This window comes from Pseudomonas sp. G166, assembly GCF_037027455.2.
Classification (GTDB): domain Bacteria; phylum Pseudomonadota; class Gammaproteobacteria; order Pseudomonadales; family Pseudomonadaceae; genus Aquipseudomonas.
The window spans coordinates 1,601,245-1,830,990 of sequence record NZ_CP146985.1; the positions used below are offsets into that span (position 1 = coordinate 1,601,245).

Annotated in this window: 204 protein-coding genes, 1 tRNA gene and 1 pseudogene (2 of these 206 cut by a window edge); 142 read left to right on the top strand and 64 right to left on the bottom strand. The window is 60.4% G+C overall.

Annotated features, from left to right (window positions below):
- The 7 genes from dapA to SGN16_RS07250 form a co-directional block, all read left to right on the top strand.
- Positions 1-831, top strand: the 3' portion of a protein-coding gene (gene dapA / locus SGN16_RS07220; protein ID WP_210643303.1) for a 4-hydroxy-tetrahydrodipicolinate synthase. Its footprint begins 48 nt before the window's first position; the window shows 831 of its 879 coding nt (coding positions 49-879); its start codon lies off the left edge, out of view; the stop codon is at positions 829-831.
- Between the two features lie 17 nt (positions 832-848).
- Positions 849-1,964 (top strand): outer membrane protein assembly factor BamC, encoded by a 1,116-nt coding sequence (gene bamC / locus SGN16_RS07225; RefSeq protein WP_210643304.1) that lies wholly within the window; start codon positions 849-851, stop codon positions 1,962-1,964.
- A gap of 4 nt (positions 1,965-1,968) precedes the next feature.
- Positions 1,969-2,727 (top strand): MBL fold metallo-hydrolase, encoded by a 759-nt coding sequence (locus SGN16_RS07230; RefSeq protein ID WP_210643305.1) that lies wholly within the window; start codon positions 1,969-1,971, stop codon positions 2,725-2,727.
- A gap of 27 nt (positions 2,728-2,754) precedes the next feature.
- Positions 2,755-3,468, top strand: coding sequence for a phosphoribosylaminoimidazolesuccinocarboxamide synthase (purC, locus tag SGN16_RS07235; protein ID WP_016963914.1), 714 nt, complete (start codon positions 2,755-2,757; stop codon positions 3,466-3,468).
- Between the two features lie 83 nt (positions 3,469-3,551).
- Positions 3,552-3,641 (top strand) — tRNA-Ser (locus tag SGN16_RS07240).
- A gap of 445 nt (positions 3,642-4,086) precedes the next feature.
- Positions 4,087-5,721, top strand: a complete 1,635-nt coding sequence (locus SGN16_RS07245; RefSeq protein ID WP_210643306.1) for a methyl-accepting chemotaxis protein — start codon at positions 4,087-4,089, stop codon at positions 5,719-5,721.
- 13 nt (positions 5,722-5,734) lie between these two features.
- Positions 5,735-6,505, top strand: coding sequence for a phytanoyl-CoA dioxygenase family protein (locus SGN16_RS07250; protein ID WP_335943613.1), 771 nt, complete (start codon positions 5,735-5,737; stop codon positions 6,503-6,505).
- Positions 6,506-6,546: 41 nt separating this feature from the next.
- Here the strand turns inward: SGN16_RS07250 and SGN16_RS07255 are convergent, their stop codons facing one another.
- From SGN16_RS07255 to SGN16_RS07265, 3 genes are all read right to left on the bottom strand, one after another.
- A complete protein-coding gene (locus SGN16_RS07255; RefSeq protein ID WP_210643308.1) occupies positions 6,547-6,918 on the bottom strand; it encodes a cupin domain-containing protein in 372 nt (123 codons plus the stop codon).
- Positions 6,919-7,019: 101 nt separating this feature from the next.
- On the bottom strand, positions 7,020-7,826 hold the full coding sequence (locus SGN16_RS07260; RefSeq protein ID WP_210643309.1) for an AraC family transcriptional regulator: 807 nt from the start codon (positions 7,824-7,826) through the stop codon (positions 7,020-7,022).
- Positions 7,827-7,941: 115 nt separating this feature from the next.
- A complete protein-coding gene (locus SGN16_RS07265; protein WP_210643310.1) occupies positions 7,942-8,133 on the bottom strand; it encodes a DUF1508 domain-containing protein in 192 nt (63 codons plus the stop codon).
- Positions 8,134-8,299: 166 nt separating this feature from the next.
- Here SGN16_RS07265 and SGN16_RS07270 point away from each other — a divergent pair, with 166 nt between their 5' ends.
- Both SGN16_RS07270 and SGN16_RS07275 read left to right on the top strand, forming a co-directional pair.
- Entirely contained in the window at positions 8,300-9,223 is a 924-nt protein-coding gene (locus SGN16_RS07270) for a LysR family transcriptional regulator (RefSeq protein ID WP_210643311.1), read from the top strand.
- A gap of 104 nt (positions 9,224-9,327) precedes the next feature.
- Entirely contained in the window at positions 9,328-9,693 is a 366-nt protein-coding gene (locus SGN16_RS07275) for a 5-carboxymethyl-2-hydroxymuconate Delta-isomerase (RefSeq protein WP_210643312.1), read from the top strand.
- A 3-nt stretch (positions 9,694-9,696) separates the two neighbouring features.
- On the opposite strand, the gene SGN16_RS07280 is transcribed toward SGN16_RS07275, so the two are convergent.
- Positions 9,697-10,629, bottom strand: a complete 933-nt coding sequence (locus tag SGN16_RS07280) for a LysR family transcriptional regulator (protein WP_335943614.1) — start codon at positions 10,627-10,629, stop codon at positions 9,697-9,699.
- A 516-nt stretch (positions 10,630-11,145) separates the two neighbouring features.
- Between SGN16_RS07280 and SGN16_RS07285 the strand changes: the two genes are divergently transcribed.
- The 6 genes from SGN16_RS07285 (at position 11,146) to SGN16_RS07310 (ending at position 17,657) form a co-directional block, all read left to right on the top strand.
- Entirely contained in the window at positions 11,146-12,528 is a 1,383-nt protein-coding gene (locus tag SGN16_RS07285) for a glutamine synthetase family protein (RefSeq protein WP_335943615.1), read from the top strand.
- 153 nt (positions 12,529-12,681) lie between these two features.
- Positions 12,682-14,331, top strand: a complete 1,650-nt coding sequence (locus SGN16_RS07290) for a phosphoethanolamine--lipid A transferase (protein WP_335943616.1) — start codon at positions 12,682-12,684, stop codon at positions 14,329-14,331.
- A 70-nt stretch (positions 14,332-14,401) separates the two neighbouring features.
- Positions 14,402-15,043: a class I SAM-dependent methyltransferase gene (locus SGN16_RS07295; RefSeq protein ID WP_210643316.1), complete on the top strand. Its 642-nt coding sequence runs from the start codon at positions 14,402-14,404 to the stop codon at positions 15,041-15,043.
- 133 nt (positions 15,044-15,176) lie between these two features.
- Positions 15,177-16,310, top strand: coding sequence for a ribonuclease D (gene rnd, locus SGN16_RS07300; protein ID WP_210643317.1), 1,134 nt, complete (start codon positions 15,177-15,179; stop codon positions 16,308-16,310).
- Positions 16,307-16,600, top strand: a complete 294-nt coding sequence (locus tag SGN16_RS07305) for a YcgL domain-containing protein (protein WP_210643318.1) — start codon at positions 16,307-16,309, stop codon at positions 16,598-16,600. Before rnd ends, SGN16_RS07305 begins: the two co-directional genes overlap by 4 nt.
- 124 nt (positions 16,601-16,724) lie before the next feature.
- Positions 16,725-17,657, top strand: a complete 933-nt coding sequence (locus SGN16_RS07310; RefSeq protein WP_210643319.1) for a D-2-hydroxyacid dehydrogenase — start codon at positions 16,725-16,727, stop codon at positions 17,655-17,657.
- A 114-nt stretch (positions 17,658-17,771) separates the two neighbouring features.
- Here the strand turns inward: SGN16_RS07310 and SGN16_RS07315 are convergent, their stop codons facing one another.
- A complete protein-coding gene (locus SGN16_RS07315) occupies positions 17,772-18,365 on the bottom strand; it encodes a nitroreductase family protein (protein WP_210643320.1) in 594 nt (197 codons plus the stop codon).
- Between the two features lie 160 nt (positions 18,366-18,525).
- Here SGN16_RS07315 and SGN16_RS07320 point away from each other — a divergent pair, with 160 nt between their 5' ends.
- Both SGN16_RS07320 and SGN16_RS07325 read left to right on the top strand, forming a co-directional pair.
- A complete protein-coding gene (locus tag SGN16_RS07320; protein WP_210643321.1) occupies positions 18,526-18,975 on the top strand; it encodes a YcgN family cysteine cluster protein in 450 nt (149 codons plus the stop codon).
- A 32-nt stretch (positions 18,976-19,007) separates the two neighbouring features.
- Complete coding sequence (locus SGN16_RS07325) at positions 19,008-20,237, top strand: hypothetical protein (RefSeq protein WP_210643322.1); 1,230 nt, start codon at positions 19,008-19,010, stop codon at positions 20,235-20,237.
- A gap of 123 nt (positions 20,238-20,360) precedes the next feature.
- Here the strand turns inward: SGN16_RS07325 and SGN16_RS07330 are convergent, their stop codons facing one another.
- Both SGN16_RS07330 and SGN16_RS07335 read right to left on the bottom strand, forming a co-directional pair.
- On the bottom strand, positions 20,361-20,738 hold the full coding sequence (locus SGN16_RS07330; protein ID WP_210643323.1) for a DUF2892 domain-containing protein: 378 nt from the start codon (positions 20,736-20,738) through the stop codon (positions 20,361-20,363).
- A 77-nt stretch (positions 20,739-20,815) separates the two neighbouring features.
- Positions 20,816-21,286: an RNA methyltransferase gene (locus tag SGN16_RS07335; RefSeq protein ID WP_003198862.1), complete on the bottom strand. Its 471-nt coding sequence runs from the start codon at positions 21,284-21,286 to the stop codon at positions 20,816-20,818.
- Between the two features lie 184 nt (positions 21,287-21,470).
- Here SGN16_RS07335 and SGN16_RS07340 point away from each other — a divergent pair, with 184 nt between their 5' ends.
- Entirely contained in the window at positions 21,471-21,803 is a 333-nt protein-coding gene (locus tag SGN16_RS07340; protein WP_210643324.1) for a DUF2790 domain-containing protein, read from the top strand.
- Between the two features lie 77 nt (positions 21,804-21,880).
- Here the strand turns inward: SGN16_RS07340 and SGN16_RS07345 are convergent, their stop codons facing one another.
- The 4 genes from SGN16_RS07345 to SGN16_RS07360 all read right to left on the bottom strand — a co-directional run bounded on the left by SGN16_RS07345 (position 21,881) and on the right by SGN16_RS07360 (position 25,704).
- Entirely contained in the window at positions 21,881-23,986 is a 2,106-nt protein-coding gene (locus tag SGN16_RS07345) for a copper-translocating P-type ATPase (protein ID WP_335943673.1), read from the bottom strand.
- Positions 23,987-24,042: 56 nt separating this feature from the next.
- Entirely contained in the window at positions 24,043-24,294 is a 252-nt protein-coding gene (locus SGN16_RS07350; protein ID WP_335943617.1) for a DUF2933 domain-containing protein, read from the bottom strand.
- 300 nt (positions 24,295-24,594) lie between these two features.
- Positions 24,595-24,969 carry a YajD family HNH nuclease gene (locus tag SGN16_RS07355; RefSeq protein ID WP_335943618.1) on the bottom strand — a complete coding sequence of 125 codons (375 nt, stop codon included), beginning with the start codon at positions 24,967-24,969 and terminating at the stop codon, positions 24,595-24,597.
- A 48-nt stretch (positions 24,970-25,017) separates the two neighbouring features.
- Complete coding sequence (locus SGN16_RS07360; RefSeq protein ID WP_335943619.1) at positions 25,018-25,704, bottom strand: hypothetical protein; 687 nt, start codon at positions 25,702-25,704, stop codon at positions 25,018-25,020.
- Positions 25,705-25,779: 75 nt separating this feature from the next.
- Here SGN16_RS07360 and SGN16_RS07365 point away from each other — a divergent pair, with 75 nt between their 5' ends.
- A complete protein-coding gene (locus SGN16_RS07365) occupies positions 25,780-26,067 on the top strand; it encodes a hypothetical protein (protein WP_210643329.1) in 288 nt (95 codons plus the stop codon).
- A 56-nt stretch (positions 26,068-26,123) separates the two neighbouring features.
- On the opposite strand, the gene SGN16_RS07370 is transcribed toward SGN16_RS07365, so the two are convergent.
- The gene (locus tag SGN16_RS07370; protein ID WP_335943620.1) at positions 26,124-26,597 is read right to left on the bottom strand and encodes a cyclic nucleotide-binding domain-containing protein; all 474 of its coding nucleotides are present in this window, start codon (positions 26,595-26,597) and stop codon (positions 26,124-26,126) included.
- Positions 26,598-26,750: 153 nt separating this feature from the next.
- Positions 26,751-28,805 (bottom strand): S9 family peptidase, encoded by a 2,055-nt coding sequence (locus SGN16_RS07375; RefSeq protein WP_210643331.1) that lies wholly within the window; start codon positions 28,803-28,805, stop codon positions 26,751-26,753.
- Positions 28,806-28,903: 98 nt separating this feature from the next.
- Between SGN16_RS07375 and SGN16_RS07380 the strand changes: the two genes are divergently transcribed.
- The 7 genes from SGN16_RS07380 (at position 28,904) to SGN16_RS07410 (ending at position 34,919) form a co-directional block, all read left to right on the top strand.
- The gene (locus tag SGN16_RS07380; RefSeq protein ID WP_210643332.1) at positions 28,904-29,401 is read left to right on the top strand and encodes an MFS transporter; all 498 of its coding nucleotides are present in this window, start codon (positions 28,904-28,906) and stop codon (positions 29,399-29,401) included.
- A 32-nt stretch (positions 29,402-29,433) separates the two neighbouring features.
- A complete protein-coding gene (locus tag SGN16_RS07385; RefSeq protein ID WP_210643333.1) occupies positions 29,434-30,210 on the top strand; it encodes a class II glutamine amidotransferase in 777 nt (258 codons plus the stop codon).
- Between the two features lie 12 nt (positions 30,211-30,222).
- A complete protein-coding gene (locus SGN16_RS07390; RefSeq protein WP_210643334.1) occupies positions 30,223-30,765 on the top strand; it encodes a DUF2937 family protein in 543 nt (180 codons plus the stop codon).
- A gap of 439 nt (positions 30,766-31,204) precedes the next feature.
- Positions 31,205-32,491 carry an MFS transporter gene (locus SGN16_RS07395; protein ID WP_335943621.1) on the top strand — a complete coding sequence of 429 codons (1,287 nt, stop codon included), beginning with the start codon at positions 31,205-31,207 and terminating at the stop codon, positions 32,489-32,491.
- 63 nt (positions 32,492-32,554) lie between these two features.
- Positions 32,555-33,307 (top strand): 5-oxoprolinase subunit PxpA, encoded by a 753-nt coding sequence (locus SGN16_RS07400; protein ID WP_335943622.1) that lies wholly within the window; start codon positions 32,555-32,557, stop codon positions 33,305-33,307.
- Positions 33,304-34,008: a 5-oxoprolinase subunit PxpB gene (pxpB, locus tag SGN16_RS07405; protein WP_210643337.1), complete on the top strand. Its 705-nt coding sequence runs from the start codon at positions 33,304-33,306 to the stop codon at positions 34,006-34,008. The genes SGN16_RS07400 and pxpB overlap by 4 nt, the downstream gene beginning before the upstream one ends.
- A complete protein-coding gene (locus SGN16_RS07410) occupies positions 34,005-34,919 on the top strand; it encodes a biotin-dependent carboxyltransferase family protein (protein ID WP_335943623.1) in 915 nt (304 codons plus the stop codon). Before pxpB ends, SGN16_RS07410 begins: the two co-directional genes overlap by 4 nt.
- Before the next feature lie 110 nt (positions 34,920-35,029).
- On the opposite strand, the gene SGN16_RS07415 is transcribed toward SGN16_RS07410, so the two are convergent.
- The 3 genes from SGN16_RS07415 to SGN16_RS07425 form a co-directional block, all read right to left on the bottom strand.
- Positions 35,030-36,208 (bottom strand): VWA domain-containing protein, encoded by a 1,179-nt coding sequence (locus tag SGN16_RS07415; protein ID WP_210643339.1) that lies wholly within the window; start codon positions 36,206-36,208, stop codon positions 35,030-35,032.
- Between the two features lie 34 nt (positions 36,209-36,242).
- The gene (locus SGN16_RS07420) at positions 36,243-37,088 is read right to left on the bottom strand and encodes a MoxR family ATPase (protein ID WP_003184225.1); all 846 of its coding nucleotides are present in this window, start codon (positions 37,086-37,088) and stop codon (positions 36,243-36,245) included.
- A gap of 206 nt (positions 37,089-37,294) precedes the next feature.
- Positions 37,295-38,371, bottom strand: coding sequence for a DUF748 domain-containing protein (locus tag SGN16_RS07425; RefSeq protein WP_210643340.1), 1,077 nt, complete (start codon positions 38,369-38,371; stop codon positions 37,295-37,297).
- A gap of 130 nt (positions 38,372-38,501) precedes the next feature.
- Here SGN16_RS07425 and cysK point away from each other — a divergent pair, with 130 nt between their 5' ends.
- The 3 genes from cysK (at position 38,502) to SGN16_RS07440 (ending at position 41,873) form a co-directional block, all read left to right on the top strand.
- Positions 38,502-39,476 carry a cysteine synthase A gene (gene cysK, locus SGN16_RS07430; protein ID WP_210643341.1) on the top strand — a complete coding sequence of 325 codons (975 nt, stop codon included), beginning with the start codon at positions 38,502-38,504 and terminating at the stop codon, positions 39,474-39,476.
- A gap of 257 nt (positions 39,477-39,733) precedes the next feature.
- Positions 39,734-40,672 (top strand): aspartyl/asparaginyl beta-hydroxylase domain-containing protein, encoded by a 939-nt coding sequence (locus tag SGN16_RS07435; protein ID WP_210643342.1) that lies wholly within the window; start codon positions 39,734-39,736, stop codon positions 40,670-40,672.
- Positions 40,673-41,009: 337 nt separating this feature from the next.
- On the top strand, positions 41,010-41,873 hold the full coding sequence (locus SGN16_RS07440; protein ID WP_335943624.1) for a DMT family transporter: 864 nt from the start codon (positions 41,010-41,012) through the stop codon (positions 41,871-41,873).
- 121 nt (positions 41,874-41,994) lie between these two features.
- Here SGN16_RS07440 and SGN16_RS07445 read toward each other — a convergent pair whose 3' ends face one another.
- Entirely contained in the window at positions 41,995-42,903 is a 909-nt protein-coding gene (locus SGN16_RS07445; protein ID WP_210643344.1) for a DMT family transporter, read from the bottom strand.
- Positions 42,904-43,032: 129 nt separating this feature from the next.
- Between SGN16_RS07445 and aceK the strand changes: the two genes are divergently transcribed.
- From aceK to SGN16_RS07485, 8 genes are all read left to right on the top strand, one after another.
- Positions 43,033-44,754, top strand: a complete 1,722-nt coding sequence (gene aceK, locus SGN16_RS07450; protein ID WP_210643345.1) for a bifunctional isocitrate dehydrogenase kinase/phosphatase — start codon at positions 43,033-43,035, stop codon at positions 44,752-44,754.
- 214 nt (positions 44,755-44,968) lie between these two features.
- The gene (gene hrpA, locus SGN16_RS07455) at positions 44,969-48,880 is read left to right on the top strand and encodes an ATP-dependent RNA helicase HrpA (protein ID WP_210643346.1); all 3,912 of its coding nucleotides are present in this window, start codon (positions 44,969-44,971) and stop codon (positions 48,878-48,880) included.
- A 340-nt stretch (positions 48,881-49,220) separates the two neighbouring features.
- A complete protein-coding gene (locus SGN16_RS07460; RefSeq protein WP_335943625.1) occupies positions 49,221-50,342 on the top strand; it encodes a beta-ketoacyl-ACP synthase III in 1,122 nt (373 codons plus the stop codon).
- An 85-nt stretch (positions 50,343-50,427) separates the two neighbouring features.
- Positions 50,428-51,039, top strand: a complete 612-nt coding sequence (locus SGN16_RS07465) for an RNA polymerase sigma factor (protein WP_210643348.1) — start codon at positions 50,428-50,430, stop codon at positions 51,037-51,039.
- Entirely contained in the window at positions 51,033-51,269 is a 237-nt protein-coding gene (locus SGN16_RS07470; RefSeq protein WP_210643349.1) for a zf-HC2 domain-containing protein, read from the top strand. The genes SGN16_RS07465 and SGN16_RS07470 overlap by 7 nt, the downstream gene beginning before the upstream one ends.
- A gap of 288 nt (positions 51,270-51,557) precedes the next feature.
- Positions 51,558-52,868 carry a porin gene (locus SGN16_RS07475; RefSeq protein WP_210643350.1) on the top strand — a complete coding sequence of 437 codons (1,311 nt, stop codon included), beginning with the start codon at positions 51,558-51,560 and terminating at the stop codon, positions 52,866-52,868.
- Between the two features lie 295 nt (positions 52,869-53,163).
- The gene (locus SGN16_RS07480; RefSeq protein WP_335943626.1) at positions 53,164-54,306 is read left to right on the top strand and encodes an RHS repeat-associated core domain-containing protein; all 1,143 of its coding nucleotides are present in this window, start codon (positions 53,164-53,166) and stop codon (positions 54,304-54,306) included.
- 142 nt (positions 54,307-54,448) lie between these two features.
- The gene (locus SGN16_RS07485; RefSeq protein ID WP_335943627.1) at positions 54,449-55,573 is read left to right on the top strand and encodes a GNAT family N-acetyltransferase; all 1,125 of its coding nucleotides are present in this window, start codon (positions 54,449-54,451) and stop codon (positions 55,571-55,573) included.
- Between the two features lie 16 nt (positions 55,574-55,589).
- Here the strand turns inward: SGN16_RS07485 and aqpZ are convergent, their stop codons facing one another.
- From aqpZ to SGN16_RS07510, 5 genes are all read right to left on the bottom strand, one after another.
- Positions 55,590-56,279 carry an aquaporin Z gene (gene aqpZ, locus SGN16_RS07490; protein WP_335943628.1) on the bottom strand — a complete coding sequence of 230 codons (690 nt, stop codon included), beginning with the start codon at positions 56,277-56,279 and terminating at the stop codon, positions 55,590-55,592.
- A gap of 262 nt (positions 56,280-56,541) precedes the next feature.
- On the bottom strand, positions 56,542-58,374 hold the full coding sequence (locus SGN16_RS07495; RefSeq protein ID WP_210643353.1) for an ABC transporter ATP-binding protein: 1,833 nt from the start codon (positions 58,372-58,374) through the stop codon (positions 56,542-56,544).
- 84 nt (positions 58,375-58,458) lie between these two features.
- On the bottom strand, positions 58,459-59,016 hold the full coding sequence (locus SGN16_RS07500) for a peptidylprolyl isomerase (protein ID WP_210643354.1): 558 nt from the start codon (positions 59,014-59,016) through the stop codon (positions 58,459-58,461).
- A 4-nt stretch (positions 59,017-59,020) separates the two neighbouring features.
- On the bottom strand, positions 59,021-59,824 hold the full coding sequence (locus SGN16_RS07505; protein WP_335943629.1) for an alpha/beta hydrolase: 804 nt from the start codon (positions 59,822-59,824) through the stop codon (positions 59,021-59,023).
- A 14-nt stretch (positions 59,825-59,838) separates the two neighbouring features.
- On the bottom strand, positions 59,839-60,762 hold the full coding sequence (locus SGN16_RS07510; RefSeq protein ID WP_135844230.1) for a LysR family transcriptional regulator: 924 nt from the start codon (positions 60,760-60,762) through the stop codon (positions 59,839-59,841).
- A 50-nt stretch (positions 60,763-60,812) separates the two neighbouring features.
- Between SGN16_RS07510 and SGN16_RS07515 the strand changes: the two genes are divergently transcribed.
- From SGN16_RS07515 to SGN16_RS07530, 4 genes are all read left to right on the top strand, one after another.
- Positions 60,813-61,127 (top strand): 3-phosphoglycerate kinase, encoded by a 315-nt coding sequence (locus SGN16_RS07515; protein ID WP_135844231.1) that lies wholly within the window; start codon positions 60,813-60,815, stop codon positions 61,125-61,127.
- 152 nt (positions 61,128-61,279) lie between these two features.
- Complete coding sequence (locus SGN16_RS07520) at positions 61,280-61,879, top strand: FMN-dependent NADH-azoreductase (RefSeq protein WP_335943630.1); 600 nt, start codon at positions 61,280-61,282, stop codon at positions 61,877-61,879.
- A gap of 299 nt (positions 61,880-62,178) precedes the next feature.
- Positions 62,179-64,047 carry an ATP-binding protein gene (locus tag SGN16_RS07525; protein ID WP_335943631.1) on the top strand — a complete coding sequence of 623 codons (1,869 nt, stop codon included), beginning with the start codon at positions 62,179-62,181 and terminating at the stop codon, positions 64,045-64,047.
- Between the two features lie 144 nt (positions 64,048-64,191).
- The gene (locus SGN16_RS07530) at positions 64,192-65,058 is read left to right on the top strand and encodes a carboxylate/amino acid/amine transporter (protein WP_210643358.1); all 867 of its coding nucleotides are present in this window, start codon (positions 64,192-64,194) and stop codon (positions 65,056-65,058) included.
- 110 nt (positions 65,059-65,168) lie between these two features.
- On the opposite strand, the gene SGN16_RS07535 is transcribed toward SGN16_RS07530, so the two are convergent.
- The gene (locus tag SGN16_RS07535; protein ID WP_335943633.1) at positions 65,169-66,467 is read right to left on the bottom strand and encodes a mechanosensitive ion channel family protein; all 1,299 of its coding nucleotides are present in this window, start codon (positions 66,465-66,467) and stop codon (positions 65,169-65,171) included.
- 194 nt (positions 66,468-66,661) lie between these two features.
- Here SGN16_RS07535 and SGN16_RS07540 point away from each other — a divergent pair, with 194 nt between their 5' ends.
- Entirely contained in the window at positions 66,662-68,008 is a 1,347-nt protein-coding gene (locus SGN16_RS07540) for a DEAD/DEAH box helicase (protein WP_210643360.1), read from the top strand.
- Between the two features lie 146 nt (positions 68,009-68,154).
- Here SGN16_RS07540 and SGN16_RS07545 read toward each other — a convergent pair whose 3' ends face one another.
- Positions 68,155-68,427 (bottom strand): hypothetical protein, encoded by a 273-nt coding sequence (locus SGN16_RS07545; protein WP_210643361.1) that lies wholly within the window; start codon positions 68,425-68,427, stop codon positions 68,155-68,157.
- A 385-nt stretch (positions 68,428-68,812) separates the two neighbouring features.
- On the opposite strand from SGN16_RS07545, the gene SGN16_RS07550 reads away from it, so the two are divergent.
- Entirely contained in the window at positions 68,813-71,317 is a 2,505-nt protein-coding gene (locus SGN16_RS07550) for an exo-alpha-sialidase (protein WP_335943634.1), read from the top strand.
- Between the two features lie 355 nt (positions 71,318-71,672).
- Complete coding sequence (locus tag SGN16_RS07555) at positions 71,673-72,380, top strand: DUF1493 family protein (RefSeq protein WP_335943635.1); 708 nt, start codon at positions 71,673-71,675, stop codon at positions 72,378-72,380.
- 84 nt (positions 72,381-72,464) lie between these two features.
- On the opposite strand, the gene SGN16_RS07560 is transcribed toward SGN16_RS07555, so the two are convergent.
- Positions 72,465-73,196, bottom strand: coding sequence for a thioredoxin family protein (locus SGN16_RS07560; protein ID WP_335943636.1), 732 nt, complete (start codon positions 73,194-73,196; stop codon positions 72,465-72,467).
- 184 nt (positions 73,197-73,380) lie between these two features.
- On the opposite strand from SGN16_RS07560, the gene SGN16_RS07565 reads away from it, so the two are divergent.
- Positions 73,381-73,773: a transcriptional regulator gene (locus SGN16_RS07565; RefSeq protein ID WP_210643381.1), complete on the top strand. Its 393-nt coding sequence runs from the start codon at positions 73,381-73,383 to the stop codon at positions 73,771-73,773.
- A gap of 142 nt (positions 73,774-73,915) precedes the next feature.
- Here SGN16_RS07565 and SGN16_RS07570 read toward each other — a convergent pair whose 3' ends face one another.
- The 3 genes from SGN16_RS07570 to SGN16_RS07580 form a co-directional block, all read right to left on the bottom strand.
- Positions 73,916-74,782 carry a DUF6279 family lipoprotein gene (locus SGN16_RS07570; protein ID WP_335943637.1) on the bottom strand — a complete coding sequence of 289 codons (867 nt, stop codon included), beginning with the start codon at positions 74,780-74,782 and terminating at the stop codon, positions 73,916-73,918.
- Between the two features lie 80 nt (positions 74,783-74,862).
- Positions 74,863-75,579: a TorF family putative porin gene (locus tag SGN16_RS07575; RefSeq protein WP_335943638.1), complete on the bottom strand. Its 717-nt coding sequence runs from the start codon at positions 75,577-75,579 to the stop codon at positions 74,863-74,865.
- A 188-nt stretch (positions 75,580-75,767) separates the two neighbouring features.
- Positions 75,768-75,956 (bottom strand): hypothetical protein, encoded by a 189-nt coding sequence (locus tag SGN16_RS07580; protein ID WP_172436054.1) that lies wholly within the window; start codon positions 75,954-75,956, stop codon positions 75,768-75,770.
- A 338-nt stretch (positions 75,957-76,294) separates the two neighbouring features.
- Between SGN16_RS07580 and SGN16_RS07585 the strand changes: the two genes are divergently transcribed.
- Together SGN16_RS07585 and SGN16_RS07590 are read left to right on the top strand one after the other, a co-directional pair.
- Positions 76,295-77,131: a S1-like domain-containing RNA-binding protein gene (locus SGN16_RS07585; protein WP_335943639.1), complete on the top strand. Its 837-nt coding sequence runs from the start codon at positions 76,295-76,297 to the stop codon at positions 77,129-77,131.
- Between the two features lie 444 nt (positions 77,132-77,575).
- Positions 77,576-79,021, top strand: a complete 1,446-nt coding sequence (locus SGN16_RS07590) for an NCS1 family nucleobase:cation symporter-1 (RefSeq protein WP_335943640.1) — start codon at positions 77,576-77,578, stop codon at positions 79,019-79,021.
- Here the strand turns inward: SGN16_RS07590 and SGN16_RS07595 are convergent, their stop codons facing one another.
- The gene (locus SGN16_RS07595) at positions 79,022-80,194 is read right to left on the bottom strand and encodes an MFS transporter (protein WP_335943641.1); all 1,173 of its coding nucleotides are present in this window, start codon (positions 80,192-80,194) and stop codon (positions 79,022-79,024) included.
- 103 nt (positions 80,195-80,297) lie between these two features.
- Between SGN16_RS07595 and SGN16_RS07600 the strand changes: the two genes are divergently transcribed.
- Complete coding sequence (locus tag SGN16_RS07600) at positions 80,298-81,191, top strand: LysR substrate-binding domain-containing protein (protein WP_335943642.1); 894 nt, start codon at positions 80,298-80,300, stop codon at positions 81,189-81,191.
- Between the two features lie 139 nt (positions 81,192-81,330).
- Positions 81,331-81,459: a PA1414 family protein gene (locus SGN16_RS07605; protein WP_003198971.1), complete on the top strand. Its 129-nt coding sequence runs from the start codon at positions 81,331-81,333 to the stop codon at positions 81,457-81,459.
- A 278-nt stretch (positions 81,460-81,737) separates the two neighbouring features.
- Here the strand turns inward: SGN16_RS07605 and SGN16_RS07610 are convergent, their stop codons facing one another.
- From SGN16_RS07610 to speB, 4 genes are all read right to left on the bottom strand, one after another.
- Entirely contained in the window at positions 81,738-83,126 is a 1,389-nt protein-coding gene (locus tag SGN16_RS07610; RefSeq protein ID WP_335943644.1) for a sodium:solute symporter, read from the bottom strand.
- Positions 83,127-83,261: 135 nt separating this feature from the next.
- Complete coding sequence (locus tag SGN16_RS07615) at positions 83,262-84,764, bottom strand: cytosine permease (RefSeq protein ID WP_210643388.1); 1,503 nt, start codon at positions 84,762-84,764, stop codon at positions 83,262-83,264.
- 54 nt (positions 84,765-84,818) lie between these two features.
- Positions 84,819-85,226 carry a nuclear transport factor 2 family protein gene (locus SGN16_RS07620; RefSeq protein ID WP_210643389.1) on the bottom strand — a complete coding sequence of 136 codons (408 nt, stop codon included), beginning with the start codon at positions 85,224-85,226 and terminating at the stop codon, positions 84,819-84,821.
- 9 nt (positions 85,227-85,235) lie between these two features.
- Complete coding sequence (gene speB, locus SGN16_RS07625) at positions 85,236-86,186, bottom strand: agmatinase (RefSeq protein ID WP_003198979.1); 951 nt, start codon at positions 86,184-86,186, stop codon at positions 85,236-85,238.
- A 289-nt stretch (positions 86,187-86,475) separates the two neighbouring features.
- Between speB and SGN16_RS07630 the strand changes: the two genes are divergently transcribed.
- Positions 86,476-87,369 carry a LysR family transcriptional regulator gene (locus SGN16_RS07630; RefSeq protein ID WP_135844254.1) on the top strand — a complete coding sequence of 298 codons (894 nt, stop codon included), beginning with the start codon at positions 86,476-86,478 and terminating at the stop codon, positions 87,367-87,369.
- Between the two features lie 2 nt (positions 87,370-87,371).
- On the top strand, positions 87,372-87,968 hold the full coding sequence (locus SGN16_RS07635) for a DTW domain-containing protein (protein ID WP_335943645.1): 597 nt from the start codon (positions 87,372-87,374) through the stop codon (positions 87,966-87,968).
- A gap of 149 nt (positions 87,969-88,117) precedes the next feature.
- Here SGN16_RS07635 and SGN16_RS07640 read toward each other — a convergent pair whose 3' ends face one another.
- The 3 genes from SGN16_RS07640 to SGN16_RS07650 form a co-directional block, all read right to left on the bottom strand.
- The gene (locus SGN16_RS07640) at positions 88,118-89,482 is read right to left on the bottom strand and encodes an HlyD family type I secretion periplasmic adaptor subunit (protein WP_335943646.1); all 1,365 of its coding nucleotides are present in this window, start codon (positions 89,480-89,482) and stop codon (positions 88,118-88,120) included.
- Positions 89,483-89,659: 177 nt separating this feature from the next.
- The gene (locus tag SGN16_RS07645; protein WP_210643392.1) at positions 89,660-91,819 is read right to left on the bottom strand and encodes a type I secretion system permease/ATPase; all 2,160 of its coding nucleotides are present in this window, start codon (positions 91,817-91,819) and stop codon (positions 89,660-89,662) included.
- Between the two features lie 27 nt (positions 91,820-91,846).
- Positions 91,847-93,205, bottom strand: a complete 1,359-nt coding sequence (locus tag SGN16_RS07650; protein WP_210643393.1) for a TolC family outer membrane protein — start codon at positions 93,203-93,205, stop codon at positions 91,847-91,849.
- Positions 93,206-93,656: 451 nt separating this feature from the next.
- Here SGN16_RS07650 and SGN16_RS07655 point away from each other — a divergent pair, with 451 nt between their 5' ends.
- Positions 93,657-100,748 (top strand): retention module-containing protein, encoded by a 7,092-nt coding sequence (locus tag SGN16_RS07655; RefSeq protein ID WP_335943647.1) that lies wholly within the window; start codon positions 93,657-93,659, stop codon positions 100,746-100,748.
- A gap of 304 nt (positions 100,749-101,052) precedes the next feature.
- Here the strand turns inward: SGN16_RS07655 and SGN16_RS07660 are convergent, their stop codons facing one another.
- Positions 101,053-101,448 carry a YbaN family protein gene (locus SGN16_RS07660; RefSeq protein ID WP_210643395.1) on the bottom strand — a complete coding sequence of 132 codons (396 nt, stop codon included), beginning with the start codon at positions 101,446-101,448 and terminating at the stop codon, positions 101,053-101,055.
- Between the two features lie 8 nt (positions 101,449-101,456).
- Entirely contained in the window at positions 101,457-102,044 is a 588-nt protein-coding gene (locus SGN16_RS07665; RefSeq protein WP_210643396.1) for a YecA family protein, read from the bottom strand.
- A gap of 439 nt (positions 102,045-102,483) precedes the next feature.
- Here SGN16_RS07665 and recQ point away from each other — a divergent pair, with 439 nt between their 5' ends.
- The 3 genes from recQ (at position 102,484) to SGN16_RS07680 (ending at position 107,268) form a co-directional block, all read left to right on the top strand.
- Positions 102,484-104,610: a DNA helicase RecQ gene (gene recQ / locus SGN16_RS07670; RefSeq protein WP_335943648.1), complete on the top strand. Its 2,127-nt coding sequence runs from the start codon at positions 102,484-102,486 to the stop codon at positions 104,608-104,610.
- 118 nt (positions 104,611-104,728) lie between these two features.
- On the top strand, positions 104,729-105,163 hold the full coding sequence (locus SGN16_RS07675) for a MarR family transcriptional regulator (protein ID WP_003199001.1): 435 nt from the start codon (positions 104,729-104,731) through the stop codon (positions 105,161-105,163).
- Positions 105,164-105,282: 119 nt separating this feature from the next.
- Complete coding sequence (locus SGN16_RS07680; protein ID WP_335943649.1) at positions 105,283-107,268, top strand: FimV/HubP family polar landmark protein; 1,986 nt, start codon at positions 105,283-105,285, stop codon at positions 107,266-107,268.
- Positions 107,269-107,352: 84 nt separating this feature from the next.
- Here the strand turns inward: SGN16_RS07680 and SGN16_RS07685 are convergent, their stop codons facing one another.
- Positions 107,353-109,554 carry a patatin-like phospholipase family protein gene (locus tag SGN16_RS07685; RefSeq protein WP_210643399.1) on the bottom strand — a complete coding sequence of 734 codons (2,202 nt, stop codon included), beginning with the start codon at positions 109,552-109,554 and terminating at the stop codon, positions 107,353-107,355.
- Positions 109,555-109,625: 71 nt separating this feature from the next.
- Here SGN16_RS07685 and SGN16_RS07690 point away from each other — a divergent pair, with 71 nt between their 5' ends.
- Positions 109,626-109,913, top strand: coding sequence for a SelT/SelW/SelH family protein (locus tag SGN16_RS07690; protein ID WP_210643400.1), 288 nt, complete (start codon positions 109,626-109,628; stop codon positions 109,911-109,913).
- Here the strand turns inward: SGN16_RS07690 and SGN16_RS07695 are convergent.
- A complete protein-coding gene (locus SGN16_RS07695; protein ID WP_210643401.1) occupies positions 109,907-110,797 on the bottom strand; it encodes a DMT family transporter in 891 nt (296 codons plus the stop codon). The genes SGN16_RS07690 and SGN16_RS07695 overlap by 7 nt on opposite strands.
- Positions 110,798-110,889: 92 nt before the next feature.
- A complete protein-coding gene (locus SGN16_RS07700; protein ID WP_335943650.1) occupies positions 110,890-111,639 on the bottom strand; it encodes an AraC family transcriptional regulator in 750 nt (249 codons plus the stop codon).
- 135 nt (positions 111,640-111,774) lie between these two features.
- Here SGN16_RS07700 and SGN16_RS07705 point away from each other — a divergent pair, with 135 nt between their 5' ends.
- On the top strand, positions 111,775-112,590 hold the full coding sequence (locus SGN16_RS07705) for a UDP-2,3-diacylglucosamine diphosphatase (protein ID WP_135844269.1): 816 nt from the start codon (positions 111,775-111,777) through the stop codon (positions 112,588-112,590).
- 50 nt (positions 112,591-112,640) lie between these two features.
- On the opposite strand, the gene SGN16_RS07710 is transcribed toward SGN16_RS07705, so the two are convergent.
- Complete coding sequence (locus SGN16_RS07710) at positions 112,641-113,228, bottom strand: HD domain-containing protein (RefSeq protein WP_210643403.1); 588 nt, start codon at positions 113,226-113,228, stop codon at positions 112,641-112,643.
- 11 nt (positions 113,229-113,239) lie between these two features.
- Positions 113,240-113,551: a DUF962 domain-containing protein gene (locus SGN16_RS07715; protein WP_210643404.1), complete on the bottom strand. Its 312-nt coding sequence runs from the start codon at positions 113,549-113,551 to the stop codon at positions 113,240-113,242.
- Positions 113,552-113,849: 298 nt separating this feature from the next.
- Here SGN16_RS07715 and SGN16_RS07720 point away from each other — a divergent pair.
- Positions 113,850-114,900: pseudogene (locus tag SGN16_RS07720) on the top strand (AraC family transcriptional regulator).
- Here SGN16_RS07720 and SGN16_RS07725 read toward each other — a convergent pair.
- Complete coding sequence (locus SGN16_RS07725) at positions 114,857-116,311, bottom strand: TrkH family potassium uptake protein (protein ID WP_335943651.1); 1,455 nt, start codon at positions 116,309-116,311, stop codon at positions 114,857-114,859. The pseudogene SGN16_RS07720 and the gene SGN16_RS07725 overlap by 44 nt on opposite strands.
- A gap of 172 nt (positions 116,312-116,483) precedes the next feature.
- On the opposite strand from SGN16_RS07725, the gene SGN16_RS07730 reads away from it, so the two are divergent.
- On the top strand, positions 116,484-117,047 hold the full coding sequence (locus SGN16_RS07730; RefSeq protein WP_335943652.1) for an NAD(P)H nitroreductase: 564 nt from the start codon (positions 116,484-116,486) through the stop codon (positions 117,045-117,047).
- Between the two features lie 105 nt (positions 117,048-117,152).
- On the opposite strand, the gene SGN16_RS07735 is transcribed toward SGN16_RS07730, so the two are convergent.
- The 3 genes from SGN16_RS07735 to phhA all read right to left on the bottom strand — a co-directional run bounded on the left by SGN16_RS07735 (position 117,153) and on the right by phhA (position 119,587).
- Positions 117,153-118,346 carry an amino acid aminotransferase gene (locus SGN16_RS07735; RefSeq protein WP_335943653.1) on the bottom strand — a complete coding sequence of 398 codons (1,194 nt, stop codon included), beginning with the start codon at positions 118,344-118,346 and terminating at the stop codon, positions 117,153-117,155.
- Entirely contained in the window at positions 118,346-118,702 is a 357-nt protein-coding gene (locus tag SGN16_RS07740; protein WP_003184087.1) for a 4a-hydroxytetrahydrobiopterin dehydratase, read from the bottom strand. Before SGN16_RS07740 ends, SGN16_RS07735 begins: the two co-directional genes overlap by 1 nt.
- Before the next feature lie 99 nt (positions 118,703-118,801).
- Positions 118,802-119,587 carry a phenylalanine 4-monooxygenase gene (gene phhA, locus SGN16_RS07745; protein WP_210643409.1) on the bottom strand — a complete coding sequence of 262 codons (786 nt, stop codon included), beginning with the start codon at positions 119,585-119,587 and terminating at the stop codon, positions 118,802-118,804.
- Between the two features lie 310 nt (positions 119,588-119,897).
- On the opposite strand from phhA, the gene SGN16_RS07750 reads away from it, so the two are divergent.
- From SGN16_RS07750 to flhB, 44 genes are all read left to right on the top strand, one after another.
- Entirely contained in the window at positions 119,898-121,457 is a 1,560-nt protein-coding gene (locus SGN16_RS07750; protein WP_210643410.1) for a sigma-54-dependent transcriptional regulator, read from the top strand.
- A gap of 186 nt (positions 121,458-121,643) precedes the next feature.
- A complete protein-coding gene (locus SGN16_RS07755) occupies positions 121,644-122,762 on the top strand; it encodes a DegT/DnrJ/EryC1/StrS family aminotransferase (RefSeq protein ID WP_210643411.1) in 1,119 nt (372 codons plus the stop codon).
- Entirely contained in the window at positions 122,759-123,517 is a 759-nt protein-coding gene (locus SGN16_RS07760) for a WbqC family protein (RefSeq protein ID WP_335943654.1), read from the top strand. The genes SGN16_RS07755 and SGN16_RS07760 overlap by 4 nt, the downstream gene beginning before the upstream one ends.
- Positions 123,510-124,490: a hypothetical protein gene (locus SGN16_RS07765; RefSeq protein ID WP_335943655.1), complete on the top strand. Its 981-nt coding sequence runs from the start codon at positions 123,510-123,512 to the stop codon at positions 124,488-124,490. The genes SGN16_RS07760 and SGN16_RS07765 overlap by 8 nt, the downstream gene beginning before the upstream one ends.
- Positions 124,487-125,044, top strand: a complete 558-nt coding sequence (locus SGN16_RS07770) for a GNAT family protein (RefSeq protein WP_210643414.1) — start codon at positions 124,487-124,489, stop codon at positions 125,042-125,044. The genes SGN16_RS07765 and SGN16_RS07770 overlap by 4 nt, the downstream gene beginning before the upstream one ends.
- Positions 125,041-125,820, top strand: coding sequence for a phytanoyl-CoA dioxygenase family protein (locus SGN16_RS07775; RefSeq protein WP_335943656.1), 780 nt, complete (start codon positions 125,041-125,043; stop codon positions 125,818-125,820). Before SGN16_RS07770 ends, SGN16_RS07775 begins: the two co-directional genes overlap by 4 nt.
- A 4-nt stretch (positions 125,821-125,824) precedes the next feature.
- On the top strand, positions 125,825-126,577 hold the full coding sequence (locus SGN16_RS07780; RefSeq protein WP_335943657.1) for a class I SAM-dependent methyltransferase: 753 nt from the start codon (positions 125,825-125,827) through the stop codon (positions 126,575-126,577).
- On the top strand, positions 126,574-130,080 hold the full coding sequence (locus tag SGN16_RS07785; RefSeq protein ID WP_335943658.1) for a glycosyltransferase family 2 protein: 3,507 nt from the start codon (positions 126,574-126,576) through the stop codon (positions 130,078-130,080). Before SGN16_RS07780 ends, SGN16_RS07785 begins: the two co-directional genes overlap by 4 nt.
- Before the next feature lie 270 nt (positions 130,081-130,350).
- Positions 130,351-131,088, top strand: a complete 738-nt coding sequence (locus SGN16_RS07790; protein ID WP_123342203.1) for a flagellar basal body rod protein FlgF — start codon at positions 130,351-130,353, stop codon at positions 131,086-131,088.
- 49 nt (positions 131,089-131,137) lie between these two features.
- Positions 131,138-131,923: a flagellar basal-body rod protein FlgG gene (gene flgG, locus SGN16_RS07795; protein ID WP_003199045.1), complete on the top strand. Its 786-nt coding sequence runs from the start codon at positions 131,138-131,140 to the stop codon at positions 131,921-131,923.
- 51 nt (positions 131,924-131,974) lie between these two features.
- Entirely contained in the window at positions 131,975-132,670 is a 696-nt protein-coding gene (gene flgH / locus SGN16_RS07800; protein WP_210643419.1) for a flagellar basal body L-ring protein FlgH, read from the top strand.
- A 45-nt stretch (positions 132,671-132,715) separates the two neighbouring features.
- Complete coding sequence (locus SGN16_RS07805) at positions 132,716-133,786, top strand: flagellar basal body P-ring protein FlgI (RefSeq protein WP_210645138.1); 1,071 nt, start codon at positions 132,716-132,718, stop codon at positions 133,784-133,786.
- A 10-nt stretch (positions 133,787-133,796) separates the two neighbouring features.
- Positions 133,797-135,101, top strand: a complete 1,305-nt coding sequence (gene flgJ / locus SGN16_RS07810) for a flagellar assembly peptidoglycan hydrolase FlgJ (protein WP_210643420.1) — start codon at positions 133,797-133,799, stop codon at positions 135,099-135,101.
- 10 nt (positions 135,102-135,111) lie between these two features.
- Positions 135,112-137,178 (top strand): flagellar hook-associated protein FlgK, encoded by a 2,067-nt coding sequence (flgK, locus tag SGN16_RS07815; RefSeq protein WP_210643421.1) that lies wholly within the window; start codon positions 135,112-135,114, stop codon positions 137,176-137,178.
- A 13-nt stretch (positions 137,179-137,191) separates the two neighbouring features.
- Positions 137,192-138,757, top strand: coding sequence for a flagellar hook-associated protein 3 (locus SGN16_RS07820; RefSeq protein WP_335943659.1), 1,566 nt, complete (start codon positions 137,192-137,194; stop codon positions 138,755-138,757).
- Between the two features lie 110 nt (positions 138,758-138,867).
- Positions 138,868-142,449, top strand: coding sequence for a glycosyltransferase (locus tag SGN16_RS07825; protein ID WP_335943674.1), 3,582 nt, complete (start codon positions 138,868-138,870; stop codon positions 142,447-142,449).
- Between the two features lie 63 nt (positions 142,450-142,512).
- Positions 142,513-145,407, top strand: coding sequence for a TIGR00180 family glycosyltransferase (locus SGN16_RS07830; RefSeq protein WP_335943660.1), 2,895 nt, complete (start codon positions 142,513-142,515; stop codon positions 145,405-145,407).
- Between the two features lie 330 nt (positions 145,408-145,737).
- Positions 145,738-146,664, top strand: coding sequence for a ketoacyl-ACP synthase III (locus SGN16_RS07835; protein ID WP_210645142.1), 927 nt, complete (start codon positions 145,738-145,740; stop codon positions 146,662-146,664).
- 281 nt (positions 146,665-146,945) lie between these two features.
- Entirely contained in the window at positions 146,946-147,794 is an 849-nt protein-coding gene (locus SGN16_RS07840; protein ID WP_210645143.1) for a flagellin domain-containing protein, read from the top strand.
- A 72-nt stretch (positions 147,795-147,866) separates the two neighbouring features.
- Complete coding sequence (locus SGN16_RS07845) at positions 147,867-148,244, top strand: flagellar protein FlaG (protein ID WP_210643424.1); 378 nt, start codon at positions 147,867-147,869, stop codon at positions 148,242-148,244.
- An 82-nt stretch (positions 148,245-148,326) separates the two neighbouring features.
- The gene (gene fliD, locus SGN16_RS07850; RefSeq protein ID WP_210643425.1) at positions 148,327-149,757 is read left to right on the top strand and encodes a flagellar filament capping protein FliD; all 1,431 of its coding nucleotides are present in this window, start codon (positions 148,327-148,329) and stop codon (positions 149,755-149,757) included.
- A gap of 130 nt (positions 149,758-149,887) precedes the next feature.
- Positions 149,888-150,283 carry a flagellar export chaperone FliS gene (gene fliS / locus SGN16_RS07855; RefSeq protein ID WP_210643426.1) on the top strand — a complete coding sequence of 132 codons (396 nt, stop codon included), beginning with the start codon at positions 149,888-149,890 and terminating at the stop codon, positions 150,281-150,283.
- Positions 150,284-150,293: 10 nt separating this feature from the next.
- A complete protein-coding gene (locus SGN16_RS07860) occupies positions 150,294-150,590 on the top strand; it encodes a flagellar protein FliT (protein WP_210643427.1) in 297 nt (98 codons plus the stop codon).
- Between the two features lie 169 nt (positions 150,591-150,759).
- Entirely contained in the window at positions 150,760-152,235 is a 1,476-nt protein-coding gene (locus tag SGN16_RS07865) for a sigma-54 dependent transcriptional regulator (protein ID WP_135844288.1), read from the top strand.
- A gap of 127 nt (positions 152,236-152,362) precedes the next feature.
- On the top strand, positions 152,363-153,553 hold the full coding sequence (locus SGN16_RS07870) for an ATP-binding protein (protein WP_335943675.1): 1,191 nt from the start codon (positions 152,363-152,365) through the stop codon (positions 153,551-153,553).
- Between the two features lie 5 nt (positions 153,554-153,558).
- Positions 153,559-154,947 (top strand): sigma-54 dependent transcriptional regulator, encoded by a 1,389-nt coding sequence (locus SGN16_RS07875; protein ID WP_335943661.1) that lies wholly within the window; start codon positions 153,559-153,561, stop codon positions 154,945-154,947.
- A 227-nt stretch (positions 154,948-155,174) separates the two neighbouring features.
- Entirely contained in the window at positions 155,175-155,501 is a 327-nt protein-coding gene (fliE, locus tag SGN16_RS07880) for a flagellar hook-basal body complex protein FliE (RefSeq protein WP_210643429.1), read from the top strand.
- A gap of 15 nt (positions 155,502-155,516) precedes the next feature.
- Positions 155,517-157,301: a flagellar basal-body MS-ring/collar protein FliF gene (gene fliF, locus SGN16_RS07885; protein ID WP_210643430.1), complete on the top strand. Its 1,785-nt coding sequence runs from the start codon at positions 155,517-155,519 to the stop codon at positions 157,299-157,301.
- Positions 157,294-158,313 carry a flagellar motor switch protein FliG gene (gene fliG, locus SGN16_RS07890; RefSeq protein WP_003184041.1) on the top strand — a complete coding sequence of 340 codons (1,020 nt, stop codon included), beginning with the start codon at positions 157,294-157,296 and terminating at the stop codon, positions 158,311-158,313. Before fliF ends, fliG begins: the two co-directional genes overlap by 8 nt.
- Positions 158,314-158,320: 7 nt before the next feature.
- Positions 158,321-159,166: a flagellar assembly protein FliH gene (gene fliH / locus SGN16_RS07895; protein ID WP_335943662.1), complete on the top strand. Its 846-nt coding sequence runs from the start codon at positions 158,321-158,323 to the stop codon at positions 159,164-159,166.
- Complete coding sequence (fliI, locus tag SGN16_RS07900) at positions 159,156-160,514, top strand: flagellar protein export ATPase FliI (RefSeq protein ID WP_210643432.1); 1,359 nt, start codon at positions 159,156-159,158, stop codon at positions 160,512-160,514. The genes fliH and fliI overlap by 11 nt, the downstream gene beginning before the upstream one ends.
- 6 nt (positions 160,515-160,520) lie before the next feature.
- Positions 160,521-160,970 (top strand): flagellar export protein FliJ, encoded by a 450-nt coding sequence (gene fliJ, locus SGN16_RS07905; RefSeq protein WP_335943663.1) that lies wholly within the window; start codon positions 160,521-160,523, stop codon positions 160,968-160,970.
- A 103-nt stretch (positions 160,971-161,073) separates the two neighbouring features.
- Positions 161,074-161,379 (top strand): STAS domain-containing protein, encoded by a 306-nt coding sequence (locus SGN16_RS07910; protein ID WP_210643434.1) that lies wholly within the window; start codon positions 161,074-161,076, stop codon positions 161,377-161,379.
- Positions 161,380-161,384: 5 nt separating this feature from the next.
- On the top strand, positions 161,385-163,088 hold the full coding sequence (locus SGN16_RS07915; RefSeq protein WP_210643435.1) for a fused response regulator/phosphatase: 1,704 nt from the start codon (positions 161,385-161,387) through the stop codon (positions 163,086-163,088).
- Positions 163,089-163,119: 31 nt separating this feature from the next.
- Entirely contained in the window at positions 163,120-163,464 is a 345-nt protein-coding gene (locus SGN16_RS07920) for an Hpt domain-containing protein (protein ID WP_025212505.1), read from the top strand.
- A gap of 88 nt (positions 163,465-163,552) precedes the next feature.
- Positions 163,553-164,926: a flagellar hook-length control protein FliK gene (locus SGN16_RS07925; protein WP_335943664.1), complete on the top strand. Its 1,374-nt coding sequence runs from the start codon at positions 163,553-163,555 to the stop codon at positions 164,924-164,926.
- A gap of 222 nt (positions 164,927-165,148) precedes the next feature.
- Entirely contained in the window at positions 165,149-165,652 is a 504-nt protein-coding gene (gene fliL / locus SGN16_RS07930; RefSeq protein ID WP_335943665.1) for a flagellar basal body-associated protein FliL, read from the top strand.
- A 9-nt stretch (positions 165,653-165,661) separates the two neighbouring features.
- On the top strand, positions 165,662-166,630 hold the full coding sequence (fliM, locus tag SGN16_RS07935; protein WP_003184019.1) for a flagellar motor switch protein FliM: 969 nt from the start codon (positions 165,662-165,664) through the stop codon (positions 166,628-166,630).
- Between the two features lie 72 nt (positions 166,631-166,702).
- Entirely contained in the window at positions 166,703-167,161 is a 459-nt protein-coding gene (fliN, locus tag SGN16_RS07940; protein WP_003199107.1) for a flagellar motor switch protein FliN, read from the top strand.
- Positions 167,162-167,599 (top strand): flagellar biosynthetic protein FliO, encoded by a 438-nt coding sequence (gene fliO / locus SGN16_RS07945; RefSeq protein ID WP_210643438.1) that lies wholly within the window; start codon positions 167,162-167,164, stop codon positions 167,597-167,599.
- Entirely contained in the window at positions 167,599-168,348 is a 750-nt protein-coding gene (fliP, locus tag SGN16_RS07950; protein WP_210643439.1) for a flagellar type III secretion system pore protein FliP, read from the top strand. The genes fliO and fliP overlap by 1 nt, the downstream gene beginning before the upstream one ends.
- A 23-nt stretch (positions 168,349-168,371) precedes the next feature.
- Complete coding sequence (gene fliQ, locus SGN16_RS07955) at positions 168,372-168,641, top strand: flagellar biosynthesis protein FliQ (protein WP_003184009.1); 270 nt, start codon at positions 168,372-168,374, stop codon at positions 168,639-168,641.
- 10 nt (positions 168,642-168,651) lie between these two features.
- A complete protein-coding gene (gene fliR, locus SGN16_RS07960; protein WP_210645147.1) occupies positions 168,652-169,428 on the top strand; it encodes a flagellar biosynthetic protein FliR in 777 nt (258 codons plus the stop codon).
- A 3-nt stretch (positions 169,429-169,431) separates the two neighbouring features.
- A complete protein-coding gene (gene flhB, locus SGN16_RS07965; RefSeq protein WP_210643440.1) occupies positions 169,432-170,568 on the top strand; it encodes a flagellar biosynthesis protein FlhB in 1,137 nt (378 codons plus the stop codon).
- Positions 170,569-170,632: 64 nt separating this feature from the next.
- Here flhB and SGN16_RS07970 read toward each other — a convergent pair whose 3' ends face one another.
- Complete coding sequence (locus SGN16_RS07970) at positions 170,633-171,736, bottom strand: RHS repeat-associated core domain-containing protein (protein WP_335943666.1); 1,104 nt, start codon at positions 171,734-171,736, stop codon at positions 170,633-170,635.
- 188 nt (positions 171,737-171,924) lie between these two features.
- Entirely contained in the window at positions 171,925-172,968 is a 1,044-nt protein-coding gene (locus SGN16_RS07975) for an RHS repeat-associated core domain-containing protein (protein WP_339102069.1), read from the bottom strand.
- A 482-nt stretch (positions 172,969-173,450) separates the two neighbouring features.
- On the opposite strand from SGN16_RS07975, the gene flhA reads away from it, so the two are divergent.
- The 14 genes from flhA (at position 173,451) to SGN16_RS08045 (ending at position 187,841) form a co-directional block, all read left to right on the top strand.
- Positions 173,451-175,580, top strand: coding sequence for a flagellar biosynthesis protein FlhA (gene flhA, locus SGN16_RS07980; protein ID WP_210643441.1), 2,130 nt, complete (start codon positions 173,451-173,453; stop codon positions 175,578-175,580).
- 11 nt (positions 175,581-175,591) lie between these two features.
- Positions 175,592-176,941 (top strand): flagellar biosynthesis protein FlhF, encoded by a 1,350-nt coding sequence (gene flhF / locus SGN16_RS07985; protein ID WP_339102070.1) that lies wholly within the window; start codon positions 175,592-175,594, stop codon positions 176,939-176,941.
- Positions 176,942-177,057: 116 nt separating this feature from the next.
- A complete protein-coding gene (fleN, locus tag SGN16_RS07990) occupies positions 177,058-177,888 on the top strand; it encodes a flagellar synthesis regulator FleN (protein ID WP_003184001.1) in 831 nt (276 codons plus the stop codon).
- The gene (gene fliA, locus SGN16_RS07995; protein WP_014337177.1) at positions 177,885-178,628 is read left to right on the top strand and encodes an RNA polymerase sigma factor FliA; all 744 of its coding nucleotides are present in this window, start codon (positions 177,885-177,887) and stop codon (positions 178,626-178,628) included. Before fleN ends, fliA begins: the two co-directional genes overlap by 4 nt.
- Before the next feature lie 166 nt (positions 178,629-178,794).
- A complete protein-coding gene (locus tag SGN16_RS08000; protein ID WP_003183998.1) occupies positions 178,795-179,166 on the top strand; it encodes a chemotaxis response regulator CheY in 372 nt (123 codons plus the stop codon).
- Positions 179,167-179,184: 18 nt separating this feature from the next.
- Entirely contained in the window at positions 179,185-179,970 is a 786-nt protein-coding gene (locus SGN16_RS08005) for a protein phosphatase CheZ (protein WP_057448511.1), read from the top strand.
- 30 nt (positions 179,971-180,000) lie between these two features.
- Positions 180,001-182,262: a chemotaxis protein CheA gene (locus SGN16_RS08010; protein ID WP_339102071.1), complete on the top strand. Its 2,262-nt coding sequence runs from the start codon at positions 180,001-180,003 to the stop codon at positions 182,260-182,262.
- A gap of 48 nt (positions 182,263-182,310) precedes the next feature.
- Entirely contained in the window at positions 182,311-183,441 is a 1,131-nt protein-coding gene (locus SGN16_RS08015; RefSeq protein ID WP_210643444.1) for a chemotaxis response regulator protein-glutamate methylesterase, read from the top strand.
- On the top strand, positions 183,441-184,181 hold the full coding sequence (locus SGN16_RS08020) for a flagellar motor protein (protein ID WP_025212520.1): 741 nt from the start codon (positions 183,441-183,443) through the stop codon (positions 184,179-184,181). The genes SGN16_RS08015 and SGN16_RS08020 overlap by 1 nt, the downstream gene beginning before the upstream one ends.
- 15 nt (positions 184,182-184,196) lie before the next feature.
- Positions 184,197-185,081 (top strand): flagellar motor protein MotD, encoded by an 885-nt coding sequence (motD, locus tag SGN16_RS08025; RefSeq protein ID WP_210643445.1) that lies wholly within the window; start codon positions 184,197-184,199, stop codon positions 185,079-185,081.
- Between the two features lie 49 nt (positions 185,082-185,130).
- Positions 185,131-185,922: a ParA family protein gene (locus tag SGN16_RS08030; RefSeq protein ID WP_135844314.1), complete on the top strand. Its 792-nt coding sequence runs from the start codon at positions 185,131-185,133 to the stop codon at positions 185,920-185,922.
- 95 nt (positions 185,923-186,017) lie between these two features.
- On the top strand, positions 186,018-186,890 hold the full coding sequence (locus SGN16_RS08035) for a CheW domain-containing protein (RefSeq protein ID WP_339102072.1): 873 nt from the start codon (positions 186,018-186,020) through the stop codon (positions 186,888-186,890).
- Positions 186,891-186,962: 72 nt separating this feature from the next.
- Positions 186,963-187,448, top strand: a complete 486-nt coding sequence (locus SGN16_RS08040) for a chemotaxis protein CheW (protein WP_003183968.1) — start codon at positions 186,963-186,965, stop codon at positions 187,446-187,448.
- Positions 187,449-187,841, top strand: a complete 393-nt coding sequence (locus SGN16_RS08045) for a DUF2802 domain-containing protein (RefSeq protein WP_210643447.1) — start codon at positions 187,449-187,451, stop codon at positions 187,839-187,841. It begins immediately after the preceding gene.
- 213 nt (positions 187,842-188,054) lie between these two features.
- On the opposite strand, the gene SGN16_RS08050 is transcribed toward SGN16_RS08045, so the two are convergent.
- Together SGN16_RS08050 and SGN16_RS08055 are read right to left on the bottom strand one after the other, a co-directional pair.
- Positions 188,055-188,384: an EscU/YscU/HrcU family type III secretion system export apparatus switch protein gene (locus SGN16_RS08050; protein ID WP_003199146.1), complete on the bottom strand. Its 330-nt coding sequence runs from the start codon at positions 188,382-188,384 to the stop codon at positions 188,055-188,057.
- Positions 188,381-189,949 (bottom strand): flagellar hook-length control protein FliK, encoded by a 1,569-nt coding sequence (locus tag SGN16_RS08055; RefSeq protein ID WP_335945618.1) that lies wholly within the window; start codon positions 189,947-189,949, stop codon positions 188,381-188,383. Before SGN16_RS08055 ends, SGN16_RS08050 begins: the two co-directional genes overlap by 4 nt.
- 199 nt (positions 189,950-190,148) lie before the next feature.
- Here SGN16_RS08055 and ccmA point away from each other — a divergent pair, with 199 nt between their 5' ends.
- From ccmA to SGN16_RS08115, 12 genes are all read left to right on the top strand, one after another.
- Positions 190,149-190,784 carry a cytochrome c biogenesis heme-transporting ATPase CcmA gene (gene ccmA, locus SGN16_RS08060; protein ID WP_210643449.1) on the top strand — a complete coding sequence of 212 codons (636 nt, stop codon included), beginning with the start codon at positions 190,149-190,151 and terminating at the stop codon, positions 190,782-190,784.
- Positions 190,781-191,449, top strand: a complete 669-nt coding sequence (ccmB, locus tag SGN16_RS08065; RefSeq protein WP_024778686.1) for a heme exporter protein CcmB — start codon at positions 190,781-190,783, stop codon at positions 191,447-191,449. Before ccmA ends, ccmB begins: the two co-directional genes overlap by 4 nt.
- 94 nt (positions 191,450-191,543) lie before the next feature.
- Entirely contained in the window at positions 191,544-192,299 is a 756-nt protein-coding gene (locus tag SGN16_RS08070; RefSeq protein WP_335945619.1) for a heme ABC transporter permease, read from the top strand.
- The gene (gene ccmD, locus SGN16_RS08075) at positions 192,296-192,472 is read left to right on the top strand and encodes a heme exporter protein CcmD (protein ID WP_025212528.1); all 177 of its coding nucleotides are present in this window, start codon (positions 192,296-192,298) and stop codon (positions 192,470-192,472) included. The genes SGN16_RS08070 and ccmD overlap by 4 nt, the downstream gene beginning before the upstream one ends.
- Entirely contained in the window at positions 192,469-192,924 is a 456-nt protein-coding gene (gene ccmE, locus SGN16_RS08080) for a cytochrome c maturation protein CcmE (RefSeq protein WP_024778689.1), read from the top strand. The genes ccmD and ccmE overlap by 4 nt, the downstream gene beginning before the upstream one ends.
- A 3-nt stretch (positions 192,925-192,927) precedes the next feature.
- The gene (locus SGN16_RS08085; protein ID WP_210643451.1) at positions 192,928-194,916 is read left to right on the top strand and encodes a heme lyase CcmF/NrfE family subunit; all 1,989 of its coding nucleotides are present in this window, start codon (positions 192,928-192,930) and stop codon (positions 194,914-194,916) included.
- Positions 194,913-195,449, top strand: a complete 537-nt coding sequence (locus SGN16_RS08090) for a DsbE family thiol:disulfide interchange protein (RefSeq protein WP_210643452.1) — start codon at positions 194,913-194,915, stop codon at positions 195,447-195,449. Before SGN16_RS08085 ends, SGN16_RS08090 begins: the two co-directional genes overlap by 4 nt.
- The gene (locus tag SGN16_RS08095; protein ID WP_210643453.1) at positions 195,446-195,919 is read left to right on the top strand and encodes a cytochrome c-type biogenesis protein; all 474 of its coding nucleotides are present in this window, start codon (positions 195,446-195,448) and stop codon (positions 195,917-195,919) included. The genes SGN16_RS08090 and SGN16_RS08095 overlap by 4 nt, the downstream gene beginning before the upstream one ends.
- Positions 195,912-197,114 carry a c-type cytochrome biogenesis protein CcmI gene (ccmI, locus tag SGN16_RS08100; RefSeq protein WP_210643454.1) on the top strand — a complete coding sequence of 401 codons (1,203 nt, stop codon included), beginning with the start codon at positions 195,912-195,914 and terminating at the stop codon, positions 197,112-197,114. The genes SGN16_RS08095 and ccmI overlap by 8 nt, the downstream gene beginning before the upstream one ends.
- Positions 197,115-197,128: 14 nt before the next feature.
- Positions 197,129-197,536 (top strand): hypothetical protein, encoded by a 408-nt coding sequence (locus tag SGN16_RS08105; protein ID WP_335945620.1) that lies wholly within the window; start codon positions 197,129-197,131, stop codon positions 197,534-197,536.
- A gap of 189 nt (positions 197,537-197,725) precedes the next feature.
- On the top strand, positions 197,726-198,601 hold the full coding sequence (speE, locus tag SGN16_RS08110; protein ID WP_335945621.1) for a polyamine aminopropyltransferase: 876 nt from the start codon (positions 197,726-197,728) through the stop codon (positions 198,599-198,601).
- A gap of 383 nt (positions 198,602-198,984) precedes the next feature.
- Positions 198,985-201,078 carry an LTA synthase family protein gene (locus SGN16_RS08115; RefSeq protein ID WP_335945622.1) on the top strand — a complete coding sequence of 698 codons (2,094 nt, stop codon included), beginning with the start codon at positions 198,985-198,987 and terminating at the stop codon, positions 201,076-201,078.
- A gap of 62 nt (positions 201,079-201,140) precedes the next feature.
- On the opposite strand, the gene SGN16_RS08120 is transcribed toward SGN16_RS08115, so the two are convergent.
- A complete protein-coding gene (locus tag SGN16_RS08120) occupies positions 201,141-201,293 on the bottom strand; it encodes a DUF3309 family protein (protein WP_003183939.1) in 153 nt (50 codons plus the stop codon).
- A gap of 297 nt (positions 201,294-201,590) precedes the next feature.
- Between SGN16_RS08120 and SGN16_RS08125 the strand changes: the two genes are divergently transcribed.
- From SGN16_RS08125 to csrA, 3 genes are all read left to right on the top strand, one after another.
- Complete coding sequence (locus tag SGN16_RS08125) at positions 201,591-202,406, top strand: SDR family oxidoreductase (protein WP_210643458.1); 816 nt, start codon at positions 201,591-201,593, stop codon at positions 202,404-202,406.
- Between the two features lie 57 nt (positions 202,407-202,463).
- On the top strand, positions 202,464-202,796 hold the full coding sequence (locus SGN16_RS08130) for a YnfA family protein (protein WP_210643459.1): 333 nt from the start codon (positions 202,464-202,466) through the stop codon (positions 202,794-202,796).
- Between the two features lie 148 nt (positions 202,797-202,944).
- Positions 202,945-203,145, top strand: coding sequence for a carbon storage regulator CsrA (gene csrA / locus SGN16_RS08135; RefSeq protein WP_210643460.1), 201 nt, complete (start codon positions 202,945-202,947; stop codon positions 203,143-203,145).
- Here the strand turns inward: csrA and SGN16_RS08140 are convergent.
- From SGN16_RS08140 to mnmC, 5 genes are all read right to left on the bottom strand, one after another.
- Positions 203,134-203,361: a YheU family protein gene (locus tag SGN16_RS08140; RefSeq protein ID WP_003199186.1), complete on the bottom strand. Its 228-nt coding sequence runs from the start codon at positions 203,359-203,361 to the stop codon at positions 203,134-203,136. The two genes, csrA and SGN16_RS08140, sit on opposite strands and share 12 nt — an antisense overlap.
- 232 nt (positions 203,362-203,593) lie before the next feature.
- A complete protein-coding gene (locus SGN16_RS08145) occupies positions 203,594-204,781 on the bottom strand; it encodes an osmoprotectant NAGGN system M42 family peptidase (protein WP_210645149.1) in 1,188 nt (395 codons plus the stop codon).
- Between the two features lie 141 nt (positions 204,782-204,922).
- Entirely contained in the window at positions 204,923-206,668 is a 1,746-nt protein-coding gene (gene ngg / locus SGN16_RS08150) for an N-acetylglutaminylglutamine synthetase (protein WP_210643461.1), read from the bottom strand.
- Between the two features lie 3 nt (positions 206,669-206,671).
- Positions 206,672-208,444, bottom strand: coding sequence for an N-acetylglutaminylglutamine amidotransferase (locus tag SGN16_RS08155; protein ID WP_210643462.1), 1,773 nt, complete (start codon positions 208,442-208,444; stop codon positions 206,672-206,674).
- Positions 208,445-208,731: 287 nt separating this feature from the next.
- Positions 208,732-210,714 (bottom strand): bifunctional tRNA (5-methylaminomethyl-2-thiouridine)(34)-methyltransferase MnmD/FAD-dependent 5-carboxymethylaminomethyl-2-thiouridine(34) oxidoreductase MnmC, encoded by a 1,983-nt coding sequence (gene mnmC, locus SGN16_RS08160; protein WP_335945623.1) that lies wholly within the window; start codon positions 210,712-210,714, stop codon positions 208,732-208,734.
- Positions 210,715-210,865: 151 nt separating this feature from the next.
- Between mnmC and pap the strand changes: the two genes are divergently transcribed.
- Together pap and SGN16_RS08170 are read left to right on the top strand one after the other, a co-directional pair.
- Positions 210,866-212,395 carry a polyphosphate:AMP phosphotransferase gene (gene pap, locus SGN16_RS08165; protein WP_210643464.1) on the top strand — a complete coding sequence of 510 codons (1,530 nt, stop codon included), beginning with the start codon at positions 210,866-210,868 and terminating at the stop codon, positions 212,393-212,395.
- Positions 212,396-212,490: 95 nt separating this feature from the next.
- Positions 212,491-213,675, top strand: a complete 1,185-nt coding sequence (locus tag SGN16_RS08170) for a thiolase family protein (RefSeq protein WP_210643465.1) — start codon at positions 212,491-212,493, stop codon at positions 213,673-213,675.
- 90 nt (positions 213,676-213,765) lie between these two features.
- Here the strand turns inward: SGN16_RS08170 and SGN16_RS08175 are convergent, their stop codons facing one another.
- Positions 213,766-213,963 (bottom strand): DUF6316 family protein, encoded by a 198-nt coding sequence (locus tag SGN16_RS08175; RefSeq protein ID WP_135844339.1) that lies wholly within the window; start codon positions 213,961-213,963, stop codon positions 213,766-213,768.
- A 191-nt stretch (positions 213,964-214,154) separates the two neighbouring features.
- On the opposite strand from SGN16_RS08175, the gene SGN16_RS08180 reads away from it, so the two are divergent.
- On the top strand, positions 214,155-215,117 hold the full coding sequence (locus tag SGN16_RS08180; RefSeq protein WP_210645151.1) for a DMT family transporter: 963 nt from the start codon (positions 214,155-214,157) through the stop codon (positions 215,115-215,117).
- Positions 215,118-215,249: 132 nt separating this feature from the next.
- On the opposite strand, the gene SGN16_RS08185 is transcribed toward SGN16_RS08180, so the two are convergent.
- On the bottom strand, positions 215,250-216,644 hold the full coding sequence (locus SGN16_RS08185; RefSeq protein WP_210643466.1) for a class II fumarate hydratase: 1,395 nt from the start codon (positions 216,642-216,644) through the stop codon (positions 215,250-215,252).
- A 191-nt stretch (positions 216,645-216,835) separates the two neighbouring features.
- On the opposite strand from SGN16_RS08185, the gene SGN16_RS08190 reads away from it, so the two are divergent.
- The 7 genes from SGN16_RS08190 to SGN16_RS08220 all read left to right on the top strand — a co-directional run bounded on the left by SGN16_RS08190 (position 216,836) and on the right by SGN16_RS08220 (position 224,762).
- On the top strand, positions 216,836-217,363 hold the full coding sequence (locus tag SGN16_RS08190; RefSeq protein WP_210643467.1) for a DUF2059 domain-containing protein: 528 nt from the start codon (positions 216,836-216,838) through the stop codon (positions 217,361-217,363).
- Positions 217,364-217,375: 12 nt separating this feature from the next.
- Positions 217,376-217,675, top strand: coding sequence for a BolA family protein (locus SGN16_RS08195; protein ID WP_210643468.1), 300 nt, complete (start codon positions 217,376-217,378; stop codon positions 217,673-217,675).
- A gap of 187 nt (positions 217,676-217,862) precedes the next feature.
- Entirely contained in the window at positions 217,863-218,804 is a 942-nt protein-coding gene (locus tag SGN16_RS08200) for a rhodanese-related sulfurtransferase (protein WP_210643469.1), read from the top strand.
- A 3-nt stretch (positions 218,805-218,807) separates the two neighbouring features.
- Entirely contained in the window at positions 218,808-219,443 is a 636-nt protein-coding gene (locus SGN16_RS08205; protein WP_210643470.1) for a DsbA family protein, read from the top strand.
- The gene (locus SGN16_RS08210; protein ID WP_335945624.1) at positions 219,436-221,262 is read left to right on the top strand and encodes an ABC transporter ATP-binding protein; all 1,827 of its coding nucleotides are present in this window, start codon (positions 219,436-219,438) and stop codon (positions 221,260-221,262) included. The genes SGN16_RS08205 and SGN16_RS08210 overlap by 8 nt, the downstream gene beginning before the upstream one ends.
- A 191-nt stretch (positions 221,263-221,453) precedes the next feature.
- Positions 221,454-223,913 carry an EAL domain-containing protein gene (locus SGN16_RS08215; RefSeq protein ID WP_210643472.1) on the top strand — a complete coding sequence of 820 codons (2,460 nt, stop codon included), beginning with the start codon at positions 221,454-221,456 and terminating at the stop codon, positions 223,911-223,913.
- A 45-nt stretch (positions 223,914-223,958) separates the two neighbouring features.
- Positions 223,959-224,762, top strand: a complete 804-nt coding sequence (locus SGN16_RS08220; protein ID WP_210643473.1) for an iron-containing redox enzyme family protein — start codon at positions 223,959-223,961, stop codon at positions 224,760-224,762.
- Between the two features lie 275 nt (positions 224,763-225,037).
- Here SGN16_RS08220 and SGN16_RS08225 read toward each other — a convergent pair whose 3' ends face one another.
- The 5 genes from SGN16_RS08225 to SGN16_RS08245 all read right to left on the bottom strand — a co-directional run.
- Positions 225,038-225,964, bottom strand: a complete 927-nt coding sequence (locus tag SGN16_RS08225; RefSeq protein ID WP_210643474.1) for a GGDEF domain-containing protein — start codon at positions 225,962-225,964, stop codon at positions 225,038-225,040.
- Positions 225,965-226,327: 363 nt separating this feature from the next.
- Positions 226,328-227,068 (bottom strand): YciK family oxidoreductase, encoded by a 741-nt coding sequence (locus SGN16_RS08230; protein WP_210643475.1) that lies wholly within the window; start codon positions 227,066-227,068, stop codon positions 226,328-226,330.
- A gap of 209 nt (positions 227,069-227,277) precedes the next feature.
- Entirely contained in the window at positions 227,278-227,949 is a 672-nt protein-coding gene (gene mupP / locus SGN16_RS08235; protein ID WP_210643476.1) for an N-acetylmuramic acid 6-phosphate phosphatase MupP, read from the bottom strand.
- Positions 227,950-227,953: 4 nt separating this feature from the next.
- Positions 227,954-228,652 carry a bifunctional 2-polyprenyl-6-hydroxyphenol methylase/3-demethylubiquinol 3-O-methyltransferase UbiG gene (gene ubiG / locus SGN16_RS08240; protein WP_210643477.1) on the bottom strand — a complete coding sequence of 233 codons (699 nt, stop codon included), beginning with the start codon at positions 228,650-228,652 and terminating at the stop codon, positions 227,954-227,956.
- A 60-nt stretch (positions 228,653-228,712) separates the two neighbouring features.
- Positions 228,713-229,746 carry the 3' portion of a TRZ/ATZ family hydrolase gene (locus SGN16_RS08245; RefSeq protein ID WP_335945625.1) on the bottom strand. Its footprint extends 298 nt past the window's final position, so only the last 1,034 of its 1,332 coding nucleotides appear in the window; the start codon falls outside the window, past its right edge — the gene reads right to left on this strand; its stop codon occupies positions 228,713-228,715.

Here is a 229,746-nt window from a genome sequence, read left to right on the forward strand (position 1 = left end):
GGGCGTCTTGACTGGGCCAGCCTCAGCAAACTCGTGGACTTCCACCTTAACAACGGCACCCATGCCATTGTCGCCGTCGGTACCACCGGCGAGTCGGCAACCCTCGATGTCAACGAGCATATCGAAGTCATCCGTGCCGTGGTCAAGCAGGTCGCCGGCAAGATTCCTGTTATCGCCGGTACCGGTGCCAACTCGACCCGCGAAGCCGTCGAGCTGACCCGCAACGCCAAGGAAGCCGGCGCCGATGCCTGCCTGCTGGTCGTGCCGTACTACAACAGACCGACCCAGGAAGGCTTGTACCAGCACTTCAAGCATATTGCCGAAGCGGTCGATATCCCGCAGATCCTCTATAACGTTCCCGGCCGCACCTCCTGCGACATGCAGGCCGAGACCGTGATTCGCCTCTCCACCGTCCCGAACATCATCGGCATCAAGGAAGCCACCGGCGACCTGACCCGCGCCAAAGCCATCCTCGATGGCGTGAGCAAGGATTTCATCGTCCTTTCCGGCGATGATCCGACCGCGGTCGAGCTGATCCTGATGGGCGGCAAGGGCAATATTTCCGTCACCGCCAACGTCGCGCCGCGCGAAATGGCCGACCTGTGCGAGGCCGCGCTCAAGGGCGATGCCGAAACCGCAAGGGCACTCAACGAAAAACTGATGCCGCTGCACAAAAACCTGTTTCTCGAAGCCAACCCGATCCCGGTGAAGTGGGCCTTGGTTGAAATGGGCTTGATGCACGAAGGCATCCGCCTGCCACTGACCTGGCTGAGCACTCCTTGTCACGAACCGCTGCGGCAGGCCATGCGCCAGTCCGGCGTCCTGGTTTAATTGAGGAAGTACAACGCATGAAGCGAATGGCCGGACTTTCCGCACTTGCCTTGATTATCTCCAGCACCAGCGGCTGCGGATGGATCTGGGGGCCGGAAGGTTATTTCCGCGACCGGGGTAGCGATTACCTGCAGGCGCAACAGACTGCACCGATGCAACTGCCACCTGATGTCAGCGTCGCCAAACGCCTGGATCCGCTGCTGCCGATCCCGCGCAACGTGGCCGACGACAGCGTCAAGGGCGAATACGTTGTCCCACGTCCGCAGCCGCTGTCGGCCATGGCCGATGCCAGCGACTACACCCTGCAGAAGAGTGGCGATTCGAGCTGGGTCATGGCCCAGCATCCACCGGCCGAAGTCTGGCCCGTGGCAATCCAGTTCTTCCAGGACAACGGTTTCCGCCTGGACGAACAACGTCCGCAGACGGGTGAGTTCACCACCACCTGGCAACGTTCCGATGAGCTGTCCGCTGCCATGGCCAAGCGCATGAGCGCCGCCGGCGTCGCTGCCGACAGCGAAAGCCGCGTGCGGGTGCGTATCGAGCCGGGCGTGCAGCGCAATACCAGTGAAGTCTATGTGGTCAGCGCCCAGCGTCCTGCCGGTAGCACCGCTGACGTGGCGTTTACCAACCGTTCGGTCAATACCGGCCTCGACGCTGCGCTGGTGGACGACATGCTCGCCAGCATGAGTCGTACCGCCGAGCAGGGTGGTTCGGTCTCGATGCTGGCGTCCAAGGAGTTCGATGCGCCGAGCCGTGTCAGCCTGAGCGAAGATGGCAGCGGCAACCCGGTGCTCAACGTCGGCTCCGACCTGGACCGTGCCTGGTCGAGTGTTGGCCGTGCACTGGAGCAGGGCGAATGGCGGGTTGAAGACATCAACCGCAGCCTGGGCCTGTACTACATCAACCTCGCCGAGAAGGCCGAGAAGAAAGACGAGAAGCCTGGCTTCTTCAGCGGTCTGTTCGGCGGCAAGCCGGACAAGGAAGAAGTTGAAGCGCGCGCCGAGCGTTATCAGGTTCGCTTGAGCAAGGTGGGCGACAACGTTCAGGTGACCGTCGAGAAGAACATCAACACCGTGGCGCCGGCCGATGTGGCCCGCAAGGTGTTGGGCGTGATTCAGGACAACCTGGGCTGATCCGATGCGTTTTGCCGTTCTCGGCAGCGGTAGCCAGGGCAACGGCACGCTGGTAGCCAGCGCCGGCACGTATGTGCTGGTCGATTGTGGTTTCTCCCTGCGGGAAACCGAGAAGCGCCTGTTGCGCCTGGGTGTGCATCCGGCGCAACTGAGCGCGATACTGGTGACCCACGAACATGCCGATCACGTGCATGGCGTGGGTTTGCTGTCTCGGCGCTACAATCTGCCGGTCTACCTCAGTCGCGGAACGCTGGGTGGCCTGCGCAAGCCCATCGAGCCCGCTGGTTTCGTGGCCGGGGGCGAGCAACTGCGCATTGGTGCCCTGGATATCAGTGTGGTCAGCGTGGCGCACGATGCCCGGGAGCCGACGCAATATGTGTTCTGCGACGGCGAGCGGCGTTTCGGCTTGCTCACCGACCTGGGGTCATATTGCGAGCGGGTGATGGACAGCTATCGGGACCTCGATGCGTTGATGATCGAGTCCAACCACTGCCGCGACATGCTGGCGCGCGGTTACTACCCGTACTTCCTCAAGCAGCGGGTAGGCGGGGAGCGCGGACATTTGAACAACCATCAGGCGGCGTTCCTGGTGGCCGAGTTGGGCTGGCAAGGCCTGCAACACCTGGTCCTGGCCCATCTGAGCAGCAAGAACAACCTGCCGCAGCTGGCCCGGCAATGTTTCGTCGACACCCTAGGGTGCGACCCGGACTGGCTGCAACTGGCCGATCAAGATTCAGGGCTCGACTGGCGACATATCGCCTAGCCCACTACTTAGCAAGCGGAGCCCATCATGGAAAAACGTGAAGAACTCTACCGCGGCAAAGCCAAATCGGTTTACAAGACCGACGACGCTGACCGCTTGATCCTGCTGTTTCGCAACGACACCTCGGCGTTCGACGGCAAGCGCATCGAACAGCTCGACCGCAAGGGCATGGTGAACAACAAGTTCAATGCCTTCATCATGCAGAAACTCGAAGCCGCCGGCGTGCCGACCCAGTTCGACAAGCTGCTGGGCGACAACGAATGCCTGGTCAAGAAACTGGACATGATCCCGGTCGAATGCGTCGTGCGTAACTACGCCGCCGGTAGCCTGGTCAAGCGCCTGGGCGTGGAAGAGGGCATGAAGCTCAACCCCTACACCTTCGAGCTGTTCCTGAAGGACGACGCCAAGGGCGACCCGTTCATCAACGAATCCCATGTCGTGGCGTTCGGTTGGGGCACCGCCGAGCAACTGGCTCGCATGAAGGAGTTGTCCCTCAAGGTCAACGAAGTGCTGAGCAAGCTGTTCGACGACGCCGGCCTGCTGTTGGTGGACTTCAAGCTTGAATTCGGTGTGTTCAGCGACGGTTCCATTGTCCTGGGCGACGAATTCAGCCCGGATGGCTGCCGCCTCTGGGACAAGGCCACCAAGAAGAAGATGGACAAGGACCGCTTCCGCCAGGGCCTTGGTGATGTCATCGAAGCCTACGAAGAAGTCGCCCAGCGTCTGGGTGTACCGCTGTAATCGACGCAAGCATCTGATAGCACGGAAAAAATTTCGCTCGGGGGTTCGCTTCCGACAAATGTGCTGGTATGATGCGCGCCACTGGAGAGATGCCGGAGTGGCCGAACGGGACGGATTCGAAATCCGTTGTACTGGCGACAGTACCTAGGGTTCAAATCCCTATCTCTCCGCCATTATTGAATACGACTAAGCCCCTGAAATGGTTGAACATTTCAGGGGCTTTTTCGTTTCTGCGTTTTGGTTCAGGACAGTTTTGGGCCAAAAAGACTCGTTATGCTGCCGTCCGAGCCTGCTCTGTGGATGCGTTTGATAGGTTGACTGTCGACTTGGAAAAGGGGCGGGAGACTTAGACGCGAGATAGCTTGGACCACTGAGTCACCTGGGATATCTCATCGTACCGTGGTGGGGGCTGTCAGAAATTACTCTCGGACACCGAGCTTGTCCGGCGCCCTTTTCAAGGCGATATCTGTCCCCCGCAAACGTTTTTCCCACGACAAAAAATCTGTTCGTGCGGCCCTCCCAGCCCCAGTACTTCATTGTGACAACTAGACTAATGGTCTATAGCTCAAGTCATGCTTGCCGATAGGTAAGGCAATCCAATCAAAGGAGTGTCCCCCCATGCCGCGGTTCTTTGCCGATCTTGGCTTCCGCTGGAAAATCACCCTGCCAATTGCTTTCCTGGCGCTGTTGCTAGTGCTGATGGGGTGGTCGGGCATGCGTGGCATCGATCAGGTGACGCAGTCGAGCACACAGCTGACCAAGCGTAATTTGCCGGCCATCAGCCTGTTGCTCAATGCCGATCGCGATCTCTACCAGGCTTTTGTGGCCGAGCGCAGCCTGCTCGGTGGCAATGCGGGGGGGCATCTGGAGGCTCTGCGTGCCAGCCATAGGGACAACCTGAAGCAGGCTTATGATCGTGTGCAGAAATATGCCTCGATGCAGCCGGGGGCCGAGGCGCTTGCGCTGGTTAGTCAGTTCAATGACCGCTTTGCCCAGTGGTCGCAGGTATCGCGGCAGGTCGTCGAGCTGGCCGCGAGCAATCCGCAAGCGGCAAGCACCCTGAGTTTTGGTGATGGTGAAGGTAAGTTCGATACCATGCGCGATGCCATCGACAAGCTTGGCGAGCTGGAGGATGAAGCAGCGCTTCGCGAGGGGCAGGCAGCGATCGATCATGGTCAGGCCGTGGGGGTGCAACAAGGTGGCATTCTGTTGGTGGGGCTGCTCGGTTGCATCCTGCTGATTGTTGCCCTGCCAATGGTTGTGCTGCGTCCAATGCGTCGGTTGCTGCACCGGGTTGAGCAAATTGCCGAAGGTGGCGGTGACCTGAAGGGGCGGCTCGAGGTGCGTTCGGCTGATGAGTTGGGGCAGCTTAGCGGTGCCTTCAACCGCTTTCTCGACAAGCTGCAGCCGCTGATTGCCGAGGTGGGCCGGGTGACCGGGGAGGTCGATGCCGCGGCGCGTAACATGGCCAACATGGCGGCTACCAACGACAAACTGATCAGCAGCGAGCATGCGGCGCTCGATCAGGTCAGTACGGCCGCGACCCAGATGAGCGCCGCCGTGCATGAGGTGGCCCACAGCGCGCTGAATGCTTCGGACGCCGCGCAGCAAGCCACCAGTCAGTCCCGCGATGGCGCCGAGGTTGTCAGCAGCACCATCGAGTCGATCCGCCAACTGGCCCAGGAAGTGGAAAGCGCTTCTGGCACCATCGAGGCATTGGCCCAGGAGACCTCCAGCATTGGCGCGGTACTCGAGGTCATTCGAGGCATCGCCGAACAAACCAATCTGCTGGCGCTGAACGCCGCCATCGAGGCTGCGCGGGCCGGCGAGCAAGGCCGCGGGTTCGCGGTCGTGGCCGACGAAGTCCGGGCGCTGGCGGCGCGTACCCAGGACTCGACCAAAGACATCCAGGTTCGCATCGAGCGTCTGCAAGCCGGTGTCGCCAAGGCCGTACAAGCCATGCACGTTGGTAGCACCAAGGCCCGCGACAGTGTCGAGCGCGCCGCGGGCGTCGATCAGGTACTCAGCGGCACTGGTGGGTCAATACGACGGATCAACGACATGGCCGCGCAGATTGCCAGCGCGTGCGAAGAGCAAAGTAGTGTCACCGAGGAGATAGCTCGCAACATCTCCGACATCCGTGACTTGTCCAACGAAGCGGCGGAGAACTCCGCCCAGAGCATGCAGGCCAGTCGGCAGCTTTCCAGCCTGTCGATGAGTCTGGCTGAGCTGACTGGCCGCTTCCGGGTCTGAGGCAGGGGCGAGCGTGGGCACTTGCGAATCTTTGGCGGCGCTCACCAAGGACCGCCAGCAAGCCTTGCATCAGGACGGTTTTGTCCTTTTGCCCGCAGTGTTGAACAGCGCGCAGATCATCGATCTGCGCCGTGCAGTCGATCAACTCAAACCCCAACACTGGGACTACAGCGGCGTCATTGACCACTACAAATGTGTCTTCAATCGCGATCCGTTCTGGCTGCCATTTCTGGATATGAGCGGGGTGATCGAGTTGGCGGAGGCGGCTTTGGGGGAGGACTGCCATATCATCGGCCAGACGGCCTGGCGCTGCCATCCTGGGTTTGTCGGGGCCCCCTTGCACCTGGACTATCTGGTGATGGAATTGCCGCCAGATCTGCTGATCGATCCAGCGTTTGAGTTGCCGATGCAGATTTGCACCGCGCAGTTTTACCTTGATGACATCGATGCCGACTTGAGTCCTACGTGCGTCATCCCTGGCAGCCATCGGGCGGGGCGGGCGCCAATGACGGGCGAGACACAGTGGCGGGGGCGATCCGCCCAACCGGTGTTGTGTCGGGCTGGCGATGTGCTGATGCTGCGCAGCGAGTTATGGCATGCCGGCAGCGACAACCGGACCGCCGACCGCACGCGCTACCTGCTGCAGGTGCACTATGGCCGGCGGATGGTCGCGCAGAAGTTCTCGCCTTACCTGCACTGGCAATTCAATCCGGTCGTGCTGGCTGCAGCGACACCTCGCCAACGACGCCTTTTGGGTGATCACCAGGAAGCTGAATACGATTGAGTTCCTGGCGTATTCAACGGGGCAAGGATGGGGAAGTAGTCTCAGATCCAGACGTCATTGACTGCCGTTCGCTCATTGGTTTGCTCGCCGGTATTGATGACGCCACGAGGTTCGATCAGCAGCAGCTTCACTTCCCGGGCGGCGAAGGGCTTGTGCTCGATGCCCTTTTTGACGACGTACATCTCGCCGGGGCCAATCGTCACCGCACCGTCACGAAAGTCGATCCGCAGTTCGCCTTCGAGCACGATAAACGTTTCATCGGTGTCGGCGTGGCTGTGCCAGACGAAGTCACCTTCGAGCCGGGCGATCTTGAATTGGTAGTCGTTCATTTCAGCCACGACTTTCGGCGTCCATTGTTCCTGGAACAGGGCGTACTTTTGAGCGAAGTTGATGGGCGAGTATTGAATGGTCATCGGGGCATGCTCGTGTTGTGAGGGGATAAGCGCCACCTTACTGTCCTGGTCGGAGGCGGTATTGCATGATCGTGCAGCTTTTGCAGCGCCAGGCTTGGGCTTCAGCGGAGCATTTTCAGCCAGCGTGCCGGTGAGATACCGAACGCCTGGGTATGCAGCCGGGTCATGTGGCTCTGATCGAAGAAGCCACTGGCCAGCGCGGCATCGCTCAACGGCATGCCGTGGAATATCAGGCGACGGGCCTCATTCAAGCGACGCTGGGTGATGTAGCGATAGGGGCTGGTGCCGTACAGCGCACGAAAGTCCCGGGACAGGCTCCACCGGTCCCGACCGCTTGCCTGGACCAAGTCATCCAGGGTAATGGCCTGGTCAAGGGCATCATGGATGAACAGGCGTGCACGTTCCGCCGCCGGGTAATCGAGCAAGCGCCGCCCGCGCCGGTCGCCCGCGGCGATATCGAGTGCCTGGGCCACGTCGTAGATGGCGTCCTCTTCCTCCAGCGGGTCGAGGCGATGATCCATGCTGTTCAACAACCTGCGGGTGGCGATATTGAGGCGAGGGTCGCTCGATAACCCACCTTCGATAAAGGGTAGCGGTCTGCCGCCCAGCACTTGCTGGATCAATGACGGTTCAATGTAGAACATCCGGTAACGAAAGCCATCGCTCGTCCCCGCCTCACCATCATGAACCTCATCCGGGTGCAGGACGATGGTTCCACCGGGCTGGCTATGACGCTTGCTGTGCCGGTAATTGAAACTCTGGACACCGGAAAGCGTGACCCCGATGGCGTAGGTGTCATGCCGGTGGGTGGTGTAGCCATGGCCACTGAAATAGGCTTCGATGCGTTCCAGCTTCCTGGACTCAGGCGCCCGCACCAGCCAGTCGCGATTGTGGTTGGATTGAATCATTGGGACTGGCCTCTCGCTTTTGTTTGTACACGATACCTTTCTGGCGGGCCCGGGTTGAGGCCGCAGAAAGCTGCTCACACCGGAGCAGCTTACGGGTCGATACCGCGCGGGCTGTCTAGATTTCCTTCACGGGCGTCTCGCCCTGAACATTTTTGATCAGGCCGATGACGTGAAGGCAGTCAGCCTTGTTCACATAGGATTCGCCGCTGGCGATCGTTTCGTGGTTGCCCGCTCTCAAACGCCAGCGCCATTGGCCTTTTCCGCTGCTTGGGGTGCCTCGGGTCTGCCTGTAGATTTCAAAATACATCGGTTCGCTCCATGCGATTAACTCATTCAAGACATGCATTGCACATGTCGTTTCAAGCCTAGCCAAGCCGTTCGTTTTCGCTATCGCAAATACGTTTCCAATGGTTATGAGATATTGCCAACAATTACAGCCCTTTGCTCTAACTGACTCGTAACGGGAGCCATGGATGAACCGCAACGAATTGCGCAAGGCCGATATCAATCTGATGGTGGTTTTCGAGACGCTGATGCTTGAGCGCAACGTGACTCGGGCAGCGGAAAAGCTGTTCCTGGGCCAGCCGACCATCAGCTCGGCCCTCAATCGATTGCGTACGCTGTTCAACGACCCGCTGTTTATTCGCGTCGGCCATCGCATGGAACCGACGGCTCGAGCCGAGGAGATCATCCAGCATCTGTCGCCGGCGCTGGACTCGCTGTCGGTGGCGCTGAGCCTGACCCATGATTTCGATCCCTCCAGCAGCACCATGACGTTTCGCATCGGTCTGTCGGATGACGTCGAGTTTGGCCTGTTGCCGCCGCTGTTGAGCAGTCTGCGCGAGGAAGCGCCGCACATCGTATTCGTGGTCCAGCACGTCGATTACTGGCGTATCCCCGATTTGCTCGCGAGTGGTGACATAACCGTGGGTATCAGCCAGACCCGTGGGCTACCGGCCAACGCCAAGCGCAAACTGCTACGCCACATCCGGCCCAGCGTTTTGCGAGCCGATGCATCGGACACGCCACTGACGCTCGACGAATATTGCTCGCGACCGCATGTGCTGGTGTCCCACACCGCCAACGTCTCCGGTTTCGTTGACGAATGGTTGGCCGAGATCGGTCGTCAGCGCCAAGTCGTGTTGTCCGTGCCGCAGTACAGTGCGTTGCCGGCGCTGCTGGCCGGTACTGACCTGCTCGCCAGCCTGCCGGACTATACCGCCGTCGCCATGGCCGCTTCCGGCCAATTGTTCAGCGAACCCTTTCCTTTCAAGACCCCGACCCTGGATTTGTCCATGGTCTGGCTGAGCCATGTCGACAGCGATCCGGCCGAACGCTGGTTGCGCTCCCGGCTGGAGGCGTTCATGGGCGAGGGTGGCGTTTCGGGGCGCCCCTGACAGCGCAAAGCGGCGAAACAAATCCTGCGTAAAAAGAAGAAAGTCGAGGTATGGTTGCGACGGTTGAAACCACTTGGTCATATTTTCGAATGGGAGTCGAACACATGCCTCACCTGCACATGGAGTACACCGCCAACCTGCCCGAGCTAAACGCCGATGCTGCACTGATGCGCCTGAACAATGCGCTGGTGGCCTCCGGTCAATTCGCCGCCGAGTTGGATATCAAGAGCCGGGCCGTGAAGCACGAGACTTTCCGGGTGGGTACGAGTCTGGGCGAGCGTGGTTTCGTACACGTGAAACTGGCCTTGCTGAGTGGCCGCTCGCCGGAAATCAAGAAACAACTGTCCGCTAGTCTGCTGGCGATAATCCAGGATTTGGGGCCATGGCCGGCCGGGGTCAGCGTGCAACTGTGCGTGGAGATCCTCGACATCGACCGAGAGTCGTATGCCAAGGCCTTGATCGGTCAATGACGATCAGGCTCGGCTTGTGGCGCAGGTCTTGATGATCTGTTCGCGTAGCCAGGCGTTGGCGCCGTCCTGATCGAGGGCCAGGCTCCATTGCATGTTCAAAGTAAACCCCGGCAGGCCCTTGGGCACTTCGTGGTAATTGAAGATCGCCTCGTTGGCCAGCAATTTCTGGATACGGCGGGGTAGGGTCAGGATGAAGTCTGTGCCGGTAATCATCTTCAAGGCTGCACTGTAGCTGTTGGCGCGCGCGGCAAGCTGGCGTTGATGTGCCTGCTGTGACAACCAGCCATCCACCATGTTGGTGGGCGAGTTCCAGGGCGTCGGGAAAACGTGCCGGCGCCCCAGGAACGCCTGAAGGCTCAGTTGCGGATCCAGCGGCGTCGCCCGTTTATCCACCACACAAACCAGGTCCTCCTCCAGCAACTGTCGGGATTTGAAATCGGCATGGGTGCTGTGAAAGTTCGGACCGAAGCAGATCACCAGGTCCAGTGTGCCGTCACGCAGTTCTTGGGCAGGAATGTCGGCTTCGAGCCTGTGCACGTTCACTACCACTGGCAGGTCAGCGTAATCGAAGCCTTGCAGCAGGGGCGGCAGGATCAGGTGCTCAAAGTACTCCGGTGCGCAAATATTGAAAGTGACGGCTTGCCGGCGCGGATCAAACGTCGGCGCACCGGCGTGACACGAGTTGATGCTTTGCAGGATGGCGCGCACATGATCGTACATGCCCCGGGCTTTATAGGTGGGTCGCATGCCGGCACGGGTGTTGATAAACAGCTCGTCTTCGAAGCAGGTTCGCAGTTTCTTGAGGCAGTAACTGACCGTTGACTGACTGACACACAATGCCTCGGATACATCGGTGACGCTGCTTTGCTCATACACGGCGCTAAACACCATGAGGTCCTGCATATCGAGCTTTCTGAGGGAGTTACTGTTCAGCATCCGTTCTGTCTCGCTGTGCTCCTTGCGCGGATCTTGCGCAATCAGCTGTCGATCCTAACGGAACGATCGTCCCAAGAAAATGCCATCGAGGCTGTTTCACGGTCGGGAGTGGGACAGATAATGTTGTGAACACGACGGGTCGACTAACGCTTGGCTTGTTTGCCATTGTTTAGCCTGGTTTGATCCAAGCTCCATCAAATCAGTGTTTATCGACCCTTGGTGCCGTGGGACGCTTCCAGGGTGTATTTCCTGTGATGCGTTTATGGACGGTTGGCCCGCGGCATTCCACTACTCGTCATCCGCCGTGGTCGGCTCGGTCGGCCGATTCACGCCTGCCGTTACCCCCTCACTGTGCGCGCTGCCCTCTGAACTGGCTTTTTGGGCGCTCTGGCATTGTCGCCATGCACGTCCTCCGGATGCTCGTATCTGCTGTTGATCATCAACGGTGTTCGCTGATGGCGAACACGTACTGACGGCGCCTCATCGCCCGTCCGACACGTCAATGCGAGCCTTCCCATGAGCCTTTCCAGTTTTTCTTTCGCGCCCGTGCAACAAGCCCAAGCATTCCTGGCGCAACACCCGGACATCGAGCTGTTCGAACTGTTTATTCTCGACAACAATGGCGTGCCTAGGGGCAAGTTGTTGCATCGGGACGAATTGCTGGCGGTGTTCGAAAGCGGTCGACCATTGCCCAGTACGATTCTGGGCTTGACCCTCAATGGCGATGATGTGGAAAACTCCGGACTGGTGTGGGATGTCGGTGACATCGATTGCCGGGCCTATCCCATCAGTGGCAGTTTGCAGCGTATGCCGTGGCGGCTGATTCCCACGGCTGCCGTGCAGGTCAGCATGCATCCTCAAGAGGGCATGCCGGCGACGATCGCCGATCCGCGTTATCTGCTCAGCCGGGTGATCGAGGCCTTGCAGGCGGACGGTTATTACCCGGTGATGGCGGCGGAGCTGGAGTTTTATCTGCTGGACGAACAACGTGACAGCCAGGGCCGACCGCAACCGGCGCGAGACGCTGACGGCGGCAGGCCACGCGCCACCCAGGTCTACGGCTTGCGTGAACTGGAGCAGATCGAACCCTTCCTGGCGGACCTTTATGCGGCGTGCAAGCTGCAGGGCATACCGGCCCGCACAGCTATTTCCGAATACGCGCCGGGCCAGGTGGAGATCACCCTTGAACACCGCACCGATGCCCTGCAGGCCATGGACGAAGCGGTGCGCTACAAGCGCTTGGTCAAGGGCGTGGCGCATAAGCACGGCATGGTGGCGTGTTTCATGGCCAAGCCCTTCGATCACCTTGCGGGCTCCGGCATGCACATGCACGTCAGCCTCGCCGACCGCGATGGCCACAACCTGTTTGCCAGCGAAGCGGCTGATGGCACGCCGTTACTGCGCCAGGCGGTAGGCGGGATGCTCGACACCTTGCTCGATTCGCTGCTGATGTTCTGTCCCAACGCCAATTCCTATCGTCGATTCCAGAGCAACAGCTACGCGCCGCTGGCGGCGACCTGGGGGGTGGACAACCGCACCGTGAGCCTGCGAGTTCCCGGCGGCCCGGCTTTCTCACGGCATATCGAACATCGCATTTGTGGCGCCGATGCCAACCCGTATCTGGCTGCCGCCGCGATACTGGCCGGCATCCATCGTGGTATCCGTGAACAGTGCGATCCCGGGACGCCGGTCGAAGGCAACGGTTACGCCCAGGCGACTGAGTTATTGCCCACTGATTGGCTCACCACCCTGCGCGCCCTTGAGACGTCGACCTGGGCGCGGGACGCCTTCGGCGACGAATTCCTCGGTGTTTACTTGGCGGTCAAGCGCGCCGAGTACCGTCAGTTCATGGGGGAAGTGGGTGAGCAGGATTGGCGCTGGTATTTGAATCAGGCCTGACGGCCGCTTAAAAAATTATTTAATGGCAACTTTTTCACGAAAAATTGATGGTGGACTACCTAAAGTTTGTGGTGCCGTAGGGGGAACGAATTTTTCACATTCTTTTCGGCACTTCTTTTTAAAAGAGTAACTTTCAGGAAACCGTCAACCATCATGCTGACTATTAAAGCCGTGCGCCCGGAGTGGGTGACGCTGGTCGCCAGTGCCTTTCTATTAGTGGGTTTCAACGTAATTCTCTGGCAACACCTGCTCACGATCACGGCGGCTGACGGTCGAGGCACGTTGTTGTGCGTGGCGTTTGGCGTGATGATTTTCGCTGCGTTCAATCTGGTGTTGACGCTGCTGGCGTTCCGTCCGGTGCTCAAGCCATTGTTGATGTTACTGTTCCTGATCAGCGCTGGCGTGGCTTATTTCATGGCGCAATATGGCGTACTGATCGACGCCGGCATGTTGCGCAATTTCGCTGAAACCAATGCCACGGAAGTCCGCGACCTATTGTCGCTGAAGTTATTTGCCTACCTCGGTCTATTGGGTGTATTGCCGTCCTGGTTGTTATACAAGACACCGATCAACTATCGCCGCTGGCCCAAAGAGCTATTAAGTAAGTTGATTTTCGGTGTGGCGTCGGCCGCCGTCATTGGCGTGGTCGCCCTGGCCAACTACCAGGGGTTGTCTTCGCTGTTTCGCAATCACCACGAGTTGCACTTGATGGTCGTGCCGAGCAACTACATCGGCGCTTCGATCGGCTATTTGCGTGAACAGGTAGCGTCTGCCAAGCAACCGTTCCTCCCGCTGGGTGAGGATGCGAGTCGCAACCCCGTTTGGCAAACCCACGCCCGTAAGTCCCTGACCGTACTGGTGGTGGGGGAGAGCGCCCGTGCCGAGAACTTCGGCATCCTCGGTTATAAACGCGATACCACCCCGACGTTGGACAAAGAGGCCGGCCTGATCGCGTTCACCGACGTGCATTCCTGCGGCACTGAAACCGCTGTGTCGGTGCCATGCATGTTTTCCAACATGGGGCGCAAGAACTACGACGCCAGCAAGGCCAAGAATGAAGAAGGGCTGCTGGATGTGCTCAAGCGCGCCGGGTTGGAGGTGATCTGGCGTGACAACCAGTCCGGCTGTAAGGGCACCTGCGACCGGGTCATCGTGCAGGATGTGAGCAATCTGAAGGACCCAACCCTGTGCGCGAGCAGCGAATGCCGCGACGAAATCCTGCTCCAGGGTTTGCAGCATTTCATCGATACCCTCGACAAGGACACGGTGTTGGTCCTGCATCAGATGGGTAGCCACGGGCCGGAGTATTTCAAGCGCTATCCCAAGGAGTATGAGCATTTCACCCCGGTGTGCGAAAGCAACGCGCTGAACAATTGCAGCCGCGAGAGCATCGTCAACGGCTACGACAACACCCTGGTGTACACCGATCATGTGCTCTCGACCCTGATCGACTTGCTGCGGGCCAATCAGGACAAAGTCGATACGGCCATGTTGTACCTGTCGGACCATGGCGAATCCTTGGGCGAATACAACCTGTTCCTCCATGGCACGCCGTACATGCTTGCCCCAGAGCAACAGAAACATGTGGCGATGCTGGCCTGGTTCTCCGACAGCTATCAGAAGGCGTTCTCGGTCGATACCCATTGCCTGCAACTGAGTCGGCAAAAGCCCTTGAGCCAGGACAACCTGTTTCACTCGATGCTCGGGCTGCTGGAAGTCAACAGCAAGGTTTACAACCAGGACCTGGACCTGTTTGCCAGTTGTCGCGGTGCGGTGATAGACGGAGTGTTGGCGCGGGAATGACTGCCTACACCTTTTTTTCACGCATGGCCGTTTAACCTGTCATCCACCCTTTTCCCCAAGAGCCGTTCGTATGTCCGGGTTACCCCCATCCAATGTCGAGCTTGAGTTCGCCAGGCATCACGACCAGGAGCATGCGCAGGTCTGCTGTCAGCCGACGCCTCGTCGGCTGCGCTTTACGTTCTGGCGTGACGAGCAAATGGTGCGTAACGCCCTGAAAGTGGCCGGCGAGCCGGGGTTGGTGCTCGATGTTGCATGTGGGGCGGGACGGTTCTGGCCGGTGCTGGCCGAGCACGCCAACCGGGTGATCCTGGCGGCGGACCCTTCGCCGGACATGCTTGAGCATGCGCTCACCCACCATGGCGGCGCGTTGCTCAAGCGGGTCAAGACGTTCCCGAGTTCGGCGTTTACCATCGGGCTGTCGGCCAACGCGGTCGATTGTATTTTTTGTCTGCAACTGTTTCGGCACGTCAACGCCAGCGAGCATCGCCTGGCGCTGCTGCGCGAATTTCATCGGGTCAGTCGCGACACGGTGATCGTGTCGGTCCAGATCGAAAGGCGCCTTAAAATCGGCCATCCTCCGCAAAGTAGTCTGGTCGGCAAGTCTGACGTCGAAGCCGAGTTTCGTCAGGCCGGTTTTACGGTGCTGTGGTATCAGGATTTCTTGCCCGGTTTTGCGATGACGCGGGTTTATGTATTGCGTAAGGCCGGTTAAGTCCTGATGTAAGCCCAGATGTAGGACTATTCTTGTCTTTGCGCAGGCTATTTCTCTCAGGCTCCTGCTCTATGGATGCTCGCAATCGCCGGCGGCGATATATACTGCGCGCCATTCTTCAAGGGAGAGCCGTGTGGCCATCGATATTCACTGGATTCGCGACAACGATAGCCTCGGTCAGTTTTGCGCCGAATGGCAGCAGTTGCCATTCGTCGCCCTCGACACCGAATTCATGCGGGTCGACACCTTTTATCCGATTGCCGGTTTGCTGCAGATCGGCGACGGCAAACGTGCCTACCTGATCGACCCCTTGACCATCGACAACTGGCAACCTCTGGCCGCGCTGCTGGAGAATCCGGCGGTGCTCAAAGTGCTGCACGCCTGCAGTGAAGACCTTGAAGTGTTGTTGCGCCTGACGGGCAGCCTGCCCGCGCCGCTGTTCGATACCCAACTGGCCGCTGCCTACCTGAACCTGGGCTTCTCCATGGGCTATTCGCGGTTGGTGCAGGAAGTGCTGGGGATCGAATTGCCCAAGGGCGAGACTCGCTCCGACTGGTTGCAGCGGCCCCTGTCCGAAACGCAGATCAGCTACGCGGCTGAAGATGCGGTGCATCTAGCGGAAGTTTTCGTACAACTGCGCCCGAAGCTTTCCGACGAAAAATACAGCTGGGTCTTGGAGGATGGCGCCGAACTGGTGGCCAACCTGCGTCGCGAAGTCGACCCCTATGAGGTGTACCGCGAGGCCAAGCTGGCTTGGAAGCTGTCCCGTGCCCAACTGGCCGTGCTGCGGGAACTGTGTGCCTGGCGCGAGCGCGAGGCGCGCGCCCGTGACGTGCCGCGCAATCGCATCATCCGCGAGCATTCGCTATGGCCCCTGGCCCGCACGCAGCCGGATAACCTCGGCGCCTTGGCGAAAATCGAAGATATGCACCCGCGCACCGTGCGCCAGGATGGTGAGTTTCTACTGGACCTGATCCAGCGTGCCGCCAGCGTGTCGCCCGAGCAATGGCCGCCAGCGGTGGCCGAGCCGTTGCCCATCGAGGCCTCGACACTGGTCAAGCGCCTCAAGGCGCTGGGGCAGGCTGAAGCCGAGCGCCTGGAGATTGCCCCTGAGCTGATGCTACGCAAGAAAACCCTCGAAGCGCTGATCAAGAGCGGCTTCCCCGAGGGCCCTTACCAATTGCCCGATTCGCTGCGTGGCTGGCGCCGCGAATTGATGGGCCAGGCGCTGCTGGACAGCCTGGCCACTGCCGGAGAACAGCCTTGAAACGTATCTGCTCCATCTACCGAAGCTCGAAGAAAAACGAGATGTACCTGTATGTGCTCAAGAGCGATGCCTTGAAGCGTGTGCCGGAGCCCCTGATGGCTGCCTTTGGCAAGGCGATCCATGCCTTCGACCTGGTGCTGAGCCCCGAGCGGGAACTGTCCCGGGAAGACATCGGCAAAGTGCTGGAAAACCTCGACACCCAGGGTTATCACCTGCAAATGCCACCGCCTGAAGACGAGTACATCGAACATTTGCCCGAAGAGTTGCTGCGCCGCAACGACCCGGTCTGAGGATTCCCCGGGGCCCCCGTCCTGGGGGCTCTTGAAACACTGGAATGGTTTATTGGCGATGACCGCCTGGATGGAGCGACACTCTGTCGGCGGTTCTCTGCATTGTTTTTGAAAGGTTTGATTCATGCGCGTTCTGATTGCCGAACACGACCACCCGGTGTACGCCCAGCTTTTGCGTCAGGCTGCACCCGATCTCGAAGTCCTGACCAGCGGCGACTCCGCCGAACTGTCGCGACTGGCCACCGACTGCCCGGTCTGGCTTGGCCAGCCGGATCTGCTGGCCACCCTGTTACGCCAAGGCCATCGTCCTCTCTGGCTGCAATCGACCTGGGCGGGCATTACGCCGCTGCTGGCCGAGGGCTTGACGCGCAATTACCGCCTGACCCGTGCGGTGGGCATTTTCGGCCAGGTGATGGCCGAGTACGTGCTGACCTACATGCTCGGCCATGAGCGCGAGGTGTTGGCGCGGCTGGTCAGCCAGGTCGAGCGCAAGTGGGACAACCGCCAGGGGCAAGGCTTGGCCGGGCGCAAGGTGTTGATCGTCGGGACCGGCGATATTGGCCAGCGCGTGGCGCAGTTCCTTGTGCCGTTTGGCGTGCAGCTGTATGGCATTGCCAGTGAAGCCCGGGAGTTGGCGCCTTTCATCGAGGTCGGGGCGCTGACGGATCTGCCGCGTCTGGTTGGCGAGGTGGATTACGTTATCAACCTGCTGCCCAACACGCCCAATACCCATGATGTATACGACGCGGCGTTGTTCAAGCAATTCAAGCCAACCGGACTGTTCATCAATGTCGGGCGCGGCGTGGCAGTGGTGGATGCGGATCTGGTGCAAGCCTTGAAAGAAGGGCATCTGGCCGGCGCAGTGATCGACGTTTGCCGCCAGGAACCGCTGCCGCAGCGTCATCCATTCTGGACCGCCTGGGGCTTGCTGTTGACCGGTCATAGTTCGGCCCCGACATCACCGACGATGATGGTGCAGTTGTTCCTGGAAAACCTGCGGGCTTATCAGGCTGGCGAAGCACTGCGCGGGGAAGTGGATTTCACCCGGGGCTACTGAACCCGACCCAGTGTGAACCATTGTGGGAGCGAGCCTGCTCGCGATAGCGGTGGGTCAGTCGACGCCAATGTTGGCTGACCCGGCGCCATCGCGAGCAAGCTCGTTCCCACATGTTTAGAGGCTGAAATCGCCTTCCGCCACCAGCTCGCTCAACGGCCGGCGCGGGCTTGGAGTTTCGCGGGCCTGGAGGTACTCGGCCAGTGTCGATTTGTCCCCCAGCTTGCCGATCGCCACGGCCGCGTGCAGGGCATAGCCTTGCGGGATCTTCAGTTCTTTGCGGGTCAGTTCCTGGTCGAAACCGGCCATGCCGTGGGTGTGCCAGCCGCTGAGGCTGGCTTGCAGCGCCAGGTGGCCCCAGGCCGCGCCCGTGTCGAAGGTATGGGACTGCGCGGGGGTTTCTTCGGTGGCGCCGGGCACGGCGAAGGTGGTTTTCGAAACAATGATCACCAATGCCGAGGCGTGTTGGGCCCAGCCGCGGTTGAATTCATTGAGCAGGCCCAAAAAGCGCTCCCAGTTCGGTGTGTCGCGGCGCGCATACAGGAAGCGCCACGGCTGCGAGTTATAGGCCGACGGTGCCCAGCGTGCGGCTTCGAAAAAGCCCAGCAGGGTTTCTTCGGCAATGCTCTCGCCGGTGAAGGCGCGGGGCGACCAGCGTTCGATGAACTGCGGGTGGATAGCGTAATCGGCAATGCGGGGATTGGCGCTCATGGGTTTACCTTGACGGGGTCGGGAAAGTGGATGAAGCAACCTACGTCCCGGCGTCCGGCCTGACAAGCCCCCACTTACCGACAGTCGCCAACGCTTGGCCTGAAGAGGCCCCGGCACTAGACTGTCGGCCTTTTCACCACCTGATGTTGATGCTCGAGCCATGGCCGCCAAAGTCGAACCGTTCTGGATACGCAAAACCCTCGATCAGCTCGATCCGCAGGAGTGGGAATCACTGTGCGACGGCTGTGGCCTGTGCTGCCTGCAGAAGCTCGAAGACGAAGACGACAACAGCGTCTATTACACGCGCATCGCCTGCAAATTGCTGGACCTGAAAACCTGCCAGTGCACCGACTATCCCAACCGTCGCGACTTTGTCCCCGACTGCATCCAGCTCACGCCGGGCAAAGCCGATGAGTTCAAGTGGCTGCCACCGACCTGTGGCTATCGGCTGGTCAGCGAGGGCAAGGACTTGCCGTTGTGGCACCACCTGGTCTGCGGCGACCGCGATGCCGTGCACCACGAACGTATTTCCCAGTCCGGGCGTATGCTGGCCGAAGGCAGCGTGCCCGAAGAGGATTGGGAAGATCATCTGATTTTTCGCGCCGGCTGAGTGACCAGGCGAAGCACTACCAGGGAGAACCCATGGCTGCAGGATTGAAACGAATGCTGGCGGCCGGGCTGCTGGTGATGTGCGGGCCACTGTGGGCGGCGCAGAAAGTTGACCTGGATTATCACGTGCATCTGTTGCCGCAGAGCGATCAGGCTGAAGTACGCCTGACCTTGGCCCGGGGTTCGGCGGTGCGCAGCCTGGATTTCGACCTCGGCAACGGCAGCCGCTACAGCGACTTCAAGGCTGACGGTCTATGGCAGCTCACGCCGGGCAAAGACGCGCGAGGCGTATGGCGCCCGGCTGCCGACAAGGCGAGCCTGAGCTACCGCGTGCGCATCAGCCAGGCCCGTAAGGCGGGCACTTTCGAGGCCCGCATGACCCCAGGCTGGGCCTTGCTGCGCGGTGACGACCTGGTGCCGTCGGCCAAGCTCGATCAGCAGGATGGCGTCGAACTGGTTGCCCGTCTGGAAGTTGAATTGCCTGCTGGCTGGAAAAGCATCGAAACGCCCTGGCCACGCATCGGCAAGCAACGCTTTCGCATCGACAACCCCTCGCGGCTGTTCGACCGTCCCACGGGCTGGATGCTCGCCGGCAAACTGGGCAGCCGTCGTACACGCCTGGGCGAGACCGAAGTCACGGTGGCCTCGCCCCGAGGCCAGGGCATGCGCCGGATGGATGTGCTGACGCTGCTGACTTTTGTCTGGCCGCAGGTACAAGCGCTGGTGCCGCGTCATCCTGCCAAGCTGCTGATTGTCGGTGCGGGCGATCCGATGTGGCGTGGTGCGCAGGCCGGGCATGACTCGATTTATCTGCACAGCCGTGCGCCTCTGGTCAGCGAACGGGGCGGTAGCCCGTTGTTGCGCGAATTGGTGCAGGCGCTGGCGCGTGTCAACGACCATGATCGTAGCGACTGGATCAGCGAGGGGTTGACCGAGTACTACGCCATCGAACTGCTGCGCCGTGCCGGCGGCATGAGTGATGAGCGCTATCAGGTCCTCAATGATCGGCTCGCCCGCGACAGCAAGGGGGTCACCACCTTGCGCGGCGAGCAGGTCGGCCCTGCGGTGGTAGCCAAGGCGGTATTGCTGCTACAGGAGCTGGACCGCGAGATCCGCTTGAAAACCCGTAACAAGCGTTCGCTGGATGATGTGTTGCAAGGGGCGATGCGCCTGGAAACGATCGACACCAAGGAGTTTGTGCAGCTCAGTGAAAGCATCCTGGAGGGGAGCTCTACTGTGCTGGATACTCGGTTACTTCAGTGACACCGTCATCGCGAGCAAGCTCGCTTCCACATTGATCGATGTCGTACACAAATAGTGTGTGCACCAAAGATCCAGTGTGGGAGCGAGCTGGCTCGCGATGAGCCATCAGCAGCGCTACAAGAATCAAAGCCCAACCTTCGGCGAATCCAACGAATCATTCCCCGTCACCGTAGCCGTACCGGTCGCCGCCTCGGCATTGGCCTTCAGGCGGCTCAGCTCATCACCGGCCTGCTCGATGCGGGCGCGGGCGCTGTTCAGATGCTGACGATTCTTTTCCAGCAGAGCCTTGGCCGAACAATGCCCGGTGATACCCCGTGCCAGGGCCATGCCGCCGAAAGCCAGTTGAGCCAGACCGATCACACCGCCACGGCGCAAGCCCTTGCCCATCATCAGTACACCGCCAGCCAGTGAGCCAATGCGCTCCCAGCCATGCACGTTTTGTGGCGGATGAGATTGGAAAGGGGTGGTCTCAATCGGCTCGAACGGGTTGTTATCGCTCATGATCTGTCTCCAGTGTGGGGATTGGTATAAAACTGACTGCCCGAGCGATTCCCTTGTTCAATCCAATTGTGCACCGATCAGCGGAATTGCGGCCCCGAACGAGTGTTGTTGCCTTTGGCCATTCGGTCGTACAGCACGACGTTGACTGTGGCGGCCAGGTTCATGCAGCCGGTGGTGGGGATGTACACCACGTCCTCGCACCAATCGCGAATGTCTTTATCCAGCGAACCGTCCTCGGGGCCGAAGATGTACAACGCCCGGTCCGGGTGCGTGTATTCGGGCAAGGGACGAGCGCCCTCCACCAGTTCCACGGCCACCGGTACGCAACCCAGGGGCAGGATCTTCTTCAGGTCGTCGATGCCAATCAGCGGGATGTCGTAGTGGACTTTCTTGGTGTCGGTGACGAAGTCGGCGGCACGCTCGTAACGCTTGCCGGTGTAGAACACCGACGCCACGCCGTAGCAGCCGGCGGCACGCATGACCGAACCGACGTTTTCCGGTGACTTGGGGTTGAACAGACCGATGCAGCTATAGCGTTTGTTGGCCACGGACAGAGTGCCTTTGGGAAAAGGCGCGATTATACGGGGAATGGGGCTACGTGTTCAGTTTGTGAGTGGGGGCTGATGGTCGGTTACCTCTTCACGAACCTGACCAATCGGTAACGTCCCCGCCAGCGTCGTGAAAGGCGCCAGTCGTTATGGTTTGCCTGACAAATGACTGCCGGAGTTGCTCATGAAGACCCTTGATGCCTTGCTCGCCGTTTCGATCCTGTCCCTTTCTTCCCTTGCCTTGGCGGAAGGAGGAGGTGACCGGGTTTATGGCCGGATGATCCAGAACAATCAACAAGCCATGGCGCAATACGCCGCCGAAAACGGCAAAGCCGTCGCCGAAATCGTTCATTACGAATACGGCATGAAACTCGATGTAAAAAAAGTGGTGAGCGTCACACCGGCCAATAAAGGCTGTGGTGTCGGACCGTCGCGCATGACTTACGAAGACTCGAACGGCAAGCTCAATACCGTGGAATATAGGCTCCTGGGTGATAACTGTCCGAATGGCGGCTGATTACCGTCTCGTTTGTTCTCCTTTGGTTTTGAGACGGTCAGGCGCCCTGGTGGCGCCTGTTTTTTATGTGCGCCGGATTATTGCGCTGGCGTGTTACGCAACCTCAAGGCATTGAACACCACCGATGCCGAACTCACGCTCATGGCGATAGCGGCAATCATGGGCGAGAGCAAGTGACCGGTCAGGGGATACAGCAGGCCGGCAGCCAACGGAATACCCATCGAGTTGTAGAGGAAGGCAAAGCCGAGGTTCTGGCGCATGTTTCTAACGGTTGCCACCGAAAGGGTGCGGGCCCGCAAGATCCCCATCAAATCGCCTTTTACCAAGGTCAGTTGGGCGCTGTTCATTGCGACATCCGTGCCTGTCCCCATGGCAATGCCTACGTCCGCCCGAGCCAAGGCGGGTGCGTCGTTTATTCCGTCACCCGCCATCGCGACCTGGCGGCCATCGCGCTGCAGGTCCGCCACCAGGCGCTCCTTGTCCTCGGGTTTGACTTCGCCATGGACCTCTTCAATGCCCATCTCCCTGGCCACGGCGCGTGCAGTGGTGAGGCCGTCGCCGGTGGCCATGATGATTTTTATGTCGTGAGCCTTGAGCCGGTTGACCGCTTCCCTGGAGGTCGGCTTGACCGGGTCCGAGACGGCCAGCAGCCCGGCCAGCACGCCGTCGACCGCCATGTAGATAATGCTGATGCCTTGGGCGCGTAGCTGTTCGGCCTGTTGTTGCAATGGGCTGACGTTGATACGGGCGGCGTCCATCAGGGCGGTATTGCCCAAGTGGACCCGCTTGCCGTCCACCAGGCCACTGACACCGATGCCACTGCCGGATTCAAATGACGCAGGCTTGATCAGTTCAAGGTGCTCGGATCGTGCGTGATCGACGATGGCGTGGGCCAGGGGATGTTCGCTGCCTTGGTCGAGGCTGGCGGCCAACAGCAGCACCTGGCGGTCATCGAAGCCCTGGGTGGCTTTCACGCTGTGAAAGGCCGGGCGCCCTTCGGTCAGGGTGCCGGTCTTATCGACGATCAGCGTGTCGATCTTGCACAAGTTCTCGATGGCGCTGGCGTCCCGGAAAAGCACGCCCAGGCTGGCGGCCTTGCCGGTGGACACCATGATCGACATGGGGGTTGCGAGCCCCAACGCACAGGGGCAGGCAATGATCAGCACGGCGACGGCATTGATCAGCCCGAAGACCCAGCCAGGTTCGGGACCTAGCAGTCCCCAGCCGAAAAAGGTCAGTACGGCGATGGCAATCACCCCCATGACGAAATAACCAGCGATCACGTCGGCCATGCGCTGCATAGGGGCTTTCGAGCGCTGGGCCCGGGCGACCATCTGAACAATCTGCGCCAGGACGGTCTCGGCGCCGACCTTCTGCGCCGTCATCACCAAGCTGCCATGGGTGTTGATCGTGGCACCGATCAGGCTGTCCCCGGCGCGTTTGATCACCGGAACCGGCTCGCCGGTGAGCATCGACTCGTCAACGGCACTTTCCCCTTCGAGCACCGTACCATCGACCGGGACCTTCTCACCGGGCCTGATCCTCAGGTGGTCACCCTGATGGACGTGGGTCAGGGGGATGTCTTGTTCCTGGCCATCGGAATTGATCCGGCGCGCGGTTTTGGGCGACAGCCCCAGCAGCGACTTGATGGCGGCCGACGTCTGCGAGCGAGCTTTGAGCTCCAGCATCTGCCCCAGCAACGTGAGGGAGATGATCACCGCGGCGGCTTCAAAGTAGACGCCGATTCGCCCCTCTTGCATGAATGTGGCGGGAAATCCTCCAGGCCAAAACGTGGCTGCGACACTGTAGAGATAGGCCGCCGCGGTGCCCAGGCCAATCAGGGTCCACATGTTCGGGCTACGCTGGTGAACGGACGCCACTCCCCGCACAAAAAACGGCCAGCCTGCCCACAGGACCACGGGCGTCGCCAGGAAAAACTCGACGAGATTTTGCGTTTCACCGTGAAACAGCGACAAGGCGTGCCCCGCCATGGCAAGCACGGTGACGATCACCGTCAACGGCAGGGACCACCAGAAGCGGCGGGTGAAGTCCTTGAGTTCTGGATTGTCCTCTTCTTCCAGTGCGGGCATCACCGGCTCCAGCGTCATGCCGCACTTGGGGCAGGTGCCGGGGCTGGGCTGGCGTATTTCCGGGTGCATGGGACAGGTGTATTCGGTCGTCATGTCGCCGCTGAGCGCTGCAGCGCTGTGGTGAAGGTGCACGGGAGTGTCGGACATGGTTAGGGGCCTTCCTGATCCCTGCGGTTGACGGGTGGTTCGCCATGTCGTCCATGACTGCCATGGCCGTGTCCGAAGACATGCATCAAGGGACACATCAGGAGAATCAGGTACGGCCAATTCCCCGCGATGTGGCTGAAGTGTTCTCGCGCCAGATAGAAGAGGCCGATGGCCAACAACATGATCAATACAATGCCGGTCTTGTTCCGCCAGAAGGGCGTTGTGCCAGCAGATGGGGGTTGATGAGTGTTCATGGTATCGCTCCTTCAGGCCGGGCGAGCCGCCACCCATAGCCACAGCATAGGCAGGGCGTGCTTTGGCAGATTGATATTCATCAACCGTGGCTTACTTCGCCTGTAAATGAGGGAAGTAACGGGCATGCTAAAGGTGCGGAGCTGTCAGCGACCTGACGGGGACATTGCAGATTTGTCAGCGGGGCCCATGAAAGCGGCACAGGCAGCCGCTGCACAGTGGAGTAGGCCACTTGTGGCGAGGGATTTTACCTGTGGCGCAAACGTTGCTGCGCAAGTAAAACCGCTCGCCGCAATGGCTGACTATTCGTCTTTCTTCATCAGCCCGGCCAGCGCAGCGAAGGGGTTGTGGGTCGCCTTGGCGATTTTCGGGGTGCTCAGGGAGCCGTCGCCGAAGTATTGCTGGTCGGTGTAGCGCGAGTGTTCGTTGTCGTGGCAGTACAGGCACAGCAGTTCCCAGTTGGAACCGTCCTGCGGGTTGTTGTCGTGGTTGTGGTCGCGGTGGTGAACGGTCAACTCGCTCAGGCGCTTGCCGGAAAACTCACGGGCGCAGCGACCGCAGACATGGGGGTACATTTTCAGGGCTTTGTCGCGGTAGCCCATTTCCCGGTCACGCTGGGCATCGGCGAGGATGCGGTCCAGCTTGGCGGTGTTGGATGGAGGCATTGACGAACTCATGGGTTCACCTTTGTAGAAAAGACTGATGACGGTTGGACAGAGTTTAGCTCAGCCCTTGAGTTTCTCGGCAATCCAGATGGTGTGGCGGGTGCCTTTGTTGCCATGGGCGAACACCTGCACCTCTTCGGCCTTGAAACCGGCTTTCTTCAACTTGTCGGAAAACTGCCGGTCAGCGCTGGCTGACCACACCGCCAGCACGCCCTTGGGCCGCAGGGCCTTGGCACATGCGGCCAGGCCACCGGTCGAATACAGCCAACTGTTGGCTTTCTGGGTCAGGCCTTCGGGGCCGTTGTCGACATCCAGCATGATCGCATCGAAACCCTGGGGTTCGGCTTGCAGCACTTTGGCCACGTCTTCCAGGCGGATCACGGTGCGCGGGTCCGACAGCGGCCGCCCGGCCTTTTCACCGAGGGGGCCGCGGTTCCACTCCACCACGCCTGGTACCAGTTCGGCCACCACCACTTCGGCAGTTTTGCCCAGGTGTTTGAGGGCCGAGGCGAGGGTAAACCCCATGCCCAAGCCACCGATCAGCACGCGCGAGCCAGGGCGACCGGCGACCTTGCGGCAGGGAATTTCTGCCAGGGCGTCTTCGGAACCATGCATGCGGGTGTTCATCAACTGCCCGCCGTCACCGCCCTGGATCTTGATGACGAAGTCTTCGCCGTACTCGAACAGGCACAGGGCACCGCCGTTGTCAGGAATGGGGGTGGTGTCGAGCAGAGCGAAACGTTTCATGGAAATCTCATGGGAAGGGGCAAACCGGCGCGGTAAGGACTAGCCTGAAGGTAGACAATAGCCACGGAGCCATTGATGAAGTGCATCATTCTAACGGCCATTGCCCTGGCGGCGCTCTCGATAAGTTGGGCGCAGGCCCAGCAGCCGACGATTCCGGTAAATCCACCGAGTATCCCCGGTTCGCCTGGCACCGCCACGCCCATGCCGTACCCGCCGGTTACGCCCAACGGCATACCCAAGCCCGCCGCTGGAAGTAGCGGGCCGCCGTTGCTGCCACCGATCGAAATGCCCAAGCCGCCCAAGGATCAGCCGATACCGGGCATGGAGCAGCAACCGCCGAGGGCCAAGTCGCCGGGGGGGTAGACCTGAAATCCTTTGGATGACGAAAGCCTGTGTTCCCACAGGGTCAAAGGTTGCTGTCAGACCTGCTGCGACAGCAACTGCCCATCGGCCATGCGCAGGCGTTTGGACAGGGAGACGGCCAGGGCGCGGATGATTTTGGCGGCGATCTTCGGTGCGTCGTTGAGCATTTTTTCCAGAGAGTCCTTGCCCAGGTTCAGCAACTGACAATCACTGGCGGCGATGCAACTGGCCGAGCGCCGCTCGCCATCGAGCACGGCCATCTCGCCGAATGCCCGGCCGCTGCGCAGCGTGGCGATGGTCACGGGTTGGCCATCGGGGCCGATTTTCTGTACGGCCACCTGTCCGGTGTGAATGATGCACATGAAACTGCCGGCATCGCCCTCGCGGAAAATCGCCTCGCCTTGGGCAATGGCGCTGATACTGAAATATCCCGATGCTGCAGCAAAGTCGACGGGCAGCAACTGGTCGAACAGGCCGCAGTCCATCAACCAGTCGCGGATTTCGTTGTTCAATAGGGTCGGTTCTGACATGTCGTCACGGTCTTTTTCTTGTGTCTGTTGCGGTTTCGGGTTGGCCTGGATGTAAGAAGATCCCTTGTGGGAGCGAGCTTGCTCCCACATTTTATTGTGGTTGCATCAGAGCCTTGCGCATGCAGCTAAGACCCGGCCATTGCACAGAGTTCCTCAACCCAACCCCAAAACCTTCAAAACAAATGCATATTCGAGCGCTACGTCACGCAATCCCTGGTAACGCCCGCTCATCCCGCCGTGGCCAGCGCCCAGTTCGGTCTTGAGCAGCAAGGGGTTGTCATCGGTCTTGGTGGCGCGCAATTTCGCCACCCACTTGGCCGCTTCCCAATACTGCACGCGGCTGTCGTTGTAACCGGCGATCACCAACAGCGCCGGATACGCCTGGGCGCTGACGTTTTCGTACGGCGCGTAGGCCCGGATCCGATCATAAACGTCTGGCTCCTCGGGATTACCCCATTCGTCGTATTCGGTGACGGTCAATGGCAGGTCCGGGTCGAGCATGGTGTTGAGCACATCGACGAACGGCACTTCGGCAATCGCAACCTTGAACAGCTCCGGGCGTTGATTGAGCACCGCGCCGATCAGCAAGCCGCCGGCACTGCCACCGCTGATCGCCAGTTGCTCGGCGGTGGTGAAACCGTTGGCGATCAAATGCTCGGCGCAGGCGATGAAGTCGCTGAAGGTGTTGTGCTTGTGTTCCTGCTTGCCGGCACGGTACCAGGCTTCGCCCAGCTCACCGCCGCCGCGCACGTGGGCGATGGCAAACGCCACGCCACGGTCGAGCAGGCTCAGCCGCGAATGGGAAAACCAGGGGTCGAGGCTTTCGCCATAGGCGCCATAGCCGTACAAATACAGCGGTACCGGTTGGCCGAGGGCTTCACGTTTGACCACCAGGCTGATGGGCACCTGCGTACCGTCCGGCGCCGTCGCCCAAAGCCGTTGGCTGACGTAGGCATCGGCGTCGAACGGGCCCAGTACCGGGGTTTGCTTGAGGACCACCTGTTCGCCGCTGGCCAGGTCCAGTTGGCGGATCTGCGCCGGGCGGTTCAGGGCTTCGTAGCGCAGGCGGATACGGTCGCTGACGAACTCCAGACTGTTCTGCACGTGCAGGCTGTAGGCCGCGTCCGGCAATTGCACGCGATACGCTGGCAGATCCTGTGGGTGAACCTCGATGATCGGCAGGCCGCCTTCACGCAGACTCAGGGTCATGGCCCCGGCGTTCAGACTCAGGCCGTCGATCATCACCGTGTCGCTGTGGGGGATCAGGTTCTGCCAGTCGGCTTCGGTCGGTACCACGCCCGTGTCGGCGGCCTGGTACAAGGCAAAGTTGATCCCGTCGCGATTGCTGCGGATCAGCCAGCTCCATTGGCCGTCGAGCAGGCCGTGGTCGACGTCGTATTCATGGTTTTCCAGGCGTGGCGCCAGGCAGGTGAAGGGCTGTTGCGGCTGCGTGGCGTCGAGCACCCAGACTTCGCTGGTGGTCTTGCTGCCCAGGGACAGGATCAACTGCCGCTCGGAGCTTGAACGGTAGCAATGCAGGAAGAAGCGCCCGTCCGTTTCATGGAACACCTCTTCAGCGGCGGTGCCATCCAGGCGATAGCGCCAGAGCTTGTGGGGGCGATGGGTCTCGTCCAGCTCGCCGAAAAACAGCGTCAGGCTGTCGTTGGCCCAGGTCATGCTGCCGTCGCACTGTTCGAAGGACAGTTCGCTGACCCTGTCGTTGGACAATTCCTTCACGAACAGCGTGTAGATCTCTTCGCCCGTGGTGTCCAGGCTATAGGCCAGACGCTGGTGGTCGGGGCTGATACTGAAGGCGCCGAGGGAGAAGAAGCCGCCGCCAGCCAACGCATTCGGGTCCAGCAGCAGCTGTTCGCGGCTTTCATCCACGCTCAGGCTGTCATCGGCCGGGCGCGGGCAGCGGTAGTGGCGCGGGTATTCGTCACCGGCCGTGGTGCGGGTGTAATACAGGTACGGACCCCAGGGCGAGGGCAGCGACAGATCGGTCTCGAGGATCCGGCCCTTGATTTCCTGGAACAGGGTTTCGCGCAGCCCAGCCTGATCGGCGAGTTGCGCCTCTTGGTAGCTGTTTTCCGCCTTGAGGTAGTCGAGCACGGCGTCGGTGTCGCGCTCCTGCAGCCAGGCGTACGGGTCAACGCCGGCGTCCCTGTGGGCAATCGGGGCATTGGTAACGTGGGCAGATAGGGACATGTAAGGCTCTCGAACGTTGTACGAAAAGCTCGGCAGATGCCGGGGCAGCCTGACGAGCGAAAAGCCGTTACTATAAGCGTCTATTTGCCTGCCTTGCCATGGACACCATGACCGAGAACGACTATCTGATTGCCTGGGGCCTCTATGCCTTCGCCGCCGTGGGCTGCCTGTTGGTATGGATGCGCATGACCCGCTGGATGTGGCGCTGGCTGCGTGAGCCGCTGCGGTTGCTGATGGCGGTGTTGCTGTTCAGCCCTACCATCGTTGATCCGGTGAAGGAAAAGGTCGCCCCGGCCCTGGCCATTGTTGCCCTGGACGTGCTGTTCAAAGTCGGCAACAACGTCTGGCGTGCGGCTTCCGATCTGCTCATGTACGGCATGATCGCCTTCGGTCTCTACTTGGTTTTCGTGCTGATCCGCTTCCCCATCGAGCGTGCCGCCAAGGCTCGCAAGGAGCGGGCGGCCGCGGCAAAAGCCGCCGCTGCCGCCGATGAGCCCGAGGATGAGCCACCGTTCGGCGTGGCTGGTGATGACCGCTACGGTCGCCCGCCAGTGCCGAGCAACCCCCAGCGTTCGCGTATAGAACCACGTCTGTAGCCAGGCCTGCCCTTTGAAGCGAGAGTTCGAGCATGTGTGAGTTATTGGGCATGAGCGCCAATGTGCCGACCGACATCGTGTTCAGCTTCACCGGACTGATGCAGCGTGGCGGCAAGACCGGGCCGCACCGCGACGGCTGGGGCATCGCCTTCTATGAGGGCCGTGGCCTGCGACTGTTCCAGGACCCGGCGGCCAGCAGCGAGTCGGAAGTGGCGAACCTGGTACAGCGCTATCCGATCAAGAGCGAAGTGGTGATCGGGCACATCCGCCAGGCCAACGTCGGCAAGGTTTGCCTGTCCAACACGCACCCGTTCGTGCGTGAGTTGTGGGGGCGCAACTGGTGTTTTGCCCACAATGGCCAACTCGCCGATTTCCAGCCTGAAGTCAGTTTCTACCGGCCAGTGGGCGATACCGACAGCGAAGCGGCGTTCTGCGATCTGCTCAACCGCGTGCGCCAGGCTTTTCCGGAACCGGTGGAGGTCGAGCAATTGCTGCCGTCCTTGATCCAGGCCTGCGCCGAATACCGCAGCAAGGGCGTGTTCAACTGTTTGCTGAGCGACGGGGACTGGCTGTTCTGCTACTGCTCGACCAAACTGGCCCAGATCACCCGACGCGCCCCGTTCGGTCCGGCGCGGCTCAAGGACGTGGACGTGATTGTCGATTTCCAGGCCGAAACCACGCCCAACGACGTGGTCACGGTCATCGCCACCGAACCCTTGACCGAAAACGAAACCTGGACCCGCTACGAACCGGGCCAATGGAGCCTGTGGCGGCGCGGTGAATGCGTCAGCCATGGCCAGACCGAATAAGGACGTCACGTTATGTTGCTCAGTTATCTACGGTTGGTGTTGTTCGCAGTGGGCCTGCTGGTTGGGGTCCAGGTGCCGGGTTTCATCAGTGATTACGCCAAGCGGGTCGAGGCGCACTTGATCGAAGCGCAGGCCGGCCTGCAGGGTTTCCAGGGCACCGCCAACCAGTTCTTCAAGGGCGACATGCAAGCCTTGGTGGCCCATTACCGCGCCAGCGAAGACCCGATCTTTCGCAGCGATGCCGATAGCCTGAACACCCTGCTGGTGCGCCAACAGGCTTTGGACAAGCAATTCCAGGCGATGCAAGGCCCGTGGTACATCCGCTTGCTGCAAGTGGCGCTGGCCGCCGATCCGGATATTCGCAAGGAAACCTGGAACGGCTACAGCTACCAGATCCTGCTGACCCCCGAGGCGATGATCTGGGGCATCAGCGGCGCCTTGTTGCTGTCGTTCGGCCTGGAATGCCTGTTCCGCCTGATCGACTGGGTGGTGTTGGGCGGCAAGCGCCTGCGCCAGAGCCGGCCGATTGAAGAGCGGGATTTGCGCGGGCTCTGACTACACGATTGCTCAATGGGCTTTTGTGGCGAGGGAGTGGCCGCCGCGTCTTCAACGCTACGCTGTCGCGCGGGGAGCTGGAACGACGTCCACAGATATCTGTTTTTTGATCGTTCCCACGCTCTGCGTGGAAATGCATCCCGTGACGCTCTGCGTCACCTTCCAGAAGCGGAACGCGGAGCGTCCCTGGCGACATTCCCACGCAGGAGCGTAGGAACGATCGATACACCTCGGGTCGAAGGGCTTTTTGGGGCGAGCGGATAAATCCCTCGCCACAACAGTGTTCAGTCAGACCGTCCGATGTATCCAATCAACTTTTTCTTATGACCCAACCGGTGTTTTATTCGTTGGACGCCACCGCGTGCGCGCTCAAGAATCTGGACACCGGTCTCCACGTGCATCGTCGAGGCTTAGAACAATAAAACCGTGGAGAACCACCATGAGTGCACCCGACACGCTCGGCGTCCCCAAACCCCAGGCCCGTTCCGGCCCGTTCGATTGGTACCGCAACATCAACCAGCAGGAACGTCGCACCTTCTGGAGCTGCAAGATCGGCTACGCCCTGGATGGCATGGACACCCAGATGCTCAGCTTCGTGGTGCCGACCCTGATCGCGATGTGGGGCATTACCACCGGACAGGCAGGGCTGATTCATACCAGCACCCTGATCGCTTCGGCCATTGGCGGCTGGGTGGCAGGCATTCTTTCCGACCGCATCGGTCGAGTGCGCACGTTGCAACTGACCGTGCTGTGGTTCGCCTTCTTCACCTTCCTGTGCGGCTTTGCCCAGAATTACGAACAACTGTTGATCGCCCGCACGCTGATGGGCTTTGGCTTCGGCGGCGAGTGGACCGCTGGCGCAGTGTTGATGGGCGAAGTGATCCGCGCCAAGGACCGCGGCAAGGCCGTGGGCATGGTGCAGTCGGGTTGGGCGCTGGGTTGGGGGATGACGGCGATTCTGTATGCGCTGCTGTTCTCGGTATTGCCGCCGGAAGATGCCTGGCGCGCCTTGTTTATCCTTGGCATTGTCCCAGCGGTGTTCGTGATATTCGTCCGGCGCCTGGTCAAGGATCCGGAAGTCTATAGCCAGGCCAAGGCCCGGCAAACACCGAGCAATCCCGCGAAGTTCTACGAGATATTCGCCCCCGGCATACTCTTCACCACCCTTCGTGCCTCATTGCTGACCACCGGTGCCCTGGGCGGCTACTACGCCATCACCTCTTGGTTGCCGACTTTCCTGAAAAATGAGCGAGGCTTGAGCGTGTTGAGCACCGGTGGATATCTGGCAATGGTAATCGTCGGTTCCTACGTCGGTTATGTCATCAGTGCGTATCTGTCGGACATCCTGGGTCGGAAAAAGAACTTCGTCCTGTACGCAGTCGGTTCATTCACCATTGTGCTGCTGTATACCCAGTTGCATGTAAGCAATAACGTAATGCTCTGGCTGGGCTTTCCCCTGGGCTTCTTCGCCTCGGGCATGTTCAGCGGCATGGGCTCGTTCCTCACCGAGCTGTTCCCGACACGCATTCGCGGTTCGGGCCAGGGTTTTTGCTACAACATAGGTCGGGCGTTGGCGGCAACGTTCCCGCTATTGATCGGCTTGCTGAGCCAGAAAGTGCCGTTGAGTGTGGGTATCGGCGCATTTGCGGCGGTGTCCTATGGCGTGGTGATACTGGCGGCGCTAAGCCTGCCGGAAACCCAAGGCAAGCAGTTGGAAGCTGAGTAACTGATAACCTGCGGGCACATGTCCCACAGTTAAACGAAGAAAGAACCTACAGGAGCGTTCACCGTGAGCCGCCTGCTATTGAACTGCGACATCGGCGAGAGCTTCGGCAACTGGGCCATGGGTCTGGACGCCGAGGTGATGCCCTTCATCGATTGCGCCAACATCGCCTGCGGCTTTCACGCCGGCGACCCGAGCATCATGCGCAAGACCGTCAGCCTGGCCCTGAGTCACGGCGTGCGGATCGGCGCGCACCCGGCCTATCAGGACCTGGCGGGCTTCGGCCGCCGCTCCATGGCCTATGGCGCCCAGGAACTGCAGGATTTGCTGCACTACCAGATCGGCGCCCTCGACGGTATTTGCCGGGCCCAGGGTGGGCGGGTCAGCTACGTCAAACCCCATGGCGCGATGTACAACGACATGATGGCCAATCCGGCGCAACTGCGTGCAGTGATCCAGGCGGTTGCCGCCTATGATCGGGCGCTGCCGCTGATGCTCATGGCGACCCGGGACAATAGCGCCGCGCAAGCCCTGGGCGACGAATATGGCCTGACCCTGTGGTTCGAAGCGTTTGCCGATCGCGCCTACGACAGCGCCGGTCGTCTTGTATCGCGGCAAGCGCCGGGTGCTGTGCATCATGATCCCGAGGTCATCATCGGGCAGGCCCTGACCATTGCCCGTGGCGATGCGTTGACCGCCAGCGACGGCAGCGCTCTGAACCTGAAGGCCAATACCTTGTGCGTGCACGGTGACAACGCCAGTTCAGTGGCGGCCGTACAACGTATCCGCGAAGCTCTGGACCGGCAGAGTGCACCATGAAACCACGCTTGGAAGTGGTGGCAGTGGACTGCTTGATGGTGCGCCTGTTCGATGAAATCGCCGAGGCCAACATGCCGTGGATGCTTGCTGCCAGTGCGCGGCTCAAAGCGGTATTCGCCGAGCATCTGATCGATCTGGTGCCGTCCTACACCACGTTGATGGTGCATTACGATATGTTGGCGCTGACGCCGGTCCAGGCCCGGGACTTGATCGGTGAGGCGCTGAATAATCTTTCACCAGATGCCCGCTCTACCGGCCAATGCCACGTGCTGCCGGTGTGGTACGACTCCGGTGTCGGGCCCGAACTAGACCTGCTGGCGAGCCGCAGCGGCTTGACGGTCGCCCAGGTGATCCGTCGCCATAGCGAGCGCGAATATCAAGTGTTCGCCCTGGGCTTCGCCCCTGGATTCGCCTTCATGGGGCTGGTGGACGAAGCACTGGCGGCACCGCGCCTCGATACGCCACGCAAGCGCGTGGCGGCGGGCAGCGTCGGCATTGCCGAGCGCCAGACTGCGGCGTACCCGGTGGTGTCGCCCGGTGGCTGGAACCTGATCGGGCGTACCCCGGCCAAACTGTTCGACCGCGCGCGTGACGGCTACAGCCTGATGCAGCCTGGTGACACGGTGCGTTTCGCCGCCGTGGATCACGCCGAATTCATCGCCCTGGGCGGCGACGATACACCGCTGGAGGCCCAGGCATGAGCCGCTTATTGATCGAGGCCAGCACACCGTTGTGCCTGTTGCAGGACACCGGGCGTTTCGGCGTCAGGCATTTGGGCGTGACCCAGGGCGGCGCGGCGGATTGGCTGTCGATGGCCTGGGCCAATTGGATGTTGGGCAACGACCCGAACGCGGCGGTGGTGGAAATTACCCTCGGCGGTTTCACGGTGGTGGCCGAAGACGATTGCGTGCTGGCCCTGGCCGGGGCGGATCTGGGAGCGCGGGTGGACGAGCAGCCGATAGCGTCGTGGCGCTTTTTTAGCCTGCGCCAAGGTCAGACCCTGGTATTCACCCAACCGGTGCTCGGCGCCCGGGCGTACCTCGCGGCCCCCGGCGGGTTCGAAGCGCCGGCGGTGCTGGGCAGTCGTTCGACGGTGGTGCGTGAAGAGCTTGGCGGCCTGGATGGACTGGGGCGGCCGTTGAAACGCGGTGCGCACCTGAGCTATTGCGGCTTGGCGACACCTCGACCGATGCCGCGCACACTTGTTCCGGATTTTCAGCAGGACTCGCCGCTGGATCTGATCCTCGGTGCGCAGAATGGCGCGTTCAGCGGGCAGAGCCTGTTTGATGCGTTCAACACCGCCTGGACCCTGGACAGCCGCGCCGATCGCATGGGCATTCGGTTGCTCGGCACGGCCCTGCAATACCAGGGGCCGGCGATGATTTCCGAGGGTATCCCCCTGGGTGCTGTGCAGGTGCCGCCAGACGGCCAGCCGATCGTGTTGCTCAACGACCGGCAAACCATTGGCGGCTATCCACGCCTGGGTGCGTTGACGCCGTTGGCCCTGGCCCGGCTGGCGCAACGCCTGCCGGGGACGCAGGTGCGATTGAGGCCAGTGGTGCAGGAGGTTGCGCATCGGCAGCAGGTGGAGTGTTTGCGTAGTTTTCTCTAGCGCTAAAAGCATCGCGAGCAAGCTCGCTCCCACAAGGGATCTCATGTGTGACGAAGATCCAGTGTGGGAGCGAACTTGCTCGCGATGACGCCCGAATGGGCAACCAAGATCTACTTGGAAAGAAACCGCATCCCTTCCTCCAACCCCTGCAAGGTCAGCGGATACATCCGTTCTTCCACCAATTCCCGCACGATATTGGTCGAGGCGGTATAACCCCAGGTGTCCTTGGGGTAAGGATTGATCCAGATGAGCTTCTTGTACTTCTCCATGAAGCGCTGCATCCAGACGTAACCGGCTTCTTCGTTCCAATGTTCGACGCTGCCGCCGGCCTGGGTGATTTCATAAGGCGCCATGGCCGCGTCACCGATGAAGATCACTTTGTAGTCGGCACCGTACTTGTGCAGCAGGTCCAGGGTCGAAGTGCGCTCCGAGGTGCGGCGCAGGTTGTTCTTCCATACCGACTCGTACACGAAGTTGTGGAAGTAGAAATACTCCAGGTGCTTGAACTCGGTCTTGCAGGCCGAGAACAATTCTTCGCAGATTTTCACGTGGGCATCCATTGAACCGCCGATGTCGAACAGCAGCAACAGCTTCACGGTGTTGCGTCGCTCCGGGCGCATCTGGATGTTCAACAGGCCGGCGTCCCGGGCGGTGTGGTCGATGGTACCGTCGATGTCCAGTTCTTCGGCCGCGCCCTGGCGGGCGAACTTGCGCAGGCGGCGCAGGGCGATCTTGATGTTACGGGTGCCCAGTTCCACCTGGTCGTCGAGGTTCTTGTATTCGCGCTGGTCCCAGACCTTCACCGCTTTGCCCTGGCGCTTGCCGGCGTCGCCGACGCGGATGCCTTCGGGGTTGAAACCACCGGAACCGAACGGGCTGGTGCCACCAGTGCCGATCCACTTGTTGCCGCCGGCATGGCGTTCCTTCTGTTCTTCCAGGCGCTTCTTGAATTCTTCGATCAACTTGTCCAGTCCACCCAGGGACTGGATCTGCGCCCGCTCTTCGTCGCTCAGCGAGCGCTCGAATTCCTTGCGCAACCAGTCTTCGGGAATCAATGCCTGGAGATGATCGTCGAGTTTTTCCAGGCCATTGAAGTAAGCGGCGAACGCCCGGTCGAACTTGTCGAAATGCCGTTCGTCCTTCACCAGGATCGCCCGGGCCAGGTAATAGAACTCGTCCATGTCGGCGAAGATCACCCGCTGTTTCAGGGCGTTGATCAGGTCCAGCAGTTCACGCACCGACACGGGCACCTTGGCGGCGCGCATTTCATTGAACAGGTTAAGCAGCATGGCAATCGCCCTCGCTCTTGTTAAACGAAGAGGATCAGCGAGTGCCGCGACGGCTCATGAACGCCAGGCGCTCAAGCAATTGCACGTCCTGTTCGTTCTTGACCAGGGCGCCGGCCAGGGGCGGGATGGCCTTGGTCGGATCCCGCTCGCGCAGCACCGCTTCGCCAATGTTGTCGGCCATCAGCAGCTTGAGCCAGTCCACCAGTTCGGAGGTGGAAGGCTTTTTCTTCAGGCCCGGTACCTTACGCACGTCGAAGAACACGTCCAGCGCTTCGCTGACCAGGTCTTTCTTGATATCCGGGTAATGCACATCGACGATTTTCTGCAGGGTGACACGGTCGGGGAAGGCGATGTAGTGGAAGAAGCAGCGGCGCAGGAACGCGTCCGGCAGCTCTTTTTCGTTGTTGGAGGTAATGATGATGATCGGCCGCTGCTTGGCCTTGATGGTTTCGTCGGTCTCGTAGACGTAGAACTCCATCTTGTCGAGTTCTTGCAGCAGGTCATTGGGGAACTCGATGTCGGCCTTGTCGATCTCGTCGATCAACAGGATGACCCGCTCCTCGGACTCGAACGCTTCCCAGAGCTTGCCTTTCTTCAGGTAGTTGCGCACGTCGTGGACCTTGTCCACGCCCAACTGCGAGTCCCGCAGGCGGCTGACCGCGTCGTACTCGTACAGGCCCTGGTGAGCCTTGGTGGTGGACTTGATGTGCCAGGTAATCAGGCGCGCGCCGAAGGACTCAGCCAGTTGTTCGGCCAGCATGGTCTTGCCGGTGCCCGGTTCACCCTTGACCAGCAATGGTCGCTCCAGGGTGATGGCGGCGTTCACGGCCAGCTTCAAGTCATCGGTGGCCACGTAGGCGCTGGTGCCTTCGAACTTCATTCTGCAATTCCTCGAACGGTGTCGCCGGCCTGACGAGGCGGGGCGCGGGAAATAAATGTCGTGCCCGACTATAACGCGACGCCCCGCCGACTGTGAACGCAGACGCTGTATTCAGTCTCTGAATGGAGCGTCACATGTTGACTCGGTCTCGGCGCATTTCTAAGAGGCACGCTCCACTCCCTCGCCACAAATAAGCCGCAAACACCTTAGTCGGTCGAAGGCGGCGGTTGTTCGTAGCGAGCATTGAAGGCCTGGACGAAACCGTTGCGCAGGATTTGCAGGAAGGCTTCGAAGGCGCTGATGTCCTGCTGGTGAACATTTCCGCTGAGTTCCACCCGGGTGGCGAACTGGTTCTTGCGTTGGTTCTTGAGGGCGGTTTCGCCTGTGCCGACCAGCGCTTCCCAGACTGAACGGAAGATGTTTTTGTTCTTGTTTTCCACGTCCTGCTGCCAGTCGAACACATCGACATCGCGCAGCAATGGCTTGATGTAGCCGCTGAGCTTGGCGTTGTCGGCTTCAGCTTCGATCACCAGGTCGCCATGGCCAGCATTGAAATCGAATTTGCCATAGGCGGCGGCGAAGTCGTTCAGACGCTTGAGTTCGATGTTCTTGGCCCGAAGGCGGAAGTCGAAATCCTCGAAGTTGCTCAACGGGTCGAAGGTGGCCTGCATCTCCAGGGGCGCGTGTTCGGCCACCAGGGCCTTGCCCTCGAAACGGGCATCGCGCTTGCCTTTGGTGTCGACCACGTTGGTCAGGTTATAGAAGCTGGCGTTGACGTCGGTGGCCCGCAGATTGACCGGCGGCTTGGAGTTGAAATTGCGAAAGGTGACCTTGCCATCCCTGATCCGCACTTCGTTGAGGGTGATGGGCAGCAATTTGCTCAGTTGTTCGCGCCAGTTGGTGCCCCGGCCGGTCTGGGAGTCTTGCCGGTTGGCCCCACCGTCGACAAAGTTCACTTCGGGACGGGCGAACTCGACCTCGGCCACCACCGCATGGTCGTACCACAGCGAATGCCAACTCACCGACAGGTCGATCAACGGCGCATCGACGAACGGCACCGGGACCTTGCCGTCGACCTTGACGATTTTCAGGCCATTGATCCGGTAGGCCCCGCGCCAGAGCGCCAGGTCTACATCGAGAACCTGGCCGCGGTAGTCGCCCATGTCGGCCAGTTTGTCGTTCAGGTAGTTGCGCACCAGATAGGGCAGGGTGAAATGCAGGGCCACGAGTACCACAACGATGGCGGCGAGAGTCCACAGTGGCCAGCTGTATCGACGCTTCATGTCAGTCAGTCTCCAGCGGTGTTAAATCCATTGACTGTCGTAACAACTGGAACGTTCGGTGCAACTGGACGCCCATGGGCAACAGGCATACCTTTAAGCGCTAAATTCCCGCTGCATTAAGGACCCAGCCATGAGCCGTATATTCGCTGACAACGCTCACTCCATCGGCAATACGCCACTGGTGCAGATCAACCGCATCGCCCCACGCGGCGTGACCATCCTGGCCAAGATCGAAGGGCGTAACCCAGGGTATTCGGTCAAGTGCCGGATCGGCGCGAACATGATCTGGGACGCTGAGAGCTCGGGCAAGCTCAAGCCCGGCATGACCATCGTCGAGCCGACCTCGGGCAATACGGGTATCGGCCTGGCGTTTGTCGCTGCCGCCCGTGGCTACAAGCTGATGCTGACCATGCCGGCGTCCATGAGCATCGAACGGCGCAAGGTGCTCAAGGCCCTGGGGGCGGAGCTGGTGCTCACTGAACCGGCCAAGGGGATGAAAGGGGCCATCGAGAAAGCTGCCGAGATCCTGGCCAGCGACCCTTCCAAGTACTTCATGCCGCAGCAGTTCGACAACCCGGCGAATCCGGCGATCCACGAAAAGACCACCGGCCCGGAAATCTGGAACGACACCGATGGCGCGGTCGATGTGCTGGTGGCCGGCGTCGGCACTGGCGGAACCATCACCGGGGTGTCGCGGTATATCAAGAACACCTGTGGCAAACCGATCCTGTCGGTGGCGGTGGAGCCTGAGGTTTCGCCGGTGATTACCCAGGCCATGGCAGGGCAGGAGATCAAGCCCAGCCCGCATAAGATCCAGGGGATCGGCGCTGGATTTGTGCCGAAGAACCTTGATCTGTCGATCGTCGATCAGGTTGAGCGAGTCACTGACGAAGAGTCCAAGGCCATGGCCCTGCGCTTGATGCAGGAAGAGGGCATCCTCTGTGGAATCTCTTGTGGCGCGGCGATGGCCGTGGCCGTACGCCTGGCGGAAAAGCCGGAAATGCAGGGCAAGACCATCGTGGTGATCCTGCCCGATTCGGGCGAGCGCTACCTGTCGAGCATGTTGTTCAGTGATTTGTTCACTGAGCAGGAGACGCAACAGTAACCGCATGCAGGAGGTGGCGAGGGCACTCGCCACAACGCCCCTTCGCCATTGAGGGAGGGATGGGCTGAAAGCAGGGTATTTTGATTGGTGTCAGCCACGATTCAGGTCACGCATGTTAACAAGGACATTGTTGCGTGATCCTCAACAGTGAATATTGCGCCAGGCGGTTTCTTCGCCTGGCCTCGATCTATAAAATGGCCGGCCGCTGCGCCGGGTTGATGACGTTGCGTAAGTTGTTTTTTGACAAGGAGTTGTAAATGACCGTTTCGTTTGTCGCCAAGGCCTCAGTGTTGCTGCTGTTTCTAGGCAGTACGCTTTACGTGCATTTGCGCGGCAAGGCGCGTTTGCCGGTATTGCGTCAGTTCGTTAACCACTCGGCTTTGTTCGCCCCCTATAACACCTTGATGTACCTGTTCTCCAGCGTGCCCTCCAAGCCTTACCTGGACCGCAGCAAGTTCCCGGAACTGGATGTGCTCAAGGACAATTGGCAAGTCATCCGCGACGAGGCCATGCACCTGTTCGACGAGGGGTACATCCGGGCGGCGGAAAAGAACAACGACGCCGGCTTCGGCTCGTTCTTCAAGAAAGGCTGGAAACGCTTCTACCTCAAGTGGTACGACAAAGCGCTGCCGTCTGCCGAATTGCTGTGTCCCCGCACCGTCGAGCTGGTCAACCAGATTCCCAACGTGCGGGGCGCGATGTTTGCCTTGCTGCCGGGCGGTAGCCACTTGAACCCCCATCGAGATCCGTTCGCCGGTTCCCTGCGCTATCACCTGGGGTTGTCCACGCCCAATTCCGACGACTGCCGGATCTTTGTCGATGGTCAGATCTACGCCTGGCGCGACGGCGAAGACGTGATGTTCGATGAAACCTATGTGCACTGGGTCAAGAATGAAACCCCGCAGACTCGCGTGATCCTGTTCTGCGACGTCGAGCGACCATTGAAAAGCCGATTGATGACTCGTCTGAACCGCGCTATCAGCGCCTTCCTCGGCCGCGCCACCGCGCCGCAGAACCTCGACGACGAGCGCGTTGGCGGCATCAACCAGGCTTACGCCTGGAGCAAGTCGTTCAGCGACGGCATCAGTGGCCGGGTCAAGCAATGGAAACGCAAGCATCCCAAGGCCTACCGGGTCATGCGGCCCGTGTTGGCGGTGGCGGTGCTAACCGCCCTAGGCTATTGGCTGTTCGTTTAGTCATTGCCTAACCCATCGAGCGCTGGTTATAGTCGGCGCTCGATGGGTTTTCCTACCCACCCTCCAAGAGATCGGCTCATGCCTGCATCCCCTGTCATCGCGGTTGTGGTTCCAGCGTTCAACGCTGGCGTCGTGCCGTGCGGGAATCAGCAGCCTGTGCAGATCGGTCAATACCCCCCACCTGTCAGTAGCCCACCGGTGTACGCCGTCGTATCACCGCCGGGTGTTGGCGTTCAAGGCTGATCGGCAACGGTTGCCGTTCCCTGTGCCCGCCTGAAAAAACTACTGGATTTCAGCTTCGGCTGAGTTGGCTTTTGCCTGACTACAGGTGGTATTCATGTTTTTCCTATCCAAAAACGCCTTATTGGCGGCGGCTTCCACGAGCCTGTTCGTTCTGCTGTGGAGCAGCGGGGCGATCTTTTCCAAATTGGGCCTGGCCCACGCTTCACCTTTTGCGTTCCTGCTGATCCGTTTTGCCATCGCGCTGTGTGCGCTGGTGCTGTTGATTCCATTGCTCAAGTTCAAGCTGCCCAAGACCGGCAAGCCGCTGCTATACGCGGCGACCACCGGGATGGTGCTGCTGGGCGCCTATCAGATTTTCTATCTGCTGGCCCTGCAAATGAACGTCACCCCAGGGGTGATGGCGACGCTGATGGGCGTGCAGCCGATCCTTACGGTGGTGCTGGTGGAGCGCCAGCGATCCTGGCAACGGCTGTTCGGCCTGACGTTGGGGTTGCTGGGATTGATCATGGTGGTCTACCAGGGGATCGGCCTGGCCGGTATGTCCCTGGTTGGAATGCTCTACGGGTTGCTGGCGCTGGTGAGCATGACGGCCGGCTCTATCATGCAAAAGCGCATCACCGATAATCCCCTGGGCACATTGCCGGTGCAGTACCTGGCCGGGTTGCTGCTGTGCGCGGCGTTCGTGCCGTTCCAATCGTTTCACTTCGAGCACAACGCCGGTTTCATCGTGCCGGTGTTGTGGATGGGCCTGGTGGTGTCGGTGCTGGCGACGTTGCTGCTGTACCGGCTGATTGCACGGGGCAACCTGGTGAATGTCACCAGCCTGTTCTATCTGGTGCCGGCGGTGACGGCGATCATGGACTACCTGGTGTTTGGCAACCGCCTGGCATTGCTGAGTTGGCTGGGAATGGGGCTGATTATTGTTGGGTTGGTGTTTGTGTTTCGTAAAAAACGCTAGCCTTTAGCTATTCGCTAACCGTACCACCGCTATCGCAAGCAAGCTCGCTCCCACAGGGTCATGCACAGCCCTTTGTGGGAGCGAGCCTGCTCGCGATGGCATTTTCAGCGGCTCCGATGGGCTATCGGGCAGGCACCTCAGCCGGCTTAGCCACCCCAGGCTTCAACACCAACCACAACGCCGCCGCGATCAACACCCCGCCATACAAATGGGCCATTCCCAGCGGCTCATCCAGTAGCAACGCCCCCCATAGCACGCCGAACGGCGGGATCAGGAACGTTACGGTCATGGATTTGACCGGGCCGATGGAGGTGATCAGCCGGAAATAAAGGATATACGCCAGCGCGGTACACCCCAGGCCCAGCCCCAGCAGGGACAGCCAGACGCTCCAGCCTCCCCAACTGGCCGGTGGCTGGCTGATGACGCTGTAGCCAAACAGCGGCAGCAAAAATACCGTGGCGCCAAACATGCTGCCCAGGGTCGAAAGACGGCTGTCCAGCCCACCTTGCTGATCGAGCCAGCGACGGGTGAGGAAGCCGGCGAAGCCATAGCACGTGGTGGCGAGCAGGCAGGCGAGGGCGCCCATCAGCAGTTGCAGGTCGAAGGCCACCGGGCCGGCGCGGGTCAGGATGCCGACGCCGAACAGCCCAAGAAACACACCGCAGACCTTGGCGGTGGTGAGTTTTTCGCTGAAGAACAGCCCGCCGATCAACACGCCCATCAACGGCGTGGTGGCGTTGAAGATCGCCGAGTAACCGGCTGGCAGTACTTGGGCCGCCAGCGAGTAAAACGTCGCCGGGATGCCCGAGTTGATCAGGCCCAGCCCCATCACCACTTTCAATTTGCCGCGAAAATTCCAGTCGACGCGCATCAGCGCCAGGATCACCAGCAGCCCGACGAAGGCGATGGATACGCGAAAGAATGCGGTGGGGATCGTGCCAATGACGGGGGCGATAATGCGCATGAACAGAAAACTTGCCCCCCAGATGGCGGCCAGTGACAGCAAACGCAGAATATCGACGAGGTTCACAAGTCATTCCTTCCGTGGTTGGGCGGCAAGTGTCGCCGTCCTGAATACCGATGGCAATGGTTGCGTTGCCGCGCGATTGGCCTCTAAGCTCAGGCGCCTATAACAAGTATGACCCGCCGAGGTTTACCTATGCCGCAACCATGGCCCGCCACCGATATCGCCCGGTCGATCCTCGAAGGTTTCGACGATTATCGAGAGCATTTCCGGCAGATCACCGATGGCGCCCGCGCCCGGTTCGAGCAGGCCCGGTGGCAAGAGGCGCAAGCGGCTTCGGCGGCGCGGATCAATTTATATGAAGAAAAAGTCTTCGAAACCGTGGCCCATTTGCGCGAAGCCTTCGACGCCGAGTCGTTGATGGATGTCAGTTGCTGGCCGTTGGTCAAAAGCGCCTACATCAGCCTGATCGACCTGCGTTTTGACGATGAACTGTCGGAGACCTGGTACAACTCGATCTTCTGCGGGCTGTTCAGTCATGACCTGATCAGTGATGGCACGATGTTCATCCACACCACCCGCCCCAGCCTGCGTCGCGCCCGTGCGGCCCAGACCCGGACCTACAAACCCCAGGGGCAACTGGACCGGATGCTGGCGAACGTGTTCGCCGATTACCGCTTCAGCGAGGATTACGCCGACTTGCCAGGCGACCTGAAGCGCCTCGAAGCTCAACTGCGGGAAAACCTGCCGGACTGGGTCTGCAAGGACCCGGAGCTGACGGTGGAGTTGTTTTCTTCAGTGCTCTATCGCAACAAGGGCGCCTACCTGGTGGGCCGGATCTACACCCGCGACGAGCAATGGCCACTGGTGATCCCGCTGCTGCACCGCGAAGGCCGGGGCATCCAGATCGATGCGCTGATCACCGATGAGGCGCAGGTATCGATCATCTTTTCGTTCACCCGCTCCTACTTCATGGTGGACGTGCCGGTGCCGGCGGAATTCATCGGCTTTCTCAAGCGTATCTTGCCCGGCAAGCACATCGCCGAGCTGTACACCTCCATCGGTTTCTACAAGCACGGCAAGTCCGAGTTCTACCGGGCGTTGATCAATCATCTGGCGAACACCGATGACCAGTTCATCATGGCCCCGGGTGTGCGTGGCATGGTCATGAGCGTATTCACACTGCCGGGTTTCAACACCGTATTCAAGATCATCAAGGACCGTTTCTCGCCGTCGAAAAACGTCGACCGCGCCACGGTGATCGAAAAATACCGCCTGGTGAAAAGTGTCGACCGGGTTGGGCGCATGGCCGATACCCAGGAGTTCGCCGATTTCCGCTTTCCCCTGAGCAAGTTCGAACCGGCGTGTCTGGAGGAACTGCTGGAAGTGGCGCCTTCCACGGTGTCGGTGGAAGGCGATACGGTGTTGATTCGCCACTGCTGGACCGAACGCCGCATGACGCCGCTGAATCTCTACCTGGAAAACGCCAACGACGCCCAGGTGCGCGAGGCCCTGGAAGACTATGGCCTGGCCATCAAGCAACTGGCGGCCGCCAATATCTTCCCCGGCGACATGCTGCTCAAGAACTTCGGTGTGACCCGTCACGGCCGCGTGGTGTTCTACGACTACGATGAAATCTGTTTCCTGACCGAAGCCAACTTCCGCCACATCCCCGAGCCCCGCACCCCGGAAGACGAAATGGCCTCCGAGCCCTGGTATTCCATCGGGCCGCTGGACGTATTCCCCGAAGAATTCCCGCCGTTCCTGTTCGCTGACGCCGGGCAGCGCAAGCTGTTCGACCAGTTGCATGGCGAGCTGTACAACGCCGATTACTGGAAAGGCCTGCAGGAGGCGATCCGGGCGGGGAAGGTGATCGATGTGTTTCCGTATCGGCGCAAAGACCTGGACAGTGAATAACCAGCGATCCTGAATCCTGCGAAAACTCTGTGGGAGCGAGCTTGCTCGCGATAACGGCGTGTCAGTCAACATCAACGCTGGCTGATCCACCGCTATCGCGAGCAAGCTCGCTCCCACAGGGTATGGCGGTGGGCAGGTCGCCATGTGTCGGCGCAGAGGCCGCAAATCTGCGACAATCGGCCCCCTGCACAAACCGACGACCCTTGCGTACCTGATGACTGACCAAGCCCCCGCTATCGACAAGCTGCTGAAAAACCTCGACCACGCCATGCTCGCCGACCGTCACCGGTTGCGGCGCCAGTTGCTCGAGCTGCGCAAGAAACCCGATGAGGCCAAGCTGGCCCAGTGGGTGACGCGCATGCAGGCGTCGTGCGATCAGGTGCTGGCGCGCAAGGCGAGCCTGCCGGTGATCCGCTATGACGACAATTTGCCGATTGCCGCCAAGCGCGACGAAATCAAGGACGCGTTGCTCAAGCATCAGGTGCTGATCATCGCCGGCGAAACCGGCTCGGGTAAAACCACGCAGTTGCCGAAGATCTGCCTGGAAATCGGCCGGGGCCAACATGGCTTGATCGGCCACACCCAGCCACGCCGGATCGCCGCTCGCAGCGTCGCGAGTCGGGTGGCCGAGGAACTGGCCACTCCGTTGGGGGCGCTGGTGGGTTATCAGGTGCGCTTTGAGGACCAGAGCGACGCCAACACCCTGATCAAGTTGATGACCGACGGCATCCTGCTGGCCGAGACCCAGAACGACCGCTACCTCGAGCGCTACGACACGATCATTGTCGACGAAGCCCACGAACGCAGCCTGAACATCGACTTCCTGCTCGGCTACCTCAAGACCCTGCTGCCGCGCCGCCCGGACCTCAAGGTCATCATCACCTCGGCGACCATCGACCTGGAGCGCTTCTCCAAGCACTTCGATGACGCGCCGATCGTGGAAGTCTCGGGCCGTACCTTCCCGGTGGAAACCTGGTATCGCCCGTTGACCCTGGAGCAGGACGAAGAAGGCAACCGTGTCGAGGACGACCTGACCGTCGACCAGGCGATCCTCGCCACCCTCGATGAAATCGCCGCCTATGAGCGCAGCGAGCGCCGCAGCCCTGGCGATGTGCTGGTGTTCTTGCCGGGCGAGCGGGAGATTCGCGACGCAGCCGAAATGCTGCGCAAGGCCCAGCTCAAGCACACCGAAATTCTGCCGCTGTACGCGCGCCTGTCGCCGGCTGAACAACAGCGCATCTTCCAGTCCCACCCAGGCCGTCGCGTGGTCCTGGCGACCAACGTCGCCGAGACCTCGCTGACCGTGCCGGGCATCCGCTACGTGATCGACAGCGGCACCGCGCGCATCAGCCGCTACAGCTATCGCGCCAAGGTCCAGCGGCTGCCCATCGAAGCCATTTCCCAAGCCAGCGCCAACCAGCGCAAGGGCCGCTGCGGGCGGGTCGAGCCGGGGATCTGTGTGCGGCTGTACAGCGAAGAGGACTTCCTCGGCCGGCCGGAATTCACCGACCCGGAGATCCTGCGCACCAACCTGGCGGCGGTGATTTTGCAGATGCTGCATCTGCGCCTGGGTGAGATCACCGATTTCCCGTTCATCGAGCCGCCGGACGGCAAGGCCATCAGCGACGGTTTCAACCTGCTGCAAGAGTTGTCGGCGGTTGACCGCAACAGCCAATTGACCCCGCTCGGTCGGCAATTGGCGCGCCTGCCGGTGGACCCGCGCATGGGCCGCATGCTGCTGGAAGCGGCGAAACTGGGCAGCCTGCAGGAAGTGTTGATTGTTGCCAGCGCCATGTCGATCCAGGATCCGCGCGAGCGTCCGCCGGAGCGCCAACAAGCGGCCGACCAGGCTCACGCCCAATGGAAGGATGTGGACTCGGATTTCGCCGGGCTGGTCAACCTGTGGCGTGGTTTCGAAGAGCAGCGCCAGGCCCTGACCGCCAGTCCGCTGCGCAACTGGTGCCGCAAGAATTTCCTCAATTACCTGCGCCTGCGCGAGTGGCGCGATTCCCACCGCCAGTTGAGCCTGATCTGCCGCGACATGCAGTTGAGCCTCAATAAAGAACCGGCCGATTACCCGAAACTGCACAAAGCGGTGCTTTCGGGGTTGTTGAGCCAGATCGGCCAGAAAACCGAAGACGGCGATTACCTCGGCGCCCGCCAGCGGCGGTTCTGGGTCCATCCGTCGTCGGGCCTGGGCAAGAAGCGTCCGCAGTGGCTGATGACCGCCGAGCTGGTGGAAACCACCAAGCTCTACGCGCGCATGGTGGCCAAGATCGAACCGGACTGGATCGAGCCGCTGGCCGGGCACCTGATCAAGAAAAATCACTTCGAACCCCATTGGGAGAAGAAGCGCGGGCAAGTGGTGGCGTATGAGCAGATCACCCTGTTCGGGCTGATCGTCGTCGGTCGCCGGCCGGTGCATTACGGGCCAGTGGACCCGGTGGTATCGCGGGAACTGTTCATCCGCGAGGCGCTGGTGCGTGGTGAGATCCAGTCCAAGGCCAAGTGCCTGAGTGCCAATACCAAACTGCTGGAGCAGCTCGACGAACTGGAAGCCAAGGCCCGCCGTCGCGACATCCTGGCGGACGAAGAAACCCTGTTCGCCTTCTACGATGCGCGCCTGCCGGCCGAGATCCACCAGACCGCGACCTTCGACAGTTGGTACCGGATCAACAGCCAGAAAGACCCGCAGTTGCTGATCATGCGTGAAGAAGACGTGCTGGCGCGCGAGGCCAGTGAAGTCACTGCTGCGTACTATCCGGACACGTTGCGCGTTGGCGACCTGACCTTGCCGCTGAGCTATCACTTCGAGCCCAACCATCCCCGCGATGGCGTGACCCTGCGAGTGCCGGCGCCGTTGCTGCCGATGCTGCCGCCGGAGCGCCTGGAATGGTTGGTGCCGGGAATGATCGAGGCCAAATGCATCGCCCTGGTGCGCAACCTGCCCAAGGCCCTGCGCAAGAATTTCGTGCCAGTGCCGGACTTCGTCAAGGCCGCGCTGCAACGCATCACCTTCGCCGAGGGTTCATTGCCGCAATCCCTGGGCCGTGAACTGTTGCGCATGACCGGCGCGCGGGTCAGCGACGAAGCCTGGGCGGAAGCGGCGCAACAGGTGGAAAGCCACCTGCGCATGAACCTGGAAATTGTCGATGGCCAGGGCAAATTCCTCGGCGAAGGCCGCGACCTGGCCGAGCTGACGGCGCGCTTTGCCGAAGCCAGCCAGGCGGCATTGGCCGTGCCGCAAACGGCAAAAAGCCAGGCGCCGGTGGAGGCAAAAATTTTCGCGCCGGTGGCAGAGAAAACCCAACAGAAGATCGCCGGGCTGTCGATGACGGTGTACCCGGCGCTGGTGGAAGAGGGTGGCGTGGTCAAGGAGGGGCGTTTCCCGACTCCGGCCGAAGCCGAGTTCCAGCATCGCCGCGCCTTGCAGCGTTTGTTGATGCAGCAGTTGGCCGAGTCGGCCAAGTTCCTGCGCGGCAAGCTGCCCGGCCTGACGGAGTTGGGCCTGTTGTACCGCGACTTGGGCCGCATCGACAGCCTGGTGGAAGACATCCTGCTGGTCAGCCTCGACAGTTGCGTGCTGGAAGGCGAAGCGAGCCTGCCCCGTGATGGCGCCGCGCTGGCTTCGCTGGCCGAGCGCAAGCGCGGTGGCTGGGCCGAGCACGCCGAGCGCCTGGCGAAGCTGACCCTGGACATTCTCAAGCTCTGGCACGGCCTGCAAAAACGCTTCAAGGGCAAGATCGACCTGGCCCAGGCCGTGGCGCTGAACGATATCAAGCAGCAGCTCAGCCACCTGGTGTACCCGGGCTTCGTCCGCGAAACCCCGCATCAATGGCTCAAGGAACTGCCGCGCTACCTCAAGGCCATCGAGCAACGTTTCGAGAAGCTGGGTAGCCAGGTGCAGAAAGACCGGGTCTGGAGCGGTGAGTTGTCGAACCTCTGGGCCCAATACCAGACCCGAGCCAGCAAACACCTCCAGGAAGGCAAGCGCGACCCGCAACTGGAGTTGTACCGCTGGTGGCTGGAGGAATACCGGGTTTCGCTGTTCGCCCAGCAACTGGGGACCAAGGTGCCGATTTCCGATAAGCGCTTGAGTAAGCAGTGGGGGCAGGTGGAGGGTTGATGCCACAAACCAGATGAACACTACTAACCCCTGTGGGAGCGAGCCTGCTCGCGATAGCGTTGTGTCAGTCGACATAAATACTGAGTAATCCACCGCTATCGCGAGCAGGCTCGCTCCCACTGGGTTAGTTGGTGTAGCTCACTGAGAATGGGCCAAACGCCAGCGTTTGTGGCAAACTTCGCGGCTATAAATGCCGGTCCCGTGGTTTTTGAGCTTCACTGCCCCGGGCGGATCGGAATAAAGCACTGCCAGGTCTGCTTCCCCTGGATGGGAAAAGACCCTTTGTGTATTGGTACGTCGGTGCCAATGCTTTCTGCCTGAACAGATCAGAGACACGACCATGCATAACGTCATCATCAGTGGCACCGGCCTGTACACCCCGGCCAACAGCATCTCCAACGAAGAGCTGGTGCAATCCTTCAATACCTATGTCGCCCAGTTCAACGCTGACAACGCCGAGGCCATCGAGCGCGGTGAAGTCGAGGCGTTGACCGAATCCAACGCGGCGTTCATCGAAAAGGCCTCGGGCATCAAGAGCCGCTTTGTCATGGACAAGGAAGGTATCCTCGATCCGCAACGCATGACGCCACGTCTGCCTGAGCGCTCCAATGACGAGTGGTCGGTGCTGTGTGAAATGGCGGTCGGCGCGGCAAAACAGGCGCTAGAGCGCGCCGGTCGCACCGCGGCCGACATCGATGGCGTGATCGTCGCCTGCTCCAACCTGCAGCGCGCGTACCCGGCCATCGCCATCGAAGTCCAGGAAGCCCTGGGGATCGAAGGTTTTGGTTTCGACATGAACGTGGCCTGCTCCTCGGCGACGTTCGGCATCCAGGCCGCGGCCAACAGCGTGCAGTTGGGCCAGGCCCGGGCGATTTTGATGGTCAACCCGGAGGTGTGCACCGGCCACCTGAACTTCCGCGACCGCGACAGCCACTTCATCTTCGGCGACGCGGCCACCGCCGTGATCATCGAGCGAGCGGACCTGGCGACCTCGCCGTACCAGTTCGACGTGGTCAGCACCAAGCTGCTGACCAAGTTCTCCAACAACATCCGCAACAACTTCGGCTTCCTCAACCGTGCGGCAGAAGAGGGCGTCGGCGGCCGCGACAAGCTGTTCGTCCAGGAAGGCCGCAAAGTGTTCCGCGACGTCTGCCCGATGGTCGCCGAGCTGATCGGTACCCATTTGGAAGAGAACCAACTGAATGTCGGCGACGTGAAGCGCTTCTGGCTGCACCAGGCCAACCTGAGCATGAATCACCTGATCGTGCGCAAATTGTTGGGACGCGAAGCCACCGAACAGGAAGCGCCAGTGATCCTCGACCGCTACGCCAACACCAGTTCCGCTGGATCGGTGATTGCATTCCACACCTACCAGGATGACCTGCCCAGCGGCTCGGTTGCCGTGCTCAGCTCGTTTGGCGCCGGCTATTCGATTGGTAGCGTGATTTTGCGTAAGCATTGATTGTTGCGGTGACAAAGGGATTTATTGTGGCGAGGGGATTTATCCCCTCGCTACAACAGCGATCCATCCAGCAATAGGGCGTTGAATGACGGTCACCGATGATACCCAATTGCTCCCACGCCTCCTGGCCGGTGAGCAGCAGGCCTACAAGGAACTGGTCAGCGCCTACCAGGGCCCGATGCGCGCGGTGGCCTACGCCATCGTCGGCGGTCGCCATGCCGATGAAGTGGTGCAGGACGCGTGGCTGTCGGTGGTGCGCAATCTCAGCGGTTTCCAGGGGCGTTCCAGCCTCAAGACCTGGCTGCTGACCATCACTGCCAATGCCGCCAAGGGCCGCTACAAGCAGAACCGCCGGGAAGTGCTGCTGGACGATCTGCCATCGCCCCACGGCACCCTGGGCGATGATCGTTTCGCTGCCGATGGTCATTGGCTGCTGGCGCCGTTCGCCTGGCACCAGGACACCCCGGAGGCGTTGCTCACGATGAGCGAGTTGCGCGATTGCCTCGAACACACCTTGCTCAGCCTGTCGGAACTGCAAGGCAGTGTGTTGACCCTGCGTGAACGCCAGGGGCTGGAACTGGAAGAAATCTGTAATCTTCTGGGCATCTCGCTCTCCAACGTACGCGTGCTATTGCATCGCGCCCGGCTGAAGGTCTTTGCGACCGTTGAACATTTCGAGGAAACCGGCGAATGCTGACCTGCAAGGAACAAGTGGCGCGCTCCAGCGATTATCTCGACGGCCAGTTAAGCTTTCGTGAACGCCTGATGGTGCGGCATCACCTGCTGTTCTGCCCCAACTGCCGGCGTTTTATCCGCCAGATGCGCCTGATGCAGGCGACCCTCAGAAAATTGCCGCAACCACCGATTCCAGACCTGGATCACCTCGCCGAAAAACTTGCCGCCGAGCGTCGCAAAGACATCCGCTAAACCTCAATCCATCACCCACCCTCTGTGGGAGCGAGCTTGCTCGCGATAGCGACGGATCAGCCAGCGTAGTGTTGACTGACCCGCCGCTATCGCGAGCAGGCTCGCTCCCACAGGGTTTTATGTTTGTGCTGGTTATTTCTATTCGAAGTAAAAAGTTCCGTTGTCATAAAATCTTTATCTGACAGCAACTGCGCTGACACAACCCATCGCCAAGATCCCCTCCCAACACCAGCGGGCCCAGTTCCGCGTGTTTTCTAACGCATAGACTACCAACAGGGGAATTCTTCGATGATTCGTAAGCACTTCGCAGGTGTTGCCGCCAGCGCACTGGCCATGGCAGTAACCGCCCAGGCTTTCGCCGGTACCGTCACCACCGACGGCGCCGATATCGTGGTCAAGACCAAGGGCGGCCTCGAGGTCGCTACCACTGACAAAGAGTTCAGCTTCAAGCTCGGCGGTCGTTTGCAGGCTGACTACAGCCAGTTCGACGGTATCTACACCGACAATGGCGACAAGGCTGACGCCGCTTACATTCGCCGCGCCTTCCTGGAACTGTCCGGCGTGCTGTACACGGATTGGGCCTACACCATCAACTACGACATGTCCCACAACAGTGGCGACTCCGATAACGGCTACTTCGACGAAGCGTCCCTGGCCTACAACGGCTTCAAGCCGGTTTCGATCAAGGTCGGTCGTTTTGACCCCGACTTCGGCCTGGAAAAAGCCACCAGCTCCAAGTGGGTGACCGCGCCTGAGCGTAACGCCGCTTACGACTTGATCGACTGGGCCAACAGCCATCAGAACGGCCTGGGCCTGCAAGCCTCCAGCACCTTCGCCGATTCGTTCTACGCCTCGGCCGGTGTGTTCAGCAAGGACACCGACGACACCGACGGCAACAGCGTCAAGCAAGTCAACGGTCGTTTCGTCTTCGCACCGATGCACGACGCTGGCAACGTGCTGCACTTTGGTTTGAACGTGGCCTCGCGTGACGTTTCGGATACCGCATTCGACGCACGTTATCGCTCCCGCCTGGGCATGCGTGGCGTTGAAACCCTGGGTGGTAACGACGCCGGCCCTAACGGCAACCGTCCGGTACTGGGCGGCGCCAACAACTCGCCAGCCGGTTCCTACGACCGTGATACCGCTCTGGGCCTGGAAGCCGCTTTCGCCATGGGCCCGGCTTCGGTCCAGGGTGAATACATCACCCGCAAGACCAAGGCTGATGCCGATGGTTTCGAAGACATCAAAGGCCACGGCTTCTACGTCCAGGGCGCCTACACCCTCACGGGTGAGTCCCGTGGTTATAAAGTCGGCAAGTTTGATGCGATCAAGCCCCAGAACAAATCCATCGGCGCGTGGGAAGTGTTCTATCGCTTCGACAGCATGACCGTCGAAGACGACAACATCACCACTGCCTCCGCCACCCGCGACGTCGGCGATGCCGAGGCCAAGGTGCACAACCTGGGCGTGAACTGGTACGCCAACGAAGCGGTGAAAATCACTGCCGCTTACGTCAAGGCCAAGACCGACAACGTCACCAACGCCAACGGCGATGACGACGGCAAAGGTGTGGTTGTGCGTGCCCAGTACGTGTTCTAAATCGCACTGACTTGATACACCGCTCTGACTTCATCCGTTAAAGCGCTCCTTTGAACCCCGCCTCTGGCGGGGTTTTTTTTAGCCTGTTCGGGCTCGTTTGCCACGTTTCCCTGGACCACTGGATGGGGAGCCACCTGTCAACCTTGACAGTTTCGCGGCATTTGAAAAAAGCGCTTACTTTGTCCAGTCGAAAAACGACGGGCAGCGTCTGGGAATTCGGCAGTACTCGCTGTGCTTGTCGAAACGAAGCGCCATGAGCGGCCGATGGCAGCCAACGGTGAAGATGGAGAGCAACATGGCTGGTCAAGATAAAAAAGGGCAACGTACGTCCAATGAATCCTCGCCCGATGCCAATGCATCGTCCGGCGAACCGGCTTTCAGATTCCACTATGACGCGCTGGACACGTTGACTGGACGCAGTACTTCGAGCGGTAAAGAACATCGGTTCTACCGCAACGATGAGCTAGCGAACGAGATCCAGGGAGGCGTCAGCCGTACCTTCCTGAGGGCAGAGGGCACCGTACTCGCCGAACAGCAGGTCGGCGGTGAGCAAACGCCTCTGTTGCTGGCGGGGGATGAAAAGAACAGCGTGCTGGCTGAGGTCAGCCAGGATGCTGTCAAGGCAATCGCGTATTCAGCATACGGTCATCGCACGGCTGACGCAGCGGTGAGCAGCCTTTTTGGTTACAACGGTGAGCGGCGTGAGACACAAACCGGTTGGTACTTGCTGGGCAACGGTTATCGAGTCTTTAATCCGCTGTTGATGAGGTTTCACAGTCCAGACAGCTTGAGCCCTTTTGGTGAAGGGGGCTTGAATGCGTATATGTATTGTGTGGGGGATCCGATAAATAGTGTGGATCCGACGGGGCATGTATTTTTGTTGGGAGGGCTTTGGCGAGGGCTTAGATCTTTTATCGGGGGCGGTCCAAAATTTACTACTGATTCTTCATTTAGTGAAACTGTACCCAAAAGTTTTCTTAGGAATCCACACAAGAACAGGCCGGCGACTGTGCATACTGTTACATCCAAGCATCTTACGCTAGCCCAAAAAAAAGCAACTTATTTGGGGTGGAAAGCTAAGTCTTATGAGGCGCACGTTGATACGATAACAAATAGTCCTGGTCCAGCTAAACCAGAGCTGTTAGCGGCTGCGATGGATGTTCACGATGCCTACGTCGGTGCTGCAGCGCAAGCCTACGTAGATTACAAATCCGCTGTCGAAATTGTAGGAACGAAAGGCATTACTAGCCAAAGTATTAAGGATCTCGAAAAATATGAAGTGTTGCATGCGTTAAAGTTGGCTGAATTAAAGATGAAAAAAAAGATTAGGTTTAAAGATTGGGAAGTAATTCAAGAGGCGGAAAAGCTTCGAAAAGGCCGCGAACAAGGAGAGCAAAGAAGTTATTTAGGGTTCGATAATATGACTTTCTATCAATGATTCGGGATCATGATAAGCGGTATCGTAGCTATCCAGCTTCGGATCGATGATCAGTAGGACCATCAAAAAAATCACTTCTCGTCCCACCCGGCCTAGATCGGCGATACTCGCCCCATCCGCCGTCTGGATATCGAGGAACCGCATGCCGCTTCAAGTCTTGAAAAGCCTGTCCACCATCGCGTCTCAAGAGTGGGACGCGCTGGTGCCTGCCCCTCAGCCGTTCCTGCGCCACGCTTTCCTGAGTTCGCTGGAAGACAGCACCAGCCTGGGTCCGCAATCCGGCTGGCAGCCGGAGCATTTGCTGCACATTGAGGACGGTCGTCTGTTGGCGGCCTTGCCCAGTTACCGCAAGTGGCATTCCTACGGTGAATACGTGTTCGACCACGGCTGGGCCGACGCTTGCGCCAGGGCCGGGATCGATTACTACCCGAAGCTGCTGACGGCGGTGCCGTTCAGTCCGGTCAGTGGCCCGCGGTTGCTGGCGGTGCGCGCCGAAGATGGCTTGGAACTGCTGGGCAGCCTGCCGGGTTATCTGGAAATCGAAGGGCTTTCCAGCGCCCATATCAACTTCACCGATGCTTTCACCGATTCGGCGCTGGCCGGGCAGGAGGGTTGGCTGCAGCGGATTGGTTGCCAGTATCACTGGCGCAATCGCGGTTATCGGGACTTCCAGGATTTCCTCGATGCGCTCAGTTCCCGCAAGCGCAAGCAGATGCGCAAGGAGCGTGAACAGGTGGCGGGGCAGGGCATCGAGTTCGAATGGCTAGAAGGTCATCAGTTGGACGAGGCACAGTGGGATTTTGTCTACGCCTGTTATGCCAACACTTATGCGATACGACGGCAGGCGCCCTATTTGACCCGGACATTCTTCAGCCTGCTGGCCGAACGCATGCCCGAGGCCATTCGCGTGGTGCTGGCCAAGCAAGGTTCGCGGCCGGTGGCGATGGCGTTCAGCCTGGTGGGTGGCGACAGTTTCTACGGGCGCTACTGGGGCTGCCTGGCGGAGTTTGACCGTTTGCACTTCGAGACTTGTTTCTACCAGGGCATGGACTACGCGATTGCCCATGGCTTGCAGCGTTTCGATGCCGGTGCCCAGGGCGAGCACAAATTGATTCGCGGGTTCGAACCGGTGATTACCCGCTCATGGCATTACCTGCGTCATCCGGGGCTGAAAGCAGCGGTGGCGGATTTCCTCGTGCGCGAGCATGAGGGGGTGCTGGCATATGCCGAAGAAGCGAAAACAGCACTGCCTTATCGGCAGTGCTGATTTTCGCAGGTATGACTCAGCGGCTTTCCTGGCCCAGCCAGCGGTAGGAGACACCGCCGATGACCGCGCCCAGCAGCGGTGCGACCCAGAACAGCCACAGTTGCTCGATGGCCCAACCACCGACGATCAGCGCCGGTCCGGTACTGCGGGCCGGGTTGACCGAAGTGTTGGTGACCGGGATCGAGATCAGGTGAATCAGCGTCAGGCCCAGACCGATGGCAATCGGCGCCAGCCCGGCTGGTGCACGCTTATCGGTGGCGCCAAGGATGATCAGGATGAACATCGCCGTCATGACCAGCTCGGTGACAAAACCGGTCGCCATCGAATAGCCACCGGGCGAATGCTCGCCGTAACCGTTCGAGGCCAGCCCGGACGCGGCCAGGTCAAAGCCTTCCTTGCCGCTGGCGATGAAGTAAATCAACGCAGCGGCCAGCACGCCACCGATGACTTGGGCGATGATGTAGGCGGGCAACTCCCTGGCCGGAAACCGCCCGCCCACGTACAAGCCCACCGACACCGCCGGGTTCAGATGACAGCCCGAGATATGACCGATGGCGAAGGCCATGGTCAACACCGTCAGGCCGAACGCCAGGGCAACTCCCAGCACGCCAATCCCGGAGGCGGCCAATACCGCGCTGCCGCAGCCGCCCAGTACCAGCCAGAACGTACCCAACAACTCAGTCGTTGAACGTTTGAGTAAAGACATAAGCATCCTTGATAGAACAGTCGTGATAATCGGTTATGCATCCAGCAGAATTACGACAGGTTCATCTCCAGAACCTGAGCTGAGTACAGCAGAGCGTTGCGACAAATCCAGCGGCATTAAAAAAACCGCCAGAGTCATGGACTGTGGCGGTTTTGGCCGTGGTCGGCGGGGAGTATGTCGTTGCGGTGTGGGCAACATGGATTCTGGACAGAATTTTTCAGTATTGCTGATTCATCCTGGTTTCATATGGCGTCTGGTTGGTTCAATCGATCCCCACGAACCCACCTGTCTGATGCTGCCACAACCGCGCATACAATCCGCCATGGGCCAGCAGTTCAGCATGGCTACCCGTTTCGGCGATACGCCCATTCTCCAGCACCACCAGCCGGTCCATCCGGGCGATGGTGGAGAGGCGGTGGGCGATGGCGATCACGGTCTTGCCTTGCATCAAGGTCTCCAGGCTTTCCTGGATCGCCGCCTCGACTTCCGAGTCCAGCGCCGACGTCGCTTCGTCCATGATCAGGATCGGCGCGTCCTTGAGCAGTACCCGCGCGATAGCGATGCGCTGGCGCTGGCCGCCGGACAGTTTCACGCCGCGCTCGCCCACATGGGCATCGAAGCCGGTGCGGCCCTCGGCGTCCGACAGCAGTGGGATGAATTCATCGGCGCGGGCCTTGCGCACGGCTTCCCAGAGCTGCGCATCGGTGGCGTCGGGCTTGCCGTACAGCAGGTTGTCGCGAATCGAGCGATGCAGCAGCGAGGTGTCCTGGGTGATCATGCCGATGCGCTCGCGCAGGCTTTCCTGGCCGACTTCGGCGATGTCCTGGCCATCGATGAGAATGCGCCCGCCCTGCACGTCATAGAGGCGCAGCAGCAGGTTGACCAGGGTCGATTTTCCCGCTCCGGAAGGGCCGATCAGGCCGATTTTCTCGCCGGGCTTGATGGTCAGGTTGAGGTCGCCGATCACCCCGCTTTTCTTGCCATAGTGGAAGTCCACATGCTCGAAACGCACCTCGCCGCGGGCCACCGCCAGGGGCTTGGCCTGGTCGCGGTCGGTGACGCTGACCGGCTGGGCGATGGTCTGCAAACCGTCCTGGACCATGCCGATGTTTTCGAAGATGCCGTTGACCACCCACATGATCCAGCCGGACATGTTGACGATGCGGATCACCAGCCCGGTCGCCAGGGCAATGGCGCCGACGCTGATCAGCGATTGAGTCCACAGCCACAGCGCCAGCGCCGTGGTGCCGACGATCAGCATGCCGTTCATGGTGGTGATGACCACGTCCATGCTGGTCACCACGCGGCCGGCCAACTGGGCTTTTTCGGTCTGTTCCTGAATCGCTTCGCGGGCGTATTGCTGTTCGAAGTTGGTGTGGGCGAATAGCTTCAGGGTGGTGATGTTGGTGTAGCCGTCGACGATCCGGCCCATGAGCTTGGAGCGGGCATCGGACGACACCACCGAGCGCTCCTTGACCCGTGGCACGAAGTAGCAGAGGGCAGCGATGTAAGCGGCGATCCACATCAGTAGCGGGATCATCAGGCGCCAGTCGGCTTCGGCGAACAGCACCAGGGAACTGATGGCGTAGATCAGCACGTGCCAAAGGGCATCCACGGCCTGCACGGCCGAGTCGCGCAGGGAGTTGCCGGTCTGCATGATGCGCTGGGCGATGCGCCCGGCGAAGTCGTTCTGGAAGAAGTTCAGGCTCTGCTTGAGCACGTAGCTGTGATTCTGCCAGCGGATCAGGCTGGTCATGCCGGGGCTCAGGGTCTGGTGCACCAACAGGTCATGCAGGGCCACGAAAATCGGCCGAAAGACCAGTGCCACCACGGCCATCCAGGCCAGTTCGAGACCATGGAGCTTGAAGAAGTCGACGTTGGGCGTGCCCTGGGTCAGGTCGATGATGCGGCTCAGGTAGCTGAACAGCGCCACCTCGATCAGCGCGCCGATCAGGCCCACCACCAGCAGCACGGCGAAGCTGGGCCAGACTTGTTTCAGGTAGTACGTGTAGAAGGGCAGGACGCGGTTCGGTGGGGCCGAAGTCGGTGCGTCGCGGAAGATATCGATCAGTTTTTCGAAGCGGCGATAAACCATTTGTAAATGCCCTGGCAGGGGCTCTCCTTATTGCTGTGAGCGGCGCGGGATCACCGCTGCCGCTCAGGCTTGCCGTGTGCCTCTTCAGTCGATGCGCTTGGCCGACTTGATGAACACAGGATCGGCCGGCACGTCTTTCATGCCGCCGCGCTGAGTGGTTGGCGAGTTGACGATGATGTCCACCACGTCCATCCCTTTGACGACCTTGCCGAAGACGGCATAGCCGTCTCCAGTATCGAGGAAATCGTTGTCCTTGACGTTCACGAAGAACTGACTGGTGGCCGAATCGGGCACGGATGTGCGGGCCATGGACAGGGTGCCGCGGACGTTATGCAAACCGTTTTTCGATTCGTTCTTGATCGGAGCTTTGGTTTCTTTCTGCTGCATTTGCTGAGTAAAACCGCCGCCCTGGATCATGAAGCCCGGGATCACACGGTGGAAAATCGTGTTGTTGTAGAAGCCGCTGTCCACGTACTCCAGGAAGTTCTTGGTGCTGATGGGCGCCTTGACCGGGTCCAGTTCGATTTCGATCTGGCCGTTGGTGGTTTCAAGCAGTACGTGTGGTGCCTTGGTCGGCTGCGCAGCCATCAGGTTGGCGGCAAACAGTACGGTACCGGCGGCGAGGGCGATTTTTTTCAGCATGGGTTCAATGATCCTGAGTGGTGGAATCGGTTGCGGTCAAGAATTCGAGCAGGGTTTGGTTGAAGCGTTCGGGTTGATCCAGCGGGGTAGCGTGCCGGGAATCGGCGATAACCACCAGCCGTGCATCGGGCAGCAGCTTTACATAGGCTTCTTTCAGCGCCACCGGGGTGTAGTCATGGTCGGCGCAAATGATGAGGGTTGGACAGGCGACTTGCGACAGTCGTTCCTGGACACCCCAGCCCACGATGGCATCGAAGCTGGCGAGATAAGCACGTTTGTCGTTTTTTGCCCAGCGCCGAGCCATTTCCAGGCGTAACTCGGTTTGCTCAGGCTTGGGAAACAACTTCGCGCCCAGGGCCTTGCCGATGGTCTCCAGGCTGAGAATGCGCATCAGGCTCCAGCGCTTGAACCACTGCCAGCAGTCGTCGAGCGTGCGAACTTTGACTTGCGGGGCGCTGTTGACGATGCACAGGCTCTTGACCCGTTGGGGTTCGTCCACCGCCAACTGAAAAGCGATCATGCCGCCCATGGACCAGCCCACCAGGTGCACAGGACCTAGGCCCAGATGTTCGATCAGGGCGATCAGGTCGGCGCTGAAGCCTTCGATGCTGTAGCGCTCCCGCGGCTTGTCAGAGCGACCGTGGCCGCGCACATCCACCGCGATCAAGTGGTAATGGGCGGACAACACCGGGATCTGCTTTTCCCAGTCCCGGGTGCTGGAGCCCAAGCCATGGACCAGCAGCAAGGGTGCGCCGTGGCCGTATTCCTCGTAGTGCAGGTTGCAACCTTCATGTTCGAAATAGGCCATCGGCGAAGTCCTTGTCAGGCTTGTTCAGGGGCGGCGAATGGCGCATCCAGCGGCGCGGTGTCGAAGGTGCGCAGCAATTCGATAAGGATTTGCGTGGCCGGGCCCAGGGGTTTTTCCTTGTTCGAATACAAATAGAAGCTCGGGTTGCGGCTGCCGCCCTGATCCAAGGGTAGCCGTTTAAGCGTGCCTTCCTTGAGTTCCCGCTCGATCATGTGCCGGGGCAGCCAGGCGAAGCCCAGGCCGCTGCCAACGAACGTCGCGGCGGTGGCCAGGCTGCCGACGGTCCAGCGTTGTTCGGCACCGAGCCAACCAACGTCGCGCGGTTGCTGGCGTCCGGAGTCGCGGATCACCACTTGCAACTGGCTCTCCAGATCCTGGAAAGTCAGCTCGCGGTTGAGGCGATGCAAGGCGTGTTCGGGATGGGCCACCGCGACGAACTCCACGTCGCTCAATTCCGCCCCCAGATAGCCGGGAATGCTGAAGCCGCTGATGGCCAGATCGGCTACGCCTTCGAGCAACACTTCCTCAACGCCCGACAACACTTCTTCGCGCAACCGTACCCGACAGCCGCGGCTCTGCGGCATAAACGCCGTCAGGGCCCGAACGAGGCGGGCGGTGGGGTAGGCGGCGTCGACCACCAGGCGCACTTCCGCTTCCCAGCCTTGCTCCATGTGATGGGCCAGGTCTTCCAGCTGGCTGGCCTGTTTCACCAGTTGCCGGGAGCGGCGCAGCAGTACGCCGCCGGCCTCGGTCAACACGGCCTTGCGCCCGTCGATTCGCAGTAACGGTACGCCGAGCTGATCCTGCATGCGGGCCACGGTATAACTCACCGACGACTGGGAGCGGTGCAGCACCTCGGCGGCCTGGGCGAAGCCGCCGTGATCCACCACGGCCTGCAATGTTCGCCATTGATCAAGGGTCACGCGGGGCGCTTTCATATTGAGCTCCTCTTGTCCTAAGCTGGCGGTCCCTTGGTGGAGACTGCCGAATGAAGAAAATCTGTTGTGCGGTGCTGGCCCTGTTGCCGCTGACTGCGTTTGCCTATCCGATTGATGTGGAAAAACACCTCAACGGCCTGAGCATCGACTACAACGCCTATGACACCGATGCCGACATCGGTTCCATCCAGGTCAACAACTACGGCAGCACTGACGCGGCCTGTACCGTGGTCTTCAGCAATGGCCCCGAAGCACCGCGCACCCGCAAGATCGAAGTGGCCGCCGGTAAGTTCAAGAACGCCACGGCCAAGTTCAACCGCAACATCATCAAGCTGCGCATCAAGCTGACCTGTCAGCCGAAATAGCCCGGCAGCGGGGCAGGTAACGCGTTGCTTGCTCCGCTTATAAACGAAATTATCGATGCTTTACAGCAATTATTTGCGCTTTTTCATCGATATGCTCGCGTTTAACCTTCACTCCATCGACTGACAACATTCTCAGATGGAGCCTACAAGCCATGTCCCGCGTTCTGATCATCGAAAGCAGTGCCCGCCAGCAAGACTCGGTTTCCCGTCAACTGACCCAGACTTTCATCAGCCAGTGGAAAGCTGCGCACCCGGCCGACGAAATCAGCGTTCGCGACCTGGCGATCAATCCGGTGCCCCATCTGGATGCCAATTTGCTGGGTGGCTGGATGAAGCCTACCGAGCAGCGCAACGAGGTTGAAAATGCCTCGCTGGAACGCTCCAACCAGTTGACCGATGAATTGCTGGCCGCCGACGTCCTGGTGATGGCAGCACCGATGTACAACTTCGCCATCCCCAGCACCTTGAAAGCCTGGCTCGACCACGTGCTGCGTGCCGGCGTGACCTTCAAGTACACCCCCACCGGCCCTCAAGGCCTGCTGGCTGGCAAACGCGCCTTTGTGCTGACCGCCCGCGGCGGCATCCATGCCGGTGGCAGCACCGACCACCAGGAACCTTACCTGCGCCAAGTCATGGGCTTCATCGGTATTCACGATGTGACCTTCATCCATGCCGAAGGCATGAACCTGGGCGGCGACTTCCAGGAGAAAGGGTTGAATCAGGCCAACGCCAAACTGTCCCAGGTCGCCTGATCCGTTAATCCTCGGATAATCGCCAGGTGGTCTATTGACCTGGCGCTTCCCTTCAAACCGTTTTGCGCATCGAACCTCCCTTTGCACTTGTTGCTCCTGAGTGCAGTAGCCCGATTGAACGCTTTAGCGAGATCGGGCTTTTTTTTGGGAAATAGAATAACGCTGCCTTAGACTGAGCGGCCTCCTAAGTCCAGAGGGCAGGAAAAAGGTGCGGGTCGCAGACTCACTTGGATTTGGCCAAGTCTCGCGGCGCCTGCTGTGGTAATTTATGCGCGCAATTGCAGTAGGGAGGCTGTGATATGTTCAAAGTCAAACGCAAGACCTGGGCTTTATTCCTGGTCTACCTCATCGGGGCCGGTGGCTACATCTACTACCTCTATGTCGAGACGCAAAGCGTCCTTACTGACAATATTAATAACAAGTTGCTGCATGCCGCGCTGGGCGCTTCGGCTATTCTCGGCGACCGTTACCATGACAACCTGGTCGATAAACAATCCAAATCGCCAGAGCAAGATTGGGACACCATTCAACGGCTCTCCAGCTTCAACGAGTCCATGGGCACTGCGTTTGTCTATAGCGTGATCAAACGGGGCGCAGAAGCGTATCTCGTCAGTTCCAGCGCATCGCAGAAAGAAATTCAAGAGAAGAATTTCGTGCGCTTTTTCGATCCTTATCCCGATGCCAGCCAGGCTTTACTCGACAGTTTTGAGCGCACCAAGCCAACCTGGATCGACTATTCGGATCATTGGGGTGATTTTCGCGCAGTCTTTGTCCCACTAAAATCGCACGACGGTACGGTGTATGTTGCCGGCGCGGAAATTACTTTGGCGGACTACTACCAACAACTTAATCATGACTCTCTGTACCATATCATCCTTGCCATCCTGGTCTTTCTCGCTTTCATCCTTTTACGCATGCGTGCTCATCTCCAGCAACTGCGAGTCAACGAACACGTATTGAATCAGGCAAAAAATGCCGCCGAAGACGCTGATCGTTCAAAAACCAGATTCCTGGCCACCATGAGTCATGAAATCCGCACCCCCATGTACGGTGTCATTGGCGCCACCGAGTTGCTGGCCCGCTCCGCGCTGGATCCCGAACAACGTCGCCTTCTCACAACGATTCATTCCAGTGGCCGGACCCTGCTGTCTCTTATCGATAACATCCTCGATCTGGCAAAAATCGAAGCGGGCAAACTTGAATTGAAACCTCGTGTTTTCGAAGTGAGAGTTCTGGTTTCATCCTGCATGGAAATGATCCGGCAAAGTATTCAGGACAAACCCATCGTCCTGGACGCCCAGTTCTCCCCGGACGTACCGCCTTTGGTCAAAACCGATATTGATTGCCTTCGCCAGATATTGATCAACTTGCTGGGCAACGCGGTCAAATTTACCGAAGCCGGAAAAGTATCCCTCCTGGTCACCACCAGCGGTTACGGTCCTCAAGCGCGCCTCGACTTCGCCATACGCGATACTGGCATCGGTATCCCCATGGAGCGGCAAGACAACCTGTTCAAGCCTTTCGCCCAGTTCAAAGGGGCGGCTAGCCAACGCTTCACTGGGAGTGGGCTGGGTCTTTCTATCTGTAAGAACCTGCTTGAGGCGCAGCAGGGGACTTTATCTTTCACCAGCGAGCCTGGTGTTGGCTCGACATTCTTCTTTTCTCTCCCCCTGGCGCTTTTTTCCGTCTCGGAAATACCCCTCAGGGATGATCATGCAACGGTTGGCTTCGACTCGTCGTTTGCCGAGGATTATCCGCTCGATATCCTGCTGGTGGAGAACCATCCGGTGAGCCAGAAAGTGGCGATGGCGATGCTACAAGAGTTGGGTTATGCCCCCGACCTTGCGTCTGATGGCCTGGAAGCGGTCAATCGTTGCATGACGTCGATGCCAGAGATCATTTTGATGGATATCAACATGCCCGTCATGGATGGAATGGAGGCCGTGCGCAAAATCCGTGAATTACCGCGGGGCGATACTTGCTACATCGTTGCCTTCACCGCGAGCGCTTTTTCGAGCGAGATAGAGCGTTTCAGGGCCGCCGGTGCCGATGACATCTTAACCAAACCGGCAAACTTCCAGGCTTTGACCCGAGTACTCCAGCGCGCCGCCAACTACCGGCAACTGCGCCAGGCCAGCCCTTCGATCGTGGATGAAATTCCAAGTTAATGGGATATCCGTGGGAGCGAGCTTGCCCGCGATTGCGGTATGTGAGCCGCCATCTCTTATCGACTTGTCGCACCACCATCGCGGGTAAGCTCGCTCCCCCCGTTCAAAACCGCTATCTTCGCCGCCATTCGAGATGAGGGGCGTATGGGCTATCTACTTTTTGTGACGCTGATCCAGGCGTTTTCCTTCAGCCTGATCGGCGAATACCTGGCCGGGCATGTGGACAGTTATTTCGCGGTGCTGGTGCGGGTTGTGCTGGCGGGGCTGGTGTTCATTCCGCTGACGCGCTGGCGCCAGGTGGAGCCATCGTTCATGCGCGGCATGCTGTTGATCGGCGCCTTGCAGTTTGGCGTGACCTACGTCTGCCTGTATTTGAGCTTCCGGGTGCTGACAGTGCCCGAGGTGTTGCTCTTCACCATCCTCACGCCACTGCACGTGACCTTGATCGAAGACACGCTGAACCGTCGCTTCAACCCCTGGGCACTGATCGCGGCACTGGTGGCCGTGGCTGGCGCGGCGGTGATTCGCTATGACCGGATCAACCCGGATTTCTTCATGGGCTTTTTGCTGCTGCAACTGGCCAACTTCACCTACGCGGCCGGGCAGGTGTTGTATAAACACCTGGTGGCTCGTCACCCGAGCGACCTGCCGCACTATCGACGGTTCGGCTACTTCTACCTCGGCGCGCTAGCGGTGGCGTTGCCGGCCTTCCTGCTGTTCGGCAAGGCAGACTTCTGGCCCGAAGCCCCGCTGCAATGGGGCGTGCTGGTGTTTCTTGGCCTGGTCTCTACTGCGCTGGGACTGTATTGGTGGAACAAAGGCGCGTGCCTGGTCAGCGGCGGGACGCTGGCAGTGATGAACAACCTGCACGTGCCGGTGGGGCTGCTGTTGAACCTGCTGATCTGGAACCAGCACGAGGAGTTGGGGCGGTTGCTGCTGGGCGGGTCGGTGATAGTGGCGGCGGTGTGGATCAGTCGGTTGGGGATACGCCAACTCCATACTGCACACTGACCCCTGTGGGAGCGAGCTTGCTCGCGATAGCGGTGTGTCAGAAACATAGAGGCTGACTGATTCGCCGCCATCGCGAGCAAGCTCGCTCCCACAGGGGGGCTGTGGTGGACTCAAACCACCTGCTTCTGCGGATCCGGCAGGTGGCTCGCCCCCAGCACCGCCGGCAGCAACCCCGAGCGCAGATCCATGCCGCTGGGCTGCTGGTACAGGTTCAACCCGAATTCCGGCATCACCGCCAGCAGGTAATCGAAAATATCCCCTTGGATACGCTCGTAGTCGGTCCACGCCGTCGTGCGGGTGAAGCAGTAGATTTCCAGCGGGATGCCTTGGGCCGTGGTCTGCAGCTGACGGACCATGCACGTCATGTTCGGCTGGATCTCCGGGTGGCTTTTCAAATAGGCCAGGGCGTAGGCACGGAAGGTGCCGAGGTTGGTCATGCGCCGACGGTTGGCCGACATCGCCGCGACGTTGCCCTGGGCTTCGTTCCAGGCCTTGAGCTCGGCCTGTTTACGGCCGATGTAGTCGGTCAGCAGGCGCACCTGGGTCAGGCGCTGTTCTTCCTCGTCGTGCAGAAAGCGCACGCCGCTGGCGTCGATGAACAGGCTGCGCTTGATCCGTCGCCCACCGGATTGCTGCATGCCGCGCCAGTTCTTGAACGACTCGGACATCAGGCGCCAGGTCGGGATCGAGACGATGGTCTTGTCGAAATTCTGTACCTTGACCGTGTGCAGCGTGATATCCACCACGTCTCCATCGGCGCCGACCTGGGGCATCTCGATCCAATCGCCGACCCGCAACATGTCGTTGCTGGTCAGTTGGACGCTGGCGACGAACGACAGCAGCGTGTCCTTGTAGACCAACAGGATCACTGCCGACATCGCACCCAGACCCGAGAGCAGCAACAGGGGCGAACGGTCGATCAGGGTGGCGACGATGATGATCGCACCGAACACATACAGCACCATCTTCGTCAGTTGCACGTAGCCTTTGATCGAGCGGGTACGTGCATGCTCGGTGCGAGCGTAGACGTCCAGCAGGGCGCTGAGCAGGGCACTGAGGGCCAGCACCATGAACAAAATGGTGAAAGCCAGGGCGACATTGCCCAGGAAAATCAGGCTGGTCTTGCTCAGTTCCGGCACCAGGTGCAGGCCGAACTGGATGATCAGTGACGGCGTCATCTGGGCCAGGCGATGGAAGACTTTGTTCTGGCGCAGGTCGTTGATCCAATGCAGGGCCGGTTGGCGACCCAGCAATTTGGCGGCGTGCAAAATCAGGTAGCGCGCCACGCGGCCAAGCACCAGGGCAATAACCAGCAGCAACATCAGGGCGAGGCTGGAATGCAGGAGCGGGTGCTGGTCAAGGGCACCCCAGAGGTCTTGGAGGTTGACCCAGAGTTGTTTGATGTCCATGGACGAAACGGTTCTTCTATAGAGACGCGATGGGGCGATTAGAGCATTTAAGACTGTCCAAGTGACCGTTGAAGGGCTATTGGCGGCAAAAAAAAGCCACTGATTGTCGGCGTTTGTATAAAGAAACTCGGCCTTCGCGCTCGAAACCGTTACCCTATGCAGCTGTTTTTTTGCATTTCTTCGAGGTAGCACCCGTGTTTTCCCAATTCGCCCTGCACGAACGCCTGCTCAAAGCCGTGGCCGAGCTTAAATTTGTCGAGCCAACGCCGGTGCAGGCAGCGGCTATTCCGCTCGCGCTCCAGGGGCGTGACCTGCGGGTGACGGCGCAGACCGGCAGCGGCAAGACCGCTGCGTTCGTGTTGCCGATCCTCAACCGCCTGATCGGTCCGGCCAAGGTTCGCGTCAGCATCAAGACCCTGATCCTGCTGCCGACCCGTGAACTGGCCCAGCAGACCTTGAAGGAAGTGGAGCGTTTCTCGCAGTTCACCTTCATCAAGTCCGGCCTGATCACCGGTGGCGAAGACTTCAAGGTCCAGGCCGCCATGCTGCGCAAAGTGCCAGACATTCTGATCGGTACGCCGGGGCGGATGATCGAGCAATTGAACGCCGGCAACCTCGACCTCAAAGAAGTCGAAGTGCTGGTGCTCGATGAAGCCGACCGCATGCTGGACATGGGTTTTGCCGAAGACGTCCAGCGCCTGGTGGACGAATGCACCAACCGCCAGCAGACCATGCTGTTCTCCGCCACCACCGGCGGTTCGGGCCTGCGGGAAATGATCGCCAAGGTGCTGAACAACCCCGAGCACTTGCAGCTCAACGCGGTCAGCCAACTGAACGCCACCACTCGCCAGCAGATCATCACCGCCGACCACAACCAGCACAAAGAACAGATCGTGAACTGGTTGCTGGCCAACGAGACCTACCAGAAAGCCATCGTCTTCACCAACACCCGGGCCATGGCCGACCGTATCTATGGGCGTCTTGTCGCCCAGGAATACAAGGCGTTCGTGCTGCATGGCGATAAAGACCAGAAAGACCGCAAGCTGGCCATCGACCGCCTCAAGCAGGGCGGCGTGAAAATCCTCGTGGCCACCGACGTCGCCGCCCGCGGCCTGGACGTGGACGGCCTGGACCTGGTCATCAACTTTGACATGCCCCGCAGCGGCGACGAATACGTGCACCGCATCGGTCGTACCGGCCGCGCCGGTAACGACGGCTTGGCGATCTCGCTGATCTGCCACGGCGACTGGAACCTGATGTCGAGCATCGAGCGCTACCTCAAGCAGAGCTTCGAGCGCCGCACCATCAAGGAAGTCAAAGGCACCTACGGCGGACCGAAAAAGGTCAAGGCCTCGGGCAAGGCCGTCGGTGTGAAGAAGAAAAAAGTCGACGCCAAGGGCGACAAAAAGAAAACCGGCGCCAAGGCTCCAACCAAACGCAAAATCGCCAACCGCCCGAAGACCGACGCCCTGTCGCTGGTCAGCAAGGACGGCATGGCCCCGCTCAAGCGCCGCAAGCCAGAGGCGCCTGCGGCTGAGTGAGTTGGCGCTAGCGCTTGATAAAAAACCGGACCTTGGGTCCGGTTTTTTTATGGGTGAAACTCAAGCTTCAGTTCGACGCAGAACCCTGTGGTGAGGGGATAAATCCCCTCACCACAAAAGCTGGCTACGTTCAAAAACCCGGGGAGTCACCCAGCTTTCTTTTCTGCGTTCTTCAATTCTTCCAGACGCTTATCAATCAACTGGCACTTGTCCGGCAAGTCTTTGCTGGCGGTTTTCAGGTCCATGTTCTGCAACTCGTCGTTGATCTCCTTGGCCTTGGCCGGGTTCTGCTCGGTGAGTTTGCTCACTTCCTGGGCCAGTAGCTCTCGCTTGGCGGTGGCTTCCTCGGGGGTGCAGGCCCAGGCGGGCAGGGCGCAGGTAAGGGTGGCGGCCAGGGTGAGTTTCAAGAGGGTTTTCATGGCAGGGCCTCATATTCCTTGTTGGGCAGGTAATGGGTTGAGGCCGTTGTTGGGTGGAAAGTTCATTAGCCGCCATGTTGGCTGCCGCTTGGCAGGCTTCCCATTACTGCGTAGGCCCAACCATGAACGGGTGTCTTTTTTCAGAACTTCCCTAGCCGATATTAAACCGTCGTCTACCATGGAGAAAGGCGACTGGTAGCCCTATGCCTGCAACGCTGGGTCGCTCCTTCATACAGGATGTAAGTGCTTTATTAGCTAGGAGGCTAACAATATGTCTGTCGCAATGCAGTCAATGACTTCCAGATCATCCAGTCAATGGAACAACTATGCCTGTCAGGACGTATCCACGGCCTGTGGTAGCCGTTAATTCAAAGGAATGAAACCTATGAATCTTAGAACGATATTCAGTTCACTGATGTTGTGTCTGTGTGGTTTATTTGCGCTCTCATCAGCCTATGCGGAGAGTTTGATCATCGCCACACCCCAACAAGGTGTGGGAATAAAAGTCGATCTCTTTGACAACCCCGGCGCCTCAAACGGTATACCTTCCTCGACGGGCCAGGTTGGGTTCGGCCTCCCAGCGGGATTTATACCCGCGGTGCAGTCGTTCAAGGGGAAAATCTATATGTTCTGGTCCAATAATTATGAATCAGAGTATATCTATTCTTCCCATTCGACAGATGGGAAAAACTGGTCCTCTGCTAAACCTATCCCAGTGAATGGCTACAGGTGGGGGGGTGATATTTCAGTGACTGTATTTAAGCAGAAGCTGGTGCTGACCTTTGCCGATTCCCATCAGCGCCTGCAGACCACCAGCTCTGTAGATGGCGTCAGTTGGACCGATATTCAAACTATCAATACCAGTCCTATGGCCGGCGTTAACAGCCCAGTTATATATAACGGTCAATTATTCATTTTTTATCACAAGGGCGACGGTAATGCTAAAGCTGTTTATTACGTCACTTCGAATGATGGTCTTCTGTTCAGCCGGGAGACTCCAGCGTTCCAGGAAAGCGCAGCCACACCTCTGACCAAAGTGGTACCTGTCGTCTATAAGGGTAAAATATGGGTCTATTACACGCTGGAAAATCGCCTCATGTACGCACGCACCTACGACCGTGGCGGCCAATGGGGAGAGAGGCAAGAACTGAAAGGCATAAGCAGTAAACTTTTCCTGAACAGTGCAACGATGATCAACGATCGTGTGTTTGTCAGCAACTATACAAAAACTTTTTACTCAAGCGATGGGCTTAACTGGAGTCCGTATTTCGCCGCGAGTGGGCCTAATAACTTTTCCTCGGTAGTGGGCGTTTCCTACGGCATTACCGAAAACGATCTAACCGTACGCAACCCGCAACTACCGTCGGACCTGGCCACAGGCCTCAGCCATACCGACTATGCCACTTTCGCCTGGCGGAGCTTTTTCGCACTGAACAATACGGCCAAGGCACCGTTGCCGGCCAACCGTGGCGTCGGTAACCCTGCCAGCAGCTTTGCGGATTCGGGCAAGGTGCCACAATCTCCAAGCCCCTTGTTGTGGCAAACCTTCGCCCACCGCACCGAGTTGTTTCCGGCGGGACCAGAAAAAAACACCGCAGGTGGTCCGACGCGCCCGTTTGGTTCTGACCCGCAATACAGCTATATCAAATTTCCCAAGGGTATTCGTTTGGCGCCAGGCGCCACCTTTAACCATTACAACAACCTGGATGAAGCAACCCAAATAGGACAAAACGCTATTTTCTTCCCGGTCAATCCGCCAAATGTGGCGAAGACAGGGAGCGATTATGCCCCTTCAAACGACAGCCAGATCCTGTTCGAGGCCAAGGCGAACCCCGTTGTCTACGAGTATGCGAAAGGCCTGAGCAGCTTCCCGGATACTCATGTAGTACTGCCCGACGGCGCGGTGGAGGTCAAGGCGACATGGCGCAAGCTGGCAGACATCCCGGTACAGAATCGTGGGCGCTACCATACGGCGACGGTGGTGACTTATAAGGGCCTCGACAGTGACCCTGTGGCGCAAAACGAAGACTACGCACTGGTCGCCTTGCATATCATCCATAAGACGCCCAACTACCCGACCTTCATCTTCGCCACGTTCGAGCACGAGGACGCCCTGACGCTGGCCGACGGTAAATCACCAACCGGGCTCTACTACATCGCCAACTACAACAAGATTGATTATCCCGGCTTCGCTATAAACAATCCCCCGACCGCCACCTTCTCTGACGGCAACAAGACCTACACGGTTTCCCTGCCGAAGGCGGGCGATGTCGCAAACGCGGCCCTTATTCCGCCGGTCTACTCCGGCCGTAACGGGATCCCCGAAGGGCAGGCCGGCCCGATCCGGGTCGTGCAACCGCTCACCATGCATTCCGAAGTTGCAGCGGTGAACAATCAGGTCAAGCAGCTGATGGACGGCAGCAGCGAATTCAATAATTCGGTCTGGAAGCACTATCAGCTCAAAGGGGTGCAGGCCATCCCGTCGAGTACTCAAACCGACCCGGATTATTACCTGGCCAATATCATGGTCGAAAGCAGCCAGCCGGGAATCCAGCTGTTTCGCGGGAGCAACGTATTCCCCATCCCGAATAACAACACCCTGACCAATGCGCGCAACCAACCGAACATCAAGGTGCCGGATTATGATCACAGCACTCAAAGCCTGACCATGGGCGGTTGCATGGGGTGTCACGGCATCGCCCAGAGCTCGCTCAAACAAGGTTTCAGTTTCCTGTTCGATGCCATCAATCCCACGCTCAGCAAAGGTGTCACCGGCTTTGCGGGCCCAGAGACCGTAGGTTTACCTGATCCGCGGACCTCGAAGGCAAGGGCCCTGAAATATTCGTTTGGTCCTCGGAATACGGAGGCAGTCGAGGAGGCAAACAAGTAGCAGGCGAACGCCTTGAGTAGTGAAGTTGGCAAGCGGGGGCAGTCTGCTTTTTGATGCAGGCGCCATGCCCTTTCGATAAAGAACCGGACTCAAGGTCCGGTTCTTTTATGAAACCAAACCTGAATTCGACGCAACCCCGTAGCGAGGGAGCTCGCTCCCGCGGGGCTGCTGCGTAGCAGCCCCAACCAGGCTGGAGGATTATCTGTAAGGGCTCAATCATTTTGTTTGCCGCTCGTAACGTCCGCTCAAGCTCCTTGTGCCTAGGGCAAACTCCTTGCCCGAGTCCATCGGCTTGGCAGAAATACAGTGAACCTCGAAAGAACCCGATACATAGGTGACATTGTCGTGGGTTTCGATGCGCAAGTCAGGGGTGGAGTCGGCCCTCAGCGTCCACATCCTCGATGGTCGTTCATGCTCAGGGATAGACCGCTTGATGATTTATTGCGTCCAGTCATTGTTTTTTCTAAGCCTCTACCTATTCCTGCATTACCAGATCAAAGACAAGCGCCTTGGAAAATGGTCAGGGCTGGCGCTTTTGGCGGGAGGGCTGGTTCTGATTTTGTGGCTGCCCTACATGATGCTGTTCTTCAGTACTCCCGTTATTTCGATTGGTACGTTCCTAATGGGGGTGGGGCTGTTTGTTACCCAGAACAAGTATCGTCGCCTGAAGTCCGGAACGCACCGTCATCCGTTGTGGCGTATATCGAGAAATCTGGCTGACGATTTTCCCACCGATTCGCAGATGCAGCAGTTATTAAGTTTGCTGGACGAAAAGATCGGTCTTCCCAGGCATAGAGGCATTGGTTTGGATACGGCGATCAATCTCGATTTGGGCTGTGGCAGGCGTGAGGCTCGCTATCTGATAAACGCACTGCGGCAGGACTTTGGAATAGACTTTTCTGATTATAAGTCGTGCCGTTATTTCCCTCCGTCGATGTTTGACAGGCTTCTATGGCTCAGTGGCAAGGGAGGCGACGGTGACGTTTCGCTGACCGTCGGCATGCTGTATCAGGCTATCAGGGCACGGCGCTGGGATACTCGAGCGTTGGAGCGCCTGAGCTAATTCCAGACAGGTGACTGCTACGCAATCGAGCGGGAGCAAGCTCCCTCGCCACGGGGATCGCGCTCGACTGCGCAGGTTGACGCATCAGCCATGGCAGCAGCCATGGGGCTTGGCCTCTTCATATTTATCATGATGCCGCACCCAGTCCATGATTTCGTCTTCGTTGCGGCCCTTGGGCGTCAGGTCGAGGTAGTTGTAGGTGCCGACCAATATGTCCAGGCCCCGGGCGTAGGTGGAGTAGGTGTGGAAGATGTCGCCGGCTGCGTTGCGATAGAAGACGCTCAGGCCGGGGAGTTCACCTTCGGTGGTGTCGGTTTTTTCGTAGTTGTAGGTGGCTTTTCCGGCGGCGGTGTCTTCGGTTTTGAAGCTGACGCCGAAGTCGTAGTTGAAGTCGCAGCCGTTGGACGAGACCCAGTCGAAGGCCCAGCCCATGCGGCGTTTGAAGGGTTGGAATTCGGCGAAGGGCGCGCGGGAGACGGCGACCACGGCTACGTCGTGATGGGCCAGGTGTTGGTTGGCGCCGTCGATGTGGTCGGACAGGAACGAGCAGCCCTGGCAGCCTTCTGTCCAGCCGGGGCCGAACATGAAGTGGTAGACGATCAGTTGGCTGCGACCGCCGAACAGGTCGGCCAGGCTCAGTTCGCCGTGGGGGCCTTGGAAGCGATAGGGTTTGTCGATTTTTACCCAGGGTAGGGCGCGGCGTTCGGCGCTGAGTTTGTCCCGTTCGCGAGTGAAGGCTTTTTCGTGGGCCAGGTGTTGGCGGCGGGCGGCGAGCCATTCTTCCCGCGAGACGACTGGATGATTCTCTACGTTCATGGTGATTTCTCCTGTGGCTGAGCTGCGAAATCGGCTTTCAACAGGTGGTCGTTCGGCCTTGGAAGAATTCGACAGGCCGTTGGTCGGCTCAAGGCGGAGACCGCCCGGAAACCCGGCTGAACGGCGACGCAGCGCCTCGGTCACACCTTAAGTAGGCATCTCACTCTTTGGAGGATGGACCAGGATGACGACTTATAACTGGGACTTGATCGAACGGTTGTTGCACGAAGTGCAGAACGGCGCCGGCCACAGCTTTACCCCTCGGCCTTATGCGGAGCAGTACGCGGCAGAGAAGGCAGCCGCAGGCGAGGCGATCGAGAACCTCGATCATCTGAAGGCGCTCGCCGGGGAGTACGAAAAGCTGCTGTTGGAGCGTAACTATATCGAGCCTCGGCCGGAGGAAGAGGGCGGTAACGGCGAGAACTTTGTGCTGACGCCGCGCGGCTCGCGGTTGTTGAGCCTGATCGACAGCAGCATTCCGGGCAATGATCATCCGCGTCAGGTGCTGGATGAGCAGGAGGATGCGCTGGATGAGTTTACGTTTGATGAGTTGGCTTCGAAGGCGCAGATTGCCTGACAGGTATGCATCGATTCCTGATGTGGGAGCGAGCCTGCTCGCGATAGCGGCCTGACAGTCATAGATAAGTTGCCTGTCGGAATGCTATCGCGAGCAGGCTCGCTCCCACATAGGATCTCTGTGTTTTCAAGTTCGTGCTTATTCAGCTTTGTGCCGCTTTCAGGCACTTCAAGTCAGTGAAATCCTTTTTCACCCCGTCGATTTTTTTCAGCAACCGTTCGCGCTGGGCCGGGGTGCTTTCGGCCATCAGGTCCACCAGCAGGCTGCGGGCCTGGGCTTCGGTTTTGCTGAAGGCCTCGCGGTAGGCGGGAGTCCAGAGGCTTTCGCGGTTGACCAACAGTTGTTCGATGCGTTTGGGAAAGTCGGGGCTGTGGCGCTGGGCCACGGCTTCGCTGAACTGGTTTTGCCAGTGGGCGCGGTTGGCGATCCATTGCTGGTTCTGGTCGCCCAGGGCGGTAGACCAGGCCACCACGCGTTGGCGTTGGGCATCGTTGAGCGGGCCGAGCCAGTCGTTCAAGCGTTTTTCCATGCGTTCGCTGCGTTCCTGGATCTGCTGTTGCAGCGTCGGTTTGAGGTACTGCTGCTGGCGTTTGCGCTGGTCTTTGACGAAAGCGGCGTCCATGTCATCGACTTGTTCGTCGCTCAGGCCTTGCAGCAGTTCGATCGCCGATGGAGTGATTTCCCGGGCGGTTTCGGCGATGGCGACCTTGGCTTCCGCAGTGCGCTGTTGCAGGGCCTCGTCGCTCACCTGATTGGTCTGCACCATGGTTTTCAAGCGGTCCAGCCAATCGAGGTAACCGGGCAGTTGGGTGGTGCAATGCCAGGTCAGGTGGTCCTTGAGGCGTTCGTTGAACCAGTCTTTCTGCTCGCCTTTGATGTCCAGGTAATCGTTGAGGGTCCAGGGGATGATCAGGTCGAGGTTGCGGTAGGCGAGGCCGATGCGGGTGCAGGCAGTGAGGGTCAGCAGCAGGGCGATGAACAGGGCGATGCGTGTGAACCAGCGCGACATGAGCGAGTCCTTGCAAAAACGTAAGTGTCTTGTTTGAGCATGGCAGGCACGCGGCAGTTCAGCCGATTAATACGTAACGCTTAGTAAAAAGGGTGCGCCATCTTGAGGGTCAACAAGCCGTCGCATTCGCTGTTGTGGCCGGAGTAGGCCGAGCAGCTACTGCCGCTGAGGCTTGAGTCACTGTAGATCAGGTCCAGGTCGATGCCTTTCCAGGGGCGGGAAATTTTCAACGACCAGTCGCTGAAACTGCCTACGTAGCCGTTCTCGACCGACACTGGTGTATTGAGTTGGTGGGTGGTGTATTTGGCGCTGATGCCAATGCCGAACGGCACGTTGCCACCCAGGTCGGCGAAGAGCGTGCTGTTCTGTTTGTCTGGATCGTTGCTCAGGGCCGCGCCGAAACGGCTGCCGAGCACGGTCAGGCCGCCGTAGAATTCCTGGCTGTCGAGGGTGTCGACGGTGGGGTAGCTGTAATGGATCAGGCCGACTTCGTAGCCCAGGGTCTGGTCGAAGGGCTGTTTAAAGCCCATGTAGGAATCGACTTCCAGTTCGGTGGAAGGTGTGAGGCCGGCGCTGGGTGACCATTGGCCGACGTACCAGCCGCTGTCGTGGCTCAGGTCCAGGCCGCCATGAAACGAGCCCGTGCTCGACGGGGTGACCAAACCTTCGGCCATGCTGCGGCTGGGGGTGGTGCCGAGTTTGAGGTCGAAGTCACCGAGTTCGCGTTGGAAAACTTGCCCCTGGGCCAAGGAACATGTCAGCAGGCTGATCGCCAGCGGAACAATAGAAATGCGCATGCTTCCCTCCATGAAATAGCGAGGAGCAGGAACTAAGCTGAAACGCTTGAGCTAGAGAGGTGAAAGCATACCGGCGAATGCTCGGCAGCGATGGCCGTTCGTCGATTCATGGGAAATGGGCGGGGCGGGGAGGGTTCCAGTCCAAGCGCTTCGAAGCTCAAAGCGCTTTGGGACCAGGTGAGGCGCGGTTACTTCTTGCCCAGGCTGATTTGCTTGGACGGGCCGAATGTCTGGCCGCTGACGCCTTTGGCAATTTGCTGGATCTCACCGCCGGACTTGAGGAACGCAGCAATCTGGTCGTTGATCGACTCGCTGGTTTCAACGGCTGGAGCTGGCTTCGATTTGCTGTTGGATGCTTTTACGCGCATGACGACCATTAACCTGTAAATAATTAATTGGGCCAGGCATCGTACAGTAAATACTTGACAATTGCTTGGCAAATATCCTTCTCAATTATCGCTGTCGTGACGGAATAATGCGCGGTTACCCTGCAATTATTGCCCTAAGCCTCTGTTTTAAATAACAACCGTGGAAAAAATAGGGCGCTGAGGGCGAGCGGTACGCACCGTCGCCGGCCTGACGAATGGCTGTCCCTTGGACGAAAACCCAGGAAAATCAACGGTTATGCCAGGCCTTGCCGGCAAACCTTGCCGGCACCCACGAATCGCGGAGCAAAACCGGGTAGAATGCCGCCCACGCAATGAGGGTATTGGAAATGGCTTTAGTCGGGCGCTACAACAGTTTGCAAGTGGTTAAACACACTAACTTCGGTTTATATCTGGACGGCGGCGCGGACGGCGAAATCCTGCTGCCCAACCGTTATATCCCCAAGGATATTCCCAGCGAAGATGAAGACTGGCTCAATGTTTTTATTTATCTGGACAGCGACGACAAACTGATCGCCACCACGGAAAAACCAAAAGTGCAGGTCGGTGAGTTCGCCAGCCTGAAAGTGGTTGAAGTCAATAGCATCGGCGTGTTCCTGGACTGGGGCCTGCCCAAGGATTTGCTGCTGCCGTATTCCGAAGAAAAGCGCCAGATGACTGCCGGCGAGTACTGCGTGGTGCACGTCTATCTCGACAAACACACTCGGCGCATCACCGCCACGGCGCGCCTGGATCGTTATCTGGACAAGACACCGGCCAACTACACACCAGGGCAGGAAGTGGATTTGCTGGTCGCCGAAGCCACCGACATGGGCTTCAAGGCGATCATCAATAACAAGCACTGGGGCCTGATCCACAAGAACGAAATCTTCAAATTCATGCGCGCCGGCATGCAGGAAAAAGGTTTCATCAAGGAAATCCGCCCTGACGGCAAGATCAGCTTGAGCCTGCAGCCAGTGGGCCAGGAAGCCGCCACCAGCCTGAATGCCAAGATCCTCGCCAAGTTGCGGGAGAACAACGGCACGCTGCCGGTCAGCGACAAGAGCGACCCGGCATTGATCAGCAGCCTGTTTGGCGTGAGCAAGGGCAACTTCAAGAAAGCCATTGGCGCGCTGTACAAGAATGGGCAGATTGTCATTCATGCTGATCGGATTGAGTTGAGCTAACTGCAACCCCCCCTCGAACATGCCACCTCGGTGTGTCTGATCATTCCCACGCTCTGCGTGGGAATGCATCCCATGACGCTCTGCGTCACCTTCCAGAAGCGGAACGCGGAGCGTTCCTGGCGATGTTCCCACGCAGGAGTGGGGAACGATCAAGTCTCTGAAAGCCCGCAATTGCCTTCATCACGGGCAAGCCTTGCGCCCACGGGTTGACCTTCGCTGTATACAAAAAACTGCACCTTTAGCATGCATCCACGCCCTGTTCATGGGCGTATGCCCGCTCCTGTGCTGTGTTTATCCTCGCTACACCCCCCGGTTTGTCTCACATTTCTCACCTATGGCACGCATTCTGCGTAGCAACGCGTATACAAACCATGCCGGCTCCCGTGCGCAGTATGGTGAACAGGTTGACCCGGGGGCACGGCGGTACTCAAAAGGAGCCCCGCAATGTCCGAGCAATTGCCCAACGGCTACAGCCCCCGCCTCTATAACGAGGACTTGGGCCCGCTGCCGCAGAAATGGAATTGGTACAACATCTTCGCGTTCTGGATGAGCGATGTGCACAGCGTCGGCGGTTATGTCTTCGCCGCCAGCCTGTTCGCGTTGGGCCTGGCGAGTTGGCAGGTGTTGATCGCCTTGCTCGGTGGGATTTGCATCGTGCAGTTGATCGCCAACCTGGTCGCCAGGCCGAGCCAGCAAGCAGCGGTGCCGTATCCGGTGATCTGTCGACTGGCGTTCGGAGTGTTTGGGGCGAATATTCCTGCGGTGATCCGCGGCCTGATCGCCGTGGCCTGGTACGGTATTCAGACATACCTGGCTTCCAGCGCGCTGATCATTGTGGTGCTGCGGTTTTTTCCGGCAATGGAGGTCTATGCCACACCACAATTTGCCGGCTTGTCCTACCTGGGCTGGTTCGGTTTCCTAAGCCTGTGGTTCGTCCAGGCGCTGGTGTTCTGGACGGGGATGGAGTCGATCCGGCGTTTCATCGACTGGGCCGGGCCGGTGGTGTATGCGGTGATGTTTCTGTTGGCCGGCTGGATCGTCTGGAAGGCCGGTTGGAGCAACATCAGCTTCACCCTGGCGGAAAAATCGTTGTCCGGCTGGCAGGCCTTCGGCCAGGTGATTGTGGCGACGGCGTTGGTGGTGTCGTATTTTTCCGGGCCGACCCTGAATTTTGGTGATTTCAGCCGTTACTGCCGGAGCATGTCTGACGTGCGCCGAGGCAATTTCTGGGGGCTGCCGGTGAATTTCCTGGCGTTCTCCCTGGTCACGGTGGTGATTGTTTCCGGAACCTTGCCGGTGTTCGGCGAAATGCTCCATGACCCGATCGCCACTGTGGCGCGCATCGACAACGACGTGGCCGTGTTGCTGGGGGCTTTTGCCTTCGTGACCGCCACCATCGGCATCAACATTGTCGCGAACTTCGTCTCCCCGGCCTTTGACTTCGCCAACGTCGCGCCCAGTAAGATCAGTTGGCGTGCCGGCGGCATGATCGCGGCAGTGGCCTCGATTTTCATCACGCCGTGGAACCTGTTCAACAACCCCGAAGTGATCCACTACACCCTGGATGTGTTGGCGGCGTTCATCGGCCCGTTGTTCGGGATCCTGCTGGTGGATTACTACCTGATCAAGAAGCAGCAGATCGACGTCGACGCGCTGTTCAATGACGGCCCGAGCGGGCGTTATTACTACAGTGGCGGCATCAACTGGACGGCGGTCAAGGCGCTGATCCCGGCAACGTTGATGGGCGTGGCGATCACCTTCACGCCGCTGCTGCAGCCGATGGCCAACTTCGCCTGGTTCACCGGTTGCTTCCTCGGCGGGGTGCTGTATTTCGCCTTGGCGCGACGCGAGCCGGTCGCGCACTTGAGTTCATCGCTCAGTCAGGCCTGATCAACGCAGGGCGGTCTGGGCGCAAGGGTTCACCGCGCCCCGGCTGGCGGGCCGCAGCAACAGCCCGCCGGCCAGTAGCAGACCGCTGCCGGCAATGATCAACGCCGGTTGCAAGCCGCCACTGAAGTGGCTGCTTAGCGCCGCCAGCAACGGCCCACTCAGTTGACCCACGGCAAAGCAGGCAGTCAGCAGCCCGGCGTTGCGCTGGGTGGCGTGGGGCGCCAGTTCCCGGGAGCGCAGCATCACCAGTTGCATGCAGGCCAGGAAAGGTCCGCCACACAGGATCACGCCCAACGCCAGCCCCGGCCCGCTGCCCAGCAGGCAGGCGAACACCCCGGCGGCTTGCAGCCAGAGGGTACCGATCAGCCAGCGACCGGTGGTGTTCGGGTTGGGGCGACGTAGGCTGACCAGCAGCACGCCAGTGGCTGCGGCCAGGCCGAAGCAAGGCCAGAACAGATCTGCTTGCCATTGCCCGTGGAACTGCGCCGAGGCCATTTGCGATAGGAAGGTGGCCGGGATGATGTAGCCCACGCCGTACAGGGCGTACACCACGCCAAGCCGAGCGATGCCACGGTTCGGCGAGACGCTGACTGGCGCTGTGACGGTAGCGGCCGCGGCGGGGGGCGGCAGAATCGGCAGAATCACCAGCAGCATCGCTAATGCCACGCCGGCATACACCAGCCACAGGGTCGCAGAGGTCTGGCCCAGCAGGTTCGAGCCCAGGGCGAGCAAGCCGGTCAGGAAAATCCCCAATCCAGGGCCGGCAAACACCAGGGCGCCGAGCCGTGGTCGTCCCGCCGCCGCAGCCAAGGGTTGGCTCAGGGCGGTGATCATCACCAGCACCCAGGCGCTCGCCACACCGGTGCCAAAGCGCAGTGCCAGATGCGGCCAGAAGCCCCAGGCCCAGAACGACGCCAAGGTCAGCAGCACGCACAACCACAGGCCGCCGAGCAAACGCCGGCGCACCTGTTCCGGGCGGCGGGCGAACATGGCGTCCAGCGCGCCGAGGAAGTAACCGAGGTAGTTGGCGGCGGCAATCAGACCGGCGGCGGTCAAGTCGAGCTGACCTTCGCCGATCAAATGAGGTAACTGGGGCGTTAGGGCGAAGCGGCCAATGCCCATGGCCATCATCAGGGCGATGAAGCTGCCGAGCAGACGAGTAAGAGGTGACATGGTCGTTCTCCAGCGTTTAGGCGAATGACCGTCAGGCTAGGACTGATTGACTTTCATTAAAAATGAATAATAGTGAGTAACTTGTTCTTTTTTGGAGAATGTCGTGGAGTTCAGCCAATTACGGATTTTCCAGGCCGTGGCCGAGGAAGGTTCCATCACCCGGGCCGCCGAGCGCCTGCACCGGGTGCCATCGAACCTCTCGACCCGGCTCAAGCAGCTTGAAGAGCAATTGGGCGTGGACCTTTTCCTGCGGGAGCGTCAGCGATTGCAGTTGTCGCCAGCGGGAAAAGTCTTGCTGGACTATGCGGCCAAGCTTTTCGCCTTGCACGACGAAGCGCATGCCGCTGTGCAGGGCGGGCAGCCAGCCGGGGATTTTCTATTGGGCACGATGTACAGCACGGCGGCAACGCATTTGCCGGACCTGTTGGCGGCCTATCATCGGGCGTATCCGGCGGTGAATCTGCAGGTGCAATCCGGGCCCAGTGGCGAATTGTTCGAAGGCTTGCTCACCAATCGTCTCGACGCGGCGTTGGTGGATGGCCCGCTGGAGTTGGCGGGGCTCGATGGCGTGCCGTTATGCGACGAGCGGTTAGTACTGATTACCGAGGCCGATCATCCGCCGGTACGCAGCGCGCTGGACGTGCAGGGCCACGCGGTGTTCACGTTCCGGCGTGGTTGTTCGTACCGGATGCGCTTGGAAGCCTGGTTTGCCCATGACCATGCCGCCATGGGCCGGGCGATGGAAATCGAGTCTTATCAGGGGATGCTGGCGTGTGTGATCGCCGGGTCCGGGGTGGCGTTGATGTCCGAGTCGATGCTTGCCAGCCTGCCGGGCCGCGAGCGGGTGACGGCGCATCCGCTGGCCGAGCCATTTGCCAGCGCTACCACGTGGTTGATGTGGCGCAAAGGCATGGTCGGGGCGAACCTGAACGCCTGGATCGAATTGCAGCAACAGGCCTGGCCGCGAGTGCCCATGACGACGGCACAATCGGCTTGAACTCCGAGAGGTGGATTTGGATCAATTCAGTAACAGATCATTGCAAACTGAGACGAGCATTGCGTAGAACATCGGACTATTATCAGTGCGAAGGGGCCACAGAAATCTGCCGCTCGTACCACCCTGAGGGGGCACCACGATGAAAGAGAAAATCCAGAACTGGCTTCACGACTTGGGTGTCGCGTTGGGGCTGATCGAGCCGCCGATGCAGCCGGTACCGATCCGCACCGATGACGAGCAACGCCGCCGCCAACCGCGCCGCCGGTAAACACACCAGGAATTTGAAGAGATCGCAGTTCCGGACCATTTCAGTTGAGATGGCCCGGAACTGCGATCTTTTTTATGCCTGAAGACAAGCCAATGTGGAGCGAGCTTGCTCGCGATAGCATTGCATCAGCCACCATTGATATTGCCTGATACACCGTGATCGCGAGCAAGCTCGCTCCCACAGGGTTCTCATCGCCTGGATCCGAGCTATAACAGGCGAAAAAAAGGGTGTGGCAACCGGCGCCACACCCCTCGAAGAAAACCGCTTTCAGTCGTTGATCAAACCACCTTGGCCACCACTCCCGGCCGCGGCGCCAACACACTCACCAATACAAAACTCACCAGCGCCACGCTCAGGCTGTAGTAGATCGGCGTGTTGGCGTCCAGGCCGTCCTTGAACATGAAAAACAGCGCGGTCAAAAAGCCCAACGACATGCTGGTGATCGCGCCGGCGGTAGTGGCGCGTTTCCAGTAGATGGCACCGATCAACGGGATCAGCATGCCGCCCACCAACAGGTTGTAGGCCAGGGTCAGGGCGCTGATCACGTCGCTGACCACCAGGGCGATGCCCAGCACCACCAAGCCCAGCAGCAGGGTGGCAATGCGGTTTTCGTGGACGTCGCCACTGCCGCTTTCACGACCCTGGCGCAGGCGCGGTAGCAAGTCCTGGACCACCGTGGTGGACGCCGCGAGCAGGCCCGCCGCTGCGGTGGACATCAAGGCCGCCAGGGCCGCGGCGATCACCAGCCCGCGTATGCCGTTGGGCAGGCTGGTCTGGACGACGCTGGCGAAGGCGTTGTTGACGTTTTCCAGGTCCGGCAGCAATACCTTGGCCGCCATGCCGATCAAAGCGCCGGCCAGGCCATACAGCACGCAGTACAGGCCAGCGGCGGTGCCGGCGACTTTGGCCACGCCTTCGCTGCGGGCAGTGAACACCCGCTGCCAGATGTCCTGGCCGATGAAGATGCCGAAGAAGTAGATCAGGAAGTAAGTGAGGATGGTGTCCCAGCCAATGGCGGTGAAATCGAAGTAGCTGGCCGGCAAGGCCGCTACCATCGCGTCCCAGCCCCCCGCATCGCTGATGGACATCGGCATCAGCAGGAACACCAGGCCCACGGTCATGATTAAAAATTGCACGATGTCGGTGAGGGTCAGCGACCACATGCCGCCGATGGTGGAATACAGCACCACCACACCGCCGCCGACCAGGATCGACACCCAGAAGGGCAGGCCGAACAGCACCTGCATCACGGTGCCGATGGCGATGGTCGAGGTGGCGCCGATCATTAGCGCGTAAACCAGCATGATCAGCGCACTGGCGTGGCGCGCGGCCGGGTTGTAGCGGCGCTCCAGCACTTGGGTCACGGTGTAGATCTTGAGCTTGAGCAACGGCTTGGCGAGGAACAGGCTCAGGCCGACGATGCCCAGGCCGATGGCGCCGCACAGCCAGAACCCGGAAATGCCGTAGACGTAGCCCAGGCGCACGGTGCCAATGGTAGATGCGCCGCCCAGCACGGTGGCTGCCATGGTGCCCAGGTAAAAGCCCGGGCCCAGGTTACGCCCGGCAACCAGGTAGTCGTCACGGGTCTTGGCGCGGCGCATGCCGTACCAGCCCAGGGCAATCATGCCGGTGGCGTAGAGAAGAACGACGATTAAATCCAAAGCCATGATGGCGTGTCTCCAATTGTTTTTTTTATAGTGAAGTCAGGGCGAAACGGTGCACTGATCGTTCCCACGCTCTGCGTGGAAATACCACTTGGGACGCTCTGCGTTCCTGCGTGACGCAGAGCGTGGGAACGACAGTCAGGCGGTGGCGGGGCTATCGATTGGCGCCGAAGAGCCCTTGCTACGCGGATCATCCGGCCCATACACCGCCGCCGGCTCTGGAAACAGCCCCAGCAGCGCCAGGTACACCACCGAAGCCAACCCCAGGGTCACCGGCAGGCTGATGTCGATCCCGCCGGCCAGTTCACCCAGCGGCCCGACGAATTGCCCCGGCAGGTTGACGAAGCACAATCCCACCAGCGCGCTGGGGATCCATGCCCCCAGGCCGCGCCAGTTCCAGCCGTGGCTGAACCAGTAGCGCCCGCCGGTTTCGCCACGGGTGAATACTTGCAGGTCATCCGGGCAGTAGAAGCCGCGCCGTACCAGCAGGCCGATGATCATGATCACCATCCACGGCGTGGTGCAGGTGATGATCAGCACCGCGAAGGTGGACACGCTCTGCACCAGGTTCGCGGCAAAGCGGCCGATGAAGATGAAGGCAATCGACAGCACGCCGATCAACAACGTCGCCTTGACCCGCGACAGCACCCGTGGAAACACGCTGGACATGTCCAGGCCGGTGCCATACAGCGACGTGGTGCCGGTGGACATGCCGCCGATCACCGCGATCAGGCACACCGGCAGGAAGAACCAGCTCGGCGAGACCGCCAACAGGCCGCCTACGTAGTTGTTGGCCGCGATGTAGTCCGGCGCCTTGATCGCCACGATGGTGGCGGTGGCGAGGCCGAACAGGAACGGGATCAGCGTCGCCAGTTGCGCGGCGATCACCGCCAGCATGATGCGCCGCTTGGGGGTATTGCGCGGGATGTAGCGCGACCAGTCACCGAGGAACGCACCGAAGGAGATCGGATTGCTCATGGCCACCAGCGCCGCGCCGATGAACGCCGCCCAGAAGCCCGGCTGGCCGAGGCTGACGGTGCCGGCGAACTGGCTGTCGAAGGTCGGCGCGAAGGCCAGGATGCCCAGCAGGAACAACAGGCTGGCGGCCCACACGGCGATGCGGTTGACCCACAACATGAAGCGAAAGCCGTAGATGCACACGGTCAAGACCAGCAAGGCGAACAGGCCGTAGGCCAGGCCCAGGCTCAGGTCGGTTTCCGGTACGCCGATCAACCGCTTGGCACCACCGATCAACGCATCCCCGGAACTCCACACCGACAATGAGAAGAACGCGATGGCGGTCAACAACGACAGGAATGAACCGACGATCCGCCCGTGCACGCCGAAGTGCGCACCGGAAGAAACCGCGTTGTTGGTGCCGTTGAGTGGGCCGAACAAACCCATGGGGGCGAGGATGATCGAACCCAGCAACACCCCCAGCACAATCGCCCAGACCCCAGCCTGGAACGACAGGCCGAACAGCACCGGGAAACTGCCAAGCACGGCGGTGGCAAAGGTATTGGCGCCACCGAAGATCAGGCGAAACAAATCGCCTGGGCCGGCGGTGCGTTCGTGGTCCGGGATCTGTTCGACCCCGAAGGTTTCGATTTGCGTAAGGCTGTTGTCGTTATTGTTATTCATGACCTGCTCCGATCATAAAGGCGCGCTCATCGTGTGCGAGCGTCGCCTGTTTGGCTAAGGGGGTGGCAGCCCTTCCGGCATTGCGGACAAATGTTCATGGCAGGCCAGCCATAGGCCTTGTTGTTCTTGGCGAAACACAATGGTCTCGCGCTCCTGGCTAAAGTGAAGCTCCCCTTGCATGCGCAGCTCGGTGGCCACGTCATGGATGAATACCGCCACGTCCCCTTGCAGGCTGACGAAGGCGTTGCTTGAGGTGCACGTGAGCACCTCGAAGCCATCCTCGGAGCGCCAGCGGTCCCACAACGCCTGGTAGGCATCGCGTGACAGCAGGGGCTGTTCGAGGGTGTGGAACACGAAACTCGCATCGGCCGTGAACGCGCCGAAGTAGGCGTCACGGTCATTGCGGGCGAAGGCCGACACCAGTTGTGCGGCGGCCTTGAGCACTTGATCCTGTTCGTTCATGGGCGCGCCTCAGCGATGAACCACGCCGGGCAGTACGCAGAGCATCTCGTACAGCAGGTTGGCGCCCAACAGCGAGGTGTTGCCGGTGGTGTCGTACGGCGGCGAGACTTCTACCAGATCGCAACCCACCAGGTCGAGGCCCTGGCAGCCACGGACGATTTCGATCGCCTGGATGGTGGTCAACCCACCAATTTCCGGGGTACCGGTGCCTGGGGCCCAGGCCGGGTCGATACCGTCGATGTCGAAGCTCAGATACACCGGGCCGCCGCCGACTTTCTCGCGCACTTCAGCCATCAGCGGGGCGAGGGATTTGTGCCAGCACTCTTCGGCCTGGACCACGCGGAAACCCTGGTTGCGGCTCCAGTTGAAATCATCGGCGGTATAGCCCTGGGCCCGCAGGCCGATTTGCACCACACGATCGCAATCGAGCAGGCCTTCTTCCACGGCGCGGCGGAAGGTGGTGCCGTGGGCGATTTTCTCGCCGAACATGTGATCGTTCACATCGGCGTGGGCGTCGATGTGCACCAGTCCGACCTTGCCGTGCTTCTTGTGGATGGCCCGCAGGATCGGCAGGGTAATCGTGTGATCGCCGCCCAGGGTCAGGGGGATGACGTTGTGTTCGAGGATCTTGTGGTACGACTCCTCGATGATCCGCACCGCATCCAGCAGGTTGAAGGTGTTGATCGGCACGTCACCGATGTCGGCCACTGACAGCGAGTCGAACGGTGCGGCGCCGGTGGCCATGTTGTAGGGGCGGATCATCACGGATTCGGCGCGGATCTCGCGGGGGCCGAATCGGGTGCCGGCGCGCAGGGAGGTTCCGATGTCCAGCGGCACGCCGACGAATGCAGCGTCCAGGCCGGCCGCGGTTTGCAAATGGGGGAGTCGCATCATGGTGGCGATGCCGCCGAAGCGCGGCATTTCGTTGCCGCCCAGTGGTTGGTGAAGAATCTTGTCCACGGGTAGGGCCTCATCGTTGTTTTATTTATCAGGGGCCGATTCTGCGAAAAGCGGGGGAGTGGAAGAATCGCTGCGGGCAAATACTTAGTTCAGATTTTTCTAAACTAATGGCGGGCGGGGCGATAGACTTCGATCCAGCGCAGTCTCCGCCGATCGTTCCCACGCTTCGCGTGGAATACCGCCCGGGACGCTCAGCGTCCCTTTTGCAAGCGTGACGCAGAGCGTCACAGGATGCATTCCCACGCAGAGCGTGGGAACGATCTTCCACCGCCTGTACTGGAGCCCTTCAATGGCCAACGCTCTACCCGACCTGAAACTGCTGCGCATCTTCGTCAGCGTGGTCCGGCACCAAGGGTTCGCCAACGCCCAGCACGAACTCAACCTCTCCACCTCGGCCATCAGCACCTACATGAGCCAGCTCGAATCGGCCCTGGGCCTGGTGCTGTGCCATCGCGGCCGGGGCGGGTTCAGCCTGACCAGCAAGGGCGAGTTGTTCCATCAGGAAACCTTGCGTCTGTTGGCTGAACTCGAAGGTTTCGAACAGTACGCCGCCGCGCTCAAGGGCGAATTGCGCGGTACGCTGAACCTGGGGGTGATCGATTCCACCGTCAGCGACAAGGCCTTGCCGTTCGCCGAAGCCATCGGAGCCTACAGCCAGGAGCATCCGGCGGTGCACCTGCACCTGTCGGTCATGAGCCCTTATGAGCTGCAGCTTGGCGTGCAGGATAACCGTCTGGACCTGGCCATCGGTGCGTTTTCCACGCGCATGAGCGGGCTGGTCTACATGCCGTTGTACCGCGAGCAGCATTGGTTGTACTGCAGTAACCGCCATCCGTTGTTCAACGAGCGGCGCATTCCCGAACAAGTCATCACCCAGCAGCGCATGGTCGGGCGCGGTTACTGGAGCCAGGCCGAACTGGCCCGCCACGGTTTCAAGCACAGCGCGGCGACGGTGGAGAGCATGGAGGCGCAATTGATCCTGGTGCTGTCCGGTGCCTACATTGGTTACCTGCCCGAACACTACGCTCAGGCTTGGGCTGACAAGGGCGATTTGCGCGTGCTGCTGCCGGCTACCTTCGGTTACCAGGCGCCGTTTTCAATGATCGTACGCCGTGGCCGCAGCCGCGAGCCGCTGATCCAGACGTTCCGTGATTTGCTCAAAGCTCAACTGAATCAGGCCTGATCATGTCCAGAATCCAATGTCCACGCTGCCTCAGGCCTCAAAGCCACTGTTTGTGCACGCTGATCCCCAACCTCGACAGCCGCACCCGGGTCCTGCTGTTGCAGCATCCCAGTGAAGTGAGCCACGCCTTGAACACCGCCCGCTTGGCGGCGTTGGGGCTCAACAATGCCGAGTTGGTCGTGGGCGAGGTGTTCGAGGATTTACCCAGCTTGCTCAACCCTCCGGGTTATCGGGCGCGGTTGCTGTTTCCCGGCGACGAGGCGCAGCCGCTGCAGGCTTATGTTTCGTCCGATGAGCCGCTGCTGTTGGTCGTGCCCGACGGTACCTGGCGCAAGGCGCGCAAGTTGCTGCACCTCAACCCGCTGCTGGCGGCGCTGCCGAGGGTGGCCTTGGCCGAAGGCGGGGTGTCCCGTTATCGCTTGCGCAAGGCCCCGGGACCGGGTGCGTTGTCGACGGTGGAGGCGATTGTCCAGGCGTTGCAGACCCTTGAAGCACCGACCCGTTTTGAGCCGTTGCTGCGGCCGTTCGAGGCGCTGATCGAGGGGCAGATTGCGGCGATGGGGGAGGAGACGTTTCGGCGTAACCATGCTGAGAAATAATGGTTGTCCTCGTCGACGCCATCGCGAGCAAGCTCGCTCCCACAGTTGAACTTCAGTGCACACAAGATTTGTGATCAGCACAAATCCAATGTGGCAGCTAGCCTGCTCGCGATGGCGGCCGCATGATCAGAGAAGATCCCAGCTGGGAACTACCGCTCACGCATCGCCTCGGTCCGCGCTTTCAACACCGGCTTGAGCAAGTAATCCAGCACGCTTTTCTCCCCGGTAATGATGTCCACTGTCGCCACCATCCCCGGAATGATCAGCAGCGGTTTGGCATCACCGCCCAAATGGTTTTTATCGGTGCGCACCTGGATCAGGTAGAAGCTGTTGCCCTTGTCGTCGGTGATGGTGTCGGCGCCGATCAGTTCGAGTTTGGCGCTCATCCCGCCGTAGATGGTGTAGTCGTAGGCGCTGAACTTGACCATGGCTTTCTGGCCCGGATGCAGGAATGCCACGTCCTGGGGGCGAACCTTGGCTTCGATCAGCAGGTTGTCTTCCAGGGGCACGATTTCCACCATGTCGCTGCCCGGCTGCACGACGCCGCCGATGGTGTTGACCTTCAGTTGCTTGATCACCCCATGCACCGGCGAAACCACGGTGGTGCGGGTCACGCGGTCATCGATGGCGATGCTCGATGCGGTGATTTTCGACAGCTCTGTGCGTTTCTCGTTGAGGTCCTTGGCTGCCTCGGAGCGGAAGGTCTGTTCCGATTCGTCGATTTTGCTCTTGATCTCGTTGATCGCCGATTCGGCCCTTGGAATCGCCAAGGTGGTGGCGTTGAGCGAGCCGCGGATTTCCACCGCGCTGCGTTTGAGCCGCAGGATCTCCACCGGCGACACCGCACCGGTGCGTACCAGCGGCGCGGACATGTTCATCTCTTCTTGCAGCAAGGCCAGGGCCGAGCTGAACTGGCCTTGCTTGGAGCGAAACTCCGCCAGTTCCTGGGTCTTCTGTCGCAGTTGTTCGGTCAGGGTCCGTTGTTCGCTGGCCAGGCGCCGTTGCCGTTGTTCGTACAGAGAGCGCTCGTCCTCGGCCACTTGCGGGGCCTTGGCGATCACCTCGGCTGAAAGCTTGAATGGCCGGCCCTCGGCCTCGGCCGACAGGCGCTCGACCTGGGCGGTCAAGGCATAGCGGTCGGCTTCGCTCTCGCCTTTGTTTGACAGATATCGCGTGTCGTCCAGGCGCAGCAAGGTGTCGCCCTTGTTCACCATCTGCCCTTCGCGCACGAAAATCTCGGTGACGATGCCGCCCTCCAGGTTCTGGATCACCTGGACCTTGCTCGACGGAATCGCCTTGCCTTCGCCGGTGGTGACTTCCTGCAGGACCGCCAATTTCGCCCAGACCAATCCGGTGACGATCAACCCGGCGGCCAGCCACACGGTGATGCGCGAGCGGCGCGGCGAGTCCTGCAGGGTGGCACCAGCGGTTTCCGCCATGAACTCGCTTTCGGCGCTTTTGCTGAAACTGCCGAAGTAGCTTCGGGCAGCTGAATCGGGTGTTTGAGCAGACATGGGGCGATACCCGTCAGTTAAGTGAAATAAGCCGAACACATACCTGTGGCTTGAGAGGGTTATCTGTGGGAGCAAGGCTTGCCCGCGATGAAGCTAACGCGATCTCACTGGAACCGAGGCGCCTGCATCGCGGGCAAGCCTTGCTCCCACAGGTGTTGTGTTGACAGCTAGAGGGGCTTACACCGCCGCAGACCCCACCCGCCCCTTGCGCAGTGCATCAATAACCGCTTCCTTCGGCCCATCAGCCACGATCCGGCCGTTGTCCAGCACCACCAACCGGTCCACCAGGCTCAGCATCGAGGTGCGGTGGGTGACCAGCAGCACCGTTTTGCCCTGCATGTGGGTATGTAGCTTTTGCCGCAAAAGATCTTCACTGCTGTTGTCCATGGCACTGGTGGGTTCGTCCAGCAACAGGATCGGTGGGTCGAGCAACAAGGCCCGGGCCAGCAGCACGGCCTGGCGCTGGCCACCGGAGAGCAACTGCCCGCGCTCGCCCACCGGGCGGTCGAAACCTTGGGGATGCTGACGGGCCAGTTCGGTGACACCGGTCAATTCGGCCACTTCGAGCATGCGCGCGTCACTGATGTAGCGGGCGCCGAGTGTCAGGTTGTCCCGCAGGCTGCCAGCCAGCAGCGGCAGGTCATGGGCGACATAGCCGATCTGTTGGCGCAGGTCGGCGACATCCAGTTGCCGCAGGTCCAGGCCGTCGAGCAGCAACTGGCCTTCCTCCGGTGCGTAGAAGCCCATCACCAGGCGCGCCAGGGTGCTCTTGCCCGAGCCGCTGCGGCCGATGATCCCGACCCGTTCGCCGGGCTTGAGGCTGAAGCTGACATTCGCCAGCGCTGGGGTGCTCTGGCCGTTGTAGTGGAAGGTCACGCCATTGACGTCCACGGCGCCCTGCAGTTGGGTGCGATCCAGGGGCCGCTGCTTGGCGTCGCGTTCCTGGGGCAGCGCCATCAGGGCATCGGTGCTGCGCATGGTGAGCTGGGCTTGCTGGTAGCGGGTGATCAGCCCGGCGATCTGCCCCAGCGGCGCCAGCACCCGACTGCCGAGCATGTAGCTCGCCACCAGCGCGCCGACGCTGAGGTTGCCAGCGATGATGCTGTAGACCCCGGCGACGATGGTTGCCATGCCGGCCAGCTGTTGCAGGAACAACGTGCCGTTGGTCGCCAGCGCCGAGAGGTTGCGTGCATGGCTGTCCAGGCGGGTGAGGGCGCCGTGGGTACTTTCCCACTGATGCTGGCGCTCGCTTTCGGCGCTACAGGCCTTGAGGGTTTCCAGGCCGCCGAGGGTTTCAATCAACAAAGCCTGGCGCTGGGCGCCGAGGGCCAGGCTTTTTTGCACGGTGTCGCGCAGGCGCACCTGGATGATCATTGCGAAGACAATGGTGATCGGAAACGCCACCACCGGGATCACCACCAGCCAGCCACCCAGCAGGCCGATGACCACCAGCATCAGCAGGGCGAAGGGCAGGTCGATCAGGCTGGTGAGGGTCACTGCGGTGAGAAATTCCCTCAGGCCCTGGAAGTCATGGATGCTCTGGGCGAACCCACCGATGGTCACCGGTTTGGCCTTCATTGCCATGCCGGTGATGCGTTCGAACAACGTGGCGGAAAGGATCACGTCGGTTTTCTTGCCGGCGGTGTCCAGCAGGTGGGCGCGCACCACCCGCAGCACCAGTTCGAAGCCGGTGCCGATCAACAGCCCCACGGCCAGCACCCACAAGGTCGATGTGGCCTGGTTCGGCACCACGCGGTCGTAGGTCTGCATGACGAACAGCGGCACCATCAACCCCAGCAGGTTGATCAGAAAGCTCGCCAGGATCGCATCGCTGTACAGCCAGCGCGACAGTTTCAAGGTGTCGCGAAACCATGCCTCGACTCGCGGCACCAAGGGGGAGCGCAGGTCTTCGAGCTCATGGCGGGGCCGGGCGAACAACGCCTGGCCACTGTAATCGGCGGTCAGTTCCTCGCGGCTGACCCATTGCTCGCCGCCATCGGCCTCGCTGGGCAGGATCAGTGCCTGGCCATCCTCGCTCCAGCGCCGCAACACGGCACAGCGGCCACCGGCCAGAATCAGCATCACCGGCAGGTTCAGGGCCGAGATGTCCGCCAGGTCGCGACGCAGCAACCGGGCCTGTAAGCTGGCCCGGGCCGCTGCGCGCGGCAGCAGGTCCAGGCTCAGGCGTTGGTGCGCCATAGGAAGCCCGGCGCTGAGGCTGGCGCGGCTGACCGTCGCGCCATGGAGTTTGCAGAGGATCAACAGACCATCGAGCAAAGGATCATCGAAATTCAGGCGCGGGTCGGCGCCAGGGGTTACGGGTTCCATGCTGGTCACATTGATCGCTCCCATTTTTTGAGAGGGCTACTTCAGTTCGGGCAGCCGCGCTTCGTTTTTGACTTCGGTCTGGGCGACTGTGTCGGCCGGCAGCACCACCCGTTGTTTGCTCAACAATTGCCCCATGTTCGCCAGCACCCGGTACATCGAGTATTCCTCGGTGTAACGCACCTCGGTGTAGCGACGATTGGCGTTGTACAGCTCGTTTTCACTGTCGAGCACGTCGAGCAGGGTCCGTTGGCCGAGGCCGAACTGATCCTGGTACGCGGCGCGCACGCGGGAGGTGGTTTCGGCGTATTCCCGGGCGGTGGGGGTTTGTTTACGGGCGTTGTTCATCGCGTTCCAGGCCAGGCGCGTGTCTTCGTTGAGCTGGCGCAGGGCGTTGTTGCGGATGTCCATGGCCTGGTTGATCTGGTGGGCGTTGGACGCCAGCCGGGCCTTGTCGCTGCCGCCGCGGAACAGGTTGTAGTTCATCACCACACCGACCCGCCAGGTGTTGTCGTGGCCTTCTTCGCCACCGATGTTGTTATTGGCACCCACGGCGGCCTCGGCATCGAAGCGCGGGTAGAAAGGCGACTTGGCCACTTCGTACTGGCTCTCGGCAGACTGTATGTCAGCCTGGGCCGATTTCAGGTACGGGTTGTTATCCATCATGCTTTGCTGGGCTTCGCGCAGGTCGGCGGGCATCTCGCCTTTGGTCGAGGGCGGGGTTTCCAGCTCATCGGGCATGCGCCCGACCACGCTGTAGAAATTCGCCTCGGCATCGGCCAGGTCAACCTGGGCGGTGTCGTAATTGTTTTCCGCCAGGGCCCGGCGGGCATTGGATTGGTCGGAGTCGGCGGTGCTGCCCACGCCGCGCTGCGTGCGCAGGCCGATCTGGTCGTTGACCCGCAGGTGCGCTTGCAGGTTGTTCTTGGCCAGGGTCACCAGTTCGCGACGCTTGAGCACTTCCAGGTAGACCTCGATGGTACGCAAGGCCAGATCCTGGGCCGTGCCCTGGGCGTAATAGGCTCGGGAGTTGACCACGCCCTTGGTGCGCTCCACTTCATTGGCGGTGTTGAACCCGTCGAAGATCATTTGCCGCAGGCGCAGCTCCGACTGGGTGTAGGTCAGGATATTGGTGTGGTGATTACCCAAGGCCCGGGTATTGGTGTTGTCGCTGTAACCACGGCCGTAACCGCCATTCAAATCTACCGACGGGTAGAAGCCCCCTCTGGCGACTTTTACATCCTCGTTGGCCGACAGACGGCTATCCACCCGCTGGGCCAATTCCGGGTGAGTGGCGATGGTGCTTTGGATCGCTTCGGTCAACGACATCGCTTGTGCGTGCGAAGAGCAGGCCATGGCCAGCAAAACCGCGCTGTAGAGAGGGGTAAGAACGCGCATGGGGTGCATCTCCTGAGGTCTATAGTGCTTGCTGTCGCCAAAATATTGGCGTGTTTAAGATCAAAACCGTTTCAACCTTGTAACAACACAGCTAAGAACATCCTGCGCGAAACCTAAGAAGAATTTTTCATAATAGTTATGCCGAAAAAAACTTATGTGCTTGAAAAAAACCGGCACATTGTTCAAAGCGAAAGCCTTTGAATCTGCGGGTTCTGACGGCTTTTAGGCGTCAATAAAAGTTCCATGCAAATTTTTAAACGATGTGAAGAAGTGCCGAACAGGTGAATTGCAGGGCGGTTTTTAGCGACGGTTTTTTGTCGTTATGGCGAATGGCTAGCGCCTCCACTGAGGCGAAAGCTGGCAGATTTTCCAGATTGTCTGACCGCCAACCTGAGCACGAATTCTTCACCCAGACAGGTGCCAACCGCGGTTGGCAACGGAGGAAAAGCACATGGCAGCGCTCATCGGTATCGTCAGCAAGGTGGTAGGACAGGTTTTCGCAGAAGCAGTCGGTGGCCTGCGGCGGCCGCTGGTTGAAGGCGATCGGCTCTATGCCGGCGAACACCTGATCACCGGGAGCGAAGGGGCCGTGGCGGTGCATCTGCACAATGGCCAGGAATTGACCCTGGGACGCGGAAGCAACCTGACCCTGACCCCACAGTTGCTCGCCAACCACGCGCCCCATGTCGACACGCCTGAAGCGTTGACACCGAGTAACGCGCAACTGACCGATGTGCAAAAACTGCAACAAGCCATCGCCGCCGGTGCCGACCCGACCCAGACCGGCGAAGCCACGGCCGCAGGCCCCGAGGGTGGCAACCCCGGCGGTGTGGGGGGCGGGCACAGTTTCGTGCTGCTGGAAGAAGTCGGTGGCGAGGTCGATCCGCAGATTGGCTTCCCCACGGCCGGGTTCAACGGGATACCCGAATTCCCGCAACTGCGCCTGGCCGGCGATCCGGACAATAACGGCGATGGCACCGTGCCGCCGGTCACCCCCGAAACGCCAGACAACCCCGTGACCCTCGACGGCGTGGACGTGGAGGGCGGCGAACTGACCACCAACGAGGCCAATCTGGCCGATGGTTCGGCGAGCAACCCGGGTGCGCTGGTGCAAAGCGGCACCTTTACTGTTTCTGCCCCCGATGGGCTGAGCAGCCTGAGCATCGGCGGCATCAGCGTGATAGCTGGCGGTGTGCCCGCAGGCTTCCCTCAAACCATCACCTCGGCGCTGGGCAATACGTTGACCATCACTGGCTACAACCCGGCCACCGGTTCGGTCAGCTATAGCTACACCCTGACGGACAATGAAACCCATCCTGCCGGTGGTGGGGCCAACAACATCACCGAGCAGTTTCCGGTCGTGGCCGTCGACACCGATGGCGACACTGCCACCGGGACCCTGGACGTCAACATCACTGACGACGTACCCCAGGCGATCGACGACAGCCACGCCAACACGGCCTCGGAAACCCTCGTCACCCTCACTGGCAACGTATTGACCAACGATCTCCAAGGCGCTGACCGTATCCCCACCGGCCCCGACAGCGGGCCGATTATTGGCGGGACCTTCACCGGCACCTATGGCACCCTGGTGCTCAACCCCAACGGCACGTACACCTACACCCTGAACACCAGCGACCCGCAATTCGTCGCGCTGCACGGTGGCGGAAGCGGCACTGAGACATTCACCTACACCCTGACCGATGCTGACGGTGACACCAGTACCGCGAATTTAGTGCTGCAGGTGCATAACAACGATGATCCAGTGGTGTTGGTGGGCCTCGATGCCGAAGGTGGCGAGCTATCACTGCAGGAGAAAAACCTCAGCGACGGCAGCAGCCCGGACGCACCGGCCCTGACCCAAAGCGGCACCTTCACCGTCACCGCGTTGGATGGTGTTCAAACACTGAGCGTCGGCGGCATCAACGTCGTCACCGGCGGTGTGGCAGCCGGTTTCCCACAATCGATTACCACCGCGCTGGGCAACACCCTGACCATCACCGGCTACAACGCCACCACGGGCGTGGTCAGCTACAGCTACACGCTGCTGGACAATGAAGCCCATCCAAACGCCAACGGCGCCAACAGCCTGAGCGAGCAGTTTGCGGTCGTTGTCACCGACGACAACGGCACCACCGCCAACGGCAACCTCGACGTGAATATCGTCGACGACCTGCCAAAAGCCGTGGACGACAGCAACGCCAGTACCGCCTCGGAAACCAACCTGACCCTGACCGGCAGCGTGCTGACCAACGACACCCAGGGTGCCGACCATGTGGCCTCCGGTCCGATCACACCCGGCACTTTCACCGGCACCTACGGCACCCTGGTGCTCAACGCTGACGGCTCCTATACCTACACCCTCAACACCGCCGATGCCGATTTCAAAGGCTTGCACGGCGGCGGCAATGGCAGCGAAACCTTCACCTACACCCTGACCGATGCCGATGGCGACACCAGCACCGCGAACCTGGTGCTGCAAGTGCACAACAATGACGATCCGGTGATCATCACCGGCCTCGACACTGAGGGCGGTGAGCTGACGGTCCAGGAAAAAAACCTCAGCGACGGCAGCAGCCCAGATGCCTCGGCGCTGACCCAGAGCGGCACCTTCACCGTCACCGCGCTGGACGGTGTTCAAACACTGAGCGTCGGCGGCATCAACGTCGTCACCGGCGGTGTGGCAGCCGGTTTCCCACAATCGATTACCACCGCGCTGGGCAACACCCTGACCATCACCGGCTACAACGCCACCACAGGCGTGGTCAGCTACAGCTACACGCTGCTGGACAATGAAGCCCATCCAAACGCCAACGGCGCCAACAGCCTGAGCGAGCAGTTTGCCGTCGTTGTCACCGATGACAACGGCACCACGGCCAACGGCAACCTTGACGTGAACATCGTTGACGATCTGCCGACCGCTCATGCTGATTCCGCCTCCGTGGATGAGGGCGGGACGGTCAGTGGCAACGTCCTGAATAACGACGAAGGCGGTGCCGACGGGCCGGCCGCGAGTGGGGCGGTGATCGGCGTGCGCGCTGGCAACGACACCTCGACCCCGGCGCTTGGCGGCCTGAACACCCAGATCAACGGCACCTACGGCTACCTGACCCTGGATGCCAACGGCAACGCTGTCTATCACAGCAACCCGAACACCGTCAGCGCCCCAGGTGCCACCGATGTGTTCACCTACACCGTGCGCGACGCCGACGGCGATGAAAGCACCACCACAATCACCATCGATGTCCACGATGTCTGCCTCGTCGCTACACCAGACCAGGAAGTTAGCGTCTACGAAAAAGCCCTCGACCTGAACCAGGACGGTCAGGACCTGGCTCCCGGCACCGTCACCGGCAGCGCCCCGAGCGCCACCAGCGAGACCGCCAGCGGTAGCCTTGTCGGCTCGGTCAGCGGTGCCGTTGGCGCAGTCACGTTCGCGTTAGTGGGCAACGCCACCGGTGCCTACGGTCAACTGGCGCTTCAGCCCGACGGTTCCTATACCTACACATTGACAGCGCCCGCCACCACCACGCCTCACGCCAACGATGGCCCGAACGTGTTGAGCGAAAGCTTCACCTACCAGGCCACAGACTCGTTGGGCAATACCGTCACCAGCACTATCGTTATCGAGATCGTCGACGACGTGCCCAGCGCCCATGCCGATGTTGCCTCGGTGCTGGAGGGCGGCACGGTCAGCGGCAATGTGCTGGACAACGACGTACTTGGCGCGGACGGGGGCATGGTGATTGGTGTGCGCGCCGGCAACGACACCTCGAACCCGGCGATCGGCGGCCTGAACACCCAGATCAACGGCACTTACGGCTACCTGACCCTGGATGCCAACGGCAACGCGGTCTACCACAGCAACCCGAACACCGTCAGCGCCCCAGGTGCCACTGATGTGTTCACCTACACCGTGCGTGATGCCGACGGCGATGAAAGCACCACCACGATCACGATCGATATTCATGAAAGCTGCCTCGTCGCTGCGTCCGATCAGGAAATCAGCGTCTACGAAAAAGACCTCGACCCGACTCAGGACGGCCAGGACCTGGCGCCCGGTACCGTCACCGGCAGCGACCCGAGCGGCACTGGTGAAACCGCCAGCGGCAGCCTTGTCGGTTCGGTCAGCGGCGCCGTTGGCGCAGTCACGTTCGCGTTAGTGGGCAACGCCACCGGTGCCTACGGTCAACTGGCGCTTCAGCCCGACGGTTCCTACACCTACACCCTGACCGCGCCAGCCACCACCACGCCTCACGCCAACGATGGCCCGAACGTGTTGAGCGAAAGCTTCACCTACCAGGCCACAGATTCCCTGGGCAACACCGTCACCAGCACCATCGTCATCGAGATCGTCGATGACGTGCCCAAGGCTCACTGTGATTTCGCCTCGGTGGTGGAAGGCGGGACGGTCAATGGCAACGTGCTGGACAACGACGTACTCGGTGCCGACGGCGGTGCAGTCATTGGTGTGCGCGCCGGCAACGACACCTCGAACCCGGCCATCGGTGGCCTGAACAGCCAGATCAATGGCACCTACGGCTACCTGACCCTGGACGCCAGCGGCAACGCCATCTACCACAGCAACCCCGACGCGGTTGGCGCGCCAGGTGCGACCGATGTCTTCACCTATACCGTGCGCGACGCCGATGGCGATGAAAGCACCACGACCATCACCATTGACGTGCACAACAGCTGCCTCGTTGCGGAAACCGATCACGAGATTACCGTCTACGAAAAAGCCCTGGACCTGACGCAGGACGGCCAGGACCTGGCCCCCGGCACCGTCACCGGCAGTGACCCGAGCGCCACCGGGGAAACCGCCAGTGGCAGCTTGGTCGGGTCGGTCAGCGGTGCCACGGGCGCCGTCACCTTTACCCTGGTGGGCAACGCCACGGGCGCCTACGGCCAGTTGCTGCTCCATCCTGATGGGTCGTACACCTACACCCTGACCTCGCCGGCCAGCACCACGCCCCACGCCAACGATGGTCCGAATGCCTTGAGCGAAAGCTTCACCTATCAGGCCACGGACGCCTTGGGCAACAGCATCACCGGTAACCTGGTGGTCAGCATCGTCGATGACGTGCCAAAGGCCGTTGCGTCCGAGCGTTCGGTCACGGCGGTGGAGATCGATACCAACCTGCTGATCGTGCTCGACGTCTCTGGCAGCATGAAAGACGCCTCCGGCGTGCCGGGGCTCTCGCGGATGGACCTGGCGAAACAGGCGATCAGCGCCTTGCTCGACAAATACGACGACATGGGCGATGTGAAAGTCCAGCTCGTGACCTTCAGCGGCAGCGCCACCGACCAGAGCACCCTGTGGGTGGATGTGGCAACTGCCAAGACGCTGATCTCGGCGCTGAACGCGCACGGTGACACCAATTATGATGCTGCCGTGGCGATGGCCAAGACTGCGTTCGAAAATCCAGGCCAACTGACCGGCGCACAGAACGTCGGCTATTTCTTCTCCGACGGCAAGCCGACCTTGGGTGAAATCGGCTCGGCAGACGAGGCCGCCTGGAAAGCCTTCCTCGACGCCAACGGCATCAAGAACTACGCCATCGGCCTGGGCAGTGGCGTCAGCAACGCCCACCTCGACCCGCTGGCCTACGACGGCAGCGCCCACACCAACACCAACGCGGTGGTGGTCACCGACCTGAACCAGCTCAACTCGGTGCTTTCCGACACCGTGCAAGGTGCGCCGGTCACTGGCAACCTGCTGGGCGAGGGCGGCTCGTTCGGTGCCGATGGCGGATTTGTCAAAAGCCTGGTGGTCGATGGCACCACGTACAGTTACGACCCGGCGGCCAACGGTGGCCAGGGTGCGCTGAGCGCCAGTGGTGGGGCCAATCACGGCTCCTTCAATACCGTCACCAACACGCTGAGCATCGCCACCGATCACGACGGTACCCTGGTGGTCAACCTGGATACCGGTGCGTTCAGCTACACCTCCCAGACGGCCACCAGCACCTTGATCACCGAGCACATCGGCTACACCGTCAGCGACAATGACGGCGACCTGGCGAGCTCCAACCTGGTGATCAATGTCGTGCCCAACAGCCCACCGATCGCTGTCGATGACAACATCATCACCAACGTGCTGTCGGGCAACATTGTGATCCCGGGTGAGCTGCTGCTGGGTAACGACAGCGACGCCAACGGCGATCCGCTCACCGCTTCGCCCACCAGCTTCAATACTGGCTGGGCCGCCAAGGGCTCGGACTTTACCGGCAGTACCGGCACGGTCAGTTTCACCGGTAACAACGTGCAGTCGATCAACCTCAGCCGCAGCGCCTTTATCGCCAATACCGCGAGCATGACGGCGGCACTGGTGGTCAGCGGTGCACTGGGGATGGTGTCCAGTAACAACACCAACGATGAGGACCGGCTCAACATCAGCCTCAAGCAGGGTGAAACCCTCACCCTGGACCACAACCTGGCGGCCGGTCGCATTGCCATGGAGTATTCACTCAACGGCGGGCCTTTCATCGCGATCAGTGACGGCGCTTCTTTCACCGCGGCAGCGGATGGCAACTACCAGATTCACGTCACCAATATCCCCAATGCGGGCGGTGGAAACGCCAACGCTGCGGAAAACTATCAACTGACCCTGACCGTCAATTACGCCGGCGCCCAGGACAGCACGCCGGATTACCACGGCAGCTACATCGCCAGCGACAACCATGGCGGTAGCGACAGCGCGGCGGTGGGCATCAGCTATCAGGCAGGCCATACCCTGACGGGCACCAGTGGCGACGACGTGCTGTTGGCCGGCAACGGCGACAACACCCTCAACGCTGGCGACGGCAACGACATCCTCAGCGCCGGCTCGGGCAACAACACTTTGCATGGCGGGGCAGGCGATGACTTGCTTTACAGCGGCACGGGCAACGACCTCCTCGATGGCGGTACGGGTAACGACACCGTGAGCTATGCCCACGCGACCGCCGGGGTCACCGTCAACCTGGGGCTGCTGGCGGCGCAGAACACCGTGGGTGCTGGCACGGACACACTGGCCGGTATCGAAAACCTGGTCGGTTCGAACTTCAACGATACCCTCACCGGTGACGGCGCCAGCAACCGCATCAACGGCGGATTGGGCCATGACGTGCTCAATGGCGGTGGCGGCGACGACTTGCTGATCGGCGGTCTGGGCAACAATACCCTCACCGGTGGCAGCGGCGCCGATACCTTCCAATGGCAGGTGGGCAACAGCGGCCATGACGTGATCACCGACTTCACCCCCGGCCTCGATAAACTCGACCTGTCCCAACTGTTGCTGGGGGAAAACGGCAGCGCGGCGTCACTGGACGACTACCTGCACTTCACCGTCACCGGTAGCGGTGCGTCGCTGGTGACCAGCATCGACGTCAGCGCCACCGCCGGCACCACGCCGAACCAGACCATCGACCTGGCCGGCGTCAACCTCGCCAGCCACTACGGTGTCACCCCGGGTGCGGACGGGATGATCGCGGGCGCGGATACGGCGACCATCATCAATGGGATGTTGAACGACCACTCGTTGAAGGTGGACACGGTGTGAGGTGAGCTGAAATGACAAAACCCGCGATTTCCGGTCTGGAAATGGCGGGTTTTTCGTTCTGAAGGGCCGGATACTCTTGCGACTTGGAAAACAGATTTGCAGGGATCACATACGCACTTTGGCGAGGGAATCCAGCGAAACGTCGCACCGCCCCGCTGGGCTGCGCAGCAAGCCCAAAACCAGGCGCCGCAGTGCAACAGGTCAATCTCTTTCAGTTGGTTGGCGACCGCTGCGCAGTCGAACGGGGATAAATCCCCTCGCCACAGGAGGGTGTTGCGCTGGCATCAAGAGCAGATTCGCGGTTTCAAGGCTTGCGCAATGTCTTCTGCTTGAGGATGTAGACCGTCACCAGCACCGCGCTGGTGAGCATGAACCCTCGCGCCCACGGCAGGGGAACCAGGTAGCAGGAAAAGAGGATGCTCACCCACATCAGCCCGATGGCGTAGACCTTGCCTTTGAGCGGAATGCCGTTGCCGCTGAGGTAGTCGCTGATCCAGGGGCCGAGGCGGGGATGGCTCACCAGCCAGCGGTAGAAGCGCGGCGAGCTGCGGGCGAAACAGGCGGCGGCCAGCAGCAGGAAAGGCGTGGTGGGCAGTACGGGAACGAAGATGCCGATGACCCCCAGCGCTACGCTCAGCCAGCCAATGGCCAACAGAACGTAACGCAGGATCAGCGAATGATTGCCGATGGGCGCGGGCACCCGGTCGCTCAGTGGTGGCGCGGCTTGAGAATCGCCGGTTTCTCGTCCGGGGCGTTGCACAGCAGGTACAGGGCGGTGAGGGCTTCCGGGATCTGCACGATCATGTCGTCCATCAGGTTGGCGTCGGCGGCAATGTCGGAGAACTCCGGCTGCTCGTCGAACAGGCCGGAGCCAACCATGATCGGCAGCAGCATTTCGCTGACTTCCTCTTCGGCGGTTTCGAACCAGGCGGCTTCGCGCAGGAACACGCCTTCCATGAAGCCAATGCACCAGCCACGCAGTTCCGAATCGTCCGGGTCATCACCCAGGTCCAGTTCACACGGCAGCTCGAACTCCTCGTCGGAGGCCAACTGACGGGCGATGTGAGCCTTGAGGCCCACCAGCGTGGCTTCGATTTCGGCGCGCTGGGCTTCGTCGCTGTAATGAGGCTCTTCGGCGAATAGCGCATCGATCCACTCACGGTCCGGCACCGTTTCGGAGCAGATCGACAGGGCGGTCAGGTAGCCGTGAGCGGCCACGTAATCCAGCGCTTCATCGTGCAGCTCATCGGCATCGAGGAAGACTTGCAGGCGGGTCAGTTGCTCAGCGAAGGACATTACGGGCTACCTTGGGGAATAAACAATGCGGGAATTCTAGGCCTTCTTGAGCCCACAGGCCAGCCGCGTGGCGTATTTGCCTCTTGAAGGCCCGGGGGGGGGGCACAAATGGGCGGGCACCCCAGATCAAATGTGGGAGCGAGCTTGCTCGCGATGAGGGGCACACATCCAGCACCCTCTCAAAATGACCCGCCGCTATCGCGAGCAAGCTCGATCCCACAGGGACTTGTGACAACAGAAGCGATGTGTTGGGCATCCCGGCTGCCAGCACCTCTTGTCAGCGACGCCCTTCGCAGCGAAGGCCTCGGGTATACTGCCGCGTTTTGTGATGCCCTGCGGCGTCCCGCCGGTCCGAAACGCGCACTTACGATTTGCCGGTGCAGCTTTTGTGATTCTGAACCAGCCTTGCAGGGATGTTTCGGTGATTTTTGGAGTTTTTATGCTCGAACAGGCTCAACGCGTCCTCAAGGACATCTTCGGCTACGACAGTTTCCGTGGCCGTCAAGGTGCCATTATTGAGCGCGTGGCCAGCGGCGGCGATGCCCTGGTGCTCATGCCCACCGGCGGCGGCAAGTCCTTGTGCTTCCAGGTGCCGGCGCTGTTGCGCAACGGCCTGGCGGTGGTGGTTTCGCCGTTGATCGCATTGATGGACGACCAGGTCGCGACTCTCGAGGAACTGGGTGTTGCCGCCGCTGCGCTGAACTCCACCCTCAGCGCCGAGCAGCAGCGGGATCTGGCGGCGAGCATCAAGCGCGGCGAAGTGAAGGTGTTGTACCTGGCTCCTGAGCGCCTGGTGCAGCCGCGCATGCTGGCGTTCTTGCAGAGCCTGGAAATCGCCCTGTTCGCCATCGACGAAGCCCACTGCGTATCCCAGTGGGGCCACGATTTCCGTCGCGAGTACCTGCAACTGGGGCAACTGGCAGAGCTGTTCCCCGATGTGCCGCGCATCGCCCTGACCGCCACCGCCGACAAACGTACCCGCGAAGAAATCGTCGAGCGCCTGCACTTGCAGAACGCCGAGCGGTTCCTGTCCAGTTTCGACCGGCCCAACATTTTCTACCGCATCGTGCCCAAGGAGCAGCCGCGCAAGCAGTTGCTGGCGTTCATCGCCGAGCGCCGCAGCGATGCTGGCATTGTCTACTGCCTGTCGCGCAAGAAGGTCGATGAAGTGGCGGCGTTCCTGTGCGAGCAGGGCTTTCCCGCGTTGCCGTACCACGCGGGCCTGCCCAACGACCTGCGCGCCTACCATCAGAAGCGCTTCCTCAACGAGGAAGGCCTGATCATGGTGGCCACCGTGGCATTCGGCATGGGCATCGACAAGCCCAACGTGCGTTTCGTCGCCCACCTGGACTTGCCCAAATCCCTCGAGGCCTATTACCAGGAAACCGGGCGTGCCGGCCGTGATGGTTTGCCAGCCGACGCCTGGATGGCCTACGGCCTGCAAGACGTGGTGATGCTCAAGCAGATGTTGCAGAACTCCGAAGGCGACGAGCGCCACAAGCGTTTGGAGCAGCACAAGCTCGACGCCATGCTCTCGCTCTGCGAAGAAACCCGCTGCCGTCGCCAGACTTTGCTGGCCTATTTCGACGAAGACATGCCCCAGCCTTGCGGGCATTGCGACAATTGCGTCGACGGCGTGGAAACCTGGGACGCTACTGAGCCGGCCCGCCAGGCGTTGTCGGCCATCTATCGTACCGGCCAGCGCTATGGCGTGGGGCATCTGGTGGACGTGTTGCTGGGCAAGGACAACGAGAAAGTCCGCAGCTTCGGCCACCAGCATCTTTCGGTATTCGGGGTGGGCAAGGCTCGCAGCGAGAGCGAATGGCGTTCACTGTTCCGACAGCTGGTAGCGCGTGGTCTGGCCGACATCGATCTGGAAGGTTACGGCGGCCTGCGCCTGAGTCCGAGTTGTCGGCCCTTGCTCAAAGGCGAGGTCACCCTTGAACTGCGCCGCGACCTCAAGCCGGCGACGGCGGTCAAGAGCAGCAAGAGCCAGGCCAGCCAACTGGTGCGCGGCGAAGAACGCGATCAGTGGGAGGCCCTGCGCGCCTTGCGTCGCAAGCTGGCCGAGGAACACGGCGTGCCACCGTACGTCATTTTCCCCGACTCGACGCTGCTGGAAATGCTCCGCAGCCAGCCAACGTCCCTGGCCGAAATGGCTCGGGTCAGTGGCGTGGGAGCACGCAAGCTGGAGCGTTACGGCGAGGCCTTCCTCCAGGTGCTGGGGGGCGAGGGCGAGGCACCGAAAGCGGTGGCCGATGTACGCCACGAACTGATTACCCTGGCCCGGGCCGGCATGACGCCGATGCAAATCGCCGGGCAGTTGCAATGCTCTGAGAAGAACGTCTACACGATGCTGGCCGAGGCTATTGGTAAACAGCAGTTGTCCCTGGAACAGGCACTGGATCTGCCCGAGGAACTGATGGGCGAGGTGCAGGATGCGTTTCTGGATGGCGAAGGCGAGTTGCCGCCGGTGTCGGAAATCGCCGCGCTGTTTGTCGGCCGGGTACCCGAAGGTGTCCTGTATTGCGTCAGGGCTGCGTTGCAGTCGGAATTCGAAGTTTGATCAATGAGTTACCTTCCTTTAACGATTCAGTACAGGGCAAACCTTGCTTGAATCCGAAGCTCATGCTTAGCTGACTAATAATTAGTTTTTCTCTATTTCAGATCTGATGAGTTTTTATATGCCGTTAACCGACCAACACCGTTTTGGCATGCAGCTGGCACAAATGTCCCGGGGCTGGCGTGCCGAGCTGGATCGTCGCCTGGCCGGGCTGGGCCTGTCCCAGGCGCGCTGGCTGGTGCTGTTGCACCTGGCTCGTTTCGAGCAGGCACCGACCCAGCGCGAACTGGCCCAGAGCGTCGCCGTCGAAGGCCCGACCCTGGCTCGCTTGCTCGACAGCCTGGAAACCCAGGGGTTGGTGCAGCGCCAGGCTGTGGCCGAGGATCGTCGCGCCAAGAAAATCGTGCTCTGTGCACCGGCGCTGCCGCTGATCGAACAAATCGAAACCATTGCCACCCAATTGCGCCGGGAGTTGTTCGAGGGCGTTGACGAGGCAGACATGCGAGTGTGCATGCGGGTCCACGGTACGATCCTGGCCAATCTGGAAAAGTCCTGAGGCAAAACCCTGGCGCCAGACTTTTGAGATTCGGCGGTTAGCGAACTATAACCACTACTAAGCGATCCTATTGCATGCGCTTACGCCGAGGTTGGTTCTGGTAATCGAAAGGGATGCCCATGCTTGAAAGTTTGCAGTCCACGTTGCGCAGTTGGATCAACGTGTCGGTCGTCGTGGGTGCCTTGGGGTATTCAGCTTTGGCGTCGGCGTTGGGGCTTGGGGAGATCACGCTCCATTCCGCCTTGAACCAGCCGTTGCGCGCCGATATTGCCCTGGTCGATGTGGCTGGGGTGACTGAGGGGGATCTATCGGCCAGCCTGGCGACCCCGGACGATTTCAGGCGTGCCGGTGTGGAGCGGGTGTTCTTTCTCAACAGCCTGCGCTTTACGCCAGTGCTACGCGGTGAGCGCAGTTTCATTCGGGTGACCTCCAGCAAGCCCGTCGAGGAACCGTTCCTCAATTTCCTGGTGCAGCTCAATCAGCCCAACGGGCGGGTGCTGCGTGAATACACCGTGCTGATCGACCCGCCGGGCACGCCGGGTATCGTGCCTGCTCGTGACGAGCCTTCCGCCGCTGCCCAGTCCTCGATGGCGAACCAGGCCGCGCCCGCCGTCAAGCCGCCCCCAGCGGTACAGGGCAAGCGCTACACAGTCGCGCAGGGGGACAACCCGTGGATCATCGCCAAGCGCCTGCACGACGCTGGCAGCAACGCTTCGGTCAACGAGTTGATGCAAGGTATCCAGGCCCTGAACCCCGGCAGCGAACGGCTTTCCATCGGGCAGCGCTTGTTATTGCCTGACTCGGCGGTGCTGCCGGCGCCTGCTGACACGGCTGCCTCGACCTCCGCCGCCGTCGACGAGCAATTGGCGGCCAGCGTGCTACAGAACCAGCAGCAACAGAAAACCATCGACGAACTGCAGGCCCGGCTCCAGTCCCAGGATCAGGAAATCGCCGGCCAGCGCAAGCAGATCAGTGAGTTGCAGGCGCAACTGGCCGAGATCAGCCCGGCTTCCCCTGCGTCGACGCCGTCGGCAGCGGAGCCCGCGGCACCCGCTTCGCCGGCGGCCCCACCGCCAGTGACAGAGCAGGCACCCGAGCCAGAGGGGATCAACTGGCTGTGGGTGGCCGGGTTGATGGGCTTGTTGGGGTTGCTTGCGCTGTTAATCTTCCTTCGTCGGCAGCAGCGGGAACAGGCTGATGCACCACTGATGCCCGGACGTCCCGAACCGATGTTGGAGGACGACACCGACGCCTATGCCTCGGCCGCTGACAGCCGGCAGCCCGCGGCCGCCACCTCGTTCAACAACGGTGACACTCCCTTGGGGGATGTACTGGAAGGCGTCGGGATTTACCTGACCTATGGCCGTTTCAGCGAAGCCGCGGGATTATTGCGCGCCGCGTTACTGGCCGAGCCGGACCGCATCGACTTGGGTCTCAAGTTGCTGGAGGTCCTGGGCAAACAGGGCGATGTCATCGGTTTCCAGGCCCAGGAGCATCATCTATTGGCCCAGGGCGTCGACGCCGGAACGCTGGAGGAGATTCGCGGGCGCTATCCCAAGGTTGCGGTTATCAGCGCTCCCGTAGTGGCAGCGGTAGAGCCGTTGGCAGCGGTTCCGGCGCCTGAACCTGCCAGTGTGCCCGGCGACGAATTCGAGCTGAACCTCGATGCGTTGTCCATGGAGGCCAACTGGGACCTGGCCGACGCCCAGGAGCCCCCTCCTGGAAAAAGCGCTGCTGCGGCATCTGCCGCCGAGGCTGCCGGAGGTTTATCACTCTCCGGTTTCGACGAGCCCGACCTGCAATGGGGCGCGCCACTGGAAACCGAGTCGCTGGACGACGCCTTTCTCGACGGGTTTGCCGATGAAGAGCAGACGCTCGAACTGGAGTCGCTCCCCCACGAGTCCATGTCCCTGGAATCTGTCTCCTTCGAGCCCGTCCCCTTCGAACTTCAGGTGCCGGAACACTCGCTCAAACTGGAGCAGGCGCAGAACTGCATCGATGATGGCGACTTGAAGACTGCCATCACACTGCTTGAAGAGTTGCTCGAAGAGGGAGACGAACCCCTCAAACAGACTGCCCGGGTGCTTCTGGCCGGGATTCGCTGAACGCCGGATGGGTGCCCCCTCGCTCCCACAATGGATCTGCGGTGGATGTGGGGATGTGTATTCATATCCAATAGTGCATCGCCATCAAAACGTCTGCCCCAGATTCAGATACACCGCCTGCTCATCATCATCGTTAAAGCCATAACTGAAATTCAGCGGCCCCAGCGGCGTGTCGAAGCCGAGGAAAATACTGGCGGCATTGATGTAGCCGCTGTCGAATTCATTGTCGTTGTTCCACGCCCGGCCGCGCTCCAGCGAACCGCCGATGTACAACGGAAAGTCCAGCGGCAGGTACGCTCGCGGGGTGAGCCGGCGGTAATACACGGCGCGCATCAGGCTGATGTTCTGCCCTGAGATGCCGTCTTCGCGAAAGCCCGACAATTGCCGCGCACCACCGAGGACAAAGCTGGAGGTCACGACTTCGGCGGTGTCGAGGGTGCGGCCGTAGCGCCCGCCGAGGATGAACGTGTCCGGGCCGCTGCTCAGGGCCTTGTCCAGCTTGAATTCCCACTGGCGATAACGCTCATCGGAACCCAGCCCCGGTTCGTACTGGCGCCAGGTCAGGCCGATGTCTTCCCCTTCATGGGGGAAGTACACGTTGTCGAAGGAGTCGAAAGAATATTTCAGCTCGTAGAAGCCTTCGTTGAAGTTCTCGCTGGGCTGGTCGTGATCGCCAATACGCACATCGGCCTTGCCCCAGGCCTGACCGACGCCGAAGCGGATTTCACCGCTGTTGCCTATCTGGCGGCCCAGGTTCAGGCCAAAGCCGTAACGCTCGACGCGATATTGGGCCACCGGATCGTTGTCCAGGATCGACTCCACGTTACGCGATTCGAATTGCCCGTAGGGGGCGATGAAGTAGCGCGAACCGACGTCCAGCGGCTGGTAGAACTCGCTGTACAACTCCTGCTTGTCGCCGATTTGCGCCCGGGTCAGCCATTCGGCGCCCAAGCGATTGATGCCGTTGACTCGATAACTGGCACCGAGGTTGAAAGCGCTGTCGCCGCGCATGTCGTCCGACAGGCTCAGCCCCAGCCGCAGGTAATCGGTGCCGGTGCGTTTGCCCCGGGCGCTGATCACCAGCGTGTGGTCCGGGCCCTTGCGTACCACGCGGTATTGCACCTGTTCGAAGTAGTCCAGGCCGTACAGCGTGCCCATGTCGGTCTGCAGGCGACCCAGGTCCAGTGGCTCGCCGATCTGCTGGCGAACGTAATAGCGAATCACGTCGTCGCCGACTTTCGAATCATTCTCCACGCGGATCGCGGTGATGACCGGTGTGCGTTCGCTCGGGGTGCGCGCTGCCGTGAGTGCGGGGTCGACCGGCTCGGGAGGGCGCAGGCGCGCCAGGCGGGTCTCAAGTATTCGCGTGGCACGGTAACCGGCGTCGATCATGTCCCGGGCCCGGCCGAAATCGGTAGAGCCGAAGCTCGCCAGCGCCGGTTGGATGAGCACGTCGTCTTTTTTCAACGTTGCCAATTGCTCTTCAGAGTTGCGCCGGGTCATCAAGGTCGTCGACTGGTTCAGTACGTCGAGCACCGTGACCAGTTGCTTGCGGTTGCGCAGAGGCGTGCCGATGTCGACCACGATGGCCACGTCCACGCCCATTTCCCGGGCTACGTCCAGTGGGATGTTGTCGGACATGCCGCCGTCCACCAGCAGCCGGCCGTCCAGTTCCACTGGGGCGAACACCGCCGGGATCGACATGCTGGCGCGGATGACCTTGGGCAGGTGGCCTTTGCGGAACACCACTTTTTCACCGCTGGCGATGTCGGTCGCTACCGCGCGGAAAGGGATCGGCAGTTTGTCGAAGTCCCGGGTGTCGCTGGCATGGGCCAGCAGGCTTTCGAGCAGCAGGGCCAGGTTCTGCCCCTGGATGACCCCAAGGGGCAGGCCGAGGCTGCCGTCATCCCGAAAACTCAGTTTCTGTTTCACCAGGAAATCCCGGTCATCCTGCTTGCGCCGGAACGGTACGTCCTTGCGTGGCGGGGCGTCGGACAACGCCTGTTGCCAGTCGATGCCCAGGGCGAGTTTTTCCAGTTCGTCGATCTTGTAGCCCGAGGCATACAACCCGCCGATCACCGCGCCCATGCTGGTGCCAGCAATCGCGTCGATCTTGATGCCTTGCTCTTCCAGGGCCTTGAGCACGCCAATGTGGGCCAACCCCCGTGCCGCGCCGCCGGACAGCACCAGGCCGATTTTCGGGCGCGGTGCTTCGACGGCGGGTTCGGCGGCGTGGCCGAACAGGGGCAACAGCAAAAGAAGCAGGCAAGGCAGCAGGCGGCGCATCGTCAATCTCGGGGCGGGCGATCAAAGGCGGGTATTATAGCGACGCCTTCGAACCCAGGAGTCCACCTGCAATGACCGAACACAAACCGGAAGTCGTCATCACCTACTGCACCCAGTGTCAATGGCTGCTGCGCGCCGCCTGGCTGGCCCAGGAACTGCTCAGCACCTTCAGTGATGACCTGGGCAAAGTGTCCTTGGTGCCGGGCACTGGCGGTGTGTTCCACATCAGTTGCGACGGCACCCAGATCTGGGAACGCAAGGCCGATGGCGGTTTTCCCGAAGCCAAGACCCTCAAACAGCGGGTACGTGACCAGATCGACCCGCAGCGGGACCTGGGCCACAACGACCGGGTTCAGTGAGACGCGACTTCGGCGCCCATTTTCGGTTTCTTTGAACCGCCCAGTTGGCTCGACACTACGATCGCAACGATGATCACCACACCGCCCAGCAGCATGCGCAGCGTCGGGTTTTCATCGAACAGCAGCCAGGCCATGGTGATGCCGTAGACCGGCTCCATGGCGAACACCACCGCCGCAGTGCGCGCCTTGATCACCGCCAGGCTGGCGACGAACAGGCTGTGGGCCAGGCCGGTGCAGAACACACCGAGCAGTGCGATCCACAGCCAATCGAGCGCGCGCACCTCGCTCAGTTGCGGTGCGGCCAGGGGCACTAGGCACAGCCCGACCACCACGTTCTGGCACAGCGCGGCCTGGACGGGGGGCACGTGCGCCGAGCCGGCGCGGTTGGTCAATGACAACAGGGCAAACAGCAAGCCCGAGGCCATGGCCCACAGCAGGCCGGTGGTAGCGCCACTGGCCAGGTCGAAGTTCGGCGTGACCAGCACCAGGCCGATGCTCACCATGATCACCAGCAGGATTTCATTGGCGCGGATGCGCTCGCGGAAGATCAGCCCCTCCAGCAGCACCGTGAAGGCCGGGAAACTGGCAAACCCCAACGTGGCGATCGCCACCCCGGCGACTTTTACCGCGATGAAGAAACTCACCCAGTGCCCGGTCAACAGCAACCCACCGAGCAGCAATCGCCGACCGTCCTCTGCCCGGAGCTTCTGCCAGGGGGTATTACTGGCGAACCGGGCAAAAACCGCCAGGGCCAGCACGGCGAACACGGCGCGACCGAACACGATGACTGTGGGCGAGGCGGCGGCGAGTTTACCGAACACACCGGTCAGGCCAAACATGAGTGCGCCAATGTGCAGGGCGCCGAGGGCGGTACGGGGAGTCATTGCGGTCCTTGTTCAACGGATACGGTTCAGGGTATTGAACCGGTTGCCGGCCGTTTTTGTCTGTCGCGATCCTCGCGATTTTTAGCGCGAAACTAGCGTTGGCGCCGCAGCTTGCCCGGCGAGCTGCCGAATTCGCGCAGCACTGCGGCGGCGAAGGCGCTCTGGGAGCTGTAGCCGACCCGGTGGGCGATCTCACCAATGGGCAGGTCCGAATCGCGCAGTAATTCGACGGCCTTGTGCAACCGGCGGCTGCGGATGTAGTCCATCGGCGTTTGCCCGCATTCAGCGACGAATCGGGCATGCAGGCGCGCGCTGGAGAGCCCGGCGACTTGCGCCAGGTCCGCCACTTGTAGCGCATAGGCCGCGTGCTGGTCGATGTGGGCATTGAGGGCGGCATAGGGTAGGCGTCTACCGCCGAACGTTTCCTGGCGAGCATTATTGAGGCTGGCCAGAAGCAGCACCGCACCTTGCTGGGCAATCACCGGATCTTGCACCGGGCTGCTCGCCAGCCAACTGACCAGTTGGCTTTGCCCCGCATCCAGGGGGCGGCGCGCGGGGTCGTCGAGCAATCGGCGGCTGGCGTCGGCATGATCCCCCAGGGATTGTCCGACCCATTCATCGCTCGGCACATCCAGCACCAGGCAACGGCTGCCATGGGGGCTGCCGCAGGCATGGTGGGCGCCGGCCGGCACCACCACGAAACTCTTTTGCACCACCTGGCTGCCGCACCCTTCGACTTCGAAATCCAGCGCGCCGGACAGCCCGAACACCAATTGGGCATGGTCATGGCTGTGGACGATCAAGTCGTGGCTGTAGTGGCGTAGCGTGAGGATCGGTCTCATCGCGGTCTCCCGTGTCAGGCCGCCAGCATACACCGAGGGCTCAACGCCTCGCGCTGTCATGTAACGGACTTGTGTTTGTCATGGGCCATTAACCGCTAGCGTGCACAGTGGCAAAAACGATCAGAGGGTTGCCCAATGACCAGCGCCGAGCTCGCCAGACCCAGCCGCAAACAGCGTGTTCGCACCCTGTGGATTTCCGATGTGCACCTGGGCACCCGGGACTGCCAGGCCGAGCACTTGTCGCAGTTCCTCAAGGGTTACCACGCCGACAAGATCTACCTGGTAGGGGACATCATTGATGGCTGGAAACTGCGCGGTGGCATGTATTGGCCCCAGGCCCACACCAACGTCATCCGCCGTTTGCTGACCATGAGCAAGCGCGGCACCGAGGTGATCTACGTCACCGGCAATCATGATGAATTCCTGCGGCGTTATTCGAAGTTGATCCTGGGCAATATCCAGTTGGTGGACGAAGCCGTGCACGTCACCGCCGACGGTCGTCACCTGTTGGTGATCCACGGCGATCAGTTCGATGTCATCACCCGTTACCACCGTTGGCTGGCGTTCCTCGGCGATTCGGCCTACGAGTTCACCCTCACGCTGAACCGCTGGCTCAACCATTGGCGGGCCCGTTATGGCTACGGCTACTGGTCGCTGTCAGCGTACCTCAAGCACAAGGTCAAGACTGCCGTCAGCTTCATCAGCGATTTCGAAGAAGCCATCGCCCATGAATGCGTGAAGCGCGAACTGCATGGCGTGGTGTGCGGGCATATCCACCATGCCGAGATGCGCATGGTGGGCGAGGTGGAGTACCTCAATTGCGGCGATTGGGTCGAGTCGTGCACCGCATTGATCGAGCATTGGGACGGGTCGATCGAGTTGTATCGGCTGGCGGATGCCCAGGCGCGGGAGGCGCAGTTGAAGGCACTGAAAGTCGCCGAACCCGCCTGAGCCTTACACCGTTGTGGCGAGGGGATTTGTCCCCTCGCCACAGGGGGCGTTCAGGTCTGCGTATCCGTCATCGCCGCCTTGTAAATCGACTGCTTCGGCGCGGCAAATACCCTTTCCAGCATCGGCTCGAAGAAACTCAGCGGCAGGGTGTCGTACCCGGCATCGAACGCGGCCGCGTCATATTTCGCACAAAAGTCGATGGTCGCCTGGTACTGCGGATGTTCGAAAAACTGCTCGCGCAGGTGCCGCTCCATGCCCAGGTGATGGAAGAAGTAATAGCCTTGGAAGATCCCGTGTTTTTCCACCATCCACAGATTTTCGGCGCTGACGAACGGCTTGAGGATGGCCGCGGCGATGTCCGGGTGGTTATACGAGCCCAGCGTGTCGCCAATGTCATGGAGCAATGCGCAGATCACGTACTCCTCGTCCCGTCCGTCCCGGTAGGCACGGGTGGCGGTTTGCAGGGAGTGGGTCAGGCGATCCACCGGGAAACCGCCGAAGTCCCCGTCCAACAACTTCAGGTGTGCCAGGATCCGCCCCGGCAGTTGCCGTGCGTAGGCGCTGAAGTCGGCCGCGATGATCGCCCAATCTTGTTGAGTGCCGTCCTGCATGTGGGTAAAGCGTGCGCGTGAGCTCATCGATCGTCCTCTTAGAACGCCACTTTGCCCAGCATCATGTCGCGGTACATGACGAAGTCGCCGAGCAAACTGTAGAAGGGGTACTGGAAAGTGGCAGGGCGGTTCTTTTCGAAGAAGAAATGCCCGACCCAAGCGAAGCCGTAGCCCGCGACAGGCAAGGCGAGCAACCACCACCAGCTCCCCGCGACGAGCGCCAGGATGAAAATCAGAATGAGCAGGGAGGTGCCGGCGAAGTGCAGTCGGCGGCAGGTGCTATTGCTGTGCTCGCTGAGGTAATACGGGTAGAACTCAGCGAACGTGTTGAATCGTCGGGTGTTTTCCAAGACTGCAGGCTCTTTGGTTATTGTTCTTTAAATTGAGTCTAGAGGGATCATTAGCCACGGCCAGTGACAATCAGCGCCACTCTAGTGTCCTGTCTTACAAATACTGCTCCTTTTGGACGGCATCTGTTGCCGTCATGCTGCGTTGCCGCTCCTCGCCATAGCGGGCTATGACTCGTCGCGGCGCCTTGCCTGACGACATGGCCGCTCGTCCAAAAAGGGGCATTATTTGTAAGACAGGACACTGTATCCTTCGCAAATCCAGCCGTACCCTGCGGCTCGTCATGCGAGTAAAAACGTCATGAACGAACGAACGACTTCTTCAAGCTGGGCGATGGGGATTGTCAAGGCGCTGGAAATGGACGGCCTGGATTGTCGAGTGCTGTTCAAGCAACTGGGGTTGGACTTTGATGCGCTGGACGATCCGGATGCACGCTTCCCCCAGGATTCGATGACGCGGCTCTGGCAGCGCGCGGTGGAGTTGTCAGGCAACCCGGCCATCGCCCTGAACATGGGCAAAGTGGTGCGCCCGGCCTCGTTCCATGTGGTTGGCTACGCCTTGATGTCCAGTCGTACGCTGGTGGAGGGGTTCCAGCGGCTGGTGCGTTATCAGCGGATCATCGCTGAAAGTGCCGACTTGAGTTTTCGCCCGTTGGAAGGGGGATACGGACTGATTCTGACGGTGCATGGCGACCATCTCCCTCCCACCCGGCAAAGTGCCGAAGCGTCCCTGGCTTGTGCATTGGCCATGTGCAACTGGCTGACCGGGCGCACTCTGCATCCACTGAAGGTGCTGTTCCAGGGCGCCGAACCGGTTGACCTGGCCCCTTATCAACAAGCCTTCCCGGCACCGCTGGTGTTCGGTGCCCCTTATGATGCGCTGATCTTCGAGCGGGCCGACATGGAAGCGCCGCTGCCCACGGCCAACGAGGCCATGGCGCTGCTCCACGATCGCTTTGCCGGTGAATACCTGGCGCGTTTTTCCGGAAGCCGCGTGACCCACAAGGCACGGCAAGTGTTGTGTCGGCTGTTGCCCCAGGGCGAGCCCAAGCGTGACGTGGTGGCGCAGGCACTGCACCTGTCGCAACGCACTTTGCAGCGGCGTTTGCAGGAAGAGGGCACCAGCTTCCAGACTCTGCTCGAGGACACCCGCCGCGAACTGGCCGAGCAGTACCTGGCGCAGCCGAGCATGACCTTATTGGAAATTGCCTATCTGCTGGGGTTTGCCGACCCGAGCAATTTTTTCCGGGCCTTTCGCCGCTGGTTCGACACTACACCCGGCGAATACCGGGCGCGGCGAGCAAACGGTCAGTGACGCCAGAACGCCGGGATGCACAACACGAACACCGTGATGATCTCCAGCCGGCCCAGCAGCATGCCACCTGACAGAATCCATTTTGCCGCATCCGGCAGCGGAGCAAAGTTGCCGGCCGGGCCAATGGTCTCCCCGAGCCCCGGGCCGACCCCGGACACGGTACTGGCCGCGCCGGTCAGCGCGGTCATCCACTCCACTCCGAGCAGCGACAACAGCAGGGCTATCACGCAGATGGTGATGGCGAAGAAGAACGAAAAGGTGAGGATCGAGCGGACGATTTCTTCGTCGAGACGGTGACCGTTGTATTTCTGCTTGATCACTGCGCGGGGATGGATCAGTTGATTGAGGTTGGCCCGAAGCAGGATATAGGCGACCTGGAAGCGGAAGATCTTGATCCCGCCGGCAGTCGAGCCAGAGCAGCCGCCGACGAAGCCCAGGTAAAAGAACAGCATCAGCGAGAAATTGCCCCACAGGCTGTAGTCCCCCAGGGCGAAGCCGGTGGTGGTGACGATCGATGTCACATTCAGCGCCACGTGCCGCAGGGCGTCCAGCCAATGCAGGTCGGTGGTCGCCCAATACCAGGTGCCGAGCACCACCCAGGTCACCAGCAGCACCCCGAGCAAGCCCTGGACCTGCTGGTCCTTGATCAGTGCCCGACGATTGCCCCGCAGCATCGAGACGTACAGGGCAAACGGCAGGCTGCCGAGGATCATGATGACGATGGTGACCCAGTGCACCGCCGGCTGGGTCCATTTGGCCAGGGACAGGTCAGAGGTGGAAAAACCGCCGGTGGAGATCGCCGACATCGAATGGTTGATGGCATCGAACGGGCTCATCCCGGCCCACCAGAGCGCCAGGGTGCCGAGTATGGTGATGCCCACGTAGGACGCCACGATCAACCGCGCCACCATGTGGGAGCGGGGCATGACTTTTTCCGAGCGGTCCGACGACTCGGTCTGGAACAGCCGCATGCCACCGATGCGCAGCAATGGCAGGATCGCCACCGCCATGGCGATGAAGCCGATACCGCCGAGCCAGTGTAGCAGCGAGCGCCACATCAGGATGCCGGGGGACATGGTGTCCAGGCCGCTCAGGACCGTGGCACCGGTGGCCGTGATCCCCGACATGCTTTCAAAGAACGAATCCGTGTAGCTGATGTGCTGGGTCAGCAGGAAAGGCAGCGCGGCAAAGATACACACCACCAGCCAACTGCTGACAGTCAGCAGGTACATGTCGCGCGGGCGCAGGTGTACGTGTTCCGGGCGCCCGGGGAGGATCAGGGCCAGGCCGGCGACGAAAGTGATCATGCTCGACCAGAGAAACGACGGCAGGTCGCCGGTACGCTCGAAGACCAGCAAGGTGGCCATGGGCACGACCATGAAGATCGCCAGGGTGATCAGGAAGATGCCGATGATGAAACCAATGATCCGCAGGGTCGGCAACGCCATGAAGTCCGCTCGGGCTGAAAGGGAAGGGCGCCATTCTACCCGCGACCAGCGGCATGTAAACCGGCGCCCGGCGGCGCTTGGGGCGGGTGCGCGTCTGGTCGCGGAATTTGAACTAACGAACTCGCCGTACAAGCCACTAGAATAGCCAGACATTTTTTTCAGGAGGTGGCCGATGCAGGCTCTCGACGCTTTGCTCAACCGTGTTTCCGTCCCGCGCCTGGTCGACCCGGCGCCTACGCCGGAACAGCGCGAGGTCATGTTCGCCGCTGCGATGCGGGCCCCGGATCACGGCCAGTTGCGGCCATGGCGTTTTCTGACGGTCGAAGGGCAGGCGCGTCATCGCATGGGCGAGCTCCTGGCCGAAGCGGCGCGGCTCAGTGATCCACAGGCACCCGAGGCCGCCGTGGAGAAGGCCCTCAACGGCCCGTTGCGCGCGCCCCTGGTCGTGGTGGTCATCGCCCGTTTGCAGGAGCATTTCAAGATCCCCAAATCCGAACAGCGGCTGGCGGCCGGCTGCGCGGCCCACGGGATCCTGCTGGCGGCTTACGCCCAAGGCGTTGGCGGAGTCTGGCGTACGGGGGAGTTGTCCTACTCACCTCATGTCGCCAAAGGGCTTGGCCTTGAAGAAGGGGAAGAGGTGATCGGTTTCCTCTACCTGGGCACGCCGCAGAAAGAAGCGCGTACGGCGCCGAAGGTGGAAACGGCAGAGTTTGTCAGTGAGTGGAACGGTCAATAACCCGCCCTGGGGACTGCGCTTCACTTCAGGTTTGCTTGATTCACTATGGCGAGGGAGCAAGCTTCCACGCCACAGGTAAAGTGCCCGGCCTTCGGTTGAGCCTCGTTATTTGCAAACCTCCGCAATAGCCTCGGCCAACAGATCCAGGCGCGTAGCGTCGATGCCCGCCACGTTGGCCCGGCCCGTGCCGACCATGTAGACGCTATGGCGCTGGCGCAGCTGTTTGACCTGATCCGGCGTCAGCCCGGTGTAGGAAAACATCCCGCGCTGTACGCCGATGTGCGCGAAGCGCTCGCGCAAGCCGTGGGGTTCGAGGGCTTCCAGCAGGCCGCTGCGTAACTGAGCGATACGCAGGCGCATGGCCTGCACTTCGTCGGCCCACAGGCTTTTGAGCTGCGGGTCACCCAGGATCGTCGCTACCACCGCTGCGCCATGATCAGGCGGCGTCGACCACAGGTTACGGGCGATGTTCGCCAGTTGGCTGCGGATGTCCAGCAGCTTGTCGGCATCCCGGGCACAGACGATCAACGCGCCGGTACGGTCGCGGTACAGGCCGAAGTTCTTCGAACAGGAACTGGTGATCAGTACTTCCGGCAACGCATCGGCAAATAGCCGAACCGCCCATGCGTCCTGCTCCAGCCCGTCGCCAAAGCCCTGGTAGGCAAAGTCGATCAGCGGCAGCAGGTCACGGCGGCGCATCACCTCCAGCACCTGGCGCCATTGATCATGGGACAGGTCGAAGCCAGTGGGGTTGTGGCAGCAGGCGTGCAGCAGCACCACATCGCCTTTGGGCGCCTGGTTCAGGGTCGCCAGCATCGCCTCGAAATCCAGGCGATTGTCGGCACCCACGTAGGGGTAATGACTGGCCTTGACGCCGGCGGCGGCGAAGATGGTTTCATGGATCGGCCAGGTCGGATTGCTCAGCCAGACGCCACGGCCCGGCAGGCATTGAGCGATGAAGTCGGCACTCAGGCGCAGGGCGCCAGTGCCACCCGGGGTTTGGGTGGCGCCAGCACGTTTTGCGCTGATCAGCGGCGAGTCGGCGCCCAGTACCAGCTCATTGAGCAACTGGCCGAACGCGGCGTCGCCGTGACCGCCGATGTAGGTCTTGGTGGTCTGGCGATCCACCAGCCGCTGCTCAGCCTGCTTAACGGACTGAAGAATCGGCGTCAGGCCCTGGGCGTCTTTGTAGACGCCCACGCCCAGGTCGAACTTGCTCGGGTTGCTGTCGGCCCCATAGGCCTCCATCAAGCCGAGGATCGGATCGCCGGGCACTCGGCCGATGGCATCGAAATGCATTACTTGCGGCCCTCGGCAGTCTTGGCCACGTCATCGGTACGGGCGGCCATGATGAAGTCATTGCGGTGCAGGCCCTTGATGGAGTGGCTCCACCAGGTCACGGTGACTTTGCCCCACTCGGTGAGCAGGCCAGGGTGGTGACCTTCGGCCTCGGAGATTTCACCGACGGCGTTGGTGAATGCCAGGGCGTGCTTGAAATTCTTGAACAGGAAGACTTTTTCCAACTGCATCACGCCGTCGCGCACTTCGATGTTCCAGTCCGGGATCTGCTTGATCAGTACCGGCAGTTCTTCGTCGCTGACTTGCGGGGCGTCGGCGCGGCAGGCTTCGCAATGGGCTTGGTTCAGAGTGTTCATGGTGTGTTCCCGGATCGAATATTTGAGAAACGTCGATGCACCCACGCTAAAGCAAAGCTGCGCTGTGCAACAGACTCAATTGAGATCAAAAGAGGCGGTTCACGCCGCTTTTGGTGGAAATTTAGGTGTATGCAAGCCCAGTTCCCGACCGCGCTTGACCATGCCCATGATGTCTTCGTGGGCCAGGTCGAACAGGCGCTTGAGTTCAGGCAGCACGAAGTACACCGGTTGCAGGATGTCGATGCGATATGGCGTGCGCATCGCTTCCACCGGATCGAAGGCTTGATGCTCCGGTTCGTCCGACAGGCAGTAAACGGTTTCCTTGGGTGAGGACAGGATGCCGCCACCGTAGATGCGCCGGCCTTGCGGCGTTTGCACCAGGCCGAACTCGATGGTCATCCAGTACAGGCGCGCCAGATAGACGCGTTCTTCCTTGGAGGCCTGTAGGCCGAGTTTGCCGTAGGTGTGGGTGAATTCGGCAAACCAGGGGTTGGTCAGCAGCGGGCAGTGGCCGAAGATCTCGTGAAAAATGTCCGGCTCTTGCAGGTAATCCAGTTCTTCGCGGGTACGAATAAAGGTCGCCACCGGAAACTGCTTGCTGGCGAGCAATTCGAAAAAGGTCTGGAAGGGGATCAGCGCCGGCACCCGGGCGACCTGCCAGCCCGTGGTTTCGCCCAGCACCTTGTTGATTTCGCCCAGTTGCGGGATACGGTCGTGGGGCAGGCCAAGCTTGTCGATGCCGTCCAGGTATTCCTGGCACGCACGGCCTTCGATGACTTTCAGCTGGCGGGTGATCAGCGTGTTCCACACCGCATGTTCTTCGGCGGGGTAGTGGATAAAACCTTGCGCATCGGGCTCGCGGGCCACGTACTGCGTCTGCTTCATGCTGCTCTCCTGCTGATTTCCCTCTGGGGGAAGACTTGTTTGTTGTTATGTCCAGCGATGCATTAGAGATAACTCGAAGCGCGGATGTGTGCAGCAGGCAGCCGAGAGTGCGTATCGCGACCGAAGGGTTATTTTGTAAAGTTTTCGTTACGGATAGGGCCGTGCTTCGTTGCTGTCGGGATTTTTGGCTGGGAAATGGCCTACATGTGTCACATAATCTTGACGTTTATTTGCGCTGCCACACAGAAACCTTGTGGTGAGGGAGCTTGATGGCGCGCCTTTCTACCTCAATACGCACCCGGGCCTTTTTATGCGCATCAAAGTCCATTGCCAGAACCGCATCGGCATCCTGCGGGACATTCTCAACCTGTTGGTGGAGTACGGCATCAACGTCGCCCGAGGGGAGGTCGGTGGCGAACATGGCAATGCGATTTATCTGCACTGCCCGAACCTGATCAACATCCAGTTTCAGGCGCTGCGTCCGAAATTCGAAGGCATCGCTGGGGTATTTGGCGTCAAGCGCGTAGGGCTGATGCCCAGTGAGCGTCGGCACATGGAGCTCAATGCGTTGCTCGGTGCCTTGGAGTTCCCGGTGCTATCCATCGACATGGGCGGCTCCATCGTCGCGGCCAACCGGGCAGCGGCGCAGTTGCTCGGGGTGCGGGTGGATGAGGTGCCCGGGATTCCGCTGTCGCGCTACGCCGAAGATTTCGATTTGCCGGAACTGGTGCGCGCCAACCAGTCGCGGATCAACGGGTTGCGGGTCAAGGTCAAGGGCGATGTGTTCCTGGCCGACATCGCGCCGCTGCAATCGGAGCACGACGACAGCGAGGCCATGGCCGGCGCGGTACTGACGTTGCACCGGGCCGACCGGGTCGGCGAGCGGATCTATAACGTGCGCAAGCAGGAGCTTCGCGGCTTCGACAGTATTTTCCAGAGTTCCAAAGTAATGGCCGCGGTGGTTCGTGAGGCCCGGCGCATGGCACCGCTGGATGCACCGCTATTGATAGAAGGCGAAACCGGTACCGGTAAGGAATTGCTGGCTCGCGCCTGTCACCTGGCCAGTCCGCGCGGGCAATCGCCACTGATGGCACTCAACTGTGCCGGGCTGCCGGAGTCCATGGCCGAGACCGAACTGTTCGGCTATGGCCCCGGTGCCTTCGAAGGTGCCCGGGCCGAAGGCAAGCTGGGCCTGCTGGAGCTGACCGCCGGGGGCACGCTGTTTCTCGACGGGGTAGGGGAGATGAGCCCGCGCCTGCAAGTGAAACTGCTGCGCTTTCTGCAGGACGGTTGCTTCCGTCGCGTAGGCAGTGATGAAGAGGTGTACCTGGACGTCCGGGTGATCTGCGCCACTCAGGTCGACTTGTCCGAGCTCTGCGCCCGGGGCGAATTCCGCCAGGATTTGTACCACCGATTGAACGTCCTTTCCCTGCACATTCCACCCTTGCGCGAATGCCTCGACGGCCTGGCACCGCTGGTGGAGCACTTCCTCGACCAGGCCAGCCGCCAGATCGGTTGTGCATTGCCCAAGCTGGCCCCGGCGGCGATGGAGCGTCTGAGTCACTACCACTGGCCGGGCAACGTCCGGCAGTTGGAAAACGTCCTGTTCCAGGCGGTTTCCCTGTGCGACGGCGGCACGGTGAAAGCCGAACATATTCGTCTGCCGGACTACGGCGTGCGTCAGCCGCTTGGCGATTTCTCCCTTGAAGGTGGGTTGGACGACATAGTCGGACGCTTCGAAAAGGCGGTGCTGGAGCGCCTGTATTCCGAACATCCCAGCAGCCGGCAATTGGGCAAGCGCCTAGGGGTTTCCCATACGACTATTGCCAATAAGTTGCGCGAATATGCGGTGGGCAAGGACAGTGCCTGATGTCCAGAGGGGATAAATCCCCTCGCCACAGGAGTTGGCCGATTTTTTGCTGGAGTACCCGCACATCAAGCGTCGGCTGTCGGTTTCATGGCGTTGCAGCCTGCCGATATAGACCGCGATGCAACGCCGCGTCAGGGCAAATCCTGAGCCGTGCGCCATTTTTCAGTCACCCAGAGTAGTGTCTTCATGGCCGATTCCATCACCGTTACCAGCCCGCTGCTGCCTCCTCTGGAAGAGTTCATGCCTTACCTGCAGCAAATCTGGGACAGTAAGCGCCTGACCAATGGAGGCCCTTTCCACGAACAACTGGAACGGGAGTTGGCCGAATACCTCGGCGTCCAGCATCTTTCGTTGTTTTCCAACGGTACCTTGGCCCTGGTGACGGCACTCCAGGCCTTACGCATTACTGGGGAGGTCATCACTACGCCCTACTCGTTCGTGGCCACCTCTCACTCGCTGCTGTGGAACAATCTCAAGCCAGTGTTCGTGGACATCGATCCGGTCACCAAGAACCTTGATCCACGGCGTATCGCCGAAGCCATCACCCCGGCTACTTCAGCGATTCTTCCGGTTCATTGCTATGGTGTTCCCTGTGATGTCGAGGGTATCCAGGCCGTCGCCGACACCTATGGGCTCAAGGTTATCTACGATGCCGCGCATGCCTTTGGTGTTCGACACAACGGCGAAAGCATTCTCAACAACGGCGATCTGTCGATTCTCAGTTTCCACGCCACCAAGGTATTCAATACCTTCGAAGGCGGCGCCATCATCTGCCCTGACGCAAAAATCAAACGACGCATCGATTACCTGAAGAATTTCGGGTTTGCCGATGAAGTCACGGTCATGGCCCCTGGTATCAACGGGAAAATGAACGAGTTGCAGGCCGCATTCGGCGTGCTGCAACTGCGCTTCATTGATGAGGCCCTCAGCCGTCGACAAAAGGTGTTCGAGTATTATCGGAGCGCTCTGGAAGGCATAGACGGTATCAGCCTCCTGGAGCAACCGCAGGGGTTGGACTGGAACTATGCCTATTGTCCGATCCTGGTCGATGGTGAGCGTTTTGGAGTGAGCCGGGACGAGTTGTACGACCGTTACCGCGCAGAAAACATCCTCGTGCGTCGCTATTTCTATCCGCTGATATGCGAGTTTCCGATGTACCGCGGCCTTCCCAGCTCGGATCTCTCTCAGTTGGGGAATGCCTACAAGGTGTCCCGCCAGGTACTGTGCCTGCCGATCTATCCGGATCTCGATCCGAAGACCCAGGCGCAGATCATCGAGGTGCTGCTCAAGGCCCGGACGGCATGAGCCTGGCCCACATCTCGAATGTGCGCGCCCCGGCAGCCGGCCAGCAATATCGGATTGCACTCATGCAACCTTATTTCCTGCCATACCTGGGTTATTTCCAGCTGATCGCCGCCGTCGACTGTTTCGTCATCTACGACAATGTGCAGTTCATCAAGAACGGCTGGATCGAACGCAACCGCTATTTGCTGGAACAAGAGCCGAAGTGGTTCCGAGTGCCGCTGACCAAAGGGAGTCACACTCAGCAGATCATGGAAAAGCGTATTGCCGAGACATTCGACCCTGGCGATATCCTCAACAAGCTGAGCTTCGCCTATCGCCGCGCGCCCTACGTTGCGCGCATGCTGGCGTGGCTGGAAGCGCTGCTGGTCGAGCCCGCCCAGAACATTGCCGAACTCAACGAACGGATACTACGGGCCTGCTGCTGCCTGATCGGGCTGCAAACGCCGATCATCCGTTCCAGCGAGCTGTCGATTTCCACTGACAGCAAAGCTCAGGATCGGGTACTCGAAGTGATTCAGGCCTGCGCAGGCACTCACTACCTCAACCCCTTCAACGGCGGCCACCTCTACCGGGCCGAAGCCTTCCAGCAGGCCGGTATCACCCTTGAATTGCTCAAGGCCACCTTGCCCGACTACCAACAGGGCCGCAGTGAACAACCCTTCGTGCCCGGCCTGTCGATTCTCGACGTGTTGATGTACAACGACGCGCAGACCGTGGGGGCCTGGGCGAAACGTGGAGAAATTGTCCGTGCCTGAAGCCATCGGCGGTTATTTCGAGCTGGAGCTGCGCAAGGGGCAACATCCTTACCCACAGGCCGTTGCCTTCAACTCAGCTCGCTCAGCCTTCAAGGCATTGGTGTTGGCGCGCAACCTGCGCCGGGTTCATCTGCCTGTCTATATCTGCGATGTCATGCAGGACGTGCTGTGCGGATCCTGCGTCGAGGTGCTGCAATACGCACTGTCCGAACGGCTCGAGCTGCGGGACTTCCCAGTCCTGCAAGCCGATGAGGCGTTGCTGTTCGTCAATTACTTCGGGCTCAAGGCCGACTACATTGGCGAGGTGCTTACTGTGCGCTATGGCAGGCAATTGATCGTCGACAACTCCCAGGCGCTGTTTTCTGCGCCGCAGGCTGGGGTTGCAACGCTGTATTCACCACGCAAGTTCGTCGGCGTTGCCGACGGTGGGTGGCTGGCCAATGCCCCGGCCGATCTGCCTCAAGCTGAGATAAGCAGCTCCCAGGCGCGTTTTGGCGCGCTGCTGGGGCGCCTTGAAGATCCTCCTCAACATCACTATGCGATGTTCCAGTCATTGGAGCAGGCGCTGGAGAACGACGGCGTCAAGGCCATGTCTCCCAGTACCGCCCGCCTGCTCGATAGCATCGATTACCACGAAGTAGCCAGGCGCAGGATGGACAACCTGGCGCAACTGCGCCGACGCCTGGACCACCGCAACCGCTTTACCGACTGGCCCGCGCAACCAGTTGCCGCATTGTGTTACCCGCTGCTGGTCAAGTCCGCCGAGACGGCGACCCGGGTGCGCGCTCAACTGCTGGAGCAGCACATCTATGTGCCCAGCTACTGGCGCGAAGTGCTAAGTAGTCCGACATCGCCGCCCATTGAAAGAGACTGGGCACAATGCTTGCTGCCGCTGCCGATCGACCAGCGATATAACGTCGACGACATGAATCGTCTTGCCGACGCCATCCTTCAGAACATGGGGAAATCATGAGCATTCTAGGCCAACGTATCCTGCTCAGGGCACTGGAGCTTGAGGACTTGCCACTGCTGCATCAATGGTCCAACGACGAAGCCCTTTGGAGCCTGCTGGGCGGCTGGCATTTCCCCACCTCACGGGAGGCGCAACGGGAGTGGCTACTGGGTCTCAAGAGCGACCCGCTCAACCAGCGCTTCGGTATAGAGGTCCAGGGCCACGGCCTGATCGGTACGGCGAATCTGGTCGGCATCGATTGGAAGAACCGCACAGCCGAACACGGCATGATGATCGGCGACTCGTCCCTGCGCGGCCAAGGCCATGGCACTGACGTGATTGCCACGGTGATGCGTTATGCCTTCGACGAACTGGGCCTGAGCCGTCTCTCGACCACCATCATTGAGTACAACGCAGCGTCACTGGCGACCTACACGCGCAAGACCCCTTGGGTCATCGAGGGCGTGCAGCGCCAATGGTATTACCGCAAGGGCCAGCGCTGGGACCGCATCATGCTTGGCGTGAGCGCCGAAGAGTACCGCGCCTGGCAAGCCGCGCGGGGAGACAGCCTATGAATCCGGTCTTGCAGGAGCTGCAAGCGAACGGTTACGTCTGCCTGCCCTCCCTGATCACTGATCCGCTGCTCGGCCAACTGCGCGAAGACCTGGGCCGTGCCATAGACCGTTGCCGTCAGGTACAGCTGGAGAACGGTATTACCCAGCGAACCGAACAGACCGCGCACCATATACTTGCGCCGGATACCCGTTTCGTTGAGTTGCTCGATCGATTTGCCGAATGGGGGGTCGTCGACGTCTTGCAACATATGCTCGGCGGTGCCGCGATCCTCAATTCGTTTGGCGGTCTGAACAACCTGAACAGCACCGACGCCTACGTGCGTAATGTGCACCGGGACGTGCGTTCCTGGTCAGCCGAGTCCATGCAGATGGCCCAGGCGCTGGTATTGCTCGACGATTTCACGGTCGACAACGGGGCGACCCTGTTTCTGCCGGGCTCGCACGCCGCCCCTGAAAAGCCTGACCCTCAGGTGTTCGAGACTCAGGCCCGCAAGGCCTTGGGTAGCGCGGGTTCGATCTACTTGTTCGACTCACGTATCTGGCACGCCGCCGGCGTCAATCGTACCGACCAGCCGCGACGCTGCCTGACGCTGACCTTCACGCGAAGCTATTTCAAACCGCAGTTCGATTATTGCCGAGCTCTGGGCGAAGACTTCTGCCGCTCGCAAACACCGAGCATGCAACAACTGCTGGGGTGGTATGCCCGTACTCCCTCGACCCTCCATGAGTGGTACCAGCCTGAAGAACGTCGTTTCTACAGGAAAAGCCAGGAATAACGCCATGTCCGTACGCGATTACAACAAAGAGTTTCAGGATAACGCTCACCGCAGCTACTTCTACGATTTCGATGCGCGCCTGCGACGCTACATGCTGGACAGCTTCGGCCCCTGGCTGGCGGAGGGTCCGACCCTGGAAATGGGCTGCTTCGAAGGTGCTTTTACGACGCTGTTCGCCGAACGCTTTGCCGACCTGACGGTCATCGAAGCGGCCAGCGATCTGATCGAGGTCACCCGGAACAAAGTCGGTTCAGGCGTCAAGTTCGTTTGCAGTACCTTTGAGGAAGCCGAGCTGGAACCGCGCTTCGATAACATTTTCCTGATCCACACCCTGGAGCACCTCGACGACCGCCAGGCGGTGCTCAAGCGCGTGCACAACTGGCTCGCCCCTGGCGGTCGCCTGTTCATCGCTGTGCCGAACGCGAATGCCCCTTCGCGGCAGATCGCCGTCAAGATGGGCTTGATCGAGCACAACAGTGCCGTGACCGAGGGCGAGCGCCTGCATGGCCATCGGGTCACCTACACCCTCGACACCCTCGATCACGAAGTACGCAGCGCCGGTTGGCACGTGAGCCACCGCGGCGGGGTGTTCTTCAAGCCGCTGGCCAACTTCCAGCTGGACAAGGCCCTGGAAACCCAGCTGATCGATGATCGTTTCATGGATGCCTGCCATGCGTTGGGCATGGTCTATCCAGACCTGTGCGCCAGTGTCTTTGTCATTTGTGAGCAGCCCTCCAGCCCCAAGGCAACCGTATGACCACCCCATCCCTGCACGGCAAGCCGCGTCACCCTTACTACATCGCCGCTCCCAACTATCGGGAGACTTCCTCGGGTGTGTGCGTATTGCACTACCTGTGTCACGTTCTGAACCTGTCCGGTTACGAGGCCTACCTCACGCCATGCCAGGTCAATCCGAAACTGCGCACCCCGATCCTTACCGACGAGTTGCGCCGGCACCATCGGTCGCTGGGCTTGGCGCCCATTGCTGTGTATTCCGAGGTGGTGGACGGTAACCCGATAGGCGCACCGATCGTAGCTCGTTACATTCTGAACCGTGAAGGCTTCCTCACTGGTCGGGCGATCAAGGCGCAAAAAACGGACCTGTTTTTCTATTACACCCAGGATTTCGGTGGCGACAGCGATAACAGCAACCTGCTCCTGTTGCCTGTCATCGACTCGGAATTGTTTTCACCGCCAACCGAGTCGGTGCAGCGCAGCGGCAACTATCTGTATTTGCACCGCATCGACAGGTCTAAGGTCGACTACTCGATGTTGCCGGACGATATCGAAGTCCTGAGCATGGCCAACCCGAAGACGCTGACCGAGCTGGCGCAGATTTTTCGGACGGCTTCAACACTCTACAGCTACGAAATCTCAGCGACGTGCACCGAAGCCATGCTCTGTGGCTGCCCGGTTATCTACATGCCTGGCGGTCACGTGAAGACCCAGCCGTTCATTGAACAGTTCGGTGACGCGGGCTCGGCACTCTATGATGAGCCAGGTGGACTGGAGCGCGCCCGCGCAACAGTGTTGCAGGCTCGCAGGCGCTGGCTGGAGCTCGAAAAGGCCTTCTGGCCACAGCTGGAGCGTTTCATCGATGTCACTCAGCAGGTTGCCGTCCAGCATGCCATTGACGCCCGTGTACCCTCCGTCAAGGACTGGTTGCGCAACCGCGTACTGACGCCGATCCAGCAACAGCTTGTCGACGGGCGTCGTCAACAACTCAGCGGACAAACCAGCCTGACGCTGTTGATACGCGACCCCCTGGGCGATTTCAACGCCTTGAGCGACACCCTTGAAAGTCTTGCACTGTGGCGATCGCGCTCCTCGATCAGGTTGCGCATGGTGGTCTTGAGCACTGCGCCAAGTCCTGCCGACCTGCCCGCTAGCCTGCACTGGCTGACGTGCGCTCAGCCAGGCGCCGTCGAGCTGAACGAAATTCTGCAGGCAGACGACAGCGACTGGATCATGCTGCTAACGGCTGGCGACGAGGTCCTGCCCGCCGGCACGTTGATGCTCGATCTGGAACTGCCGGGTGCCAATGGCTGCAGGATGATCTATTGCGACGGCATGTATCGCTCGGAGAATGGCCCGCAAGCGGTCTTGCGGCCTTGCATCAACCTCGACTACCTCTTGAGTCTGCCATTGACCATGGCCAACCATTGGCTGGTTCGTCGGGAGCTGGCGCTGCAAGTCGGCGGTTACGACCCGCAGGTGCCCGAAGCGCTTGAACTGGACCTGATCCTGCGACTGATCGAAGTCGGGAGCATGAATGGTATTGCTCACCTGAGTGAACCGCTGGTAGTCAGCAACACACCCACCCTTGCCAATAACCCTGACGAGTGCCTTGCTCTGCAACGGCACCTGAGCAATCGCGGCTACACGAGCGCCAGGATCCAGCAGGAACCGACCCGGCATTACCACATCAAGTACGGCCATGACCAGCAGCCCCTGGTGTCGATCCTGATTCCTACCCGGGACCAATTGCCGCTGCTGCAGCGCTGCGTGGAAAGCCTGTTGTCGAAGACCCGCTATCCACACTTCGAGATTATCCTGATCGACAATTGCAGCGAGACCGAAGAGGCGCTCACCTGGCTGAGCGAGATGGAGTCGATCGGGGGTGACAAGGTTCGTGTCATCCGCTTCCCCTATCCGTTCAACTTCAGTGCCATGAACAATCTGGCAGCCAACCAGGCGCGCGGTGAGTATCTGGTGTTGTTGAACAACGATACGGCAATCATCCGCGAAGACTGGTTGGACGAACTGCTCAACCACGCTTTGCGTCCCGAAGTGGGTATCGTCGGCGCCAAGTTGATTAGCCCGGCAGGCACCGTTCAGCATGCTGGTCTGATCACTGGTCTGCGCGGCCCCGCTGGGAGCCCATTCGTCGATCAGGCTGCCAACGGCGGTGGCTATATGCAACGCCTGTTGGTCGACCAAAACACCAGCGCAGTCAGTGCAGCCTGCCTGATGATCCGCACAGCGATCTACCTGGAAGCCGGTGGTATGGACGACGCGCAGTTCCAGGTCACCTGCAATGACCTGGACCTGTGCCTGAAGGTGGCGAACCTTGGCTATCTGAATGTCTGGACACCTCATGCCGTGCTCTTGCATGAGGGTGAAGCGACCTGGTCAAGTGTCGGCAAGGACCCGCTCAACCAGCAACGCTTCGCCATGGAGCAAGAGCAGGCCTTGAGCAAATGGCTGAGCGTCTTGGCCAATGATCCCGCCTACAACAGCAACCTGTCGTTGCGTGGTGCCGGCTTCGAGCTGGAAGCCGTCAACGAGTTGACCTGGCGCCCGCTGTCCTGGCGCCCGCTTCCGGTGGTGCTGGTACATCCTGCGAAGTCGGCAAAAGCCGCCAATCTGCGTATTGTCGAGCCGTTCACTGCTTTGCGTGACTACGGCAAAATCGAAGGATGCATCAGCAACAGCCTGTTACCGGCAACGACGCTTGCGCGCTACAACCCCGATGTCATTGTCTTCCAGCATCAGGCCGACCCGCTGCGTCTGGAGCAGATGGAGCGCATCAATACCCTCTCCAAAGCCTTCAAGGTCCTCGAGTTGGATGCGCTGGCTCCGGCGACCCCGGGATGGACGACCTCACTGCAGCAAGCGGCGAGCCTTGTCGACCGCATCATTGTTGCGACGCCTGCGATGGCGGCAGCCTGTGCCGGACTGCACCACGATATTCGCGTCCTGGAAACGCGTCTGGATAGCAGATGGCGCAACCTCCCCAATGCGCGCCAGACGTTTGACATCCCTCGCATAGGCTGCGATATCGACCCGATGCAGCCCTTCGTTCAGCCGTTGATCATCGAGCTGATGCAGGCGCTGGCCGGTCAAGTGGAGTGGGTGCTCTGGGGCGATGTGCCTGCGTATCTGCGGCCGCTCGCCAGCGAGGTTCATGAGGACGTTCACGACAATCCCGATGTCATGGCAAGCCTCAATCTGGATATTGTCCTCGCACCCCTGGGCTTCGGCTGGGCCGAGGGAGGGTTAAGCCTGCTTGATCATCTGCAATATGGCGCTTGCGGCTACAGTGTGATCGGCAGCGATACCGCCGATTACCTGGGCGATCTCGCCATCACGCGAGTAGCTAACAGCCGAGAGCAATGGCTGGAGGCTATTCGTGGTCACCTGGCTGATCGGCACGCCTCGCGACAGCAAGCCGCGCGACTGCGCGAGCAAGTGCTGGACAATTGGGTCTTCGACGATGCCTATGCGACGCACTGGGTCAAGGGGTGGATGCCTGACTGACGGAGACCTCAGAGGCGGCAGGGGAGTGCGCCCCAGCCGCCCGGTCATCAATCCGACCTGGCCCGCAGAGCATCAAGGGCTGAGACTTGCCACTTACCGGCATAAGTGCGCCGGTTTTTCGTCTTCAATACATTTCCACAACCCCAGCGAATCCCTCAAACCCTTTGTTTATCGGCCTGCGTGGCGTCTGGGAGGAGTTGGTCTGCAAATTGCTTGAGGCTGTGCAACACAGCAGTGGACGGCAAACGTCCGGCATGCAGAGGAACGACAGTGGACAAGTACCTTTATGTGGCAATGACCGGCGCCAGCCAGAACGCACTGGCACAACGGGCCCATGCCAACAACCTGGCGAACATCTCCACCAACGGCTTTCAGAAAGACCTGGAGCAGGCCCGCTCGATGCCGGTATTTGGCGACAGCTTTCCGGCGCGGGCATTTGCCATGTCCGAGCGGCCTGCCACTGACTTCACGCCGGGTGCGCTGGTGGAAACCGGTCGTGACCTCGACGTCGCGGTCAGCGGGCCGGGTTGGATGGCCGTGCAGAATCCCGATGGTGGTGAAAGCTACGTGCGCACTGGCAGCCTCAACGTCGACGCCCTGGGCGTGTTGCGGGCCGGCAACGGCATGCCGGTGATGGGCAATGGCGGTCCGATCGCCGTGCCGCCGGAGCAGAAAATCGAAATCGGCCAGGACGGCACCATCAGCATCCGCGCCATGGGCGAAGGTCCGCGCGTGATGGCTGAAGTCGACCGCATCAAGCTGGTCAACCCGGATCTCAAGAACATGACCAAGGGCCTGGACGGTTCGATCCGTACCAAGGACGGTCAGCCGGCGCCCATCGATGGCAACGTGCAGCTGGTGTCCGGCTTCCAGGAAGCGAGCAACGTCAACGCCGTGGATGAGATGACTTCGGTGCTGGCCCTGGCCAAGCAGTTCGAGCTTCACGTCAAGATGATGAACACCGCCAAAGAAGGCGACGAGGCCATGGCCCGGGTCTTGCAGATCTAACCATTAATTACAGCGTTGCGCCGAAAAACAGGCGTACGAGGAGAATCGAATGCTTCCGGCTCTATGGGTTGCCAAAACAGGTCTGTCCGCCCAGGACACCAACCTGACGACCATTTCCAACAACCTGGCAAACGTCTCGACCACGGGCTTCAAACGTGATCGCGCCGAGTTCCAGGACCTGCTGTACCAGGTCAAGCGTCAGCCAGGCGCCCAGTCGACCCAAGACAGCGAACTGCCGTCGGGCCTGCAAGTGGGTACCGGTGTGCGCATTGTCGGCACCCAGAAAAACTTCACCGCCGGCAGCCTGCAAACCACCGAGCAGCCGCTGGACATGGCCATCGACGGTCGTGGTTTCTTCCAGATCCTGCAGCCGGACGGCACCACCTCCTATACCCGTGACGGTACGTTCCACCTCGATTCCAACGGCCAGATCGTCAACGCCAGCGGTTTCGCCCTGGAGCCGGCCATCATCATCCCGAACGATGCCCAGACGTTCACCGTGGGCCGCGACGGCACCGTGTCCATCACGGTGGCGGGCAACCCGGCCTCCCAAGTGATCGGCAACCTGCAGACAGCCGACTTCATCAACCCGGCCGGCCTGCAAGCGGTGGGCAACAACCTGTTCCTGGAAACCGCTGCCAGTGGCGCGCCGCAAGTCGGTACACCGGGTCTGAACGGTTTCGGTACCACGCTGCAGAACACCCTGGAAACGTCCAACGTGAGCACCGTGGAAGAGATGGTCAACATGATCACCACCCAGCGCGCCTACGAGATGAACTCCAAGGTGATCTCCACCGCCGACCAGATGCTCTCGTTCGTTACGCAGAATCTGTAATCACGTCTATGAGGCGGCCTGAGGTCGCCTGCAACACCAAGAGGTAGGGTCATGAATCGCTTCGTATCTGTTCTGGCACTGAGTGGGATCACCGCACTCGCGGGCTGTGTCGGGCCAACGCCCAAGCCCAATGACCCGTACTACGCTCCGGTGTTGCCGCGCACGCCGTTGCCGGCTGCCGCCAACAATGGCTCGATCTACCAGGCCGGTTTCGAACAGAACCTGTACAGCGATCGCAAGGCCTTCCGGGTCGGTGACATCATCACCATCACCCTGAACGAGCGGACCCAGGCCAGCAAGAACGCCAACTCGCAGATCGACAAGACCAGCGACACCAGCGTCGGCCTGACGTCGTTGTTCGGTTCCAGCCTGACCACCAACAACCCGATCGGGAGCAATGACCTGAGCCTCAACGCCGGTTACAGCTCCGACCGGGCCACCAAGGGCGATAGCAAGTCCGGCCAGAGCAACAGCCTGACCGGTTCGATCACCGTGACCGTCGCCGATGTGTTGCCCAACGGCATCATCGTCGTGCGGGGCGAGAAGTGGCTGACCCTCAACACCGGTGACGAGCTGGTGCGCATCGCCGGCATGGTTCGCGCCGATGACATCGCCACCGACAACACTGTTTCGTCGACTCGGGTGGCCGATGCACGCATCACCTACTCGGGCACCGGTGCCTTCGCCGATGCGAGCCAGCCTGGTTGGTTCGACCGTTTCTTCCTCAGCCCGAAGTTCCCTTTCTAGGTGGCCCAGTTGAATCTTAAACAGCTGTTGATCGGTGCCCTGGTGATGTCGGCAGCCTTCACCGCTCAAGCCGAGCGCCTGAAGGACATCGCCAGCATTTCCGGCGTGCGTTCCAACCAGTTGATCGGCTACGGCCTGGTCGTGGGCCTGAACGGTACCGGTGACCAGACCACCCAGACTCCGTTCACCCTGCAGACCTTCAACAACATGTTGTCGCAGTTCGGTATCAAGGTGCCGGCAGGTTCAGGCAACGTCCAGTTGAAGAACGTCGCGGCGGTGTCGGTCAGCGCTGACCTGCCGGCGTTCGCCAAGCCTGGCCAGCAGGTGGATATCACCGTTTCGTCCATCGGTAACTCCAAGAGCCTGCGCGGCGGCACCCTGTTGCTGACACCACTCAAGGGTATCGACGGCAACGTCTACGCCATCGCCCAGGGCAACCTGGTGGTGGGCGGTTTCGATGCCGAGGGGCGCGACGGTTCGAAGATCACCGTCAACGTTCCGTCGGCCGGTCGCATCCCCGGTGGTGCGTCGGTGGAACGTGCGGTGCCGAGCGGCTTCAATCAGGGCAACAGTTTGACCCTGAACCTTAACCGCTCCGACTTCACCACCGCCAAGCGCATTGTCGACAAGATCAACGACATGCTTGGCCCAGGCGTGGCCCAGGCCCTCGACGGCGGCTCGATTCGCGTCACCGCGCCCATGGATCCGAGCCAGCGGGTCGACTATCTGTCGATCCTGGAAAACCTCGAAGTCGATCCGGGCCAGGCCGTGGCCAAAGTCATCATCAACTCGCGCACCGGTACCATCGTGATCGGCCAGAACGTCAAGGTTTCTCCAGCTGCCGTGACCCACGGCAGCCTGACCGTGACCATCACCGAGGACCCGATCGTCAGCCAGCCAGGCCCGTTGTCCAACGGTCAGACCGCCGTAGTCCCCCGTTCACGGGTCAATGCCGAGCAAGAAGCCAAGCCGATGTTCAAGTTCGGCCCGGGCACTACCCTGGATGAAATCGTCCGGGCGGTGAATCAGGTCGGCGCGGCACCGGGCGACTTGATGGCGATTCTCGAAGCCTTGAAGCAGGCCGGCGCGTTGCAAGCCGACCTGATCGTGATTTGAGGACCGGGCCGTGGATATGCGCAAGGGCACATTGATCAGCGGGGATTCGGGCTCCTACTCGGACCTGAACCGCCTGAACCAGCTCAAGGTTGGCGACAAGAACAGCGACGGCAACCTGCGTAAAGTGGCGCAGGAATTCGAGTCGCTGTTCCTCGGCGAAATGCTCAAGTCCATGCGTTCGGCCACCGATGCGCTGGGCAAGGACAATCCGCTCAATACGCCTGAAGCCAAGCAGTACCAGGAAATGTACGACCAGCAACTGGCGGTTTCGATGTCTCGCGAGGGCGGTGGTATCGGCCTGGCCGATGTGCTGCTGCGCCAGATGTCCAAGAATAAACCGCTGGCGCCAGGCGAGGCGGCCAGCTTGTCGGCTGCCAAGCAGCAAGAGGCGCTGGACAAGGTCGCCAAGGCAGCCGTGCCAACGCCAGTGGCGGCCGGTACGTTGCCCGACGGTCCTCTTTCGCGCTCCAACGGCCAGCGCCCGCTGTGGGCTTCCCGGGCCGTGAATGCGCCGCAAGGGGCGGGTGAGGGCTCTCACCGCAACGACATGGAATTGATCAACCAGCGTCGCTTGGCCTTGCCGCCGAAACTGGCCGATCGTCTGCTCGCCGGGCTGGTACCTTCGGCCTCGACCAATGCCGATGTGCCTGCGCAGAACGTCCTGACGGATCGCGCCGTCGCCGCCGCCAAACCTGCTACTGGCGAACTGGCCAATGGTGACTGGCTGGCCGCGCTCAAGGCTGCCGAGCCGAAAGGCGACATGCAGGTCTATGGTCGCGCCATGGCCCAGCCACCGCTGGCACCGGCACGCAAGGCCTTCCGCGATGCTGATGAATTCGTCAATGCCATGCTGCCAATGGCCAAGGAAGCCGCCGACCGCATCGGTGTCGATCCGCGTTATCTGGTGGCCCAGGCTGCCCTGGAAACCGGTTGGGGCAAATCGGTCATGCGCCAGCCCGATGGCAGCAGCAGCCACAACCTGTTCGGCATCAAGGCCAGCGCCAATTGGAAGGGTGATTCGGCCCGGGCGATCACCAGCGAATTCCGCAATGGCGCGATGGTCAAGGAGACGGCCGAGTTCCGCTCCTACGCTTCGTACCGCGACAGTTTCCATGACTTGGTCAATCTGCTGCAAAGCAACAGTCGCTATCAAGATGTACTGAAGTCGGCCGATAACCCGGAACAGTTTGTACGCGAGTTGCAGAAAGCCGGTTACGCCACCGATCCGCACTACGCCAGCAAGATTTCGAACATAGCCCGGCAGATGACGAGTTACCAAAACTACGCTTCGGCAGGCGCCACCACGACTTTATAAGGTCTGAACCATGAGTTTGCTCAATATAGGGATGTCGGGTCTGTCAGCAAGCCAGACTGCGTTGGTGACCACGGGTAACAACATCGCCAACGTCGATACCGCCGGTTATTCGCGCCAGCAGACCGTGCAGACCACCAAGGCGTCGAACCAGTACGGCAACGTGTTCATCGGTTCCGGCACGACCCTGGCCGATGTGCGCCGGGTGTATAACGCCTTCCTTGAAGCACAATTGAAAACCACCACGTCGCTCAACAGCGACGCGGCGGCCTATCAGGGGCAAATCACCCCGCTCGACTCCCTGCTGTCGGACAGCGGCACCGGTCTCAACGGCGCGCTGACCAAGTTTTTCGCCTCGGTGCAGAACGTCAACGCCAAGCCCGGTGATGATGCGTCCCGGCAGTTGTTGCTCAGCGATGCTCAGGCCCTTAGCAACCGTTTCAACTCGGTTTCCAACCAGTTGACGGAGCAGAGCACGAACATCAATGGCAACTTGAGCAGCATGGTCGACCAGGTCAATAACCTGGCGGCCACCGTTGCGCAGTTGAACAAGAAAATCGCCGAAGTCTCCAACTCCGGTGGCGCCCCCAACGACCTGCTCGATGCGCGCAGCGAAACCATTCGCCAGCTCTCGACCTTCACCGGCACGCAGGTCGTCGAGAACGGCAGCAGCCTGGACATTTACCTGGGTTCTGGCCAACCCCTGGTGATGGGCAATACCGTCAATACCCTGGAAGCGGTGCCGGACAAGAATGACCCGGGGCGCATTGGCATCCAGCTCAATAGTGGTTCCAGCTCCATGGACCTGACGTCGGTGCTCACTGGCGGCGAAATTGGCGGTCTGATGCGCTACCGCAATACCGTGCTCGACCCGGCCATGAACGAACTGGGGCGCGTGGCCCTGGTAGTCGCCGACCAGATGAACAGCATCCAGGCGTCGGGCATCGACATGAACGGGGCGTTTGGCTCCAACCTGTTCACCAACATCAACAGCGCCGCGCAGATCAGTCAGCGCAGCGTTGCCTCGTTGAACAACAGCGCTGGCTCCGGCAACTTCAACATCGCCATCGAAGACTCCGGCAAGCTGACCACCAACGACTACAAGGTGACGTTCACCAGCGGCACTGACTACACCGTCCAGCGCCTGCCCGACGGCACCTCGATGGGCGCGTTCAACACCGCAACTACGCCGCCACCGGTGATCGACGGTTTCTCGATGACTTTTGCCAACGGCACCGCGGCCGCCGGCGACACATTCAAGCTCACTCCGACCCGCAACGAGGCGGCGAACATCAAGACCGAGATGACCGACTCCAAGCGGCTGGCGATTGCCGCGCCGTTGGGCGCCGCCATCGTCCCAGGGGGCAGCGGTACGCTGACCATCCCTGCCAGCGGCCAGCCGAGCATGACCACGAAGCTGGACATCTACGACGCCGCCACCACGACCATCATCCAGAACGGCATCAAGAATTCCATGCCGGTCAAGGTGGTGTTCGGCGCGACGTCCGCCGATGGCACCAGCCAGGCTTACCAACTGCTGGATGCCAAGGGCTCCCCAATCAGCAGCGGGACGATCAAACCGGGCGAAAGCAACACACTGAGCCTGAGTGTTCCGCTCAAGGATGCCAGTGGCAATCCGATCATGGATTCGTCCGTGCCGCCGGTACAACGCACCGTCGCGTTTGACATGTCCATTGCCGGTTCGCCGTCCAATGGCGCCTCCATCAGTGTCAGCCTCAGCCAGGCCGGCAGCCTGGACAATCGTAACGGCACCGCCCTGGCCGGCTTGCAGACCGCCAAGACCGTGGACACCGGTTCCAGCAGCAAGGGTATTTCCCTGAACGATGCCTACGGCAAGCTGGTGGAGGGTGTTGGCGCCAAGGCTGCCCAGGGCAAGCTCGACAGTGCCGCCACCGGCGCGATCCTGGACAACGCCAAGACCGCCCGCGATTCATTGTCGGGAGTGGACCTGGATGAAGAAACCGGCAACCTGGTCAAGTTCCAGCAGTACTACACGGCGTCTTCGCAGATCATCAAGGCGGCGCAGCAAATCTTCAGCACATTGATCAACAGCCTTTAAGGAGCCGTAGCCCATGCGCATTTCTACCTCTCAGTTTTACGAAAGCACGGCTGCGAACTACCAGAAAAACTTCGCCAAGGTGGTCAAGACCAGCGAGGAAGCCAGCAGTCTGGTGCGTGTGAACACCGCCGCTGATGATCCGGTGGGCGCTTCGCGTCTGCTGCAGTTGGGCAACCAGGCTTCGATGCTTTCCCAATATGAAGCCAACGTCACCACCATCAAGGCGACCTTGGGCACGACCGAAGCGGTCATGACCAGCATTGGCAATGTGCTGCAGCGCGCCAAGGAACTGGCTGTGAGTGCCGGTAACGCCGCTTACACCGACTCAGATCGCAAGGCGGTCGCTTCGGAGTTGGGCTCGATCGAAGATCAGTTGCTGAGCCTGATGAACACCAAGGATGAAAACGGCAAATACATCTTTTCCGGTTCCAAGGGCGATGTCGTACCGTTTTCCCGCAACGACGACGGGACCTACAGCTACAACGGTGACCAGGTCACCCTTGACCTGCCGATCGGCGACACCATGTCGATGGCCACCAACAGCACCGGTTGGGAAGTGTTCCAGCAAGCCGTCAACACCAGTCGCAGCCAGGTCACCATGACCGCGCCGGCGGTGGATGACGGTCGCGTGGTGCTGAGCAACGGCCAAGTTTCGTCCAGCGTGACCTACAACAGCCAGTTCCGCAGCGGCGAGCCGTACACAGTGGAATTCGCCAGTGGCACCCAGTTGAAAATCACTGATTCGGGCGGCAACGATGTGACCGCCGAAGCCAGCAAGGGCGGTGTCATCGACCCCAACAGCCAGCCCGGGCAGACCGTGAGCTTTCGCGGTGTCGACCTGACCTTGAACGTCAACCTTCAAGCGGGCGACGTTGCCGGCACGGTGTTGCCCGGTCACACCTTCACCCTGGCCGCTAAACCCGACACGTTCACCCCGGCTCGCAGTCCGGGAAACTCCACTGCGACTCAGATCACCGGTAGCCAAATCACCGATCCGGTGGCCTACCACGCCAGTTTCCCAACGGGGTCGGCGGTGCTGAAGTTCACCAGTGCCACGGATTTCGACCTGTACGCAGCACCACTGAACGCTGACAGCAAGCCGGTGTCCAGCGGCACCCTGGCGGGTAACGTTGCCACCGCATCCGGCGTGAGCTTCACGCTCAATGGTGCCCCGGCCGCCAACGATCAATTCAGCATTGCAGTCAATACCCACGAGACACAGAACATCCTGGACACTGTGAATCAGTTGCGGACTGCTTTGAACACGCCGGTTGATGGCGACAACATTGCCGGCCAGAAACTGAATGCGGCACTGGCTTCGGCCATGGGTAACCTGGCCAGTGGCACTGACCAGTTGACCAGTGCATTGAGTTCGGTCGGTGGTCGTGGCCAGTCGCTCGATACCCAGAGCGATACCAATCAGAGCTTTGTCCTGGCCAACACGCAGACCCAGTCGGCGATTCGTGATTCCGACGCGGCCGAAGTGATGACGCGCCTGACCTTGCAACAAACTATGCTGCAGGCGTCGCAGTTGGCGTTCAGCAAAATCACGCAATTGGGATTGTTCAACAAAATCTGATCCAGGGCAGGGACCGTGACGCTATAAGCGGTCCCTGACCCGTTCTTTTATACGATTCAGGACGTCCTGCTCTCGCCTGAGTTGGCGCCCACCGGTTGAGAGCCATGCGTGTGAAATCAGCTCCTCTTGTCAGCATTGCCATCCCCGCGTTCCACCCACGCTTTTTCCGCCTCGCCTTGCAAAGCGCGCTCGAGCAGACCTACGAGAATCTTGAGATTGTCATCTGCGACGATTGCCGCACCGATGAAATCGAGCGGATCGTCCAGGAACTAAGCGTGGGCGCCAATGTTGCGGTGCGCTACCTGCGCAACCCGATTCGGCTGGGATTCCAGCAGAACCTGCTGCGCTGTCTTGAAGAGTCCCGGGGCGAGTTCATCAAGTTCCTGTGCGATGACGACCAGTTGCTGGCGTTCTGCGTCAGTCAACAGGCGGCCATCCTGCAGGAACATGCGCAAGTATCGCTGGTGATCAACAAGCATCATCTGATCGATGCCGACAACTATGCCTTGCCGGTGCGTGTTGAAAACACGGGCATCACGCAGTTCGATGCGATGTTCAACGGCAACGACATGCTGGCGTATTTTGAAAAGACCACCCGTAATATTCTCGGCGGTTTGAGTGGCGCGTTGATGCGCCGCACCGATGTCGAGGCCTTGCTGCCAGCGTTGGCGCGACCCGGTGAAGGTTTCGAGGCAGTCCTGGATTTTGCCTTGTTCATTTGCCTGTTGCGCCGGGGTAATCTGGTCCAGCTTTACGCCGAGGGAAGTGGCCAGCGGTTACATCCGGAGCGCCTGGGGCATCAGCTCAAGATGGTTGAGGCGGCCACGGTAGAACTGACATGGCTCAAGGAAATGTTGGCCCAGCGCAGTGGCGAGCCGGCGCCAGCCAGTGGCTGGGTACGTTACCAGACGCTTGGGCAGACCAAGGAGCCGGGGGCGCCCGAGTGGGAAGAAATCAACGTCTACTCGGTCATTGCAACTCGGCAGGGTGTCATCGGCTCGCAAGTCGGCACCGACATCGAAAGTTACGCGGACCTCTATGCGCAGTGGTTGGCGTGTCGACGTTTCAGTCCATTGCGCAAGCAAGTCCTGTCCCGGCAGATCGCCCGCTGGACCTATCGTCCAATGATCATCCCCATCATTATCGATGTGCAGGACGATCCTTATGCGTTGGGTATTACCCTGCAGAGTATCGCGGCCCAGGCCTATGCCTGCGAATCGGTGCTGCTGCTGTCCAATGGTCGCCAGGCGGTGGACAACCATGTCCTGCGCCTGGGGCTGCAAGCGGACTGGGCGCAACAGCTCAATGGGCTGTTGCCTCAACTGGAAGGTGCCGACTGGTTCTACCTGCTGCGTGCCGGCGATCGCTTGACCGAGTCGGCGCTCCTGATCATGGCCGACCGGATTGTCAGCTCGCCGGCTGCTGCCTGTCTCTACAGCGATGAAGGGGCGCTGGTGGATGACAAGTCGGTGGAGCCGATCTTCAAGCCCGACTTCAATCTCGACCTGATGCGCGGTTATCCCTATGTCGGTCGGACACTGGCTTTCGAGCGTGCCCGATTCCTGGCCTGCGGTGGATTCGATCCGAGCCTGGGCGAACTGGCACCCCATGACTTGATCTGGCGACTGGTGGAAACGGATGGGCCGCAGGTCGTTGGTCACATTCCTGAAGTCCAGGTCGAGTCGACGTTTTCGTTCGCCCAATGGCTGTCGTTGCCTGAGGTCATCGAGCAAAACGCCCGGTTGATCGAAGCTCATCTAAAGCGTATCGGCGTGCCGCACCGGCTCCACCCAGGGCCGCTGCTGGCGTTGATCCCGCGCATTGAATACCTGTTCGCCGAGCGACCACTGGTGTCGATCGTCATCAGTGTCAAGGATGACCTGAGTGCGCTGGAGCGCTGCGTAAACAGCCTGATCAGTACGACCGCGTATCCGCACTACGAAATCATCATTGTCGATAACGCCAGTGAAAACGCCGAGCTGCAGCATTGGCTACGGGCCATGGCTGAGCTGGGCAGTGAAAAGTTGCGAATATTCTTGCACCCCGAAAGTGCCAGCGAGGCGGTGATCCGCAATTTCGCCACACAGCACGCCCGTGGCGAATACCTGTTGTTGCTCAACCCCAATTGCATCGTGCTGGAAGCCGCCTGGCTGGAAGAACTGCTCAATCACGGGCAACGTCCCGAGGTCGGTATCGTTGGGCCTCGCACACTCAACCAGCAAGGCCGGGTCATCGACTCCGGCATGATCATGGGGCTGGGTGGGTTGGCGGGCAGGGCCTTCGTCAATGAATCGATAACGTCTGGCGGCTATATGCAACGCTTGCAGACGGTGCAGAACTGGAGCGCTGTCGGCGATCACTGCCTGTTGGTGCGCAAGCACGTTCTGGAGGAGGCCGGTGGGTTCGATGAGACGATCACGACGCAGCGCATCAACTCCCTTGAGTTATGCCAGCAGGTCGGAAAAAACGGTTACCTGATCGTCACCACACCCTACAGTGATGTCGTGCTGGCGTCCGGCGTGGAAGTCAATCGTGATCCCTCGTGGAAGCAGCGGCTGGAGCACGAGCAAGAGGCGTTCTATCAGCGCTGGTTGCCCAGGATCGCCAACGATCCGGCCTACAACCGTAACCTGACCCTGACCGGGAAAAGCTTCAGTCTTGAGCCCGGACCACGCACCGGCTGGAATCCGTTGATCACCCGCAATGTCCCTTCGATCCTGGGGATGGCGGTCAATACCTCGGCGGTGGGGCATTACCGGGTCAGCCAGCCGCTGTTCGAACTGGAAGCGGCGGGGCGAATCGTGGGGCGTGTTGCCTACGATACGCCCTCGATCATCGACATCGAGCGCCAGTCACCGGATGTGATCATCCTTCAGGGACGCTATAACGTGGGTAAGTTCAAGGACATTACTCAAGTCAAGACTTACTCCAACGCCATGCGCATCTACGAATTGGATGACTACATCGCCAAGGTCCCGGAAAAAAACGAACACCGCCGCAACATGCCGGACAACCTTGAGGACTTGCTGCGCCAAGGGATCGGCCTGTGTGATCGGGTTGTCGTGTCCACCCATCCGCTGGCGGACGTCTTGTCCAGCATGCACCACGACATCCGCGTGGTGCCGAACATGCTCGCTGCCGGCCTGTGGCACCAGCTCAGAAGTCAGCGTGCCACCTCAAGCAAGCCGCGTATCGGTTGGGGCGGCGGCACCAGCCACCGTGGTGACCTGGAGCTCATTGCTGATGTCGTGCGCGAGCTGGCTGACGAAGTCGAATGGGTGTTCTTCGGCATGTGCCCGGATTTGCTCAAGCCCTATATCCATGAGTTTCATCCTGGCGTGAGCCTGGCGGCTTATCCGGCGAAGCTGGCCAGCCTGAATCTCGACCTGGCCTTGGCGCCGCTGGAATTTCATATTTTCAACGACTGCAAAAGCAACCTTCGCCTGTTGGAATACGGTGCGTGCGGCTATCCGGTCATTTGTTCGGATACCGAGGCTTACCGGGGGCACCTGCCTTGTACCCGGGTCCTCACCAACAGCGCCGAAGAATGGCTGGAGGCCATCCGTATGCACCTGGCGGATCCGATTGCCAGTTACCGGATGGGTGACGAATTACGTGAAGTGGTACTGCGCGACTTTATCTTGCGCGGCGATAACCTGCAGTACTGGGCCAATGGTTGGCTGCCGGATTGATCAGCTTCAACCGCGAAATTCCCGGTGTCGCTGATGCGGGCACCTACTCGTTAAGGAATCAATATGCAAAGCAATGTCCCAACAGGATCGACTGCGCCGTTGAATGAACGGTTTACCCTGGTGCTGCTCGCTCACGACCAGTCGACTGCCCTGCGGCGGGCGTTGCACCACTACCGCGACAGTGCGTTCGCGGTGCTGGTCATCGACTCCTCGAGCCGGATCCACACTGATATCACGGCAGCATTCCCCGGCGTGCAATACCTGCACGCACCCACGGCCATTGGTTTCGGCGATAAGGTCCGTCAGGCCGTCGAGCGAGTCGTCACGCCTTACCTGGCGATTGCCGATGCCGAGAGTTTCCTGCTGCCCGAGGCTCTTGAACAAGCGTTGGGTTTCCTGGAAACACACCCCGAATACAGTGCCTGCCAAGGCTACAGCCTGGCGTTCGAGGCCCATGCCGACCGTGTCGACTATTACTTGCTCGATCGCAAGGGCTGTGAAGATTATTCCGGCGCATCGGCCGACACCCGGCTGGCCGCATTTGTCGAGGATTGCCCATCCCTGGTGAATGCACTCACGCGCACTGAAACCCTGCGACGCAGCTACGCTTCGTTGCCTGCCGGTTTTGACTCGCGGTTGCAGGAAGCCGGCCATTGCTATGGGGTGGTGGCGCAGGCGGGAGTTCGTTTGCTGGCCATTCCTTATGGCCTGCATGAGCGAAGCCGCGTGGCGAAGCCGCAGGACTCGGTCGCCACGGCGCCTGGTTCCCAGGACTTGCGTGCGGTCGCTGAGCAGGAGCGTATGGCAACGACCTTGGCCAGTGCATTCGGCGTGGATGCTGCGGCGCGAGAACATACCGGAGCCATCGTCAAGAAGCTGGCTGGGCGTTCGGTACCGCAGAGCCAAAAGCTGTTCGAGTCGATCTGGGATTCGCGGCGTGGTGAACCGGTTCGGCGTTTCGAACCGACGCAATACGTTGAGATGCCTTTCTATAACCAGGCTTTTTTTGACGTGCTCAGCACTCTGGAATTCCTGCTTCATGCAGCACCCAGCGGCCGGGTGCAGTTGACGGAGCTGGAAGCGGTCATGCTCAAGCAGAAGGAGCTGTCTCGTCCCCAGCGCAATACCAGCGCCGAGCCGCTCGATGAACAACTAGCCAGGGCTTTCCTGAGCTATGCCTTCAACCAGGATCTGGTGAAGCAACTGCTGGAGGTCATGCAGGCCAAGGGTGACAAGCGCTACGTGCAAATGCTCCAGGCTTGGGAACAACGGCTCAAGGCGGCAGCGTTTGAAAATACCGCGAGGTTGTTCGACGCTACGCGCTCCGGTCAATTGCTGCGCTGGCTCGAGGCGCGTGAACCGAGTGCGAGTGAAGCCCAGAAGGTGTCCAAGTACCTGGCCGCTCGTAACGGTGGCCCGACGTTTGGCATTTTGATCCTGGACTTGGAGGCCGACGTCTTCAAGATGCAGGCCACCTTCGACAGCATCATCAATGGCTACTGCCGGGCATTCAAGATTGTCGTGTTTACCACCGGTGACCTGCCTGCCGAGACGACGCCACAGCAAGTCCTGCATTTCGTCAAAGTCAACGAAAGCAATTACGTCGACAAAATCAATCAGATGGTCAGCCAGAGCGATTGCGATTGGATGGTGTTGGCCGAGGCCGGTGATGAATTGACGCCGGGCGGTCTGTTCCGCGCGGGTGTGGAATTGCTGGCCGCGCCGCAATGCCAAGCCGTGGCGATGGATGAGTTCCAGCGCCAGCCTGACGGGACGCTGGCCGATGTTTTCCGGCCAGGGTTCAACCTTGACTTGTTGCAAAGCTCCCCGGCCTTGATGGCCCGCCATTGGCTGGTACGCCGCGAGACGCTGGTAAGACTCGGCGGCTATTCGCGCGAGTTCAAGAATGCGATGGAGTTCGACCTGCTGTTGCGTTTGATCGAGCAGGACGGCCTGGAGGGACTTGCCCACCTGGATGAGCCTCTGCTGACTTGCCTGGCATTGCCGGTGGGAGAGAATGCCGATGAGCGCAAGACATTGCTGCGTCATCTGGCGGTTCGCGGTTATCAAGCTGACGTGAGCGCGGTAGTGCCGGGTACGCATAAAATCGACTACCGCTTTGCCGAACGCCCCCTGGTGTCGATCATCGTCCACGGCGTTGGCGATCTGACGACGCTCCAGCGTTGCCTGCTCAGCGTGCTGCAGCGCACCCGCTATCAGCGCTACGAGGTATTGCTCGGCGCCGTTGCGGCAGATAACGCCGTGCTGCGCACCTGGCTTCAGGGGCAGGGGCATCAGGCCAGTCGTGTTCGCTTGTTGGATATCGAGCCGGGCATGGCAACCGGGTCCTTGATCAACGCTGCCAGCCAGGAAGCCAAGGGCGAGTATCTGGTTACCCTGGCGGCTGACAGCGAGGTGGTCAATGTCAACTGGATCGAATCGTTGCTCAATCAGGCCTTGCGTCCGGAAGTTGGTGTGGTTGGTGCCAAGCTGACCGAGCGCGATGGCCGTATCACCCAGGCCGGCCTGATCCTGGGTTTGAATGACGTCGTTGGCTCGGCATTCATCGGCGAGCCGAAGACTGCCAGAGGTTACATGAACCGGTTGGTCGTCGAGCAGAATTGCTCGGCGGTGTCTTTTGCCTGCTTGATGATTTCCAAGCAGTTGTTCAATGCTGCTGACGGCATAGACAGCGATCTGTTCGACGCGGCCTTGGGTGACGTGGACCTGTGCCTCAGAGTCGGCCAGGCCGGGTACCTGACGGTGTGGACGCCACACGTGCAGGTAATCCAGTCCGGCGTGCTGGCGAGTACGCCAGAGGCGCGTGCGGCGCTGCGTGAGAAGTGGTCCGAGGCGCTCGCCCAGGATCGTTTCTACAACGGGAACCTGGCGTTGCAAGGCGCGGGTTTCACCCTGGGACCGGTGCGCAACGTACCCTGGACCGAATTGCTGGCATAACTGCGCCTTGTGAGGCGTTCCATTGACGCCGGCAGGTAAAACTGCCGGCGTTCTTGTCCAATTGCACCGCCATCCTCAAGACTTCTGTCCAGTGTTCAATACCGTCGCGGGAAATGACACGGCTTCGTTTGTCATGAAAAAATGCCTTTCCAGAACAAAACGGCGTGACGCATAGGTCACAAAGTGCATCTTCACTGTATTGTATTCCCCGGAGTGGAGGCCTGTTCGTTCGCTGGACAAGGCGTCCGCCCCTTGGAAAATCAACTATTTTGAAGCGCCCCTGAGCTTTTGGGGGTGAACCTAGTCGCAGTTTATGATCGGGAAGCCATGATGATTGGCATAAAAAGCATAGCGAGTTATGTGCCGACCGCTGGTGTGGATAACTACGCTCAGGGTGCCAAATTCGAGAAGGATGAAGAATTCATCCTTGGCAAGATTGGTTCGGCGTTCCTGCCGCGCAAAGACGCCGACCAGGAAACCTCGGACCTGTGTGTCGAAGCGGTGAATGCATTGTTCGCCAACAATCCGCAGCTTTCGCGCGAATCAATCGACGCGCTGATCGTCGTCACCCAGAACGGTGACGAAGAGGGGTTGCCGCATACCGCCGCCATCGTGCAGGACAAACTCGGGCTGCCGACCCATGTGGCGGCGTTCGATATCTCGCTGGGCTGCTCGGGCTATGTGTACGGCATCTATGCCCTGAAAGGCTTCATGGAGGCTGCAGGGCTGAAGAATGGGCTGCTGGTTACCGCCGACCCGTATTCGAAAATCGTCGACCCTGAAGACCGCAACACCACCATGTTGTTTGGCGATGCCGCCACGGCAACCTGGATGGCCGAGGACGCCACCTGGCAGTTGGGCAAGGCCAAGTTCGGTACCGATGGTTCCGGCGCGCCACACCTGAAGGTCAGCGACGGGGTGTTTTTCATGAACGGTCGCCAGGTCTTCAACTTTGCCTTGCTGAAAGTACCCGCTCATTTGCACGAATTGTTGGATGAGTCGTCACTGCAAGCCAGTGATATCGATGCGTTCTGCATCCACCAGGGCAGTGCGGCGATTGTCGATGCCGTGGCGCGGCGTTTCGAGGGTGAGCCAGAGAAGTTCATCAAGGACATGGTCGAGACCGGTAACACCGTTTCGTCGAGTATTCCGCTACTGCTGGAAAAGCACGTTCTGGATGCTGACTGGAAGCGCGTGGCGATCAGCGGGTTCGGTGTGGGCCTGTCGTGGGGATCGGCGATTCTTTATCGCGATTGATCGACTCATGTTCTTCCTTAGATAGCGCTTCAGGTTGGCCTGTGGCGCTATTTTTTTTGCCCGCGATTTTGTCTCGCGCTTTCTTGACGCCATTTTTCGGGCCTTTACCCGCCGCTAAACCCTTGTTTTGCAAGGGGTGGCAGTCTGCTAGCAAATATTTTGAAAAAAGCCCTCAAGCAAGTTCCCAATCCGACGATAACTATTACGAAGGTTCTCTAGGCCACACCCCGGCGGTTGCCAAGGGCCGGAAGCCGCAGTACCCAACCAACGAGGAATTCGTCATGGCTTTAACAGTAAACACTAACACCACATCGCTGAACGTTCAGAAGAACCTGAACCGGGCTTCCGACGCTCTGTCCACTTCGATGACCCGTTTGTCTTCCGGCCTGAAAATCAACAGCGCCAAAGACGACGCCGCCGGCCTGCAGATCGCTACCCGTATGACCTCGCAAATCCGCGGTCAGACCATGGCGATCAAAAACGCCAACGATGGTATCTCCATGGCGCAGACCGCTGAAGGCGCGATGCAGGAACAAACCAACATTCTGCAGCGTATGCGTGAACTGGCCATCCAGTCCCGTAACGATAGCAACAGCGCAACCGACCGTGTCGCTCTGAACAAAGAGTTCTCGCAGATGAGCGACGAACTGACCCGTATCGCCAACAGCACCAACCTGAACGGTAAGAATCTGCTTGACGGTACCGCCAGCACCATGACCTTCCAGGTTGGTTCGAACACCGGTGCTGACAACCAGATCTCGCTGACCTTGAGCGCCAGCTTCGACGCTGCAAGCCTGGGTGTTGACTCGGCAATCACCATCGTTGGTTCCGACAGCGCTGCTGCTGAAACCAACTTCTCGGCCGCCATGGACGCAATCACCAGCGCGATCGACACCATCAACAGTGCCCGTGCTGACCTCGGTGCTGCACAAAACCGTTTCGCCAGCACTATCTCCAACCTGCAGAACATCAACGAAAACGCCAGTGCTGCACTGGGTCGCGTACAAGATACCGACTTCGCTGCTGAAACTGCACAACTGACCAAGCAGCAGACTCTGCAGCAAGCGTCTACCTCGGTTCTGGCCCAGGCCAACCAACTGCCATCCGCTGTACTGAAGCTGCTTCAGTAATAGCTGGATGAGTTTTAGCGGGGGAGTGCGCTTGCGTACTCTCTCGCTTTTTCCGTTCAAGAGGTGATGGACATGGATATGAGCGTGAAGCTGAACTTGTCTTATCCAGCGGCGAAGCCAGCTCCTACGGTGGTCGGAAAGCCGGTGGATAAGCCGGTGGAGAAGCCTCAAGCCGACGCTGCTGTCGTGGCTGCGGTGAAGGAAACTCCCAAAGACGCTGCTGCCGAGCAGGACAAACTCAAGAAGGCCGTTCAGGAAATCGAGAAGTTCGTCCAGTCGGTCAAGCGCAACCTGGAGTTCTCTATTGATGAGCCTTCAGGCAAAGTAGTGGTCAAAGTGATTGCCAGTGGTTCCGGTGAAGTGATTCGCCAGATCCCGAACGAAGAAGTTCTGAAACTGGCCAATAGTTTGAATGATGCAAACAGCTTGTTGTTCAGCGCCGAAGCCTGACAACTGGCACGAATTTTGTTGCTATGTTCTTTTGGGCGTTGTAAGGGTCAAAAGGCCGGCGACACACTGAAGGGAGTCCCACATGGCAAGTCCAATTCTACCTGGCTTGGGTCTAGGCTCCGGCCTTGATACCACTGCGATCGTCAAGGCCCTGGTCGACTCCGACAAGGCCGCCAAGCAAGGTCAGATCACCCGAGCGACGACGACGACTACCAACAGTATCTCCGGGGTGGGAACCCTGAAGTCGTTGTTGGCAGCTTTCAATACCGCGATGAAGGACTTGTCCAGCACAACGACTCCGCAATTCGCGGGTTTTGCTGCAACCTCCTCGACCCCCACTGTTCTGACGGCAACCGCCAGCAACTCGGCGGTGAACGGTACCTATTCGATCAAGGTCGATAGTATCGCAACGGCTTCCAAGGTCACTACGGCCGCTTTCGCCGGTGGCACTTCCAGTGCCATTCCGTCCGGTACGTTGACCATCAAGCAGAACGGTGTCGACTACAACCTGGATGTGGCGTCCGGTGCGACCCTGCAATCGGTTCGCGACGCGATCAATGCCGACACTTCGCTCAAGGCTGCGGGTTTCAGTGCCAACATCATCACTGACTCTTTCGGTTCGCGCCTGGTGCTGGGTTCCAGCACGACCGGCGCAGGTTCCGACATCTCGGTGAGCGGCATCGCAGGGCTGGAGATCGATGGGACGAATGTCGTGGGGGCCGGCGGTGCCGCTCTGACGGCCACTTCGGCGGGCGCCATCGGTGCCCTGGCCCAAGATGCCAAGTTCTCCGTCGATGGCATGGCGCTGACCAGCAAGAGCAATACGGTAAGCACGGCGATTTCCGGGTTGACCTTGAATTTGCTCAGTGGCGGGCCGAGCGCCAGTTCAACCGTTACCGTGGCACCGAACAACGATGGCCTGAAAGCCTCGATCCAGAAGTTCGTCGATGCCTATAACGCGATCGCCAATAGCATTACCGCACTGACCAAGCCGTCGCTCGATGATGATGGGAAGTTGACGGTGTCGGCAAAATTGACCGGTGACGCATTGCCTCGCTCGCTGCTGGCGGCGATTCGAGCGCCCCTGTCTGAAACCGGCGCTGGCGACAAGCTGACGTCGATGGCCCAGTTGGGTATTACCACCGATCAGAAGACGGGTGCGTTGAACTTCGATAGCGTCAAATTCACCGCAGCGATGAGCGATAAAAAGCTCAGCGGCGAAGTCCAAACGTTCTTCACCGGCACCGATGGCCTGCTGGAGCGTATGGGTAAGGCTATCGAACCCTACACCCAGACCGGCGGCATCCTCGATCAGCGCACCAACACGCTGACCAAGACCCAGACCCGCCTGAAGAACGATCAGGAGGCCTTGGATCGCCGGGTCGAGACCCTGACCGCCACGCTCACCAAAAAGTACAACGACATGGATACCCTGGTCGGCAAGCTGAAGGCTACTGCCAGCAACATCACCTCGATGTTCGAAGCATTGACGGCACAACAGAAAAACAGCTGATTTCGATCGATGCAAAAAGCCCGGCAACGTTTTGACAACGTTCCGGGCTTTCGGCTTTTCGACCTAAAGTTTTTTGACGCAGCGTCGATACGCTGTTTATACCAACCGCAGTTTTTTGATGAGGTAGAACATGAATCCGATGTTGGCCCTTCGCCAATACCAGAAGATTGGCGCCCAGGCGCAAACCTCCGAAGCAAGTCCCCATCGTCTGGTGCAGATGCTCATGGAGGGCGGTCTGGATCGTATTGCCCAGGCCAAGGGCGCGATGGAGCGTAACGATATCGCCAGCAGAGGCGTGCTGATCGGCAAGGCCATTGGCATCGTCGGCGGCCTGCGTGAAGGCCTGGACCTGGAAAACCAGGCCGAGTCAGTGGCCGAGCTGGATGGTCTCTATACCTACATGATGAAGCGTTTGGCCGAGGCCAACGTCAAGGCCGATCCGAAGATCCTCGACGAAGTGGCTGATCTGCTTTGCACGGTCAAGGAAGGCTGGGATGCCATCGCCACGCCTGGTCCGCAATTCTAGGAGTACTCTCATGAGTCTTGTCTTGCAGCGAATCGAACAAACCCGTGATGCCCTGGTCGGTGCCTTGGCCGAGCGTAACTGGGAGGCAATCGGTCAATTGGACCTGGCGTGCCGTTCCTGCATGGAAGACGTCCTGGGCGAGTCCAACGTGGACGAGGTGGCGTTGCGCAATAAACTTGAGGAGTTGCTGGGGGTTTATCGGCAATTGCTGGAGGCGGCGACGGGAGAGCGTCAGGCAATCGTCGACGAGATGTCGCAGATCCATCAAGCGCAGAACGCGGCAAAGGTTTACCATCTGTTCGGTTAATGCTGAGTTAATCCGAACCCTGTGCGCCATAAATTTGACTGTGCGCGGTTTTTTGACTTAACTAGTGGCTGTATCCAGATTTAAGGCGTCTACAGGCATGACAAGTCTGCAAGCGTCTAGCTTGCCCCCAAATTCCGGGCATTGAGTTGACTAGGGAAGTTGCTATTGCATGTGGCGTGAAACCAAAATTCTCCTGATCGATGACGATAGCGTCCGCCGCCGCGACTTGGCGGTGATCTTAAATTTTCTTGGTGAAGAAAATTTACCCTGCGGAAGCCATGACTGGCAGCAGGCCGTCGGCTCTTTGTCGTCCAGTCGCGAAGTCATTTGCGTCCTGATCGGGACCGTCAATGCGCCCGCGACTCTTTTGGGCTTGCTAAAGACACTCTCGACCTGGGATGAGTTCCTTCCGGTTTTGTTAATGGGCGAAAATTCTTCCCTTGACTTGCCTGAAGACCAGCGTCGCCGGGTACTTTCCACGCTCGAAATGCCGCCCAGCTACAGCAAGTTGCTGGATTCGCTGCATCGCGCCCAGGTCTATCGCGAGATGTACGACCAGGCCCGCGAACGCGGCAGGCATCGCGAACCCAATCTTTTCCGCAGCCTCGTCGGCACCAGCCGGGCGATCCAGCATGTGCGCCAGATGATGCAACAGGTGGCCGATACCGACGCCAGCGTGTTGATCCTGGGCGAATCGGGTACCGGTAAGGAAGTGGTTGCGCGCAACCTGCATTACCACTCCAAGCGTCGCGAAGCGCCATTTGTGCCGGTCAACTGTGGCGCGATTCCGGCCGAGTTGCTGGAGAGCGAGCTGTTCGGCCACGAGAAGGGCGCCTTCACCGGCGCCATTACCAGCCGGGCCGGGCGTTTCGAGCTGGCTAACGGCGGTACGCTGTTCCTTGATGAAATCGGCGACATGCCGTTGCCGATGCAGGTCAAGCTGCTGCGGGTGCTGCAGGAGCGTACGTTCGAGCGCGTGGGCAGCAACAAGACCCAGAGCGTCGACGTGCGGATCATTGCTGCGACCCACAAGAACCTCGAGAGCATGATCGAGATCGGCAGCTTCCGTGAAGACCTCTATTACCGCCTCAACGTCTTCCCGATCGAAATGGCGCCACTGCGTGAGCGAGTCGAAGACATCCCGCTGTTGATGAACGAGCTGATTTCGCGCATGGAGCACGAAAAGCGTGGTTCGATCCGCTTCAACTCGGCGGCGATCATGTCCCTGTGCCGTCATGGCTGGCCGGGCAATGTCCGGGAGCTGGCCAACCTGGTGGAGCGCATGGCGATCATGCATCCGTACGGGGTTATCGGCGTGACCGAGCTGCCGAAGAAATTCCGCTACGTCGATGACGAAGACGAACAAATGGTCGACAGCCTGCGCAGCGACCTGGAAGAACGAGTGGCTATCAACGGCCATACACCAGATTTCACCGCCAATGCCTTGCTGCCGCCCGAAGGCCTGGATCTGAAGGACTACCTCGGTGGCCTGGAGCAAGGGCTTATCCAGCAGGCTTTGGACGACGCCAACGGTATCGTGGCCCGTGCCGCGGAGCGCCTGCGCATCCGCCGCACCACCCTGGTGGAAAAGATGCGCAAGTACGGTATGAGCCGGCGCGAAGGAGATGAACAGGCGGATGATTGACGCCTGTTTTACAACCGCCTGATTTTCAGGCGGTTTTTTTTCGGCACGGGTATTGCTACAGCCCTCGCAACGTTCCGTTTAACTGACGGTCAGCCAAGCGAGAGACACGATGACCCAAGCCGCCCAGATGTCCCCTGTCCCTGAGCCGGGGCTCATGCCATCCGCCGAGCAGGCTAGCCGGCTTGGACTTGAGCAGGCATTTGCGTTGTTTAGCCAAATGTCCAGTCAGCTGACTGATTCCTACAGCCTGCTCGAAGCCCGGGTCACCGAGCTCAAGGGCGAGTTGGCGGTGGTCAGCGCCCAGCGTATGCAGGAGCTGGCGGAAAAAGAGCGCCTGGCTAATCGTCTGCAAAACCTGCTCGATCTGTTGCCCGGTGGCGTTATTGTCATCGATGCTCATGGCCGTGTGCGCGAAGCCAACCCTGCAGCCTGTGAGTTGCTTGGCCTGCCGCTGGAAGGGGAGCTGTGGCGGCATGTCATTGCGCGTTGCTTTGCGCCCCGTGAAGACGACGGCCATGAAGTGTCGCTCAAGGACGGTCGGCGCCTGTCCATTTCGACGCGTTCGCTGGATGCCGAGCCGGGGCAACTGGTGTTGCTCAATGACCTGACTGAAACCCGTCACCTGCAAGATCAATTGGCTCGTCATGAGCGCTTGTCATCCCTGGGGCGGATGGTCGCGTCGTTGGCGCACCAGATTCGCACGCCTCTGTCTGCCGCACTTTTATACGCCAGCCATCTGACTGAACAGCAACTGCCGGTAGAAACCCAGCAGCGGTTCGCCGGTCGCCTCAAGGAGCGCCTGCACGAGTTGGAGCATCAAGTGCGCGACATGCTGGTATTCGCCCGTGGTGAACTGCCGTTGACCGACCGCGTTACCCCCAAGGCTTTGCTGCAATCATTGCAGGCAGCGGCGTTGACCCATGTGCAGGATTTGCCGGTCCGCTGGCAGTGCGACAGCCATACCGGCGAGCTGCTGTGTAACCGTGACACCCTGGTCGGTGCGGTGTTGAATCTCATTGAAAACGCAATCCAGGCCAGCAACGGCAATGTCCGTTTGAAGGTGCATTTATATACCCGCGGCAACACGTTGCGCTTGTGCGTCAGTGACAGTGGCAGTGGGATCGAGCCGGCCGTACTGACGCGTCTGGGCGAGCCGTTCTTCACCACGAAGACTACCGGCACCGGACTGGGGTTGACCGTGGTCAAGGCCGTGGCCCGTGCGCATCAGGGAGAGTTGCAATTGCGCTCGCGGCTGGGACGCGGCACCTGTGCGTTGGTGCTCTTGCCGCTGTTTTCCAGTGCGCCGGGTATGGAGTAAAGGTAATGGCGATCAAGGTGTTACTGGTTGAGGACGATCGGGCCCTGCGCGAAGCGCTGGCCGATACGCTGGTACTGGCCGGGCACGATTACGCCGCCGTCGGTTCGGCGGAAGAGGCATTGCTGGCCGTTGGCCGGGAACCCTTCAGCCTGGTGATCAGTGACGTCAACATGCCAGGCATGGACGGGCATCAATTGCTTGGGCTGTTGCGCGCCCGTCAGCCTCAGTTGCCAGTGTTACTGATGACCGCTCACGGTGCTGTCGAGCGAGCAGTGGATGCCATGCGCCAAGGCGCGGCGGATTATCTGGTCAAGCCGTTCGAGCCCAAGGCGTTGCTGGATCTGGTAGCTCGCCATGCCCAAGGTAGTCCTGCCATTGACGGTGATGGGCCGGTCGCGCTCGAGCCGGTCAGTGCGCAGTTGCTGGAGTTGGCGGCGCGAGTGGCCCGCAGTGACTCGACGGTGTTGATCTCCGGCGAGTCTGGCACCGGCAAGGAAGTGCTGGCGCGCTACATCCACCAGCAATCCCGGCGCGCCAGCGAACCGTTCATTGCGATCAACTGTGCGGCGATTCCCGACAACATGCTCGAGGCGACACTGTTCGGGCACGAAAAGGGCTCGTTCACCGGCGCCATTGCGGCCCAGGCCGGCAAGTTCGAGCAAGCCGATGGCGGCACCATTTTGCTCGATGAAATTTCCGAAATGCCCCTGGGGTTGCAGGCCAAGCTGTTGCGGGTCTTGCAAGAGCGGGAAGTGGAGCGGGTCGGTGCCCGCAAACCCATCAGCCTGGACATTCGCGTGGTGGCGACCACCAACCGTGACCTGGCCGGCGAAGTGGCGGCAGGGCGTTTTCGTGAAGACCTTTACTATCGCCTGTCGGTATTTCCGCTGGCCTGGCGTCCGCTGCGCGAGCGCACCGCCGATATCCTGCCACTGGCCGAACGCCTGCTGGCCAAACACGTGAACAAAATGAAGCATGCGACGGCCCGATTGTCGCCCCAGGCCGAGGCTTTCCTGATCGCCTATCCCTGGCCCGGTAACGTGCGGGAGCTGGATAACGCCATTCAGCGAGCATTGATTCTGCAGCAAGGCGGTTTGATCCAGCCGCAAGATTTCTGTCTGAGCGGTCCGGTGGCCTGCGCGCCATTGCCAGCGCTGTCGGCGGCTCCGGCGTTCGCCCCCCAGGCGGACGCGGAGGGCGAGTCGGCTGGCGCCCTGGGAGACGACCTGCGCCGTCGCGAATTCCAGATGATCATCGACACCCTGCGCGCCGAGCGCGGTCGTCGCAAGGAGGCAGCCGAACGCCTGGGGATCAGCCCGCGCACCCTGCGCTACAAGCTGGCACAGATGCGGGACGCCGGAATGGATGTGGAGGCCTACCTCTTCGCCAGTTGAGTGGTGTGTACCGAAAATCCTTTGTGGGAGCAGGATTGCTCGCGAAGGCGATCTGCCAGTCACATTTGCATGGGCTGAGCCATCGCTTTCGCGGGCAGGCCCGCTCCCACATGAGCTTAAGTGAGCATTTGTTTCCTGTCGCCATGGAGCTGGCACCCTTGTTGCTAACACCTGTATACCCGCTGAGTAAGTGTCAAAAAAACGCGGGCCGCCAGAGAGAGTAGACCATGAGCCAAGGTATTGAATTTAATCGGTTGATGCTGGACATGCGGGCCATGCAGATGGACGCCATGGCCCAGCCTAAATCGGTCGCGGTCCCCCAAGTGGGTGGCAGCAGCTTTTCCGACATGCTCGGTCAGGCCGTCAATAAAGTGAACGATACCCAGCAGGCGTCGAATCAGTTGGCCAGTGCTTTCGAGATTGGCAAAAGCGGCGTCGACCTGACGGATGTCATGATCTCCTCGCAGAAAGCCGCTGTCTCGTTTCAGGCGTTGACCCAGGTTCGCAACAAACTGGTTCAAGCCTATCAAGACATCATGCAGATGCCGGTCTAAGGAAATTATTGAGTCATGGCAGAAGCAGCCGCTGATAACGTTCCGGCCAAGGCCACTCCGATAGACGGCAAACCGCCGCTGTTCGGTCTGTCCTTCCTGGAAAATCTCTCCGAGATGACCATGTTGCGTCAGGTTGGCCTGTTGGTCGGCCTGGCTGCCAGCGTGGCGATTGGTTTTGCCGTGGTGCTGTGGTCCCAGCAGCCGGACTACCGTCCTCTGTACGGCAGCCTTGCGGGCATGGACGCCAAGCAAGTCATGGAAACCCTGGCTTCCGCTGACATTCCTTACACTGTCGAACCCAATTCCGGTGCGTTGCTGGTCAAGGCTGACGACGTCGCCCGTGCGCGCCTCAAGCTCGCCGCCGCTGGCGTGACGCCCACCGATGGCAACATCGGTTTCGAGATCCTCGACAAGGATCAAGGCCTGGGCACCAGTCAGTTCATGGAAGCGACCCGTTATCGTCGCGGCCTGGAAGGCGAACTGGCGCGCACCATTTCCAGCCTGAACAACGTCAAGGGCGCCCGTGTGCACCTGGCGATTCCGAAGAGTTCGGTGTTTGTGCGCGATGAACGCAAACCGAGTGCTTCGGTACTGGTCGAACTGTATTCGGGCCGCTCCCTGGAGCCAGGCCAAGTGCTGGCCATCATCAACCTGGTGGCGACCAGCGTACCTGAGTTGAGCAAATCCCAAATCACGGTGGTCGACCAGAAAGGCAACCTGTTGTCTGATCAGGCGGAAAACTCCGAACTGACCATGGCCGGCAAGCAATTCGATTACAGCCGTCGCATGGAAGGCATGCTGACCCAACGGGTGCACAACATCCTGCAACCGATCCTGGGTAACGATCGCTATAAGGCGGAAGTCTCGGCCGACCTGGATTTCAGTGCCGTCGAGTCGACGTCCGAGCAGTTCAACCCGGATCAACCGGCCTTGCGCAGCGAGCAATCGGTGAGCGAACAGCGCACCGCCAGCAATGGTCCGCAAGGCGTGCCGGGTGCCCTGAGCAACCAACCGCCGTCGCCGGCCAGCGCGCCACAAACCACCGGTGGTGCAACCGCAGCCGCCGGCATGGTGCAGCCAGGTCAACCGCTGATCGACGCCAATGGCCAGCAGATCATGGACCCGGCCACCGGCCAGCCGATGTTGGCGCCGTATCCAGCCGATAAGCGTCAACAGTCGACCAAGAACTTCGAACTCGACCGTTCCATCAGCCACACCAAGCAGCAGCAGGGCCGTCTGACCCGCCTGTCGGTGGCCGTGGTGGTGGACGATCAGGTCAAGGTCAACCCGGCCAACGGCGAAACCAGCCGGGCACCGTGGAGCGCCGACGAATTGGCGCGCTTTACCCGACTGGTACAGGACGCCGTGGGTTTCGATGCCAGCCGTGGCGACAGCGTCAGTGTGATCAACGTGCCATTCTCCTCGGAGCGCGGTGAAGTCATCGCCGATATTCCGTTTTATTCGCAACCCTGGTTCTGGGATGTGGTCAAGCAAGTATTGGGTGTGCTGTTCATCCTGATCCTGGTGTTTGGCGTGCTGCGTCCGGTGCTCAACAACATTACCGGTGGCGGCAGGAGCAAGCAGTTGGCTGGCTTGGGTGATGTAGAGCTGGGCGGCATGGGCGGCCTGGATGGCGAATTGGCCAATGATCGCGTCAGCCTCGGCGGGCCGCAGAGCATTCTGTTGCCAAGCCCGAGCGAAGGCTATGACGCTCAGTTGAACGCCATCAAGAGTCTGGTGGCAGAAGATCCGGGTCGTGTGGCCCAGGTCGTGAAAGAGTGGATTAACGCAGATGAGTGATAATCGAGCCGCTGTTGCCAAATTGTCCCGGGTCGACAAAGCTGCGATTTTGCTGCTGTCCCTGGGTTCGACCGACGCCGCCCAAGTGCTGCGCCACATGGGCCCCAAAGAGGTCCAGCGAGTGGGCGTGGCCATGGCGCAGATGGGCAATGTGCACCGTGAGCAGGTCGAGCAGGTGATGAGCGAGTTCGTCGACATCGTCGGCGATCAGACCAGCCTGGGCGTCGGTTCCGATGACTACGTGCGCAAGATGCTCACCCAGGCACTGGGCGAGGACAAGGCCAACGGCCTCATCGACCGTATCCTGCTGGGTGGCAATACCAGCGGCCTGGACAGCCTCAAGTGGATGGAACCGCGCGCCGTTGCCGACGTGATCCGTTACGAGCACCCACAGATCCAGGCGATTGTGGTGGCCTACCTCGATCCGGACCAGGCCGGCGAAGTGCTGGGCAACTTCGACCATAAAGTGCGGTTGGACATCATCCTGCGGGTGTCTTCGCTCAACACCGTGCAACCAGCGGCCCTGAAAGAATTGAACCAGATCCTCGAGAAGCAGTTCTCGGGCAACTCCAATGCCTCGCGCACCACCCTGGGTGGTATCAAGCGTGCGGCGGATATCATGAACTTCCTCGACAGTTCGATCGAAGGTCAGTTGATGGATTCGATCCGCGAAGTCGACGAGGACCTGTCCGGTCAGATCGAAGACCTCATGTTCGTGTTCAACAACCTGTCCGATGTCGATGACCGCGGTATTCAGGCACTGTTGCGCGAAGTGTCCTCCGATGTACTGGTGCTGGCTCTCAAGGGCTCGGACGAAGGCGTCAAGGAAAAGATCTTCAAGAACATGTCCAAACGGGCGGCCGAACTGTTGCGCGACGACCTCGAGGCCAAGGGCCCGGTGCGCGTCAGCGACGTGGAAACCGCACAGAAGGAAATCCTCACCATCGCCCGCCGTATGGCCGAAGCCGGAGAGATCGTTCTCGGTGGCAAGGGCGGCGAAGAGATGATCTAAGGTCGTTATGTCTGCCAAGAGTGATGATTCACCCAGCGACCTGATCCGCGCCCGGGACGTCGGCGGTTTCGACGTCTGGTCGCTGCCAAGCTTCGACCCCCACGTGCCCGAGCCTGAGCCGGAGCCTGTGGAAGAGTTGCCGGAAATGGAGGAAGTGCCGCTGGAGGAAGTCCAGCCACTGACTCTGGAGGAAGTCGAGAGCATTCGCCAGGAGGCCTACAACGAAGGCTTCGCCGTTGGCGAGAAGGAAGGGTTCCACAGCACCACGCTCAAGGTCCGTCAGGAAGCCGACGTGGCGCTGACGGCCAAGTTGCGGGCGTTGGAATCGCTGATGCACAACCTGTTCGATCCTATCGCCGAGCAGGACACCCAGATCGAGAAATCCCTGGTGGGTTTGGTGCAACACATCACCAAACAGGTGATCCAGCGTGAACTGGCCATTGATTCGAACCAGATCGAACACGTCATGCGCGAAGCCCTCAAGCTATTGCCGCTGGGCGTAGGCAATGTGCGGTTGTACATCAACCCTCAGGATTTCGAGTTGGTCAAAGCCTTGCGCGAGCGTCATGAAGAAACCTGGCGCATTGTGGAGGATGCTTCGTTACTGCCGGGTGGTTGCCGGGTGGAAACCGAGCACAGTCGTATCGATGCGACGGTCGAAACCCGCATCAGTCAGGTCATGGCCAAGCTGTTTGACCAATTGCACGAACAGGCCCTGCATCCGGCAGCCAGCGATTTGAGTCTGGAGTTGCCGGACGAACCCACGGTCGCGGCTGATGATGAACCGAGCATCGCTGAGCCGGATCCCGTTGAATTGAGTGTTCCTGCATTGGACGGCCGTGATGCGCCTTGAGCGAACCAGCTTCGGCAAGCGCCTGGGCAGCTACGCCGAGGCCACTGAGTTGGCCGGCCAGCCGATCCTGGAAGGGCGCCTGCTGCGCATGGTCGGCCTGACGCTTGAAGCCGAAGGCCTGCGTGCCGCCATGGGCAGTCGCTGCATGGTGATCAACGACGACAGCTATCACCCAGTTCAGGTCGAAGCCGAAGTCATGGGCTTTTCCGGCAGCAAAGTCTTTTTGATGCCGGTGGGCAGCGTGGCCGGTATCGCCCCGGGGGCGCGCGTGGTGCCCCTGCCCGACACCGGTCGGCTGCCCATGGGCATGGGTATGCTCGGACGCGTGCTGGACGGGGCCGGACGTGCCCTGGACGGCAAAGGTGGGATGAAGGCCGAAGACTGGGTGCCGATGGATGGCCCGACAATCAACCCCCTCAAGCGCGACCCCATCAGCGTGCCGCTGGACGTGGGCATTCGTTGCATCAACGGTTTGTTGACGGTTGGGCGCGGCCAGCGTCTGGGCCTGTTTGCCGGTACCGGGGTGGGTAAGAGTGTGCTGCTGGGCATGATGACCCGTTTCACCGAAGCCGACATCATCGTTGTGGGCCTGATCGGCGAGCGGGGCCGCGAGGTGAAGGAATTCATCGAGCACATCCTTGGCGAAGAAGGGCTCAAGCGTTCGGTCGTAGTCGCTTCGCCAGCGGACGATGCCCCGCTGATGCGGCTGCGGGCGGCCATGTACTGCACGCGCATCGCCGAGTATTTCCGCGACAAGGGCAAGAATGTCCTGTTGCTGATGGATTCGCTGACCCGTTTTGCCCAGGCCCAGCGGGAAATCGCCCTGGCCATTGGCGAGCCGCCGGCCACCAAGGGTTATCCACCTTCAGTGTTCGCCAAGCTGCCGAAGCTGGTGGAACGTGCCGGTAACGCAGAGAAGGGCGGTGGTTCGATCACGGCGTTTTATACCGTGCTGTCTGAGGGTGACGACCAGCAAGACCCCATTGCCGACTCCGCTCGGGGTGTGCTCGATGGTCACATTGTGCTGTCCAGACGCTTGGCCGAAGAGGGACATTACCCAGCCATCGATATCGAAGCGTCCATCAGCCGGGTGATGCCGTCGGTCATCAGTGCCGAACACATGAAGCGTGCCCAACAGTTCAAGCAATACTGGTCGCGCTACCAGCAAAGCCGCGACCTGATCAGCGTCGGTGCCTACGTGCCCGGCGGTGACCGGGAAACCGACACCGCCATCAATCTCTATCCGGCCATGGCCGTTTACCTGCGCCAGAGCCTGAACGACAACATCGGCATGGGCGCCAGCGAAGCGCACCTGCAGAGTATTTTCACCCCGGTCGCCGGCGGCTAACCGGCCATGGCCACGAGTCGTGCGGCGCGCCTGGCGCCGGTGGTGGACATGGCGGAAAAAGCCGAGAAAACCGCTGTCCAGCGGCTGGCCTATTTCCAGGGGCAGGTCAAAGTGGCCGAGAGCAAACTGGCCGACCTGGAGAACTTCCGCCTCGAATATCAAGAACAATGGATTACCCGTGGCAGCCATGGCGTTTCCGGGCAATGGTTGCTGGGGTACCAAGGGTTTCTTGCGCAGTTGGGCACGGCTATCGACCAGCAACGCCAGAGTCTGAATTGGCACCAGAACAACCTGGAAAAGGCCCGCCAGAGCTGGCAAGAAGCTTTCGCTCGGGTCGAAGGGCTGCGCAAACTGGTGCAGCGCTATATCGATGAGGCGCGGCAATTGGAGGACAAGCGCGAGCAAAAGCTGCTGGATGAGTTGTCCCAGCGTTTGCCGCGTCAGGATCCGTACTAGTCATGCAGCCAGATTTTTGTCGGATGATTGCTCCAAAACCTTGCTCGTACCTCTACCAGGTGCTAAACCTTGTACACGTATGTCCATGACAAGGAAGCCAACTATGTCAGTTGTTACCGAAGTATCCGAACATGGGAAAAAACTGACGATTTCGGTCGAGGGTCGATTCGATTTCGGACGGCACCAGGAGTTTCGTGAGTCTTACGAGAGACTCAATACGATACCCGACTCCATCGTGGTGGACTTGAAGAAAGCCACTTATCTCGACAGTTCTGCCTTGGGCATGCTCTTGCTATTGCGTGACTATGCCGGTGGCGACGAGTCAGATATCCGGGTTGTCAACAGCAGCAGTGACGTGAAGAAAATCCTCGCGATCTCCAACTTCGACAAGCTGTTCGACATCAGTTGATCGCTATGCAACCGCCGGAGCCGCTGACCGTCCTGATTGCCGAGGACAGCGCCGCTGATCGCCTCCTGCTGTCAACCATCGTTCGTCGCCAGGGTCATCAGGTCCTGACTGCCGCTGACGGTGCCGAGGCAGTCGAGGTTTATCGCCAGCAGCGTCCGCACCTGGTGCTGATGGACGCCATGATGCCGGTGATGGACGGTTTTGAAGCCGCGCAGCAGATCAAGCAATTGGCCGGTGAGCAACTGGTCCCGATCATTTTTCTGACGTCACTGACCGAAAGCGAAGCCCTGGCCCGTTGCCTGGAGGCTGGCGGTGACGATTTCCTGGCCAAACCCTATAACCAGGTGATCCTGGCCGCCAAGATCAAGGCCATGGACCGCTTGCGTCGGTTGCAGGCCACCGTCGTGGAACAGCGTGACCAGATCGCCCGGCACCATGACTACCTGCTCAACGAGCAGCGGGTCGCCAAGGCCGTGTTCGACAAAATCGCCCATTCCGGTTGCCTGAGCGCGCCGAACATCCGTTACCTGCAATCGCCCTATGCCTTGTTCAACGGCGATTTGCTGCTGGCGGCTTTCAATCCGGCCGGCGACATGCACGTCCTGCTGGGGGATTTCACTGGACACGGTCTGCCGGCGGCGGTCGGCGCGATGCCGCTGGCGGAAGTGTTCTATGGGATGACGGCCAAAGGCTACGGCCTGGCGCAGATCCTGCGGGAGATGAATGCCAAGCTCAAACGCATCCTGCCGGTGGATATGTTCTGTTGCGCGACGCTGTTGTGCCTGAGCTTCGAGCGCTGCACGGTGGAAATCTGGAACGGCGGCATGCCCGATGGTTATCTGCATGACAGCCTCACCGGCATGCGCACGCCATTGCCGGCGCGCCACCTGCCGTTGGGCGTGCTCAAGCCGCAGTTATTCGATGACCGCACCGAGGTGCACCCCATGTCTCTGGGTGACCGGGTATTCCTGCTATCCGATGGCGTGATCGAAACCAGCGACGACAACGACCAGCCGTTTGGCGTGGAGGGGTTGCAGCAGGTGTTCGCGGCCAACCGTGAGCCTGACCGTCTTTTCGAGGATATCCAGCAGGCGCTGCGAGACTTTCGTGGCGAGTCACGGGACGACTTCAGCATGGTGGAAGTGCGTCTGGTCGCGCCAGGGCAACTCAACCCGCCGCCGCCGGTCTATTCCGATAGTGGTCAGTCCAGCCCGCTGGACTGGTCGGTGAGCTTCGAGTTTCGAGCGCAGACCCTCAAACGGTTCAACCCCATGCCCTACCTGTTGCAGTTGCTGCTTGAGGTTCATGGGCTCAGGGCCCAGAGTGGGGCGCTGTACAGCGTAATGTCGGAGCTTTATTCCAATGCGCTGGAGCATGGTGTGCTGGGGCTCGATTCAAGCATCAAGCATGACGCGTCGGGTTTCGCGCGTTACTACAGCGAGCGCAACACGCGCCTGGAGGAGCTGAGTGATGGTCACGTGCGAGTACACTTGCATGTCACGCCTCATGGCGACGGTGGCCGCCTGGCAATTGAAGTCGAAGACAGCGGCGAGGGTTTCGATGTTGCCAAGGTGTTGGCACGACCACTGGACAGCGATCGGTTGTCGGGGCGCGGCGTGAGCCTGGTACGCCAGTTGAGCCATCAGGCCTGCTGGTCCGACGATGGTCGTAGTGCGCGCGTGGAGTTTTTCTGGGAGGCTCTGGCATAATCGGGGCCATTCTTGATCAGGGAGCGAACAAGTGAGTGAGATTCATCTGGACCGCGATGTGCTTAGCACATTGAAGGAAGTCATGGAGGATGGGTATCTGGAGTTGCTGGATACTTTTCTCAACGATTCCGAAGCACGCCTGCGTGTGCTGCATGAAGCCCGGGACGCTGAAAAACTGAGCGCCACGGCCCATAGCTTCAAGGGCAGCAGCAGTAATATGGGCGCGATCCGTTTGGCCGAGCTGTGTGCAGAGTTGGAGCAGCGCGCCAAGCAGCCGTCATTGGGCGGCATCGAGAAACTGGTCAGCGAAATCGACAGCGAGTTTGCTCATGTTCGAAATCTTTGCAGGGAAGAGCGTGAAGGCTTCCACTGCTGAGAATTCATCGCTTTTCATCCGTTGGCCCGCCCCTTGCATTGCCTTCTCTCGACTGGACCTATGATTCCAGTGCAGCGGAGATCCTTTTATGCCCGTCACGCCCAATTCATTGCTTCAGGCCACTGCCCAGGCCAAGCCCCAGGCCACCGTCAATTCACCGGCAGCGGCCCCGGACCTCGGGAATAAAGCCTCCAACTTCGCGCAGGTCTTCGCCCAGCAGGCGCCCGTCAAATCGTCGGCGGCCCCTGAGCCAGCGATTAAACCGATGCGTGACAAGACTTCCGATACCCCTGTCAAAAAGGACGACGGCAACGAAACCGCTGCCGCCTCGGAACCGACGGTTGCCGATAGCGGCAAACCCTTGCCCGCCGACAAACCTGCCACTGCCGACGACAAGACCGCCAGTGACAACAGCGACGACAGCGACGACGCAGCTCAAACCCCGGTCGCGGAGGCTGCCCCTGCCGACCCGACACTTGATCCTGCGTTGTTGCCCGAGGTGGTCGCGCCGGTCGCTGCCCCCGAGCCGGCCCCGGCGCCGGTGGTGGTTGCCCCTGATACCCAGGTAACGTCCCTGGTGGCGGCTGCGGTCGCGCCGTTGACGCCAGCTGCCGCCCCCGCGGTCGATCCAGGGTTCGATCCGCAGGCCGATCCGCTCGACGCATTGCCGGCCTTGCGCTTGGCGATGGAGCAGAGCGGTCATGTTTCCGCTTCCAGCCAGGCGCAGTCCAAAAACGCTGCGTCAGCCTCGCTCGACGGTGAGCCAACCTCGGCCCAGACCTTCGCCGCCGGCATGGCGAGCATGCTCACTGTGCAAGCTGATCAGAACAGCACCGACCTCGGCAGCCAGGGCGGTGATAAAGCGTTCAGCGGCTTGATCAGCGACGGCCTCAAGGACCTTACCGCGGCTTCCAGTGATACCCGCGTGGACGATTTCGCCAACCGCCTGGCGGCACTGACCCAGGCTGCCACGCCAAAAACCGCTAACGCGGTGCCGGTCAACCAACCTATCGCGATGAATCAGAGTGGTTGGACCGAAGAAGTGGTCAACCGGGTGATGTACCTGTCCAGTGTCAATCTCAAGGCGGCCGACATCCAGTTGCAGCCCGCCGAACTTGGGCGCCTGGATATCCGGGTGAACATGGTTCCAGACCAGCAGACCCAGGTCACGTTCATGAGCGCCCATCCCGGCGTTCGCGAAGCCCTGGAAGGCCAGATGCATCGCCTGCGGGACAGTTTTGCCCAGCAGGGCATGGGCCAGGTCGACGTCAATGTGTCCGATCAGTCTCGCGGTTCGCAGAACTCGGAGCAACAAGCGCAGCAGCAGGCCCAGGCCGGACGTACCACGTCGGGCGGTGGGCGAGTGGACTCGGTGGAGGAAAGCCTGCCGGCCAGCGTCGCTGAAGTGGCGGCCAGTACCACCAGCGTCATTGGTTCCAGCGCGGTCGACTACTACGCCTGATCCAATGATGTCCCCTCCTGTGGGAGCGGGCTTGCTCGCGAAGCGGTATGTCGGTCGACAGTATTGTCAACTGACACTCCGCTTCGCGAGCAAGCCCGCTCCCACATTGGTTTATGGCGTTCTAGAGATTGCATCTGACCCCGTCCTTCCTCTTCTGGCATAACACTTGCTCCAGCCTTGCCGTGCAACAGTGAAAACCCCGATTAGTGACGGATTATTGGCATGGCGAAGAGTGAAGCAGCAGCTGTAAAAGACCCTGCAACCAAAGGCAAACTCAAGCTGATCATCGTGATCGTGGTGGGCTTGCTCCTGGCGATCGGTGTGTCCGTGGGGGCGACCTGGTATTTCATGCACAGCGCTCAAAGCAAGCCAGCGGCGGCGGTCGAAGCGGCGCCGGTGGGCAAACAGCCGGCGATTTTCGAACCAATGGCGCCGGCCTTCGTGGCCAACTACACCCAGAATGGTCGCCAACGCTACATGCAGGTGAGCATCACCTTGTTGGGCCGCAACCAGGCTGACCTGGAGGCGCTGCGGGTGCACATGCCGCTGATCCGCAATAACCTGGTGATGCTGTTTTCCGGACAGAATTTCGACACCCTGGCCACTCCGGTCGGCCAGGAAATGCTGCGTCAGAAAGCTACGGCCAGCGTGCAGGAAGTGGCTCAGAAAGAGCTCGGCAAAGTGGTGATCGAACAGTTGCTTTTCACTAACTTCGTATTGCAGTAGGAACACGACATGGCCGTGCAGGACCTGTTGTCCCAGGACGAAATCGACGCGCTGTTGCATGGTGTCGACGATGGCCTGGTGCAAACCGAAAACGCTGCTGAACCGGGCAGCGTCAAAAGCTACGACCTGACCAGCCAGGATCGCATCGTTCGCGGACGGATGCCGACCCTGGAAATGATCAACGAGCGTTTCGCCCGGTACACCCGCATCAGCATGTTCAACATGCTGCGCCGCTCGGCCGATGTGGCCGTGGGAGGCGTGCAGGTGATGAAGTTCGGTGAGTACGTACACTCGCTGTACGTGCCTACCAGCCTCAACCTGGTGAAGATCAAGCCGCTGCGCGGTACGGCGCTGTTCATCCTCGACGCCAAGCTGGTGTTCAAGCTGGTGGATAACTTTTTTGGCGGCGACGGTCGTCACGCCAAGATCGAAGGGCGGGAATTCACCCCGACCGAGTTGCGAGTGGTACGCATGGTGCTGGAACAGGCCTTTGTCGATTTGAAGGAGGCCTGGCAGGCGATCATGGAAGTGAACTTCGAGTACATCAACTCGGAAGTGAACCCGGCCATGGCCAACATCGTCGGCCCAAGCGAAGCCATTGTGGTCTCGACTTTCCATATTGAACTCGACGGTGGTGGCGGCGACCTGCACGTGACCATGCCGTACTCGATGATCGAACCGGTGCGCGAAATGCTCGACGCCGGTTTCCAGTCGGACCTCGACGACCAGGACGAGCGCTGGATCAACGCTTTGCGCCAGGACGTGCTGGATGTCGACGTGCCGATCGGCGCGACGGTCGCCCGGCGCCAGCTGCGCCTGCGAGACATTCTGCACATGCAGCCGGGTGACATCATCCCCGTGGAAATGCCTGAAGACATGATCATGCGCGCCAATGGCGTGCCGGCCTTCAAGGTCAAGATGGGCTCTCACAAAGGCAACCTGGCGTTGCAGGTGATAGAGCCGATCGAACGCCGCTGAGCGGTGTCGAACTCCTTAAGTTTGTAACGGATTTTACGTTTTCAACTGATTTTTGCCCGCCGAGGACACATGATGGCTGACGATATGAATACCCAGGATGACCAGGCGCTGGCCGACGAATGGGCCGCGGCCCTGGAAGAAACCGGCGATGCCGGGCAGGCAGACATCGACGCCTTGCTGGCGGCCGATACCGGCGCCCACGCCTCCAGCCGCCTGCAGATGGAAGAGTTTGGCAGCGTGCCCAAGAGTCATGAGCCGGTGACGCTCGATGGCCCCAACCTGGATGTGATCCTTGACATCCCGGTGTCGATTTCCATGGAAGTGGGCAGCACCGACATCAACATTCGCAACCTGCTGCAGCTCAACCAGGGTTCTGTGATCGAACTGGATCGCCTGGCTGGTGAGCCACTGGACGTGTTGGTCAATGGCACCCTGATCGCCCATGGCGAAGTGGTGGTGGTCAACGAGAAGTTCGGCATCCGCCTGACGGACGTGATCAGCCCGAGCGAACGCATCAAGAAGCTGCGCTGAGTGAAAAGTTTCTTCGCAGCAGCCTTGATGCTGCCGTTCAGTGTGCTGGCGGCCGAACCGGTTGCCACTGCGGCCGTTGCGTCGGCAACAGGCAGTGGGATGGCCGGGCAATTGGCGCAACTGGTGCTGGGCCTGCTGCTGGTACTGGGCTTGATCTTCTTCCTGGCCTGGCTATTGCGGCGCGTGCAACAGGCGGGGCCGGCCGGCAAAGGGCAGGTCATCGACATCGTCGGTTCCCGCGCGCTTGGCCCGCGAGACCGGCTGGTGCTGGTGCAGGTCGGTAACGAGCAGATCCTGCTGGGCTTGAGCCCGGGCACCATTACTGCGTTGCACGTCCTCAAGGAACCGGTGCAGATATCCTCTACAGAGCAGGTCGCCCCCGAATTTGCCCAGCGCCTCATGGAACTGCTGGGTAAAGATCAGAAGGATAAAAAGTAATGCCGTTGCGCATTCTGTTGGCGTTGGCCCTGATGCTGGCCGCGCCGTTGGCGTTCGCCGCCGACCCACTGTCGATCCCGGCGATTACCCTGGGCACCAACGCCGAAGGGGCACAGGAATACTCGGTCAGCCTGCAGATCCTGCTGATCATGACTGCGCTGAGTTTCATCCCGGCGTTTGTCATGCTGATGACCAGCTTCACTCGGATCATCATTGTCTTTTCGATCCTGCGCCAAGCCCTGGGTCTGCAACAGACGCCGTCGAACCAGATCCTCACCGGCATGGCGCTGTTTCTGACCATGTTCATCATGGCTCCGGTGTTCGACCGGGTGAACCAGGATGCGCTGCAACCTTACCTGGCGGAAAAACTCACCGCCCAGGATGCCGTGGCCAAGGCCGAGGTGCCGATCAAGGATTTCATGCTGGCCCAGACCCGCAGCAGCGATCTGGAGCTGTTCATGCGCTTGTCCAAGCGCACTGACATCGCCAGCCCCGATCAGGCGCCCTTGACCATCCTGGTGCCGGCGTTCGTGACATCCGAGCTGAAAACCGCGTTCCAGATCGGCTTCATGATTTTCATCCCGTTCCTGATCATCGACCTGGTGGTCGCCAGTATCCTGATGGCTATGGGCATGATGATGCTGTCGCCGCTGATCATCTCCCTGCCGTTCAAGATCATGTTGTTCGTGCTGGTGGATGGCTGGGCGCTGATCATTGGTACCCTCGCGGGCAGTTTCGGCGGTGTTTAGACCATTTGTGCGGGTAGGACGATATGACGCCTGAAGTAGCGGTAGACCTGTTCCGCGAAGCGCTCTGGCTGACGACCATGATGGTCGCCATCCTGGTGATCCCCAGCCTGTTGGTGGGGTTGCTGGTGGCCATGTTTCAGGCCGCGACCCAGATCAACGAGCAGACCTTGAGCTTCCTGCCGCGCCTGCTGGTGATGCTGGTCACGCTGATCGTTGCCGGTCCCTGGCTGGTGCAGACCTTCATGGAATACATCCTGCAGTTGTACGGCAGTATTCCGCAGTTGATCGGTTGACCTGATGTCGATGCTCGCGCTGACGGACACCCAGATCAGTACCTGGGTGGCGTCGTTCATACTGCCGCTGTTTCGCGTCACCGCGGTGCTGATGAGCATGCCGGTCTTTGGCACGACCCTGGTGCCGACCCGTGTGCGACTGTATTTCGCCCTGGCTATCACGGTGGTCATCGTGCCTGGGTTGCCGCCGATGCCGCCCGTCAATGCCTTGGATCTCAGTGCCCTGATGCTCATCGCCGAACAGATTCTTATCGGCGTCTTGATGGGCTTTTCGCTGCAGTTGTTTTTCCAGGCGTTCGTAGTGGCGGGGCAGATCATTTCGATCCAGATGGGCATGGCTTTCGCGTCGATGGTCGACCCCACCAACGGCGTGACGACGGCGGTGATCGGGCAATTCCTGACCATGTTGGTGACCCTGCTGTTCCTGGCTATGAACGGGCATCTGGTGGTGTTCGAGGTGTTGACCGAGAGCTTCACTACCTTGCCGGTTGGCAGCGCCTTGCTGGTCAATCATTTCTGGGAGATCGCCGGCAAGCTCGGCTGGGTCCTGGGCGCGGCGATGGTGCTGGTATTGCCGGCGATCACCGCCCTGCTGGTGGTCAACATTGCCTTTGGCGTGATGACCCGGGCGGCACCGCAACTGAACATTTTCTCCATCGGTTTCCCGCTGATCCTCACGCTGGGCATGGTGATTTTCTGGATCAGCCTGGGGGATATCCTCAACCAGTACCAGCCGCTGGCCACCCAGGCCTTGCAACTGCTACGCGACATGGCACAGGCGCGCTGAACCATGGCCGAGAGCGAGAGTGGTCAGGACAAGACAGAAGACCCCACGGAAAAGCGCAAGAAAGAATCCCGGGAAAAGGGCGAGACTGCCCGCTCCAAGGAACTCAATACGCTGGCAGTGATGCTGGCCGGGGCGGGTGGGTTGCTGATCTACGGTGGCGGGCTGGCCCTGGATCTGCTGGAAATCATGCGTCTGAATTTTTCCCTGCCCCGCGAGGTGCTGCTGACGCCGGGCTCCATGGTTCAGTATCTGTTGCATTCGGGCAAGATCGCGCTTGCAGCGATGCAACCGGTGCTGATCTTCTTGTTGTTTGCCGCTTTTATCGGCCCGATTTCCCTGGGCGGCTGGTTGTTCGCTGCCGGTAGCCTGGCCCCCAAATTCAGTCGGATGAATCCGGCGGCTGGTCTCAAGCGCATGTTTTCTACCACCGCGCTGATGGAGCTGCTCAAGGCCTTTGGGAAATTCCTGCTGGTGCTGTTTGTAGCGCTCACCGTGTTGCAGTCCGATATCGACGACCTGCTGCGCATCGCCCATGAGCCGCTTGAGCAAGCCATCATCCACAGCGTGCAACTGGTGGGCTGGAGCACATTGTGGATAGCTTGCGGCCTGATCCTGATCGCCGCCATCGACGTGCCGATCCAGCTGTATCAGAGCAAGCAGAAGCTGATGATGACCAAGCAGGAAGTACGCGACGAGCATAAGGATTCGGAGGGTAAGCCAGAGGTCAAGCAGCGGATTCGCCAGTTGCAGCGCGAGGTGTCCCAGCGGCGGATGATGGCGGCTATCCCCGATGCCGATGTGGTCATCACCAACCCGACGCATTATGCCGTCGCCCTCAAATACGACCCCGACAAAGGCAACGCTCCGGTGTTGCTGGCCAAGGGCAGTGACTTCCTGGCGCTGAAGATTCGTGAAATCGCCGTGGCCAATGAGGTGATGCTGCTCGAATCCCCGGCGTTGGCGCGGTCGATCTACTACTCCACTGAACTCGACCAGGAAATCCCTGGAGGCTTGTACCTGGCTGTGGCTCAGGTGCTGGCGTATGTCTACCAGATCCGCCAACACCGCGCGGGTAAAGGCAAGCGTCCAGAGCCGCTCAAGGACTTGCCGATTCCGCCGGATTTGCGGCGGGATTCCTGATTTATAAGTTCCGACATACGTCGTTTCTTAAAAAAGCTGAAAACTCGGTGGCCGAAAAAATCGGTTATTTTGAAGTGCTCCTGATTCTGTATAGTATTTCGTAATATTCATTTAAATAGGCGGTGGTCCCAGTCTTTGTTATATATGGTAGGGATTTAACCGAACTCGGAGCGACCCCCTGCAAGTTTCCATCGTTTGCAGTTTTCAATAACTTGTTGTAAAAATCCGATATTTTATATTTTTCCAGAGTGGTGTCAGGCTGGAGAGCTAATAGTACTCTATTAGATTCTAAATGGTTTAAAAAATTTATAAGGGAGCGCTGCTTAAGTGTTGACATGTCGAATGCTAGCTCATTCATTCTGTTAAATTTAGAAAAATTCGACATCTCTGAAAGGGCAAGCTCCTGAAGGGTCGTATTTTTGGGGGCTGGCTTCCAGTAAGAGATTGTGTCAGCTACCAATAAAGTTTTAGTGATGCCATTAGAGACTCTGTATTTTGATCGGGTCATAGTAATAGTGGAGGTTCCTTCAGTTCCCTTTTTCGCAAAGGCTTTGACTGTCGTGTATTCAAAGGTGGAGCGTGATGCCGGCTGACGAGGGCTGCCTGAACGCGAAAATATGCGTTGAAAAAATTTTAAAAAAATACTTGTCGTCCCGTTCGGGTCGCTCCTGTTTATTGGGTCGCCTGAGCAATATGCGTAGGTATTCAATCCACCCTCGCCAAACGGGCTTAATTTATCCGGACTGCTAAAGCGCATCAAAACCGGATTGAATGCCCGATGACCATTCCCCAACAAATAATGCCCCGTCACCGGGTCAGGTCTTTCGCCATTGAAGCCGAGCAGGCCCAGTAAACCGTCGCCGGTAGGATGATGGCCATAGGGCGAATAGGCGAAGGATTGCGATTCGTTAGGGGCGATGGCATGCAAGACCGAGCGTTGTTGATCGGTCGCCAACAACGTCGCCTTCCTTTCACCGGCCTGGGTTTCAGCCTGGCCCAGCAGTTGGTCGTCGTGTTGGAAAAATGACCGGTTGACGACGCCATCAATCTCGGTGGCCAGGCGTGATTTGCAGTAAAACCGCTGGATCGGGGCGTAGGCCTCCACGGCATGGCCCGTGAGGCGATCCAACGGATCGTAGCGGTAGCTGCAAAGGGGAATGGTTGGCATGACTACGCCCTATGGCGATGAGGAATGTCATTATCGAGATTCGGACTGGGGAGGGTAACTAGCAGAATTGTTAGTGTTTCTTGTTCCATATCCATCGTCCGACAGAACTTTTGTTTTGTTTCAAGCAGCCTACGCCCACCAGAGCCGCTCAAGGACCTGCCGATTCCGCCGGATTTGCGGCGCGATTCCTAATAGTCTCTAAGTGCATATCGGCGAATGTATTGCAGTCTCTTTTCCATTGCTCTTCCAGCACTTTCCAGCATGGCGCGAGTAAATGCTTCGTTATTACGTCCTGACAATATCTTGCTATGGGCTTGTAAATGAAAAAAAGCTATCGAGTCATCAAAAAAATCGGTGCGTAAATTTTGTGTGCCGGATTCGTTGAGGGCTGTAAGAGCTCTATCGGGATTTGGTATTCCGTGCTTATCAAAAGGGATGCCTGCTTTTTGGTGCGCAAAATACGCTTCGGTAGCTGCTTGTTTACTTTCAGGAAAAGTGAATGGTTTTTTAAGGTCGTCGTTGCTAGGGATGGCACGTTTCAATAGTTTGATTTCAGAAAGTAAATCCTGTTGTTCTTGAAAGATTTTTTCTTTAATGGTTTGGATTTGCTCTACCGTTGGATTCTTTGTTTTGATTATTTTGGTTTGTATCTTTCTTAGGGCATTTATTTTTAAATATTTGGGGGCTAGCGTGGAGATGAATTTAACTGGGACATGTCCTTGTGGGTCGCCATGGTTGATAGGATCGCCCATGCAATATGCATAAGAATTTAATCCACCCTCGCCAAACGGACTCAAACTATCCGGACTATTAAATCGCATCAACACCGGATTGAACGCTCGATAACCATTCCCCAACAAATAATGCCCCGTCACCGGGTCAGGTCTTTCGCCATTGAAGCCGAGCAGGCCCAGTAAACCGTCGCCGGTAGGATGATGGCCATAGGGCGAATAGGCGAAGGATTGCGATTCGTCGGCGGCTAGCGCCTGTAACACCGAACGTTGTTGGTCGCTCGCCACCAGCGTTGCCTGACTTATGTTGCCCTGGGTTTCAGTCAGGGCCAGCAGTTGTTCGTCGTGCTGAACGATTGATCGGTTGATGGCACCTTCGATTTCCGTCGCCAGGCGGGATTTGCAATAAAATCGCTGGACAGGCGCTTGAGTCGTCATGGCGTGGCTGGTGAGGCGATCCAGTGGGTCATAGCGGTAAGTGCAGAGGCGCGTGGCTGACATGACCGACGCTCCGTTCGGGTGAGGTTCCGTGGGATTATCGAAGTTCGAACGCAGAGGGGGAACTAGCAGAACTGTTAGGTTTGCCTGGAAAGCGACAGACCCCGTGGCGAGGGAGCTTGCTCCCGCTCGGTTGCGTAGCGACCGGCATAACACAGGGGCTCCGGTGTGTCTGATGCTCCGCATTCGGCTGGTTTCGGGGCCGCTACGCGGCCCAGCGGGAGCAAGCTCCCTCGCCACAGGTTCGTCGTTTGCCTTAAGTGGACAGCATTATCTATGGGAGTGAGCCTGCTCGCGATTGTGGTGATCCAGTCGATACAAATGTTGACTGACAAATCGCTATCGCGAGCAAGCTCGCCCACAGGTCAGCGTCCCTTCACCCCCCTCTATTTCAGCCGTCGACAAAAGTTGGAAGGCTTCTTGCAATACCCCCCCTGCGCCCCCTCCGGGCGTCAAAAGTTTGCTTCACAGAACGGGGATTATTGGTGGATCGCTCTCAGTTACTCAGCACCGCGCGCAGCAATGTAGCCGACCTCAGTCGCGGCAATCTGGGTGTGCCGATCCTGCTGCTGGTCATGCTTGCCATGATGATGCTGCCGGTACCGCCGTTCCTGCTCGACGTGTTCTTCACGTTCAACATCGCCCTGTCGATCGTGGTGTTGCTGGTGTGCGTGTATGCCCTGCGGCCGCTGGATTTCGCGGTGTTCCCGACCATTCTGCTGGTGGCGACCTTGATGCGCCTGGCGTTGAACGTGGCATCGACCCGGGTGGTGATGCTCCACGGTCAGGAAGGCCACGCCGCCGCCGGTAAGGTGATCCAGGCCTTCGGTGAGGTGGTGATCGGCGGTAACTACGTGGTTGGTATCGTGGTCTTCGCCATCTTGATGATCATCAACTTCGTCGTGGTGACCAAGGGCGCCGGGCGGATTTCCGAGGTGAGCGCGCGTTTCACCCTCGATGCGATGCCCGGCAAGCAAATGGCGATCGACGCCGACCTCAACGCCGGCCTGATCGACCAGAGCCAGGCCAAGCTGCGTCGCCTGGAAGTGGCCCAGGAAGCCGAGTTCTACGGTTCCATGGACGGTGCCAGCAAATTCGTGCGCGGTGACGCCATCGCCGGCCTGCTGATTCTGTTCATCAACCTGATCGGCGGCATGGCGGTCGGTATCTTCCAGCACAACATGACCTTCGCCGACGCCGGCAAGGTTTACGCCTTGCTGACCATCGGTGACGGTTTGGTGGCGCAATTGCCATCACTGTTGTTATCCACAGCCGCGGCGATCATGGTGACTCGTGCTTCCGGTTCCGAGGACATGGGCAAGCAGATCGGTCGGCAAATGTTCGCCTCGCCCAAGGCGCTGGCCGTGGCCGCTGGCCTGATGGCGGTGATGGGCCTGGTGCCGGGGATGCCTCACGTTTCCTTCCTGAGCATGGCAGCCATGGCCGCGGGTGCTGCCTACCTGTTCTGGAAGAAGCAGAACGTGCAGAAGGTCCAGGCCCTGCAAGAGGTCAAGCGCCAGCAGGAGTTGCTGCCATCGCCGGCCCGCGCCATGGAAACCAAGGAGCTGGGCTGGGACGACGTGACACCGATCGACATGATCGGCCTGGAAGTCGGTTATCGCCTGATTCCGTTGGTCGACCGCAACCAGGGTGGTCAGTTGCTGGCGCGGATCAAGGGCGTGCGCAAGAAGTTGTCCCAGGACCTGGGCTTCCTGATGCCCACCGTGCATATCCGCGACAACCTCGACCTGGCGCCGAGCGCCTACCGCTTGACGCTGATGGGGGTGATCCTGGCCGAAGCCGAGATCTACCCCGACCGCGAATTGGCGATCAACCCCGGGCAGGTCTACGGCTCGCTCAACGGCATTACCGCCAAGGATCCGGCTTTTGGTCTGGAAGCGGTGTGGATCGAAATCAGCCAGCGGGCCCAGGCTCAGTCACTCGGCTACACCGTGGTGGACGCCAGTACCGTGGTCGCGACCCACTTGAACCAGATCCTGTACAAGCACTCCAGCGAGCTGATCGGCCACGAAGAAGTCCAGCAACTCCTGCAAGTACTGGCCAAAGGCTCGCCGAAGCTGGCCGAAGAGCTGGTGCCGGGCGTGGTTTCGCTGTCGCAATTGCTCAAGGTGTTGCAGGCGCTGTTGGCCGAACAAGTGCCGGTGCGCGACATTCGCAGCATTGCCGAGGCTATCGCCAACAACGCGTCCAAGAGTCAAGATACCGCCGCCCTGGTGGCTGCGGTTCGGGTCGGCGTATCCCGCGCAATCGTCCAAAGCATTGTAGGCACTGAGTCTGAGCTGCCTGTGATCACTCTGGAACCAAGGTTGGAACAGATATTGCTCAATAGTCTGCAGAAGGCAGGACAAGGCTCGGAAGAGGGTGTTCTGCTGGAGCCAAGCATGGCCGAGAAGCTGCAGCGTTCGCTGATCGATGCAGCCCAGCGGCAAGAGATGCAAGGCCAACCGGTGATCCTGCTGGTGGCCGGTCCGATTCGCGCGATGCTCTCGCGATTCGGGCGCCTCGCGGTCCCGGGGCTGCATGTGCTGGCGTACCAGGAAATACCGGACAACAAGCAAGTGACCATCGTTGCGACAGTAGGGCCCAACGGCTGAGGTAGTGGTTTATGCAAGTGAAGCGTTTTTTCGCCGCCGATATGCGTCAGGCCATGAAGCTGGTTCGTGACGAGCTGGGCGCTGAAGCAGCCATCATTGGCAATCGCCGGATCGCTGGCGGTGTCGAGTTGACGGCTGCCCTGGATTACAAGTTGTCGGCGCTGGCCCCACGCGTTCCGAACATGGAACTCGAGGATGAGCTGCGCAAGACCCAGTCGCGCATCGCCAGCGCCCAGGCCGAATTGAGCCTGCGCAGCAGCGAAGGCCAGACCAGCGCTAGCACCAATCGTCAATTGTTCGCCGGTCAGCCACTGACCGCCGGCCTGCCGTTGACCGCTGCCGAGCCACTGGTCGAACAGGTCCAGGCCGAACCGCGTCGTCCGGCCCCGGCCCCGGCCGCACCAAGCGGTGGTGTCGACCCGCGTGCCCTGGACTCGATGCGTTTTGAACTCAACAGCCTGCGCGAACTGATGGAAGTCCAGCTCGGCTCCCTGGCCTGGAACCAGCTGCAAGGCAGCCGTCCGGCCCAGGCCAACCTGTGGCGTCGCCTGCAACGCATCGGCCTGTCCGGCCCTTTGTCCCGGGACCTGCTGGCGCTGATCAACGGTATCGAAGAGCCTCGTCAGGCCTGGCGCATGTTGCTGGCGCACCTGGCGCGGATGATCGCCACGCCGGAAGTCGAGCCGCTGGAAGAGGGTGGGGTGATTGCGATGGTCGGCCCGGCCGGCATGGGCAAGACCACCACCCTGGCCAAGCTCGCGGCCCGTTATGTACTCAAGTACGGTGCCCAGAGCATCGCCCTCGTGAGCATGGACAGTTTCCGCATCGGCGCCCAGGAACAACTCAAGACCCTGGGCCGAATCCTCAATGTGTCGGTGACCCACGTGGATCCGGGGCAATCCCTGGCTCAAGCGCTGGAACCGCTGCTGCGCAAACGCGTCGTGCTGATCGATACTGCCGGCCTGCAAGCCAGTGATCCGGCCCTGCGCATGCAGCTTGAAAGCCTGGCCGGGCGCGGTATTCGGTCAAAAAATTATCTCGTGTTGGCAACCACCAGCCAAAAACAGGTTCTAACCGCCGCATACCACAGCTACAAACGCTGCGGGCTGGCTGGCTGCATCCTGACTAAGCTGGACGAAACGGCAAGCCTGGGCGAGGTGTTGAGCCTGGCGATCGGTCATGAGCTACCGGTGGCTTACCTGACCGACGGGCCGCGGATCCCGGATGATTTGCATCTGCCGCGCCGTCATCAATTGGTCAGTCGTGCCGTGAGTGTGCAAATGCAGGAAGAACCCAGCGAAGAAGCCATGGCTGATATGTTCGCTGACATCTACCACAGCCCGACCAAGCAGGTCGGCTGAGGTAATCATGAATATTTTTTGTACCTACATCGATGGTCTGCCATGCATTGTTCCGAATGTGAACGCGCAGCCAGTAATGTGGCCTCCGTCTAAGTAAGACAAGGTAAAGAACGAACATGGGCAGCATGCATCCCGTACAGGTGATCGCGGTGACCGGCGGCAAAGGTGGCGTCGGGAAGACTAACGTGTCAGTGAACTTGTCCCTGGCTCTGGCAGAGCTTGGCCGACGGGTCATGCTGCTGGACGCCGACCTGGGCCTGGCGAACGTCGATGTGCTGCTGGGGCTAACCCCCAAGCGCACGCTGGCGGACGTGATAGAGGGCCGCTGTGAACTGCGCGACGTGCTGCTGCAGGGACCGGGCGGGATTCGTATCGTACCGGCTGCCTCCGGCACCCAGAGCATGGTTCACCTGACCCCGGCCCAGCACGCGGGCCTGATCCAGGCATTCAGCGACATCGGTGACAACCTCGATGTGCTGGTGATCGACACCGCTGCCGGTATCGGTGACTCCGTCGTCAGTTTCGTGCGCGCGGCCCAGGAAGTGTTGCTGGTGGTCTGCGACGAACCGACCTCCATCACCGACGCCTATGCCCTGATCAAACTATTGAACCGCGACTACGGCATGAACCGCTTCCGCGTCCTGGCCAACATGGCCCAGAGTCCGCAGGAAGGGCGCAACCTGTTCGCCAAGTTGACAAAGGTCACGGATCGTTTCCTGGACGTCGCCCTACAATATGTCGGCGCTGTGCCCTACGACGAAAGCGTACGCAAGGCCGTCCAGAAACAACGTGCCGTTTATGAAGCCTTTCCCCGTTCCAAATGCGCGCTGGCGTTCAAGGCTATCGCCCAGAAGGTGGATACCTGGCCACTGCCGGCCAACCCTCGTGGGCATCTGGAGTTTTTCGTCGAGCGTCTCGTGCAACAAACAGCAGGGCCCGTGTTATGACAGCCAGCGGTTACAACCATCTCTACAAAAAATCGGCACGGGACGCCCAATATGAATTGATTGAGCGTTATGCACCCCTGGTCAAGCGCATCGCCTATCACTTGCTGGCGCGGTTGCCGGCCAGTGTCCAGGTCGAGGACTTGATCCAGGCGGGCATGATCGGCCTGCTCGAAGTGTCGAACAAATACGACGCTAGCAAGGGCGCCAGTTTCGAGACGTATGCCGGTATCCGCATTCGTGGGGCGATGCTCGATGAAGTCCGCAAGGGCGATTGGGCGCCGCGTTCGGTGCACCGCAATACCCGCATGGTCAGTGACGCGATCCGCGCTATTGAAGCTAAAACCGGGCGTGACGCTAAAGATCACGAGGTTGCGGCCGAACTCCAGTTGAGTCTCGACGATTATTACGGGATTTTGAACGATACCTTGGGCAGTCGCCTGTTCAGTTTCGATGACCTGTTGCAGGACGGCGAACACGAAGGGCTGCACGAGGATAACGCGAGTGCTCACATGGAGCCGTCGCGTGACCTGGAAGATGAGCGTTTCCAGAGCGCGCTGGCGGATGCGATTGCCAATTTGCCGGAGCGTGAGCGACTGGTCTTGGCGCTGTACTACGACGAAGAGCTGAACCTCAAGGAAATCGGTGAGGTCCTGGGGGTCAGCGAATCGCGGGTCAGCCAGTTACACAGCCAGTGCGCGGCCCGTTTGCGGGGGCGTTTGGGGGAGTGGCGAGCGCGCTGACAGCTGTGTGGGAGCACTGCGAACGGGGTTGGTCTGGCATACGTCGCACCAGTCTCCATCCGTGGGGCTCCAGGCCGTTGTCGAGTGTTGTGCCGGATTGATTGAAATGGCGCGTTCAGGTGCTGGACACGTTTAAGACTGCTTGGAGGTCGAATTGGACAAGAACATGAAAATCCTCATCGTTGATGACTTCTCAACGATGCGGCGGATCATAAAAAACCTGTTGCGTGACCTTGGGTTCACCAACACGGTCGAGGCCGACGATGGCACCACTGCCATTCCGGTTCTCAACAGCGGGAGCATCGACTTTCTGGTGACTGACTGGAACATGCCCGGCATGACCGGTATCGACTTGCTGCGTCATGTGCGCGCCGACGAAAAACTCAAGCACCTTCCGGTGCTGATGGTAACTGCCGAAGCCAAGCGCGAGCAGATCATCGAAGCGGCCCAGGCCGGTGTGAACGGCTATGTGGTCAAACCCTTCACGGCCCAGGCGTTGAAAGAGAAGATCGAAAAAATCTTCGAACGCATCGGTTAACGGCGCCACGGGGGAGCTATGGACAACGAATCTTCAATGGGCGACTTCGAATCGACCCTGAAAAAACATGCCCGCGAACTGGTCGACAGCCTTGAAAAAGGCCGCTTTGGCGATGCGGTTCAAATGATCCATGAGCTCAACCAGACCCGTGACCGTGGTCTGTATCAGGAAGTGGGCAAGCTCACGCGTGAACTGCACAGCGCGATTGTCAATTTCCAGATCGACCCGAATATGCCGCAGGCCGAGGAAGTCTCGCAGATCACCGATGCCACCGAGCGTCTGGGTTATGTGGTCAAGCTGACCGAAGCTGCGGCCAACCGCACCATGGACCTGGTGGAAAGCGCAACGCCGCTGGTCAATGGCCTGAGCGACGAAGCCCAGGCCTTGAGCACCGACTGGGGTCGGTTCATGCGCCGCGAAGTAGGGGCTGAAGAGTTTCGGGAGCTGGCCCGTCGGGTCGACGGTTTCCTGACGCGCAGCAGCACCGAGAACCGCGCGGTGGCAAGCAATCTCAACGACATTCTGCTGGCTCAGGACTATCAGGACCTGACCGGTCAAGTGATCAAGCGCGTAACCCAATTGGTCACCGAAGTAGAAAGCAATTTGCTCAAACTGGTGTTGATGGCCAGCCAGGTCGACCGCTTTGCCGGCATCGAACACGACCGTGAAGCGATGCTTGCTGAAAAAGATCCACAAAAACATCTCTCGCAGGGTGAAGGTCCGCAGATTCATGCCGATAAAAGAGAAGACGTTATGTCCGGTCAGGACGATGTGGACGATTTGCTGTCCAGCCTTGGATTCTGAGTTTTAGCCCTGTTTTAGGAGCAGCCATTAATGAGCTTCGGCGCCGATGAAGAGATCCTTCAGGATTTCCTGGTTGAGGCCGGCGAGATTCTAGAGCAACTGTCTGAGCAACTGGTCGAGCTGGAAAGTCGACCCGATGATGCAGACTTGCTCAATGCAATTTTTCGCGGTTTCCACACTGTAAAAGGAGGCGCCGGCTTCCTCCAGCTCAATGAGCTGGTGGAGTGCTGCCACATTGCCGAAAACGTGTTCGACATCCTGCGCAAGGGTGAGCGCCGCGTTGATTCGGAACTGATGGACGTGGTGCTCGAAGCGCTGGATGCGGTCAACAGCATGTTCAGCGAAGTGCGCGAGCGCTCGCCGATCACCGCTGCCACCCCTGAGTTGCTCGCTGCGCTGGCACGCCTGGCCGAGCCACAATCGGCTGACGAATCCGCTCCGGTTGTCGAGACGGTCGTTGAAGAACCGGTCGCCGAGGAGTCGGGCGACATCACCGATAACGAATTTGAACAATTGCTGGACTCGCTGAACGCCGTCAAGGCTGAAGCCGCTGCCCCGCCGGCCCCCGTTGTGCCGGCCACCGAGGCAACTGCTGCTGCCAGCGATGAAATCACCGACGACGAGTTCGAGTCGTTGCTCGATCAGCTTCATGGCAAAGGCCAGTTCGCGCCCGATGCGGTCGTTCCTGCAGCGACCCCGGCCGCCCCGAAAGCGGCGGGCGACAATTCCGATATTACCGACGACGAATTCGAGGCCTTGCTCGATCAGTTGCACGGCAAGGGCACGTTTGCCGTTGAAGCGCTGGATTCAGCCATCGCTTCTGCGCCGACGCCGGCCAAGCCCACCGCTGCGGCGGCGGGCAGTGACCTGATCAGCGATCACGAATTCGAATCGCTGCTCGATGAACTGCACGGCAAAGGCAAGTTCAGTGAAGTCGGGAAGGCCACGGCTGCCCCTGCTGCTGGCACTGCCGCCACTGCTGCGCCGGCGGCCAAGGCTGCGCCAAAACCTGCGGCCAAGGCACCGGAACCGAAGGCCGAGACGCCCAAGCCGGCTGCGGCAGCTGCCCCGGCAGCAGCCCGTGCCCCGGCGGCTGCGCCAGCGGAAAAACCGGCCAGCGAAGCCGAAACCACTGTCCGGGTCGACACCGCACGCCTGGACGAGATCATGAACATGGTCGGCGAACTGGTGCTGGTGCGTAACCGTCTGGTACGCCTGGGTCTCAACAGCCAGGACGAAGCCATGTCCAAGGCTGTGTCGAACCTCGATGTGGTCACGGCGGACCTGCAGACCGCGGTCATGAAGACCCGGATGCAGCCGATCAAGAAAGTCTTCGGGCGCTTCCCGCGCCTGGTTCGTGACCTGGCTCGCCAGCTCAAGAAAGAAATCAACCTGGAACTGGTGGGCGAAGAGACCGACCTGGACAAGAACCTTGTCGAGGCCCTGGCCGACCCGCTGGTCCACTTGGTGCGCAACGCCGTCGACCACGGCATCGAGTCGCCGGAAGAGCGCGAAGCCTCGGGCAAGGTTCGCAGCGGCAAGGTGGTGCTGGCCGCCGAGCAGGAGGGCGACCACATCCTGTTGTCGATCTCCGACGACGGCAAAGGCATGGACCCGAACGTGCTGCGTTCCATCGCGGTCAAGCGCGGTGTGATGGACAAGGATGCCGCCGATCGCCTGAGCGACACCGAGTGCTACAACCTGATCTTCGCCCCGGGCTTCTCGACCAAGACCGAGATTTCCGACGTGTCCGGCCGTGGCGTGGGCATGGACGTGGTGAAGACCAAGATTTCCCAGCTCAATGGTTCGATCAACATTTACTCGACCAAGGGCCAGGGCTCGAAGATCGTCATCAAGGTCCCGTTGACCCTGGCGATCATGCCGACCTTGATGGTGATGCTGGGCAACCAGGCATTCGCCTTCCCGCTGGTCAACGTCAACGAAATCTTCCACCTCGACCTGTCGCGCACCAACGTGGTGGACGGCCAGGAAGTGGTGATCGTACGGGACAAGGCACTGCCACTGTTCTACCTCAAGCGCTGGCTGGTCAGCTCCGCCGCTCATGTGGAGCAGGGCGAAGGCCATGTGGTGATCCTTTCGGTGGGCACCCAGCGGATCGGCTTTGTCGTCGACCAGTTGGTGGGTCAGGAAGAAGTGGTCATCAAGCCATTGGGCAAGATGCTCCAGGGCACCCCGGGCATGTCCGGCGCCACCATCACCGGCGACGGCCGCATCGCGTTGATTCTCGATGTGCCAAGCATGCTCAAGCGTTACGCCGCACGGCGTATTTGATTCTGGAGGGGCGGGGCCCAGGGCCGCGCCTCGTCTAACGGAGTGTTTATGGTAGTTAAAGTCCTGGTGGTGGACGATTCGGGGTTTTTCCGCCGCCGCGTCTCGGAAATTCTTTCGGCGGACACGAGTATTCAAGTCGTCGGTACGGCGACCAACGGCAAAGAGGCAATCGATCAGGCGCTGGCGCTCAAGCCAGACGTGATCACCATGGACTACGAGATGCCGATGATGGATGGCATCACGGCTGTGCGGCATATCATGCAGCGCTGCCCGACTCCCGTATTGATGTTCTCCTCCCTGACCCATGAAGGCGCGCGGGTGACCCTCGATGCGCTGGACGCCGGGGCGGTGGATTTCCTGCCGAAGAATTTCGAAGACATCTCGCGCAACCCCGACAAGGTCCGGCAGTTGCTGTGCGAGAAGGTCCATAGCATTTCCCGCAGCAACCGGCGTGCCGGCGCCTACAGCGCGCCAGCGCCTGCGGTTGCACCGAGCCCTGCGCCTGCCCCGGCATCGTCGGGCGGCTTCAATCCGCCTCCGGTGCGCAGCAGTGCCCCGGCGCCCGCACCTGCTCGTCCGGCGCCCGCCAGCCCGACGTCGCCGGCACCCAAGCGCAAGGCCTACAAGCTCGTTGCCATTGGTACGTCCACCGGTGGCCCGGTGGCGCTGCAACGGGTCCTGACCCAGTTGCCGGCCAACTTCCCGGCCCCCATCGTGCTGATCCAACATATGCCTGCGGCCTTCACCAAGGCTTTCGCCGAGCGCCTGGACAAGCTGTGCAATATCAGCGTCAAGGAAGCCGAGGATGGCGACATCCTGCGTCCGGGCCTGGCATTGCTGGCCCCGGGTGGCAAGCAGATGATGATCGATGGCCGCGGCGCGGTGAAAATCCTCCCGGGCGACGAGCGTTTGAACTACAAGCCCTGCGTGGACATCACCTTCGGTTCCGCAGCCAAGTCCTACGGTGACAAAGTTCTGGCGGTGGTCCTCACCGGCATGGGCGCCGACGGTCGTGAAGGCGCGCGCCTGCTCAAGCAGGGCGGCAGTGCGATCTGGGCCCAGGACGAAGCCAGTTGCGTGATCTATGGCATGCCGATGGCCATCGTGAAGGCGGATCTTGCCGACGCGGTGTACGGGCTGGACGACATCGGTAGACACCTGGTCGAGGCGTGCCTGTAATGGATGTGCTCAGCCTGATCGGCATTGTCATGGCATTCGTCGCCATCATTGGTGGCAATTATCTGGAAGGCGGTCATCTGGGGGCTTTGGCCAACGGTCCGGCGGCGCTGATCGTGCTGGGTGGGACCATCGGTGCCGCGCTGTTGCAGTCGCCCATGAGCGCGTTCAAGCGTGCCATGCAGGTACTGATCTGGATCCTGTTCCCGCCTCGCGTGGACTTGGCTGGCGGCATCGACCGGGTGGTGAACTGGAGCCTGACCGCGCGCAAGGAGGGCTTGCTGGGCCTGGAAGGTGTGGCCGATGCCGAGCCCGACAGTTACTCGCGCAAGGGCCTGCAATTGCTGGTCGACGGCGCCGAGCCGGAAGCCATCCGCAGCATTCTGGAGGTGGATTTCTACACCCAGGAAAGCCGCGACATCGAAGCGGCCAAAGTTTTCGAAAGCATGGGCGGCTACGCGCCGACCATCGGCATCATCGGTGCGGTGATGGGCCTGATCCACGTGATGGGCAACCTGGCCGATCCGTCGCAACTGGGCAGCGGTATCGCCGTGGCCTTCGTTGCCACGATCTACGGGGTGGCGAGTGCCAACCTGGTGCTGTTGCCGATCGCCGCCAAGCTCAAGGCCATCGCGTTGCGTCAGTCGCGTTATCGTGAAATGTTGCTGGAGGGGATCCTGTCGATCGCCGAAGGCGAAAACCCGCGCTCCATTGAGTTGAAGCTCCAGGGCTTCATGGACTGATGGGAGACATGGAAAATGGCCCGTCGCAGGCACACTGAAGAACACGTCAACCATGAACGCTGGCTAGTCTCCTACGCCGACTTCATCACACTGTTGTTCGCCTTTTTCGTGGTCATGTATTCGATTTCGTCAATCAACGAAGGCAAATACAAAGTGATCTCCGAGGCGTTGATCGGTGTCTTTACCGACTCCGACCGCGCCCTCAAGCCCATCCCTATTGGCGATGAGCGGCCCAAGACAACCACACCGGCCAAGCCGTTGGTCAGGGATGCCGAGCAGGTCGATGCCGGTATTGCCGGCGGCAGCGATCCATTGAAGAGCATTGCCGACGACATCAGTGCGGCGTTCGGCGACCTGATCAGCTCGAACCAGATGACCGTGCGCGGCAACGAGTTGTGGGTCGAGATCGAGCTCAATTCCAGCCTGTTGTTCGGCAGCGGCGATGCCATGCCCAGCGACATGGCGTTCAACATCATCGATAAAGTGGCGGCGATCCTGAAGCCGTTCGATAACCCGATCCATGTCGAAGGCTTCACTGACGACCAGCCGATCCGTACCGCGCAGTACCCGACCAACTGGGAGCTGTCCTCGGCGCGCTCGGCGAGCATCGTGCGCATGCTCGCCATGCAGGGTGTGAACCCCGGTCGCCTGGCGTCGGTGGGCTACGGCGAGTTTCAGCCGGTGGCCAATAACGCCACGGCCGAGGGCCGTGCACGCAACCGTCGCGTGGTGTTGGTGGTGTCGCGAAACCTCGATGTGCGTCGCAGCTTGACCGGTACCGGCACGGCCAATGCAAAACCGGACGCGGCATTGAAGCGCGCTGGCACACAAACTGCACCGACCTCGGACAAGTCGCCGGGACGACAGAGTGCCGTCAATTCTCCGTCACCCGCTTTATAACCGAGCTATTTCTCGGCCGAGCCTGTTTCGGCCGGGAGGAACGATCCGAATGAGAGTCTGGGCAGTTGCCAATCAAAAAGGTGGTGTGGGCAAAACCACATCTTCCATCGCTTTAGCCGGATTGCTGGCCGAGGCGGGCAAGCGCGTGGTCATGGTCGATCTGGACCCCCACGGCTCGATGACCAGCTATTTTGGTTACGATCCCGACAGCCTGGAGCACAGCAACTACGATCTGTTCCTGCACAAGGGTGTCGTGCCCGAAGGCCTGCCGGGGCAGTTGCTGTTGTCCACCAGCGACGAGCGGATTTCCCTGCTACCGTCGAGCACCGCCCTGGCCACCCTGGAGCGGCAGTCGCCGGGGCAGAGTGGCCTGGGCCTGGTCATCGCCAAGAGTCTGGCGCAGCTGTGGCAGGATTTCGATTACGCGATCATCGACAGCCCGCCGTTGCTCGGTTTGCTGATGGTCAACGCGTTGGCGGCCAGCCAGCAACTGGTGATCCCGGTGCAGACCGAACACCTGGCGGTCAAGGGCCTGGAGCGTATGGTCAACACGCTGGCGATGGTCAACCGCTCGCGCAAGCAATCGTTGGCCTTCAACATCGTGCCGACCCTGTTCGACCGTCGCACCCAGGCGTCCCTGGGCACCCTGCGCGTGTTGCGGGACATGTACCCGGATGATATCTGGCAAGGCTACATTCCCGTCGATACTCGCTTGCGCGACGCCAGCCGCGCTGGTCTGACCCCTTCGCAATTCGACGGCAAAAGCCGTGGCGTGCTGGCCTACCGGGCGCTGCTCAAGCACCTGCTGGCCCAACAGCTTGTTTCACAGCAGGTGGCTTAAGTGACGAGGTTTCCCACAGGCATCGTGCTCGCTTGCGAGCGCTCAAGTCCTACCGCATTCATGCCGATAACCTCTTTAAGCGGCGCACTGTTTCTATGAGCCGCCCGATAAAGACAACCTCGCGTCCGCAAATGGCCTTGCAGTCCTATCTGGACGGACTGTTGCAGGAAGCGACCGAAGAACTGCCAGTGCAACCGAGCGTGATCGAGGCGTTGCCCGAGACCTTGGAAGCCGAAGGTGTGCTGGATGAATTCCAGGCGGCCGTGCTCGAAGAGCAGGCCCGTGATGCGCAGAAGTCAGTGATAGCGGCGGCGGTGGAGGCACCGTATATCAAGCCTCAGGTGGCGGTGATGGACGCGCCCGCGCCGATCCTGACGCCGGTCTCGACCGTTGCGCCATTGTTGCAGGGCTTGGTGACGCCGGTAGTGGAAGTTCACTTGCCGCCGAGCAACCCGCCGCCGCCGGTGCCGAACGATGACCGCCCGGCCTGGGCCGCCGAGCCGTTCGAGTGTTTGTTGTTTGATGTGGCCGGGTTGACCCTGGCAGTGCCGCTGGTATGCCTGGGATCGATTTATTCCCTGGCCGGGCAGGAATTGACGCCGTTGTTTGGTCAGCCGGAATGGTTCCTCGGGATCCTGCCGAGCCAGGCTGGCAACCTGAAGGTGCTGGACACCGCGCGCTGGGTGATGCCGGACCGTTATCGCGATGATTTTCGCCAGGGCCTGCAGTACGTGATTTCGGTGCAGGGTTATGAGTGGGGGTTGGCGGTGCATCAGGTCAGCCGCTCATTGCGCCTGGACCCGAACGAGATCAAGTGGCGCAGCCATAGAGGCCAACGGCCATGGTTGGCCGGTACGGTGATCGAGCACATGTGCGCCTTGCTGGACGTATCCGAGCTGGCCGAGCTTATCGCCAGCGGCGGGGCAAAACACCTGGGCGGCTCCAAGCCGGTCCAGAAACCGAAATAAGACAACCCGTGGCGCACAGCGTCGCGGGACAGAACACACGCCGCCACAGGCGGTTTTTCGAGGGGTCAGGGTATGAATGATAAGGCGTCGTCTCTCAAGGGTTCCGAAGATCCGATTTTGCAATGGGTGACCTTCAAACTCGATAACGAAACCTACGGCATCAACGTGATGCGCGTTCAGGAAGTGCTGCGCTATACCGAGATCGCTCCGGTACCGGGTGCACCCAGCTATGTGCTGGGCATCATCAACCTGCGTGGCAACGTGGTCACGGTGATCGACACTCGCCAGCGTTTTGGCCTGAGCTCCACCGAGGTCAACGACAATACCCGTATCGTGATCATCGAAGCCGACAAGCAAGTGGTCGGCATCCTCGTCGACAGCGTCGCCGAAGTGGTTTACTTGCGTCAGTCGGAAATCGAAACCGCGCCTAACGTCGGTAACGAGGAGTCGGCCAAGTTCATCCAGGGCGTCTGCAACAAGAACAACGAGTTGCTGATCCTGGTCGAACTGGAAAAAATGATGAGCGAAGAAGAGTGGTCGGAACTGGAGAGTATCTGATTGATTCTTGAGGTAGCAGTCATTGTCCTGTTCCTTTTTTGGGCAGGCACGCTGGCGATGTTTGTGGCGTACATACGCGGCCAGCGGCAGATCGCCGCTCAGCAGGCCCAGGGCGATGCGCTGCGCGATCAGCGCATCAAGGACCTGGCCAAACGCGTCGACGATTATCAGAACGGTACTGTGCGCATGGGCGAAGCGATCCACGAGCTGCGTGCCGTGGTCGCGCCGTTGCCGGACAAGCTGGCCCAACTGGAACAACGCGACCCTTCCACCCTGTCCTTCGCCCAGGCCGCCCGCCTGGTTGGCATGGGCGCCAGCGTCGACGAACTGACCCAAGCCTGCGGCTTGACCCAGGCCGAGGCGGAGTTGATGAGCAAGCTGCATAAGGGCTGATCGCCTTCGCCCAGACCCAATTGTGGGAGCGAGCTTGCTCGCGATAGCGGTGTAACAGTCAACGAAGCTGTTGAATGTGCGACCGCTATCGCGAGCAAGCTCGCTCCCACAGTTTTTTGTCGTTCACATACCTGAGTGTTCCAGCCAACATAAACCCCTGTGGTGAGGGCGCTTGCTCCCTCGCCACAAGAGTGGCCTTACTGGTTTTTGGGATCAGTAATCGTCACCGCGATCGGTCACATCCTTCTCGACACTTGGCGCATTCGGGTCATAGCCCTGGGGAAACTTGCCCTTGAGGTTCCAGGCAAACGCGATGATCTCGGCAATCGTGCGATACAACTCTTCCGGGATGCTGTCTCCCAACTCCATCCGTGCCAACAGCTTGACCAACTCGGCGTTTTCATAGATTGGCACTTCGCTTTCGCGGGCGATGCGCAGGATTTCCTCGGCCAGGGCTTCGTCGCCCTTGGCGGTGAGGGTTGGGGCGTGGTGGCCGTCGTACTTGAGGGCGATGGCCTGGCGGGGTTCAGTGTGGGTCGTCATGCGGTTTCGTCCACCCAGCGTTGTTCCAGGCGTGTCTTGGGGCCTTGCGGCGGTGTGCCGAGGTGGCAGTCCAGGTCGCCGACGTTCAGGCCACAGGTCACCAGGCGCTCACGCAGCGCCGTCAGGTTACTTTCGATCAGGCTCGCGGTGTAGGGCCGCTCCGCCCACAACTGGCTCGACAGGCTACCGCTGAGCAATTGTGCTTGAACCTGCAGCGGCCCCAGGGGTTCCATGTCGAAGGCCAACTCGACCCGCCAGAGTTGTTGTTTCGGTTCGCGTTCTTCCCGGCGCTCCTGTGGCTGTTCCCGGGGCGGGGTTTCCTCGCGTTGGAATTTGACCTGCAAAGGCACGATGTCCTGCAGGTTGCGCATTGGGATTTCCAGCTGCCAGGTGCTCATCAGCCGGCCATCGTCGGTCAGGCCGGTCTGTTCCAGGCTCGACAACTGATGGCTTTGCAAGCGTGACACGGCAGCGGCTGCCAGGCGCAACAGGTGTTCCAGATCAGCGTCTTCGTCCTGGCCTTTCATCAAGCGCGAGGGCAGGGGAAAACTGGTGGGTTGTGGCTTGGCGCTGACCTGGCCGAGGGTTCCCAAGGCGTTGCGCACGAAGTTGGGCAATACCTGGGCCAAGGTATTGGCGGCGATGATGGCGCTGAGGTTGGTGGACGCAGGCAGGGCCGGTGTCAGTTGAGCAATCAGCTTCAGCAGGTCGCCTTTGAGGTCCGGCGCGAGGCTCGGCTGCCCGGCGAGCAATTTGCTTTCCAGGAACACACCGCTGGCGACCATGGCCTGGGCCAGTCCTTTGGACGTGCTCAGTTGCTGGACATCCGGCAGGCCAGCCAGCAGGCGTGTCACCGCGGCGCGCAGCTCGGCGCCAGTGTCGTCAGTGGCCGGAAGGTTTTGCAGGGCGTTGACCAGGCTGTCCAACGAGCCCTGCTGGCTCATTTGCGTGACCAATTGCTGGCTCACCGCCAATTGCTCCTGGCGGTTGCTCAGAGGGATGAATTTCAACGTCTGGGCATCTTGCACCTGAGCGCTCAACAGCGTGCCAATGCGCAGCGGTTGTGGGCTGTCGATATCCAGGGTGCTGCCAGCCTGGGCGGTATTCAGCAGGCTCACCAGCGACCGATACACCGCCGGTTGCCCAGGCAATTGCGGCAACGCCTGGCTGGTGAGCACCTTGCCTTGCAGCAGGGTGCCGACGGGCATCTGTGCGGTGTCGATTCGGGTCAGGGTGGCGACGCTGGAGGCGACGGTCTGTTGCACGGCAATCGCCAGATTGCTGGCCGATGGTTGGGTCACGGCCAGGTTGGTGCCCTGGGGCAGCGGCTGGGTGCTGGTGGCCTGGACGGTGGTTTGCCGGCCGCTCTCCAGGGTGACCTTGAGCAACAGCTGGAAAGTCTGGTCGGCCTGTTTGAGCGACAGCACTTCGGCCTGGGCCATCTGGCCGGAGCCGATCAGACCTTCGGCCGGCGTCAGCAGTTTGAGCAGCTCGCCATTGACCGCTGGCATACGCGTGGTTGCCGTGGCCTGGGGCAGCGGCAGGATGTTCATGTCACCTGTCATCTGCGGTACTAACCTTGGGGAAATAAGCCCTCTTTAGAGTAGGGCATCACATGTATAATGCCGCCCGTCTTTCAGGGAGTGGCAAAAACCTTGCAATTGTTTGACGCAGCTCTGTGGAACAGGCCGTCAATGCATCTATGCTGCATCTCTTTAACGGCCGCTGCACCGCCGACTTGAACCGTATAAGGCCCGCGATCCCTTGACCAGTCCTCTTTTGCAAACCGTCGACCTCGCCTGTGAGCGAGACTTGCGGCTGCTTTTCGAACACCTCGAATTGAGACTCTCCAATGGCGATATGGTGCAGGTCAGCGGCCCCAACGGCAGTGGCAAGACCAGCCTGTTGCGCCTGCTGGCCGGGTTGATGCAACCGACCGCCGGTCAAGTGTTGCTCAACGGCCAGCCCTTGCAGAGCCAGCGCAGCGAACTGGCCCGCAACCTGCTGTGGATCGGCCATGCCGCCGGGATCAAGGATTTGCTGACCCCCGAAGAGAACCTCAGTTGGCTCTGTGCGCTGCACCGGCCGGCCGGGCGCGAGGCGATCTGGCAAGCGTTGGCGACCGTGGGGTTGCGCGGTTTCGAAGACGTACCGTGCCATACCCTGTCCGCCGGCCAGCAGCGCCGTGTGGCCCTGGCCCGGCTGTACCTGGACAGCCCGCCGCTGTGGATTCTCGATGAACCATTCACTGCCCTCGACAAGCAGGGCGTGGCTCAACTGGAAGAACACTTGGCCCGTCACTGCGAAAAGGGCGGTATGGTGCTGCTGACTACCCACCACACCCTGGCCCGGATGCCGTCCGGTTATCGCAACATTGATCTGGGGAACTGGGCCGTATGAGTGTGTTTGGCCTGTTGCTTGCCCGCGAGGCGCGCTTGTTGTTCCGCCGCCCGGCCGAATTGGCCAATCCGCTGGTGTTCTTTGCGATCGTCATCGCATTGTTCCCGCTGGCGGTCGGTCCGGAGACTCAATTGTTGCAAACCTTGTCGCCGGGGTTGGTCTGGGTGGCGGCGCTTTTATCGGTCCTGCTCTCGCTGGACGGGCTTTTCCGCAGTGATTTCGAAGACGGTTCCCTGGAACAGTGGGTCCTTTCGTCGCACCCCCTGGCCCTTCTGGTTTTGGCCAAGGTACTGGCACACTGGGTTTTTTCTGGTCTGGCACTGGTATTGCTCTCGCCACTGCTGGCGATGATGCTGGGCTTGCCCGCCGCGTGCATGCCAGTGCTGCTAGTGTCGCTGCTGCTTGGCACCCCGGTGCTGAGCCTGCTCGGTGCGGTGGGGGCGGCATTGACGGTGGGACTCAAGCGCGGTGGCCTGTTGCTGGCCCTGCTGATTTTGCCGTTGTACATCCCGGTGCTGATCCTCGGCAGTGGCGCCTTGCAGGCAGCACTACAAGGCATGCCGGCAATCGGTTATCTGCTGTGGCTTGGGAGCCTGACCGCCCTGGCGATAACCCTGACACCCTTTGCAATAGCCGCTGGCCTGAAAATCAGCGTCGGCGAATAATAATGAGGCCTGGTCAAGAACTGACCACTTCCTTGGAAGTCAAGGCCGCCCCGGCGGTTCGCGATGGCGAGCCGCAACCGTGATGGAAATTGCAATGAACTGGACCTGGTTTCATAAGCTCGGCTCACCCAAGTGGTTCTACGGCATCAGCGGCAAACTGCTGCCCTGGTTGAGCATCGCTGCACTGCTGCTGATTGGCGCCGGCGTGGTCTGGGGCCTGGCCTTCGCCCCGCCGGACTACCAGCAAGGCAACAGCTTCCGCATTATCTATATCCACGTGCCCACGGCGATGCTGGCTCAGTCCGTCTACGTGATGCTGGCGGTGTGTGGCGTGGTCGGGCTGGTGTGGAAAATGAAACTGGCCGATGTGGCCCTGCAATGCGCCGCCCCTATCGGCGCCTGGATGACCGCCGTGGCGCTGGTCACCGGCGCGATCTGGGGCAAGCCGACCTGGGGCTCGTGGTGGGTCTGGGATGCCCGACTGACGTCGATGCTGATCCTGCTGTTCCTGTACTTCGGTCTTATTGCGCTGGGCAACGCCATCAGTAATCGTGACAGCGCCGCCAAGGCCTGCGCGGTGTTGGCGATTGTCGGCGTGATCAACATCCCGATCATCAAGTACTCGGTGGAATGGTGGAACACCCTGCACCAGGGCGCGACCTTCACCCTCACCGAAAAACCGGCGATGCCCGCTGAAATGTGGCTGCCGCTGTTGCTTACTGTATTGGGTTTCTACTGTTTCTTCGGCGCGGTGCTGTTGCTGCGCATGCGTCTGGAAGTGCTCAAGCGCGAATCCCGGGCCAGCTGGGTGAAGGCCGAAGTACAGAACAGCCTGGAGGCCGCTCGATGAGTTTCGCTTCATTCGGCGATTTCCTCGCCATGGGTCATCATGGCCTGTATGTCTGGTCAGCCTATGGCATTTGCCTGGCCGTGCTGGCCCTCAACGTGGCGGTGCCGATCGTGGCCCGCAAGCGGTATCTGCAACAAGAGGCGCGTCGTCTGCGCCGGGAGAACGGTCAGTGAATCCGCTGCGCAAAAAACGTCTTGTCATCATTCTTGCGATCCTGGTGGGGGTCGGAGCCGCGGTCGGCCTGGCCTTGAGCGCCCTGCAGCAGAACATCAACCTGTTTTACACCCCGACCCAGATCGCCAACGGCGAAGCGCCCAAGGACACCCGTATTCGTGCCGGTGGCATGGTGGAGAAGGGCTCGCTGGTGCGCTCCGGGGATTCGCTGGACGTGAAGTTCAACGTCACCGATTTCAACAAGACCGTGACCATCACCTACCGCGGCATCCTGCCGGACCTGTTTCGCGAAGGGCAGGGCATCGTCGCCCTGGGCAAGCTCAATGCCGATGGTGTGGTGGTGGCCGATGAAGTGTTGGCCAAGCACGACGAAAAATACATGCCGCCGGAAGTGACCAAGGCCCTGAAAGACAGCGGTCAGTCGGCGCCCGCTCCCGTGAAGGAGGGTTGATCGATGGCTGCTGGTATCTTTATTCCCGAGTTGGGCCACCTGGCGATGATCCTGGCGCTGTGCTTTGCCCTGGTACAGGCGGTGGTGCCGTTGTTCGGCGCCTGGCGCGGCGACCGTTTGTGGATGAGCCTGGCCCAGCCAGCGGCGTGGGGCCAGTTCGCCTTTATGCTGTTTGCCTTCGGCTGCCTGACCTATGCCTTCATGGCCGATGATTTTTCCGTGGCCTACGTTGCCAGCAACTCCAACAGCGCCTTGCCCTGGTACTACAAGTTCAGCGCAGTGTGGGGCGCTCACGAAGGCTCGCTGTTGCTCTGGGCCTTGATCCTCTCCGGCTGGACCTTTGCGGTCTCGGTGTTCTCCCGACAATTGCCCCAGGTGATGCTGGCCCGGGTGCTGGCGGTGATGGGCATGATCAGCAGCGGTTTCCTGCTGTTCCTGATCGTCACCTCCAACCCGTTCGAACGCATCCTGCCCCAGATGCCGACGGACGGCCGCGACCTCAACCCGTTGCTGCAGGACATCGGCCTGATCGTTCATCCACCGATGCTCTACATGGGCTATGTCGGCTTCTCCGTGGCCTTCGCCTTCGCCATCGCCGCGTTGCTCGGTGGCCGTCTCGATGCCGCGTGGGCACGCTGGTCGCGCCCGTGGACCATCGTCGCCTGGGCCTTCCTCGGCATTGGCATCACCCTCGGCTCATGGTGGGCCTACTACGAACTCGGCTGGGGCGGCTGGTGGTTCTGGGACCCGGTGGAAAACGCCTCGTTCATGCCCTGGCTGGTGGGCACTGCGCTGATTCACTCCCTGGCGGTCACGGAAAAGCGTGGCGTGTTCAAGAGCTGGACCGTGTTGTTGGCCATCGCCGCGTTCTCGTTGAGCCTGTTGGGGACTTTCCTGGTGCGCTCCGGCGTGCTCACGTCGGTCCACGCCTTTGCCTCGGACCCCGAGCGCGGCGTGTTCATCCTGATGTTCCTGCTGTTCGTGGTTGGCGGCTCGTTGACGCTGTTCGCCGTGCGTGCGCCGGTGGTGAAGAGCCAGGTCGGCTTCAACCTCTGGTCCCGGGAAACCCTGTTGCTGGGCAACAACCTGGTGCTGGTGGTGGCCGCCTCGATGATCCTGCTCGGAACGCTGTATCCGCTGGTGCTCGATGCACTGTCCGGCGCCAAGCTGTCGGTGGGCCCGCCGTACTTCAATGCGCTGTTCATCCCGCTGATGGCGATCCTGATGGTGGTGATGGCCATTGGCGTATTGGTGCGCTGGAAAGACACTCCGGTCAAATGGCTGCTGGGCATGCTGACACCGGTATTGCTCGGCACGGCGGCCCTGGCCGTGGTGGCCGGGGTCGCTTATGGCGACTTCAACTGGGCGGTGCTGGCGACGTTCATGCTGGCTGCCTGGGTGTTGCTGGCGGGCGTGCGGGACATCTTCGACAAGACCCGGCACAAAGGCCTGATCAAGGGCTTGCCAACCCTGACCCGCAGTTATTGGGGCATGCAGGTCGCCCACCTGGGCATCGCCGTCTGCGCCCTGGGTGTGGTGCTGTCCAGCCAGAACAGCGCCGAGCGTGACCTGCGCCTGGCGCCGGGCGAGTCCATGGACCTGGCCGGCTATCAGTTCGTTTTCGAGGGCGCCAAACACTTCGAGGGGCCGAACTTCACCTCCGACAAAGGCACCGTGCGGGTCATTCGCGACGGTCGGGAAGTGAGCGTGCTGCACCCGGAAAAACGCCTGTACACCGTGCAGAATTCGGTGATGACCGAAGCCGGGATCGATGCCGGTTTCACCCGCGATCTCTACGTGGCGCTGGGCGAGTCCCTGGGCGATGGCGCGTGGGCGGTCCGGGTTCACGTCAAGCCGTTCGTGCGCTGGATCTGGTTCGGCGGCCTGCTGACCGGCCTGGGCGGGGTGTTGGCGGCGCTGGATCGGCGTTATCGAGTCAAGGTGAAAACCCGGGTGCGTGAGACCCTGGGCATGACGGGAGCCACTGCATGAAGCGTTGGTTGATGTTGGTACCGCTGGCGCTGTTTCTGTTGATGGCAGTGTTTTTGTTCCGAGGGCTTTACCTGAACCCGACTGAGTTGCCCTCGGCGATGATCGGCAAGCCGTTCCCGGAGTTTTCCCTGCCTTCGGTGCAGGGCGACAAGAACCTGACCCGGGCTGACCTGCTGGGTAAGCCGGCGCTGGTCAACGTGTGGGGCACCTGGTGCATTTCCTGCCGGGTCGAGCACCCGGTGCTGAATAAACTGGCCCAGAACGGGGTGGTGATCTACGGCGTCAATTACAAGGACGTCAACGCCGATGCCTTGAAGTGGCTCGCCGAGTTCCACAACCCGTATCAACTGGACATTCGCGACGAAGAGGGCTCCCTGGGCTTGAACCTGGGGGTCTACGGGGCGCCGGAAACGTTCTTCATCGACGCCAAGGGCATCATCCGTGACAAGTTCGTCGGTGTGATCGACGAGCAGGTCTGGCGCGAGAAACTGGCCGCCAAGTACCAGGCCCTGGTGGACGAGGCCAAGCCATGAAGCGCTGGTTAGCTGCCGCCATCCTCGGGTTGAGCCTGGTCGGTGTGGCTCATGCCGCCATCGACACCTACGAATTTGCCAACGACGGCGAGCGCGAGCGGTTTCGCGAACTGACCAAGGAGCTGCGCTGCCCCAAGTGCCAGAACCAGGACATCGCCGACTCCAACGCACCGATTGCCGCCGACCTGCGCAAGGAAATCTTCCGCATGCTCGGCGAGGGCAAGGATAACCAGCAGATCATCGATTTCATGGTGGATCGCTACGGTGAGTTCGTGCGCTACAACCCGGCCCTGTCTTCCAGGACCGCGCTGCTCTGGTTCGGCCCCGCCGGGCTGTTGCTCGGTGGTTTTGTCGTCATCGCGCTGATCGTGCGCCGCCGCCGGGTCCAGCGCACAGCTGCCCCGGACACGCTTTCTGTCGAAGAGCGCCAGCGCCTCGACCAACTGTTGGATAAAACCAAGCATGATTGATTTTTGGCTCGCCGCAGGTCTGCTGCTTCTGATTGCCCTGAGTTTTCTGTTGATCCCTGTACTGCGCGGTCGCCGTGCCCAGCTGGAGGAGGACCGTACCGCGCTGAACGTGGCGCTGTACCAGGAACGTGTCGCCGAGTTGCAGGCCGAGCAAGAGGAGGGCGTGCTCAATGCGGCGCAACTGGACACCGGTCGCGCCGAAGCCGCCCGTGAGCTGCTGGCTGACACTGAGGGTGCCGATGCGCCTCGGGAGTCGCGGTTGGGCAAGCCGTTGCCGTTGCTCGCCGCTGTGCTGGTGCCGCTGTTGGGCTTGGGGCTGTACCTGCATTTTGGCGCCAGCGACAAGGTCGAGCTGACCCGCGAATTCGCCCAGGCACCGCAGTCGATGGAAGAAATGACCCTGCGTCTGGAACGCGCGGTGGCCGCGCAACCGGACTCCGCCGAGGGCTTGTATTTCCTCGGCCGTACCTACATGGCCCAGGATCGGCCGGCGGATGCGGCGAAGATCTTCGAGCGCACCGTGGCGCTGGCCGGACGGCAACCCGAGCTGCTCGGGCAATGGGCCCAGGCGCAATATTTTGCCGACGGCAAGAAATGGTCGGACAAGGTCCAGGCCTTGACCGATGAAGCGCTGAAACTCGATCCCAAGGAGGTCACCAGTCTTGGTCTGCTGGGTATCGCCGCGTTCGAAGGCGAGCGCTATCAGGAGGCGATCGATTACTGGGGGCGTCTGCTGGTGCAACTGCCGGAGGGCGACAAGTCCCGTGAGGCGCTGCAGGGCGGTATCACCCGCGCCACCGAGAAGCTGCAGGCCAGTGGCGGCAAGGTCGTCCAGGCCCCAGTGGCCAAGGCTGCGGCCTTGCTCAAGGTGCGTGTCGACCTGGCCCCGGCGCTCAAGGCCAAGGTGCAGCCGGGCGACAGCGTGTTCATCTTCGCCCGCGCGGCTTCCGGTCCGCCGGCGCCGCTGGCGGCCAAGCGCATGACCGTCGCCGATCTGCCCGCCACAGTGGAGTTGGGCGACGCGGACGCGATGATGCCGCAGCTGAAACTGTCGAACTTCCCTGAAGTCCAACTGGTGGCGCGCATCTCGCGGGCCGGTCAACCGACCGCCGGCGAGTGGATTGGCCGTAGCCAACCCCTGGCGAGCAGCACCACGGCGCAGCAACAACTGACCATCGACAGCCCGGACAAATAACAGGAATTCGCCCCATGACCGCCATCGCTCGTATCACCTTGCTCACGCTCGTTTTGGGCTTGAGCGCTTGTGCGGTCCAGCGCCCGCCAGAGCCTTCGGCACCGCTGCCACCCATTGCGCCTTCGACCCCGACCACCAAGCCGGGGCCGTCGACACCACCGGGCAAGCCTGTTACTCCGAACAAACCGGCCAAACCGCTGCCCCGCACCTCCGCCAGCTTCGCTCCGCCGCCGGGAGGCAACAGCCATTGGGATGCCAAGCTGGGAGTCTATGTTCTGGATAATCAGACCAATACCTTCTATCGCCAGCGCACCTATTACCGTTGGAACAACGGCTGGAGCCGCTCCGTCAGCCCGAACGGCCCGTGGGAAGAAACCACCATCGAAGGCGTACCGGCGGGGTTGGGGCGTCAATTCCACTAAGGATTGGCAATTGCCCCGAGGCGAAAGAGCAAGCTCCCTCGTCACAGAGGCTTGTTTGAACCGAGGGTAGGGGGCGGTGTTTGAGCGAGCAGGGGCCTTCAAGGTTCGACCTGCCATGTTCATCGTCGTAGAATGCGCGCCTTTGCGAGCCTTCATCGGCCAACCGCGTATTTATCGGAGCACCTGACCATGACGACTACCCCGACCGGCGACTACCTGGAAACCCTCTACGAAGGCTACGGCCAGCGTTTTCGGATGGACAAGCTGCTACACGAAGTGCGCACCGAGCACCAGCATCTGGTGATCTTCGAGAACCCGCGCATGGGCCGGGTGATGGCGCTGGACGGTGTGATCCAGACCACCGAAGCCGACGAATTCATCTACCACGAGATGCTGACCCACGTGCCGATCCTCGCCCACGGCGCGGCCAAGCGCGTGCTGATCATCGGTGGCGGCGACGGCGGTATGTTGCGTGAGGTGACCAAGCACGTGGGTGTCGAGCACATCACCATGGTGGAAATCGACGGCACCGTGGTGGATATGTGCAAGGAATTCCTGCCCAACCATTCCAAGGGTGCCTACGACGACCCGCGCTTGAACCTGGTGATCGACGACGGCATGCGTTTCGTCTCCACTACCCAGGAAAAATTCGACGTCATCATTTCCGACTCCACCGACCCGATTGGCCCGGGTGAAGTGCTGTTCTCGGAGAACTTCTACCAGGCGTGCCATCGCTGCCTGAACGATGGCGGCATCCTGGTGACCCAGAACGGTACGCCGTTCATGCAACTGGGCGAAGTTCAGACCACTGCCGGCCGCCTGCGTGGCCTGTTTGCCGACTGGCATTTCTACCAGGCTGCCGTGCCGACCTACATCGGCGGCGCCATGACCTTCGCCTGGGGCTCGACCGACACGGCCTATCGCAAGGTGTCCCGCGAGACCCTGCGCGAGCGCTTCATTGGCAGCGGTATCGTCACCCGTTACTACAACCCCGAAGTTCACATCGGTGCCTTCGCTATGCCGCAATACGTATTGCAGGCGATCAACAAGCCGAGTAACGACTGAATCAAAGCATCACCTGTGGCGAGGGAATTTATCCCCTCTGGGCTGCGAAGCAGCCCTAAAGCAGCGACCCAATGGCGCTGGTACACCGCGCTGTCGGATTCAAGACCGCTACGCGCTCCAGCGGGGATAAATCCCCTCGCCACAACCGTTCCCGCTTGAATGAGTAGGGGCTTTTGTGTTTCCAGATGTTCATTGCACAAAATTTTCACAAAATCTTGCGGACAATCTCCCGCGCTTTATCGCCGTCGGTTATTTAATGGCAATGCCTTAGCCGTTCGTGCAACATTTGCGCACTCGCGCAAGCCCCGGGGCCAGGCATTGGCCGACAGAGGGCGCGCCGTTGTTCTTTTTGTCACTTCAACTCCAATAGGTCCTCAATCGACATGGCAATTCCGGACGCCCTGAGTCAGCAGCGCACCACGCATCGCCTGCTGCAACCGACCGTCAAATCGCACCTGGCCTACACGTTGCTTTGTGCCTTGGTGATGATGGTCATGTTCAGCCTGCTGCGCGTGGCGCTGCTGGTTTATAACCGCGAGATGATTCTCGACACCCCGGCCTCGACCTTCGTTGAAGCGTTCATCAACGGCCTGCGGTTCGACCTGCGCCTGGTGGTCTACCTCTGTATCCCGTTGCTGCTGGCCCTGTTCAGTGCGCGGGCCATGGCGGCGCGTGGGTTCTTTCGTCTGTGGCTGACTGTCACCTCCAGCATCGCGCTGTTCCTGGGCCTGATGGAGATGGACTTCTACCGTGAATTCCACCAGCGCCTCAACGGCCTGGTCTTCCAGTATGTGAAGGAAGATCCGAAAACCGTGATGAGCATGCTCTGGTACGGTTTTCCGGTAGTGCGTTACCTGCTGGCCTGGGTCGGCGGCACTCTCATCCTGAGCCTGGCGTTCAAGGGCGCCGACCGTGCGACTCGCCCTCGTGGGCCTTTCAGCGGCGGCAGCATCGGCACGCGCCAGATTGCCCCGTGGTACGCCCGGATCGTGGTGTTCGTCGTGTGCTTGCTGGTCGCCGTGACCGCCGCCCGTGGCACCCTGCGCCAGGGCCCACCCCTGCGCTGGGGTGATGTCTACACCACCGATTCGAACTTCGCCAACCAGTTGGGCCTCAATGGCACGCTGTCACTGGTGGCGGCGGCCAAGAGCCGGATGTCCGAAGACCGTGACAACATCTGGAAAGCCACTCTCGAGCAGCCCCTGGCACAACAGACCGTGCGCGACATGCTGGTGATGTCCGACGACAAACTGGTGGATACCCAGACGGCCGCCGTGCGCCGTGACTACACGCCGCCGGCCGACAAGACCCTGCCTATCAAGAATGTGGTCGTGATCCTCATGGAAAGCATGGCCGGTCACTCGGTGGGCGCCTTGGGCGCGCCGGGCAACATCACCCCTTACCTGGATAAACTGTCCAAGGAAGGCCTGTTGTTCGACCGTTTCTTCTCCAACGGCACCCACACCCACCAAGGCATGTTCGCCACCATGGCGTGCTTTCCGAACCTGCCGGGTTTCGAATACCTGATGCAGACCCCCGAAGGCAGCCACAAACTGTCGGGCCTGCCGCAACTGCTCAGCGCCCGTGACTACGACGACGTGTATGTCTACAACGGTGATTTCGCCTGGGACAACCAGTCAGGTTTCTTCAGCAGCCAGGGCATGACCACGTTCATCGGGCGTAATGACTTCGTCAACCCGGTGTTCTCGGATCCAACCTGGGGTGTGTCCGACCAGGATATGTTCGACCGCGGCCTGGTCGAGCTCAAGGCACGGGAAAACGGCAAGCCGTTCTATGCCTTGCTGCAAACCCTGTCCAACCACACGCCGTACGCACTGCCGACGCCGTTGCCGGTGGCGCCGGTCACCGACCGTGGCAGCCTGAACGAACATCTCACCGCCATGCGCTACGCCGACTGGGCGTTGGGCCAGTTCTTCGAGAAGGCCCGCAAGGAGCCTTACTTCAAGGAAACGCTGTTTGTCGTGGTCGGTGACCATGGTTTCGGCAATGAACGCCAGATTACCGAAATGGACCTGGGGCGTTTCAACGTTCCGATGCTGTTGATCGGCCCGGGCATCCAGGAGAAGTTTGGCCAGCGCAACCATACCGTGGGTACGCAGGTTGATATCGTTCCGACCATCATGGGCCGTATCGGCGGCCAGGTGCGTAACCAGTGCTGGGGCCGCGACCTGTTGAACCTGCCAGCGGGTGACACCGGTTTTGGTGTGATCAAGCCGTCGGGCAGCGAGCAGACGACGGCGATCATTCGTGACGACAAGATCCTGGTGCTGCCGAAGGAAAAGGAAATGCCGCCGAAGATGTACCGCTATGAATTGGGTGCCAACCCGCATGCGGAAATCATCCCGGATGCACCGGATACCGAGCGGATGAAACTGCAGCTCGAATCGTTCCTGCAGACCGCCACCAAAAGCCTGCTGGACAACACCGCTGGCGTGGTTGACGGCAAGCCGGACTGATTATCGGCGAGCGTAAAAAAAGAGGCCTGCAGAGGCCTCTTTTTTTATGCTTACTTAGTGGTTTATATCTTGCCCAGTAACAGCAGGACCAACAGCACCACCAACACTACACCGATGATACCGGACGGGCCGTAACCCCAACTTCTGGAGTGCGGGAAGACCGGGAGACCACCGATCAGCAGGAGGATCAGGATAATGATGAGTATTGTGCCCATTGTTGATTTCCTTATTGGTCAGTTCTGGAGTGATGCAACTTTCAACTACCAGCACGCATGCGTTAAATCCGGGCGGCTTATTAACTCCGACCTTGGCGTCCTATAAAAAATTCAAAGTTTTTTGTTGTCGTATGGCAGAGCATTTGTGCAGCCCAATCCCCTCGCCACAGAGGCCGCGCTTCGATCAAAACCTATTACGGTTTGCCCCCGCCATTCAGCAATCTGATGGAGCGTGGGTCGCGTCAGGTCCTTCGCTACACTCGATCCATCTTTCCCGGAACAACAAGGCTGTTTGCTATGCAAAATCGCATGATGATCACCGGTGCCGGCTCTGGCCTGGGTCGCGAAATCGCGCTGCGCTGGGCCCGCGAAGGCTGGCGCCTGGCCTTGTCGGATGTCAGTGAGCCTGGCCTTCAGGAAACCCTCAGGTTGGTGCGCGCCGCTGGTGGCGAGGGCTTCGTCCAGCGTTGCGATGTGCGCGACTACAGCCAACTGACCGCGTTCGCCCAGGCCTGCGAAGAGAAGCTCGACGGCATCGACATCATCGTCAACAACGCTGGTGTGGCATCGGGCGGGTTCTTCAGCGAACTCTCCCTGGAAGATTGGGACTGGCAGATCGCGATCAACCTGATGGGCGTGGTCAAGGGCTGCAAGGCCTTCCTGCCGTTACTGGAAAAAAGCCGCGGCAAAATCATCAACATCGCCTCCATGGCGGCCCTGATGCAGGGGCCGGCCATGAGCAATTACAACGTGGCCAAGGCTGGGGTGGTGGCGTTGTCGGAAAGCCTGTTGATCGAACTGGCGCAGCAGGAGATCGGCGTGCATGTCGTCTGCCCGTCGTTCTTCCAGACCAATCTGCTGGATTCCTTCCGCGGCCCGACCCCGGCGATGAAGGCCCAAGTGGGCAAGTTACTGGAAAGCTCGCCGATCACCGCCGCCGACATTGCCGATTACATCTACCAACAGGTCGCCGAGGGCCAGTTCATGATCCTGCCCCATGAGCAGGGCCGGATGGCCTGGGCCATCAAGCAGAAGAACCCGCAGTTGCTGTACGACGAAATGACCGTCATGGCCGACAAGATGCGCGCCAAGGCCCGTCAGAACCCGAGTTGACCTGAATGCCCGGTGTCCTCAGGATGGCGCGACCCAGCCCTCCTGAAGGACACCCTCATGCTCAATTACTTGTGGTTTTTTCTCGCCGCGCTGTTTGAAATCGCCGGCTGCTACGCCTTCTGGATGTGGCTGCGACAGGGCAAGAGTGCCTGGTGGATCGTGCCGGCACTACTGAGCCTCACGCTGTTCGCGCTATTGCTGACTCGCATCGAGGCGACCTACGCCGGCCGCGCCTACGCCGCCTATGGCGGTATCTACATCATTGCCTCGATTGGTTGGCTGGCCATGGTCGAGCGCGTGCGGCCGCTGGGGTCTGACTGGATCGGGGTGGCGCTCTGTGTACTGGGGGCGAGTGTGATTCTGTTCGGCCCACGGTTCTCGGCCTCTTGAAAGGAGCCGTTTGACCGAGTTTTGCAGGAAGTTTCCTTCAGTCGCCAGAGTCTTGGTTGTAGGGGATTACTGAATTCCTGGGGGTGTCTTGAGAACAGGCAACAGGCCGGGCATGGTCAAGGTCCAGACAGTCTTAAGGATAAGAACCATGCTCGTACTCAGCCGCGCTGTGGGTGAATTGATTTCCATCGGTGATGATATTTCCGTTCGTGTGCTGTCGGTCAGTGGCAGCACCGTGCGGTTTGGCGTGGAGGCGCCACGGCACATCGATGTTCATCGCTCCGAAATCTACGAAAAAATCCAGAGAAAAAAGGCCCATGCCGCTCGCAAGGCGTGTTCAGTCGAATAGATGCTTGGGCACGTCGTGCTTGAGCATCAGTTGGCACTGTTCGCTCTCGGGGTCGAAGACGATCAGCGCCTGGCCTTTGGTCAACGCCTGCCTGACCCGCAATACACGGGTCTCCAGGGGTGTGTCGTCACCATTGTCGGTGCCGTCGCGGGTCACGAAGTCCTCGATCAGGCGAGTGAGTGTGTCGACTTCGAGTTGGTCGTGGGGAATCAGCATGGTGTACCTCGGCTAGACATTGTCGCGATGCTACGACCAATGGGCTTTTGCGGCTAGCCTGTGGTTTTTCGGTCATTGCCAATCCTTGTGATAGTGGGCTTGCTCGCGAAAGCAGTGAGTCAGCTTGCACCAATGCTAAATGTGCCGTCGCCTTCGCGAGCAAGCTCGCTCCCACAATTGGATTGCGATACACCCGCGCGAGCCATGTTGTAAGCCGGAATCGCGAGCTGGCTCAGTTATCCGACCGCTGCCCGATCAGGCTGTCCACCGATGGCACGCGGGTATCGCTTTCCATCTGCGTGTCGTGTTCGATCTGGTGACTGAAACGGTCCAGCGAGCCCTGGGCCGGTTGCGCGTCGCTGGCGAACACCGGCGGGCTGAGGATGTAGGCGCCGAGCAGGCGGCTGAGGGCAGCCAGGCTGTCGATGTGGGTGCGTTCGTAGCCATGGGTGGCGTCGCAGCCAAAGGCGAGCAGGGCGGTGCGGATGTCGTGGCCGGCAGTGATGGCCGAATGGGCATCGCTGAAATAGTAGCGGAACAGGTCGCGGCGTGCCGGCAGGTCGTGCTCCTTGGCCAGTTTCAGCAAGTGCCGCGACAGGTGATAGTCGTACGGGCCACCGGAATCCTGCATGGCCACGCTGACCGCGTGTTCGCTTGAGTGTTGGCCGGGCGCGACCGGTGCGATGTCGATGCCAACGAACTCACTGACGTCCCAAGGTAGGGCCGCCGCCGCGCCGCTGCCGGTTTCCTCGGTGATGGTGAACAGTGGGTGACAGTCGATCAGCAGTTCTTCGCCACTGTCGATAATCGCCTTGAGCGCCGCCAGCAGCGCCGCGACCCCGGCCTTGTCGTCCAGGTGCCGGGCGCTGATATGGCCGCTCTCGGTGAATTCTGGCAAGGGATCGAAGGCCACGTAGTCGCCGATGCCCACACCCAGGGTTTCACAATCGGCGCGGGTGGTGCAGTAGGCGTCCAGGCGCAGTTCGATGTGATCCCAGCTGATGGGCATTTCATCCACCGCAGTGTTGAACGCGTGTCCGGATGCCATCAACGGCAGCACGCTTCCGCGAATGACTCCGGTGTCGGTGAACAGGCTGACCCGGCTGCCCTCGGCAAACCGGCTGGACCAGCAACCCACCGGGGCCAGGGTCAGGCGACCGTTGTCCTTGATGGCTCGAACGGCTGCGCCAATGGTGTCCAAGTGGGCTGATACCGCCCGGTCGGGGCTGCTCTTGCGCCCCTTGAGGGTGGCGCGGATGGTGCCGCGGCGGGTCATTTCAAAAGGAATGCCCAGCTCTTCGAGCCGCTCGGCGACATAGCGCACGATGGTGTCGGTGAAGCCGGTCGGGCTGGGGATGGCGAGCATTTCCAGCAAGACCTTTTGCAGGTATTCGAGATTCGGTTCGGGAATTTTGCTGATCATGGAAACTCCTGATGGGTTGAGCACATGCTCGTTCCCACGCTCTGCGTGGGAATGCAGCCGGTGACGCTCTGCGTCACCTGGACGCGGAGCGTCCCTTGAGGCGCTCCCACGCGGAGCGTGGGAGCGATCTGTAGAGGGCTAGGCCACCGCCTGGCTATGGGGAAACAACAAGTCCACAAAGCGTTCGGCGGTGGGTTGCGGTTCGTGATTGGCCAGGCCGGCACGTTCGTTGGCTTCGATGAACACGTATTCGGGCTGATCGGCCGCCGGCACCAGCAAGTCGAGGCCGACCATGGGGATGTCCAGCGCCCGTGCCGCTCGCACCGCTGCATCGACCAGGGTCGGATGAAGGATGCTTGTGACATCCTCCAGGACGCCGCCGGTATGAAGATTCGCCGTACGCCGCACGAACAGGTGCTTGCCCGCCGGTAGCACGCTGTCGTAGTCAAACCCCGCCGCGCCCAGCGTGCGCTGGGTCTCTGCGTCCATCGGGATTTTGCTTTCGCCCCCGGTAGCGGCTTGCCGTCGGCGGCTTTGGGCTTCGATCAGCGCGCCGATGGTGTGCTGGCCGTCGCCGATCACCTCCGCCGGACGCCGGATGGCGGCCGCCACCACCTCAAAGCCGATCACCAGGATCCGCAGGTCCAGACCCTCGTGAAAGCTTTCCAACAAGACCCGGCTGTCAAACTGCCGGGCCGCGTCGATGGCACTCTGCACTTCCTCGATTGTGCGCAGGTCCACCGCCACGCCTTGGCCCTGTTCACCGTCCAAGGGCTTGACCACCACCCGCTCGTGTTCATCGAGAAACGCCAGGTTATCGTCGGCATTGCCCGCCAATTGCTGGGCTGGCAGGTTCAGGCCAGCGTTTTTCAGCACCTTATGGGTCAGGCTTTTGTCCTGGCATAAAGTCATGCTGATAGCGCTGGTCAGGTCACTCAAGGATTCACGGCAACGCACCCGACGGCTGCCATGGACCAAGGTGAATAACCCGGCCTCGGCGTCGTCCACCTGCACTTCGATGCCTCGACGATGGGCTTCCTCGACGATGATTCGCGCGTAAGGATTGAACGGCGCCTCGGGGCCTGGCCCCAGGAACAGCGGTTGGTTAATGCCGTTCTTGCGCTTGATGGCGAAGGTCGACAGGTTGCGGAAACCGAGTTTGGCGTAGAGGTTTTTTGCCAGGCGGTTGTCATGCAGGACCGACAGGTCCAAGTAACTCAAGCCGCGGCTCATGAAGTGCTCGACGAGGTGGCGTACGAGTACTTCGCCAACACCCGGCCGTGAGCATTGTGGGTCCACGGCCAGGCACCAGAGGCTGCTGCCGTTTTCCGGATCGTTAAAGGCCTTTTGATGATTCAGGCCCATGACGCTGCCGATCACGGCGCCGCTGTCGTCGTCTTCGGCCAACCAGTAGACCGGGCCGCCTTCGTGACGCGGGGTCAAGCGTTTCGGGTCGATGGGCAGCATGCCCCGGGCCTGGTATAGCTGGTTGATGGCCTGCCAGTCGGCGTCACTTTGCGCCCGGCGAATCCGAAAGCCACGAAACACCCGCGTGGCCTGGCGATAGTCGCTGAACCACAGGCGCAAGGTGTCGGACGGATCGAGGAACAACTGCGCCGGTTCCAGCCCCAGCACCTGCTGGGGCGCGGCGACGTACAAGGCAATGTCGCGTTCGCCGGCTTGTTCGTTGAGCAGTTCCCGGGCCAGGCTTGCCGGGTCCGGGAAGGTGTGACCGATCAGCAATCGGCCCCAGCCGCAATGCACCGCGATCGGGTCGGCGCCCAATTCGCTGCCGTCTTCGGCCAGGCGCGCCTGCAGGCGTTCATAGGAGGGCGCCTGGCCACGCAAGAGGCGTTGGTTGTGAACGGTTGCATGAGGTTTCATCAATCAGATTCCTTGCTCGCTGAGCCACAGGTTCAGCGCTGCCAGTTGCCACAACCGCGAGCCACGCAACGGCGTGAGTTGGCCGTTGGGGTCGGTGAGCAAGCGGTCGAGCATGGCCGGGTTGAACAGACCGCGATCCTGGCTGGGATCGAGCAGCAGTTCACGGACCCAGGCCAGCGTGTTGCCTTCCAGGTGCTTGAGGCCAGGCACTGGGAAATAGCCCTTCTTGCGGTCGATCACCTCGCTGGGAATCACCCGCCGGGCGGCCTCCTTGAGGACTTGCTTGCCGCCGTCGGGCAGCTTGAATTTCGCCGGTACCCGCGCCGAGAGTTCCACCAGCCGGTAGTCGAGGAATGGCGTGCGCGCTTCCAGGCCCCAGGCCATGGTCATGTTGTCCACGCGTTTGACCGGGTCGTCCACCAGCATCACCGTGCTGTCCAGGCGCAAGGCCTTGTCCACCGCCGCATCGGCGCCAGGCTGGGCGAAATGCTCTTTGACGAAATCACCGGCGGCGTCGTTGGCCGTCAGCCATTTGGGCTGCACGGTGGCGGCATATTCTTCGTAGCTGCGATCAAAGAAGGCTGCGCGATAGGCCGCGTACGGATCGCTGGCGCCGTCCACTTGCGGGTACCAGTGGTAACCGGCGAACAACTCGTCGGCACCCTGGCCGCTTTGCACCACTTTGCAGTGCTTGGCCACTTCCCGGGACAACAGGTAGAAGGCGATGCAGTCGTGGCTGACCATCGGCTCGCTCATGGCACGGAATGCCGCGGGCAGTTGTTCGATGATCTCTTTTTCGTCGATGCGCAATTGGTGATGACGGGTGCCGTAGTGCTTGGCGATCAGGTCCGAATACTGGAACTCGTCACCGCGCTCGCCGCCGGCATCCTGGAAACCGATAGAGAAGGTCGACAGGTCTTCTACGCCGACTTCCCGCAGCAGGCCCACGAGCATGCTCGAGTCGACGCCGCCGGAAAGCAGCACGCCGACATCGACGGCGGCGCGCTGACGAATGGCGACCGCTTCGCGAGTGCTGTCGAGCACCCGGTCGATCCAGTCTTCCAGGTTCAGGTTCTGCTCATCGGCCCGGGGACCGTAGGGCAGGGTCCACCAGGTTTTCTGCTCGGTGCGGCCGTCGGCTTCGATGCGCATCCAGGTGGCCGGCGGCAGTTTTTCAACACCGGCCAGCAAGGTACGTGGGGCCGGGACTACCGCATGGAAATTCAGGTAATGATTGAGGGCCACCGGGTCGAGCATCGGGCTGATGTCACCGCCTTTGAGCAAGGCTGGCAATGCCGAGGCAAAACGCAGGCGCTGGCCGGTGCGCGACAGGTACAGCGGCTTGACGCCGAGGCGGTCGCGGGCGATGAACAGCCGTTTGGCATCGCGCTCCCAGATGGCGAAGGCGAACATGCCGTTGAGCTTGGGCAGCAACGCTTCGCCCCAGGCATGGTAGCCCTTGAGCAACACCTCGGTGTCGCCACCGGAATAAAAGGCATAGCCCAAGCCTTCGAGCTCGGCCCGCAGTTCCGGGTAGTTGTAGATCGCACCGTTGAAGGCCAGGGACAGGCCCAGTTGATTGTCGATCATCGGCTGGGCCGAACCGTCGGACAGGTCCATGATTTTCAGGCGCCGATGGCCCAGGGCAATCGGGCCCTGGCTATGAAAACCCCATGCGTCAGGGCCGCGAGGGGCCAGGTGATGGGTGATTCGCTCTACGGCCGCAAGGTCCGCAGGTTGTTGATCGAAACGTAACTCTCCAGCTAATCCGCACATAAGTCCTTACCGGTTTTTCCGTTGGGGAGGGGTCAAGCAGCACGCGCCGACATGGCGGGTACCCTGAAACTGACCGGGGGGATTGCTGTGAGTTTTAGATCGATGCGTTATAAGCCGATGGGTGGCGGCGTTTGGTCTGCCCCATCATCCCAGGGAGAACTTGTACCTGATGTGGGAGTGAGCTTGCTCGCGATAGCAATGCGTCAGTCAATTCAGTGCTGGCTGAGCCACCGCCATCGCGAGCAAGCTCGCTCCCCCAGGTTTTTTTGGTGGGTCAGCGATCGGCGCTAGGCCTTGCCCCGAACCAACGCCCGCAACGCAAACCGATTCGGATGGCAGGCTTCGGCCACGCTGCGGGGCAGGGGCAGCGGCTCGTTGTCCAGCCAGGCGGCGATCAGTTCCCCCGACAGCGGTGCGCTGATCAGGCCCCGTGAGCCGTGGCCGCTGTTGACGTACAGGCCATCGAGCCACGGGCAGGGCTTGTCGGGTACCTGGCGAGCGTCCTTGCCCAGGGCCGAATACGCCTCGGTGAAGGCCTGGCGGTCAGCCAGCGGACCGACAATCGGCAGGTAGTCCGGGCTGGTACAACGGAACGCCGCGCGACCTTCCAAGTGTTGCGGATCCAGGGTGCTGGCATTCAGGCGCTCCACCAGATCCAGGGAGATTTCTTCCAGCATCTGCAGGTTGCCGGCGTGTTCCGCAGCGGTAGGGGTCAGGTCGTCGCTCTTGAAGTCGAAACTGGCTCCCAGTGTGTGCTCGCCCTGCCTTGGCGGGGCGACGTAGCCTTCGGCGCAGACCACCGTCGCCAGGCTCTGGCTGCGGGCGGTCTGTGGCAGGCGGGTGATTTGCCCGCGAATGCGCTTGAGGGGCAAGTCGGCAGCGGGTTCGAAACGCTTGATCTCGGCGGCGCTGGCGAGAATTGCCACCGGCGCGCTGGCGAGACAGCGTTCGCCGTCCCAGGCCTGCCATTGGCCGTCGACTCGGCGCAATTGCAACACTTCATGATGGGGCTGCACGTCAATCGTCGGCCCCGAGGCCTGCCAGCGACACAATGCTGGCGGATGCACCCAGCCGCCTTCGGGATAGAACAAACCGCCACAGGCCAGGCCAATGCCGGAGCGTGCCTCGGCCTGTGGCTGATCGAGCGCATGCAGCAGATCCTGGGGAAACGCCTCGGCCAGTTGCGCCTGGCGCTCGGCTTCCTTGGCGTTGAAGGCCAGCTGCAAGACCCCGCAACCGTCCCAGTCAACGCCGCGTTGCAGATGTTCCAGAGCGCGCCGGGTGTAGCCGAAACCGCTGAGGATCATTTGCGACAACGCCGTGCCGTGGGCGGAAAGCTTGAGGTACAGCACGCCCTGCGGGTTGCCGGACGCTTCCTCGGCCAAGCCGGCATGACGTTCCAGCAGCGTCACCCGCCAGCCCCGGGCCGCCAGGCTGGCCGCGCTGGCACAACCGGCCAAGCCGCCGCCGATCACCAGCGCCCGACGCTCGCCGCTCTGCGCGGCAGGGCGGGCGTACCAGGGTTTTGCCGGAGTTGGCGCGGGTGTCTGCTCCGGCCAGCCGAGAAACACACCACGCAGGATTTCCCACTTATGACCGATACCCGGCGTGCGTTTCATCTTGAAGCCCGCTGCGTTCAACAACCGCCGTACCCAGCCGGTGCTGGTGAAGGTACTGAGGGTAGCGCCAGGCGCCGCCAGCCGGGCCAACTCGGCGAACAGCTCGGCGGTCCACATGTCGGGGTTCTTTGCCGGTGCGAAACCGTCCAGGAACCAGGCGTCGACTTGCGCGTCCAGCTGCGGCAATTGTTCCAGGGCATCACCGATCAATAAGGTCAGTGTCACGTGCCCATTGGCCAATGCCAAGCGTTGGAAACCCTGGTGGATCGCGACATATTGCTCAAGCAATTGGTCGGCCTGACGTTTGAGTTGCGGCCACAAGACCAGGGCCCGGCGCAGATCTTCCAGGCTCAACGGATATTTCTCGACACTGACAAAATGCAGTCGGGCACCTGCCGGTGCGCACTGCTCGAACAGCTGCCAGGTGCAGAGGAAATTCAAGCCGGTGCCGAATCCGGTCTCGCCGATCACCAATCGCCCGTCATCCGGCAGCGCGGCAAAGCGCTCGGCCAGATTGTTCTGTTCAAGGAACACATAGCGGGTTTCGTCCAGGCCCGACTGGTCGGAAAAATACACGTCGTCGAACACCCGCGAACGCGGGCGACCCTGGTCATCCCAGTCGAGTTGGGCGTGGTGCTGGATGGGCGTCATGGCAGGCTCGGTGAAAACTGGAGGGCCATTCTAACGGATCGGTATCGGCTTGCTTGACCCATCGCAACAGAGCGTTGTTCTTGATGGAATCTGCTGCACCCGGCTGCCTCCAATCCGCTAGTCTTGCCCCAATCCCTGGAAGGAGCTGTTCATGTTCGAATCCGCTGAAATCGGTCACGCCATCGATAAAGAAACCTTTGAAGCCGAGGTGCCGGCCCTGCGTGAAGCGCTGCTCGAAGCTCAATTCGAGTTGCAGCAGCAGGGGCGTTTCCCGGTCATTGTGCTGATCAACGGTGTTGAAGGCGCGGGCAAGGGCGAGACGGTGAAGTTGCTCAACGAGTGGATGGACCCGCGGCTGATCGAAGTGCGCACCTTCGACCAGCAGACCGACGAGGAGCTGGCGCGACCTCCGGCCTGGCGCTATTGGCGGATGCTGCCGGCCAAGGGGCGCATGGGGATTTTCTTCGGCAATTGGTACAGCCAGATGCTGCAGGGGCGGGTCCACGGGGAGTTCAAGGACCCACGGCTCGACCAGGCGATCAACGCCGCCGAGCGCCTGGAGAAAATGCTCTGCGATGAAGGCGCGCTGATCTTCAAGTTCTGGTTCCACCTGTCCAAGAAACAGATGAAAGCCCGGCTCAAGGGGCTCAAGGACGATCCGCTGCACAGCTGGCGCATCAGCCCGCTGGATTGGCAGCAATCCCAGACCTATGACAAGTTCGTCAAATACGGTGAGCGAGTGCTGCGTCGCACCAGTCGCGATTACGCACCGTGGCATGTGATCGAAGGCGTGGACAGCTGTTATCGCAACCTCGCGGTAGGAAGGATTCTGCTCGAAGGATTGCGCCAAGCCTTGGACCGGCCGAAGGTCAAATCGGAAAAAGTGAATGTGGCGCCGCTGCCGGCGCTGGACGATCAGGTGACGCTGATCGGTAGCCTGGACATGACGCTGCGCCTGGACAAGGCCGATTACGAAGAACAACTGATTACCGAGCAGGCGCGGTTCGCCGGTTTGCTGCGGGACAAGCGCATGCGTCGTCATGCCCTGGTGGCCGTCTTCGAAGGCAACGATGCGGCGGGCAAAGGCGGGGCGATCCGGCGAGTCGCGGCGGCCCTCGACCCACGGCAGTACAGCATCGTGCCGATTGCCGCGCCCACCGAAGAAGAGCGCGCCCACCCGTACATGTGGCGGTTCTGGCGGCATATCCCGGCGCGGGGCAAGTTCACCATGTTCGACCGCTCCTGGTATGGCCGGGTGTTGGTGGAGCGGGTCGAGGAGTTTTGCAGCCCGGCCGACTGGCTACGGGCCTACAGCGAAATCAACGACTTCGAGGAGCAGATCGCCGACGCTGGCGTGGTGGTGGTCAAGTTCTGGCTGGCCATCGACAAGGAGACTCAACTGGAGCGCTTCCAGGAACGCGAGGAAATTCCTTTCAAGCGCTTCAAGATCACCGAAGACGACTGGCGCAATCGGGACAAGTGGGACGCTTACCGGGCAGCGGTGTGCGACATGGTGGACCGCACCAGCACCGAGATTTCCCCGTGGACACTGGTGGAGGCCAACGACAAGCGCTGGGCGCGGGTCAAGGTGCTACGCACGCTGAACCAGGCACTGGAGGAGGCGTTCGAGCGCTCGGAAAAACAGGCTCGTCAGTCGAAGAAGGGCAGCATCAGGCGATGAGTGCGCATACGCGAGGTGAATGATTGTCGCGGTCGGTTATGCAGTGGATTTATGCTCGATTCACTCTTAACTGACAACAACAATGAGGTACAGCCATGCGTGAAGTGGTGATCGTCGACAGCGTACGGACCGGCCTGGCCAAGTCCTTTCGCGGCAAGTTCAACATGACCCGTCCGGACGACATGGCGGCTCACTGCGTCAATGCCCTGCTGGCGCGCAACGACATCAACCCGGCCAGCGTCGAGGACTGCATCGTCGGTGCCGGCTCCAATGAAGGCGCCCAGGGTTACAACATCGGTCGCAACGTGGCGGTGCTCTCGCAGTTGGGCATCGGCACGGCCGGCATGACCCTCAACCGCTTCTGCTCCTCGGGCCTGCAAGCCATCGCCATCGCGGCCAACCAGATTGCCTCCGGTTGCAGCGAGATCATCGTTGCCGGTGGTGTGGAGTCCATCAGCCTGACGATGAAAAGCGTCAACACTGACAACCTGATCAACCCATTGCTCAAGGAGCAAGTGCCGGGGATTTATTTCCCCATGGGCCAGACGGCCGAGATCGTTGCTCGGCGTTACCAGGTCAGCCGCGAGGAGCAGGACCGCTACGCCTTGCAGAGCCAGCAACGCACCGCCCAGGCCCAGGCAGCCGGGTTGTTCAATGATGAAATCGTGCCGATGGCGGTCAAGTACAAGGTCGAGGACAAACACACCGGTGCGGTGCAGATCCTCGATGGCGTGGTCGACCGTGATGATTGCAATCGTCCGGACACCACCTATGAAAGCCTGGCTGGCCTGAAACCGGTATTCGCTGAAGACGGTTCAGTGACGGCGGGCAACTCGTCGCAATTGTCCGACGGAGCCTCGATGACCCTGGTGATGAGCCTGGAAAAAGCCCTGGCGCTGGGGCTCAAGCCCAAGGCGTTTTTCCGTGGGTTTACCGTGGCGGGGTGCGAGCCTGACGAGATGGGCATCGGTCCGGTGTTTTCGGTGCCCAAGCTGCTTAAGGCCAGGGGCTTGCAGGTTGCGGATATCGATTTGTGGGAGCTCAACGAGGCATTCGCTTCCCAATGCCTGTACAGCCGCAATCGTCTGGAAATCGATCCCGAAAAATATAATGTCAACGGCGGTTCTATCTCCATCGGCCACCCGTTCGGCATGACCGGCTCGCGCCAGGTGGGGCATTTGGTGCGCGAGCTGCAACGGCGCAACCTGCGCTACGGCATCGTGACCATGTGCGTGGGTGGTGGGATGGGGGCTACGGGGTTGTTCGAGGCGGTGAGATAAGCGCGAATTGATTGCTGGCGAGGGTGATTGTGTGTGGCGAGGGGATTTATCCCCTCGTCACAGGGTTGTGTGCCGGCTGATGAACCGCATTCAGCTGGCGACCTGGGTCAGCTGTCGCATCCGCCCGACATACGCTTCTATCTCCCGTTCTGCAGCCTCGCGGCTGGCGAACGGACCTTCCTGGGTGCCTTCCCGGGTATTGAAATAAAACTCGCCATTAACCCGGCAGATCCGGTCGCTGCGAAAAATCGTCGTGGGGGCGGGATCCTGGGCGCGTTTGCCAAGCATGGCGAATCTCCAAAAGGGCGGCGAGGTTGTCTCAAAATTGAGCATATGTGTTGTCCTTGATTCGCGCCCGGCGAACCGATCGACGGCAGCGACCTATACAATTCCATGGGCGGCCTTTGCCCAACTGTCCCTGTGTCTTGGCGTGATAGGCGCCTAGAATGGCCGTTCATGTCTTGAGCTTCGAGGGTTGCATGCACATATCGTCCGGTCGCTGGGTCTATGGCCTGTTCCTGGCCCTGTTGACGGCCTTGCTGTGGGGCATCCTGCCGATCAAGCTCAAACAAGTGTTGCAAGTGATGGATCCGGTCACCGTGACCTGGTTTCGTTTGTTGGTGTCCGGCGGCTTGTTGTTCATCTACCTGGGGGCTACCCGTCGCTTGCCTAGTCGCACGGTGCTCGGCCCCCGTGGTGGGTGGCTGGTGGCGATGGCGGTGCTCGGGTTGGTGGGCAACTACGTGTTGTACCTGATGGGCCTGAACCGCTTGAGCCCCGGCACGGCGCAACTGGTGGTGCAGATGGGGCCGATCATGTTGCTGGTCGCCAGCCTGTTTGTGTTCAAGGAACGTTTCAGCGTGGGGCAGGGCATTGGCCTGGCGGTGCTGTTGATCGGCTTCGCACTGTTTTTCAACCAGCGCCTGGGCGAGTTGCTGACCTCCCTGAGCGACTACACCGCCGGGGTCTTGATGGTGTTGCTGGCCTCTACAGTCTGGACGTTCTATGCCTTGGGCCAGAAGCAACTGTTGACGGTGTGGAATTCGCTGCAGGTGATGATGGTGATCTACCTGTTCTGTGCGTTGCTGCTCACACCTTGGGTGCACCCGTTGGAGGCACTGCAACTGAGCCCTCTGCAAGGCTGGCTGTTACTTGCCTGCTGCCTCAACACCCTGATTGCCTACGGCGCGTTTGCCGAGGCGCTGGCCCATTGGGAAGCCTCGCGAGTCAGCGCGACCCTGGCGATCACACCGCTGGTGACCTTCGCCGCAGTGGCGCTGGCCGCCTGGTGGTGGCCAGACTATGTACATGCCGAGCAAATCAATTTGTTGGGGTACGGCGGGGCGGTGCTGGTGGTGCTGGGATCGGCGCTGGTTGCCCTGGGCCCGTCGCTCATCGCAGGGCTCAGGGCCCGGCGCGAGCGGCTGGCGCCAGGGCGTTAACAACGCTGAGACGATACAAGGCTACTGTGGGAGCGAGCTTGCTCGCGATGACGGCCTGACAGTCGATGTCGAGTCGACCGGCCCTATCGCGAGCAAGCTCGCTCCCACATTTGAACTCCATGGGATGCAGGCTCAGCCCTGGCTACCAGCCTCCAGCATATTCTCCGGCCTTACCCAGGCGTCGAACTCCTCATCGGTCAGGTACCCCAGTTGCAGCGCCGCCTCACGCAAGGTCAACCCTTCGCCGTAGGCTTTCTTGGCGATCTCGGCGGACTTGTCATAGCCGATGTGCGGGTTCAGCGCGGTCACCAGCATCAATCCACGTTCCAGGTGCGCGGCCATTTGCTCGGCATCCGGCTCGAGCCCGGCGACGCAGTGCTGTTGGAAGTTGCTGCAGCCATCGGCCAGCAGGCGGATCGATTGCAGCAGGTTGTGGATGATCACTGGTTTGAATACGTTCAGCTGTAAATGGCCCTGGCTGGCGGCGAAACCGATGGTCACGTCGTTGCCCATGACCTGGCAGGCCAGCATCGACAAGGCTTCGCACTGGGTCGGGTTGACCTTGCCGGGCATGATCGAACTGCCCGGTTCGTTGGCCGGCAATTTCACCTCGGCAAACCCGGCCCGTGGCCCGGAACCCAGCAGGCGCAGGTCGTTGGCGATCTTCATCAGGGTGACGGCGAGGGTTTTCAGTGCGCCGGACAGGGCGGTCAGCGGCTCATGCCCGGCCAGCGCTGCGAACTTGTTGGGTGCAGTGACAAACGGCAGGCCGGAGAGTGCCGCCAGTTCAGCGGCGATGGCTTCGCCAAAACCATGGGGCGAATTGAGCCCCGTGCCCACCGCAGTGCCGCCCTGGGCCAGCTCACAGACCGCTGGCAGCGCGGCGCGGATTGCCCGTTCGGCGTAATCGAGCTGGGCAATGAACGCCGACAGTTCCTGGCCAAACGTGATCGGCGTGGCATCCATCATGTGGGTGCGACCGGTCTTGACCAGCTTCATGTGGCGCGCCGCCAGTTCTGCCAGCCCGCCAGACAACTCACCGATGGCCGGTAGCAATTGCTGCTGGACGGCCTGGACGGCGGCAATGTGCATTGCGGTAGGGAAGCAATCGTTGGAGCTCTGGGAGCGGTTGACGTGGTCGTTGGGGTGCACCGGGCTCTTGCCGCCGCGGGGGTTGCCCGCCAGCTCGTTGGCGCGCCCGGCGATCACTTCGTTGACGTTCATGTTGCTCTGGGTTCCGCTGCCGGTCTGCCAGACCACCAAAGGGAACTGGTCGTCATGCTTGCCGTCTAGCACTTCGTCGGCGGCCTGTTCGATCAGGCGGGCGATGTCGGCGGGCAGGTCGCCATTGCGGTCATTGACCCGTGCGGCGGCTTTCTTGATCAGCGCCAGGGCGTGCAGCACCGACAGCGGCATGCGTTCGTTGCCAATGGCAAAGTTGATCATGGAACGCTGGGTCTGGGCGCCCCAGTAGGCGTCATCCGGGACTTCCACCTGGCCAAGGCTGTCGGTTTCGATACGGCTCATCGGGTCAAACTCCTGTAGGGCTGAATGCGCAGTTTAGGCCCTGATGGGCGGCACCGGTTCCCTCAATCTAGGGGCGGCCGGTTCGGTCCGTCAATCGGACCCGGCAAGCTTCGGGGTTGAGGCCCGGCGTTTTTTAGGCGCAGAATGGTCGCCCTTGGGGTTTTACCTCGCCAGCTATGAAAGGAAACTCGATGACCCGTCTTCGTGCCATCTGTACCGCAGTTGCTCTGGTGTGTGCCAGCGGCCCTGTTTTCGCCGATACCGCCAGCCACAACGCCAGTGCCGAAGCGTTCCTGACCTTGGCCCATGCTGACAAACTGGGAACCCCGGTGTACATGCAAGTGCAGCAGATGTTCGCCCAGCGCTTTGAACAGACCAAGGCGCCCGAGTCGAAAAAAGCCACCCTGGAAACCTACCAGGCCAAGGCCAATGCCGCCCTGGACCAGGCCATCGGCTGGAACAAGCTCAAGCCGGACATGGTCAAGCTCTACACCAGCAACTTCAGCGAATCGGAGCTCAAGGACCTGGTAGCTTTCTACCAGTCGCCATTGGGCAAGAAAGTCCTGGAAAAAATGCCGCAGCTGACCCAGCAATCGGCCCAGATGACCCAAGCCAAGCTTGAAAGCGCGGTGCCAGTGGTCAACAAGCTGCTGGCGGACATGACGGCCGAGCTTGAGCCAAAAGCCGCCGCACCTGCCCCTGCCAAGAAAAAGCCGTAAGCGGAGCCTGGTATGAGCATGCTACAACGCATCGAATCGACGCTCGGGCTCTTGCAGCCCGAGCACCTGCAAGTGCTGGATGAAAGCCACATGCATAGCCGTGGGGTGCAGACCCACTTCAAGGCCGTGGTGGTCAGCCGGCAGTTCGAGGGGCTCAATCGCGTCAAGCGCCACCAGAAGGTCTACGGCACGCTGGGCGAGCTGATGGGCGAATTCCATGCGTTGGCGCTGCACACCTACACTCCCGAGGAGTGGGCGCAGATCGAGGCAGCTCCGGCTTCGCCGACCTGTGCCGGTGGCAGCAAGCACTGACCAGCGGTGGTGAGGAGCTTTGTGTGGCGAGGGGATAAATCCCCTCGCCACACATATGCAAGCTATGGAATTGCAGTCCTGTAACCCAAATGTTTTTGTTAGAATCCGCAACGCGCCGCTCACCCGGCGCGTTTTTTTTTCGTATCCGGTTCACCCTTTACGAGGGTAGCCACCTGGAGAAACACCCATGACACAACCCATTGTCGTGGCGGCACTGTATAAGTTCGTCACCCTTGAAGATTACGTCGAGCTGCGCGAGCCCTTGCTCAAGGCCATGCTCGACAACGGCATCAAAGGCACGTTGCTGATCGCCGCAGAAGGCATCAACGGCACGGTCTCCGGCACCCGCGAAGGCATCGACGGCCTGCTGGCCTGGCTCAAGAACGATCCGCGCATGATCGACATCGACCATAAAGAGTCGTACTGCGACGAGCAGCCGTTCTACCGGACCAAGGTCAAGCTCAAGAAAGAAATCGTCACTCTGGGCGTTGAAGGCGTGGACCCGAACAAGCAGGTCGGCACCTACGTCGAGCCACAGGACTGGAACGCGCTGATCAGCGATCCCGAAGTGCTGTTGATCGACACCCGTAACGACTACGAAGTGTCCATCGGCACCTTTGAAGGCGCGATCGACCCCAAGACCACCAGCTTTCGTGAGTTCCCTGAGTACATCAAGGCCAACTTCGACCCGGCCAGGCACAAGAAAGTCGCGATGTTCTGCACCGGCGGCATTCGCTGTGAAAAAGCTTCGAGCTACATGCTCGGCCAGGGTTTCGATGAGGTCTATCACCTCAAGGGCGGCATTCTGAAGTACCTCGAAGAGGTGCCTCAGGAAGAAACCAAATGGCGCGGCGACTGCTTCGTGTTCGATAACCGTGTGACCGTTCGCCACGACCTCAGCGAAGGCGACTACGATCAATGTCATGCCTGTCGCACACCGGTCAGCGTCGAAGACCGCGCCTCGGAACACTATGTACCGGGCATTAGCTGTCCTCATTGCTGGGATAAGCTGAGCGAGAAGACCCGTCGCAGTGCCATCGACCGGCAAAAACAGATCGAACTGGCCAAGGCCCGCAACATGCCGCACCCGATCGGCTACAACTACAAGCAGTCATCTTCCGAGGCTTGAACCATGGCGCCACGCCTGCTCTATGTGTTGGACCCGATGTGTTCCTGGTGCTGGGGTTTCGCGCCGGTGGCCGAGGCACTGGTCGAGCAGGCTCACGCCGCTGGCGTGGAACTGCATCTGGTGGTGGGCGGTTTGCGCACGGGCAGTGGCTCGGCGCTGGAGCCGACCACCCGGCGCTACATCCTGGAGCACTGGCAGGCCGTCACCCAGGCCACCGGCCAACCCTTCAAGGTTGAGGGGGCGTTACCGGATGGTTTCGTCTACGACACCGAGCCGGCCTGCCGGGCCGTGGTGACGGCCCGTAGCCTGGCGCCAGACCTGGCCTGGAAGCTGGTGAAGCTGATCCAGCAGGCTTTTTATGTGCAAGGCCGCGACGTGACCCATGCCAGCGTCCTGGTGGAACTGGCCGAACAGGCCGGGTTGCCACGCATCGAATTCGCCGCGGCATTCGACCGTGCCGATCTGCATGCGGCCACCGCTGCGGATTTCACCTGGGTGCAGGACCTGGGGATTGCAGGGTTCCCCACGTTGCTGGCCGAACGTGACGGCCAACTGGCTTTGCTCACTAACGGCTACCAACCCCTGAGCCAATTGGCTCCCTTGCTGGGACGCTGGCTGGAGCGTGCGGCCTGTGCCTGACCTGGCGGATGACACACCGGCCACGCGGCGCATCGATCGGTTGAGCTGGGCAGAAATTCGCAGGCTGGCCCTCAAACACAAAAAAGCCCTGTGGATCGCCAACGGCGTAGCGGTGCTGGCGACGCTGTGCAGCGTACCAATCCCATTGTTGTTGCCGCTGTTGGTGGACGAGGTCCTGCTGGGCCGTGGCGACGCCGCGTTGAAGATCATGAACCAGGCGCTGCCGACGGCTTGGCAGAGCGCTGCCGGCTATATCGGCCTGATGCTGTTGGTGACCTTGGCCCTGCGCTGCGGCGCGTTGCTATTCAACGTGTTGCAGGCGCGATTGTTCGCCAGGTTGGCCAAGGATATCGTCTATCGCATTCGCGTCCGCTTGATCGAACGCCTCAAGCGTATTTCCCTGGGCGAATACGAAAGCCTGGGCAGTGGCACTGTGGCAGCTCACTTGGTCACCGACCTGGACACCCTCGACAAATTCGTTGGCGAAACCCTAAGCCGTTTCTTGGTGGCGATGCTGACCCTGGTGGGCACCGCCGGCATTTTGCTGTGGATGCACTGGGAGCTGGCACTGCTGATCCTGTTGTTCAACCCGTTGGTGATCTACGCCACGGTGCAGTTGGGCAAACGGGTCAAGCACCTCAAGAAACTGGAGAACGACAGCACCTCGCGGTTTACCCAGGCCCTGACCGAAACCCTGGATGCCATCCAGGAAGTGCGTGCGGGCAACCGCCAGGGGTTTTTCCTTGGTCGTTTAGGGCTGCGCGCCAAGGAGGTGCGCGATTACGCGGTGAGTTCACAGTGGAAGACCGACGCCTCGAACCGTGCCAGTGGTTTGTTGTTCCAGTTCGGTATCGATATCTTCCGCGCCGCGGCCATGCTCACCGTGCTGTTTTCCGACCTGTCCATCGGCCAGATGCTGGCGGTGTTCAGTTACTTGTGGTTCATGATCGGTCCGGTGGAGCAACTGCTCAATCTGCAATACGCCTTTTATGCCGCCGGCGGTGCGCTGTCGCGGATCAACGAACTACTGGCCCGTGCCGACGAGCCGCAATACCCCGGCGGGGTCGACCCGTTCAAGGGGCGCGACACCGTGGGCATCGACATTCAGGGATTGAGTTTTGGGTATGGCGAGGAACTGGTACTCGACCAGTTGAACCTGTCCATCGCGCCGGGCGAGAAAGTAGCTATTGTCGGGGCCAGCGGCGGCGGCAAGAGCACCCTGGTGCAATTGTTATTGGGGCTGTACACGCCGCAGGCCGGCAGCATCCGTTTCGGCGGCGCCACGCAGCAGGAGATCGGCCTGGAAACCATTCGGGAGAACGTCGCCGTGGTGTTGCAACACCCGGCGCTGTTCAACGACACGGTGCGTGCCAACCTTTCCATGGGCCGAGAATGCAGCGACGAGGCCTGCTGGCAGGCACTGGAAATTGCCCAGCTCGATGCCACGGTGCGGGCGCTGCCCCTGGGCCTGGAGAGCGTCGTCGGGCGTTCCGGGGTGCGGCTGTCGGGCGGCCAGCGTCAGCGGCTGGCCATTGCCCGCATGGTCCTGGCCGAGCCACGGGTGGTGATTCTCGATGAAGCCACCTCGGCGCTGGATGCCGCCACTGAATACAACCTGCACCAGGCTCTGGCGCGGTTCCTCAGTGGACGCACCACGCTGATCATCGCCCACCGGTTGTCGGCGGTGAAACAGGCCGATCGGGTACTGGTATTTGACGGTGGTCAAATCGCCGAGGACGGTGATCATATGCAGCTGATTGCCGAGGGTGGTTTGTACGCCCGACTCTATGGTCACTTGCAACAGATACAGCAACCTTGAGTTTCCTATGCTTTTCTGCGCTTAGTATCTGAAAAAACTCAGGGAAACTCCGCGACTTCCTCCGAATTTCAAGCCAAAGCCCATCGATCCTTCATCCGGTCATTCGAAGGGTTGAAAACTAGCCTAGGCTGTGGAGTCAGGAGCGGAATTCTCGCGGATGTTCATCCGGCAGCGCCTGTGCAAGGGACCTCATGAAGCAAAAGCAGACTCTCGCAACACCACGGCTGCTGGGCATCGTCTGGCCCTTTATTGCCGTAGTGTTATTTCAAGCCTTGCTTGGAGGCGTCAGCCTTTATGTCTTGTCTGCGGTTCGCGGCTATGTGGCGGGGGAAAGTCTGTGGTCCAAGGGCCAGAAAGACGCCATCTATTACCTCAATCTGTATGCCGACAGCCGTGACGAGGCGATTTTTCGCAAATACCAGCAAGCCATCGCCGTACCCGAGGGCGGCCATGAACTGCGAGTAGCGCTGGATCGCGAGCCGCCGGACCTGGAAGCAGCAAGGGCAGGCATTCTCAAGGGCGGCAATCACCCGGACGACGTGTCCAGTGTGATCTGGCTTTATCTGAATTTTCGTCACTTCAGTTACCTGGAAGAGGCTATCGATCTCTGGACGGTGGGCGACGGTTATCTGATCGAGCTGGATAACGTCGCCCGGCAAATGCACGACAGCATTAGCGCAGGGCAGGCTTCGGAAAGCGACATCCGGGGCTGGAAGGCCCAGATATTTGCGATCAACGACTCCGTCACTCCGGCTGCCAAGGCCTTCAGCGATGCGCTGGGGGAGGGCTCGCGCTTTATCCTGCGCCTTTTGCTGGTGACCAACTTCGCCACTGCCTTGGGGTTGATTGTCCTGGCGTTGTTGCGGACCCATAAATTGCTGGCCCAGCGACAGGTCTTTGCCAGCGCGCTGCAACTGGAGAAGGAGCGTGCGCAGATCACCCTGCAATCGATTGGCGACGGGGTGATCACCACCGACGTGGAAGGCGCCATTGCCTACATGAACCCCGCTGCCGAGGCGATGACCCACTGGAAGGCCGAACACGCAACGGGATTGCCCTTGGCTGCGCTGTTCAATCTGCTCGACGACAATGCACAGACCGAGGGCTTGACGCTGATCGAGCATATCCTCAGCGGTCGGCTCAGTGGCGCCAGCGAACATTCCAAGCTGATCCAGCGTCTGGACGGCAGCACGGTGTCGGTGACCCTGGTGGGGGCGCCGATCCGTCACGCAGGCAAGGTCAGCGGCGCCGTGCTGGTGCTGCATGACATGACCCAGGAGCGTCAATACATCGCCAACCTGTCGTGGCAGGCCACCCATGATGCACTGACTGGCCTGGCGAATCGTCGGGAGTTCGAATATCGCCTGGAACAGGCCTTGCACAACCTCACCCGCCAGGTCGGACGCCATGCCTTGATGTTTCTCGACCTGGACCAGTTCAAGTTGGTCAACGACACCTGCGGCCATGCGGCGGGTGACGAGTTGTTGCGGCATATCTGCGCCTTGTTGCAGTCGGGCCTGCGCGAAAATGACACCCTGGCCCGGCTGGGTGGCGATGAGTTCGGCATCCTGCTGGAGAACTGTGCGCCGGAGGCGGCGGAAAAAATCGCTGAAGGGCTGCGCCAGACAGTGCAGAACCTGCACTTTGTCTGGAAGGGCCGGCCGTTCGTGACCACCGTGAGCATCGGCCTGGTGCATATCGCCCAGAGCCCGACGACCCTGGAGGCGTCCCTGCGCGCCGCCGACATGGCCTGTTACATGGCCAAGGAAAAGGGGCGCAACCGGGTCCAGGTCTATCATGCGGACGACTCGGAGTTGTCCTTGCGCTTTGGCGAGATGGCCTGGGTCCAGCGCTTGCATATGGCCCTGGAGGAAAACCGCTTCTGTCTCTACGCCCAGGAAATCGCCGCGCTGGGCCCGGGTGACCATGGCGGTGGGCACATTGAAATCCTGTTGCGCCTGCATGACGAAGCCGGGCGAATGATTCTGCCGGACAGTTTTATTCCGGCGGCAGAGCGCTATGGCCTGATGACCTCCCTGGACCGTTGGGTGGTGGAAAATGTCTTCAAGATCATCCGCCAGTGCTTGAATGAGTCGCGACAGGCGCCCATGGCCATGTGTGCGATCAATCTGTCAGGCACTACTATCGGAGATCAGGCGTTCCTCGACTTCCTGCGTAAACAGTTCGCGGCCTACTCGATTCCGCCAGAAATGATTTGTTTTGAAATTACCGAAACCAGCGCCATTTCGAATCTGGGCAGTGCCATTCGCTTTATCAATGAACTCAAGAGCTTGGGTTGCTATTTCTCGCTGGATGACTTTTGCGCCGGAATGTCTTCATTCGCTTACCTGAAACATTTACCTGTAGACTTCCTGAAGATCGATGGGAGTTTCGTAAAGGATATGCTGGACGACCCGATTAACCGTGCAATGGTCGAGGTGATCAATCATATCGGCCACGTCATGGGTAAGCGCACCATTGCCGAGTTTGTTGAGACCGCCCAGATCGAGCAGGCATTGCTGGAGATTGGTGTGGATTACGCTCAAGGGTATGTGATCGAGCGCCCGCAATTGTTTACCTGTGACACCTTGCAATGTAGGCCGGCCCGGCCTCAGCCGTTGTTATTCAAGGCCCCCGGCACGTTCCGCTGAACCTCTTGTTGATCCGGAAAAATCACAATCAAAAGGAGCCCGACAGTGATCGACACATTCAACCGAACAGGCCCGCTCATGGACGCCAAAAGCTATCCGCAATGGGCACAACAGCTCATTACCGATTGCAGCGAGAGCAAACGCCGGGTTGTCGAACACGAGCTGTATCAGCGCATGCGCGACAACAAGCTCAGCGCCAGGACCATGCGCCACTATCTCATCGGTGGTTGGCCGGTCGTTGAACAGTTCGCTTTATACATGGCACAAAACCTCACCAAGACCCGCTTTGCCCGCCATCCCGGCGAGGACATGGCGCGTCGCTGGTTGATGCGCAATATTCGTGTCGAACTCAACCATGCCGATTACTGGGTGAACTGGGCCGCCGCCCATGGCGTGACCCTGGAAGATCTGCAAGCACAGCAGGTTCCGCCGGAGCTGCATGCGTTGAGCCACTGGTGCTGGCATACCAGCTCGTCGGATTCGCTGATCGTGGCAATCGCCGCGACCAACTATGCGATCGAGGGGGCAACCGGAGAGTGGTCGGCGCTGGTGTGTTCCACCGGCGTCTATGCCTCGGCTTTCGCCGAGGAAGACCGCAAGCGGGCCATGAAATGGCTGAAAATGCACGCCCAGTACGATGACGCCCACCCTTGGGAAGCCCTGGAAATCATCTGCACCCTGGCAGGCATGAACCCAAGCAAAGCTTTGCAAATGGAGCTGCGCCAGGCCGTGTGCAAGAGTTATGACTACATGTACCTGTTCCTGGAGCGCTGCATGCAACTGGAGCAGTCTGAGTCTGTGGGCAAATCTTCTTCGGCCCGTGAGCGCCTGGCGCTGGCCGGAAGCTGATTTCCACCGCTACAGATAGCCACAACCCATGTGGGAGCGAGCCTGCTCGCGAAGAGGTTTGACAGTCGACGGGGAGGTTGACTGCTAGACCGCTATCGCGAGCAGGCTCGCTCCCACTGTTGTTTTGGGTGATCTCCAGATCCATGCCCACCGCCACTCCCTTGTGGGAGCGAGCTTGCTCGCGATAGCGGTGGGTCAGTTTGTGGGGATGTTGGATGTGCTGGCCCTAGCGCGAGCAAAGCTCGCTCCCACAAGGGGTGCGCTTGGCGTCTGTGTCAGCCCGCCATCGCCAACCGGTTACGTCCCTCGCGCTTGGCCACGTACAGTGCGCTGTCGGCCCGTCGCAACAGGCTTTCGGCTGATTCCCCTGGCAGCAGGGTCGCGCAACCCAGGCTGACCGTCAGTTCAATGCGTGTCCCTGCGGCGAAATAATCCTGTACCTGGGCGGCATAACGCAGGCGTTCACCGACCAGGGCCGCGGCATCGCGGCTGGTGTTGGAGAGCAGGATCAGGAACTCTTCGCCACCGAACCTGAACACCATGTCGACGTTGCGCAACTGATTCTTGATCGACTCGGCAACGGATTTGAGCACCTCGTCGCCGACGCCATGCCCATGACTGTCGTTGATGCGCTTGAAATGATCGATGTCGAGCATCAGCAGGGACAAGGGTTGCAAATGACGCCTGGCCATGTCGATTTCACGCACCAGGGTCTGGTCCATGGCGATGCGGTTGCCGGTGCCGGTCAACGGATCGCGCAGCGCGCTCTGGGTGGCGGCTCGGTAAAGCAGGGCATTGCGCAGCGGATACAGCAACGTCGAGAGCACCGATTCGAGGTCGCTCTGTTCTGCCTCGGTGAAGCGTTGGTTGCGACGGAATACCAGCTCGCCCAAGTGTTCGCCTTCATGGCTGAGGGTGTAGCTGAGGGTGTGATGTCCGCGCTGACCGAATTCGAGACGCAGATCGCTGGGCTTGTGCTGGTAGGCCAGTGCGTCCAGGGGCACCAAGCGCTGAACTTCCCGGAAAAACAGGCCCAGGATGCGTTGTGGCTCCAGGCTGGTCTGCAATTGTTGGCCCAGTTGCTGGCGCAATTGCGAAAGGCTGACCGAGCGTGGCACGAGCGGCGACGGCTGGGCGAAGCCCAGGCGCTGCAACTTGGCGCTGTCGAAGTCTATCGCGTTGATCTGGGTGGGCGTTTTCATTTGGCGTTAGCCCCTAAGCTAAATCTGTCCTGCCGGGCTGGGTGATGCGGCTTTAGGTGGCGCGTCGTACTGGTCCTTCAGCCCCGTAGGACATCTGATTTGAGTTTAGTCCGCTTTCCCTGTCAGGCGTAAGACTCGTCTCAACGTCCGTTCCCCGCCGAACATGGCGTGTTTGAGGATATTTAGAGCGAAAGTCGTGCCATTCAGTTCATTAGAATAAAAACCTAGGTAAATCAAATAATTGGCCATTAGGTGCGAACGCCGCGTCAGCATTTGGGCGACATCGACTTGGCGTTTCGCCTGGCTGAGCACCAAGAAAGTCTGCGTCGTGACGGTAAATCGACGCGACGCAGAGAAGGGCAGTTATTGCGCGTTGAAGGCTTGGCCGTTGATGCCGGTGCTGTCCGGCCCCATCAGGTACAGGTAGACCGGCATGATTGCTTCAGGTGTTGGATTATTGAGCGGGTTTTCCCCTGGATAGGCCTGGGCGCGCATGCTGGTACGGGTCGCGCCTGGGTTGATGCTGTTGGCGCGCACGGGGGCGACGGTGTCGACTTCGTCGGCCAGGGTCTGCATCAGCCCTTCGGTGGCGAACTTGGACACGCCGTAGGCCCCCCAGTACGCCCGCCCCTTGCGCCCGACGCTGCTGGAGGTGAACACCACCGACGCGTCCTTGGAGAGTTTGAGCAGGGGCAGCAGGGTGCTGGTGAGCATGAACATGGCGTTGACGTTCACATGCATCACCCGCATGAAGTTCTCGCCAGACAGTTGCTCCAGCGGCGTGCGTGGACCAATGATCGAGGCATTGTGCAGCAGGCCGTCCAAATGACCGAACTCGGTTTCGATCATGGCCGCCAGTTCATCGTATTGATGGGGCAGGGCGGTTTCGAGGTTGAATGGGATCACCACCGGTTGCGGATGGCCGGCCGCTTCGATTTCATCGTAGACCTGGGTCAGGTTGGCTTCGGTCTTGCCCAGCAACAGCACGGTGGCGCCATGAGCGGCGTAGGCCTTGGCGGCAGCAGCCCCGATACCGCGACCGGCACCGGTGACCAGGATGACCCGGCCAGTGAGCAGGTCGGGACGGGCGGAATACTCAAACATAAAAAACCTCACGAAACAGAACAAATGCGCGCTGATGCGCGCATGTGGCGAAGGGATTGATCTGTGGCGAGGGGATTTATCCCCGCTGGGCTGCCAAGCAGCCCCAAATTTTTGCACGTTGGCCTGATGCTGTAGCAGAGGCGCTTCGCGCCTCAGCGGGGATAAATCCCCTCGCCACAAAAGCGGCGACAGCAGTGAGTGCGGTCAGCTCAGCAACCGCACAACGCGTTATCCAGCACTTTGCGCAGCGCCGAGGGGTGATCGATGACCACATCCGCGCCCCAGTGCCGGGGGTTGTCGTCCGGGTGGATGTAGCCGTAGGTCACTGCACAGGTCTTGGTTCCGGCGCTGCGCCCGGACTCGATGTCCCGCAGGTCGTCGCCCACGAACAGTACGCTGGCCGGGTCCAGGTCGAGCATCTTGCACGCCAGGGTCAAGGGCTCCGGGTCCGGTTTGCTGTTTTTCACGTGGTCAGGGCAGATCAGCACCTTCGAGCGCTCGGCCAGGCCCAACTGCTGCATGATCGGCTCGGCGAAACGTACCGGCTTGTTGGTGACCACGCCCCAGATCAGGTTTGCCGCTTCAATATCGGCCAGCACCTCGGCCATGCCGTCGAACAGGTGGCTGTGGACCGCGCACCCCTTGAGGTAGCGGTCGAGGAATTCCTGGCGCAATTCCTCGAACCCCGGTGACTCCGGATCCATGGAAAAGGTCACCGCGACCATCGCCCGGGCACCGCCGGAAATCTCGTCGCGAATGTGCTGCGTATTCATCGGTGGCAAGCCGCGGTCGGCGCGCATGGCCTGGCAGATGGCGATGAAATCCGGCGCGGTATCGAGCAGCGTGCCGTCCATGTCGAAGAGAACCGCTTTGAGACGCATCGACTTACTCCTCGCGCAGGGTCTGGATCATGTAGTTGACGTCCACGTCGGCGGCCAGCTTGTAGTGCTTGGTCAGTGGGTTGTAGGTCAGGCCGATGATGTCCTTGACGGTCAGCCCGGCCATGCGGCTCCAGGCGCCCAGTTCGGAGGGCCGGATGAATTTCTTGAAGTCATGGGTGCCGCGCGGCAGCAGCTTCATGATGTATTCAGCGCCGATGATGGCGAACAGGTACGCTTTCGGGTTGCGGTTGATTGTGGAGAAGAACACCTGGCCGCCGGGCTTGACCATGCGAAAGCACGCGCGGATGACCGATGACGGATCCGGCACGTGTTCGAGCATTTCCAGGCACGTGACGACGTCGAACTGCCCAGGCATTTCCTCGGCCAGGGCCTCGGCGGTGATCTGCCGGTATTCCACGCTGACGCCGGACTCCAGTTGATGCAACTGCGCAACCGCCAACGGCGCTTCGCCCATGTCGATGCCCATTACGCTCGCTCCGCGCTGGGCCATGGCCTCGCTGAGGATGCCGCCGCCACAGCCGACGTCGAGGACCTTCTTGCCGGCCAGATTGACCCGTTCGTCAATCCAGTTGACCCGCAGCGGGTTGATGTCGTGCAGCGGTTTGAATTCGCTTTCACGGTCCCACCAGCGATGGGCCAGGGCTTCGAATTTGGCGATTTCGGCGTGGTCAACGTTGCTCATGTGCAGATCCTCGAAAAGCTTGAAAAATCGTGTGCCCCGAGCCGTGGCTCCAGGGGCGGGTTATTCGTTATGGCCGCTGATCCGACGACCCCAGGCCTGGGCCGTGGCGGTCAGTTGCGACTCGTCCAGGCGGGTCAGCCGGCCATCTTCCAGCAACGGCTTGCCGGCCACCCACAGGTGTTTCACGCAATCGCGGCCCGTGGCGTAGATCAGTTGCGACACCGGGTCGTAGACCGGCTGCTGGGCCAGGCCAGACAGGTCAAAGGCCACCAGGTCGGCGGCCTTGCCGACTTCCAGGGAACCGACCGTCGCTTCGATGCCCAGCGCCCGGGCGCCATTGAGCGTGGCCATGCGCAACGCCCGGTGGGCGTCCAGGGCCGTGGCCGAACTGGCGACAGCCTTGGCCAGCAATGCGGCGGTGCGCGTCTCGCCGAGCAAATCCAGATCGTTGTTGCTCGCTGCACCGTCGGTGCCGACCGCCACATTGACCCCGGCCTGCCACAAACGCTCGACCGGGCAGAAGCCGCTGGCCAGCTTCAAATTCGATTCCGGACAATGGATCACGCTGCAGTTGCTTTCTACCAGCAAGGCCTGGTCTTCATCGCTGACCTGAGTCATGTGCACGGCTTGAAAGCGCGGCCCCAAAAGCCCCAGCCGTCCCAGTCGGGCCAGCGGCCGCTCAGCGGTGTTATCCACAGCCTGCTGCACTTCGAAGGCGGTTTCATGAACATGCATATGAATCGCCGCGTCCAACTCCTCGGCGATCACGCGGATTTTCTCCAGGTTCTCGTCGCCCACGGTGTAAGGCGCATGTGGGCCGAATGCGACTTTGATCCGTGGATGGTGCTTGAGGTCGCCAAAAAGCTCGATGCCCTGACGAATGGCGTCGTCGGCGCTGGCGGCGCCGGGGATGGGGAAATCGAGGATCGGAATGGCGATTTGCGCGCGGATGCCGCTGTTGTGCACGCGTTCGCTGGCAACCTTGGGGTAGAAGTACATGTCAGAGAAGCAGGTGATGCCACCCTTGATCTGTTCGGCGATTGCCAGGTCGGTGCCATCGCGCACGAAATCTTCATCGACCCATTTGGCTTCGG

Bases quoted from the DNA above. Each gene is read 5' to 3' on its own strand.
- bamC (WP_210643304.1), top strand. From the start codon at position 849: ATGAAGCGAATGGCCGGACTTTCCGCACTTGCCTTGATTATCTCCAGC.
- SGN16_RS07230 (WP_210643305.1), top strand. From the start codon at position 1,969: ATGCGTTTTGCCGTTCTCGGCAGCGGTAGCCAGGGCAACGGCACGCTG.
- purC (WP_016963914.1), top strand. From the start codon at position 2,755: ATGGAAAAACGTGAAGAACTCTACCGCGGCAAAGCCAAATCGGTTTAC.
- SGN16_RS07245 (WP_210643306.1), top strand. From the start codon at position 4,087: ATGCCGCGGTTCTTTGCCGATCTTGGCTTCCGCTGGAAAATCACCCTG.
- SGN16_RS07255 (WP_210643308.1), bottom strand. From the start codon at position 6,918: ATGACCATTCAATACTCGCCCATCAACTTCGCTCAAAAGTACGCCCTG.
- SGN16_RS07260 (WP_210643309.1), bottom strand. From the start codon at position 7,826: ATGATTCAATCCAACCACAATCGCGACTGGCTGGTGCGGGCGCCTGAG.
- SGN16_RS07265 (WP_210643310.1), bottom strand. From the start codon at position 8,133: ATGTATTTTGAAATCTACAGGCAGACCCGAGGCACCCCAAGCAGCGGA.
- SGN16_RS07270 (WP_210643311.1), top strand. From the start codon at position 8,300: ATGAACCGCAACGAATTGCGCAAGGCCGATATCAATCTGATGGTGGTT.
- SGN16_RS07275 (WP_210643312.1), top strand. From the start codon at position 9,328: ATGCCTCACCTGCACATGGAGTACACCGCCAACCTGCCCGAGCTAAAC.
- SGN16_RS07280 (WP_335943614.1), bottom strand. From the start codon at position 10,629: ATGCTGAACAGTAACTCCCTCAGAAAGCTCGATATGCAGGACCTCATG.
- SGN16_RS07285 (WP_335943615.1), top strand. From the start codon at position 11,146: ATGAGCCTTTCCAGTTTTTCTTTCGCGCCCGTGCAACAAGCCCAAGCA.
- SGN16_RS07290 (WP_335943616.1), top strand. From the start codon at position 12,682: ATGCTGACTATTAAAGCCGTGCGCCCGGAGTGGGTGACGCTGGTCGCC.
- SGN16_RS07295 (WP_210643316.1), top strand. From the start codon at position 14,402: ATGTCCGGGTTACCCCCATCCAATGTCGAGCTTGAGTTCGCCAGGCAT.
- SGN16_RS07310 (WP_210643319.1), top strand. From the start codon at position 16,725: ATGCGCGTTCTGATTGCCGAACACGACCACCCGGTGTACGCCCAGCTT.
- SGN16_RS07315 (WP_210643320.1), bottom strand. From the start codon at position 18,365: ATGAGCGCCAATCCCCGCATTGCCGATTACGCTATCCACCCGCAGTTC.
- SGN16_RS07320 (WP_210643321.1), top strand. From the start codon at position 18,526: ATGGCCGCCAAAGTCGAACCGTTCTGGATACGCAAAACCCTCGATCAG.
- SGN16_RS07325 (WP_210643322.1), top strand. From the start codon at position 19,008: ATGGCTGCAGGATTGAAACGAATGCTGGCGGCCGGGCTGCTGGTGATG.
- SGN16_RS07330 (WP_210643323.1), bottom strand. From the start codon at position 20,738: ATGAGCGATAACAACCCGTTCGAGCCGATTGAGACCACCCCTTTCCAA.
- SGN16_RS07340 (WP_210643324.1), top strand. From the start codon at position 21,471: ATGAAGACCCTTGATGCCTTGCTCGCCGTTTCGATCCTGTCCCTTTCT.
- SGN16_RS07345 (WP_335943673.1), bottom strand. From the start codon at position 23,986: ATGACGACCGAATACACCTGTCCCATGCACCCGGAAATACGCCAGCCC.
- SGN16_RS07350 (WP_335943617.1), bottom strand. From the start codon at position 24,294: ATGAACACTCATCAACCCCCATCTGCTGGCACAACGCCCTTCTGGCGG.
- SGN16_RS07355 (WP_335943618.1), bottom strand. From the start codon at position 24,969: ATGAGTTCGTCAATGCCTCCATCCAACACCGCCAAGCTGGACCGCATC.
- SGN16_RS07360 (WP_335943619.1), bottom strand. From the start codon at position 25,704: ATGAAACGTTTCGCTCTGCTCGACACCACCCCCATTCCTGACAACGGC.
- SGN16_RS07365 (WP_210643329.1), top strand. From the start codon at position 25,780: ATGAAGTGCATCATTCTAACGGCCATTGCCCTGGCGGCGCTCTCGATA.
- SGN16_RS07370 (WP_335943620.1), bottom strand. From the start codon at position 26,597: ATGTCAGAACCGACCCTATTGAACAACGAAATCCGCGACTGGTTGATG.
- SGN16_RS07375 (WP_210643331.1), bottom strand. From the start codon at position 28,805: ATGTCCCTATCTGCCCACGTTACCAATGCCCCGATTGCCCACAGGGAC.
- SGN16_RS07380 (WP_210643332.1), top strand. From the start codon at position 28,904: ATGGACACCATGACCGAGAACGACTATCTGATTGCCTGGGGCCTCTAT.
- SGN16_RS07385 (WP_210643333.1), top strand. From the start codon at position 29,434: ATGTGTGAGTTATTGGGCATGAGCGCCAATGTGCCGACCGACATCGTG.
- SGN16_RS07390 (WP_210643334.1), top strand. From the start codon at position 30,223: ATGTTGCTCAGTTATCTACGGTTGGTGTTGTTCGCAGTGGGCCTGCTG.
- SGN16_RS07395 (WP_335943621.1), top strand. From the start codon at position 31,205: ATGAGTGCACCCGACACGCTCGGCGTCCCCAAACCCCAGGCCCGTTCC.
- pxpB (WP_210643337.1), top strand. From the start codon at position 33,304: ATGAAACCACGCTTGGAAGTGGTGGCAGTGGACTGCTTGATGGTGCGC.
- SGN16_RS07410 (WP_335943623.1), top strand. From the start codon at position 34,005: ATGAGCCGCTTATTGATCGAGGCCAGCACACCGTTGTGCCTGTTGCAG.
- SGN16_RS07415 (WP_210643339.1), bottom strand. From the start codon at position 36,208: ATGCTGCTTAACCTGTTCAATGAAATGCGCGCCGCCAAGGTGCCCGTG.
- SGN16_RS07420 (WP_003184225.1), bottom strand. From the start codon at position 37,088: ATGAAGTTCGAAGGCACCAGCGCCTACGTGGCCACCGATGACTTGAAG.
- SGN16_RS07425 (WP_210643340.1), bottom strand. From the start codon at position 38,371: ATGAAGCGTCGATACAGCTGGCCACTGTGGACTCTCGCCGCCATCGTT.
- cysK (WP_210643341.1), top strand. From the start codon at position 38,502: ATGAGCCGTATATTCGCTGACAACGCTCACTCCATCGGCAATACGCCA.
- SGN16_RS07435 (WP_210643342.1), top strand. From the start codon at position 39,734: ATGACCGTTTCGTTTGTCGCCAAGGCCTCAGTGTTGCTGCTGTTTCTA.
- SGN16_RS07440 (WP_335943624.1), top strand. From the start codon at position 41,010: ATGTTTTTCCTATCCAAAAACGCCTTATTGGCGGCGGCTTCCACGAGC.
- aceK (WP_210643345.1), top strand. From the start codon at position 43,033: ATGCCGCAACCATGGCCCGCCACCGATATCGCCCGGTCGATCCTCGAA.
- hrpA (WP_210643346.1), top strand. From the start codon at position 44,969: ATGACTGACCAAGCCCCCGCTATCGACAAGCTGCTGAAAAACCTCGAC.
- SGN16_RS07460 (WP_335943625.1), top strand. From the start codon at position 49,221: ATGCATAACGTCATCATCAGTGGCACCGGCCTGTACACCCCGGCCAAC.
- SGN16_RS07465 (WP_210643348.1), top strand. From the start codon at position 50,428: ATGACGGTCACCGATGATACCCAATTGCTCCCACGCCTCCTGGCCGGT.
- SGN16_RS07470 (WP_210643349.1), top strand. From the start codon at position 51,033: ATGCTGACCTGCAAGGAACAAGTGGCGCGCTCCAGCGATTATCTCGAC.
- SGN16_RS07475 (WP_210643350.1), top strand. From the start codon at position 51,558: ATGATTCGTAAGCACTTCGCAGGTGTTGCCGCCAGCGCACTGGCCATG.
- SGN16_RS07480 (WP_335943626.1), top strand. From the start codon at position 53,164: ATGGCTGGTCAAGATAAAAAAGGGCAACGTACGTCCAATGAATCCTCG.
- SGN16_RS07485 (WP_335943627.1), top strand. From the start codon at position 54,449: ATGCCGCTTCAAGTCTTGAAAAGCCTGTCCACCATCGCGTCTCAAGAG.
- aqpZ (WP_335943628.1), bottom strand. From the start codon at position 56,279: ATGTCTTTACTCAAACGTTCAACGACTGAGTTGTTGGGTACGTTCTGG.
- SGN16_RS07495 (WP_210643353.1), bottom strand. From the start codon at position 58,374: ATGGTTTATCGCCGCTTCGAAAAACTGATCGATATCTTCCGCGACGCA.
- SGN16_RS07500 (WP_210643354.1), bottom strand. From the start codon at position 59,016: ATGCTGAAAAAAATCGCCCTCGCCGCCGGTACCGTACTGTTTGCCGCC.
- SGN16_RS07505 (WP_335943629.1), bottom strand. From the start codon at position 59,824: ATGGCCTATTTCGAACATGAAGGTTGCAACCTGCACTACGAGGAATAC.
- SGN16_RS07510 (WP_135844230.1), bottom strand. From the start codon at position 60,762: ATGAAAGCGCCCCGCGTGACCCTTGATCAATGGCGAACATTGCAGGCC.
- SGN16_RS07515 (WP_135844231.1), top strand. From the start codon at position 60,813: ATGAAGAAAATCTGTTGTGCGGTGCTGGCCCTGTTGCCGCTGACTGCG.
- SGN16_RS07520 (WP_335943630.1), top strand. From the start codon at position 61,280: ATGTCCCGCGTTCTGATCATCGAAAGCAGTGCCCGCCAGCAAGACTCG.
- SGN16_RS07525 (WP_335943631.1), top strand. From the start codon at position 62,179: ATGTTCAAAGTCAAACGCAAGACCTGGGCTTTATTCCTGGTCTACCTC.
- SGN16_RS07530 (WP_210643358.1), top strand. From the start codon at position 64,192: ATGGGCTATCTACTTTTTGTGACGCTGATCCAGGCGTTTTCCTTCAGC.
- SGN16_RS07535 (WP_335943633.1), bottom strand. From the start codon at position 66,467: ATGGACATCAAACAACTCTGGGTCAACCTCCAAGACCTCTGGGGTGCC.
- SGN16_RS07545 (WP_210643361.1), bottom strand. From the start codon at position 68,427: ATGAAAACCCTCTTGAAACTCACCCTGGCCGCCACCCTTACCTGCGCC.
- SGN16_RS07550 (WP_335943634.1), top strand. From the start codon at position 68,813: ATGAATCTTAGAACGATATTCAGTTCACTGATGTTGTGTCTGTGTGGT.
- SGN16_RS07555 (WP_335943635.1), top strand. From the start codon at position 71,673: ATGCGCAAGTCAGGGGTGGAGTCGGCCCTCAGCGTCCACATCCTCGAT.
- SGN16_RS07560 (WP_335943636.1), bottom strand. From the start codon at position 73,196: ATGAACGTAGAGAATCATCCAGTCGTCTCGCGGGAAGAATGGCTCGCC.
- SGN16_RS07565 (WP_210643381.1), top strand. From the start codon at position 73,381: ATGACGACTTATAACTGGGACTTGATCGAACGGTTGTTGCACGAAGTG.
- SGN16_RS07570 (WP_335943637.1), bottom strand. From the start codon at position 74,782: ATGTCGCGCTGGTTCACACGCATCGCCCTGTTCATCGCCCTGCTGCTG.
- SGN16_RS07575 (WP_335943638.1), bottom strand. From the start codon at position 75,579: ATGCGCATTTCTATTGTTCCGCTGGCGATCAGCCTGCTGACATGTTCC.
- SGN16_RS07580 (WP_172436054.1), bottom strand. From the start codon at position 75,956: ATGGTCGTCATGCGCGTAAAAGCATCCAACAGCAAATCGAAGCCAGCT.
- SGN16_RS07585 (WP_335943639.1), top strand. From the start codon at position 76,295: ATGGCTTTAGTCGGGCGCTACAACAGTTTGCAAGTGGTTAAACACACT.
- SGN16_RS07590 (WP_335943640.1), top strand. From the start codon at position 77,576: ATGTCCGAGCAATTGCCCAACGGCTACAGCCCCCGCCTCTATAACGAG.
- SGN16_RS07595 (WP_335943641.1), bottom strand. From the start codon at position 80,194: ATGTCACCTCTTACTCGTCTGCTCGGCAGCTTCATCGCCCTGATGATG.
- SGN16_RS07605 (WP_003198971.1), top strand. From the start codon at position 81,331: ATGAAAGAGAAAATCCAGAACTGGCTTCACGACTTGGGTGTCGCGTTG.
- SGN16_RS07610 (WP_335943644.1), bottom strand. From the start codon at position 83,126: ATGGCTTTGGATTTAATCGTCGTTCTTCTCTACGCCACCGGCATGATT.
- SGN16_RS07615 (WP_210643388.1), bottom strand. From the start codon at position 84,764: ATGAATAACAATAACGACAACAGCCTTACGCAAATCGAAACCTTCGGG.
- SGN16_RS07620 (WP_210643389.1), bottom strand. From the start codon at position 85,226: ATGAACGAACAGGATCAAGTGCTCAAGGCCGCCGCACAACTGGTGTCG.
- SGN16_RS07630 (WP_135844254.1), top strand. From the start codon at position 86,476: ATGGCCAACGCTCTACCCGACCTGAAACTGCTGCGCATCTTCGTCAGC.
- SGN16_RS07635 (WP_335943645.1), top strand. From the start codon at position 87,372: ATGTCCAGAATCCAATGTCCACGCTGCCTCAGGCCTCAAAGCCACTGT.
- SGN16_RS07640 (WP_335943646.1), bottom strand. From the start codon at position 89,482: ATGTCTGCTCAAACACCCGATTCAGCTGCCCGAAGCTACTTCGGCAGT.
- SGN16_RS07650 (WP_210643393.1), bottom strand. From the start codon at position 93,205: ATGCGCGTTCTTACCCCTCTCTACAGCGCGGTTTTGCTGGCCATGGCC.
- SGN16_RS07655 (WP_335943647.1), top strand. From the start codon at position 93,657: ATGGCAGCGCTCATCGGTATCGTCAGCAAGGTGGTAGGACAGGTTTTC.
- SGN16_RS07665 (WP_210643396.1), bottom strand. From the start codon at position 102,044: ATGTCCTTCGCTGAGCAACTGACCCGCCTGCAAGTCTTCCTCGATGCC.
- recQ (WP_335943648.1), top strand. From the start codon at position 102,484: ATGCTCGAACAGGCTCAACGCGTCCTCAAGGACATCTTCGGCTACGAC.
- SGN16_RS07675 (WP_003199001.1), top strand. From the start codon at position 104,729: ATGCCGTTAACCGACCAACACCGTTTTGGCATGCAGCTGGCACAAATG.
- SGN16_RS07680 (WP_335943649.1), top strand. From the start codon at position 105,283: ATGCTTGAAAGTTTGCAGTCCACGTTGCGCAGTTGGATCAACGTGTCG.
- SGN16_RS07685 (WP_210643399.1), bottom strand. From the start codon at position 109,554: ATGCGCCGCCTGCTGCCTTGCCTGCTTCTTTTGCTGTTGCCCCTGTTC.
- SGN16_RS07690 (WP_210643400.1), top strand. From the start codon at position 109,626: ATGACCGAACACAAACCGGAAGTCGTCATCACCTACTGCACCCAGTGT.
- SGN16_RS07695 (WP_210643401.1), bottom strand. From the start codon at position 110,797: ATGACTCCCCGTACCGCCCTCGGCGCCCTGCACATTGGCGCACTCATG.
- SGN16_RS07700 (WP_335943650.1), bottom strand. From the start codon at position 111,639: ATGAGACCGATCCTCACGCTACGCCACTACAGCCACGACTTGATCGTC.
- SGN16_RS07705 (WP_135844269.1), top strand. From the start codon at position 111,775: ATGACCAGCGCCGAGCTCGCCAGACCCAGCCGCAAACAGCGTGTTCGC.
- SGN16_RS07710 (WP_210643403.1), bottom strand. From the start codon at position 113,228: ATGAGCTCACGCGCACGCTTTACCCACATGCAGGACGGCACTCAACAA.
- SGN16_RS07725 (WP_335943651.1), bottom strand. From the start codon at position 116,311: ATGGCGTTGCCGACCCTGCGGATCATTGGTTTCATCATCGGCATCTTC.
- SGN16_RS07730 (WP_335943652.1), top strand. From the start codon at position 116,484: ATGCAGGCTCTCGACGCTTTGCTCAACCGTGTTTCCGTCCCGCGCCTG.
- SGN16_RS07735 (WP_335943653.1), bottom strand. From the start codon at position 118,346: ATGCATTTCGATGCCATCGGCCGAGTGCCCGGCGATCCGATCCTCGGC.
- SGN16_RS07740 (WP_003184087.1), bottom strand. From the start codon at position 118,702: ATGAACACTCTGAACCAAGCCCATTGCGAAGCCTGCCGCGCCGACGCC.
- phhA (WP_210643409.1), bottom strand. From the start codon at position 119,587: ATGAAGCAGACGCAGTACGTGGCCCGCGAGCCCGATGCGCAAGGTTTT.
- SGN16_RS07750 (WP_210643410.1), top strand. From the start codon at position 119,898: ATGCGCATCAAAGTCCATTGCCAGAACCGCATCGGCATCCTGCGGGAC.
- SGN16_RS07755 (WP_210643411.1), top strand. From the start codon at position 121,644: ATGGCCGATTCCATCACCGTTACCAGCCCGCTGCTGCCTCCTCTGGAA.
- SGN16_RS07760 (WP_335943654.1), top strand. From the start codon at position 122,759: ATGAGCCTGGCCCACATCTCGAATGTGCGCGCCCCGGCAGCCGGCCAG.
- SGN16_RS07770 (WP_210643414.1), top strand. From the start codon at position 124,487: ATGAGCATTCTAGGCCAACGTATCCTGCTCAGGGCACTGGAGCTTGAG.
- SGN16_RS07775 (WP_335943656.1), top strand. From the start codon at position 125,041: ATGAATCCGGTCTTGCAGGAGCTGCAAGCGAACGGTTACGTCTGCCTG.
- SGN16_RS07780 (WP_335943657.1), top strand. From the start codon at position 125,825: ATGTCCGTACGCGATTACAACAAAGAGTTTCAGGATAACGCTCACCGC.
- SGN16_RS07785 (WP_335943658.1), top strand. From the start codon at position 126,574: ATGACCACCCCATCCCTGCACGGCAAGCCGCGTCACCCTTACTACATC.
- flgG (WP_003199045.1), top strand. From the start codon at position 131,138: ATGCTTCCGGCTCTATGGGTTGCCAAAACAGGTCTGTCCGCCCAGGAC.
- flgH (WP_210643419.1), top strand. From the start codon at position 131,975: ATGAATCGCTTCGTATCTGTTCTGGCACTGAGTGGGATCACCGCACTC.
- SGN16_RS07805 (WP_210645138.1), top strand. From the start codon at position 132,716: ATGTCGGCAGCCTTCACCGCTCAAGCCGAGCGCCTGAAGGACATCGCC.
- flgK (WP_210643421.1), top strand. From the start codon at position 135,112: ATGAGTTTGCTCAATATAGGGATGTCGGGTCTGTCAGCAAGCCAGACT.
- SGN16_RS07820 (WP_335943659.1), top strand. From the start codon at position 137,192: ATGCGCATTTCTACCTCTCAGTTTTACGAAAGCACGGCTGCGAACTAC.
- SGN16_RS07830 (WP_335943660.1), top strand. From the start codon at position 142,513: ATGCAAAGCAATGTCCCAACAGGATCGACTGCGCCGTTGAATGAACGG.
- SGN16_RS07835 (WP_210645142.1), top strand. From the start codon at position 145,738: ATGATTGGCATAAAAAGCATAGCGAGTTATGTGCCGACCGCTGGTGTG.
- SGN16_RS07840 (WP_210645143.1), top strand. From the start codon at position 146,946: ATGGCTTTAACAGTAAACACTAACACCACATCGCTGAACGTTCAGAAG.
- SGN16_RS07845 (WP_210643424.1), top strand. From the start codon at position 147,867: ATGGATATGAGCGTGAAGCTGAACTTGTCTTATCCAGCGGCGAAGCCA.
- fliD (WP_210643425.1), top strand. From the start codon at position 148,327: ATGGCAAGTCCAATTCTACCTGGCTTGGGTCTAGGCTCCGGCCTTGAT.
- fliS (WP_210643426.1), top strand. From the start codon at position 149,888: ATGAATCCGATGTTGGCCCTTCGCCAATACCAGAAGATTGGCGCCCAG.
- SGN16_RS07860 (WP_210643427.1), top strand. From the start codon at position 150,294: ATGAGTCTTGTCTTGCAGCGAATCGAACAAACCCGTGATGCCCTGGTC.
- SGN16_RS07865 (WP_135844288.1), top strand. From the start codon at position 150,760: ATGTGGCGTGAAACCAAAATTCTCCTGATCGATGACGATAGCGTCCGC.
- SGN16_RS07870 (WP_335943675.1), top strand. From the start codon at position 152,363: ATGTCCCCTGTCCCTGAGCCGGGGCTCATGCCATCCGCCGAGCAGGCT.
- SGN16_RS07875 (WP_335943661.1), top strand. From the start codon at position 153,559: ATGGCGATCAAGGTGTTACTGGTTGAGGACGATCGGGCCCTGCGCGAA.
- fliE (WP_210643429.1), top strand. From the start codon at position 155,175: ATGAGCCAAGGTATTGAATTTAATCGGTTGATGCTGGACATGCGGGCC.
- fliF (WP_210643430.1), top strand. From the start codon at position 155,517: ATGGCAGAAGCAGCCGCTGATAACGTTCCGGCCAAGGCCACTCCGATA.
- fliG (WP_003184041.1), top strand. From the start codon at position 157,294: ATGAGTGATAATCGAGCCGCTGTTGCCAAATTGTCCCGGGTCGACAAA.
- fliH (WP_335943662.1), top strand. From the start codon at position 158,321: ATGTCTGCCAAGAGTGATGATTCACCCAGCGACCTGATCCGCGCCCGG.
- fliI (WP_210643432.1), top strand. From the start codon at position 159,156: ATGCGCCTTGAGCGAACCAGCTTCGGCAAGCGCCTGGGCAGCTACGCC.
- fliJ (WP_335943663.1), top strand. From the start codon at position 160,521: ATGGCCACGAGTCGTGCGGCGCGCCTGGCGCCGGTGGTGGACATGGCG.
- SGN16_RS07910 (WP_210643434.1), top strand. From the start codon at position 161,074: ATGTCAGTTGTTACCGAAGTATCCGAACATGGGAAAAAACTGACGATT.
- SGN16_RS07915 (WP_210643435.1), top strand. From the start codon at position 161,385: ATGCAACCGCCGGAGCCGCTGACCGTCCTGATTGCCGAGGACAGCGCC.
- SGN16_RS07925 (WP_335943664.1), top strand. From the start codon at position 163,553: ATGCCCGTCACGCCCAATTCATTGCTTCAGGCCACTGCCCAGGCCAAG.
- fliL (WP_335943665.1), top strand. From the start codon at position 165,149: ATGGCGAAGAGTGAAGCAGCAGCTGTAAAAGACCCTGCAACCAAAGGC.
- fliM (WP_003184019.1), top strand. From the start codon at position 165,662: ATGGCCGTGCAGGACCTGTTGTCCCAGGACGAAATCGACGCGCTGTTG.
- fliN (WP_003199107.1), top strand. From the start codon at position 166,703: ATGGCTGACGATATGAATACCCAGGATGACCAGGCGCTGGCCGACGAA.
- fliP (WP_210643439.1), top strand. From the start codon at position 167,599: ATGCCGTTGCGCATTCTGTTGGCGTTGGCCCTGATGCTGGCCGCGCCG.
- fliQ (WP_003184009.1), top strand. From the start codon at position 168,372: ATGACGCCTGAAGTAGCGGTAGACCTGTTCCGCGAAGCGCTCTGGCTG.
- fliR (WP_210645147.1), top strand. From the start codon at position 168,652: ATGCTCGCGCTGACGGACACCCAGATCAGTACCTGGGTGGCGTCGTTC.
- flhB (WP_210643440.1), top strand. From the start codon at position 169,432: ATGGCCGAGAGCGAGAGTGGTCAGGACAAGACAGAAGACCCCACGGAA.
- SGN16_RS07970 (WP_335943666.1), bottom strand. From the start codon at position 171,736: ATGCCAACCATTCCCCTTTGCAGCTACCGCTACGATCCGTTGGATCGC.
- SGN16_RS07975 (WP_339102069.1), bottom strand. From the start codon at position 172,968: ATGTCAGCCACGCGCCTCTGCACTTACCGCTATGACCCACTGGATCGC.
- flhF (WP_339102070.1), top strand. From the start codon at position 175,592: ATGCAAGTGAAGCGTTTTTTCGCCGCCGATATGCGTCAGGCCATGAAG.
- fleN (WP_003184001.1), top strand. From the start codon at position 177,058: ATGGGCAGCATGCATCCCGTACAGGTGATCGCGGTGACCGGCGGCAAA.
- fliA (WP_014337177.1), top strand. From the start codon at position 177,885: ATGACAGCCAGCGGTTACAACCATCTCTACAAAAAATCGGCACGGGAC.
- SGN16_RS08000 (WP_003183998.1), top strand. From the start codon at position 178,795: ATGAAAATCCTCATCGTTGATGACTTCTCAACGATGCGGCGGATCATA.
- SGN16_RS08005 (WP_057448511.1), top strand. From the start codon at position 179,185: ATGGACAACGAATCTTCAATGGGCGACTTCGAATCGACCCTGAAAAAA.
- SGN16_RS08010 (WP_339102071.1), top strand. From the start codon at position 180,001: ATGAGCTTCGGCGCCGATGAAGAGATCCTTCAGGATTTCCTGGTTGAG.
- SGN16_RS08015 (WP_210643444.1), top strand. From the start codon at position 182,311: ATGGTAGTTAAAGTCCTGGTGGTGGACGATTCGGGGTTTTTCCGCCGC.
- SGN16_RS08020 (WP_025212520.1), top strand. From the start codon at position 183,441: ATGGATGTGCTCAGCCTGATCGGCATTGTCATGGCATTCGTCGCCATC.
- motD (WP_210643445.1), top strand. From the start codon at position 184,197: ATGGCCCGTCGCAGGCACACTGAAGAACACGTCAACCATGAACGCTGG.
- SGN16_RS08030 (WP_135844314.1), top strand. From the start codon at position 185,131: ATGAGAGTCTGGGCAGTTGCCAATCAAAAAGGTGGTGTGGGCAAAACC.
- SGN16_RS08035 (WP_339102072.1), top strand. From the start codon at position 186,018: ATGAGCCGCCCGATAAAGACAACCTCGCGTCCGCAAATGGCCTTGCAG.
- SGN16_RS08040 (WP_003183968.1), top strand. From the start codon at position 186,963: ATGAATGATAAGGCGTCGTCTCTCAAGGGTTCCGAAGATCCGATTTTG.
- SGN16_RS08050 (WP_003199146.1), bottom strand. From the start codon at position 188,384: ATGACGACCCACACTGAACCCCGCCAGGCCATCGCCCTCAAGTACGAC.
- SGN16_RS08055 (WP_335945618.1), bottom strand. From the start codon at position 189,949: ATGACAGGTGACATGAACATCCTGCCGCTGCCCCAGGCCACGGCAACC.
- ccmB (WP_024778686.1), top strand. From the start codon at position 190,781: ATGAGTGTGTTTGGCCTGTTGCTTGCCCGCGAGGCGCGCTTGTTGTTC.
- SGN16_RS08070 (WP_335945619.1), top strand. From the start codon at position 191,544: ATGAACTGGACCTGGTTTCATAAGCTCGGCTCACCCAAGTGGTTCTAC.
- ccmD (WP_025212528.1), top strand. From the start codon at position 192,296: ATGAGTTTCGCTTCATTCGGCGATTTCCTCGCCATGGGTCATCATGGC.
- SGN16_RS08085 (WP_210643451.1), top strand. From the start codon at position 192,928: ATGGCTGCTGGTATCTTTATTCCCGAGTTGGGCCACCTGGCGATGATC.
- SGN16_RS08090 (WP_210643452.1), top strand. From the start codon at position 194,913: ATGAAGCGTTGGTTGATGTTGGTACCGCTGGCGCTGTTTCTGTTGATG.
- SGN16_RS08095 (WP_210643453.1), top strand. From the start codon at position 195,446: ATGAAGCGCTGGTTAGCTGCCGCCATCCTCGGGTTGAGCCTGGTCGGT.
- ccmI (WP_210643454.1), top strand. From the start codon at position 195,912: ATGATTGATTTTTGGCTCGCCGCAGGTCTGCTGCTTCTGATTGCCCTG.
- SGN16_RS08105 (WP_335945620.1), top strand. From the start codon at position 197,129: ATGACCGCCATCGCTCGTATCACCTTGCTCACGCTCGTTTTGGGCTTG.
- speE (WP_335945621.1), top strand. From the start codon at position 197,726: ATGACGACTACCCCGACCGGCGACTACCTGGAAACCCTCTACGAAGGC.
- SGN16_RS08115 (WP_335945622.1), top strand. From the start codon at position 198,985: ATGGCAATTCCGGACGCCCTGAGTCAGCAGCGCACCACGCATCGCCTG.
- SGN16_RS08120 (WP_003183939.1), bottom strand. From the start codon at position 201,293: ATGGGCACAATACTCATCATTATCCTGATCCTCCTGCTGATCGGTGGT.
- SGN16_RS08125 (WP_210643458.1), top strand. From the start codon at position 201,591: ATGCAAAATCGCATGATGATCACCGGTGCCGGCTCTGGCCTGGGTCGC.
- SGN16_RS08130 (WP_210643459.1), top strand. From the start codon at position 202,464: ATGCTCAATTACTTGTGGTTTTTTCTCGCCGCGCTGTTTGAAATCGCC.
- csrA (WP_210643460.1), top strand. From the start codon at position 202,945: ATGCTCGTACTCAGCCGCGCTGTGGGTGAATTGATTTCCATCGGTGAT.
- SGN16_RS08140 (WP_003199186.1), bottom strand. From the start codon at position 203,361: ATGCTGATTCCCCACGACCAACTCGAAGTCGACACACTCACTCGCCTG.
- ngg (WP_210643461.1), bottom strand. From the start codon at position 206,668: ATGAAACCTCATGCAACCGTTCACAACCAACGCCTCTTGCGTGGCCAG.
- SGN16_RS08155 (WP_210643462.1), bottom strand. From the start codon at position 208,444: ATGTGCGGATTAGCTGGAGAGTTACGTTTCGATCAACAACCTGCGGAC.
- mnmC (WP_335945623.1), bottom strand. From the start codon at position 210,714: ATGACGCCCATCCAGCACCACGCCCAACTCGACTGGGATGACCAGGGT.
- pap (WP_210643464.1), top strand. From the start codon at position 210,866: ATGTTCGAATCCGCTGAAATCGGTCACGCCATCGATAAAGAAACCTTT.
- SGN16_RS08170 (WP_210643465.1), top strand. From the start codon at position 212,491: ATGCGTGAAGTGGTGATCGTCGACAGCGTACGGACCGGCCTGGCCAAG.
- SGN16_RS08175 (WP_135844339.1), bottom strand. From the start codon at position 213,963: ATGCTTGGCAAACGCGCCCAGGATCCCGCCCCCACGACGATTTTTCGC.
- SGN16_RS08180 (WP_210645151.1), top strand. From the start codon at position 214,155: ATGCACATATCGTCCGGTCGCTGGGTCTATGGCCTGTTCCTGGCCCTG.
- SGN16_RS08185 (WP_210643466.1), bottom strand. From the start codon at position 216,644: ATGAGCCGTATCGAAACCGACAGCCTTGGCCAGGTGGAAGTCCCGGAT.
- SGN16_RS08190 (WP_210643467.1), top strand. From the start codon at position 216,836: ATGACCCGTCTTCGTGCCATCTGTACCGCAGTTGCTCTGGTGTGTGCC.
- SGN16_RS08195 (WP_210643468.1), top strand. From the start codon at position 217,376: ATGAGCATGCTACAACGCATCGAATCGACGCTCGGGCTCTTGCAGCCC.
- SGN16_RS08200 (WP_210643469.1), top strand. From the start codon at position 217,863: ATGACACAACCCATTGTCGTGGCGGCACTGTATAAGTTCGTCACCCTT.
- SGN16_RS08205 (WP_210643470.1), top strand. From the start codon at position 218,808: ATGGCGCCACGCCTGCTCTATGTGTTGGACCCGATGTGTTCCTGGTGC.
- SGN16_RS08215 (WP_210643472.1), top strand. From the start codon at position 221,454: ATGAAGCAAAAGCAGACTCTCGCAACACCACGGCTGCTGGGCATCGTC.
- SGN16_RS08225 (WP_210643474.1), bottom strand. From the start codon at position 225,964: ATGAAAACGCCCACCCAGATCAACGCGATAGACTTCGACAGCGCCAAG.
- SGN16_RS08230 (WP_210643475.1), bottom strand. From the start codon at position 227,068: ATGTTTGAGTATTCCGCCCGTCCCGACCTGCTCACTGGCCGGGTCATC.
- mupP (WP_210643476.1), bottom strand. From the start codon at position 227,949: ATGCGTCTCAAAGCGGTTCTCTTCGACATGGACGGCACGCTGCTCGAT.
- ubiG (WP_210643477.1), bottom strand. From the start codon at position 228,652: ATGAGCAACGTTGACCACGCCGAAATCGCCAAATTCGAAGCCCTGGCC.